Below are 230,686 nucleotides of genomic sequence, written 5' to 3'. Positions count from 1 at the left end.
ATTCCGTGGTCCTTTCCGGTCCGTCAGGATCCGCATCACGCCCGCACCGCCCTGGACAGCGGCGGGTCCAGGCCGACGGGCACCCGATCCCTGGCGGGCGGTGGGATCCGGTGCCCGCCGGTGGCCACCCGCCTGCGCAGTTCGGCGGTGTGCCGCAGCACCGCGGGGGTGTTGTCGAAGCCGACGACGCCGGTGAGCCGGTCGGCCAGGAAGAACCCGGAAACCGTGTGGCCGCCGGGGGTTTCCGGGTCCATCGCCCGGCGCACCGGGCCCAGCGCCGGCATCCCGGCCGCCTGGATCTGCAGGCCGAACTGCTCGGACCAGAACCGCGGCACCGGCGTGTAAGGCAGCGCCCCTTCCCGTCCGCTGAGCAGGCTCTCCGCCGCGGCCCGGCCCATCTCCATCGCGTTGGTCCAGTGCTCGACCCGGCCGGCCTGCCCGCCGAAGCGCAGGTTGGGCCAGCTCGCGACGTCCCCGGCGGCCACCACGTCGGCCAGCCCGGCCACGTGGCAGCTCGGCTCGCACCCCACACCGTCGGCCAGGTCCGCCCCCGAGTCCCGCAGCCAGGAGACCGCGGGGACCGAGCCGACCGCCACCACCACGTGGTCGGCGGACAGCACGCGCCCGTTGGACAACCGCAGCTGGACCGCTGCCGGTCGCGCCGCCCAGCCCGCCACCTCGGTGCCGAGCTGGAGCCGCACGCCCTTGCGCCGGTGCAGCTCGGTCAGCCGGGTGCCCAGCTCGTCGTCGAGCAGGTCGCCCATCAGCCGGGGTGACCGGCCGACGATGGTGACCTGGTGGCCCATCGCGCGCAGGCCGGCGGCCAGCTCGCAGCCGATGAAGCCACTGCCGATCACCGCCACCTGCTCGCGCACGTTCGTCAGCGCCGTGCGCACCCTGGCGGCGTCGGCGATGGTGCGCAGCACGGTGACCCTGGGGTGGCCGTGGATCCCGGTGGGCAGCCTGCGGGCCTCGACCCCGCTGGCGATGACCAGCCCGTCGTAGTCGAGCACCTCGCCACCGGGCAGGAACACCAGTCGCCGGGACGGATCCAGCCGGTACACCGGGGTGTTGAACCGCCACACCACGTCGAGCTGGTGCGCGGGCGCGATCACCAGGTCCCGCTCGTGGAACTCACCGCTGAGGAACTGTTTGGTCAGGGCTGGCCGGTAGGTCGGCAGGCCCGGTTCCGCGCCGAGGATGACGATCTCGCCGTCGAAACCCAGTTCCCGCAACCGTTCCGCGGCGCACATCCCGGCCAGGCCTGCCCCGGCGATGACGATTCGTGGCAGCTCAGTCACGTTTGCCCGCCTCCAGTTCGATCGCACGCGTCGGACAGGCCCGCGCCGCGGAGAGCACGTCCCGGTTGTGCTCCACCTCGGGGTTCTGCCGGTAGGCGAGGCGTCCGTCCTCACGCAGCCGGAACACCTCGGGGGCCTCGGACTGGCAGAAGCCGTAGCGGTGGCAACGCTGGTTGTCCACGCTGATGCTCAGCGGCGCCGCCTTGTCCACCTGCTTCCGCGCCGGGCTGTCCGCGGCCAGCAGCCCGATCCGGACCAGCACCCTGGTGGGCAGGAACCGCACCGCGGTCAGCGCGAGCGCGGGGGCCAGCACGGTGATCCCGCCCAGCCACAGCAGGTTGAAGTTGGCGTTCGCCCATGCGCCCCACCAGGAATGCACCACCCCGAGGGCGATCACCAGATAGCCGATCTGGTGGAAGCGCAGCCAGGTGCGGTAGCGGACGATCCGGTGGATCCAGGTGGTCAGCATGATCATCGCCATCAGGTCGAAGGCGAGGATGCCCAGCGCGTGCCGGACATAGCCGTTGAGGAACGGGATCACCACCTGGGTGCCGACCACGATCTGCTCGTCGAGCAGCAGCATCGACAGGCCGTGCACGGTCGCGGTGGCCAGGGTGCAGGCGGCCAGCAGGACGTGCCCGGTACGCAGTGCCTGATGCCCGGTGACCCGCCGGATCCAGCCGGTGGCGACCAGCACGCCCCAGCACAGGGTCAGGCACATGCACAGGTAGGCCAGCCGCCCGGACAGCGCGGCGACCGCACGCACCCCGGTGTCGTAGGAGGTGAATCCCGCGGCCAGCAACAGGTCCCCGGTCATCCGATCGCACCCCCGACCGCGGGTTCGCCTGCCACTTCCCCGGCCCGCCGCCGGGAGCCCAGCTGGACCAGCAGCAGGGTGGCGAAGCCGAGCACGAGCGCCAGCGCCGCACCGGCCAGCACCGACACCAGCGAGGGCACCGGCTGGTACGGGGAATCGGTGCCGGAGTGCACCGCGAGCGAGTCGGTGTCCGCCAGTCCGGTGCTCTCCAGCAGGGTCATGTGCCGGGCGACGTACTCCCCGGCGAGCTGGGCCATGGTGCGCACGACGTCGTTCTGCGTGGTCACCCGGACACCGGCGACCTGCAGGTAGACCGAGCCGTGCGCGGCCCTGGTCAGCCCGACGTACCGGCGGTCCCGCTCCGCCCCGGTGGCGGCCTGGATCTGCTCGCGCCAGGCGTTCTGCTGCGGGGTGGCGCTCGTGGGCAGCAGCACGTTCAGCCGGGCGGCCGCGGCCTCGTTGTACTGGTTGAGCCGGTGGTGCTCCCTGGCCAGCTGCGCGCCAACGGCCCGCACTCTGGGATTGGCGCTCTCCCTGGCCATCAGCTCACTGGCCGGCATCTCCCAGAACCCGGCCTGCGCCACCGCGATGAGCATCCTGATGTCGGCCGGATAGAGCGGCCCGAACGGCGCGTCCATGGTGGTGCGTTCGCGAAACCGCTCCCCCGGCACCGAATCGTTCCATTCGGAGGTGGCGCTGATGCCGCAGGAGCCCAACATGGCGCACAGGGCGACCGCCGCGAGTACCCGGCCAATTCCACCGGGACGACCGCGAGCGGAATCAAGACCAGCCGTCGAATTCGGCTCAACCGGTTTCCGCATACTGTCGCCGCCCGTCACTCCACCCGACGAATCGATGTTGGGAGTGCATTAGGCGCTCTTGCGGGCCGGGGTGGAAGTGTTGCTCGCGGCCCCGGGTACAAGTGGGCAACCAGAGTGCCCCAGATGCACTGACCCGCCGGAGCGCGACCCGGCGACCTGGGCGTTCGACCGATGGGCATGGGTCGTTCCGGGCAGCGCGCGGTCCGCCCGGAACGACCTGCCCCGCGGTCAGCGATCGATGTGGATCTTGACCACCGCGCCGTACCGCTGGTACTTGGACTGGTTCTTCCCGAACGAGTGGCGGTAGCGGCTGCCGTCGCCCGGTTCGTACTCGAACCAGCCCTTGTTGTTTCCGGAACTGAAGTTCGTCACGCCGGGCTGGTCGAGTGAGCGCTCACCCGCATTGGCGAAGCAGCGCTTGAAACCGCCGTCGTTGTTCCGGATGCCGATGATGAAGTACTTGTCCACCCAGACCGGGTTGTTGCACTCCAGGGCGCCGATCTCGTTGATCGCGAACGCCGGTGCGACACTGACCGTGCCGAGGCTCACCGCCGACATGGCCAGCACGGTCAGCACACGCGTGCTCATTCTTCTCATCACTGCCTCTTTCCGGGAATGGTGGTGCGGTCAGAACACCGCGATGGGGTTGACCGGGACTCCGGTCAGGCCGTGCACGCGCGGCGGCGCGACGCTGAGCAGGAAGGTGTGCCTGCCGAGTTCGGCGCACAGCGCCGCGAGGTCGTCGAGTCCGGCCGCGTCGATCAGTGGCATCGCCATCAGGCCCAGGCCGACCCCGTGCAGCGGGGACGGGCCGACCGGGTCGAACGGCGGGTAGGCGTCGCCCCGGTCACCGGCGAACAGGGCGACTCCCCTGCGGTGCATCCAGCGCACCGCGTCGAGGCTGATGCCGGGGGTCGGTGTGCCGGGGACCGGGGTGGTCGGCCAGCCCAGCCGGACCACCAGCGCGTCGCCCGAGCCCACCTCGACGCCCTGCCGCGCCTCGGCCCGCTCGAAGTCCTGTCCGGTCACCGCGTGCCCGGAGGCCAGCGGTCCCTCGTGCGCCAGGTCGAGCAGGACTCCCCTGGTGACGATCCCGGCGGCGAAGGCCGTGGTGGAGCCGTGCGTGACGCCGGCGGGGGTGACGGCCTGGGCGCGCGGACGGCCCGGGTACACCTGGTCGTCGGTCGACCAGTGCGCCAGCGCGTCGAGGTGGGTGGAGTTCGCGTGGTGGTTGGTGACCAGCATCAGGTCCGCGGCCACCCCGATCCCGGTGTGCTGCATCATCTGCTGCACCGGCGAGACGTCCACGGTGGTGGGCGCGAACGGGCTGCTGATCATCGGGTTGGGCGTGATCGGCAGCGCCAGCGAGGCCCACCGGCCGATCCGCACCTCCGCCGCCGCGCGCACCCGCACCTGGTCGGTGATCAGGTTGAGCGTGCCCAGTTCGTCCTCGGGTCCCCACCGGCCCCAGTTGTCCGGCAGTTCGGGGTCGGTCACCGCGGTCATGGCAGGCGCCGCAGCAGTTCCGCCCACGCGACCTGCGGGGTGGGCAGTTCGGCGATCCGGACCGCGGCCTCACGGGCGGCGTCCCGGTAGGCCGGGTCGGTGAGCACGGTGCCGACGGCCTGGGCGATCCGGTCCGTCTCCTCCGGACCGAGCACGATCGCCGCGCCCGTGCCGGCCGCGCCCTTGGCCACGAAGGGCTGGTCGGCGAGCACGGGCTGGATGACCATCGGCAGGCCGTGGCTCAGCGTGGCCGAGACCGTGCCGGCGCCGCCGACCGTGACCACCGCGTCGACCGAGGGAAGCAGGTCGGCCAGCGAGGTGAACCCGACGAACCGGACGTTCGCCGGGGCGTCCGGCACTTCCTCGGCGGTGACCAGGATCTCGGCGTCCACTGTGGACACCGCGGCCAGCAGCCTGGCCAGGTGCGCCTCGGGGTCGACCACGGTGCCGAGGGTGAGCAGCACCCGCCGCCGGTCACCGCGCTCCAGCACGGCGGGTTCGGCGCCCGGCGGCCGATGGGCCCTGGGGCGCATGGGGATCCGGTTCTCCGCGAGCACGTGACCTTCCAGGTGCAGCAGTGACGGCACCGCGTCCAGCAACGCCAGCGGGGGCGACGGCGTCAGGCCCCGCGCCTCGGCCTGGAAGGCGAACCGTTCCGCGAACCTCTCGTGCATCTCCGGCGGCATCGTCGTGGTGATGTTGAAGAACGCCCAGGGCACGTCGAGGACCGTGGCCACCAGCGGCGCGATCAGGTCGGCGACGTCGGAGATGATCAGGTCCGGCTGGAACTCCTTGGCTACCGCCAGCACCTCCTCGAAACACAGGTCGACCCTGGTCTCGGCGCACAGGGCGATCACGCCCGCGGGATCGCTGATGTCGGTCATGTCCAGCGACCAGCCCCGCCGCTCGTGCTCAGCGGCCAGTTCCGGCCAGTCCGCGCCGACCGGGATGAACGGCAGGTCTCCCACGACATGCGCCTTCGAGGCCGCAGTGGCCACCGCCACCTCCGCGCCCGCGGCACGCGCGGCGACCGCGAAGGGAAGCATGGGGACGAGGTGCCCGAACGCGGGCAGGCTGGAGAACAGAACTCTCATACTTGTCAACATACGCAAGCCATCCGGGTGAAAAGGTTGCTCATCGACGACATCACGTGACCAGTTCCCGCCATCATTCACCTTGTCCCCCAACGACTTCCTGGCAGCATTCAGCCACGGTCCTTTGTGGACATCCGGGATGACTTCTCAGTAGGTGATCAGTGGCTTGATGATGTTGTCCTTCTTGTTCGCCATGATGTCGAATGCTGTTTCCGCCTCAGCCAAGGGAAAACGGTGGGTGGTCATCGGGGTGGGATCCACCCTTCCGTTGGCCAGCAACCGCATCAGCCGGGTCATCCGCTCGCGGCCGCCGGGGCACAGGTCGGTGGTGATCTTCTTGCCCGCCATGCCAAGACCGAAGGCGTCCAGTGGGATCGACAGTGTGGGCCCGTCCGCACCGTGGTAGCCGATGTTGGAGATCGTGCCGCCTGCCCTGGTGGCCCGGATGCAGCCCTCCCAGGTCGCCTGCGCGCCAAGGGCTTCGATCGCGGAGTCGACCCCACCGCCGGTCAGCGCGCGGATCTCCGCGGCCGGATCGGTGGCCGCCGGGTCCAGCACCAGGTCGGCCCCGAACCGCTTGGCCAGCGCGGCCCGTTCCGGAATCCCCTCCACCGCGATGATCAGCCCGGCGCCCAGCAGCCGTGCGCCCAGGGTGGCCGAGAGGCCCACCGCGCCCTGGGCGAACACCGCGACGGTGCCACCGATCGGGATGTCGGCGTTCTCCGCGCCGACCAGGCCGGTGGAGAGCATGTCGCAGGCGTAGACGGCGACCTCGTCGGCGAGGCCGTCCGGGATCGGCGCGAGGTTGTAGTCCGCGTCGTTGACGTGGAAGTACTCCGCGAGGTTCCCGTCCTTCCGCGCGGTGTAACGGTATGCGCCCAGCGGGCCGCCGCACTGCGAGGTGAATCCGCGCTGGCAGTAGTCGCAGGTGCCGTCCGGGGTGATGGCGTTGACCGCCACCCGCTCCCCGACCGCGACCGAGCTGACGCCCTCGCCGATCGCGTGCACCACCCCCACGCTCTCATGCCCCAGCAGCCGCCCGTCGGGGATCGGCACCGCACCGCGCACGGCGTGCACGTCGGAGGTGCAGATGAGCGAGGCCGTGGTCCGGACGACGGCCTCGCCGGGCCCGGCGGCCGGGATGTCCCGTTCGACCAGACCGACCTCGCCCTGACCGAGCAGGGCGAGGCCACGCATTCGATCAGTCATGCAGGACTCTCCACAAAGGACTTGGACGGGAACATGGGGTCCGTCCACATTCAGCGTAGACACCGACCGCCCGCCGGAACGGGGCCCGCCGAAGCACCGGCCGGAGTTCCAGCCACCCGGCGGGGGTGCCAACCAGCCGGTCGGGGGGTTGTTCCGGACGCATGAGGGATGTGTGACGCCGGTTGGCCCAGCGAGGCTGGTCCACGTGGCACAGGCGGTGAGGCCTGACTCGCCCTGGCGGTGGCCGTGTCACATGTCCTGAAGGAGACTGTTCATGTTCCACCGGACGCAGAGCGCATTTGGGATCAGTGACCCCTCGGTCGAGACCTGGCTCGACTCACCGCACGCCGTGCCGGGCAGGCCGATGACCGGACAGGTCTACCTCCAGGCAGGCGCCTCGGCGGCCGAGGTCAGCCGGATCACGCTGTCGCTGGTCGCCGAGGTGGAGGGCGAGCACGGGCCCGGCAGCACCGCGGAGTTCTTCCGGCTGGTGCTGCACCGGGACATCCAGCTGTCAGCTGGTCAGCTGCTCATCCTCCCGTTCCAGCTGCCGGTGCCGTGGGAAACGCCGATCACCGCGGTCGGCGGCGCGCCGCTGCCGCGCACGGCCGTGGGACTGCGCACCGAACTGGTGGTCGCCGGCGGCGCGGAACGGGACGGCCTCGACTGGGTGCAGGTCAACCCGATGCCCGTGCAGAACACGGTGCTGGAGGCGTTCACCCAGCTCGGGTTCTCCTTCCGCGAGGTCGGCGTGGCAACCGGCCGGGTGCCCGATCTGCCCCAGGAAATGGGTTTCCACCAGTCATTCGCCTTCGCCTCGCCCGCCCCGTTCGCGGACCGGGTCGACGAGGTCGAACTGGTCTTCGTGGCAGGCGAGCACGAGCTGTGCGTGCTGCTGGCCGCCGACCGGCGCGGCGGCCCGTTCCCGGATGAGGGCAGCGCCTTCGGCCACTTCCGGATGTCGCACGCGGACGCGCAGGCCTGTGACTGGACCGCGGTGATCTCCGGGTGGCTGGCGCTGACCGCCGAGCGCGATCGGGTGAACCACGACCACGCCTGAGAACCCACCGACCGGCGCGGCAGGCGCCCGCCTCCCCAAAGCTCGCCTGCCGTGTCCCAGGGTGGTGGGGGCCCCGCCGCCCGGAGCGGTCCCCGCCACCCGCCCCCGGCGAGCCTGGTGGTCGCCACGGCCGGTGCTGGCCACACTGGACCGGCACAGGACCACAAAGGAGCGTGGGCATGATTCGGGTGGTCGTCGTGGATGACGAGGAACTGGTGCGATCGGGCTTCCGCCTCATCCTCCAGGCGGCCGGGGACATCCAGGTGGTCGCGACCTCGACCGGCGCACAGGCCGTGCGCGAGGTGAGCACGCACCGGCCCGACGTGGTGCTGCTGGACATCCGGATGGCCGATGTGGACGGACTCACCGTGCTCCGCCGGCTCCAGGCGCTCAAACCACCGCCGGTGGTGGCCATGCTGACCACCTTCGACTCCGACGAGTACATCGCCACCGCGCTGCGTTCGGGCGCGGCGGGCTTCATCCTCAAGGACACCGCACCCGATCAGCTCGCCCAGATGGTGCGCACCGTCGCCGCGGGCGGCGTGGTGCTCTCCTCCAAGGTCACCCGCACGGTGGTCGAGGGCTATCTGGGCGCGGGCAGTGACGCCGAGGCCGCGGCCACGGTGCTGACCGAGCAGCTCACCGAACGGGAGCACGCGGTGCTGGTGCTGATCGCCGAAGGGTTGTCCAATACCGAGATCGGCGCCCGGATCCACGTCAGCGCCAGCACGGTCAAGGACCACGTGAGCGCGATCCTGACCAAGCTGCGGGTGGGCAGCCGGGTGCAGGCCGCGCTGGTGGCCGAGCGCGCGGGCCTGCTCACCGCCGAGGAACCGCGGTCATGAAGGAGCGGCTGCGCGGGTGGCTCATCGACATCGCGGTGCTGGTGGTCGCCGCGGCGGAGGCGACGCTCAGCTCGATCACCGAGCACACCACGACCGCCACCGTGCTCAGCGTGATCGCCGTGCTGGCACTGCTGCTGCGGAACCGCTGGCCGTTCCTGGTCTACCTGGCCACGCTGCCCGCGGTGGCGGTCGTCGACGTGTACGTCGCGGCGGTGGTGGCGCTCTACTCGGTCTCCGCCCGGTACCGGAACTGGTGGCTGCTCATCGGCTGCGGGCTGGCCCTGACGGTCTGCCTGTTCTTCCCGATTCCCGAACCGGGCGAGGATTTCACCGCCTCGGACCTGGTGCTCGAGATCATCGACTCGGCGATGACCGCGGGCGGGCCGATCCTGCTCGGGCGGTTCCTGCAGACCCGGCGCGAACTGGCGTTGCGGCTGGAGGAGGTCAGGGAGGCCAGGGAGTACGAGCGGCAGGTCGACGCCCAGGTCATCCTGACCAAGGAACGCAACCAGCTGGCCCGCGAGATGCACGACGTGGTCTCGCACCAGGTGAGCCTGATCGCGGTGCAGGCCGGGGTGGTCACGGTGAGCACCGCCGACCCCGCGGTGCGCGAGGCGGTGGAGCACATCCGCACGCTGTCGGTGAACACCCTGGACGAACTCCGGCACATGGTGAACCTGCTGCGTGCCTCCGGCACCCCGGAATCCGAACTCTCCCCCCAGCCCACGCTGACCGATCTGCACCGGCTGATCGACAACAGCGGAATCGAGACCGAACTCCTCGGCGCCGCTCCCGCCGGTATTGAGGCTCCTATGCAGCGGGCCATTTACCGAACCATTCAGGAGGCATTGACCAATGTGCGTAAACACGCCCCCGGCGCGAAGGCCACCGTCGAATTCCGGCGCGATGACAGCGACCTGACCGTCACCGTCACCAACACCGCGCCCACCCGGCCGGCGCTCGCCCTGCCCAGCGCCCGCCACGGGCTCATCGGCCTGCGCGAACGGGCCGCACTGCTGGACGGGCGGTTCCACGCCGGTCCCACCGCCGACGGCGGATACCAGCTCCGGCTGCGACTTCCGCTGAACTGACGATACGGCAGCATTCGGCCAATTCCGAATGCCCGAAACAGAACGAAGTAGCCATGGTACACGTCTGCGCAAAAAACCTCGGACTCAGTGCCGCGGACCGCCAATTATTCCGCCAATTCGGCTGGGGACCCAGTAGTGCCGTGCCACGTGAACCACTGCACGAGGTGATCTCCCGGCAGGCCGCCGCCACCCCCGCCGCGATCGCGGTCGAGCACCGCGGGCAGCGGCTGACCTACGCCGAACTCGACCACCAGGCCGACCGGCTGGCCGCCCGCCTGATCGAGCAGGGGGTGCGGCCGGGTGAGCACGTGGCGCTGGTCGTGCACCGCGGCATCCCGATGGTGGTCGGCATCCTGGCCACCCTCAAGGCGGGCGCGGCCTACGTCCCGCAGGACGCCCGGATCCTCCGGCCCGCCACCCTGCGGCACATCCTCGCCACCACCAGGGCCAGGGTGGTGCTCACCCAGTCCGACGAGCCGGTGACCGTCCCGAGTGGACACACCGCGATCGACATCGACGCGGTGCTGGCCGAACAGACCGAGTTCACCACGCCACAGGTGGACCTCACCCCGGACAACGGCTGCTACGTGCTGTTCACCTCGGGCACCACCGGCACCCCCAACGGCGTCGTGGTCACCCACGCCAACGTGGCCAACCTGCTGCGCACCGAGCCCGGCGACCTCGGCATCCGGCCCGGCACGGTGGTCGGGCAGATCCTCAACATCGCCTTCGACCTGGCCGCCTGGGAGATCCTGGGCTGTCTCGTGCACGGCGGCACCCTGCTCATCCGCGGCGAGGACATCCGGGAGATCGCGCACCGGGTGCACGTGCTGATCGCCACCCCCACCATCCTGGCCACGCTCGACCCAGCCCGGTGCCCCCAGGTGCGCACGGTCGCGGTCGCGGGCGAGCCCTGCCCGCGCCCGCTGGCCGACCGCTGGGCCCGGATCTGCGCCTTCTACAACGGCTGCGGCCCCACCGAGGTCACCATCGTCAACACCATGCGGCGCCACCACCCCGACGCCGAGCGGCTGACCATCGGCACCCCCACCCCGAACAACACCGTCTACGTCCTGGACGAGTCTCACCGCCCCTGTCCGATCGGCGCGGTCGGCGAGATGTGGGCCGGCGGGGACTGCGTGTCAGCGGGCTACCTGGCCAATCCCGGCCTCAACGCCGAGCGCTACGCGGCCGATCCGTTCCTCGGCGAGGGCCGGATGATGTTCCGCACCAGGGATCTGGTCCGGTGGACGCCGGACGGCGAGCTGGAACACCTCGGCCGCACCGACGACCAGGTGAAGATCCGCGGCTTCCGGGTGGAGCTGGACTCGGTGTCCGCGGTGCTGGAGAACCTGCCCGGCTGCACCAGGGCGGCCACCCTCAAACTGGACGACCGCACGCTGGTGGCCTTCGTCCAGCCCGCCACCGTCGACCCGGCCGCCGCGCTGCGCGCCATCGCCGAGGAGCTGCCGTACTACTGCGTCCCGGCCGCGGTGCACCCGCTGGCCGCGTTGCCCGCCACCGACCGGGGCAAGATCGACAAGGCCAGGCTGCTGCGGATCGCGCGCGGCACGGGGGCGGTGGCATGACGGTGCTGGTCAACGACATCGCGCTGCCGGAACCCCTGCCCCCGCTGCGGCGGGTGTGGAAAACCCCGCGGCTGATGCACCACAACCGGCTCGCCGCCGCGGTCATCCTGATCAACCTGGTGCTACTGGGTTTCGCGCTGCCCGGCGGGATCTCCGCCGACTTCGCCGCCAACGCCGCCCTGGCCGACTTCGCGCTGGCCATCCTGATCCGCCGCCAGCGCCTGATCAACCTGCTGTTCCGGCTGGCCACCGCGGCGCCGGTGACCTGGCCGCTGCGGGTGCGCTGGCTGCTGGGCAAGGTCTACCACTTCGGCGGCCTGCACGTCGGCGGCGCGGTGTCGGGCACGTTGTGGTTCCTCGGTTTCACCGTCCTGAGCACTGTTGAGGGCGCACCGGCCGCCGTGCTGGTCCTGGCCTACGCGCTGGTGGCCCTGTTCCTCGCCATGGTGGCGCTGGCGCTGCCGCGGCTGCGGGCGAAGTGGCACAACCACTTCGAGCTGATGCACCGCTTCGGCGGCTGGACCGCGCTGATCCTGCTGTGGGCGCTGACCAGCACCCAATCCATCCACAGTGGACTGTCGCTGGTGGACACACCGCGGTTCTGGGTGCTGCTCGCGCTCACCGCGGCCGTGCTCGCGCCGTGGACCCGGTTGCGCCGGGTGCCGGTGACCATCGAGCGGCCCTCACCGCACGTGGCCATCGCCCGGTTCACCCACGGCCGCAAGCCTTTCGCCGGTTCCTCCACCGCGATCAGCCGGTCCCCGCTGCGGGAGTGGCACTCCTTCGCCAACATCCCCGCCCCCGGCGAACACGGCTTCCGGCTGACCATCTCCCGTGCGGGCGACTGGACCGGCCGGTTCATCGACGACCTGCCCTCGCATGTGTGGGTCAAGGGCATCAGCACCGCGGGTGTGGCCAACATCGAGACCCTGTTCCGCCGGGTCGTCTACGTGGCCACCGGCAGCGGCATCGGCCCCTGCCTGCCGCACCTGCTCGCCCAGGAGGTGCCTGCCCGGCTGGTGTGGGCCACCCGCGACCCGCGGCTGACCTACGGCGACGGCCTGGTGGAGGAGATCCTCGCGGTGCAGCCCGACGCCCAGATCTGGGACACCGGCGAGCACGGCAAGCCCGACATGGTGCGCCTGGCCTATGCCGCCTACCGGGATTTCGACGCCGAGGCGGTCATCTGCATCTCCAACAAGAAGCTCACCTGGCAGGTGGTGCACGGCCTGGAAAGCCGGGGCATCCCCGCCTACGGCGCGATCTGGGACTCCTGATGGCATCATCAGGAAGGCTGAAACCCTGGCGCGCGGTGAGAGGATGTGCGGATGGCCACCACCGACGGCACGCCGTTGACCCTGTACCTGATCAAGCGGCTGGAGCTGGTGAGCCGCTCGCTGCTGGACGACGCGCTGCGGCCGCGCGGACTGACCACATTGCAGTACACCGCGCTCACCGTACTGGAGGCGCGTGGCGCGACCTCCTCGGCACAGCTGGCCCGGCGCTCGTTCCTGCGCCCGCAGACCATGCACGAGATGGTGCTGACCTTGGAAAAGCGCGGCCTGATCCGCCGGGAGGCGCAACTGGGCAACAAGCGCGTGCTGCTGGCCACGCTGACCGAACAGGGCCGGGAACTGCTCGCCGAGTGCAGGCCCGCCGTGCTGGAACTGGAGCGGGCCATGCTCGAACAGTTCAGTCCAGGCCAGCGCGCGGTGTTCCGCGAGGCCCTCGAACTCGGCATCGGCTCACTGGCGCCACTGGCCAGGGAGCGCGAGAACACCGACGCCGGGCGCGACTGAGCAGCGCGCCCGGCACCTCCCAACCGTGACCTGATCCTTCGCCATGCTTGACTGAATATCAGGGAACCTGACATCTTGGGTGACCTGACGAGAGGAGCCGACATGACGCTGCTCGGGGATGGAACCTGGGCCGGCCGGATCTTCACCGGCACCTGGCTGAAGGGTTCGGGGATCGACCACCTGGCGGTCGAACCGGCCACCGGCGCCGCACTGGCCGAGGTCGGTCAGGCCACCGCCGACGACGCGATGGTGGCCGCGCAACGGGCCGCCGTGGTGCAGAGCGCGTGGGCGGCGACCCCGGCGGACCAGCGGGCCGCGGTGCTCTCCCGGGCCGCCGCGCTGTTCGAGGAGCACACCGAGGAGATCACCGAGTGGCTGGTGCGCGAATCGGGTTCGACCCGGTTCAAGAGCGGCCTGGAGGTGACGGCCGCGATCGGCGAGTGCCGGGAGGCCGCCGCGCTGGCCACCGCCCCCTACGGTGAACTGCTGCACTCCTCGATGCCCCGGATCAGTGTGGAGCGCCGGATTCCGGTCGGCGTGGTCTCGGTGATCTCGCCGTTCAACTTCCCGCTCATCCTGTCCATGCGCTCACTCGCCCCGGCCCTGGCGCTGGGCAACGCGGTGCTGCTCAAGCCGGATCCGCGCACCGCGGTCTGCGGCGGCGTGCTCATCGCCCGGATCTTCGAGGAGGCCGGACTGCCGGAGGGGCTGCTGCAGATGCTGCCCGGCGGCCCCGAGGTGGGCAGCGCGCTGATCGACGCGCCCCAGGTGCGGGTGGTCTCGTTCACCGGTTCCACCGCGGCCGGGCGCGCGATCGGCGCGCAGGCGGCGAAAACGCTGACCCGCACACACCTCGAACTCGGCGGCAACAGCGCCCTGGTCGTACTCGGCGACGTCGATGTCGAGGCGGCCGCCTCCTGCGGCGCGTTCGGCAACTTCGTCCACTCCGGACAGGCATGCATGGCCATCGGCAGGCACCTGGTGCACGAGTCGATCTACCCGGACTACGTCGCCCTGCTGGCCAAGAAGGCCGACGCGCTCACCGTCGGCGACGCCTTCCGGGCGGACGTCGCACTCGGCCCGATCATCGACCAGAAGCAGCTGAACCGGGTCAGGGACCTGGTCGATCGCAGCATCGCCGACGGCGCCCGGCTGGTCGCGGGCGGCACGCACGACGGGTTGTTCTTCCGCCCCACCGTGCTGGCCGACTGCACCGCCACCACCCCGGCCTACCGCGAGGAGGTCTTCGGTCCGGTGGCCTGCGTGCGTCCATTCTCCACAGTGGACGAAGCGGTGCTGCTGGCCGCCGACAGCGAGTACGGGCTGGCACTCGGTGTGCTGGGCAACGACCTGGCCACCGCGATGGCCATCGCCGACCGGGTGCCCGCCGGCCTGGTGCACGTGAACGACCAGACCTTCAACGACGATCCGAACGCCCCCTTCGGCGGGGTCCGCGCCTCCGGGACCTCCCGGGTCGGCGGCGCCCGCGCCAACCTGGAGGCGTTCACCGACACCCAGTGGCTGACCGTGCGCGCCACCGCGCCGAAATACCCGTTCTGACAGGAGTTCCCGATGTCGCAGGCACAGGCCGCTGTGGTCGAGGAAGCGGGCGGCGCGTTCACCATCAGCGAGGTCGAACTCGACGCGCCGCGCCCGGACGAGGTCCTGGTGCGGATGGTCGCCGCCGGGCTCTGCCACACCGATCTCAGCGTGCGCTCCGGCGGCCTGCCCTTCCCGTTGCCCGGGGTGCTCGGACACGAGGGCGCCGGGGTGGTCGAGCAGGTCGGCTCGGCGGTCACCAGGGTGGTGCCCGGTGATCACGTGCTGCTCACCTTCACCTCCTGCGGCCGCTGTGCCGCCTGCCGCGACGGCCACCCGGCCTACTGCGCGACCTGGTTGCCCGCCAACCTGATCGGCGGCCGCCGCGCGGACGGCAGTCACACCCTGAGCCGCGCCGGACACGGCATCGGCGGCCGCTTCTTCGGCCAGTCCAGCTTCGCCACCCGCGCACTGGTGGACGAACGCAGCCTGGTCAAGGTGGCCCCGGACCTGCCCCTGGAGGTGCTCGCCCCGCTGGGCTGCGGCATCCAGACCGGGGTCGGCGCGGTGCTCAACACGCTGCGCCCGGCCTACGGGCAGTCCCTGGCCGTCTTCGGTTCCGGGGCCGTCGGACTGGCCGCGATCATCGCGGGCACCTGGGCGAACGCGGGCCAGATCATCGCCGTCGACCTGCTCCCGCAACGGTTGCGGCTCGCGGCCGAACTGGGCGCCACGCACACGATCAACGCCGCGGAACAGGACGTGCCCGCGATGCTGCGGGAGATCACCGGCGGACGCGGGGTGGACAACGCGGTGGAGTCCACCGGCAACACCGGCGTGCTGCGCACCGCGGTGGACGCGCTGGCCGCCCGCGGTGGCTGCGCGGTGGTCGGCGCGCCGCCCTTCGGCGCCGAGGTGGCCATCGACGTGAACGACCTGATCGCGGGCAAGCGGATTCTCGGGGTGACCGAAGGGGATTCGGAGCCGGAGACGCTGATCCCGTTCCTGGTCGCGCAGTACCAGGCGGGCAGGCTGCCGCTGGAGGAGCTGATCACCGGATTCGACTTCGCCGACATCAACGCCGCGGCCGAGTCAGTCCACTCCGGAGCGTCCATCAAACCGGTGCTGCTGTTCTGATCCCGTTCAGGAGTACAGCTTCCGCACCTCGGGCTTGAGGATCTTGCCGGAGCCCGAGGTCGGCAGCGCACTCACCAGCCGCACCGACTTGGGCACCTTGTACCCGGCCAGCCTGGTCCGCAGGAAGGCCAGCAACTCCGCCTCCCGCACCTCGACACCGTTCTCCGGCAACACGATCGCCCGGCCGACCTCGCCCCACTTCTCGTCAGGGACCCCGATCACCGCGCAGGCCTGCACCCCGGGGAAGGCGTGGATCACGTCCTCCACCTCGGCCGGGTAGATGTTCTCCCCACCCGAGATGATCATGTCCTTGAGCCGGTCGACGATGTAGACGTAACCGTCCTCGTCCACCGTGGCCACGTCGCCGGAGTGGAACCAGCCTCCGCGCAACGCGGTCGCGGTCTCCTCGGGGCGACGCCAGTAGCCGGGCATCACGTTGGGACCGCTGACAATCACCTCGCCGCGGATGCCCGGCGGCACCGGGTGGCCGCTGGGATCGACGACGCGCACGTCGGTGAAGAACGAGGGCACCCCGGCGGAGCCGATCTTGTCCTGGGCCAGCGCCGGGTCGAGCAGCAGCACGCCGGGTGCGGTCTCGGTCATCCCATAGCCCTGCGCGAAGCCGATCCCACGGTCCAGGTAGCGCTGGATGATCGCGGTGGGCACCGGGGCCCCACCGCACAACAGGGTGCGCAGGCTGGACAGGTCCACCTCGGGCCAGCGCGGGTGCGCCGCCATCGCGGCGAACATGGTGGGTACGCCGAACATCAGCGTGATCCGCTCCCGCTCGATCGCGTCCAGGGCCGCGCCGGGGTCGAAGGCGGAATGCAGCACCACCGTGCCGCCCTTGAGCAGTGTGGGCAGGCAGATCATGCCCAGCGCGGCGGTGTGGAACAGCGGGGCGGCGATCAGCGCCCGCTCGGCACCGGCGAGATCGGACTCCACCAGCACGTTGACGCTGTTCCAGGTCAGATTCCCGTGCGTGAGCATGGCGCCCTTGGGCCGGCCGGTGCTGCCCGAGGTGTACATGATCAGGCAGATGTCGTCGAGGCTGACCGGGACGTCCAGTGGCTCCCCGGCCTTGGCCCGCACCAGTTCCTCGTACTGCTCGGCCACCGCGATCCGCCGCAGGCCGGGGTGTTCGGCCAGGGCGGCGACCGTGTCGGCGTGCGCCGGGGTGTGCACGAGCACCGCGGCGCCGGAGTCGGTCAGCGCGTGGTCGATCTCCGGGGCCTTGAGCCGGAAGTTGAGCGGCACGAACACCGCGCCGAGCAGCCCGCAGGCGAAGAGCAGCTCCAGGTAGGCCGGATGGTTCGGGCCGAGGTAGGCGACCCGGTCACCGAAGCGCACGCCCGCGGCGGACAGGCCGTGCGCCAGTCCGGTCGCCCGCCGGGACAGCTCCGCGTAGCTCAGCTCCCGGCCCTCGTGCCGGAGGGCCACCGCCCGCGGGGTCATCCTGGCCCGACGCGCGGGCCAGGAGCCCAAACCCTGATTTCGCAACGGTTTCTCCTCAGGACCACCCGGCAGGCTACTCCTTGCCGGGGTCGAAGGTGCTCAGGCCGGGCCGGTAGGTCTTGTCGTCGAGGAACTGGGTGAGCCCCTTGGCCCTGGCCCCGGCGCGGTCGACGAACTGGGACTGGTCGAGCTTGGCGTAGAGGTAGTCCTCGGCCTGCTCCCAGGGCATCTCCTTGGCCAGCCGGTAGCCGAGCTTGGCCGCGTGCAGCACCACCTGGTTCATCGAGGCCAGTTTCAGCGCCACCTCCCGGGTGCGCTCGCGCAACCGGTCCCCCGGCAGTGCCTCGTTGACCAGTCGCATCTCAGCAGCCCTGCGACCGTCGAAGGACTCGCCGGTCATGATGTGGAAGAGCGCGTCCCGCTGCGGCACGGTCGCGGCCAGCGCCCGGCTGACCACCCCGCCCGGCGGGATGCCCCAGTTGACCTCGGAGAGCCCGAACCGCGCCTGCTCGTCGGCGAAGGCGAGGTCGCAGGCCACCAGGGGGGTGAACGCGCCGCCGAAGCACCAGCCGTTGACCATCGCGATGGTCGGCTTGCTCCAGTGCGCCAACCGCTTCCACTGCCACTCCGCACTGGCCCGGCGCACCTTGAGCTGCACGGCCACACTGCCGGTGGCATCCACCTCGCGGAAGTACTCCTTGAGGTCCATACCGGCGGAGAACGCCTCCCCCGCCCCGGTGAGCACCAGCACCCGGCAACGATCGTCGGCCTCCAGGTGGTCCAGCACCCGCACCATCTCGTCATTGAGCGTCGGATTCATCGCATTGCGCTTCTTCGGCCGATCCAGCACCACCCAGGCAATGCCCTGATCAAAGGTCACCTGCACGGTGTTCCCCCACGGCTCAGGCACGGCAGGCGGGGACTCAGCGGGGATCGCAGCACTCATCGACTCTCTCCTATATCTCAGGAACCCTGATATAGGTCTAGCAAGCCACCTCCACCCCCGTCAAGCAAAACCCCCCACCGTGTTGGCCCTTCTCGTACGGTGTGTTGGCCGAACTGGACGGTGTGTTGGCCGTTATGGACGGTGTGTTGGCCGAAGGGTGTACCAGTTCGGCCAACACTGTGTACGACAACGGCCAACACGCCGGTGGGGTGCGGACCGGACTGTCAGGCGTGCCAGACCGTGCCGCGCCGCTCGTACTCCATGACCTCCTCGGCCGCGAGCGCGACCCTGGCCCCCGCATAGCGCTCGACCAGCCACAACGCCACATCCAGCCCCGAGGTCACCCCACCACCGGTGACCAGATCACCGTCGTCGACCACCCGCGCGTCGACCACGGTGGTACCCAGCGCGGCCAGGTCGGCCTTGGCCTTGCCATGGGTGGTCGCCGTGCGGCCACGGGTGAGCCCGGCCGCGGCGAGCACCATGACCCCGGTGCAAATCCCCACCAACGGCACCCGCACCCTGGCCAGCCTGCCGAGGAACTCCTTGTCCCGCATCAACTTCCGGACCCCGGGCCGGGGCTCACCAGACGGCGGCAGATTGTAACCACCACCCGGGACCACCAGCACATCGGCCGACTCCGGCGCCCAGCCCCCAGGCACCTCAACCCTGGTCCGGTACGTGCAGGTGACCACCCCGGGCGAGCCGGTGCTGACCATCACCGGCGGCGCGATCGCCCCTGGACTGAGTTTCGCCGCCAGGCCAAGCACTTCCACCGGCGCGACGAAGTCCTGCTCCTCCACCCCGTCGAACATCAGCACCTGGAACCGCACCGGTCGCACCGCCGGGGACACACCCGCCGCAGCAGTACCGGCCGAAGCGGCAAGGCCAGCCGAAGCACTCAGAAAAGTTCGTCGTCGCACCGGAACTCCTGACTCTGGGGACCGCGGCGGCGGGAAACCCTTGCCAGCTCAGCCTTCGGTGACCGCGCCGGACCGCAGCCCGGCGTCTCCCGGCACCGGTTCGGCCGCGTCGTTCCCGAGCGCGAGCACCGCGTTGGCGGCGTCCACGTGCACCACCCGCGAGCGATACCCGGCCCGCTCGGCGTCCTCAACCTCCACATAGGACAGAATGATCACCAGATCCCCCGGCCGCACCAGGTGCGCGGCCCCACCGTTCATCCCGATGACCCCGCTCCCCCGCTCACCGGTGATGGCGTAGGTGATCAGCCTGGCCCCATTGGTGACATCCACGACGTGCACCTGCTCGCCCTCGACAATCCCCGCCGCCACCATCAGGTCCTCGTCGATGGTGACCGACCCGACGTAGTGCAGGTCGGCCTGGGTGACCGTGGCACGGTGGATCTTCCCGCCCAGCATGGTCCGTCGCATCTGCCCTCTCCAAGACTGTTCATTCGGTGGCCGGCCGGTCCGGATCAAGAGTTAGCAGAGCGGACGCGCCGGGAAGCGCCTGAGCACACCCCGGGTGGCCAGGACGGGGTTCTGAGGCAACACCAGGGGTACGAACAGGCAGCCGGGTCCGCATAGTGGGCAGGTCGAGTTCGTCGACGACGGTCTCCGGCGCCGCCCCGGCGATCGCGGTCAGCACCCCGAGAAATCCGGTGCGCAGATCGCCTGTGGCGCGTGGGGAATAGCGATCGGGGTTGGCATTGACGTGCACCTGGAGCGAACCGTCGACCGCGTTGTCGTAGACCAGGACCGAGTAGTCCTCCACCGCGCCGTTGGACAGGTTGTGCACGGTGGCGGTGGCCGCGCCGAAGCCGGCTGTCGGGGTGAAGGCCATGATGTTGAGGTGCGGGGCGTCGAAGCGGCGGCCGGGCAGTGCCCGCTGGAGTTCGTCCCACCGGAATCGCTGGTGCCGCACCAGGATGCGGCCGTTCGCGGCGGTCTCCCGCAACAACTCCACGAGGGTGCCGCCGGGCACGGTGCGCACCGTCAACGGCAACTCGTTGGCCATCATGGTCACCGTGTCGCGCCCGACCGCTCCCGTGCGCGCGGCGAGCGGAACGCTGATCACCGCCGCCCGCTCGCCGGTGATCCGGCCAAGGTGCACGCCCATGGCGGCCATCAGCAACGCAGGCAGACCGGCCCGGCACTGCCTGGCCAGCGACCGCAGCCGGGCGGCCCGTGCCACCGGAACCACACCGGTGACCCGCCGGAAGGTGGCCGCCGCTGGCGTCGGCGGTCCGGCCGGTGACACCGGCTCCGGCGTGGCGCGCCCCATGGCCAGATGGTGCGCGCGGTCCAGCGCGTACCGGGGTGAGGCGCGATAGGCCGCCTCCTCGGCGAGCATCCGGGTCAGCGATCCCTGCTCGCCCGGTTGCCAGTCCGCACCGGTCAGGGCGGCCCGGTAGGACTCGGCGACCAACCGGACGACCACGGCTCCGGCGAAGCCGTCCACGACGATGTGGTGCGCCCGCAGGTACAGCCAGGTGCGCTGCTCCGCCAGGCGCAGCAGCGCGAAGGAGCACACCGGCCCGGTCAGCAGGTCGTAGGGCCGCGCGAGTGCCGCCGCCAGCCAGCGGTGCGCCGCGGCCTCGGGTTCGGCGGCCGTCCGCAGGTCGACCACCGGCATCGGCCCCACCAGCGAAGGGTCCACCACCTGCAGCACCCGCCCGCCGTCCATGGTGAAGCGCACCATCAGGGAGTCCGTCGCCCGCAGCACGCGATCGACGGCGGCACGCAGGAGTTCGACGTCCACCGGGCCGGTGATGTCCACGTACTGCGCGACGCAGAACCCGGGGTTGTCCGGTTGGCGCTGCTGGCAGAACCACTCCCCCGCCTGCGCGGCGGACAGTGGGAAGGATGCGGGCGGCGGCGTGCTCACCGTGCGCAGCATGCCCCGCGGCACACCCGCGCCCACAGCGCCCGCGTCCAGCCGGGCAGTCTCCTTGCCCGTTCACACCAACCACATCGATCTCCTTGCCAAGCCGGTGAATAGTGCCGACCTGATCTTGTATCCACCCTTCCGCCCAAGGAGTTCCCTTGTCCGCGACGACGAGCGCCCGCCCCCTGCCCGTTCCCCGCGAGGACCTCTGTCCGTTCGGGCCAGCCCCCGAGGTGGCCGACCTGCGCGCCCGGACCCCGGTCACCAGGGTCACCTGCCCGACCGGCATCGAGGCATGGCTGGTCACCCGGTACGCCGACGTCCGTGAGGTGCTGGGCGACCCTCGGCGCTTCAGCAACCGCTGCGGCTCGGCGGGCCACCTGCTCGCCAACATGCCGCCGGAAACGCCCATCGAGCAGGGCGACTTCTTCAAGATGGACGGGCCGGAGCACGTCCGGTTCCGGCGGGTGTTCGCGCCGGCGATCACCACCGCGCGCCGGATCGAGGAGTTCCGGCCGATGGTGCTGCGCACCGCCGACGAACTGCTGGACGGCCTCGCCGCCGAGACCGGGCCGGTCGACCTGCACGAGCGGTTCTCCAAGCCGCTCACCTCCTCCGTGATCGCCGGGCTGCTCGGCGTGCCCTACGCCGACCGCGGCGTGTTCCAGCGGGTCGCGGAGACCCTGTTCAGCGGCGGGACCGACGTGGACGAGCTGAACGCGGTGAAGTTCCCGCTGTATGACTACGTCGCCGACCTGGTCAGGGCCCGGCGCGCCGAGCCGGGCGAGGACGTGCTGAGCGTGCTGGTCACCCGTGGCCGGGAACACGAGCAGCCGTTCAACGACCTGGAACTGACCAAGATGGCCGTCGGCCTGCTGGTCGCCGGCTACGACACCACCGCCAGCTCCATCACCTACGGCGTGCTGGCCCTGCTGGCCGACCGGACCCAGTTCGACCGGCTGGCCGCCGACCCGGCGCTGGCCGTGGGCGCCACCGAGGAACTGGTGCGGTTGCTGGGCGTGGGCGCGGGGCTGTTGCGGGTGGCCACCGTGGACACCGAGATCGGCGGCCAGCCGATCGCCGCCGGCGAGTACGTGATCGCCGCCGCTCAGGCGGCCAACCACGACCCGGCGCACTTCCCCGAGCCGGAGCGGCTGGACATCGATCGGCGGACCACCAGCCACCTCGGCTTCGGCCACGGGCCGCACCACTGCGTCGGCCAGCAGATCGCCCGCCTGGAACTGACCACCGCGCTGGCCACCCTGCCCTGTCGGGTGCCGACCCTGCGGCTGGCCGTGCCGCAGGCGGAGATCCGGTTCAAGGCCGACACCACCGTCTACGGCCCCGCCGCGCTCCCGGTCACCTGGGATGAGGTCCTGCCCTCCTGACCGGTGGGGGATCTTCCAGCCAGTCGGGTGGTTGTTCCGGACGTCCGGCGGATGCGGCGGGCGAACACCGCTGGCGAGGCTGGCCACATGAGCAAACGAGTGGGACTGCGCGTCATGATCGGGCTGGCCGCCTCGGCGATCGCGATCGGCGCCCTCGGCGCCCTGCCGGCCTACGCGGCCAACGAGATCAGCGCCTTCGACTGCACCAACCCGGTCTGGCCGGACCGGTACCTCACCGTCGATGACGCGGATCCGTCCGTGCTCAAGATGTGCGACGGCCCACTCGAGGCCGTCGCGAAGAGCGGTGCGTTCCCGGCCGGTGCCCTTGTCCCGGACCGGGAATTCGCCGCGGTGCGGTTCGTGGCCGAGGGCGAGGACGCTGGTTCCTGATCAGCGGAGGTCGCGGACGAGCCTGCCCATGATGGCGTCGATCTCGGCCGAGTCGAGCTGGTCGGTGCCGATCAGCAGGGTCACCGATCGCCTGCCGTCCTCGGTCACGGCGTTGCGGAACTTGTGACCGCTGGGCATGCTGCCGCTGTGCCCCCAGGTGATCAGGTCCGGGGTGAGCCGGGTGCGCTCGATGCCCAGGCCGTAGCCGTCGCTGAGCTGGTCCGGCACAGTTCGTTTCATCTCGGCGAGCTGCGCGGGCGCCAGTAGCCGCCCGGTCAGCAACGCGGTCCAGAAGGCGGTCACGTCCGCGCCGGTGGAGATCAGCGAACCGGACGCGTTCGCCTCCGAGGTGTTCCACTCCGTCCGGTCCCCCGACAGCCCGGACTGCCGAGGGTAACTGCGCAGCTCCGGATAGGGGATCGTGACCCGGTCACCGGGCCAGTAGGTGTCGCGCAGCCCGAGCCGCCTGATGATCCGCTGGTTGATCTCGGTGCCGATATCGCGTCCGGTGACCTTGGTGACGAGCAGTCCGGCCAGGTTGTAGTTGGTGTTGGCGTAGGCGAAACCCGCTGTCCCCCAACGAACGGGCGGCGGCAGGGTCAGCGCCATCCTGACCGTCTGCACCGGCTCGGTGTGGTCCCAGCGGCGCCGTTCCTTGTTCTGCCAGAACGGTGCTTCCAGGTAGTCGGGCAGGCCGTTGGTGTGCTGCAGCATCTGCCGGACGGTGAAGGTGCGCGCGTCGTAGCGCTTGGTGCGGATGAGGCCGGGCAGGTAGTGATCGACGGTCTCGTCGAGCCTGATCCTGCCCTCGCCGACGAGCTGCAGCACCACCGTGGCCGTCCATGCCTTGGTATTGCTGCCAATCCGGCTGTGCTCATCGCCCACGACCGCACGCCCGGTCCACCGGTCGGCGAGGCCGACACCGTAACCGCGGACGCCGCACCGCGGACTCCGCACCGTCACGGCGATCCCGGCGCCAAGCCGTTCCAGCGCGTCCAGCGCGGTCCGGATCGGCGTGGCATCACACCGCGGCGACGCCTCCGCCACCACCGGCATCACCAGCAGAGAGGTGGTGATCGCCAAGACCACAACGGCTTTCCGCCTGCCTCGCATGGCATCTCCTTTCCCGGCGACACCGCCCCGCGGCGCGCCGGCCAGAATGCGCTTGCGGTCAGCATCTCCGCCGCACCGATCGCGGGCATTCGTTGCCAGTCCAGAGAATCCGCGAATGTCTTGTGCGCCCGGCTATAGTGTTGATGATGCCCGACCCCGCGGCGCCCAATCTCAGGCAGGTCCTGCACGCGCTGGGCCCTTCGCTACTGCGCCCGTTGACCACGCTGCCCGAGCGCCCGGTACCGGTCTCGGGCCTGCTCATCTTCGAGCCCCGAGCGCCACTTCCCCGGGTCAGGGACGCGATCCTGCTCGCGGTCGGCGTCGGCACAACGGAAGCACAGGCCACGGATCTCCTTGCTGCCGCAGCCGATGCCGGACACTCCTGCCTGGTGCTGAAGAGTTTTGGCGAGCCGGTCACCGAACTGGTGGCCGCCGCGCACCGCTTCGGTGTGGTGCTGCTCGCCGCCGACGAATCGGTGGCCTGGCACCACCTGGCCGCCATGCTCACCTCCGCCCTGGCCGCCGCGGCGCGGACCGCGAGCACCCCGGGGACCGGTGATTTGTTCGCACTGGCCAACGCGATCGCGGCGATGGTGGGCGGTGCCACCGTGATCGAGGACCCGCACCGGCGCATCCTCGCCTACTCGACCCTGCCCGGCCAGCGCATCGACGAGGGCCGCCGCCAGGGCATCCTCGGCCTCCAGGTCCCTGACGGTCCAGGCTACGACGAGCAGTACCGCGCTTTGGCCCAGGTGTCACGAATCCGCCGATTCCCCGCTGTCTCCGGCGGCCTGCCCCGGCTGGGTGTCGCGGTCCGCGCCGGCGGGGAGCACCTGGGTTCGGTCTGGGTCGTCGACGCCGGGAACTGCCTGGACTCCGCCGCCGAACAGGCCCTCGCCGACGTGACCGACATCGTCTCGCTGCACCTGCTCGCGGCCCGCACCGCGGTCGACGCCGCCCGGCGACAACGCGTGGACCTGTTGCGGCGCCTGCTCGCCGACCCGGACAGCGTCACCGAGGTGGCCCCGCGACTCGGCCTGGAACCCAACCGGCCGGTCGCGGTGGCCGCCTTCACCGTGGCCACCGGCGACACCGAGGACGTGCTCGCCGCCCACGCCGCCACCCGGCTGGCGGACCTGGTGAGCCTGCACTGCGAGGCCCACTACGGCAGGCACGGCTGCGCGCTGATCGAGGGCACGGTCTACGCGCTGCTGCCAAGCGGGCCAACACCGAACGCCCACCGCGACCTCATCGCCGACATCGCCCGAAGAGCGCACACCGCGTTGCGGGTCCCCGTCCTGGCCGCGCTCGGCTCCCAGGTCCACGGCCTGCGTGCGATCGCGAGTTCCCGCGCCGACGCCGACCTGGTCCTGCACGCCCTCGCCGACCGACCGGGCGACCCACAACCCTGCCAGGTGGCCACCCTCGAGGAGGTGTGGGCAGGCGCCGCATTGTCCGCACTGGCCCGGATCCTGGCCACCCACGAGGCCCTGCCCCGCGCCCTCGGCCCCGCGGTCCGCAGCCACGACCTGGAACACGGCACCGCCTACGCGTCCACCATTCTCGCCTACCTCAACGCCAACAGCGACATCACCACCGCCTCCCAGCGGCTGTCCGTACACCCGAACACGGTCCGCTACCGGCTTGCCCAGGCCGAGCAGATCTTCGGCTTCGACCTCGCCAACCCGGACGAACGCCTGGTGCTGTGGCTGCGCCTACGACTCGGCGACCACCTCGGCTGATCAGTCCACTTCCGCGGTCAGATCACCAGGCATGACCGTGGCGATCAGCCCCGCGACAAACCGCGGCACCTCCTCCGCCGCGAGCACCAGCCGCGGCTCATCGCGATCCGGCCCCTGGAAGATCTCCACCGACCGCACCTCCGGGTCATCCGCCGACCCGGCGACACCGATGATCGTCCACTGCCCGTGCCCAGGCCGGGTGTTGGCGAAGTGGCTGAATTCCGGTTCCGCACTGCTCACAACTACTCCTGAAGCAGAAGTTCGAGTCCCTGCGCCCAGCTACGCTCCTGGCCACGCCGGGCAATCCGCCACCCCTGCGGCGTACGGACGTACTCGTCGATGTACCACATGCCCAGCAACGCGACCCGCTGCTCCGCACCCGGCAACACCATCGAGTTCAGGCACATCAACCGCCCGGTACCCCGATCACCGTCCACCCGGACGTCCAGGTTCCCGATCAGGTGCTGGGTGGCGGGAAAGATCGCCAGGCTCTCCGCGAGCCATGCCTTGATCTCGGGGAAGTTGCCCGCGATACCACCGAACGCGGTGTAGTCGATGAACGCGTCCTCGACGAAAATCTCATCCAGAGCCGCGAAATCCTTGCTGTCGATCGCGGTCGAGTACGCCGTCAGCAGACTCTGGATCTCCAACCGGTCGGAGATCTCCTGAATGCCAAGCACCTGGCCTCCTAGCACGCCATTGGGTACCTCGACCATAGTGCTCACCTCCGCGCCTGCCCTCCCCTCAGTCGGCGGTAGCACCCCGATCAAGGTAAGAACAGGCAACGGAAGTGACCTGGCAGACACTGTCCACTGTGGACTCAGATGGGTCCGCGGTCAGCAGTCGGCGAACTGCTCCACCACCTCCGCGCCAGCCTCGACGTCTGGGCTGAGCTGCCGGTCGGTCATGTTCGGGTCCAGCCGCGCCGCCGCCAGCTCATAGGCCCCGCGCAACGGCGTGCCCGGCCTGGGCACGATGCCGCGCATCCGCAGCGCCCGGACCGCCGCGACCAGTTCGCAGGCCAGGACCAGGCGGAACGAGGCCAGGGTTTCCAGGGACTGGCGGGCGGACTGGAAGGCGAAGCTGGAGTGTTCCTCGGTGCCTCGGGAGACCACGGCGTTGCCCAGGCTGGCGAGTTCGGCCAGGGTGCGCATGTCGGCGAGGGCGGAGTTGGCGCCGTACTCCAGGATCATCACGCCGGAGCTGCCGCTGGCGCCGTCGGCCAGGAAGGGGCGCAGGCCGGTGAATTTCGGTTCTACCAGGCTGGCCAGGCGGGCGGTGGAGAGCTGGGCGGTGTGCAGCAGGGACAGGCGGAGCCGGTCCAGGGCCTGGCCGAGGTGGGCGCAGTGGAAGCCACCGTGGTGGTAGACCACGTCGTTCTCCGCGTCGATCAAGGGGTTCTCCGCGGCGGCGTTGATCTCCACGCCCAGCACCTTGCCGAGGTCGGCGGCGGCGTCCAGGGCGGGGCCGTGCACCTGGGGGTAGCAGCGGTAGCCGAAGGGGTCCTGGATGCGGGCGGCGGGGTGCAGGGGGTCGCCGAGCAGGCGGCGTAGTTCGGCGGCGGTCTGGACCTGGCCGGGGTGGGGGCGGGCCGCGTGCACCCGTTCGGCCAGTGGCTCGTGCGAGGCGTCCACGGCCAGGAAGGACAGCGCGGTCACCACGTGCGTGGCCGAGAGCAACCGGTGGGCCTCGTGCCAGGCCAGTGCGGCGATGCCGATGGTGAGCGCGTTGCTGCTCATCAGGGCGAGGGCGTCGCCGGAGTCCAGGGTGATCGGTTCGGGGGCGGGGCCTTCGCCGAGCCAGGAGCGTTCGCCGATGAGGGTCAGGCCGGTCTCGGCCAGTGCGGTCAGGTCGCCGGTGCCGATGGCGCCGAACTCGTGCACCGCGGGGAAGAGCCGGGAGTTGAGCGCGGCCGCCAGTGCCTCGGCCACCGCCGGGCGCAGGCCCGCGCCGCCGGCGAGCAGCTGGTTGAGCCGGACGGCGAGCATCGCGCGCACCTGCTCCTCGGTGAGCAGTCCTCCGAGCCCGCCGGCGTGACTGCGCAGCAGCCGCAAGCCGTGTTCCGGCAGGCTTTCCGCGTCCACGACTTCCAGGCGGTTGGCGCCGACGCCGGTGGTGCGGCCGTACACCGGGCGGTGCAGCACCACCCGCTGGGCGGCCAGCCAGGACGCCTCCAGCCGTTGCCTGCCCACCTCGTCCAGCACCACCGGCACGTGCCCGCGGGCCACCCGCACCACCTCGGCGGCGGTGGTGGACCACCCGGTGAGCACGACGGGATCAACGGCGGCGGTCGGCGCGGCGGGAACGTCCAGGTGCATGGTCCGGCCTTTCTGGGCGTGCGAGGGCTCCACGTCTCCCGCCGTTTCCGGGTGGTGAACTTTTGTGGGCGGTCTCTTGACTTCGGTTGACGCACCACAGAGCCTGCATGAACGCATTCACGATTAACAAGAGGTGAATCGTCTTGATCAGTTTCGCGGCTGTGAACAAAAAGTTCGCCGACGGCACCACGGCGGTGCGCGAACTCGACCTGGACGTGCCCGAAGGCCAGCTCACGGTCCTCGTCGGCTCGTCGGGATGCGGCAAGACCACCACCCTGCGCATGATCAACCGGATGATCGAGGCGACCAGCGGCGAGGTCCTCGTCGGTGGCCGTGACGTGCGGAAACTCAACGCCTCGGCGTTGCGCAAGGGCATCGGCTACGTGATCCAGCAGTCCGGGCTGTTCCCGCACCGGACCATCGGGGACAACATCGCCACCGTGCCCAGGCTGCTCGGCTGGGACCGCGGCCGGATCCGGGACCGGGTGGCCGAACTGCTCGACACCGTCGGCCTGGCCCAGGAACTCGCGGCGAAGTACCCGCACCAGCTCTCCGGCGGTCAGCAACAGCGGGTCGGCGTGGCCAGGGCCCTGGCCGCCGATCCACCGATCCTCCTGATGGACGAACCATTCGGCGCAGTAGATCCGGTGGTCCGCACGCTTTTGCAGGATGAACTCCTGCGACTCCAGGCCGAATTGCGCAAGACAATCGTCTTCGTCACCCACGACATCGACGAGGCGGTCAAACTCGGCGACCGCATCGCGGTCTTCCGCACCGGCGGCCACCTGGTGCAGTTCGCCAGCCCGGCCGAGCTGCTGGCCCGGCCGGCGGATGAGTTCGTCACCGACTTCCTGGGCGCCGAACGCGGCCTGAAGCTGCTCACCCTGACCACCCTCGCCGAGGTCCCGGTCGAGCCGGTGCCCACCGCGACCGCCGCCACCACGGTCACCGAGGCCCGCCGCGCCACCGACGGCTGGCTGCTGCTGATCACCGGCCAGGGCACCCCGCTGGGCTGGCTGCACACCGACCGGCTGCCCGCCACCGGCACGCTGGCCGACGCCGAGGCCGTCCCGGTCACCGGGCTCACCGCCGAGGCCACCCTGCTGGCCGCGCTGGACGCCACCGTCTCCTCCCCCGCCGGACTGGCCGTGCGGGTGGACGCGGACGGCCGGGTGACCGGGGTGTCCAGCCAGCAGCGGATCAACGAGCGCGCCGCGCGATTCCGGGCCCAGGTGGTCACGCCGTGAAGTGGTCCTGGATCCCCGACCACGCGAGCGAGCTGGCGCTGACCACCCTGGAGCACAGCGCGATCGCCGCCATCTCCGTCCTCTGTGGACTCCTGCTCGCGCTGCCGCTGGGTGTGCTGGCCGCGCGGCTGCCGGTGCTCAAGGGCGTCATCCTCGGCATCTCCGGCGTGCTGTTCACCATCCCCTCGCTGGCCCTGTTCATCCTGCTGCTGCCACTGACCGGCCTGAGCTACGTCACCGCGGTGATCGGCCTGACCACCTACACGCTGGTCGTGCTGGTACGCAACACGGTCGAGGGCCTGGCCACGGTCCCGCACCACGTCCGCGAGGCCGCCCGCGCCATGGGTTACGGCGGTCTGCGCACCCTGCTCACCGTCGAACTGCCACTGGCCCTGCCGGTGATCATGGCCGGGGTCCGGGTGGCGACGGTGATGGCGATCAGCCTGGTCAGCGTGGCCGGGTTCATCGGGCACGGCGCGCTCGGCCAGTTGTTCATCGACGGCTTCCAGCGTGATTTCGCGGTGCCGGTCATCGCGGGCGTGGCACTCACCCTGCTACTGGCACTGATCGCCGACCTGGTCCTGGTCGGCCTGCAGCACGTGCTCACCCCGTGGACCAGGAGAGGGCGATAGACATGGGTCAGTTCATCGCCGAGGTACTCGGCTGGTTCACCGACAGCGCCCGCTGGTCCGGCCCGGAAGGCATCCTGGCCCGGCTGTTCGAGCACCTGCAGTACTCGCTGCTGTCCACCCTGGTCGCGGTGCTGATCGCACTGCCGATCGGCCTGCTGATCGGGCACACCGGCAAGGGCGCCTTCCTGGCCATCAACCTGAGCAGCTTCGGCCGCGCGCTGCCCACCGTGGGCGTGGTGATCCTGGTGTTCCTGGTCAGCGGCCTCAACCTGTGGCCGGTGTACGTGGCGCTGGTGGTGCTGGCCATCCCGGTGATCGTCACCAACACCTACGCGGGCATGGCCGCGGTCGACCACGACGTGCGTGACGCCGCCCGCGGCACCGGCCTCAACGGCTGGCAGGTGCTCTTCCAGATCGAACTGCCGCTGGCCGTGCCACTGATCATGACCGGCGTCCGGCTGGCCGTGGTGCAGGTGGTGGCCACCGCGACCATCGCCGCCTACATCAGTTTCGGCGGTTTCGGCCGCTACGTCTTCGACGGCTTCGCCCAGAACGACCTGCCCCAGGTCTTCGGCGGCGCCCTGCTGATCGCGGTGCTGGCCATCGCGCTGGACCTTGTCCTCAGTGGACTCCAGCGCCTGCTCACCCCGCGCGGATCGTTGCTGCGCAACCGAAGGAGCGAATCATGAAGCGCCGACTGGCCGCGGCGGCGATCCTGGCCTGCCTCGGTCTCACCGTGACCGCCTGCGCGGGCGGCCTGACCTCGCTGGACCCCAAGCGCAACCCGCTGAGCAAATCCGGCGGCCTGGTGGTGGGCACCGCCAACTTCAGCGAGAACGTCATCCTCGGCCACCTGTACGCGGGAGCGTTGCGCGCCAAGGGAATCACCGTCACGGTCAAGCAGAACCTGGGCTCCCGCGAGATCATCGTGCCCGCGCTCAAACAGGGTGACATCGACGTGCTGCCCGAGTACCAGGGCAGCCTGCTCCAGTTCCTGGACAAGAACGCCCGCCAGAGCGCGGCCGAGGACGTCCAGCAGGCACTGGAGAAAACCGTCCCCCAGGGCGTCAAGGTGCTGCCCTACGCCGCCGCCGAGAACAAGGACGTCTACGTCGTCACCCGCGAGACCGCGACCCGCTACGGCCTCAAAACCCTGGAAGACCTGCGCGCCAACGCCAAGGACCTGGTCTTCGGCGGCCCCGCCGAGGACAAGACCCGCTGGGTCGGCCTGGTCGGGCTGAAGGAGTTGTACGGCGCGGAGTTCAAGGACTTCAAGGCCCTGGACACCGGCGGCCCACTCACCAGGGGCGCCCTGCGCGGCGGCGACATCCAGGTGGCCAACCTGTTCAGCACCGACGTCACGATCACCAACAACAACTGGGTGATCCTGGAAGACCCCAAGAAACTCGTTCCTGCGCAACACATCGTGCCCCTGGTCAACGAGGCCAAGGCCAACACCACCGTCACCGAGGCCCTGGCCGCACTCAACAGCAAACTCACCACCGAGGAACTCAGCAAGCTGGACGCCAAGGTGGACAACGACAAGGAAGACCCGGACCGCGTGGCCAAGGCGTGGCTGGACCAACACGGACTCGGGTCCTAGCGGGGAATGACCACAATGGACTCAACCGGACTGCGGCAGCTGCTGGGCGGGCGACGGCTGTCCCCCGCCCAGCGGCGCATCGCCCGGTACCTGCTCGACCACCCGCACGAGGCGGCCTTCCTGGGCACCGTGGACCTGGCCGAACGCGTCGGCGTCAGCCAGGCCTCGGTGACCCGCTTCGCCTTCGCCCTGGGCTTCGACGCCTTCCCCGAGTTCCGCGCAGCCCTGCGCGACCTGGTCCTCACCCAACCCGCCAAACCCGCGCCCACCGAAGCCCTCAACGAGATCCAGCTGTTGCTGGACACCGAAATCCGCAACCTGCACACCCTCCGCGACAGCCTGTCCGACCTCGGCCCCCTGCACCAGGCAGCAGCCGCCCTGGCCGCCTCCCGCCCCCTCCCGGTCATCGGCCAACGCGTCTCCGCCCCCCTGGCCCACCTCTTCGGCTACTTCGCCGCCAAGGTCCACCTGGACGTCCGAGTCCTCGACATCCCCGGCTCACTGCTGGAGGACGGCCTGACCCGAGCCGTCGACGCCGGCGCCACCTGCGTCCTGGCCTTCGCCCTGCCCCGCTACCCCCGCGAAACCCTGTCCGCGCTGACCTGGGCCAAACAGGTAGGCCTGACCACCGTCCTGGTCACCGACCAGCCCATCACGCCACTGACCGACCACGCCGACCTGGTCCTCACCGCCCCGGTCAGCTCCCAGTTCGCCTTCGACTCCCACGCCGCCTCCACCGCGTTGTGCGCGGCCCTGCTGCACGCGATGCTGGCCGCCCTGCCCCCGGAGCAGCAGGCGAGTCTGGAGGCGTTCGAGCAGTCCGCGGCGCAGCGCGAGGTGTTCCTGGCCGACTAGCTACTCAGTCGGCAGCCAGCTTGACGCCCAGCCCGATGAAGATCCCGCCCGTGGCCACGTCGATCCGCCGCTTGGCCGCCCGCCGCCTGCGCAGCCAGCCGCCGATCCGCCCGGCCAGCACCCCAACCGTGCCGTCCACCAGGAACTCCAGCACGATCAGCACCGCGCCCAGGATCGCGAACTGCAGCCAGACCTGGCCAAGGGCGGGGTTGATGAACTGGGGCAGGAAGGCGATGGTGAAGGTGACCATCTTGGGGTTGATCAGGTTGGTGAACAGGCCGTTGAGGAAGGCTTTGCGGGCGGTCATGCCACCACCGGCAGCCACCGTGTCCGGGTTGTCCTGGTTGCGGTTGCGGATCATCTGCACGCCCAGGTAGACCAGGTAGATCGCGCCCGCGATGCGCACCACGGTGAACGCGGTGGGCGCGGCCTCGAACAACGCGGCCAGGCCGACCGCGGCGAGGGCGACGTGCACCGCCTCACTCACCGCCACCCCGGCGGTGGCGAACAGGCCGGCGCGGGGACCGCCCTTGATGCCGCAGCCGAGCACGAACAGCATGTCCGGGCCGGGGGTCAGCATGGCGACCATGGTGGCCAGCGTGAACAACGCGAGCAGGTGCGGGTCGATCGGCATTTTCGGATACTCGCACAGGCTGGCGGGAGGACGCCCGGGACTTTTTTGTCAGTCGGCAGGGTCCGGGCGGCGACCCGGACCCTGCCGTCAGCTCACCTGCCCGCGCACCGGGCCGGGGTGAAGTCCACATGCTCCAGGGCCGAGCTGCCGTTGACGTCCGCGCCCGGCCAGGACGCGTTCGGATCGGCCAGGTCGACCGTGCGCACCTCGGTCAGCTTCAGCGGCGGCTGGAACTGGCCGAGCACCGGCAGCGCCAGGGGCAGCTTCTGCAGGCCGCCGCTGGGGGCGTTGGCCTCGACCTGCTTGCCGGCCAGGCTGGTGTAGGTAACTCCGAAGGCGTCGAAGTACGGCCGGAAGTCGTACCCGGTGATCCGGGACAACTGCACCAGCAGGAAGTCGTTGCCGATCATCTCGGCGACCTTCTGCCCGCCGTAGGCCGGGGCTCCGGAGTACGGGTACAGCGAGAGGCCCAGGTTGGCTCGACCCGCGTTCCACTTCGCCTCGTCGGCCGCCCAGGCGGTGAAGGCGCGGGCCGCGCCGTAGAGCGCGGTGTAGATGTCGGGGCCGCTGTCCAGCTTGGTGCCGTTGGCCATTGTCTTGCCCTCCAACAGGATGGGCAGGGTCAGGTAGAAGGTCAGCCGGGTGTGCCGGTTGGTGTAGGTTCCCGTTTCGCCCCAGACCGAGTCGGCGAGGGTGCTCTTGGCCGTCGCCGAGGCCGGGTAGGACTGCCGGACCTTGCAGTCGGGTCCGTAGACGACTCGTTTGCCGTCCTTCATCACGTTGCCCATCGCCGAGCGGTGACTGGCGAACAGGGTGACGAAGCCATCCTCGGAGTACCAGGTCAGCGGGTCGTCCACCTTGCCGTCACTGCGGGCGGGCCGGACCTTGCGGGCGAAGTTCCACAGCACGAAGTGGGTGAAGAGGTCGTTGGAGGTCTCGCCGGAGCGGTTGACGTAGCTGGTCCAGGTGTCGGTCTTGCCGGGGTCGCTGCCCGCTCCGGTGTCGGCCCAGTGGATGTTGAGCTGCTGGCGTTGCAGGTTGTGGCCGAGTTCGTGGCTCAGCCCCGAGCTGACCGGGAACACGGCGCCGTCGCCGCCCATGTCGATCGGGTTCCCCGAGCACAGGTCACCGCACATCGTGTACAGGTCGAAGTTGACGTGCTGGATTCCCTTGCGGGAGTTGAGTTCCGGGTCCAGGCACGGCAACTTGTAGCTGCCGCAGATCGCCTGCACCGACTTCGGCACGGTTTCTTCCAGCTTGGCGCCCATGACCTTCAGCCCGGCCAGGCGCATTTCCTGGTTGTACCAGGAGTCGCGGATCTCCAGCAGGAATTTCCGCACCCCGCTCGGTCCGGTGTAGAACGTGGTCAGGCCGTGCTGGGTGAGCCCTTCGGCCGCCAGCGTCTTGCGGATCCGGGACACCGGCATGTGCAGCTGGAAGCCGTCGCCCACCAGGTCGGTGTAGTAGGCCTTGGTGGTGGCGATCTCCTGGGTGAAACGGTCCAGCTGGGCCAGGTCGTTCATGTCCATGACCGCCGGGTGCTCGCTCATCCCGTTGAAGGTGAGGTTCACCCCGATCCCGGGCTTCTTGCCGGTGCCGTCCATCCGGATGTACAGCGGTCCGCCGTAGGGCGAACTGATCGTCACCGGCTTCTTCGGGGTCAGCCGCACCCAGTCGGTGGCCAGGAACTGCGGCCGGGTGTACTTGGACACGCCCTTCTCGACCTCCCCGGTGCGGGTGTTCACCCGGTTCGGGAAGGTGCGCACGTACACCGGGATGTTCGGGTCGTTGGTCAGGGTGACCGTGCCCGGCCTGCCGGTGATGAGGTCGTGGCCGGTGGCGCTCCACTCGTCGAGGTCGGTCGAGGTCAGCGTCACCGACTTGTCGCCCTGCTGGTTGAAGTGCACGGTCGGACAGGTGCCGTCGGCCACCTGGGTTGGGCTGATGCACCAGGCGGTGCCCAGGTCGTAGGCCTTGGAGTTGCCCGGCCAGGCGGTGTGCGTGAACCAGTCGGCGAAGAGCGCCTGCGTGATCCGCTTGGTGTCCTTCTGGTCGATGGGGTATTCGATCGGCTGCACGTTGTCACCCGGCTGGGAGCCGTAGGCGCCGGTGCGCTGCTTGTCCGCCAGCAGGGTCAGCACCCGCATGGTCTCGTTCTGGTCGTTGACCTTCGGCGGCGCGAAGACGTTGTCCGCCGCCTCGTTCAGCGCGGCCACGGCCGCCTTCATCCGGGTGATCGCGCCCATGTACGCCGCGGCTCCCGGGGTCGGATCGTTCACACAGGACGTCAGGTAGCTTCCGTGCAGGGCATAGTCGACGACGCACTTGCTGTAGTCGGTCAGTGCCAGCGGATTTCCGTTGAGCCGCCGGGCGATCTCGGTGGCGTCCTTGGCGAACTGGTCGTCCAGCACCTTGGCCGGGGCCTGCGCGGACTTGGGTGACTGCCGGACCAGGTTGCGCTGGAAGTAGTTGGTGCCGGTGTCCGGGCTGCCGAGGTCGCGCATCAGCATGTTGGTGGTGGACGCGGCCCGGCTCGTCTCACCGAAGGCCAGCAACGGGATCCCGGAGCTGTAGGCCCCCTCGATCTGGGCGCGCAGCACCGGGTCGTCGTCACTCCTGGCGTCACCGACGAACAACGCGGCCGCGCCGGTCAGGCACGGGTTCGCGGTGCCGGGCTTGAAATCGCAGGCGCCGTAGGCGGAGTTGCCGCCGTTGACGATCAGCTTGGGGAAGTTCTTGGCCAGGAACTCCTTCATCGGCTTCTCGCGGGAGGAGGCGGTGTTGGCGATGACGATCTTGCCGCTGAGTTCGGCCGCCGCGGTGCCCGGTTTGCCCAGCAGCCAGGCGGTGGTGCTCTGCACGAGCGGGACCATCCCTGCCTCGTCCATCGGGACGTTCGGCCCGCTCAGCGAGGTGTTCACGAACGGGTTGCCCGCGAAGTAGGCCAGCCTGGTCTCGCTGAGTGAGGAGGTGCCGACCGCGGCGAGCACCCGGTTGGGGAACTGCTCGCCGTCGCTGTGCGTGCCGGTCAGCAGCGGGTGCAGGTGCGGCGAGAGCTGCCGGATCTGCCCCGCGTTGGTGCCGGGGGTGAAGGTGATCACCGCGCCGTCCGGGATGATCTGGTGCGCCAGCGAGACCCGCTTGCCGAGGGCCTTGGGCAGGTAGGCGAGCAGTTCCTGCTGGGTGACCAGCTTGGGCGCGCCGGTGGCCAGCGCCTTGGCCATCCGGTCGCCGTCGGCGGGCTTGGTCACCTTGACCGACCGCGAGCCCTTGACCCCCTGGTAGGTGGCGGTGATGGCGGTGGTGCCCGGCCCTGCGCCGGTGACGATGCCCTTGTCCACGGTCGCGACCGCCTGGTCGCCGGTGGACCACTGCGCGAGGGCGCTGATGTCGGTCCGGCTGCCGTCGGGGCGGACCTTGGTCGCGGCGAGTTCCACCTTCTGCCCGACCACCAGCGGGACCGGCGCCGCGGCCCCGTCGACCTGGACCGGCGGCGGCTGTTGCGCCTCGCCGATGAGCAGCTGCTCCCCCGCCGGGCTGGCCACCGCGGCCGGGTCACCGGCAGTGGTGCACCAGCCAAGGAGCACGGCCACGAGTGCGAGCGCGCCAAGCGCCGCCCGCTGATTGCGTCTGAACACGAGATCTCGCCCTTCGTCCCCGCTCCGCCTGGTCGGCGGAATTCACCACCCGCGATCGACGCTAGGGGCGGGCCGAGAGGTTTGGCGCGGCGAGAAAGGGGGTAAGGGGGTCACTCAATCGGTGCCGGGTGACCGGGTACCCAGCGTGAACGCACCAAACGCGGAACGGCCCGTCCAGGCGTGGACGGGCCGTTCCGGAAGGTTCGTTCGGGTTTACTCGCCCGGGGCCGTCACGGCCTTGATGACCTCGACCTTCTTGTCCCCGGCCCCCGCGAGCGTGCTGTCGGTGGCGGCGGCCGGTCCGGCGGCGAGCACGCCACCGACCACGGCCACGCCCAGCGCGGCAGCGAGTTTCCCGGCCATACCGGACCAGCGTGAATTGACGTTCACAGCTTTTCTCCCCATCAGCGAAGCCGCCCCCCGGACAGGTGCGGCCAACCGGCCCGCACCAGCGCTGACGCTAGCCGAGCCGATGCCGGTCGAGGAATACGCCGAACCGACCAAACGGAAGTCGGGTCGGCCAGGACCGGCTTGGCCACCCTCAGCGTGCTGGGCGAGCACCTGCCAATCAAAAACAAGGTGCTGGTGGTGCCCGAAACCTGTTTTGGTGTGCCGACCGGATGGGAAGGGACGAAGGTGCCTGTCGAAACCAACGCGGCGCGACCGACCCGGCTCAGGGACAACCGGGACTTCCGGCTGTGGTGGGGTGGCACGGTGCTCAGCGCGATCGGTGACGAGGTCACCGCGATCGCGTTGCCGCTGCTGGTGCTGCTGATGACCAGCTCACCCCTGCACGCGGGGCTGGTGGGCAGTGTGGAGGCCATTCCGCCACTGCTGCTGGCGCTGCCCGCGGGCGCGCTGGTGGACCGGATCTCCCGGCGCGGGCTCATGATCGGCTCCTCGGTGCTGAGCATGGTCTCGATCACCTCGATCCCGATCGCCTACCTGCTGGACAGCCTGACCCTGCCGCAGCTCTACGTGGTGGCCGTGGTCAACAGCGCCGCCGCCACCGTGTACCGGATCGCCAACACCGCCGCGCTGCCCCGGATCGTCGGCCAGCACAAACTCGGTGCGGCCGCCGGACAGAGCGAGATGATCTGGGGCATCGCCACGATCATCGCCCCGCCACTGGCCGGGCTGATGTTCGAGGTCACCGGCCCGAGTTCGCCGTTCATGATCGACGCGATCTCGTTCCTGGCCATCGCACTGTGCATCCTGGGCATCCGGGCCAAGCTCGGCCCGGACCGCCGGCGCTCGGACGAACCCATGGCGTGGCGGGCGGAGCTGACCGGCGGCGGCAAGATCGCGATGAGCCTGCCGCTGCTGCGCAGCCTGACCATCCTCACCTCCATCGGCGACTTCCTCTTCGCCGGCATCGGCCTGCTGCTGATCGTGCTGGTCAAGAACAACGGCGCCGCCGGCATCGAGATCGGCACCGTGTTCACCTTCGCCGCGGTGGCCGGCATCGTCGGCTCGCTGCTCGCGCCGAAGCTGGAGGACAAGCTCGGCCTGCTGCCCACCGTGATCGGCAAGCACTGGATCACCGCGGCGCTGTTCCCGTTGCTGCTGCTGGACCTGCCCGGCTGGGGCACCGCACTGGTGTGGGGCGTGATCTGCCTGCAGATCGCGGTGCTCAACGTGATCCAGATGAAGTACCTGATGGGCATCGTGCCCAATGAGCACCTGGGCAAGGTGGAGGGCTTCCTGACCTTCATCTCCAAGACCACCTTGCCGCTGGGCTACGCGCTGACCGGCCTGCTGCTGGAGGCGTTCGGTGTGCCGGGCACCCTGCTGGTCTACGAGGTGGTGCTGGTACTGCTCGCGATCTACGCCACCCTGACCCCCGAACTGCGACCAGGTGCGCGGCAACCTGCTCGGCTTCGGCTTCGACGGCGACCTGCTCCTGGTCCCACACATACGGGCGATGTTCACCGGCGCCAACCGAACGGTCGGTAGGCAGACCGGACCGCCACGCGGCCGACTACCGACCGTTCGGTGGGCGGAGAGGATCGCCGCACGACTGCCTACCAACCATTCGGTAGGTGGCGACGGTCGCGGCGCCATCGCCTACCGACCGTTCGGTGGGAAGTCAGACCGCGGCGCCCCCTGCGACCGGCAGCACCACGCCGGTCACGTACGAGGCCCGGTCGCTGAGCAGCCAGGCGGCCGATTCGGCGATCTCCGCCGGTTCGGCCGCCCGCCCCAGTGGTGTGGCCGCGATGATCCGGTCCAGCACGCCGGGTTCGAGTGCCTGCCACTGCTCGGCCATCTCGGTGCGGGTCAGCCCGGGGGCGATCGCGTTGATCCGGATCCCGGCCGACGCATAGGTCACCGCCGCCGATTCGGTGAGGCTGTTGACCGCGCGTTTGGCCGCCCCGTACGCGGGCAGCGCCGGGTTCGCGCGCAGGCTGCCCACGCTGCTGTTGTTGACGATCGCGCCGCCTCCACCGGCGAGCATGGCTTTCACCTGCGCCGACACCGCGTAGAACACGCCCTTGAGGTTGACCCGCAGCACCAGGTCGAAATCCTCCTCGGGGAACTCCGCCACCGGATGCGGCGGCACCCCGACCCCGGCGTTGTTGAACGCGACGTCGAGCCGGCCGTGCCGCTCCAGCACCACCTCCACCACCCGCCGCGCCTCGGCGGGCTCCCCGAGATCGGCGACCACGTAGGAGGCGCCGGGCAGGTCCGCGGCCACCTCCCGCAGCGCGCTCTCGGTGCGGGCGGCCAGCACCACGGTCGCGCCCTCCTGGGTGAACAGGCGGGCCGCCGCGGCCCCGATCCCCCGGCTGGCCCCGGTGACGAGCGCGATCTTCCCGGCCAGCAGTCCGTTCTGGGTCATGCCTCCACCGTGCCCGGCCGCCCCGCCCCCTGACAGGCCCTGGCGGTACCTGGCTGATCCGGCCGCGCTGAGCCATTCTCGACCCGTGGACAAACACGAACTCGGCCGGTTCCTGCGGTCGCACCGGGAACGGCTGGCCCCCTCCAGCGTGGGCCTGCCCGCGGCGGGCCAGCGCCGCACCCCCGGCCTGCGCCGCGAGGAGGTGGCCCAGCTCGCGCACATCTCCGCGCAGTACTACACCCGCCTGGAACAGGCCCGCGGCCCGAACCCGTCCCGGCGGGTGCTGGCCGCGCTCGGCCGGGCGCTGCGGCTCAACAACGCCGAGCGGGCCCACCTCTACGTCCTGTGCGGTCAGCAGGCCGAGCCGCCCGGTCCCTCCGCCGAGGTGCCGGACCGGATCCTGGACATGATCGAGCGGATGCCGCACACCGCCGCGATCGTGCTCGACGCCAGGTACGACGTGCTGGCCTGGAACCCGCTCGCGGCGGCGTTGCTGGAGGACTTCTCCGCGCTGCCGCCCAAGGAGCGCAACGCGATCCGCCGCTATTTCCTGAACCCGGACCCGGATCGCCCCAACTACGGCATGTCCGGCGGTGGCGACTTCGGCCGGTTCGCCGCCGGGCACCTGCGCGCGGTCGCCGCCCGCTACCCCGAGGACCCCGCCACCCAGGCGCTCATCCGCGACCTGCTGGCGCACAGCCCGGCCTTCGCCGAGCTGTGGCCCAGCCCCGAGGTCCCCGACCAGCGCAACCTGGTCAAGACGATCAACCATCCGCAGCTCGGCGCGATCCCGCTGACCTGCGACATCCTCGCCGTGCCCGAACGCGACCAGCACGTGGTGCTGTTCACCGCCGAGCCCGGCAGCCCGGCCGAGGACGCGATGCGGCTGCTCGCGGTGATCGGCCTGCAGCAGCTCGCCTAGGCCGCGCCGAACCACCTCGGCAGGTGTTCGAGCAGGTCCTGCTGGTCCTCGCCGACCCAGGCCACGTGGCCGTCCGGGCGCAGCAGCACCGCGGGCGCGTCGAGTTCCTCGCTGACCTCGACCACGTGGTCGACCCGGTCCGCCCAGCCCGCCGTGGAGAGCCGCCCGGTCTGGTCCAGCAGCAGTCCGCGACCGGCGTGCAGCAGCGAGTAGAGGCGGCCCTGTTTCAGCTCGATATCGCGCAGCCGCCGCCCGAGCAGCGCGTGCCCGTCGCCGAAGTCATAGCGGATCCCGATCGCGATGATCTTCTCGATCAGGTGCCGGTTGACCTCCTCGAAGTCCATCAGCTCGGCCAGCAACCGGCGCACCGCCTGGGCGCCGGGGTCGGTGGAGAGCAGCTGCATCTGCGCGCGGGTGTTGTCCAGCACGGCCGCGGCCACCGGACGCCGTTCGGCCTGGTAACTGTCCAGGAGTCCGTCCGGGGCCCAGCCGTTGACCGCGGCGGCCAGTTTCCAGCCCAGGTTGAACGCGTCCTGCAGCCCCATGTTGAGCCCCTGCCCACCGGTCGGCGGGTGCACGTGCGCGGCATCGCCTGCCAGCAGCACCCGGCCGGTGCGGTAGCGCTCCGCGAGCCGGGTGGCATCGCCGAAACGGGACAGCCAGCGCGGGGAGTGCACGCCGAAATCAGTGCCCCCGACCGCCACCAGCTGCCGCTTGAACTCTTCCAGGGTCGGCGGCACCGACCGGTCCTCGGCGACTCCCTCGGCGGGCACCAGCACCCGGAACACCCCGTCCCCCAACGGCATCGCGCCGAAGCGGAACTGGGTCTTGCGGACCTCGGCCATCACCTCGGCCAGCGTCTCCGGCGAGGCGGTCAGCTCCATCTCACCCAGCAGCGTCTCCACCCGGGACGGCTCGCCGGGGAAGTCGATACCGAGCAGCTTGCGCACCGTGCTGCGACCGCCGTCGCAGCCGACCAGGTAGCGGGCCCGCAACCGGTTGCCGTCGGCCAGCTCGACGTCCACCCCGTCCGCGTCCTGACTCAGCCCGGTCACCTCGGTGCCGCGCCGGATCTGCACGCCGACCTCGAGCGCGTGCTCGGTCAGCAGCCGGTCGGTGACGGGTTGCGGGATGCCCAATACGAAGGCGTGCGCGCTGTCCAGCCGCGGCGGCGTTGGCTTGGTGATCCCGGCGAAGAACCCGCCGACCGGGTACTGCTTGCCAGCCGCCAGGAAGGGCTCCAGCATGCCGCGCTGGTCGAGCACCTCGATGCTGCGCGCGTGCAGGCCGAGCGAGCGGACCACCTTGGTCGGCTCCGGCTCCTTCTCCAGCACGACCGCCTGCACGCCGTGCAACCGCAATTCACTCGCCAGCATCAGACCGGTCGGTCCACAACCGGCGATGATCACGTCAATCATTCGTCCCCCGATTCGCCAAGCGCGCAGGTGCGCGGGTACTGGCTTCGGTCGCAGAGTGTGCGGCAGACCGGGGGCCTTGCCGCAAGACCCCCTGTGCGCTATAAGTTGAAGTGGGCAAGGAGAGTTCGACCTCCTTGCCATTATTTTTGTCCGTTGTGGACGGTTACTGGTCAGCCAGTCCGCGCTGCCGGATCCGCACCAGCGCCTCCGGAGTGAGCGGCGGCGCGGGCAGTGCGGTCGGGCCGTCCCGCTCGGGCCGCAGCCCGTCGAGGATGAAACCCAGTGCGCGCCGGGACAGTTCGGGGTGTTCAGCGCCGCCCAGCGCGATGGTGGCCTGGACCGCGACGGAGAGCAGCATCATGTCCGTGGCCACGAAATCCGCCCGCAGCGCACCGGCTTCCTGAGCCCGGCGGACCATGGTGTCCAGGTGTCCGCCCATGGCCTGCTGGGTGGAGTCGATCAGGGCGGCCAGCCGGTCCGGTGGGGTGCCGCGGGCCCAGCCCAGTGCCTGGGTGTGGCCGCCCAGGGTGAGTTCGCGCAGGCCGCGGTCGGCGGCGAGTTGCCGGATCGAACTCTCGAAGAAGTCCGCGAACCCCTGCCAGGCGTCCGGGGCCGCGGCGGCCTGTTCGGCGAGCTGCTCGACCTCGCGCAGGCGGGGTGCGTAGACCTCGTGGATCAGGTCGTCCTTGTTGGCGAAGCGTCGGTAGACGGTGCCCACGCCCACCTCGGCCCGCTTGGCCGCGTCCGCGAGCGTGGCGTCCAGTCCCTGCTCGGCGAAGACCTCGGCCGCCGCGGTGAGCAGGCGTTCCAGGTTGGCACGGGCATCGCGGCGCATGCGCTGGAGGCTACCCGCGTCGACGGCGCCCGGCTGGCGTGACGCCGGTCTCGACAGCGGCAACCGGAATAGCTATTCCGCTACGATGGGAGCAGTCGAGGAAACGAGGTGTGCGATGAGCACGATCAGGTGTGCTGCGGCGCTGGTCTGCGCGTCCGCGTTGGTACTGGGCGGGTGCGCCCCGGCGGCCACGACGCCGCAGGACACGGCCGCGTCAACGGCCTGCCCGGCGAGTCCCCAGCCCCCGAACCGGGCCCGCCCCGGTCCGGCGATGCCCCAGCCGGACAAGGTGACGGTGCCCGTGGACACCAGCACCAGCAAGGTGATCAGCCCCGGCACCGAACCCCAGATCCACTGTGGACGGACACCGCTACAGACCACCAACGACCTCGTGTACGCGACCCCAGCCCCGGAACAACCACTGCGCCTGGACATCCAGCGCCCCGCGGCCGCGGGCCTGAAGCCCCTCGTGGTCTACCTCCCCGGCGGCGGCTTCGTCTCCGCCGACCGCAAACAGACCCTGAACCTGCGCACCTTCGTCGCCGAGGCCGGTTACGTGGTGGCGAGCATCGACTACCGGGTCCAGCCCAGCGGCGCGGTCTACACCGACGGCCTGGCCGACATCCGCGCCGCGATCCGCTACCTGCGCGCCAACGCCACCACCTACGGCATCGACCCGGCCAGGGTGGCTGTCTGGGGCGAGTCGGCCGGGGGTTACATGGCCGCGATGACCGGCGTCACCGGCGACTGCACGGACCTGGACCGGGGCGAGCACCTCGACCAGAGCAGCCGGGTGCAGGCCGTCATCAACAAGTTCGGCGCCTCCGACCTGAGCAAGCTGATGTCCGACTACGGCCCCGCCGCCGAAGCGGGCTTCGCCAGCGCCATCAGCCCCATCTCCACCTACATCACCGGCCCCACCGGCAAATCCCTGGCCGCCAGCCCCGCCGAGGTCACCGCCGCCAACCCGGTCACCCACGCCGGCGCGGGCGACCCGCCCACGCTGATCCTGCACGGCGACAACGACCTCGTCATCTCCCCCAGCCAAACCCTGTTGCTGCACAACGCCCTGGTCGCCGCGGGCGTGAACAGCACCCGGTACGTGATCCGCGACGCGGGCCACGGCGACCTGGCCTTCCTTGGCGATCCGAACGCGCGTTCGCCGTGGTCCACCGAGCAGGTCGCGGGGATCATGGTGGACTTCCTCGGCGCGAACCTGTCCTGACCCTGGCCAGCAGGCAGTGGTGGGGACGGCGCCGATACCGGGCGGCGCCGCCCCCACCACCTCAGCCGGCGATCAGGCCGACGGTGATCCCGCCGGTCGCCGCCCGGTCCCCGTCAATCACCACGGTGTAGTTGCCGGCACTGGGCAGCGCGGGCACCGCGAGATTGGCCGTGTCGGTCTTGAGCTTGCCGTCCAGACCGGTCAGCGGCTTGCCGTCCGGGCCGAGCACGCTGACCCGGAAGTTCTTCGAGGGCTGGAAGTTGTTGCCCGCGAAGGTCAAAGCCAGCTTCTGCCCGGCCGTGCCGGCGAAGGTCAGGGTGCCGTCCTGGCCGACCCTCGGCAGTACCAGCGGCACCGCCGCGCCGCCGACGGTGAGCGTGCCACCGTTGACCGCGGTGGACAGGGTCACCTTGATCTCGCCGGTGCCGGTGTTCTCATCGGTCGGGTCGAGCTGGATCTCGTAGGTCCCGGCGACCGGGAGCACGATGTCCTTGTCGTCGCGGCCGGCGTAGACCGAGCCGAAGCCGCCGCCGATCTCGGTTCCGTTGGGCTGGAACAACTTCACCCGGTACTGGCCGTTCAGCGTGGTGTCGGAGAAGCCGAGGCTGATCCGCTGGCCCGCCGTGCCCTGGAAGGTGGCGCGGGCGTTCTGACCGGCCCGCTGCACCGGCAGCACCACCGTGTCGCTGAACTCGCCCTTGTTGAGGTCCGAGGACAGCACGAAGGTGCCGACGCCGGAGACCGCACCCAGGTCCGCCAGGAACTCATAGGTCCCGGTGGTGGGGAAGGTGAAGTCCACGTTGTTGCGCGCGCCGATGTCGACGAGCTTCTTGCCGGTCGGGTCGCGCAGCACCGCGATCAGGCCGGTGCCCCACGGGTGCAGCATGCCAAGGCCGGCCTTCTGCCCGGCGGTGGCGTTGATGGTGAAGCGCACGTTCTGGCCGGGGCGGTCCACGGAGATCTCCGCGGGCTCACCGTCGAGCGGCAGCAGGCCGCCGTTGACGTCCTCGGACCCCCAGAGCGTGTAGGTGCCGGTGTTGGGCACCGGGTTGAACCACAGCGTGTAGTCGCCGTCGACCGGCAGCGCCTCGGGCATCTCGGCGTCCGCGCCGGGGGTCAGCTGCCAGCTCTTGCCGTTGGGGGCCACCACGCTCAGCGAGGGAATGGCCGCGCCCTGGGCGACATCGGTGATGCCGAAGCCCAGCTTCTGCCCGGTCTTGCCGGCGAAAACGAGCTTCTGCGCCTGGCCGAGCCGGGCCACGTTGAGCTGCTTGGGCGCGCCGCCGACGTCCACCCGGCCGGCGTCCACGCTCTGCGACAACGTGATCACCAGCGAGCCGGGCTGCGAACCGACGGTGAGGCTGTCACTGACCAGGAACACCTGGTACCGGCCTGCCACCTTGGCCTCGAAGGACAACGCGCTGGGCCGGGCGCTGAACGGGGTGGAGCTGAACAGCTGCCGGTCGTCCGGGCCGAAGATGGTGGCCATAACCTGGGCGCTGGCCGGGAAGTTCCAGTCGGTCGGGGTCAGGCTGTAGACCTGGCCAGCCTCGGCGTTGATGGTCAGCGCGACCTGGTACCACGGGTCGTGGAAGGCGATGCTGGTGGCGGCCCCGGTGGGGCTGAGCACGCCGCCGTCCTTGATGTTGGGCTGGATCACGTTGATCTTGCCGACGCCGGTGTCCGTGGTCGGGTCGATCACCAGCGAGTAGGTGCCGGTCACCGGCAGCGGCGGCAGCAGGTACTGGCCGCCCTCCTTGGCGAAGTTCTTCTCCACCCGGAAGCCGTCCACGAGCAGCTGCTTGCCGTTGGGCAGGTAGGGCTTGACGTCGAAGCGGGAGTTCAGCGTGCTCTTGTCGAAGCCGAAGCTGACCCGCTGGCCCGCGGTGCCGCTGAAGCGGATCAGGCCGATCTTCTTGGCCGCGTTGATGTCCACCAGCTGGCCCTTGGAGTCGGGCAGGATGCCGCTGGTGTAGGCGATGTCGGCGAACTTGTACCGCTCGGGCGCGATGACGAAGTCCTCCGCGCTGCTGGCGGAGCCGTCCGGGGTGCTCACCTGGACCTTGCCCGCGCCGGTGCCTGCCGGGACGAGCGCGGTCAGGCTGTTGTCCGCGGCGGCGGTCACGGTCGCGGTGACGCCGTTGATGCTCACCTTGGCCGCGGCGGTGTCGGTGCCGAAGCCGCTGCCGGAAATGGTGAAGCTGGCGCCCGCGTCACCGCCGATCGGGCTGAACCCGGTCACCGCGGGCGCGGCGGCGGCCAGCGCCACCCCTGGCGCCAGGGAGGCGATCACGGTGAAGGCGGCCGCCAGGGAAACAACCCCGGTCAGTCGGTTGCGCACGGAATTCCCTTCGTTCTCACGCATAGGTGAAGACCTCGGTCCTCAGGTCACAGGTGGCGATATAGCCGCCGAGTCCGGAACAGCCCTCGGGCAGCCGGTACCACCAATACTTGGTGCCGTCCGGGTCCATGATCAGCTCGATCCTGGACAACGAACGGACGTAGTGCTGACTTCCCGGGCGCGGACCGTAGAAGGTGGCCTTGCTCTCCACCGGTCCGTTGAACACCGGGCCGTCCTTGGGTGCGGCGTGTTCCAGCTGACCCTTGCCGGAGTACATCTTGGCCTGGATTTCCGACAGCGGGTTCGGGCCGGGGCCGCAGTTGAAGTTCGCGTAGTAGTTGATCGCCGCCACGCCACTGGCCGGGGTGGCGCCGTGGTTCCAGTGGCACTCGAACAGCGGCGGTTCGTCCTTGGTTCCCGCAGTTCCAGGCTTGATCGCGATGGCGACGAACTCGCCGGAGGTGACCTTGGCCGGAGCTGGTGCCGCCACGGCGGGGGCCGACACCAACCCGGCGGCGGACATCGCCGCGGCCGCCAGGAAACCAGCCCTTCTCATGAATGACATGAGTTCTCCTGATGACGTGAACAGAACTCGATATACATAATCAGGCGCAGCAAAAAGAGCCCTACAATAAATGCCTCCCCCAGGATGAGGCCGCGCACTCGCCACTGCCGCGAAGGGGCCCGGCGAGGAACGTTAGCAACTGACTGACCGACTGTAAACTGATTCAGTTTTTTCTCACCGGGGATTCAACGCTGGCTTAAACCGCCACGAAAGGAACCTGGCTCGAAAAGACCAGGCCCTCGCCGGTCTGCAGGCGCCGATGTGTACGGTGTGGCCGCATGGGCACCCGAACAGCCGTGAAGATCTGCGGCCTGACCAGGCCGGACGATGTGGACGCCGCGGTCGAGGCCGGCGCCGACGCGATCGGCTTCGTGCTCTACCCGCCCAGCCCCCGCCACGTCACCCCGGAACAAGCCGCTGAACTGGCCGCGCGGCTGCCCGCGTTCGTCACCCCGGTGCTGCTGTTCGTGAACACCCCCGCGCCCGAGGTGCTCGCCGCCGCCGCGGCCGTGCCCGGCGCGCTGGTGCAGTTCCACGGCGACGAGACCCCCGCCGACTGCTGGGCGGCCACCGGCCAGGGCCGACTCGCCTTCCTGCGCGCCGCCCGCATCCCCCTGGACCCCGGCACGCCACCGTTCGACCTGGTCGGCTTCGCCCGGCGATTCGACCGGGCCAGGGCGATCCTGCTCGACGCGCACGTGCCCGGTTACGGCGGCGGCGGCCGCACCTTCGACTGGTCCCTGCTACCCGCCGCCCCCGACTCACACCTGGTGCTCAGCGGCGGACTCACCCCGGGCAACGTCACCGAGGGCATCACGACGTTGCGTCCGTTGTGCCGCACGCTGTCGGTGGACGTCAGTTCCGGGGTCGAGGCGAGCAAGGGCGTCAAGGACCACGGCCGGATCCGCGAGTTCATCGCCGCCGTCCGCGAGGCCTGACTCAGCCGGACGGCTCCTCCACCAGCAACGCGGCCAGCCGCGCCCGGAAGGCGTCCCGGAGTTCGGCCGGGGCGAGCACCCGAACCGGCGTGGCCAGCCGCAGCAGCCGGGTGACCAGCTCGTCCAAGTCGTTGCCGCCCAACGTGATCACCGTGACATCCGGCCCGTCGGGCTCGTGCAGGCCAGCGCCGGGCGGCACGAGCTGGCGGGCCCGGTGCAGCGGCACGGCCAGCCGCACGGTCGCGTAGACCGGGTAGTTGCTGGTGAGCATCTCCGCGACCAGCCGGGCCGCGTCCGGCGGATCGCTGATCGCGGTCGGCGCCCCGGTGCGCTCAACCCCGGTGACCCGGTCCGCGCGGAAGGTCCGCCACTGCCCACGCACCACGTCCATGGCCACCAGGTACCACCGATTCCTGGTGCGCACCAACCGGTACGGGTCCACCTCGCGCACACTGGCCCGATCCAGCCGGTCCCGATAGGACAGTCCAATCCGGACCTCGCCCCGGCAGGCGCCCGCCAGTTCCAGCAACACCTTCGAGGACACCGGGTCCTCCCCCGCCCTCGGCGTCTGCTCCACGGCCGCGTCGAACTCGGCCAGCCGCGAGGCGATGTGCCGGGGCAGCAACCCCTGCAACTTCAGCAACGCCGACAGCGCGGCCTGATCACTGCCCAGCGTCCCGGTCAGCGCGGTCTCCCGCAGCGCCACCGCCACCGCGAGGGCCTCCTCGTCGTCCAGGTTCAGCGGCGGCAGCGCGCTGTCCCGGCGCAGCCGGTAGCCGCCCCACGGCCCGGCGCCGGACTCGATGCCGTAGCCGAGTTCGCGCAGTTTGGCGATATCGCGCCGGACGGTCCGCTCGGTGACGTCGAGCCGCTCGGCGAGTTCGTGGTTGGTCCACGACGGACGCGCGGACAGCACCGACACGAGGCGGAGCAGTCGCGCCGACGCACTCATCACATCGGGGAGACTAGGACGTGACCAGGACAGGAGCTGGCCGGGTCGCGACCTACCGTGCCGCCATGGCAACTACCGACACCGCCGACTACACCGCCCTGGACCCGTTCTTCGGCGTCATCCAACGCGGGCTGGACGGCCTGGCCGACGGCGCGCACTTCTTCGACCTGTTCGCCGCCGACGCCGTCACCGAGTACGTGGTCACCATCCCCGGCTACCCCAGGCGGGTGGACAGCCGGGCCGCGCTGATGGCGCTCTACGCGGGCTACGGCGACGGGATCCGCCTGCACTGGGCAGGCGACCTGGCCGTGCACCAGGACCGGGAGGCCGGGGTGGTCGTGCTGGAGTACGGCGTCGCGGGCAAGATCGTGGCCACCGGCGCGGACTACGCCAACCGGTTCGTCTCGATCATCACCATCAGGGACCGCAAGATCACCCACTGGCGGGACTACCTGGACTCCTACGCCGCGATGCGGGCCGTGGGCAACGGCGCTCCGGCTCCCGAGTGAGGAAAGCCGGCGGTCCGGTGACCAGGTCACCGAACCGCCGGACTCCTACCCCACCTCGGTTCTAGCCTGCCGGGACCGGCAGTGGCATACCGGGCACGCTCTGATCGGCCGGGACGACCCCGTCCACCAGGTAGGCGTTGACGATCTTGTCCACCCTGGCGTTGCCGCCGCTGTAGATGCCGTGGTCACCCTCATCGGTGACAGTCAGCAGCCGCGAGTTCTGGAACGCCGCGCGGGCCCGCCTGGCGCCCTCGATCGCGGTGGCGCCGTCCTTGTCGGCCTGCACGATCAGCACCGGCGGCACGCCCTTGCCGTCCAGCTTGGGCAGCGGCCGCGGCCGCTCCGGCCAGAACGCGCAGATCTGGAAGCTCATCCAGCCCGCGCCGTAGAGGGACAGGCCGCTGTCGTACTGCTGCTGCGAGCGGCGGATCAGCGACTCCCGGTCGCCGGTCCACGGACCGTCGTTGCACAGCGTGTGCCACAGCGTGGCCAGCATCGCGTCCGGCGCCTGGGCCCGCACCTTGTCCATGGCCTCCTTGACCGGGCCCTCCGCCGCGGCCTTGGCCCTGGTGGACGCGCCCTGCTCGGTCAGCGTCCTGAGCTGGACCAGCCGCTCGGCCAGGGTGGGGAACTGCGCCTTCTCCTTGAGCGAGCCCAGGATGAGGCTGTCCACCATGCTCGGGTAGATCTTCACCCCGCCGATCTCCACCGGCTTGCGGGAGAGCGCGGCCCGCACCTGCTCGAAGTTCTGCCGGGCGGCCTCGCCGGTGGCGCCGAAGTGGTACTTGGCCTCATAGCGGGCGATCCAGGGCAGGAAGTCCTGCCGCCAGCGCCGCTCGAAGGCCATCGGCTGCCAGTCGAAGGACTGCTGCCAGCTCGCGGTGAACTCGGTCGCGGAGTCCAGCACGAACCGCCCGACCCGGTTCGGGAACCGCTGCGCGTAGTGCGCGCCCAGCCAGGTGCCCGCCGAGTACCCGATCCAGTTGATCTTCTGCCGGCGCAGCAGCACCCGCAGCAGGTCCAGGTCCTTGGTCATCTGGAAGGTGTTGATCAGCGATCCCAGCTCGCCGGATGCCTGCCGACAGGTCTTGGCGCCCTCCCGCACCGCGTCCACGAGCAGGTCCAGGTTGCGCGGATCCCGGTTGCGCGCGTCCAGCTCGGGGGCCGGACCGGCCATCCCGCCGCAGGTGATGTTGGTGCTCTGGCCGGTGCCCCTGGAGTCGATGCCGATGACCTCCTGGTGTTCCCGCAGCCGGTCCTGGCCGCGGAAGTGCAGCGGCAGCGACCGGCCGGGGCCGCCGGGGCCACCCGGGTTGGTCAGCACCGAGGCGGTGGTGACGCCGGTGGCACGCAGCCTGCTGACCGCGATGGTCAGGTCCTCGCGCTCGAAGAGCCGCTCCCAGTTCCGCGGCGTGGCGAACGTGGCGCACTCCAGCAGGCCGACCTCACCCGGCGGCGTGCCGGGCAGCTCCTCGGTCGTACACGGGTGCCAGCCCAGTGCCTGTGCGGCGTAGCGGGCCGGGATGTGCGTGGAGTTCAGCGCCTCCGCCGCCGGTTCGGCCAGCGCCGGGGTCAGCCCGGCGAACAATCCACCCACGACCACCGAGACCATCCCGGCGACACGCAGTCTTCTCCCACTCAAGGTGTTCCCCCTCTTCCGATTCTGCCTCGCCCGCGACGGGCTCAGCGGGTCATCCGGACCAGCACGTCGACCTGGGCCGGGTTGTAGAGATCGGTGATGGCCTGGCTCATCGCCTGCAGCCCGGTGGCCGCACCCAGCGGCGCACCGGCGAACAGGTCCTTCAGCTCCGGCGTGCCCTCGATCATCCGCCTGCTCACCGGCGCCAGCCGTTCGGCCAGGTCCTGCCGGGTCTGCTCGTCGGCGTCGGCCGGCAGGCTGTTGAACTCGACGATCACCGGGTCCGAACTGGTCTTGCGCACCATCTCCGCGTAGGACCGCAGCATCGACGGCGCCAGGATCCGGGTCAGCACCACCACGAAGTCCCGGTCCGCGGGACTGATCGTGGTGCCGGCCACCGCCTGGGCCACCTCGGGACCCAGGTCGGTCGGCGCGGACCGCCGCAGGATCAGGGCCAACTCGGCCCGCACCCGCTGCAGCCGCTCGATGGTCTCGGCCAACTCGGTGTCCAGTGAGCGCAATGCCTCTTCCGGGTGCTCATCGGCATCGCCCAGTTCGGCGATCTGGGTCAGTGACAACCCCAGACCGGTCAACCGCTTGATGCGCAACACCCGGATCAGGTGAGCCACGCTGTACCGCTTGTAACCGTTGGCCCGCCGCTCCGGTTCCGCCAGCAGCCCGACGTCGTGGTAGTGCCGCACCGCGCGCACGGTCGTGCCGGCCAGTTCGGCCAACTGCCTGGTGCTCCAGCCCACGACGGTCACTCCCCGAGCCCTGCTTCCCCGGCACGATCGCGCCGACAGGGAACAGTCCAAACTATGCCGCTACGGCACGGTCAAGCCCCTGACCCGATCGGCGCTGTCCGGATCCGGACAGCGACTCCTCCACTGTGGACAGACCGGGTATCGGCCGGGTGGTTCCGCCCGGTTCACCGGGTGCCCGCCCACGCCGGGTTCGACACTGGTCCGCATGACGCGACGCGTACCCACCCGACTGCTCGCCACCCTCGCCGCAACAACACTCTCCCTCGCCACCCTGGTGGCCGTGGCCCCCGCCGCCAGTGCGGCGCCGGACTGCGCGAAGGTCGAGCACTCGGCCAAGGGGATCTGGCAGCGGGTGACCGTGACCAACAACTGCCGCAACAACATCAGCTACGTGGTCCGCCGCGCGCACGGCCCGGACAGCAAGTGCACCATCGTGCCCCCGCGCCACCAGCACTACTTCGAGTGGGCCCGCTACGGCGCCCGCTGGCAGGGCATGCACTGGGACTGCGCCTGATCATCATTCGTGGCCCGCATCACCCCCAGCTCGCCCTGATCACTTGTTAGGATTAGGCGATCACTGGGGGTGATCGCATGGATAACGCGGAAAGCACGCGCTACATCCAGATTCTGGTTGCGGGCAGGGAAATCCCGCGCATCGTGGTCCGGGTGACCGGGACGATCGAGGAGAGGTTCACCCAGGAATCGCGCTGGGAACCCTCCGACCTGCTGAGCCGGGTGCCGGACGAACCACTGTGGAGCACCCACGAGTACTCAGCCTGGTCGGCCGAAGGCCTGCCGGAAAGACTGGCGAAGGAAGTGCTCAACGCACGCAAGACCTCGGAGCTGGCCGAGGTCACCTACTACGCGGTGCGCCACGACAAGGTGCGCGAGCCCGGCATCGACGGCGCGTTCGCGCTCATCCGGCGAACGGATCGGCGCAGCGAGGAGAAGTACGACGGGTACCACCTGTGGTCGTGGACCGACCTGATCGGGCAGTGGAACACCGACCGGGTCACCGACTACAGCTACTTCCCGGTGAGCCCCGAGGAGGCAGAGCGGCTCCGGCAGCGGCTCGACCGGGAGACCGCCGAGAACTGGCGCCACCACGCCGTAACCGAGCACGGCAGGCTGAGGGCCGTGGTGCGGGTGGGCGTGGGCCCGGACCGGCAAGGCTGGGAGATGTACTTCACCGGATACGAGTGGTGGCACACGAAAGCGTGGGGCGAGGCGCCGGACCCGAGTCGGCAGACCGAGGAGATCGACTACCAGCGCGCCGTCGAACTGATGCCCGAACTGGTCCAGCGGAACCGGGCCGAACTCACCGGCGGCTACGCGCTCTTCCACCAGCCGAGCGACGTGATCGACCTGGAAAACGCCTACCAGGTGGTCCAGGAACTCCGGCCCGAGCACCGGATCTTCCTGCCGTTGGAGGAAAGGGAAGCGAAGGCCCTCGCCGGGCAGATCCTGGTCCGGAACGCGAAGCGGCAGGCCGCCCCGGTGGACGGCTACCACTACTTCGCGTACTTCGCCCTCGACGCGGACATGCATGACCTCGGCAAGGTGATGTCGGTGATCCGCGCTCCCCTGGCCGAAACCAGGCCGTACGAGGTGTTCCTGCGCGAAGGCGAGTGGCCGCCGACCAGACAGCGGCACTGGCCACACACCTTGCCCCTCGACGAGGAGGGCATCGAGCAGGCCACCCGCGTGATCGCGGCGGCCAAGACCCGCTATTTCATGGTCAGCCTGGCGGGCCAGGAAGGAACAGAGCTGGTCCGGCTCACCGGCACCACCGAGGAAACCAGCCACGACCTCGGCTGGCTCCCGTCCAACCGCATCGAACACTGGCGCGAGACCCCCCGTTTGCTCGTCAGCGAGTACGACAAGGGGACGCTGGACCTGCATCGGTTCTACGACGCCAAGTTCGCCAGGGCGAAAGCGTTGGAGGGCAACGAGTACGAGTACCTGGCTTTCTTCGAGGAGCTGGCGGAGGCATTCGACTTCGGCAACGCGTACCTGCTCGTGCGGCGCAAGGACAACGTCAGCGAGGAGTTCCTCCGCCCGGACGGCTGGACCCGGACGGACCGGGCCCGGCAGCTCGACCAGCGCGGATCACAACCGGAATGGCAACTGCCGATCACCGAGGAGGAGATTCGGGGGCTGACCGCATGACGACCCGGTACACGCTGATTTCCGTTGCGGGACAACGCCTCCCACACGCCGTGGTCCGGGTGACCGGCGAAGTCGAGGAAGCGTTCACCCACAACCTGCGCTGGGAACCATCGGATCTGCTGAGCCGGGTGCCGAACGAGTCGGACTGGAGCACGCGCGAGCTGACCGGGCCCGAGGACCACCTGGTCTCGATAGTGCGCACGATCCGCGGCAGGCGGCACCATTCCTCGGTCTACCCGCAGTACTACGCGGTGTTCAAGGACGCCGCGGACGTGGTCGACCTGGACAAGGCGTACCTGCTCCTGCGGGAGCGGGGGCGTTACCACGAGCAGAAATACACCGGGATCCAGACCTGGTCCGGCAGCGACAAGCTGTACCGGCTCACCAGCGGCCGGGACTGTCTGGAGGAGTACGTCTCGGTGAGCGCGGCCGAGGCCGAACAGGTCCAGCGACGGCTCGACCAGCGATACCAGGAGGGCACATGAACTGGGGACTGCGCGACTTCTACGGCGGCGTCGAGGACGAGAACGTCCGCTACACGGTGATTCACATCGAGGGCCGGCAACTCCCGCACGCCGTCGTCCGCATGACCGGCACGGTGGAAGAAGCCTTCACCCACGACCTGCACTGGCAACCCGCCACCCTGCTCAGCCAAGTGCCGAACGAGCCGACCTGGATCGCCCGCGAGGCGAATCTGGGGTACGCCAACGGTTTCCTGGTCGAGATGGTGCGGGTGATCCGCGGCGCGCGGTATGACTCTGAGGTGGTCGAGTTCAAGTACCACGCGGTGTTCAAGGACACCGTGGACGTGCTCGATCTGGACAAGGCGTACCTGCTCATCCGGCAGCCGGATCCACACAAGGAGCACAAGTATGTCGGGTACGGGATGTGGGAGGAGACCGACAAGCTGTACCGGTTGTGGTCCGGCCGGGACTGGACCGAGGAGTCCGTCTCGATCAGCGCGGCCGAGGCGGAACACCTCAAGCGGCAGATCGACCGGCGCTGGGCGGTGAATCACCGCCACCACCTCCGCACCGAGCACGGCCGGGCTGCCGCGGTGATCCGTGTGCTGACCGTGCCGGACCGGGAACCGCGGGAGTGGGTGTTCACCGGGGACGGCCGGTGGAAATCCGCGGACCTGCTGGGCCAGGCGCCGGAGCCGGGGCGGCTGGATGTGGAGGTCGGCTGGGAACACGCGGTCGAGCAGTTGGCGGTACTGGTCCAGCAGCATCGGGCGGGGTCCGCGGGCGGGTACGCGGTGTTCCACCGGGCGACCGATGTGCTCGACCTCGAACTGGCCTACGACGTGGTCCCGGAGTTGGGCCCCGGGCACCGGATCTCGTTGCCGTTGCGGGAAGGCGAGGCCGAACCGCTCGCGACGCGGGTGGCGATGCGGAACAGCAAGCGGCATGCCGAGGTGACCGATGGCAGGCACCACTTCGCGCTGTTCAACTTCGCGGCGGACAGCAAGGATCTCGACCGGGCCTACTCGGTGGTCCGTTGCCCGGCGGGCCGGACCGGGCCGTGGGAGGTGTTCCGGCAGCCGGGTGACTGGCCGCCGACGAGGCAACCGGCCAGCACGCACACGCTGCCGATCGGCGGGGCCGACATCGAGCGGATCACCCGCAGGCTCGCGGCCGCGGAGATCCGGTACTTCGAGATCCGCAGCCGCGAGGTCGGTCCGGTGGCCAAGATCCGACTCACCAGGACCACCGAGGAAGCCGCCGAGGATCTCGGCTGGATCCCGTCGGACTTCCTTGTCCGCCAACGGGATGAGCCGGACTGGACCGTCGCCGAGACGGACGAGTGGGGCATGGCCCGGATCAGATTCCACGCGGCCCGGCTGGACAGGTCGGTCGCGCTGCGGGACAACGAGTACCAGTACCTGGCGATCTTCGCCGAGGTGGCCGCGGCCTTCGACCTCGGCAACGCGACCATGGTGGTGCGCAAGAAGAACGACGTCGTCGAGGAATTCGTCCGGCCCGGCGGCTGGGCGCGCACGGACCGGACTCGGCAGTTCGACCACGTGCTGACCCGGCCGTACTGGCAGTTGCCGATCACCGAGGAGGAACTGCGGGGGCTGATCGCGGATTAGCCGACCGGGAACCGGGTGCGCATGTGCATCACCTGGTACGGGCGGCTGGTGGAGAGCAGGTAGTGCAGCGTGACCGACCGGTCCGCGGGGTGCCACTGGGTGAGTGGTTCGAGGATGAACGCGCCGTAGGCCCAGCCGGTGCCGTCACGCAGTCCGCTGGGATCCTGCTCGTCCAGGGTGTCGATGCCGGGCCAGTGCATGTACCGGGCGTAGGCGCCGTCCCGGCAGGGGTTGAAGATCTCGATCTCGGCCGACCACGGACCGGTCGGCCGGGACGCCACCCTGGCCACCACCGGGTCGCGGGGGCGGTTCTCGCCGCCGATGCCGAACGGGGAAGCGTTGCTGTACAACGCGATCCAGCGCTGGGCCTGGGCGACATAGGTCAGCGACACCGAGGTGTAGCCGGGCGGTCGCAGCCACAGCGGCTGCATGCCGGCGGGCTCCCCCGGCGGCGACCAGCCCTGCGCGCCGCGGTGGTAGCGGATCTCGCCCGCGCTCGGCGCCTGGCCGGGGGTCAGCGGCAGCCAGGCCAGGTGCACCGCCGCCTGGTTGCCGTCGGTGACGCCGCCGCCGAGCAGCACCAGGCCCCGGCCGGTGTCGCTGGGCAGGTCGTCGAACGCGGCGTTGTCCACCACCGTCGGCGCCACCTGCCAGAACTCGTTCTCGCCCCAGCGGAACACCTGCTCGAACGGCTTGCCGTCACCCGGATTCGCCGTCCTGGTCAGGTAGGCGTTGGGTTCCTTGTAGCCGGAGGCATCCGGCTTGTCGAAGATCAGGTAGAAGACGTAGGCGTGCTCGCCGTGGCTGAACGCGCCGGTGGGGGTCTGGTCGGTCAGCGGGACCAGCAGTGACCCGTCCGGTCTGCGCACGGTGATCGGCGCGAAGTACCGCCCGGACCGGATCAGCTCGAAGCTCACCTGGTCCGGAGTCAGCCTGGACGCCCAGGCCACCGCGTCGGCGTCGTGCGCGGGGCCGTCGCCGCGGCCGGAGCGCGGCACATCGCCGAAGAACACCCAGTGCCTGCCGTTGTGCGTGGTGCTCGGACCCAGGTCGATGCCGCGCGCGCCCGCGTCCAGGAAGGCCGGTGTGGCCGAGACCTGGGACACCCGTTCACCGCGCAGGGTCGGCGCCGGTCCGGCCCCGGTGCGCGCGCCCAGTGGGGTCAGGCAGGGTGCCCAGATCCCGTTGTGGTGCTTCCACAGGATCCGGGCGAAGTAGCTCTGGTCACCGGCGAAGACCTCGAGCTGGTCGTTGACCGGGTAGGCCGCGCTGGCCAGCGGGGCGCCCTTGACCAGGCCGTGGTCGGCGGTGAGCGGATGCGGTTCGGGCGCCCAGGTTCCGTTGCCCGCCTTGGACTGCACACAGACCCGGCCGAGGTTGTCGACCACGTGCACCTCCAGCTGCCCGGCCGAGGGGTAGTGCACCGCGGTCACCGCGGCTCCCGGCGGCGCGAAGTTGTCGCCGGAGAGCCGGTGCGGGCCCTGCCAGGCCGCGCCGGCCGGTTTCCGCATCGACCGCAGCGCGCCTCGTTTGTCGACGTAGAACACCTCCAGGCACTGACTCGGCGGGAAGTGCAGCGCGGCGATCCCGGCCCGCTGCGGCACGGTCCCGGCCGTGCCCGGCAGGGTGAACGGCGGCTGCCAGTTGTGCTGGACGTGCGGTGCCTTCCAGAAGCCGATGATCCCCTCGTTGCCGCCGGCCACGAACACCTCCAGGGTGTCCGCGGGCGGGAAGTGCGCGGCCGCGATCGGCGCGCCACCCGGCGCCTGCCCGGACGCGTTGGCCAGCCGGAAGGACGGCTGCCAGCCGACAGTCGGCGACTTCCAGGTGGCGTGCACGCCGCCGTCGTCACCCACCGCGAAGACCTCCAGGGTCCGCGCGGGCGGGTAGTGCACCGCGACGGAATGGGCGTCCCCGGTCACCGCGGGGAAGGCGGCCAGCTGGAACGGCGCCCGCCACTGGTCCTGCACGTGCGGGGCCTTCCACACCCCGTGCGCCGCACCCCGGCCGATCCGGAACACCTCCAGGGTCCCGGCAGGCTCGTAGTACACCCCGGACAGCGGCGCGCCCGGACCGGCGAAACCCCTGCCGCTCAACGGATGCGGCGGGTTCCAGGTGCCGTTGTCGGACTTCCAGACCACCTTGAGCGCGCCGTCGTCGTCCACGGCGAACACCTCGAGCTGCCTGGTGGCCGGGTAGTTGAGCGCGAGCGGCCTCAGCGGAGCGGTCATGCGGCCAGTCTGGGACAGGGTTGGTGACCTGGTTCACACCGGGGTGCGGCGGTGCCGCCACTTCGCGGTGTAGGGCAGCGCGAATAGATACAGCCCGGTCCCCAGCAGCAGGAACAGCGGAAGCAGCGGCAGGTACGACAGCCACATCACCGGGTCCTCCTGGGCCAGGGCGACGGCGGTGATCACGATGGTCGCGGTGAACACAATGGACAGCCAGCGGTGGATCTGCCGGATTCGCTTGTTCGCACTCATGGAAACCTCCTCGGGAACCGGGCACGGCTGGTGGTCCAGCGCGTTTTCCCTGGAGGTGACGCTAGGTCCGGTGACCGGCCGGGTGCTTCTCGATTCCTGACCGGTCCGGGCGCCGGTGCGTCAGGGGCGGGCGCGCAGCGAGCCGTCGGCGGTGACCAGCACCCCGGCCTGAGGCTGGCCGCCACCGCAGTGCGCGCCTGCCGGGAAGATCTCCTTCGGCGTGATCTCCAGTTCCTGGTCCACCAGCACCGCGCCCGCGGTGTCGGTGAGCCGCACCCGCAGCCGCGTCGGTTCCAGCTTCAGCCCGGTCTGGTCCAGGAAGGCGTTCTTCGCGCCGGTGCGGGTCATCCCGGTCGAGCAGGAGTCCTCGGGCTGTCCGCCCGTGCAGGTGGTCGGGCCGGCCTTGGTCGACTCGGACAGGTGCACGTCGGCACCGTTCAGTTCGGCCTTGGCGACCTTGGCCGCCAGTGGTGCCTCGATGTCCAGGCCGATGCCCGCGCGCGCGGCCATGGCCGGGCAGGCGGCACTGGCCGGACCGCCACCGCATCCGGTGAGCAGGGCGAGTCCGGCCAGTGCCAGTGAGAACTTCCGCATACCTGTCCAGACGGAATACGGCGGGTACCTGGTTGCACCCACCCGCCACCGTGTTAGCCGTTGTCGTACGGTGTGTTGGCCGTTGTGGACGGTGTGTTGGCCGAAGGGTGTACCAGTTCGGCCAACACTGTGTACGACAACGGCCAACACGCCGGCGAGGTGCGGACCGGACTTCGGGCCACGGGCTAGCCGAAGAACCGTTCGAGTTCGGCGGTGACCGCGGCGGGCTGTTCCTCGGCGACGTAGTGGCCGGAGTCCTTGATCTCCACCACCCGCACGTCGGTGGCCTTGCGCGGCAGGTGATCGGCCAGGAACCAGTAGTTCGGCCCCGCGCCAAGGCCCAGCACCGGCATGGCCAGCTTGCCGTGGGACTTCTCGTCCACGATGTCCTGCGTGAAACCCTGGTACCAGCCGTTGCCCGCGCGGACCGCCTCCGGGGTGGCGTAGGCGTGCGCGTAGATCGCCCGGTCGCGGTCGTTGATGGCGGCGCGGTTGACCAGCAGCATGTCGCAGAAGTGGTCGATGAGCACCCGGGACCGCCCGGCGATCAGCTGTTCCGGCAGGCCCTGCGCCTGGTTGAAGGCGAACCACCACGGGAAGAACGGCTGACCGGGACGCGGGATCAGGGTCAGCTGGTACAGGTCCTCATCCGGGTGCGCGACATCGAGCAGGGCCAGTTTCCGCACTGTGGCAGGGAAAAACGCGGCCAGGCTCTGCGCGACCATGGCGCCGATGTCGTGTCCGGCCACATCGGCCCGCTGGTGGCCGAGCTTGCGGATCAGCTCGTGGATGTCGGTGGCCATGGTCTTCTTGTCGTAGCCGCCAGCCGGTTTGGCCGAGCCGCCCATGCCGCGCAGGTCCACCGCGATCACGGTGTGCCGCCTGGCCAGCGCGGGCATGATCTTGTGGAACTCCCACCAGGTCTGCGGCCAGCCTGGCAGCAGCACCAGCGGCGCGCCCGAGCCGCCGATGACGTAGTGCAGCCGGGTTCCGTTGACCTCGGCGTGCGCGCTGCGGAAGTCGCCGCCCAGCGAACGGGCCAGTGCGGCATCCGACGGGCCGCGCGGGCCTGGCGAGGCCGCGGCCTCACCGGTCATGGCCAGGGCCGCGGTGGCGGCGCCCAGCGAGAGCATGGTTCGACGGTCCATGGTGCCCCCAGAGCTGGATCGAAGTTGCCGGTCGGCACCGTAACCCGGCCAACGCGTCCGGCCAGCATGTTTCAGCCAGGCCTGAACGGCAGGATGACCGGCTGCTGACCGGCCGCTGAGTGCGACCGAGCAGACTGGGCCGCATGACCGCACCGGCAGGCCCGCCCGCACCCCTGGCCGTGCACGGCCTGTGGTCGCCGGGCCGGGGCCTGCTGCTGTGGGCGGAGAGCCCGCGCCGCCCGGCCACCACCGCCATGCGCCCTACCGCCTGGTCGGTACGCCCGCACCCGTTCGCCGCGCCCACCGCCGAACTGGCCGCGCTGCACCCCGGCAAGCCCGTCCCGGTCACCCTGCTGCTGCCCTCCCGCCCCAACGGCCCCCGGCCCTCCCCCGACCTCACCGGCGCCCGCGAGCACCGCGCCCGAACCGACCAACCGGTCACCCTGCAGCCCTGGTCGGTGCCCGCGGTCCTCATCGACCCCTCCGAACTCGACGATCCGGCCGAGGGCATCCGCTACGGCACCTCCGTGCAGCACCTGCGCGCGGTGTACCGCCTGGCCCTCGACCTGGCCCACCGCGGCCGGGTGCTGCCCACCGTCGGCGAGGCCGGGAACGGCGCGCACGCCCGCTGGCGACCGGTGCTGCGCGGCCTGGACGCCGTCGCCGCCCAGCGCCTGGCCCAGGCCCTGCCCCCGATCGGCCGCGCCGAGCAGTCCGCCCAGCTCGACGGCGCGGACCCGGCACTGCTGGTCGAGGACGCCCTCGGCGTGCTGGTGGACACCGCCGTGCGGGACCGGCTCGCGCACGCCGACCTGCCGCTGACCGGCGGTGACGGCCCGATCGAGGTGTGGCTGCGGGCGCTGTGCGCCGCCGACGGCCGGGCCGACCTGCCCGCCACCGCGCACCGGGTGGTCGCCGACGCCATCGCGGCCTGGGACGCCGAGACGAACACCGACCTCGGCGAGGGCACCGTGTGCGTGCGCCTGTCCGAACTGCGCACCCTGTCCACCCCGGAACCCGGCGGCGACCCCGACGACCAGACCGGCGACGGCACCCACTGGCAGCTCTCCTTCCACCTGCGCGCCGCCGCCGACCCCAGCCTGCTGCTGCCCGCGGCCGAGGTCTGGTCCGGCCGCGCGCACCCGTTCCTCTCCGACCCCGAGGGCCTGCTCGCCGCCGAACTGGGCCGGGCCGCGCTCGTGCTGCCCATGCTCGCGCCCGCCATCACCGGCGCCCGGCCCAGCAGCTACGACCTCGCCACGGCCGAAGCCGAGGAATTCCTGGTCAGCGGCGCGCAACGGCTCACCGAGGCCGGGTTCGAGGTCCAGCTGCCCGCCGCCTGGGGCGGTCGGCGACGGGCCGGACTGCGGCTGTCCGCGCACAGCGCCCCGGCCGACCGGATCGCCGGCGAACGACGGCTCAGCCGGGAGGAACTGGGCACCCTGCGCTGGTCGGTCTCGGTCGGCGATGAGGTGCTCACCGAGGACGAACTGCGCGACCTGGTGGCCGCCAAGACCAACCTGGTCCGGCTGCGCGGGCAGTGGGTCAGCGTGGACGCCGAACACCTGCGCCTGGGCCTGGCGCACGTGCGCCGCGACCCGCACCGGACCAAACCCCGGGTGCCCACCGTCGCCGAGGTCCTCGCCCTGCTGCACCGCCCCGACAGCGCCGAACCACCCGGCCTGCCGCTGCCGATCACCGGCATCAGCACCGAGGGCTGGCTGGCCGACCTCCTGGCAGGCAAGTTGTCGCTGGCACTGCGGCCGGTCGAGCTGCCACCGGAGTTCCACGGCGAACTGCGCGACTACCAGCGCCGCGGCGTGGCCTGGCTGGCGCTGATGGCCGAGGCCGGGATCGGCGTGTGCCTGGCCGACGACATGGGCCTCGGCAAGACCATCCAGGTACTCGCCCTGGAAGCCCTCGAACGCGCCAAGGGCGGCGACGGGCCAACGCTGCTGCTCTGCCCGGTCGCGGTGCTCGGCATGTGGCCCCGCGAGGCCGCCCGGTTCGCCCCGGCACTGCGGGTGCGGGTGCACCACGGCCCGGCCCGCGACCTGGACGCCCTGCTCGGCGAGGCTGACTTGGTCGTCACTACCTACGCCACCGCCGCCCGCGACGTGGACGCGCTGTCCCGCGTCGACTGGGCCCGGCTGGTGCTGGACGAGGCGCAGACCGTGAAGAACCCGCGCACCGGGGCGGCCAGGGCGATCCGCCGGTTCACCGCCCGGCACCGGATCGCGCTCACCGGCACCCCGATGGAGAACGGCGTCGCCGAGCTGTGGGCGCTGCTGGACGCGCTCAACCCCGGACGCTTCGGGTCCCGCGAGGACTTCCGCGAACGCTTCGCCACCCCGATCGAACTGCGCGGCGACCCGGTGGCCGCCGCCGAACTGCGCCGCCTCACCCGGCCGTATGTGTTGCGCCGCCTCAAAACCGACCCGGCCATCGCCCCCGAACTCCCGGCCAAGATCGAACTCACCGAGGAGTACCGGCTCACCCGCGAGCAGGGCACGCTGTACCGGACCATCGTCGAGGAGATGATGACCAAGATCCAGGACAGTCACGGCATCAACCGCCGGGGCAACGTGCTGGCCGCGATCACCAAGCTCAAACAGGTCTGCAACCACCCGGCGCACCTGCTGCACGACGGCTCGCCGATGGGCCACCGCTCCGGCAAGGTCGCCCGCCTGGAAGAGCTGCTCACCGACGTGCTGGCGGCAGGCGACCGGGTGCTGTGCTTCACCCAGTTCACCGAGTTCGGCCGCCTGCTCACCCCGCACCTGACCGACCGGCTGCGCACGGAGATCGCGCACCTGCACGGCGGCCAGTCCGCCCGGCACCGGGACGAGACGGTCGAACGCTTCCAGTCCGGCGAGGGCCCGCCGGTGCTGCTGGCCTCGCTCAAGGCCGGTGGCTCCGGCCTGACCCTGACCGCCGCCACGCACGTCTTCCACCTGGACCGCTGGTGGAACCCGGCGGTGGAGGCCCAGGCCACCGACCGGGCCTTCCGGATCGGCCAGCACCGCACCGTGCAGGTCCGCAAGTTCCTGTGTCCAGGCACGATCGAGGAACGCATCGACGCCCTGATGAACCGCAAACGCGACCTGGCCGACCTGGTCTCGGTGCCCGGCGAGAACTGGCTCACCGAACTGTCCGACACCTCGCTGCGGGAGATGTTCCAGCTCGGCGCGGAGGCCACCGATGACTGAGCCCGCCGACTGGGACGAGCGCCTGCGCCAGACCCTGGAACCCTTGGGCGTCAACACCTTCCTGGCCGACCCCAGCTCCGGCTTCTGGTGCGACCGGGTCACCGGCCTGACCGTGGGGCCGGGCAGCATCACCGCCCAGGTGCGCGCCACCCGCACCCGCGGCCACCAGACCCGGATCGCCGTCCCCGTGCACGGCAAACCCGCCTGGGCCGCCCTGACCCAGGCCCTGGCCGCCGACAGCCGCCTGGCCACCCCCCTGCTCACCGGCGAGGTCCCCCTCGCCGTCGAACCGGCCTGCGCCGGCACCGGCCACCCGCTGCTGCCGGACTTCGCGCGGGAGGCCGCCCTGGACTGCACCTGCCCGGCCCCGGCCACCCCCTGCGGCCACCTGCACGCCACCCTGGCCGTGTTCGCCAGGGCCGTGCGGGCCGACCCGTTCCGCCTGTTCGCCCTGCGCGGCCGGGACCGGGACACCCTGCTGACCGAACTCCGCTCCCGCCTGGGCGTGACCGGCCCCCAGCCGCCCAAGGCCGCGGCCCTGCCACTGACCGCGGTCCTGGACGACTTCTTCGACTGGCCCACCCCCGACGGCGCCGCCCCGGCCCCGGCCCGCGGTGATCAACCCGGCTCGCTGCTCGACGAACTCCCGCCACTGGCCACCACCGTGGCCGGCGTCGGCCTGACCGACCTGCTCCGCCCGCTCTACCAGGCCCTGACCAGCGAGGACTGAAACCTCAGTCCTCCTCCAGCGGCAACGCGAGCTGATCGACCAACCGCAACGACGGCACCAGCCGCTGCCCGCCGCCACGTAAACACCGCCGGCAGGTCACCGGCCGGGTGCTCGGATGCAGGTCCTCCAGCGCCCACCCGGCAGTGCCGACGTGGCAGGCCGGACCGGGTAACTCCACCCCGGCCATCCACCGGGTCGGCGCCACCCCGTGCACCACCCTGGACCGCCGGATGGTCAGGTTGCGATCCTCGAACTGCCGCGCGGTGCGCACGGCGACCGCCTGGAGCACGGCGGTCAGCGGATCCAGGGACATCGGCTGGAGCTTCCGGGCTGCGCTCATACCAGGATCCTCGCACCCACCCCTGACAGTTCCCCCTCAGCCGAGCAGCAGTTTCGCCGCCACCAGCGCCCCGTCCGTGCGGATCTCCGCCGCCACCGCCCGCGCCCGCTCCCGGGTCCCGGCGGTCAGGGCCGTGTGCAGCGCGGCCGACAGTGAGTCGACGGTCGGCGCCGGTCCCTGGTGCGCCACCCCGATGCCCAGGTCGGCCACCCGGCTCGCCCAGTACGGCTGATCCGCGATCTGCGGGACCACCACCTGGGCCGCACCGGCGCGCGCGGCCGTGGTCGTGGTGCCCGCGCCGCCGTGGTGCACGACCGCGGCGACCCGGCCGAACAACGCCTGCTGGTTGACCTCGCCGACCACGAAGCAGTCCGCGGCGTCGTCCACCGGGGCCAGACCGGCCCAGCCGCGGGCGAGCACCACCCGCCGCCCCTGCGCGCGGACCGCCGCGATCGTCACCTGGGCCATGTCCTTGGGCACGTAGGCGGCGATGCTGCCGAAGCCCACGTACACCGGCGGCTCACCGGCGTCCAGGAACTCCGCCAGCCCGGCCGGGAGCGGCCGGTCGTCGGGCAGCAGCCACGCCCCGGTCTGCACCAGGTCGAGGTCGGTCAGGCCGGCCGACGGGCACAGCGTCGGATCCGCCGCCAGCACCGGCCGATCGGTGAAGACGTGGTCGCGCACGTTGTCCACCGGCGGCAGGCCCAGCGCCGCCCGGCGACGGTTGAGCGCCGGGCCGTACAGGTCGTTCACCCGCTGGGCGTCCTGCTGCCAGAGCACCCGGTTGTCGGTCTCCGCCGCCGGGGAGGGCGTGCCCGGCCGCACTCCCGGCCGGAAGTGCCGCGACGGCAGCCCGTAGAGCTGGAAGCAGGCGAACACATAGCGGATGCCGAGCTGCTCGGCCACATCCCGCGCACCGGCGGGCATCAGACCGCTCGCCAGCAGCACGTCACACCCCTGCGCCGCGGTGCTGAGCGTGTCGAACCGGGCGTCGACCAGCTCGGCCGCGAACCTGAACGCGTCCGCCGCCGTCGGCGGCCGGTCCCCGGAGACCACCGGGCGCACCTCCGGGCCCAGCGGCACCAGCGGCACCCCGGTCCGGTCCAGCAACGCCCCGAAATCCGCGTCCGGCGGCGCGCACACCCGCACCTCCGCACCCAGTTCCCGCAATGCCAACGCGAGCCCCGCCAAAGGCTCGACGTCTCCGCGTGATCCCACCGTCGTCAACAGAACCCGCACTTCGCGATTCCCCATTTCCGCTGGTTGTCCCCTGTCGGCGGGTGAGTGTGCGGCATGCAGGGGGTCTTGCCACAAGCCCCGGGGTCGGCTATAAGTTGAAGAGGGCAAGGAGAACTCTCTCCTTGCCTTCGCTGTTTCAGTCCATTGTGGACGTCCCGCCCGTCACCCGCATCACCAGGATCGGCTCACGTTCCTCCCGGCGGGTGCGGCGGAACCACATCGTCCAGGCCACCAGCGCGGCGATCGTGGCCAGTTCGATCGCCTGACTCAGCCCCGCCATCACCTCCACCGGCAGCTCGTAGATCAGCACCGCCCGCAACGTCGCGGTGACCAGCAGCCCGCCACCCCACACCCCGGTGACCACCAGGAACAGCCGCCGGAACCCCGCTTCGGCGCTGATCCGCCGGTCCCAGTCCTCGGTTCCGTTGTCCCGCAGGCGTTTGGCCAGGTGGAACAGGGCCGGGCGGGCGGTCAGGCAGGTGCCGAGGAAGACCAGGCCGATCAGCGCGGCGGTCAGCGGGTCGCGCAGCAGGACCAGGCGGGGATCGCTGGTCAGCAGGGCGACGGCGAGGCCGAGCAGGCTGGTCGTCAGCATCAGCCCGACCAGCGGGTCGACCCGGCGGCGCACGCCCAGCAGGTAGCCGGCGCGCAGTGCCACCGCGGTGGCCCCGGCGAGCAGGCAGGTCAGGTTGCCGAAGCCGAGCAGGCGGCCGGTGTAGAAGGTGAGCGGGGACAGGCCGATGTCCAGCACCAGTCCCAGCAACCAGGTCAGCCGGTGGCGGGTCATGCGGTTGGGCGGGATCGGGAGCGTCATCTGCGCCTCACTCGGTGGTGGGGTGGGACGCCTTCGACGGTAGGGACGAACGGGGTGGAGTCGCCTCGGCGCACGGGTGGGACCCGGGCCCGGCGATCTCCACCCCGGGGTGGAGTCAGTCCCGGCTGATCGCCGCGAACCCGACCGACAGCCTGGCCGGTCCGCGCAGGTTGACGTGCGGGCGGTAGGTCAGCGAACCCGGGTCCAGCTCGGGTTGCCGCACCCTGGCGGCGAACCGGCGGAACACGATCGCGGTCTCCAGCCTGGCCAGTCCGGCGCCCACGCAGTAGTGCGGTCCGGCGGAGAAGGCCAGGTGGGTGTGGTCCTTGCGGCGCAGGGAGAACAGGTCCGGATCGGCGTGCAGGGCCGGGTCCCGGTTGGCGGCGGCGAGCATCAGCGCGATCAGGCAGCCGCGCGGGAACACGGTGTCGCCGATGGTGGTGTCCCGGGTGGTCAGGCGGTGGGTGAACTGGACGGGGGCGTCGTGGCGGAGGGTTTCCTCCACCGCGCGCTCGGCCAGGCCGGGGTCGGCGCGCAGCAGGTCGAGTTCGGCCGGGTGGCGGAGCAGGGCGAGCACCCCGTTGGCGATGAGGCTGGTGGTGGTCTCGTGCCCGGCCACCAGCAGCAGGCCGAGGGTGGCCAGGAGTTCGCCGAGGTTCAGCTTGTCGCCGTCCTCCTCGGCCCGGATGAGCTGGGACAGCAGGTCGGTGCCCGCGCCCCCGGCCCGGTGCGCGATCAGCTCGCCGAAGTAGGCGGTCATCTCGGCCCCGGCCGCCGCACTGGCCACCGCGGTCTCCTCGTCGGCCGCGCCGATCGGGTCGAGCGAGCGGGTGATCACCTCGGACCAGCGGCGCAGCAACGGACCGTCTTCGGCAGGCACGCCAAGCCATTCGCTGATGATGACGATCGGCAGCGGCGCGGCCAGGTCCTCAACCAGTTCCAGGCTGCCCCGCTCGGCGGCGGCGTCCAGGGCGGCGTCGACCAGTTCGGTGATCCGCGCGGCCAGTCCGGCCACCGCCCTTGGCGTGAACGCCTTGGCCACCAGTCCGCGCAGCCGGGTGTGGTCGGGCGGGTCGAGGAAGAGGAAGGACTGCGGCTCGGCCGGTTCCGGGGTGGGCCGGTTGCTCATCGCCGGGTCGTGCAGCACCCGCAGGCAGTCCCGGTGCGTGCCCACCGCGCCCATGGCGCCGTCCGGGCTGAGCAGCGGTCCCTGGGTGCGCAGGGCGTGGTAGAGCGGGTAGGGATCGGCCCGTGCGGCCGGTGTGAACAGCGCGGCGAGCGGGTTGGTGGTCATGCTTTTCTTACCCCCCAAGGGAAACGCCATCGCCGCGGGCGAACCGCGCGCGGCGATGGCGAGGATCCGGCTAGACGGCGGCCCTGGCGCGCACGATGTACTGGCCCATGCCCCCGCACCCGTTGGGGTTGGTGCGCTGGACGACGTACCCGGCCGGGATCGGCGAGCCCAGGCAGATCCACTGCCCGTCCCTGGCCAGCTCGATGTAGCGGCCCATGCCACCACAACCGTTGCCGTTCAACATGGTGATCACGTAACCGTCCGGGATCGGCGAGCCCAGGCACGTCCACTGCCCGTTACGCGGCAGCTCGATGTAGCGACCCATCCCGCCACAGCCGTTGCCGTTCAACATGGTGATCACATAGCCGTCCGGGATCGGCGAGCCCAGGCACGTCCACTGCCCATTGCGCGGCAGCTCGATGTAGCGACCCATCCCGCCACAACCGTTGCCGTTCAGCATCGTGATCACGTACGGGACCGGGATCGGTGACCCCAGACAGGTCCACTGCCCGTTGCGGGCCGGTTCCAGGTACCAGGAGCCGCCCTGGGGGCAGCCGTTGGCGTTGAGCATGGTGATCACGTGATTGGCGGGGATCGGCGAGCCCGCGCACACCCAGCCGGTGAAGGTCGGCCCAGCCGGCGCGGCCGGGGCCGCGGCGGCGGGCGCAACGGCAATTATGCCGCCAACGACGACCATTCCGGCGATCGAGGCGAGCATTTTCACCATTCTGGACCAGCTGGACCTGATCTTCATTAAATCTACTCCTCACGAGCACCGGACTTACCGAGAAAGAACAGCCCCAACACGGGCACGGTACCGCTGACCAGCCACGTCAATTCGAACCGAGCCAGCGAAGGCGGCACTGACGCTATCCGTACGCATACCGATCGGGAAATACGCCGAACTGACTAATCGGACAGTATGAAAATGCGGAGCACCCATAAAATGACGAATCCGACAAGGGGCTTTCGAACACTCCGCGATCCAGGTCACAATCACCCCCCTTGCCGAACTAGACAGCTCTGTCTATCGTCGTCCACGACTGAACAGACCTGTCTACCCAATCGGAGGTTCGGGCATGGCCCACACCTTGACCCGGAGCGGACGGCTGCCGGACTCGGCGGCGTTGTACCTGCTGGCCTCGCTGGTCGTCTCACTGCTGGCCTCCTCCAGCGCACCGACCCCGCTGTACGCCCACTACCAGGAACAATGGGGTTTCTCCCCGATCACCACCACCGTCGTGTTCGGGGTGTACGCGGTGTCCGTGCTGGCCGCGCTGCTGGTGCTGGGCAAGCTGTCCGACCACCTGGGCCGGCGGCCGGTGCTGCTGGTGGCGCTGGTCGTGCAGGCCGCCGCGATGCTGGTCTTCGCCACCGCGGACGGGGTGGGCGCGCTGCTGGTCGCCCGGGTGGTGCAGGGGGTGGCCACCGGCGCCGCCGTCGGTGCGCTCGGCGCGGGCATGCTCGACCTGGACGCGAAGCGCGGGCAGCTGGCCAACGCGGTCGCGCCCGGCATCGGCACCGCGGTCGGCGCGTTGTTCTCCGCCCTGCTGGTGCGCTACCTGCCCGCGCCAACCGAACTGGTCTACCTGGTGCTGCTGGTGGTGTTCCTGGTGCAGGGACTGGGCATCGTGCTCATGCGCGAGACCGTCAGCCGGGCCCCCGGCGCACTCGCCAGCCTCCGCCCGGAGATCATCCTGCCCTCGGCGGTGCGGGCACGGGTGCTCACCGCGGCGCCGGTGCTGTTCGCGGTGTGGGCGCTGGCCGGGCTCTACGGCGCGCTCGGCCCGGCCCTGGTGGCCAAGCTCGGCGGGGGCGGCTCGCCGCTGCTGGGTGGGCTGGCCCTGTTCACCATGGCCGGAATCGCCGCGCTGACCACCGTGGTGATGCGCAACCGCTCCCCCGAACTCACCATGCGCACCGGGGTGTTCGCGCTGATCATCGGCGTGGCGGTGACCCTGATCGCGCTGGAGATCGGTGCGCTGCCGCTGTTCTTCCTGGGCACCGCGATCGCCGGGGTCGGCTTCGGCGCCGGGTTCCAGGGCGGGCTGCGCACCTCGGTGCCGCTGGCCGAACCACACGAGCGGGCCGGGGTGCTCTCCCTGCTGTTCGTGGTGTCCTATCTCGGTTTCGGGCTGCCCGCGGTGGCCGCCGGGGTGCTGGTGGTGCACGGTCCCGGCCTGATCGGCGCGACGCTGATCTACGGCGGGGTGCTGATCGCGCTGGCCGTGCTGGCCCTGGTGCGGCTGTTCACCCCGGTCCCGGCGGGTGATCCCGAACCCGCGCTGTCCCGGTTGTAGCCTGGTGTTTCGGTCCGATCGAGGGAAGTGGTGGGGATGACGGCCAAGGTGTCCGCCCGCGAACGACTGCTGGCCGCCGCCGACGAGCTGTTCTACGCCGACGGCGTGCGCTCGGTGGGCATCGACCGGGTGATCGAGCACGCCGGGGTGGCGAAAGCCTCGCTGTACAACACCTTCGGCAGCAAGGACGAGCTGATCCACGCCTACCTCAAGGGCAGGCAGGACAAGATGTCCGGGCGCATCATGGCCGCGGTCGAGGCCGCCGGTACCCCGCGCGAGCGGGTGCTGGCGATCTTCGACGCGCAGGCCGCGCTGTACGCCGAAAGCGGCTTCCGCGGCTGCGCCTTCCACCGGGCCAGCGCGGAATCCCACCCCGGCGACCGGGTGGAACAGGCCACCAGGGAGTACCGCGGCTGGGTCCGCGGCCTGTTCGCCACCCTCGCCGGGCAGGCGGGCGCCAGGGACCCGGAGCTGCTGGCCCACCAGCTGCACCTGCTCTACGACGGCACCGGCCACGCCACCCGCACCGACCGCGATTCCAGCGCCACCACGGCCGCCAGGGCCGCGGCCGCCGCCCTGCTCACCGCCGCCGTTTCCTGATCCGCCTGCGCACACCGCGCCCGGCCGCTACCCTCTCGTGATGATCGAGAAGAAGAAGCGCCGCCGGTGGTGGGTGCTCGGCCCGATCCTGGTGCTGCTGGTCCCGATCCTGCTCTACGCGCCGTTCCTGGGCTGGGAATACACCCGCCCGCAGCCTGATCCGGTGCCCGGCAGCGGCCAGGTGTCCACCGCCGCCGCACCCTGGGTGGTGGTGATCGGCAACCCGACCACCTACGCCGACTCCCCCAGCAACAAGCTCTGCGTCGGCACCCTGGTCGCCCCCAAGGCGGTGGTCACCGCCGCGCATTGCCTCGGCCAGGCCACCCCGGCCGAGCTGACCATCACCGTCGGCCGGGACGACCTGCGCGGCACCGCCGGAAAGACCGTGCGGGTGGCCAACACCTGGCGGGAACCCGGCTACCCCAAGGGAATCGCCGAGGAGTCCTTCTTCGGCGGCGCGTTCGGCAAGGTCACCCTGGCCCCCGCCGACATCGGCCTGATCACCCTGGCCGAACCCCTGGACACCCCGGTGCTCCCGCTGGCCGATCCCGGGAACGGGCCGAAGGGCGGGGAAAGCGCCACCGTGTACGGCTGGCGCATGTCCCCCGCCGACGACCCCCTGCTGTGGCAGGCCCCGACCGCGGTGGCCGAGGACGCCGAATGCGTGCGCCGGGCCGCGGACAGCGTCCGCTTCATGCCACCGCGCTGGTGGGGCCTGCGCTACGACCCCGACTCCTACCTGTGCGTTGGCGCGGACCGGGCGATCCGGTTGCGTGCCACCGACAGCGGCTCCCCCGTCGTGGTCGGCGGCCGCCTGGCGGGCGTGGCCTCCTGGTCGGCCAGTGCCGCGCCGTCAGCCCCGGACTACTACACCCGGGTGGCGAATTTCCAGCCACAGCTGGCTTCCCTCATCGCCGCGATCCGCTGAGTCCACAGTGGACGAACCTCAAACGGTCACAGTGGCAACGGGCTCCAGCCCATTGTTCTTGGCATAGGCGTTCTCCACCCCCACCAACAGCTCCACGATCTCGAAGTAGTGCTCCCAGAAAGGTGTGTCCCGCAACGCCTCCACCAACTGCTGGAACGACTCGTGGTCCACCGCCTCCCACACCCAGACGTCGGTGACCCGCGCCGAGTAGAACTCGGTGTCGTAGAAGCGGGAACGCACCCCGCGCACCCGGTCCTTGATCGCGGGCAGGATCTCGGTGGTGAAGGCCGCCACCCGCTGCTCAGGCGTCAGCCCCAGCCAGGCCCGGGTGGTCTTCACCAGCATGAACGCGGTCAGGTTCGACTCGAAAGTCCCAGTTGTCATGCCCACGACACTAGAAACCCCACACCCCTGCGCGCCACGCAACTTTGGCAACGATGACTTGCGTAGCATGCAACCATGCCCGACCAACTCGACCTGAACCTGTTGCGGGTCTTCGACGCACTGCTCCAGGACGGCAGCGTCACCGCCGCGGCCGAGCGACTGCACCTGTCCGTACCCGCGGCCAGCCGGGCCCTGGGCCGGTTGCGGCGAGCCATGGGCGACCCGATCCTGGTCCGCGCCGGACGCGGCCTCGCACCCACCCCCTTCGCCCTGCGCACCGCCCCACGGGTCCGCTCACTGCTGGAACAGGCGGCGGCGCTGATCAGCACCGACCGCGAATTCACCGTCGCCGACCTGCGCCGCACCTTCACCATCCGGATCAACGACGGCATCGCCGCCACCCTGGCCACCACGGCCGTCACCGCACTCGCCCCCAGCGTGACCCTGCGCTTCGTACCCGAGGGCGACGAGAGCGTGGAGGCATTGCGAGACGGTTCGGTCGACCTGGACATCGGCGCCGGCGAGTCCACCACCCCCGACCTGCGCACCACCCCGCTCTACACCGAACGCCTGGTAGGCATCGTGCGCGCGGACAGCCCACTGGGCCGGACCCGCAAACCCACCCTCAAGCAGCTCTGCAAGTACCCCCACGTCTCCGCCTCCCGCCGCGGCCGCACCAGGGGCCCACTGGACGACGCCCTGAATTCCGTTGGCCTGCAACGACATGTAGCCGCAGTGGTACCCACCGCCACTGCGGCCGCCCTACTGGTCGCCGCAAGCGACCACATCGGCCTGGTACCCCAACGACTAGCCGAGCAGTACGCCAAGCCCATCGGCCTGCGCTGGTTCCCGATCCCCGCGAACCTGCCCGAGGTCCAGGTACGCCTGTGCTGGCACGCCCGCCTGGACGCCGACCCAGCCCAACGCTGGCTACGCGACACCATCGGCGCGGCCCTGAACTAACCAGGCAGCTCACCAGTGATCAGCAAAAACGGCGCCCGATCCCGTTCAGCCGCCCAACTCCGCGACCCCACCAACCCCGGCTCAGCCACCCCAGCCGCATCCGCCCACAACGGCGTAATCCGCGAAACAACCCGAAAACCCGCGCCAGTCAACAAATCCTCGTAGGTCGACACCGGCCAATGCACATCCACAGTGCCAACCCAACTCCCGTCCGTGCGCCGCACCTGAACCGGCAACGGCTCCCCCACCAGGTAGTTGTGCCCCCGCACCCCACGCCGAAACCCACTGAACTCACCGTTGGCCTGCGCCGGATTCGGCCCAAGCACGGTAAACCGCCCCCCGGGCCGCAACACCCGACTGACCTCGGCGACCATCCGCTGCAGCCGGTCGAGTTCAGGCACGCAGATGAACATGAAGCAGGACATGGCCAGATCCACCGAGTCATCCGCCAGAAACGGCAGCAGGTCGGACACGCTGAGCTGGTAGTCGATCCCCGGATGCGGCCGCCGCCCAGCGATCTCCAGCATGGCCGCAGAGAAGTCCGTCGCCACCACCGAGATGTCGTGCCGATCGGCGAACCACCGGGTAACCGCCCCCGGCCCACACCCCAGATCCAGCAACCGATCCCCGTCCCGCAATCCCAGCTCGCCGGGCACGAACGGGTAGCCGAGCAGCCAACACGCCCCGTCGTCCCAGGTGTCGTAGTCCTCGGCGATGTCCTGGGTCACCCAGCTCTGCGCGGCATGGGTCACTCGGCGGTCGGGGCGGTAGTCATGGCGGTGATCCCTTCGGAGACGGTGTCGCTGTCCACCGTGTCACTGATGATCGGCATCGCGAGACCGCCGATCAGTGAAATCCGGGATCCGCGAGCCGCCGGGTGCGGGGAGGGGCGAGTGCGGTCGTGGGTGCGGACGCGGTCGTGGATGCGGGTGCGGGTGCCGAGCCGTCGGGTGCGGATGCGGTCGCCGAGCGCATCGGTGCTGGCCACGAACTGGTCGATCGCCCCGATCAGCGGCAGTGCGCGCAACTCGGGGTCGCGGATGGTCGCCTGCGGGGCCGCGGTGAAGCGTTCGGCGTGCAAGTGGCGGTGAGCGCTCGTCGATACGATGGGTCTCGATTCGGTACACTGGTTTCGAGCAATCCGGGTGTTTTGGTGGTACATAAGCCCTGGTCGCCGAGGATCTTTCACCCTTTCGGATTAGAAGATCCAGACGGCAAGGCAACCAAAACGGGGGTTTGAGCGTTCCGCTAGAGAGCGGTGGCGGGGCGGAGGGCCGGAGGCTCGGTGCCGGCCAGCAGCCGCCCGGACACCTCGACGCAGTGTTCGGCCAGGCCGACCGGGTACAGGAGGAGCTGCGGGCGCGGTCCCCGGTCGCGGGCGGTGGAGCGGGCGGTGCCGAAGCCGAGGACCTCGGAGCCGGGCCCGAGCAACCTCGCGCTGTGCGTCAGCCCACGGCTAGGCCGCAGCCCACGGCCAGGGCCACGGCCAGCCCACGAAGGTGCTGGCCCTGGGCTGGGCGCCAGCCCAGGTAAGTGCCGGTCCAGTGAGAGACGGACGGCTTCCCGGCAGAGGCGGGCGACAAGTTCCGCACCCGGGATGAACGCTAGGGACACTCGGCATGGCTGCTGGGGAGCTTCGCCTGCCGCAGCGTGCCCGAGGACCCGAGCCAGGCCCGAGTCTGGGCCGGGCCAGCCGGGCCTGGGCCGAGCAGGGCCCGAGGCTGCGGCAGGCGAAGCTCCCCAGAGCCGGGTCTGAGCCGGGCACGGCCTGGGCCGAGCCCGGCCTGGGGCTGGGCCGAGCAGGGCCCGGGTCGCGAGCGGGCTTCAGCCCACCATCACCGGATGCCGCACCACCGCGCCAAACAGGTACCCAAACCGATTGAACGGCACCTCCCGCGGCTGAGTCGCGCCCGTGCTGTCACTGGCCGCAGCCAGCAGCGTGTACGCCCCCGACCGCTCCGGCCGCCAGGCAAAGCTCCACGGCAGCCACGCCTGATCCCGGCTCAGCCGACGCGGATGCGCCGGCCGCCAGCTCGCGCCCCCGTCGACGCTGATCCGCACCCCACGCACCCGCCCGACCCCCGCCCCCGACCAGGACCGCCCGGTCAGCAGATGCGTCCGCCCCACGGCCAGCCGAGCCTCGCTGGGCAGCTCGAACGCGCTCTTGGTGACCTGGTTGGTCAGCGGTGCGCTGCCCTCCTGCGGGTAGCTCGGGCCGAACAACCGGTAGAACTGGGTGTTCCACGGCGAGAACAGCGGACGGTCCGCCACCTCGATCTCGCCGACCCACTTGATGCTGGAGATCCCGGTCCAGGACGGCACGATCAGCCGCACCGGGAACCCGTGATCCGGCGGCAGCGGTTCGCCGTTCATCTCGTACGCCAGCAGCGTGTCCCGCAACGCCTTGGCCACCGGCAGCGGTCTGCGCACCCGGCCCAGGTTGGCCCCGCCCTCCACGAACTCCGGGTCCAGGCCGCTGGGCAGTACGTCCACCGCGGCCTCGGTCAGGCCGGCCCGTTCCAGCACCGTGGCCAGCCGGACCCCGCGCCAGCGGGCCACGCCGACCCCGCCCAGCGTCCACGGCGTACCGGGGGCGGGGGTGCCCTGTTGGGAGCCGTAGAAGCTGCGGCCGTTGCCGGCGCACTCGACGAAAGCGGTGGTCGTCTCGGCGGGCATGCCGAGCAGGTCCTCGTAGCTGAACTCGACTGGCCGGTCCCTGGTCGGTGTGCCGTGCAGGCCGGTGCCGAACAGGCGCAGCCGCCAGGTGTGTGCGTCGATCCGGGGGGTGCCGGTGTGGTTGCGGACGAAGAAGCGGTCGTTGGGCACCAGGTGGCCCTGGCCCCTCATGGCCTCCCAGCGCATCTCCGCGTTGGTGCCGTGCGGGATGAACAGCTCGGGCGGCAACGGTTTGACGATGGTGGCCTGGCGCTCGCCCGCGACGGCCAATCCGCCCGCGGTCGCGGACAGCGCGGCGGCCGCGCCCAGGCCGGCGGTCAGGCGGAGTAGGGCGCGGCGGGACAGGCCGGCCAGGCGTTGCCGGTCGTAGGCCGCCTCGTCCGTCAGGTCGCGATGGGACATTGGGTCAGTATTGGCTGGTCCGGGGCGTGAAAAGACCAGTTGCCCGGAGGGCCACCCCATCGAGCCGACTCCGGGGAGAAGCGGGAGATCGGCCGTGGCGGACAATCGATGCACTGGGAACGGCGAGGAACGGGGTGCGGGTGCGGCGGGTGGTCGAGGTGGTCGGGATCGGGGCGGGCGATCCGGGGCAGATCACGGTGGAGGCGGTGGACGCGCTGCGGCGCGCCGATGTGGTGTTCTTCCTGGACAAGGCCGGGCAGGCGCGCGAACTCTCGGACCTGCGCCAGGTCATCCTGGACACCCACGTGCCCGGCGGCGGCTACCGGGTGGCTCGGGTCGAGGACCCGCCCCGGCGGCGGGACGGCGACGGGTATGTCGAGGCGGTGGCGGACTGGCGGGCGCGGCGGGTCGAGCTGTGTGCCGAGTTGATCGCCGAGCACCTGGGGCCGACCGAGACCGGGGCGTTCCTGGTGTGGGGCGATCCGGCGCTCTACGACAGCATCATCGCGGTGGTCGAGGGGGTGCTGGCCGGGGGCGCGGACTTCGAGGTGCGGGTGCGGCCGGGGATCAGCAGCCTGTCCGCGCTGGCCGCCCGGCACCGGATCACCTTCAACCAGATCGCCGGTGCGGTGCAGATCACCACCGGACGCCGGCTCGCCGACGGCTGGCCCGAGGGCGTGGACGATGTGCTGGTGATGCTCGACGCACACAACACCTTCCTCGAACACCTTGACGAACCGGGCGCGACCATCCATTGGGGCGCCTACGTGGGCACCGCGGACGAGATCCTGATCGCCGGACCGCTGGTGGCGGTGGCCGAACAGATCGTGGCGAGCAGGCAACGTGCCAGGGACGCCAAGGGGTGGATCATGGACTCCTACCTGCTGCGCCGTTCTGCCGGTGGAGTCTAAGGAAAATCCCAGATCCTGAGCGTTGCTCCCACGGTGCGCTACGCTCGCGAGGCTGGTGGTTCGCCCGGCCGTTGAACGGCTTGGCGAGGCAAGAGGGAACCCGGTGCGAATCCGGGACTGCCCCGCAGCGGTGAACGGGAACGAAAGCCGTCATCAAGCACTGCGCGCGAGCGTGGGAAGCGACGGCCGGTAGGAGCGAGCACGGCGCCCGTGAGTCCGAAGACCTGCCACTGGTCCGTGAGCCCGCCGGGTTCACGGTGGTCCGGAAGCCTCTCGGGTGGGCTTGTGCGGACGCGGCCTCGTGCCGCCCGCCGGCGTGCCCTGGGATCAATCCGGACTCCTGCACGCTCGCGAGGAGAGAGCTTGTGACCAGCGGTATCGGCGCCACCGTCCTGGGCTATCCGCGGATCGGTCCGCGCCGGGAACTCAAGCGCGCGGTGGAGCAGTACTGGGCGGGCCGCATCGGCCGCGACGCCCTGCTCGCCACCGCCAAGGAGTTGCGCACTTCCACCTGGCTGGAACTGCACGACGCGGGGCTGGATTCGGTCCCCTCCAACACGTTCTCCTTCTACGACCAGGTGCTGGACACCGCGGCCCTGGTCGGCGCGGTCCCTGCGCGCTACCGCCAGGACAACGACCTGGACACCTACTTCGCCGCCGCGCGGGGCACCGATGAGGTGCCGCCGCTGGAGATGACGAAGTGGTTCGACACCAACTACCACTACCTGGTGCCCGAGATCGACCAGGACACCGTGTTCTTCCTGGCCGGTGGCAAGCCGATCGAGGAGTACCGGGAGGCCAAGGCGCTGGGTGTGGACACCCGCCCGGTGCTGCTCGGCCCGGTCACCTTCCTGCTGCTGGCCAAGGGCGCTGACCCGCTGGCCCGGCTGGACGACCTGCTCGCGGTCTACGTGGAGCTGCTCGGCGCGCTGGCCGCCGAGGGCGTGTCCTGGGTGCAGTTCGACGAGCCCGGTTTCGCCGCGGACCGCACCGAGGAGGAGCTGGCCGCGCTGGGCCGCGCCTACGAGCGCCTGGCCGCGGTGCCGAACCGGCCGAAGCTGCTGGTCACCGGCTTCTACGGCCCGCTCGGCCCGGCACTGCCGGTGCTGGCGGGCACCGACATCGAGGCCATCGCGGTCGACCTGGTGGCCGGTACCACCGAGGGCATCGCCAGCGTTCCGGCGCTGCGCGGCAAGACCCTGGTCGCCGGTGTGATCGACGGCCGCAACGTGTGGCGCGCGGACCTGCGCGCGGCGCTGGCCAAGGCGGTCTCGCTGCTGGGCGCGGCCGACGAGGTCGTGGTCGGCACCTCCTCCACGCTGCTGCACGTGCCCTATGACCTGGACGCCGAGACCGGTCTGGAGCCGGAGGTCCGCTCCCGGCTGGCCTTCGCCAGGCAGAAGGTGCGCGAGGTCGTGCTGCTGGGCCGCGCGCTCCGTGAGGGCGCCACCGGTGAGTGGGCCGACGAGGCCGTCCAGCCCACCGCCGAGCCGCGCCGGGACGACGCGGTGCGCGCCAAGGTCGCCGCGTTGCAGCCCGCGGATCGCCTGCGCGCGCCCTACGCCGAGCGGGCCGCCGCCCAGGACGCCAGCCTTGGTCTGCCGCCGCTGGCCACCACCACCATCGGTTCCTTCCCGCAGACCGGCGAGATCCGCACCGCGCGGGCCGGGCTGCGCACCGGGGACCTCACCCAGGCGCAGTACGACGAGCGGATGCGCGCCGAGATCGCCCGGGTGATCAAGCTCCAGGAGGACATCGGCCTGGACGTGCTGGTGCACGGTGAGCCCGAGCGCAACGACATGGTGCAGTACTTCGCCGAGCACCTGGACGGCTTCGCCTCCACCGAACTCGGCTGGGTGCAGTCCTACGGCTCGCGCTGCGTGCGGCCGCCGATCATCCACGGCGACGTCACCCGGCCCAAGCCGATCACCGTGGACTGGGCCACCTACGCCCAGTCGCTGACCAGCAAGCCGGTCAAGGGCATGCTGACCGGCCCGGTGACCATCCTGGCCTGGTCCTTCGTCCGCGATGACCAGCCGCTTGGCCAGACCGCCGACCAGGTGGCACTGGCGCTGCGCGATGAGATCGCCGACCTGGAGGCCGCGGGCATCCAGATCATCCAGGTCGACGAGCCCGCGCTGCGCGAGCTGCTGCCGCTGCACGCGGCCGACCAGCCGGAGTACCTCGAGTGGTCGGTGGGCTCCTTCCAGCTCGCCGTCGCCGGGGCCGCGCCGGCCACCCAGATCCACACGCACCTGTGCTACTCGGAGTTCAGCGAGGTCATCGACGCCATCGACGGCCTCGGCGCGGACGTGACCACCATCGAGGCCGCCCGGTCCAAGATGGAGGTCCTGGAAGACCTGCGCGCCACCGGCTTCAGCCGCGGCGTTGGTCCGGGTGTCTACGACATCCACTCCCCGCGGGTGCCCGGACAGGACGAGGTCACCGACCTGGTCGCGGCCGCGGCCGCCGCGGTGCCGCCCAAGCGGCTGTGGATCAACCCGGACTGCGGGCTGAAGACCCGCGGTTACGCCGAGGTCGAGCCCGCCCTGCGGCACCTGGTCACCGCGGCCCGCAAGGTCCGCGAAACCCTGGTCTGACAACGAAAAAGCGCGTGGTGCGCGGGGGAGACATCCCGCGCACCACGCGCCGACCCGCCCGATCCCTAGACGGGCGGGTGGTCCAGCACGACCACGCCGTCGTGGTCGCTGACCAGGAAATCGCCGGGGCAGAAGGTGATCCCGCCGAACTCCACCGGCACGTCCACCTGCCCGGCCCCGGTTTTGGCGCTGCGCCGTGGATTCGTGCCCAGTGCCTTGATCCCGATGTCCAGGGTGCGCAGCACCGCGGCATCCCGGACCGCCCCGTGCACGAGCAGGCCGCGCCAGCCGTTGCGCCGGGCCAGTTCCGCGATAAGATCGCCGACCAGCGCGGTGTGCGTGGACCCGCCGCCGTCGACCACCAGCACCCGGCCATCCCCCGGCTCGGACAGCACCGCTTTCAGCAATGCGTTGTCCTGTAAGCAGGAGACCGTGCGGACCGGCCCGGCGAAGACCAGCCTGCCGCCGAACTGGCGGAACTGGGTGTCGCAGCTGCGCACCGCGTCGCCCTCCCGGTCGGCCAGATCGGCGGTGGCGAAGGTCTTCGTCGTGGCGGTGCTCATGACGCGCGCACCGCCAGGTGACCGGCGTAGGCCGTGGTGGTGAAGAACGACGGCGGCCGCTCCGCCAGCGCGTTCGCGGTGAACAAGGCGCGCACCGCGTCCCGGCGTTCCGGCCGGATCTCCAGCAACTCCTTGTCCAGCATGGCCTGCACCAGTTCCTCGCTGACCATGCCGCCCTCGGCCAGCGGGGTGATGTGGTAGAGCCACTGCCACACCTGGCAACGCGCGATCTCGGCGGTGGCCGCGTCCTCCATCAGGCCCCCGATGGAGGCCGCCCCTGTCCCGTCCAGCCAGGCCTGGAAGTACTGCGCCGCAACGGAGATGTTGCCGCGCAGCCCCGCCTCGGTGACCCGGCCGGGGGTGCGGTCCACGGCCAGCAACTCGGTCGCGGTGACCGTGACGTCCGGGCGCTGCCGGTCGAGCTGGTCGGGCTGGCCGAACGCCTTCGCGCACACCGGGACCAGGCCGGGGTGGGCCACCCAGGAGCCGTCGAAGCCGTCCCCGGCCTCGCGTTCCTTGTCCTCGCGCACCTTCTCCAGCACCACGGTGTTGGATTCGGCGTCCCGGCTGGGGATGAAGGCGGCCATGCCGCCGATGGCGTGCGCGCCGCGCTGGTGGCAGGTGCGCACCAGCAGTTCGGTGTAGGCGCGCATGAACGGCACCGTCATGGTCACCTGGCCGCGGTCGGGCAGCACGAACTCCGGGCGGTGGCCGAAGTTCTTGATGACACTGAAGATGTAGTCCCAGCGGCCCGCGTTGAGCCCGGCGCTGTGCTCGCGCAGCTCGTAGAGGATCTCCTCCATCTCGAAGGCCGCGGTGCTGGTCTCGATCAGCACGGTGGCCCGGATGGTGCCCTGCGGGATGCCGAGTTCCCGCTGGGCGTAGGTGAAGACGTCGTTCCACAGCCGCGCTTCGAGGTGGCTTTCCAGCTTGGGCAGGTAGAAGTACGGGCCGTGGCCGCGCTCGATCTGCCGCTGCCCGCAGTGGAAGAGGTAGAGGCCGAAGTCGAGCAGGCTGGCCGAGATCGGCCTGCCCTCCACCACCACGTGCTTGTCCACCAGGTGCCAGCCACGCGGCCGCACCACGATGGTGGCCACTTCCGCGCCGAGGGCGTAGTGCTTGCCGCCCTCGGCGGTGAAGTCGATCCGCCGCTCGATCGCGTCGATCAGGTTGAGCTGACCGGTGACGATGTTGGCCCAGGTGGGCGCGGTGGCGTCCTCGAAATCGGCCATCCACACCTTCGCGCCGGAGTTGAGCGCGTTGATCGCCATCTTGCGCTCCGGCGGCCCGGTGATCTCCACCCGGCGATCGCGCAGGCCCGGCGCGGGCTGGGCCACCCGCCAGGTCGGGTCCTCACGGATCGCCCTGGTCTCCGGCAGGAAGTCGGGCAGCCCGCCCTCGGCGAAGAACTCCCGCCGTTCCCGCCGCGCGGCGAGCAGTTCGGCGCGGCGGCCGGCGAACCGGTCGTCCAGCCGCACCACGAACTCGATCGCCTCCGGCGTCAGGACCTCCTCGAACCGCTCGCCCCACGGGCCGGTGAGCTGGACTCTGCTGGGCACGATGCCTCCTCTGCGGTCTCTGGGACGGGGACTCAGGCGAACTGGGCGGCTTCGGTGGACTCGGCCAGCGCGGTGGTCGAGGCCGCCGGGTTGATCGCGGTGCTGACCAGGTCGAAGTAGCCGGTGCCGACCTCGCGCTGGTGCTTGGTCGCGGTGTAGCCCTCGGCCTCGGCGGCGAACTCGCGCTCCTGCAGCTCCACATACGCGGTCATGCCGGTGGCCGCGTAGCCCTTGGCCAGGTCGAACATGGAGTGGTTGAGCGCGTGGAACCCGGCGAGGGTGATGAACTGGAACTTGTAGCCCATGTGGCCGAGTTCGCGCTGGAACTTGGCGATGGTGGCGTCGTCGAGGTGACGGCGCCAGTTGAACGAGGGCGAGCAGTTGTAGGCCAGCAGCTGGTCCGGGTACTGCGACTTGATGGCCTCGGCGAAGCGGCGGGCCACCTCCAGGTCCGGCGTGCCGGTCTCCATCCACAGCAGGTCGGAGTGCGGGGCGTAGGCCAGGCCGCGGGCGATGCAGGGCTCGATCCCGTTGCGCACCCGGTAGAAACCCTCCGCGGTGCGCTCGCCGGTGACGTAGGGCTGATCCCGCTCGTCCACGTCACTGGTGATCAGGTTGGCGGCCTCGGCGTCGGTGCGGGCGATCACCAGCGTGGGCACGCCGGCGATGTCGGCGGCCAGCCGGGCCGAGGTCAGCGTGCGCACGTGCTGGCCGGTGGGGATGAGCACCTTGCCGCCCAGGTGGCCGCACTTCTTCTCCGAGGCGAGCTGGTCCTCCCAGTGCACGCCTGCCGCGCCAGCGGCGATCATGCCCTTCATCAGCTCGAAGGCGTTGAGCGGGCCGCCGAAACCGGCCTCGGCGTCGGCCACGATCGGGGCCAGCCAGTGCGGGGCGTTCGGCTCGTTCTCGGCGTGGCTGATCTGGTCGGCGCGCAGCAGCGCGTTGTTGATCCGGCGCACCACCTGCGGCACCGAGTTGGCCGGGTAGAGGCTCTGGTCCGGGTAGGTCTGGCCGGACAGGTTGGCGTCCGCGGCGACCTGCCAGCCGGAGAGGTAGATGGCCTTGAGGCCGGCCCTGACCTGCTGCACGGCCTGGTTGCCGGTCAGCGCGCCGAGGGAGTTGATGTAGTCCTCGGTGTGCAGCAGCTCCCACAGCCGCTGCGCGCCCAGCCGGGCCAGGGTGTGCTCCTCGACCACGCTGCCACGCAGCCGGACCACGTCCTCGGCGGTGTGCGTGCGCTCGATGCCGGCCCAGCGGGGGTCGGTGGCCCAGTTCTCAGCGATCTGCTTCGCGCTCAACATGTCGAGGACATTGGCAGGAATTCACCGCACCGGTCGAGATCCGCAATCTGCCAATTTCTGAAAATCTTCAACGGCGATTCTGCGAATCTTGCGAATTCGGGAATTAGCCAGCAGGCCCTAGGCTGGTCATCACTGGAGGTGCGGGATGGCCAAGACCTTCGTCGGCGGCAGGGTGCGCAGGCTGCGCGAGGAGCGGGGGCTGAACCAGGTCGACCTCGCGCGCTCGCTGGGCATCTCGCCGAGTTACCTCAACCAGATCGAGCACGACTCCCGGCCGCTGACCGTTCCGGTGCTGCTCAAGATCACCGAGACCTTCGGCGTTGACGCCTCCTTCTTCGCCGCCCAGGACTCCGCGCGGCTGTTCGCCGAACTGCGCGAGGCCCTGTCCTCGGCCGAGGTTTCAGCCGATGACCTGCGGGAACTCGCCACTTCCCGGCCTGAGCTGGCCAAGGCGGTGATCGCGTTGCACCGGCGCAACCAGCACCTGGACGAGCAGCTCGGCCTGCTCGCCGGGGACCGCGCGGTGGAGTCGGTGATCGGCGCGCACGAGCGGGTCCGCGACTTCTTCTACACCTACGCCAACCACTTCCCCAGCCTGGACGACGCGGCCGAGCAGGTGGCCGGGGTGATCGGCATCCGGCCCGGCGAGGTGCGCGCCGCGCTGACCGCCAGACTGGCCGACAAGCACGGTGTGCACGTGCGCACCATGGTGGGTGATGTAGCTCATAAGGGTTCGGCAGGTGAATTGCACCACTTCGATCCGGCCACCAGGACACTCAGCCTTTCGCTGAACATGCGACCTGGCCAGCAGGCTTTCCGGATGGCCACCCAAATCGCGTTACTCGAATTCGGCGATTCACTGGACGCCATTGTCCGGGACAGCGCCGAGCCCGAGGGCCCGGTCCGCTCGCTGATCCGGGTCGGCCTGGCCCGCTACGCCGCGGCCGCGCTGGTGATGCCCTACCGCGCCTTCCACGAGACCGCCGAGCGGCTGCGCTACGACATCGAACTGCTGGCCGACCACTTCGCCATGGGCTTCGAGACCATCTGCCACCGGCTGACCACCCTGCAACGGCCGGGTGCGCGCGGGGTGCCGTTCTCCTTCGTGCGGGTGGACCGGGCCGGGAACGTGTCCAAACGCCAGTCCGCCACCGGTTTCCACTTCTCCAGGGCGGGCGGCACGTGTCCACTGTGGAGCGTCTACAGCGCGTTCTCCGCCCCCGGCCGGGTGATCACCCAGGTGGCCGCGATGCCGGACGGCCAGCGCTACTTCTGGGTCGCCCGCACGGTCTCCCGCAGCCGCGGCGGCTACGCGAGTCCCGGCAAGTCCTTCGCGGTCGGCCTGGGTTGCGAGATCCGGCACGCCGGCCGCCTGGTCTATTCGGCGGGCACCGACCTGGACGACGCGGCCGCGGCCACCCCGATCGGCCCCGGCTGCCAGACCTGCGACCGCCCGCTGTGCCCGCAGCGTTCGTCCCCACCGATCGGCAAGCCGCTGCGGGTGGACGAGAATCGCAGCACGTTCGTGCCGTACCCACTGCAACCGTTCCGGGAGGGGTCTCGTTGACCGAGCCCAAGGTGGCTGAGCGCAGAGGAGTGCTGGTGACGGGGGCTTCCCGGGGCATCGGCCGCGCGGTCGCACTCGCCTTCGCCCACGCGGGCGAGCGGGTCGCCGTGCACAGCACCCGGCCGCACGAGGAAGCCAAGTCGACCCTGGCCGCCCTGCCCGGCACCGGCCACGCCCTGGTCACCGGCGACCTGGCCGATCCGGCCGCCGCGGCCCGGATCGCCACCGACGCCATCATCGCCCTTGGCCGGGTCGACGTCCTGGTCAACAACGCCGGCGTGGCCCCCACCGCGGAGAACCGCCACGCCCCAGCCGAGGTCGACTACGCCGACTGGGTCGCCACCTGGCAACACATGATCCAGGTCAACTTGCTCGGCGCCGCCAACGTCACCTGGGCGGTGGCCCGCCACCTCATCGACCGCGGCGCCCCCGGCAGCATCGTCAACATCGGCTCCCGCGGCGCTTACCGAGGCGAACCCACCCACCCCGCCTACGCCGCGAGCAAGGCGGCCCTGCACGCCCTCGGCCAATCCCTGGCCATCGCCCTCGCGCCCCACCACATCGCCGTGACCTCAGTGGCCCCCGGCTTCATCGCCACCGAACGCCAGCAACCCAAACTCGCGGCCCCCTCCGGTGAGGCCCTCCGCCAGGAAAGCCCCTTCGGCCGAGTAGGCACCCCGGAGGAAGTAGCCCACACCGTCCTCCACCTCTCCGCCCCAGCCTCCGCCTGGACCTCCGGCACCATCATCGACCTCAACGGAGCCTCCCACCTCCGCCCCTAACCCCTCCTCCACCGTGTTGGCCGATCTCGTACGCCGTGTTGGCCGTTGTCGTACGCCGTGTTGGCCGATCTCGTACGCCGTGTTGGCCGTTGTGGTACGCCGTGTTGGCCGATCTCGTACGCGGGGTGGCGGTTACTTCGTCGCGGAGGCCCAGCGGGGGCGGTACTCGACGTGGATCCCGCGCGCGTTGCCGAGTACGCCTTCGTCCCAGTCGATGCGGGAGAACACGTGATCGGCCGGGTCCTCGCCAGGGGCGGTGCCCGGGGCGCGGAAGGCGAGGTCGAAGAAGCGGTCGGCGGTGTGCCGGAACACGGGCGCGCTGCCGGAAAGGAAGACGGTGTCGGCGTGGCTGCGCTCGTTGAGGAGATCCTGGTTGTCGCGGTGCAGCAGGGCTTGACGGTCGACGCGGTCCGGGTCCGGCAGGTCGCTGTCGGGGAGGTGCACGGTTTGCGGCTTGCCCTTGTCCAGGGCTGATCGCAGTCGGGGCCAGAGGGAGGCGCGGAGCTGGAGGCTGTGCTGGCAGAGGACGAGGTCCTTGCGCTGACCGGGGAGGTCCTCGCCGCCGAGCGCGCGGTCGCCGTTGCGGAGGGGGAGGTGGATGATGGTGTGCTTGGAGCGGGCGGCCAGGAGCCAGAGGATGCCTAAGCGGTAAGCGGAGCCTCGGTCGACGCGTAGCCAGAGCTGCCAGCTCACGTCCCAGAACTCGGCGTGCGCGAGACCGCCAGCCGGGCGGATCACCCGCCAGTCCCGGCCGTCGAGGCGAGCCTGGTGCACCGTGATCGGCATCTTCATCTCGCGACCCCTCCCCCCGGAGTGTTGGCCGTTGTTGTACGGGGTCTTGGCCGTTGTGGGCCAAGATCACAAGATTACAGGCGTCCTCGCCGGACAGGCAGACCTCAAAGGATGGGGGAAGAACGAAGAGCAGTACTCGGGTGGGGTTCTCGAAAAGCCAGCCCCGCTGCCCGTTCGGGCTTCGCCCGGCTGCCGGACTCCGGGCCTCGCCCGCCCACAACGGCCAACACACCGTCCCACAACGGCCAAGACCCCGTACCAGAACGGCCAACACTCCGGCAGGGTTGAACCCTCGCCCGCGTGTTGGCCGTTGTTGTACACCATGTTGGCCGAAGTTGTACGCCATGTTGGCCGAAGTTGTACGGTCGCCGCGTCCACGTTGCTGCGCCACGCCGGGTTGTCCCGCTTCGCCTCGCGCCCAGCCGCGCCGCGCACCTCGCCGGGCAGGGCCTCCGCCGCCGCACCGCCCCATCTCTGCGAATCGAGTCTCCCCCTCCGCGGCTCCCCGGCGCGCCGCCTCGCCGACCCGACCCTCCGCGCGGCGCGCGGCGCCGAGCAGTCAGGCCGGGCCTCCCCGCCCAGCCGCCACGCCCGACGTGCCCACCCGGCACCCCCGCCCCGGCCCGCCGTCGCCCGCCATCCCCTACCGCACGTCCCACAACGGCCAACATGGCGTCCACAACGGCCAACACGGCGTACGAGAACGGCCAACACGCCGGGGTGGGGGTTAGGTGAGGGGGCGTTCTGGGGGGCCGGTGTAGATGCTGGTGGGGCGGATGAGGCTGTTGGCGGCCAGTTGTTCGGTGATGTGGGCTGTCCAGCCGGTGATGCGGGCCGCGACGAAGATGGGGGTGAAGACGGGGGTGTCGAAGCCCATCAGGTGGTAGGCGGGGCCTGCGGGGTAGTCGAGGTTGGGGTGTAGGGATTTGGCGGTGAGCATGGCTTTGGCTAGGGCTTCGTAGGTTTCGAGGAGGTGGGTGCCGTTGCGGTGGGTGGCTACTTCGGCGAGGGCCTGGCGCATGGTGGGGACTCGGGAGTCGCCGTTTTTGTAGACGCGGTGGCCGAAGCCCATGATGGTGCGTTTGGCGGCGAGGGCTTCGCGGAGCCAGGGTTCGGCGCGGGCTGGGGTGCCGATTTCGGTGAGGACTGCCATGACCGCTTCGTTGGCGCCGCCGTGCAGGGGGCCTTTGAGGGCGCCGATGGCTGCGGTTACCGCGCTGTAGAGGTCGGAGAGGGTGGAGGTCACCACTCGGGAGGTGAAGGTGGAGGCGTTGAAGCTGTGTTCGGCGTAGAGGATCAGGGAGGTTTCGAAGGCGCGGACCACTACGGGGTCGGGGATTTCGCCGAAGGTGAGGTAGAGGAAGTTTTCGGCGTAGGCGAGGTCGGTGCGGGGGGCCAGGGGGAGCAGGCCGCGTAGGCGGCGTTGGGTCAGGGCGACGACTGTGGGCAGGACGGCGAAGAGGCGTAGGGCCTTGGTGTGGTTGGACTGTGGGGAGTTGTCCTCCTCGCTGGGGTCCAGGGCGCCGAGGATGCTGACCGCGGTGCGCAGGGAGTCCATGGGGTGGGCGGTGGCGGGGAGGCTGAGCAGGGTGCTGATCAGTTCTGGGGGTAGGGCTCGCTGGGCGCGTTCGGTGGCATTTTGGGCGGACAGTTGGGCTGGGGTGGGGAGTTCGCCGTGCCAGAGCAGGTAGGCGACCTCCTCGAAGCGGCAGTGGGCGGCCAGTTCCTGGACGGGGTAGCCGCGGTAGGTCAGGGAGTTGGTCTCCGGGTTCACCATGGAGATCGTCGTGGTGTCCACGGCGACCCCGGCGAGTCCTTTGTGGATGGTTGCGGTGGACATCGTGGGTCCTCTCGGGGTGGCGCGGGTCAGACCCGGAAGTTGAAGACCTGGTCGTCGAAAGCGTTGTAGCGCTGGTAATCCAGCAGGTCATACAGGTCGCGGCGGTGCTGCATCCGGTCCAGCAGGCCCTCCTGCGTGCCCTGTTCGGTGATCTCGCGCAGGCCGGTGTCGGCGGCGTGCATGGCCAGTCGCAGCAGGGTGACCGGGTAGATCACCACGTTGACGCCCGCTGACTCCAGGGTGCGGGCGTCGAGCAGGCGGCTTTTGCCGAACTCGGTCATGTTGGCCAGGATCGGCACCTCCACCGCGGCCCGGAACGCCTCGAACTCGGCCGCGTCGGTCAGTGCCTCCGGGAAGATCAGGTCCGCGCCCGCGTCGGCGAAGGCCTTGGCACGCCGGATGGCCTCGTCCAGGCCCAGCACGGATTTCGCGTCGGTGCGGGCGGCGATGACGAAGTCGGGATCGCGGCGGGCGGCCACCGCGGCCTTGATCCGGCGCACCGCGACGTCCAGCTCCACCACGTCCTTGCCGTCCAGGTGCCCGCAGCGCTTCGGGTTCACCTGGTCCTCCAGGTGCAGCCCGGCGACGCCCGCGTCCTCCAGCACCTGCACCGTCCTGGCCGCGTTCATCGGCTCGCCGAAGCCGGTGTCGGCGTCGACCAGGGAGGGCAACGCGGTCACCCTGGCGATCTGCTGGGCGCGTCCGGCGACCTCGGTGAGGGTGGTCAGACCGATGTCGGGCAGGCCCAGGTCGGCCGAGATCACCGCGCCGGAGATGTACACGCCGTGGAAACCGTGGCGTTCGATCAGCTTCGCGGACAACGGGTTGAACGCGCCAGGGAGCTTGAGCAGGCGGCCGGAGTCGAGTCCGGCGCGCAGGGCCTTGCGTTTGTCGGCGGCGCTGGGGATGGCGTGCAGCATCAGAAGATTCCCTTGGTGACGGGCTCGGCTGGCAGTCCGGCGGGGAGGGCGAGGTTGGCGACCTCGGCCGGGGTGAGCCGGTCCAGCCGGGACACGGTGTCCAGGAAGCGGTCCTGGTCGGCGGTGGTGAGAACGCCCTCGGCCAGGGCGCGGAACTTGGCCACGTACTGCTCGCGGGCGAACGGGCGGGCCCCGGCCGGGTGGGCGTCGGCGACCGCGATCTCGTCGGTGATCGTGCTGCCGTCGGCCAGCAGCACCTCGACCCGGCCGCCGAAGGCCGGTTCCGGCTCGTGGTAGCGGCGGGTCCACTCCGGGTCCTCCACCGTGCTGATCTTCTGCCACAGCTCCACGGTGTCCGGCCGGGTGGCGCGGGCGCGGTCGTAGGAGCGTTCGTGGTGCCAGGCCCAGTCCTGCAGGGCCACCGCGAAGATGTACGGGATGGAGTGGTCCAGGGTTTCCCGGCTGGCGTTCGGGTCGTACTTCTGCGGATCGCCGGCACCGGAGCCGATCACGAAGTGGGTGTGGTGGCTGGTGTGGATCACGATCCGCTCCACCTTCCCCAGCTCGCCGACCCGAGGACCGAGCCTGCGGGCCAGGTCGATCAGCGCCTGGCTCTGGTACTCGGCCGAGTGCTCCTTGGTGTAGGTGTCCAAAATAGACAGTTTGGACTCGCCGGGCGCGGGCAGCGGCACCGTGTACACCGCCTCCGGACCGCCGAGCAGCCAGGCGATCACGCCGTCCGCGCCCTCGTAGATCGGGCTCGGCGCGCCCTCCCCGCGCAACGCCCGGTCCACCGCCTCGATCGCGGCCTTGCCCGCGAAGGCGGGTGCGTATGCCTTCCAGGAGGAGATCTCGCCCTTGCGGGACTGGCGGGTGGCGGTGGTGGTGTGCAACGCCTGGCCGATCGCCTGGTACACGGTCTCGGTGGACAGCCCCAGCAACGCGCCGATACCACCGGCGGCGGACGGGCCGAGGTGTGCGATGTGGTCGATTTTGTGCTCGTGCAGGCAGATCCCGCGCACCAGGTCGACCTGGAGTTCGTAGCCCGCCGCGATGCCGCGTACCAGATCCGCGCCGGAACGCCCGGTGTGCTGGGCCACGGCCAGGATCGGCGGGATGTTGTCGCCGGGGTGGGAGTAGTCGGCGGCCAGGAAGGTGTCGTGGTGGTCCAGTTCGCGCACGGCCACGCCGTTGGCCCAGGCCGCCCACTCCGGCGAATACCGGCCGGGCACACCAAAAACGGCGGCGCCAGGGGTACGCGGGTGCGCGAGGGCCTGGTCCCGCGCGGCCCGGACCGGCTTGCGGGACAAGGAAGCCGCGGCCACGGCGGCGTTGTCGATGAACCGGTTGATCACCATCTCGGTGACCTCGGCGGGCACCGGGACCGGGTCGGTGGCCACCGCGGCCAGCTTCCAGGCCAGCTGCTCTTCCCTGGGCAGGCTCTCGTCCGGGCGGTAGGCGCGCACGGTGTGGTTGATCATCACTTGCCTCCGTGGACGTGGAACCCGCGACCGGACTTCTTGCCCAGCAACCCGGCGTCGACCATGCGCAGCAACAACGGCGGCGGGGTGTAGAGCGGTTCCTTGAACTCCGCGTACAGCGATTCGGCGATCGCGGCCACCGTGTCCAGGCCGATCAGGTCACTCAGCCGCAGCGGGCCCATCGGGTGCGCGGTGCCCAGTTCCATGCCCCGGTCCACATCGGCCGCGGTGGCGAAGCCGGACTCGACCATCCGGATCGCGGAAAGCAGGTAGGGCACCAGCAGCTTGTTCACCACGAACCCGGCGCGATCACCGGCCCGGATGGTCTGCTTGCCAAGGACATCGGTGGCGAACCGCTCCATCCTGTCCACAGTGGACGGTGTGGTGAGCAGTGAGCCGACCACCTCCACCAGTGGCAGCACCGGCGCCGGGTTGAAGAAGTGCAGTCCGAGCACCTGCCCGGCCCGCCCGGTGGCCATGCCCAGGCGCATGATCGGGATGGCGGAGGTGTTGGAGGCCAGGATCGCGGCCGGGTCCTCGACCACCTTGTCCATGGTGGCGAACAGTTCGGTCTTGACCTGCTCGTCCTCCAGCACGGCCTCGATCACCAGCTGCCGGTCGCTCAGCTCGCCCAAGTCGGTGCCGAACCGCAGCCGCCGGCTCGCCCGCCCGGCCTCGGCCCGGTCCAGCTTGCCCGCCCGCACCGCCCGGTCCAGCGAGTGCTGGATGCGCGCCCGACCGGCCTCGACCGCGCGGGTGTCCTGCTCGCACACCAGCACGTCCAGCCCGGCCCGCGCGCACACCTCGGCGATCCCGGCGCCCATCTGCCCGGCGCCGATCACCGCGACCCTGGCGATCTCGCTGCTCATGACCCTCCTTGTGAACGTTGTGACGTCTTGATCTCCACAGTGCCAGCGAGCCTGGACACCGACCAGTGCTCGGGCCTGTGAACTGTTGTGAATGTCCGGCCGTCGCTTGTCACAGTTGTTACAGTCGGCGGGTGGAGAAGTTGTTCGCGGGCGCCCGGTTGCGGCAGCTGCGGGAGGACCGGTCGATGTCGCAGTCGGCGCTGGCCCGGCTGCTGGGCATCTCGCCCAGCTACGTCAACCAGCTCGAGCACAACGCCCGCCCGCTGACCCTGCCGGTGCTGCTGCGGCTGACCGAGCACTTCGGCGTGGACGCGGAGTTCTTCGCCCCGCAGGACATCGCCCGGCTCGTCGCCGACGTGCGCGAGGTCTTCGCCGACGACACCGTGACTGGCGCGGTCTCCGCACTCCAGGTCGACGAGCTGACCACAAAGCTGCCCGAGGTGGCCCGCACCCTGGTCACCCTGCACCAGCGCTACCGGGAGGCGGTGGAGAACATCACCGCGCTGGTCGCCGAACAGGGCCTGGACCGCACCAGCGTGCGGCAGCCGCACGAGGAGGTGCGGGACTGGTTCTACCGGCGGCACAACCACGTGGCCGAACTGGACGAGCCCGCCGAGCGGCTGGCCGCGGAACTGCGGTTGCGCCCCGGCCAGGTGCGCGCCGGCCTGATCGCCGGGCTGCTGGAACGGCACCGGGTGCGGGTGGTCGAGGAACCGCTGGGCAGCGATCAGCACCGCTTCGACCGACGCACCAGGACCCTGCGCCTGTCCCCCACCCTGCGCCCCGGTCAGTCCGCCTTCCGGCTGGCCTCCGAACTCGCGCTGCTGGAGGCCGGGGAGGTGATCGAGGGTCTGGTGCGCGGCGGCGGGTTCAGCGAGGAGACCGCGCACCGGCTGGCCAGGATCGGGCTGGCCAACTACTTCGCGGGCGCGCTGGTGTTGCCCTACCGGGTGTTCCTGGGCGCGGCCGAACGCCATCGCTACGACATCACCCGGCTGTCCGAGGAGTTCGGGGTGGGCTTCGAGACCATCTGCCATCGGCTGTCCACCTTGCAGCGCAAGGGAACCCGCGGCGTGCCGTTCTCCTTCGTCCGGGTGGACCGGGCGGGCAACATCTCCAAACGCCAGTCCGCCACCGGTTTCCACTTCTCCAGGGTCGGCGGCTCGTGTCCACTGTGGATCGTCTACGAGGCGTTCAGCGCGCCCGGCCGCATCCTCACCCAGATCGCCGAACTGCCCGACGGCAAGCAGTACTTCTGGCTGGCCCGCACCGTCACCAGGGCCGCGGGCGGACACGGCGACCCCGGCAAGAGCTTCGCCATCGGCCTCGGCTGCGAACTCCGGCACGCCAAGCGGCTGGTCTACTCCGACGGCCTGGCGCTGGGCGCTGGCGCGGCGATCACCGGCATCGGCATGGGCTGCAAGGTGTGCGAGCGCCCGGCCTGCCCGCAACGGGCATTTCCGGCAATCGGGAAACCCCTGCGGGTGCAGGAGCACGTGAGCAGCCTGCTGCCCTACCCGCCGGAGGCCTGAACCACCGGATTCGAGCCAAAAGTGCAGCCAGGACGCCTAGGATCGCCCGCATGCAACCCGGCACGGTGATCGCGAACAGGTATCGGCTGGAGCGCGTCGTCGGCGCGGGCGGCATGGGGGTCGTCTGGCAGGCGACCGACCTGGAGCTGCGCCGCGAGGTGGCGCTCAAGGTCGGCGAGAGCGAGCAGCTGCGCCGGGAGGCCCGGATCGGCGCCGGACTCCAGCACCCGAACGTGATCGCCGTGCACGATGTGGCCGAGCAGGACGGGCAGCGCTGGCTGGTGCAGGAGTACCTGCCCTCGCGCAGCCTGGCCGAGATCCTGCGCGAGGACGGTCCGGTGCCCGCGCGCACGGCGGCCGGGATCGGCGCGCAGATCGCGGACGCGCTGGTGGCCATGCACGAGCGGAACATGGTGCACCGCGACATCACCCCGGCGAACGTGCTGGTCACCGCCGAGGGCGTGGCCAAGCTGACCGACCTGGGCATCGCGAGCTGGTCCCAGGTCACCCGCACCGGCAGTGCCCAGGTGGCGGGCACGGACGGGTTCCTGGCCCCGGAGGTGCTCGCGGGCGGTTTCGCCACCCCCGCGATCGATCTGTACGCGCTGGGCGCCACGCTGACCGCCGCGACCGAGGGCCTGCCGCCGACCGGGGCGGGCCGCGCCCTGACCAAGGTGCTGGCCGCGCTGACCAACCCCGATCCACAGCTCCGCCCTGCCGCGGTGCGTGCCCGCGAGTTGTTCCGCAAGGCCGCCGCCGACCTGCCCCGCCGACGGAAACTGCTGGTCACGGCGAGCGTCGGCCTGGTCGCGGTCACCGCCGCGGTCATCGCGCTGGTGCCGGTCTGGGAAACCCCGCCGCAGACCGCCACCCCCACCACGGGCGTCTCCCCCGTGGCCGCCGGTCCGGCCTTCGTCGGCGACCCGCGCACCGTCGAGGCCTGCGGGCTGATCGATCCGCGCGAACTGGACCGGTACGGCCCGACCAGGTACGCGGCGGAGCGCGGATCGTTCAACGCCTGCCTGTTGCACACGAAGCTGCGCGGGAACCTGGAGGTGGACCTCTACGTCCGGCTGGAAACCGGTCCGGACGTCGACTCCTTCGAGGTGCCGCAGCACCCCTTGGCTGCGGCCACCGAGCCGCTGCCGGTGCGCGAGGACCGCGACGGCGACCAGTGCCGGCGGATCGTGCACCTGCCGGGCGGATACCGGGTGGTGATCTCCGCCTGGCAGAACGAGCGTCCGCCGGAGCTGTGCGCGCTGGCCGAGGCCCTGGTGCCGGGCGTGCTCAGCGCCTACCACCGCGGCCCGCTGCCCCGCCGCGTCACCCAGCCCGGCTCCCTGTCCGCGCTGAGTGCCTGCGACCTGCTGACCGGCGAGCAGCTCAGCGGTCCGTTCGGCACCAAGCAGATCACCCGCAAACCCGGTCTCGGCGGCTGGAGCTGCTTCTGGACGGCGCCCAACGCCGACCCGGCGGTGCTGGTCAACTTCTACCGCACCGACCCGCCCGAGGACGGCCAGGTGCAAACGATCGCGGGCCGCGAGGTCGTGCTGCTGCCGGCAGGCGCCGGGGACGACAAGTGCCTGGCCTCGATCACCTACCGGCGGGACCCGATCGAGCGGATCGAGATCATCTGGCGCGGCACCCAGCCCTCGGCCCAGCGCTGCGCCGGAGTGACCACGCTGGCCACCACGATCGCGGAAGGGCTGCGCTGACCACGAATGGCCCTGGCCGCCGGTCAATTTTGTGACACAGGGCAATATTTGGCTGTTTTAATGAGTGACCGTCGAATGGGCCACAATGGTACCGGCCGAATGGGTCTATGGTAATTGCGCAGCAAGGATAAAAACGTCAGGCGGGGGATGTCGGTGCGCAAAATACCATCCTCCTGGCCTCGATTGTGGGCGTGATCATGGCGTTTAGCGCGCTGCCCGCCTACGCGCGGCCGCGGCATCTTCCAGGGCACCGGCGGCAACGACACCTGCGTCTTCACCCCCCAGGCCCGAGTGCTTGGTCCAGGGCTGGAAAAAGTAGCTCACCCTGCGGTTTAGCCGGCTAACCGCCGACGCGAAGTCTCCGACGTGGCACCCAGACCCCGTGCCGCGGCGAGGTGACCGAACTGGCCACGAATGGCCGTGACGGTCAAGTGATGTGGCAACGGCCACAATTTCGTAATTTCACAAAAAGGGGTACCCATGCTCAGGAAACTGCCCTACCTTGCCCTCGCTGTGGGCATGACCATGGCCTTCGGCACGCTGCCTGCCCACGCGCAGGATCCCGTGTGCACCGTCAACGGCAAGCCCACCAGGGGCGTGGACAAGGGCGACCACTTCGACATCTTCGGCACTGACGGCAATGACGTCATCAAGTGCCACGTCACCGACCTGAACGACGGCGAGGAATCCGTCATCGTCTACGCCGGGGCCGGGGACGACGACGTGTTCTTCGGCGGCGTCTACCCCGCCCAGGCGGATGGCCCGCCGGACACCGTCAACCTGGGACCGGGCAACGACAAGTTCTCCTCCATCGTCGACACCCGCGCGGCCAACCTGGGCATCATCAACGGCGGGCTGGGCAACGACACCATCACCCTCGGCCGGGAGGGTTACGACTTCGGCGCGCACGGCAACGACGGCATCATCAACGGTGGTCCCGGCAACGACACCATCAAGCTCTACGGCGGCAACGCCACCGACAACGTCAACATCGCCAACGCCGGCACCGGCAAGGTCAACGGCAACGAGGGCGACGACACCATCCTCCTGCAGGGCGGCCGCAGCGGGACCACCAAGTGCGGCGACGCGGCCAACAGCGGCACCGTCACCGGCGGCAAGGGCAACGACACCATCACCCTCATCGGCGGTGAGCCTCGCCTGGAGACCTGCGACACCGCCACCGGCGAGGCCAACGGCAACGACGTCGCCGATCCGGAGCTGGCCGGGAAGGTCTTCGGCGGCCCTGGCGACGACAAGATCACCCTGACCGGCGGACGCAACAGCGACACCGGCAGGCAGGCCCCCAGCAACGACGAGGAAGGCGAGGTCGACGGCGGGCTCGGCAACGACACCTGCGTTTTCACCCCCAAGTCGGTCGGCAGCGTCGACAACTGCAAGCCGTAACCCCCAGCTCGCAGCACGGCCCAGCGGCCGGCCCGCACCAGGTGTGGGCCGGCCGCTTTTCGCTGTCAACCCCCTGGGACCCCGGTCACACCACGACTACCCCACCGCTCAACGCGGGGTACACAGTAGTCTGCATACGATATACGGTAGTGGGTAGAGGGTGGCGAACGGAGGGCTGGCCGCACATGTACACGGTCACCAACCCGGCGACGGGCGAACTGGTCGAGCAGATCCCGAACGCGACCGAGGAGGAGGTGCGCGCCGCCATCGAGCGGGTGCACCGGGGTTTCGCGGCCTGGCGGCGGCGGCCGGTGCAGGAGCGGGCCCGGATCGTGCTGCGGGCGGCGGAACTCTTCGCCGAGCGGGCCGAGGAACTGGCCGCGATCATGACGCTGGAGATGGGCAAGCGGGTCGGCGAGGGCCTCGGCGAGGTCGGCGTGGTGGTGGACATCTTCACCTACTACGGCGAACACGGTCCGAAGCTGATCGCGGAGGAGCCCCTGGCCATCCGCGGCGGCGAGGCGGTGATCACCAAGGAGCCGCTGGGCGCGCTGCTGGGTGTGATGCCGTGGAACTTCCCCTGCTACCAGGTGGCCCGGTTCGTGGCGCCGAACCTGTTGCTGGGCAACACGATCCTGCTCAAGCACGCCTCGATCTGCCCGCGCTCCGCGGTGGCCATCGAGCAGATCCTGCGCGACGCCGGAGTCCCGGACGACGTCTACGTCAACACCTTCGCCTCCAGCCGGCAGGTGCCGGCGATCCTGGCCGATCCGCGGATCCAGGGCGTGTCGCTGACCGGCAGTGAGCAGGCCGGGATCTCGGTGGCCGCGGAGGCCGGGCGCAACCTGAAGAAGGCGGTGCTGGAGCTGGGCGGCGCCGATCCGCTGATCGTGCTGGACACCGCCGACCTGGACGAGACCGTGCGGGCCACCGCGACCGCGCGGATGCGCAACTGCGGGCAGTCCTGCAACGCGCCCAAGCGGATGATCGTGCTGGCCGACCTCTACGAGGATTTCGTGGACCGGATCAGCAAGCGGGTGGCCGAGTTCTACCTGCCCGGCGACCCGGCCGACCCGGCGACCAAGCTGCCGCCACTGGCCTCGGCGGCCGCGGCGGACGAGGTGGCCGGGCAGATCGAGAAGGCGGTCCGGCAGGGCGCGACACTGCGCGCCGGTGGGCACCGGGTGCCGGGGCCGGGGGCGTTCCTGGAGGCGACCGTGCTCACCGATGTGACGCCGGAGATGGACGCCTACCGGGAGGAGATCTTCGGGCCGGTGGTGCTGGTGTTCAAGGCAGAGAACGAGGAGGAGGCGATCGCGATCGCCAACGACTCGCCGTTCGGGCTGGGCGCGAGCGTGTGGGGCACCGATCCGGTGCGGCTGCGCCGGGTCGCCGAGCAGCTCGAGTCCGGCATGGTCTACCTCAACAGCGCGGGCGGCTCCCAGGCTGATCTGCCCTTCGGCGGCATCAAGCGCTCCGGCATGGGGCGCGAGCTGGGGCCGGCCGGGATCGAGGAGTTCATGAACAAGAAGTCACTCCGGCTGTAGCGCCAACGGTTCCCGGGTTCCGATCGCCGACGTGGTCTCGTCGGCGACCGGCCCCTGAGTCATTTCCCGCAGATCGCGTGCTCGACCAGCCGGTCGGCGGCCGCATCCTCGGCCCGGGTGCCACCGTCCAGCGAGCGGGACACGATCACGCTGGTCCGGCCGTCCTCGGTGACCGCGTTGCCGGTGAGGAAACCGGAGGTGCCCCCGGCGTGCGACCAGACCCAGGTACCGCAGCCGAGTCGCTGCCGCGCCATGCCCAGCCCGAACTCGTACCCGGGCCTGCCCACCGGAACCGTGGTCTTCATCTTCGCCAGCTGGGTGGGCGGCAGCAGTCCTCCACCCAGCAGCGCCCGCCAGAACCGGCCGAGGTCCTCGGTGGTGGACACGATCTCCGCCGCCGCGCCGACCCAGCCGAGGCTGATCTCGGTGCTGCGGAACAGGTTCCCGGTCGCGGTGTCCTTGGTGTAGCCCTCCGCGTGCGGCCGTGGCAGGCGGGGCGAGGAGTCCGGCAGCGAGGTGTGCCGCAGCCCCAGCGGCTCGATGATCCGCCGCCGCACCTCGCTCCGCCAGGACTGCCCGGTGACCTGCTCCACGATCATCCCGGCCAGCACGTAGTTGACGTTGGCGTAGCCCCAGGTACTGCCGGGGGCGAACACCGGCGGGTGCCGGACACCGCGAGCCACCACTTCCTCCGGTGGCAGGCGCAGGAACCGGTGCGCGCGGAACCCCTGCTCGGTGGTCAGTTCCTGCTCCACCTGGTGCGGGTAGTCGTGCAGACCGCTGGTGTGCTGCAACAACTGCCGGATGCTGATCTTGTTCCCGTCATTGCCGTTGCCCTGTACCAGGCCGGGCAACCACTTCTGCACACTGTCCACAAGGGACAGTCGCCCCTCGGCTTCGAGTTGGAGCAGCACGACCGCGACGAAGGTCTTGGTGTTGCTGCCGATCCGGAAGTGCCCGTCCACCGGCACCGGCACCCGCCGCCCCAGCACCGCGGTCCCGCTGGCACCGGCGAAGCGGCCGGCTGGCGACACCACCCGGGCCTGCACCCCGACCGCACCCGCGTCCCGGATCGCGTCCAGGTCCTGCCGCAACACCGACCGCCCGTTCCCGGCGGCCGGTGCCGGACCGGCCGCCAGCACCACGGTCAGCACCGCGATCGCCAGCGCGCCCCATTTCGTCCTGCCCCGCATGAGCTGTTCCACTCCCCTGCCTCGGTCAACGGAACCGACGGTAGGCGGCCGGAGTCCGCCGGTCCCTGCGGTGGACTGCCGATTCCGGGGTGGGGACAGCCCTACCGACCGGTCGTGAAGGACAGGTGCCCGGGTGCCAGCGAGCGCAGGAACTCGGGCGCGTCGAACAACTCCCCCGCGGTGATCGCGCCGACCGGCGTGACCGTGTCGCTGAGCAGCCGGGCGACCGCGGCAGCCGCCAGTGGCCCGCTGACGCCGTAGATGTCCTGCCCGGACGCGCTCGCCCGGCGTTGCTCGCCGTCCCGGCTGACCACCACGTCGACGTGGAAGGTCTGCGCGGACCGGCCCAGCTCGTCGACCGCGACCGGCGGCGGGGTGGCCGGGTCCTTGACGTCGGCCAGCGCGCCGGTGCTGATGTGCACGGTGATCAGCGGGGTGCGCAGGTGGTGCGCGATGGTCGCCTGGTCGGCGCTGGGCATCTCGACGAGCTGCTGCTCGCCGATCGGGTCGGGGAACTTCCAGGTCAGCGTGCTCGGTGTGCTGGGCGGCTGGACGAACTGGCCGCCGGTGTACACCCGGTGCTTGCCCGCGTTGCGGGCGCCGGTGCGGCGGCTGCCCAGGGTGGGCAGCCAGCTGTCGAGGGCGATGGCGACCTGCACGTCGTCGGCCTCGGTCCAGTCGGCCGCGGCCGCGGTGGCCAGCAGGTCGCCGAGCCCGCCGTAGAAGGCCATCGCGGGCACCACCGCCACCCCAGCCCGCCGGGCCGGGGCGTCGAAGCGGGCCAGCAGGTCCAGGGTCACCGACTGTTCGGCGGCGACGTCGACGTAGTGCGCGCCGGCCCGGATCGCGGCCTCGACCACCGGGACGGCGGTGTCGGCGAACGGCCCGGCGCAGTTGACCACCGCCAGCACCCCGGCGAAGGCCCGGTCCAGCGAGTCCGGGTCCTCGACCGAGGCGACCCGCGGCGGCTGGGCGAGTCCCAGCGCCAGCAACCGATCCCGATCCCGGCCGACCGGGACCGGGGTCAGGCCCAGCGCACGCAGCTGGGTCAGGACGAATTTCGCGGTGTGCCCGTAGGCCCCCATGACCGCGACCAGCTTGTTCTCAATGCTCACGGGACCAATCCTGATCGTCCGCAGCCGCCGGCACGAGTGTCTGATTCGACAACATCTGTACACTTTCGGACATGCGATCCGTCGTACTGGCCCTCTACGAGGGAGCCATGCTGTTCGAGGCAGCCACCGCGATCGAGGTCTTCGGCGTCGACCGCGGCGACCTGGGCAGTCCCTGGTACGACTTCACCGTCTGCGGTCCCAAGGCAGCCCAGCTCGGCGCGGTGGCCAGGGTGCCGAGCAGCCCCGGCTTCGCCCCGGTCCGCAGCGCGCACACGGTGATCATCCCGGCCTACCACGACGTCGACCGCGACCCACCGGCCGACATCGTCAACGCCCTGCGCGCCGCACACGCCCGCGGCGCCCGGATCGTCTCGCTGTGCACCGGCTCGTTCGTGCTCGCCGCCGCCGGCCTGCTCAGCGGCCGCCGGGTCACCACGCACTGGGCGCACGCCGAACAACTCGCCAGCCGCTACCCGGACATCACCGTCGACGCCGAGGTCCTCTACGTCGACGACCACCCGTTCCTGTCCTCCGCAGGCAAGGCCGCCTGCATGGACCTGTCCCTGCACATCGTCCGCACCGACTACGGCGCCACCACCGCCAACGCCCTGGCCCGCAGCCTGGTCGTGCCCCCGCACCGCGCGGGCGGCCAGGCCCAGTTCATCACCGCCCCCGCCCCACCCGGCGGCACCCACCTGCAGGACCTCATGCGCTGGGCCACCGAACACCTGCACGAGCCCCTCACCGTCCAGGACCTGGCCACCCGCGCCAGCATGAGCACCCGCAACCTGGCCCGCCACTTCATCGCCACCACCGGCACGACCCCGTTGCACTGGCTGCACAACCAGCGGGTACACCGGGCACAGGAGCTGCTGGAGACAACGGACGCGAGCGTGGATGTGATCGCGGAGCGAACCGGAATGGGGACAGCGGCCACATTGCGACGGCACTTCAACCAGACGGTGGGGGTAGCACCGGACACGTACCGGCGAACATTCCGCGGCCGCCGGACCACCCCACCAAATCCGCCCTAGGCCCCCGGCAAGAAGCCCCCTCCCACCGTGTTGGCCGTTCTCGTACGGTGTGTTGGCCGTTCTGGACGGTGTGTTGGCCGTTCTCGTACAGGGTGTTGGCCGTTGTGGGCGGTGTGTTGGCCGAACGGGCGTACCAGTTCGGCCAACACTGGGTACGACAACGGCCAACACGCCGACGAGGTGTGGATCGGACCTCTGGCCATCTGTTCAGGCCGCGTCTGTCCTTAGTGGACGGATGCGGCTCGGCACCGTCCGGTCGGCGGTGCACCGGGGGCTTTCGGCGGGCCACACTGGGATTCATGACCACTCACGTCTGGGACTACCTGCCGGAGTTCGAGCGGGAACGGGACGACATCCTCGACGCGGTCGACACCGTCTTCCGCTCCGGACAGCTCATCCTCGGTGCCAGCGTGCGTGGCTTCGAGCAGGAATTCGCCGCCTACCACGGCATTCCGCACTGCGTGGCCCTGGACAACGGCACCAACGCGGTCAAGCTCGCCCTCCAGTCCCTGGGCATCGGCCCCGGCGACGAGGTGATCACCGTCGCCAACACCGCCGCCCCGACCGTCGTGGCCATCGACGGCACCGGCGCCACCCCGGTCTTCGTCGACGTCCGCCCCGACGACTTCCTGATGGACACCACCCAGCTCGCCGACGCGATCACCCCGCGCACCAAGGCAATCGTGCCCGTGCACCTGTACGGCCAATGCGTGGACATGGCCCCACTGCGCGCACTCGCCGCCGAGCACGGCCTGCTGGTCGTGGAGGACTGCGCCCAGTCCCACGGCGCCCGCCAGCACGGCGCACTCGCGGGCAGCATGGGTGACGCGGCCGCGTTCTCCTTCTACCCCACCAAGGTCCTCGGCGCCTACGGTGACGGCGGCGCAGTGCTCACCGGCAGTGCCGAGGCGGACCGGAACCTGCGCCGATTGCGTTACTACGGCATGGAAAACGGCTACTACGTGGTCAGGGTTCCCGGTCACAACAGCAGGCTCGACGAGGTGCAGGCCGAGATCCTGCGCCGCAAACTACGCCGCATGGACGAGTACATCGCGGGCCGTCAACGGGTGGCCCGGCGTTACGCCGAAGCCCTCACCGACCTCACCGCACCGGGTGAACTCGAACTGCCGACCGTCACCCCCGGCAACGAGCACGTGCACTACCTCTACGTCGTCCGCCACCCGGAACGCGAGCGGATCCTGGAACGCCTGCGGGAGCAGGACATCGTGCTCAACGTGAGTTACCGGTGGCCGGTGCATCTCATGTCCGGGTTCGCGCATCTGGGCTATGCCAAGGGATCCCTGCCGGTGACCGAGCGGTTGGCCGGGGAGATCTTCTCGTTGCCGATGTATCCGTCGTTGCCGACCGGGTTGCAGGACAAGGTGATCAGCGCTTTGCGGTCGGTGTGCGCAAAAATGCGATAGTTTTTCCGGCAAAGAAATGGCTGTCCGTTTTGGGGGATTGATCCCCCCGTCGGGTCTGGCTAGCGTGGGTCCATGCGTGCACCCGCGGAGCAGCCCGCGATCCAGGCAGTGGATCTGGTCAAGGAATTCGACGGGAAACGGGCCGTGGACGGGGTGAGTTTCACCGTGCCGCCGGGGCGGGTGCTCGGGCTGCTCGGGCCCAACGGGGCCGGCAAGACCACCACCGTGCGGATGATGACCACTTTGCTGCGGCCCACCTCGGGCACCGCGCGGATCGCCGGGTACGACGTGGTCACCCAGCCGGATGAGGTGCGCCGCCGGATGGGGGTGATCGCGCAGTCCACCACCGTGGACGAGATCCTCTCCGGCCGGGAGAACCTGCGCATGATCGGCAGCCTGTACGGCATCACCGGCAAACGGCTGGCCGCCCAGGTGGACGCGTTGCTGGCGCAGTTCCTGTTGACCGACGCGGCCGATCGGGCGGTCAAGACCTACTCCGGCGGCATGCGGCGGCGACTGGACCTGGCCGCCGGACTGCTCGCCTCGCCGCCGGTGCTGTTCCTGGACGAGCCGACCACCGGCCTGGACCCGCGCAGCCGCCTCGAACTCTGGGATGTGTTGCGGGAACTGGTCCGCGGCGGCACCACCCTGCTGCTCACCACCCAGTACCTGGAGGAGGTGGACCGGCTCGCGGACGAGATCGTGGTGATGGACCAGGGCCGGATCGTGGCCACCGGCACGCCGATCGAACTCAAGGACCGGGCCGGGCGCTCCGCGCTGGAGGTGATCGTGGCCAACCCGGGTGACGTGGCCGCGGCGGCGGAACTGATCCGCACCCAGCGCGGCGAGGTGTTCCGGGACGAGGGCACCGGCAGGCTCACGGCGCCCGCCGACGGCCTCGACGATCTCATCCGGCTGGCCACCGCGCTGGCCGCGCAGGGCATCGCGGTGGATGACATCGCACTGGCCCGGCCGACCCTGGACGACGTCTTCCTCAGCCTGACCGGCCACCGGGCCGAACCGGTGGCCGCCCAGGCCGCGGAGTAGGTCCAAGCGCCTGGCCAGCCGCCGGCGTGTTGGCCGTTCTTGTACACGGTGTTGGCCATCGCGGGACGGTGTGTTGGCCGAAGTGGACGGTGGCCGTACCAGTTCGGCCAACACTGTGTACGAGAACGGCCAACACACCGTGGGGTGGTCGGGCGTCTAGCGCTCGGTCCGGCGGTAGTAGGCGCGCAGGGACAGCGGTGCGAACACCGCGATGATCAGCCCGGACCACAGCAGGATGGACAGGATCGGGTAGTGCAGTGGCAGTTGCGCGTCCGCCGGGGCCGCCGCGCCGTTGCCCCACAGCTCGCGCAGCGACTGCACCAGTGAGGACACCGGGTTCCACTCCGCGATGGCGCGGATCCAGGACGGCATCGGCTCGGTGGGCACGAAGGAGTTGGCCAGGAAGGTGAACGGGAACAGGGAGGCGAACAGCAGGCCCTCCACGGATTCCGCGGTTCGCATCACCGAGCCGACCAGGATGCCCACCCACACCATCGCGAAGCCGAACAGCAGCACCAGGGCGAAGCCGGCCAGGCCGCTCAGTGGGTCGGTGTTGACCCGCCAGCCGATGATCAGGCCGGTGATCGCCACGATGACCACCGCGATCGACTCGTGCGCCAGGCCGGTGACCGAGCGGCCGACCAGCACCGCCGAGCGGGCGATCGGCAGCGAGCGGAATCGGTCGATGATGCCCTTCTCGATGTCGCCGGTGATGCCGGTGGCGACAATGAAGGCGGCGAAGGCGATTGTCTGCGCAATGATTCCGGGGAGCATCCAGCCGCGGTAGTCGAATCCGCCGGGCACCGTGATGGAGGCGCCGAAGACGAAGGCGAACAACAGCACGAAGACAATGGGCTGGGCGGTGACATCGATCAGCATCTCCGGCATGCGCCGGGTGTGGGTCGCGCTGCGCTTGACCATGATGGCGATCTGCCGCGGATAGGACACCCGGAACGCGGCCGGGTCGAACCGCGGGGTGTCGGTGGTGGGCGAGACGGTCGTCATCAATCCTCCCGATTGACTTCGTGCTGACGCGCCGAACTGCTGGTCACAGCCGGACTCCCGCGCTGTTGACGACCGCGAGGAGGGTGCGCGCCGAGACGTTCACATAATGCGGGTGCTGGGCCAATGCGGTGAGCTGCCCCGGAGTTACCCAGAAAAATCCGGGGGGTGCGTCGACCTCCGCGTCGATCACGAGATACCTGCTCTCCGCATGGCGGAACCGGCCACCTTCCTCGGAGTGTACGGCGGCATAGCGGACCTGTCCCGGCTCCGCTGATTGGACGATATCGAGAAATGCGGGCCGTTCACCAGGGGGCAGGTGCCGATAGTTCGCCGGGATGCATTGCACGGTGGGTCCGAGTTCCACGGTGGTGGCGAATCCGCCCTCGACCCTGGCCCTGGCCAACAGGTGTGGGACACCGCTCAGGCGCCGGGTGAGGAAGGCGACCACGCCCTGGCCGACCGGTTCCAGCAACGGCTGGGTCCAGGCGGGCACCTCGCGGTTGCTCGCCTCCACCGCGTAGGCCTTCACCCGGAAGTAGCGGCCGTGCTCGTGTTCGATCGCGTGCGCGTCCCGCCGCCAGCCCTTGACCCTGGCCAGTGGAATCAGGTCAGTGCGGACCTGGTGGCGGGAGCGTTCGCGGCCGAACCAGGAGCGCACCTGGGCATCGGAGTGCAGGGCGGTGCTGCCGGAGTGCACCGGGGCGCAGCCGAGCACGGTGCGGGCGTCCATGTTGACCACGTTGTCCTGCCGCAACAACTCGCCGAGCTGGCCGAGGGTCAGCCAGCGGAAGTCCTCGTGCGGCGGCACCTCGGCGGTGGTCTCCACGATCACGTTCTGGTTGGCCTTGCGCAGGAACCAGGCGCCGTGTTCGGACTGGAGCACGTCGGTGACCACGGTGCCCGCCCTCGGCTGCCGGAAGTGCTCCAGGAACCGCACCGGCGCGCCCTGATGCACCCGGGTGTAGTTGCTGCGGGTGGCCTGCACGGTCGGCGCGAGCTGCACCAGGTGCGGGTTGCCCGGCTCCATCTTGGCCTGGGTGAGGAAGTGCGGCACCCCGTCGAACTCCTTGACCAGGAAGCCGAGGATGCCGATCTCGGGCTGGTCGATGATCGGCTGCTGCCACTCCGGGAAGTGCCCCTGCTCGGTGCGCACGTGCAGTCCGGCCACCCGGAAGAACCGGCCGCTGCGGTGGCTCAGGTCGCCCGAATCGCGTTGGAAGGACCAGCCTTCCAGTGCGGCGAACGGGATCTCGCCGACCCGGTAGCGGTTGGCCAGCACCCTGGCCCGCAGCCAGCCCGCGACCTCCTCGGTGCGCAGGCAGGCGCCCTCGCCGGTGACCGCGGCGGAGCGGGCCAGCCGCGCGGCCAGTCCGCTGTCCTCGCGCAGCTGCAAACCGGCCGCGGTCACCGCGATCTCCTTAGGTGGCCAGGTTTTCCAGGTCGCGGATCAGGGCGTCGTCCACCGGTGGCAGGGCCAGCGCGCGGCGCTGGATCGCCCTGGACCGGCGGCGGAACCCCGGTTCGGTGAGCACCCGCCGGCAGGCGTCGGCGACCTCGCCGGGGGTCAGCGCGGTCCAGTCGAGCTTGATCGAGATGCCGAGGTCGGTGCAGCGCTGGGCCACGTCGAAGGCGTCGAACAGCAGTGGCACCGACACCATCGGCACCCCGCCGGCCAGCGCCATCCGCACCGTGGACGGGCCCGAGTGGGTGACCACCAGGTCCACGCAGCGCACCAGCAGCGCCTGTGGCACCCATTCGGCCAGGTGCACGTTGGGCGGCACCGCGTCCCGTGCGACCGGGGCGTCGGTCTCCCAGTCGGCCGCCTTGCCGGTGGAGACGATCGCGGTGCAGTCCAGCTGACCGAGTCCGGCGATCACCGTGGACAGCGGTTTCGCGTACTCGGGCAGGGTGGCGGCCGCGGTGCCGAAACTGGCGTAGACCAGGGGTTTGTCCGGGTCCAGTTCGGTGATCCAGTCCGGCAGGCGCTGGCCGGGGCGGACCCCGTCCGGCCGGTAGCGCCGGATGTTGGGGATCGCGTTCTCCTCGGGCTGGAACTCCGCGGGGGCCAGATCCACGTGCAAGTGGGCGAAGGCGCGGCTGCCGTCGGGGTCCGGGGGCAGGTCCAGGCCGGCGCGCAGCAGGTTGAGCGCGGCGGTGACCCCGGGGACCAGGAACTTGTAGTTGTAGTCCAGCACCGCGACCGAGACGTGCGGCAGGCCGAGCTTCTCCGCGGCCAGGTAGCCGCCGAACTCGCAGGCGTCCCGGATCACCAGGTCCGCGCCCCACTTCTCGATCACCTCGGCCACATCGCGGGCCATGATCGCCGCGCCTTCGCCGCAGAACATGTCCACCATGAAGCGGGTGGTGAAATCCGCCATTTGGTCAGGGAGTACCGTCTCTTCGGCGGAATCAATGAACTCGCGGACCCAGTCCTGCCCAGCCGGGATGAACTCCAAACCCAGCTCGGAGATGACCGGATTGCTGAAGCGTTCCGGGGCGCAGATGGCAACCTGGTGCCCGCACCGGACCGCAGCCGCGGCAATCGGCGCAAGGCTCAGAATGTGGTCGTAGGCCGGTGGGGCAGTGTACAGAATACGCATGCCAGGGCGCCCCCTCGACGTGGGTGTAAATTAATTACCGAACGGTCTTTGCCCGCAGACCTCAGTCGCCCCGAAGCTACAACCAGGCACGAGTCTGCGCAAGCCACGGTTACCCAGGCAAAAAATGTGCACATTGCAGCCGCTGCGATGGATCAAGGACAATTGTCTAAGATCCGTTTACGGACTTCTCGAACGCATTGAGATCGGCCATTGACGGCCGTCCGATTTGACCGGTATGCTCGCCGGAGATTGCGACTAGTCGCTTATATGCGGCTGTTTGTTCGTCGGGATAGTGATTGTCTCGATCGGTCCGGAAGCATGTCGCCAGCGCTGGCTATGCCCTGGGGGTGTGGTAATGCATGCCGATCGCACATTAATACTGCCATTGGTTCGCCTGGGAAAGCGGCTGCGCCGGCGGGCGCTGATCCTCGACCCACGCGAGGCCACCCTGGAACGCCGTGGGTTCGCGGTGACCTCGCAGGCCAAACGGGAGGTGCTGGACACCGTCGGCCGGTCCTTCGTGCACGGCTACAACGCCGGGGTGGACGAACCCGATCCGCACCGGCTGGCCGAGCTGATCACCGCGGCCGTGCCTGCCGCCTACCAAGGCTTCGCCTTCGAGGGCGCGGCCATGTCCTACGCCATCCTGGACACCCTGCCCCCCGGCGGCGACCGGCTGACCGCGTTGCTGGCCGGACCGGGGCAACGGCACCGCTACCTGATCCACTGCGGCGCGGGCTGGGCCTTCGCCCGGCTGCGGCTGCACCCCCGGCTGGACCGCACCGACGACACCCTGCTGGCCTGGCTGATGTTCGACGGTTTCGGCTTCCACCAGGCCTATTTCGCCGCCCCGCACAAGGTGCACGAGGTCCGGCCGAGCCCGCGGTGGCGGGAGCAGCAGCGCCGGGTGTTCGACCAGGGCGTTGGCCGGGCGTTGTGGTTCGTCGAGGGCGCCGACGTGCGCCGGGTCGCCGGCCGGATCGGCGCCTTCACCGGCGGCAGGCACGCCGACCTGTGGGCTGGTGTCGGACTCGCCGCCACCTACGCGGGCGGGGTCAGCGAGCAGGAGTACCGGCAGCTGGTCGAGCTGGCCGGACCGTATCGCCCCGAACTGGCCCAGGGTTGCTGTGCGGCGGCGACCGCGCGGGTGACCGCGGGCGTGATCCCCGAGGGCGCCGAACGCGCCTGCGCCGTGCTGGCCGAGCGCAGTGCCACCCAGGCGCACGAGCTGCTGCACGAACGCCTCGCCGCCCTCGCCGGGCACGGCGAGACACCGTCCTACCAGCAATGGCGCGCCAGTGTGCAGGACGTGTTCCGTGGTGCGCCCGTTCGAGGAGCGCGGGCTGAGCGATGACTTTCCCCCAGCGTAGGCATGTTCCCGGACTGGTCGCGGCCGTGGTGGTCGCGGCGCTGGCGGTGCAGACCGCGGCGATGGCGGGCGGGCCGGGCGATGATCCCGGGCTGCGTGGCCGGTTCGACTTCCAGCGGCAGGCCCTCACCGCCAAGGCGGTGGACGGTTTCCGGTTCGTGCGCGAGCTGCAGCCGGACTACCGGCGGATCGAGGCGTGGGTCTCGGCCACCGGTTCGGCGGTCGCGCTGACCGACCTGGACGGCGCGGGCACCGCACGCGATGTCTGCCTGACCGATCCGCGCACCAACACCGTCACCCTCTCCCCCGCACCTGGTACGCCACCGCGGTTCCAGCCGTTCACCCTCGAAGCGGGACCGGTGCGGGATCGCACGATCGCGCCGATGGGTTGCCTGCCGGTGGATCTCAACGAGGACGGCAGGCTGGACCTGCTGACCTACTACTGGGGCCGCACGCCAATCGCCCACCTGCGCAAGGAATCCCAGACCGAACTGAGTCCGGCTGCCTTCGCCACTGTCGAACTGCTGCCGGGTTCGACCGAGCGCTGGGCGAGCAGTTCCGTGGTGGCCACCGACGTGGACGCGGACGGGCACCTGGACCTGGTGGTGGGCAACTACATGCCCGACGGCAACCGGCTGCTCGACGCCACGGTGGCTCAGGACGAGAAGATGGAGATGCACTCCTCGATGTCGGCCGCGGCCAACGGCGGTCGCAACCGGCTGCTGCGCTGGACCGGGGCCGGTGGCGGGGACAGTCCGACGGTGCGGTTCGCCGACGATTCGGCCGCGCTGCCCCAGGCCACCTCCTGGACCCTGGCGGTGGGCGCGCACGACTTCGACCGCGATCAGCGGCCGGAACTGTACTTCGCCAACGACTTCGGCCCGGACTACCTGCTGCGCAACGATTCCCGGCCAGGCCAGGTCAAGTTCACCGTGCTGCACGGCGAAAAGGGCTTCCTCACACCCAAATCCAAGGCGATCGGCAACGACTCGTTCAAGGGCATGGGCGTGGCCTTCGACGACATGAACGGCGACGGGCACACCGACATCTTCGTCAGCAACCTCACCGCCCCCTTCGGCCTGCTGGAAACCCACTTCGCCTGGATCAACACCGGCCGTTGGACCCAGGACGCGCCAAGGGGAATCGCGCCGTTCGAGGACCGGGCCGACCAGATGCGGGTCTCCCGCAGCGGCTGGTCCTGGGACGCCAAGTTCGGCGACTTCGACGGCGACGGCAACCGGGAACTGGTGCAGGCCACCGGATTCGTCACCGGCGAGACCAATCTGTGGCCGCAGGTGCAGGAACTGGCCATGGGCAACGACCTCATCCAGCGGCACGTCGGCCTGTGGCCGAATCTGCCAGCGGGTGCGGACGTCTCGGGCCGGGAGCACAACGCCTTCTTCGTCCGCGGCCCCGGCGAGGAGTGGACCAACGAGTCCGCGCGGCTGGGCATCGACGAGCCCGGCGCGAGTCGTGGCATCGCCACCGGCGACGTGGACGGCGACGGGCGGCTGGACTTCGCGGTGGCCAACCAGTACGCGGAAAGCTACCTGCACACCAACAAGTGCACCAGCTGCGGCCGGACGCTGTCCCTGCAACTGTTGTTGCCGCCCAACGCTTCCACCAACTCGACCAAGGTCCTGCCCGCCGGTCCCGGTCAGCTCGGCTCCCCCGCAGCCGGTGCCACCGCGAGCGTGCGGCTGCCGGATGGCCGGGTGCTGCGGCAGGAGGTCGACGGCGGCAACGGGCACGCCAGCGTGAGCAGTCCGGTGCTGCACTTCGGCCTCGGCGCCACACCTGAGAACGCGGACCTGCCGGTCGAACTGGCCTGGCGGGACCGCACCGGAACGGTCCAGCGCGCCACCGTCACGGTGCGCCCCGGCCGCAACACCGTCTTACTGGGGGCGTCGTGAGCACACCGAGGGACCGGGACTCCATCCCGCCGTTACGCAGGCATCTGCTGACCATCGCCTCCATCATTCCCCCGCCGGACAAGCGGATCTCCGCACTGCGCCGGTTCGCCACCTCGATCACCATCTTCACCATCCTCGGCTACCTCTGGCTCGGCTTCGAGGCCTCCGCCGCGCAGATCGCGGTACTGCTCGGCACCGCCTACGCACTGGAACTCAGCCTGGAATCCCTGGAGGCGTGGGCCAACGGGTTCCGGCCGCGCTTCCTCGGCGGCGGCGTGATCGGGTTCGTCAACTTCATGCTGCCCACCCACATCACCGCGCTCTCCCTCGGCCTGCTGATCTACGCGGGAAACCTGTTGTGGCCCTACGCCTTCGCCTCCGCACTGGCCATCGGGTCCAAGTACATCCTGCGGGTACGGATCAGCGGGAAGCTGCGGCACTTCCTCAACCCGTCCAACCTGGCCATCGCGGTGGCACTGACCGTGTTCCCCACCGTGATCGGCCCGGCGCCGATGTACCACTTCACCGCGCACGTCTCCGGCGTGCTGGACTGGATCATCCCGCTGATCCTGGTCGCCTTCGGCACCCTGCTCAACGTCAAACTCACCCGCAAGGGCCCGCTGATCGCGGCCTGGCTGCTGGGCATGGCCGCCCAGGCGGTGCTGCGCGGACTGCTGTTCCCGGAGGAGAACTCGATCCTGTCCGGACTCGGGCTGATGACCGGCACCGCGTTCCTGTTGTTCACCAACTACATGATCACCGACCCCGGCACCTCGCCGACCGGGAAGTGGCAGCAGGTGGCCTTCGGGCTCGGCTCGGCCGCGGTCTACGGCGTGCTGGTCAGCTCCGGCGTGGTGTTCGGGCTGTTCTACTGCATCGCGATCGTGTGCGCGATCCGCGGCGCCTACCACTGGACCCTGGACCTGTCCGCGCGCTCGAAGGCCAAGGCGAGCGAACCCCTGGTGGCGGCGGAGGCGCCCAGTCGCAACGGGCGGACCAGCACCGGCGTGCTGGAGAAGACCGATGCCTGAGTCCATCGCGGTCATCGGGCTGGGCTGCCGCTACCCGGACGCGGACAGTCCGCGGGAGCTGTGGGAGAACGCCCTTGCCCAGCACCGTTCCTTCCGGCGCATCCCGCCGGAACGGTTGCCACTGGCCGATTACCACAACAACGATCCGACCGCGCCGGACAAGTTCTACAGCCCGTATGCCGCGGTGCTGGCCGACTACGCCTTCGACCGGCTGCGGCACCGGGTCAGCGGCGCCACCTACCGGGCGGTCGACAGCACGCACTGGCTCGCGGTGGACGTGGCCGAACGAGCACTCGCCGATGCCGGATTCACTGAGCTGGCAGTGGATCCGGACCGGGTGGGCGTGGTCGTGGGCAACACGCTCACCGGCGAGTTCTCCCGCACCGCTGCGCTGCGGCTGCGCTGGCCGTACGTGCGGCGGCGGGTGGACGCGGTGCTACGCCGCGGCGGCTGGGCGGCGGAGACCCGGGCCGAGCTGTTGGGCGAGCTGGAGACCGAGTACAAGGCGCCGTTCGAGCCGATCGGCGAGGAGTCCCTGGCGGGCGGGCTGTCCAACACCATCGCCGGGCGGGTCTGCAACACCTTCGACCTGCACGGCGGGGCCTGGACGGTGGACGCGGCCTGTGCCTCCTCGCTGCTCGCGGTGATCAACGCCGCCGAGACGCTGACCCGCGGCGATGTGGATGTCATGCTGGCCGGCGGGGTCGACCTGAGCCTGGATCCGTTCGAGCTGGTGGGTTTCGCCAAGGTCGGCGCACTGGCCCCACGGCTGATGCGGGTCTACGACAAGGATTCCGAGGGCTTCTGGCCGGGCGAGGGTTGCGGATTCGCTGTACTGGCAAGGGAAGAAGACGCCCACCGCTGGGGCGCGCGGGTGTACGCGGTACTGCGTGGCTGGGGTGTGTCCTCGGACGGCCGCGGCAGCATCACCCGGCCCGAACAACGCGGGCAGGCGCTGGCGGTGCGCCGGGCCTACGCCAGGGCCGGGTACGGCAGTGACACCGTGGGCCTGTTCGAGGGCCACGGCACCGGCACCGCGGTGGGCGACGCGATCGAGCTGGCCACCCTCACCGAGGCCCGCCGCGGCGCCGACCCGGCCGCGTCCGCTGCGGTGATCGGTTCGATCAAGGCCAACATCGGGCACACCAAGGCCGCCGCCGGGATCGCCGGACTGCTCAAGGCGATCATGGCCGTGCACGAGCGCACCCTGCCGCCGATCACCGGCTGCGACACCCCGCACGACCTGCTCACCGGCCCCGACCCGAAGCTCCGGGTGCTCCGCGAACCCGAGGCGTGGGCGCCGGAGTTGTTGCCGCGCGCGGGAATCAGCGCGATGGGCTTCGGCGGCGTGAACACCCACCTGACTCTGGAGGGCACCCCGGCGCCACGGCGGAGCGTGCCGATGGCCCGGCAGCGGGTGCTCGCCCGCACCCCGCAGAACGCCGAGATCATCCCGTTCGCCGCACCCGATCTCCGCTCGCTGGCCGAGGACATCGACCGGCTGCGCGCGCAGACCGACCACCTCAGCTTCGGCTCGTTGCGGGACCTGGCCATCCTGCGCTGCTCCACCACCAGGACCGGACAGCCGGTGCGCGCCGCGATCGTGGCCGACACCCCGTTCCGCCTCAACGACCAGCTCGCCCAGCTGCGGTCCTTTGTGGACGCTGGCCAGACCCGGATCGACGCCGCCGCCGGGGTGTTCTTCGGCCAACCGCGGCGAATCCCGCGCATCGGCTTCCTATTCCCCGGCCAGGCCGCGCCGGTCTACCTCGGCGGCGGGGTGCTGCGCCGCCGCTTCGAGCAACTCGCCGAGCTGTACCCGCACGCGCCGGGATCCGCCGTGGGCGACCGCACGGACACCGCGCTCGCACAGCCCTCGATCGTGCGGGCCGCGCTGGCCGGGGTCGCCGCCCTGGCCGAACTGGGCATCCACGCGGACGCGGTGCTGGGACACAGCATCGGCGAGCTGGCCGCGCTGTGCTGGGCGGGCGCCACCGCCCCGCACAGCGCGGTGGACCTGGCCGCCGTACGCGGCCGCGCCACCGCCGAACACTCCGCCACCGGTGGTGCGATGGCCGAACTGGCCGCCACCGAGGACGTGGTGGACCGCCTGGTGGACGACCTGCCGGTGACCATCGCCGCGCTCAACGCGCCGGACCGGATCGTGCTCGCGGGCCCGGCCCTCGCGATTGAGGCCGCCTGCACCCGGGCCCGCGCCAGGGGATTCCGGGCCACCCGGCTGCCGGTCACGCACGCCTTCCACTCCCCGCTGGTCGCCGAGGTGGCCCGGCGGTTCGCCACCCACCTCGCGGGCGTCGCCTTCGAGCCGGTGCGGCCCGGCCTGATCTCCACCGTGCTCGGCGGCGAACTGCCAGCGGACACCGACCTGGCCGCCTACCTGGCCGGGCAGGTCACCTCGCCGGTGCGGTTCAGCACCGCCCTGCACCGGCTCGCCGACCGGTGCGACCTGCTCCTGGAGGTGGGCCCCGGCGCCCTGCTGACCGGACTGGCCACCACCCAGCTCGCCATCCCCGTGCTGGCCACCGACTGCGGTGGGGAGAACATCCGCGACTTCCTCGGCGCGGTCGCCGCCGCACACGTGCACGGGGCCGAGGTGGCCCTGGACGGACTCGCCGCGGGCCGGGTGCAGCGGACCGCGGATCCGTTGCGCCGCCCCGTTTTCCTGGCCAACCCCTGCGAGCTGGTCCCCGACGACCTGCCCGGCGAGGCCGCCCCGATCCTGCTGCCGACCCCGCGACCGGCACCGCAAGAGTCCACTGTGGACACTGAGAGCGATCCGTTCACCGTGGTGCGCGCACTGGTCGCCAAACACGTGGAACTGCCGGTGGAATCCCTGGAACCCGGTCACCGGATGCTCGCCGACCTGCGGCTCAACTCGATCACCGTGGCCGAACTCGCCGGACTCGCCGCGCGCGCCCTCGGCGTGGCCCCGCCCGCGGTGCCCACCGACCTGGCCGACGCCTCGCTCACCGAGTTCGCCGAGGTGCTCGCCCAGCAGCCACCGGCCGACACCGACCTGGACACCCCGCCACCGGGAGTCGCCCCCTGGGTGCGCACCTTCGGCGTGCACTGGCAACCGGTTTCCGCCGCCACCCGGGTGCCGGAGATCGCCTGGACCGTGCTCGCCGAGGACGGCGACCTGCTCGCCCCCGCCTTCCCGGACACCGCCGGTACCCCGGGTTTCCTCATCCACACCAGGGGCGCCCGCACGCACGAGGCCGCGCACTGGCTGGTGCAGGCCGTGCAGCAGGCCATCCAGTCCCCGGCCGCGCACCGGATCGCCATCCTGCACCACGGCGAGGCCGGTGGCCTCGGCCGCTCCCTGGCCCTGGAACAGCCCGGCCGCCCGGTCCGCCTGATCGAGATCCCGTCCGCGCCCAGCGCGCACGTGCTCGCCCTGGCCCAGGCCGAAGCCGCCCAGGGTCACGGTTTCGCCGAACGCCGGATCGACCAGGCAGGCCGCCTCACCGAACCCGTGCTCTACCCGCACCCGCCAGGACGTGCGCCCAAGGCCCCACCGCTGACCGGCTCCGACGTGCTGCTGGTCCCCGGCGGCGGTCGTGGCATCGGCGCGGAGAGCACGCTCGCCCTGGTCGCGGACAACGAGGCCGCGGTCGCCGTGCTCGGCCGCGCCGACCCGGCCGAACACCCGGAGGTCGCGCTCACCCTGGACCGGTTGCGCGCGGGCGGGCGGCGGGTCCGTTACCTGTGCGCCGACGTCACCGACGCGGACGCGGTCAAACACGCCATCGACGAGATCAGCACCGACCTGGGCCCGGTCACCGCCGTGCTGCACGCCGCGGGCGCCAACCGGCCGTGCGGACTGGCCAGGCTGGACGCCGCCGCCATCAGCGCCACCCTCGCCCCCAAACTGGACGGCCTGCGCAACATCCTGGACGCGGTCGAACCCGGCTGCCTGCGCCTGGTGATCGGCTACGGCTCGATCATCGGCCGGATCGGCATGGCCGGGCAGGCCGACTACGCACTGGCCAACGACTGGCTCGGCCTGGAGATCGCGGCCGCCGCGGCCCGCCTGCCCGGCTGCCGGTTCCTCAACCTGGACTGGTCGGTCTGGTCCGAGGTCGGCATGGGCACCCGCCTGGGCAGCGTGGCCGCGCTCGCCGGCGCCGGGGTGGACGCGATGCCGCCGCAGACCGCCACCCGGGTGCTGCGCGAACTGCTCGCCACGCCGGCGGAATCCACCAGCGTGGTGGTCACCGGCCGGTTCGGCTTCCCGCCCACGATCAACACCGGCGCCGGCGAGTTGCCGCTGACCCGGTTCCTGGAACGGCCACGAGTGCACTACCCGGCGGTGGAACTGGTCTGCGACAGCGATCTCACCGTGCCAAGCGACCCCTACCTTGCCGATCACGCGCTGGCCGGAACCTGTTTGCTGCCGGGCGTGCTCGGCCTGGAGGCGATGGCTCAGGCGGCCACCGGACTGCGTGGCGGCGAGGTCACCGGGTTCACCGGGGTCGAGCTGACCCGGCCGGTCACCGTGCCCAGCGACGGCGGCCGGGTACTGCGGGTGGCCGCCCTGCACCAACCGGACGGCCGGGTCGAGGTCGTGGTGCGTGCCGACGACACCGCCTACGCCGTCGACCACTTCCGCGCGCACCTCACCGTGGCCCCGGAACTCCAGCCACACCAAGGCATCGAGCCGACGCCGACCGCCGGTCCACCGGTCGAACTCGACCTCGGCCGCGATGTCTACGACCGGCTGCTGTTCCACCACGACAACCTGCGCCGGGTCCGGGCCTACCGGGAACTGCGCGCGCGGCGGTGCGTGGTGGAGATCGACGCCCGCCCCGGCGACACCTGGTTCGGCGAGTACCAGCCCCAGCACCTGCTGCTCGGCGACCCCGGCGCCAGGGACTCCTTCATCCACGCGCTCCAGGCCTGCGTGCCACACCGGCGCTGCCTGCCCGAGCGGATCGACCGGATCACCCGGCACCGCCCGCTGTCCGGACGGCTGGTCGTGGACGCGGTGGAAACCGGCCGGGGCACCGACACCATCACCGTCGACCTGGTCGTCCGCGAACTCTCCGGGGCGATCTGCGAGACCTGGACCGGCCTGTCCCTGCGTGCCATCGGCCCACTGGACACCGAGTCCCCGTGGCCCGCCGCCCTGCTCGGCCCCTACCTGGAACGCAGCCTCGATGACCTGCTCGGCCTGGGCCGGATCGGCCTGGGCGTGGCCACCGGCGACCGCGCACCCGCCGCACTGGCCGCCGCCGCCCGCGCCGCCGGACGGGACCTCGACCTGCGTCACCGCGCCGACGGCAAACCCCTCGCCCCCGGCATTGACATCTCCCTTGCCCACCAAGGCGATCTCACCCTCGCCGTGGTCGGGGACCACCCACTCGGCTGCGACCTGGAAGCCGTCCGCCCCCGCACCCGGCAAGCCTGGACCGACCTGCTCGGCCCGGACCGGCTGCGGGTGGCCGAACAACTCGCCGAGGACCTGGACACCGCGGCCACCCGGCTCTGGTGCGTGACCGAGTGCGCCCGCAAGGTCGGTCGCACACCGGGCATCCCCACCGTGCACGCCACCGCCGACGGCTGGGCACTGTTCACTGTGGACGGTCACCGCTGCGCGACCACCCTGCTCCGGGTAGGCGGCATCGAGGACCTGGTCATCTGCGCCGTGCTCGAACCGGAGGAGCCGTGATGGACCTCCCCGCCTTCGAGCACCGGCACCTGGTCACCCTCGAGGAGACCAACGCCCTCGGCAACGTCTACTTCACCCATTACCTGCGCTGGCAAGGACAGTGCCGGGAACTGTTCCTGCGCACCCGCGCGCCCGAGGTGCTGGCCGAACTCGGTGAACGCACCCTGCTGGTCACCACGCACTGCTCCTGCGACTACTACGCCGAACTGCACGCCTTCGACGAGGTGCTGATCCGGATGCGGGTCGGCGAGGTGCTGCAGAACCGGCTCACCCTGCTCTTCGAGTACCTGCGCGCCGGTCAGCCGATCGCGCGCGGCAAACAGGGCCTGGCCTGGTTCACCCGCGACGGTGACCGGCCCCGGCCCCGGCCGGTGCCCGCCACGCTGATCACCGCCGTGGCCGCGGCGGTGGCCGCCTACCAGCGAAACGGAATCCCGCCCGAGACTTCGCCGTCAGGCGGAGGTGCGCACAACCCGACAGAGGAGGACAAAGATGGTCGCACGATTACGTGAGCGGACCACGACGAGCGTGGACGAGCGGATCGCCGCCGCACTGACCCACATGCAGCCGCGGGTGCTGCTGGGCAACGGCCAGCTCGGCTACCGGACCACGGTGGAGACCACCATCGACGTGGTGCTCGGCGACGGCAGCGACCCCGCCGCCCCGCGCGAGCAGATCAAGCTCACCTCCCTGGAGAGCGAAATCGCGATCCCGGACCCCGTGCTGCTCAGCGACGGCAGCCTGCGGTTCGACTGGGAGACCTACCGTTTCATCACCACCGGCGTCAGCACCGTGCTCTTCGGCACTGACACCCCGATCCGGATCCTGATGGGCCGCGGCGTCGACCCGATGATCCGGCCCACGCTGGGCCACTGCCTGGTCCCGGCGGACATCACCTTCGGCTCCGTGCCGGTGCCGTGCGTCTCCGAGGTCAACCTGGTCGTGGAGACGCCGTTCGGGCGCCTGCACAACCGCGGTCCGGCGATCATGCGGGCCATGGTGACCACGGTGCCGCCGATCGGCGAGCCGTTCATCCAGCAGGGCGTGGTCAAGCTCTACACCGAGGAGGGCGACGAGATCGCCACGAAGGAGGCGACCGCGAGCACACTCACCGGGATCATCTCGTCCTGACCGGTGACCGAGGTCGGGCCACCGCCGGCCCGAGGATCGCGGGGCGGCCGGGCTGAGGAGCTGACGAGCTGACCGGTCCGACGCGCGATCGATCGGGAGGGCGGGTTCGCGTGTGCCAACCTGCCCCGTGCCGCCCTCCCACCCGCGGCTCCGCGGGCGCGGAGATCGTTGGCGCACAACGCAGAAAGCAGTCCCCGACACGGTAGGGAGAGGCGGTACGGATGGAGAGCGAGACCTACGGCGAGGTGTTCGCCGAGGTGTTCGACTCGGTGTACGGCGACATCGCGCCCAAGGACGAGATCGCCACCCTCGCCGAGCTGGCCGGGCCAGGACCCGTGCTGGAACTCGGGGTCGGCACCGGCCGGGTGGCCATCCCACTGGCCGAGGCCGGGCTGGAGGTGCACGGCCTGGACAACTCGCCGCGGATGCTGGCCGCGCTGGCCGCCAAACCCGGCGGCGCCTCGGTGCGCACGGTCACCGCGTTGCTGCCGGACATCCCACTGTCCCAACGGTTCCGGCTGATCTCCTGCGTGGACAACACGTTGCTGCTGATGCGCACCCAGGAACAGCAGCTCCAGTGCATCACCAACGCGGCCGAGCGACTCACCGAGGACGGCGTGCTGGTGCTGGAAACCCTGGGACAGCTCGATCCCAACCCCGCGGGCGGCGGGATCCTGCTCATCCACATGGGCCAGAAGAGCGCGGTGCTGTGGGCCACCGAGGCCAACTCGGCCACCCAGCGGTTCAGCACCAGGGAGATCATCCTGGCCGACAACCAGGTCCGGGTGCTGCCCTTCCGCGGCAGGCTGGTCTCGCCTGCCGAACTGGACCTGATGGCCCGGCTCGCGGGCCTGCGGTTGCGTGCCCGGTGGGGTGGCTGGGGTCAGGAACCCTTCACCAGCGCCAGTTTCCTCGCGGTGTCGGTCTTCGAGAAGGTGTGAGGGGCGGCCGGTGAGCACCAGGCGTTACGCGCTGCCCGTCGAGCAGACCAAGTGGTCGCTGTCCACCAGCGCCACCGTGGTCTTCGACTGGGACTACGACCCCAGCCAGGACCGGCTGCTCGGGCTCTACGAACGCGGCAAGGCCAAGCAGTGGGACGCCAACGAGCGGATCGACTGGTCGATCCCGTTCGACCCGACCTCGCCGGAGCACGAGCCCGACCACTTCCTGCCGCTGTTCGGCTCACCGGTCTTCGAGAAGATGACCAAGGCCGAGCGGAACGAGTACCGGCATCACGTCACCGCGTTCAACAACTCCATGTTCCTGCACGGCGAACAGGGCGCGCTGATCTGCGCGGCCCGGGTGGTGGAGACCGTGCCCGAGCTGGACGCCAAGTTCTACGCCGCCACCCAGGTGGTGGACGAGGCCCGGCACGTGGAGGTCTTCTCCCGGCTGGTCCGGGAGAAGATCGACCTCGCCTACCCGATCTCGGCGCCGATGAAGGAACTGCTCACCGCGGTGCTGGCGGATCCGCGGGCGGACATCGTGCAGCTCGGCATGCAGGTGCTCATCGAGGGCCTGGCGCTGGCCGCGTTCGCACTGGGCCGGGACTCCACCACACATCCGCTGTTCCGCGCCATCAACGCCTACGTCATGCAGGACGAGGCCCGGCACGTGGCCTTCGGCCGGATCGGGCTGCGCGACCTCTACCGCGAGCTGACCGCCAGGGAGATCGCCGAGCGGGAGGAGTTCGTGGTCGACGCCTGCCACCTGATGCGGGACCGGCTGATGGGCGAGGAGGTCTTCGAGCGGCTCGGGCTGCCGGTGCGGGACTGCCTGGAGCACGTGGAGCACTCGCCGTTCATGCGCGGGTTCCGCACCCAGCTGTTCTCCCGGATCGTGCCCGCGGTGCAGGACATCGGGCTGTGCGGGCCGAAGGTGCGGCGGGCCTTCGAGGACATGGGGGTGATCCAGTTCGAGGCGGTGGACCTGGACCAGACGCACGCCAGGGACGACCGGGTGGCCGAACAGGTGGAGGCCGCCGACGCCGCCAGGGTGGCCCAGGTGGCGCAAACGATCGAGGCGGGTGAGCAATAGGCGAGTTGTCTGTGTAAATGGCCGGGACGTGCGGATAAATTGTGTACACGAGTTGACTGAACAATGCGCACACGATCCGGCGAAGCACTGATCAATGCTCGACCGGGATGTCCGTTTCGTGTAGGTTGAGCCGCGCCAAGTTTCACTCCTATCCACTGGAGGGCAGTTAATTGACGGCCGGAGACCAGAACATCGACAGCGTGCTCGCCGGCGTTGCGGTGGCTGATTTCGAAGCTGCGCAGTCCTGGTACTCGAAGCTTTTCGGACGTGAGCCCGACGTTGTGCCCACAGAGGGAATCGCGGAATGGCAGCTCGCGCCCAATGCCTGGGTGCAGCTCACCGAGAACCCGGATCGCGCCGGCAAGAGTTCGGTGGTGATCGGGGTCCGGGATCTCGCCGCACAGGTCAAGTCGATCGAGGCGGCCGGATTCACCGCGGGTGCGGTGGAGGAATACCCGGGCATCGTCAAGACGAGCACCATTTTCGACGCCGAGGGCAATGAGGTGACCTTTGTGGAGGAGTTGACCGAGTGAGTGAGGCGTCCAGCGAAGTCGCGGAAGTCCCGGTCCCGTCGATTCCGGCGGATCCGGTGTGGAACCCGATGTCGGACTACTCGTTCATGGCCGAGCACGGCGTGCGGATCGTATCGGGCTCGGGTGTCCGGGTACGCGATGATCAGGGCAACGAGTACCTCAGCGGGACCGCCGGACTGTGGAATGTCACCTGCGGATTCGGCCATCCCGACATCCTGGACGCCATCACCAGCCAACTGCGGAAGCTGTCCTACGGCACGTTGTTCCTGTTCTCCCACGAGCCCGCCACCACCCTCGCCCGCAGGCTGCTGTCGATCGCGCCGCCCGGACTCACCAGGGTGCACTTCACCACCGGCGGCGCGAGCGCGGTGGAGACGGCGATGAAGGTGGTGCGCCGGTACTTCCGGCTGACCGGGGAGCCCGAACGACGGCTGATCGTGTCCCTGGACCGCTACTCCTGGCACGGCACGCTCTACGGCAGCATGAGCGTGACCGGCGAGGACATCGAACAGCGGGCCTACGGCGCCGATCTGAGCGGGGTGCGCAAGATCCCCACCCCGCGAATCGCCGACGATCCGCCCGGCGCGACCGCGCTGACCGCGTTCGCACAACTGGTCGACGCCGAGCGCGGGCGGATCGCCGCGGTCATCCTGGAACCGGTGCTGGCCTCCGGCGGAGTGATCCCGCTGCCGCCGGAGTTCGTCGCCGGGGTGAGCGAACTGTGCCGGGACAACGGGATCCTGCTGATCGCCGACGAGGTGGCCACCGGTTTCGGCCGGACCGGCCGGATGTTCGGCGGCGAGCACTACGACCTGCGCCCGGACGTGGTGGTGCTGTCCAAGGGCATCAACAGCGGCTATCTGCCACTGGGCGCGGCACTGTTCACCGAGGCGATCTTCGACGCGTTCCGGCGGGCCGGTTTGCCGTTGCTGCACGGGGAAACCCAGGGCGGCAACCCGGCGGCCTGCGCGGCCGCGATCGCCACCCTGGACGTGCTCGACCGCGAAGGGCTGGTGGAGAACTCCCGGGTGGTCGGCGAGTACCTGCTCGACCGGTTGGCGCCATTGCGATCGCGGGCGACCGTGCGGGATGTCCGGGGCCGGGGCCTGATGATCGGCATCGAGCTGTCTCCGCGCGGTGGCAAGGGTCCGGCCTCGATCCTGGAGGTGATGACCGCGGTGATCGGCTGCCGGTACCGGGGTCTGCTGGTGCACCCACTGCTGGCCAGTGGCGGCATCGGCCTGTTCCCGCCGCTGACGCTGAGCCTGGCCGAGGCCGACCAGGTGGCCGAGGTGCTCGACCAGGTCACGGCCGCCGGGTGAACGGGTGGGCGCCGGGCGGCTGACCTCACGACTGGTGGTCGACGGGATCACCGACGGCCCCGCGCCCGGGTTCACCGACGCCGGGGAGAGCTACGACCTGGTGGTGGCCGGGGCCGGGATCGCCGGACTGGCGGCCGCCTACTTCTGGCTGCGTGATGTCCAGCCGGACGCCCGGATCCTGTTGCTGGACCCGGCTGCCCAGTTCGGCGGGCACGCCACCCGGCACGAGTACACAGTGGACGGTCACCGGCTGCTCGCCACCGGCGGTTCGCAGGCGATCACCCGGCCCAGCACCTACCCGGCCAGTGCCAGGGACCTGTTGCGGGAGCTGGGCATCAACACCGACCGCTTCCACCAGGACTGCGATCCCGGGCACTACCGCGGGCAGGGCGCGGGCGGGCACGGCGTGTTCTTCCACCGCGAGCACTGGGAGCACGACCACCTCGCGGTGCTGCCGCCCGGTACGAAGTGGACGGACGCCCTGGCCGCCGCGCCCATGCCGCCGGAGGCCCGCCGCCAGCTCGGCGAGATCCTGGACCGCTGCCCGGACTGGCTCAGCGGCCGGGACCGCGCGGCCAAACTCGCCGCCCTGCGCGTGCGCACCTGCGCCCAGGTGCTCACCGACTTCGCCGACCTGCACCCGGCCGTGCACCGATTCCTGTTACGTTCCACCGCGGTCGACTCCGGCCTGAACTTCGACCAGCACCCGGCCCTGGACGCCGCGTTGATCGGCTTCCCCGGCCTGTCCGGCCTGCGCATCGGCTACGAGGGCGATCCATGGCCTGGATTGAGCAAGACCGGCAGGCAGTTCTGGTACAGCGAGGAAGCCCCGGTCTACCGTTTCCCGGACGGCAACGCCACCATCGCCCGCGCCCTGGCCCGCGCGCTGATCCCCACGCTGGCCCCACCCGGCACCGTCGACGACCTGCTCTCGGCCACCCTGGATGAGTCCCAATTGGACAGTCCACAGCAGAACGTCCGGATCCGCCTGCGCGGCAAGGTGGTCGAGGTCCGCAACACCGGATCGGCGGTCTCGGTGACGTACACCGCCGGTGGCGGCCGGCACCGGGTCACCGCCGGGGCCGTGATCCTGGCCTCCTGGACCGCCGGACTGCCCGCCATCGTCCCGGAACTCTCCACCGCGCAACGCTCCGCCGCGGCCGCCACCGGCCGCTACCCGCTGGCCTATGCCAACCTGGCCCTGCGGAACTGGAAACCCTGGCAGCGCCTGGGCATCAACCGCCTCACCCTGCCCTCGGGCCACTGGCAGCGCGGTGCACTGGAGTTCCCGGTCCACATCGGCGACCACCACCCCAGCCCCGGTCCGGAGCACCCGGTGCCGGCCAACTTCTTCGGCTGCTTTACCCGACCCGGTGTGCCCCCGGCGGTCGGCGCGGCCCAGGGCCGCCACTGGCTGATCAACCACGGCCCGGCCGAACTGGAGACCAGCCTGCTCGACACCCTGACCCGCGTTCTCGGCCCCGCCGGGTTCGACCCGGATCGCGATATCGCCGCCCTGACCGTCAACACCTGGCCACACGGGTACGCCCGCTACCTGACGCTGCCGCATGACGCCGACCGCTGGCCGGACGGCCCGCTCCCCGGCGACCTGCTGGCCAAGGGCGTCGGCCGGATCCGGATCGCGGGCGTGGACGTGGCCAACCACCCCTACCTGGACGGCGCCGTGGACACCGCGCACACCGCGGTGCGCGAGCTGGCCAGGGTGGCCGGGCCGGGGACGCGATGAGCACACCCCGGACCGGCCCCGATTCCCTTACAGGCCAAGCTCTTCCGATGCCAGCTGAGTGCCGCGCACCCTGGCCTCGATCTTGGCGAAGGCGGTCTCCCGCGAGGTCGAGGTGTCATCGGCGAACGGGGAGAACCCACAGTCGTCACAGGTGCCCAGCTGGTCCACCGGGAGGTGCCGGGCCGCCGCCAGCACGCGGTCCCGCACCAGCTCGGGGGTCTCCACCGCCGGGTCGATCGGATCGGTCACGCCGACGAAGACCCGTTGCCCCGGCTGGACCTGCTCGGCCACGATCCGCAGCACCCGATCCGGATCCGGCTCACTGGCCAGCTGCAGGTAGAACGAGCCCACGTGCAGTGTGAACAGCTTCGGCAACAGCCCGGCGTAGTCCACGTCCAGGCTGTGCACCGAATCCTGGTCGCCACCGGGACAGGTGTGCACCCCGATCCGGGCCCGCTCGGCCGCGGAGAAGCGGTCCAGCACGGTGTTGTTCAACGCGATGAAGTCATCCAGCACCCCACCGGAGGGATCCAGTTTGAGCGACAACCGGCCCTCGGTGAAGTCCAGCTGCACCGAGGCCGCGCCCGCGTCCAGGCATTGCCGGATGTCCCGTTCCGCCTCATCGGCCAGATCAGCCAGGAAGGTCTCCCGTGGATAGTCGGCGATCCCGTCCGCCGGGTAGAGCAGGCTCAGCGCCGAGGGCGCGATCACCGGCTGCTTCACCGGCAGATCGGTCAGCGCCTTGGCCTTGTGCAGGTAGGACACCGCGAACTCGCCGTACCTGAACGGCCCGGCCGTCAACCGGGGTAACTGGCGGGTGTGCCCGTCCGCGAACGGGATCACCGCCCCGTCCGCGGCCAGCGCCAGCTCGCCCCGCAACGGGTAGGTGGCGAAACTCGGCTTGCCCTGCTCGCCGTCGGTGAGAACCGGCGAACCGGTCTTCGCCAGTCGTTCCACGGTCTCGGTCAACGCCCGATCCACCAGAACGTCAAGCCCGGCCTGGTCAATCGTCCCCGCCGCGAACGCGGCCAGTCCGTCCTGCAGGTAGACCGGCCGCGGAATGCTGCCGATCGTCTCGGTGGGAATGGTCATGGTCGTCCTCCCGGAAAAGTGAGGCACCGCAACACATCCAACCTAGCGAGCGCACCGTGGTTCCGGCGTCGCCCATGTAGGTCAATAGAAAGCTAGAGATCCCGTTGTACGAAAGGGAATCTGCCATGATCACGCCGGGTGCCGCCGCGGGGCTGCCGACTGTCCACTGCCGGATCTGCCAAGGCCCGGTCACCGGATTCCTTGACCTGGGCCACCATCCGCTCTCCGACGCCTTCCGCCACCCCGAGGAGAACGGCGAGGAGTTCTACTACCGGCTCGCGGTGGGACAGTGCGCGGACTGCACCATGGTCCAGCTGCTGGAGTCGGTGCCAAGGGAACGCATGTTCCACGAGTCCTATCCGTACCACTCCTCCGGCTCGGCCGTGATGCGCGCGCACTTCACCGGCCTCGCCCGGCACCTCCTTTCCACCGAACTCACCGGCCCGGATCCGTTCCTGGTCGAACTGGGCTGCAACGACGGCGTTCTGCTGCGCACCGTGCACGCGGCAGGCGTCCGGCACCTGGGCTTCGAACCCTCCGGCGGCGTGGCCGCGATCGCCGCGAGCCACGGCGTCCGGGTCCGCACCGAGTTCTTCGAGGAGGCCACCGCCACGGCGGTCCGTGAGGCCGACGGTCCGGCCGACGTGATCTACGCCGCCAACACCGTCTGCCACCTGCCCTACCTGGACTCGGTGCTGCGCGGGGTGCACGCGCTGCTGGCCGAGCACGGCGTCTTCGTCTTCGAGGACCCGTACCTGGGCGACATCCTGGCCAAGACCGCCTTCGACCAGATCTACGACGAGCACTTCTACTACTTCACCGCCCGCTCCGTGCAGGCCCTCGCCCACCGGTCCGGCCTGGAACTCGTTGACGTGCAACGCCTCCCGGTGCACGGCGGCGAACTCCGCTACACCCTGGCCCGCCCAGGCCGCCGCCCGGTCTCGCCAGCCGTGGCCGACCTGCTCGCCGAGGAGCAGCGCCGCGGCCTGGCCGAACCCGCCACCCTGCACCGGTTCGCCGCCAACGTGGCCCGCACCAAGGAGAACCTGCTCGCCCTGCTGCACGACCTGCGGGCGCAGGGCCACACCGTGGTCGGCTATGGCGCCACCGCCAAGAGCGCCACGGTCACCAACTTCTGCGGCATCTCAACGGATCTGGTCGCCTACATCTGCGACACCACCCCGGCGAAACAGGGCCGCCTCTCCCCGGGCGCGCACCTGCCGGTCCGCCCGGCCTCGGCCTTCGCCGAGTACTATCCGGACTACGCGCTGCTGTTCGCCTGGAACCACGCCGAGGAGATCATGGCCAAGGAACAGGACTTCCACGCGGCAGGCGGCCGCTGGATCCACTACGTCCCCGAGGTACGCCTGCGGTGACCGGCCAGCGCGCGATCATCTTCGGCGGCACCGGCTTCGTCGGCAGCCACATCGCGGACAACCTGGCCGGCCACGGCTGGACGGTCCTCACCACCGCCCGCGGCACCCCGTCCCCGACCCACCCCTTCCAGCCCCTGGACCTGGCCACCACCGCCACCGCCGAGCTGGCCGCGTTCCTGGACGGGCACCGCCCCGACCTGGTGGTCAACGCCACCGGCAGCAGCTGGGGCCTGACCGACGACCAGATGTCCACCCGCTGCCTCACCCTGACCCGCCAACTGCTCACGGCCCTGACCCAGGCCCACTGCTCTCCGCGCCTGGTGCACATGGGGTCGGTCCTGGAGTACGGCCCCACGCCACCCGGCACAGCCGTCTCCAGCCAGGGCCCACCCCCGGAAACCGGCTACGGCCGGGCGAAACTCGCCGCCAGTCAGGCCGTGATCGCCGCGCCCAACGCCGTGGTGCTGCGCCTGTCCAACGCCGTCGGCCCCCGCCTGCCCGGCTCCAGCCTGCTGGGCAAGGTCGCGACCACCCTGATCCAGGCCGCGCGCGACCGGGAGCCTGCCCGGCTGACCCTGTCCCGCCTCACCGCCCACCGCGACTACCTCGACGTCCGTGACGCCGCCGAGGCCGTGCGCGCCGCGGCCACCGCCGACGTCTCCGGCGAGATCATCGACGTCGGCCGCGGCAACGCCGTCCCGGTCCGGTCCCTGGTGGACCTGCTCATCGAGGTCGCAGGCATCCCGGCCGTGCTCACCGAACACGACAACCGGGACTGGCGGTCCACAATGGACTGGATCCAGGTGGACCCCACCCGGGCCGCCGCCCTGCTGCACTGGCACCCCCGGCACACCCTGCGCGAGGCCATCGGCACGTTCTGGGCGGCGGCCAACCAGGTGACCGCTCACTGACCCCGCTGGGCCACGGTCACCGGGAGCGTCCGCAGCCCGCGGATCGCGCTGGTATCCCGCCGTTCCGGCCTGCCGACCAGCCGCAGCGACGGCATCCGCTCGGCCAGGGTGCGGAAGACGATCTCCCCCTCGATCCGGGCCAGCCGGGCGCCAAGGCAGTAGTGAATGCCACTGGCGAAAGCGAGGTGTTCCGGCCCGGCCGACCGGGTGATGTCGAACTGTTCCGGCCGCTCGTACGCCTGCGCATCCCGGTTGCCCCCGGCCAGAATCGCCACCACCGTCTGCCCCGGCTTGATCGTCTGCCCGGCCAGTTCGATCTCGGTGTGCGCCACCCGCGAGGTGCTCTGCACCGGCGAGTCGTACCGCAACGCCTCCTCCACCGCGGCCGCGGCCAACTCCGGCTCCGCCCGCAACCGAGCCCACTGCTCCGGATGTTCCAGCAGCGCCCGCATCCCGTTGCCGATCAGGTTCACCGTGGTCTCGAACCCGGCCACCAGCAACAACATCGCGGTGCCATGCAACTCCCGCGCGGTCATCCGCTCCTCACCCACCGCCGCGGCCAGGGTGCTGATCACATCATCGCCCGGCTCAACCGCCCGTTCCCGCAACAGCCGGTCGAACAACGCCACCAGGTGCTCGGTCACCGCGGTCACCTCCCTGGCCTGCCGCATCGAGCTGACCCCGTTGAACCCCTCGATGACCACCTCCCCGAACTCGGCGAAGGCCCCCCGCTCGGCGTCCGGAATGCCCAGCAGATCGCTGATCACCGTGATCGGCAACGGCGTGCCCAGATCACGCACCAGGTCCAAGCTCTCCCGCCCCGCCACCTTCGCCAGCAAGGAGTCCACAATGGACTGAACCCGAGGCCGATAAGCCTCCAGCCGCTTGGGATTGAACGCGGGCATGGCCAGCCGGCGCAACCGGGTGTGATCCGGCGGATCCAGCTCCACGAACCCCTCCGGCGGCGCGGGCACCGGCGCACCCAGTAACCCGCCCTGCGCACGCCCGTCCACCCGCTGCACCCCGAACCGGCGATCCCGCAACACCTGGTTGCACACCGCGAACGAGCTGGTGGCCCAGGTGCCGCTGAGTCCGCGGTAGAGCGGCCCGCGCTGCCGGATCTGTTCGTAGAGCGGATAGGGATCGTCCCGCCAGCGCGGGTGTTCGAGCTGCACGACCAGATCCCCCAGCTCACTGAGCAACCAGGTCGCGGCCCGCCCGGCCTGCAACTGCGACCGGAGCCAGAGCGAGGCCACCGCACTTGAGTTGGTCATCGATTCCCTCCCAGCACCGGCACGTCGGCCGGTTCGATCCGGCGCAACCCAGGAGTCAGGGCCGCGTAAACAGTGGCCAGCAAACAGCCGACCCCAATGAACACAAAGGCCATCGACGGCCCCGCGTACTCCACGATCGGCCCGCCCAGCCCCGCCCCCAGCGGACTGGCCACCAGTGACAGCGAGGTGACAGTGCCGATCACTCTGCCCCGCAAGGCTTCCGGCGCCCGCTCCTGCATGACCACGGCCAGCACCGGCGCTAGCGGACCGTCCACCAACCCGGTCGCGAAGGCCAGCACCAGCAACCAACCGAGGTCGGTCGTCAACGCGAACCCCAGGAACGCCAACGCGGTCAGCGACATCGACGTCAGCAACACCACCCGCCGCCCGGCGAACCTCGACAGCACGCTGTACCCCAGTGCGCCAAGGATCCCGCCGACCGAGAACGCGGCCAGTACGAAGCCGGTCTGTTCCGGTTTGCCAGCCTGGAACATCATCGCGGGCATGATCACCGAGGACAGCGGGGTCAGGAACAGCACGATCAGCATGCCGGTCAGCGCGGTGGCGCGCAGTGCGCCCTCGGTCCAGACGAACTTCAGGCCCTGCCACACCGACTGCCAGTACGGCTCCACCGCCGGGCGTTCACCACCGGTGTGCTGGACAGAGGGCACCACGGTGAAGGTCAGCACCGAGGCCAGGAAGAACATGATCACCGTGGCCCACAGCGTGTTCATCGGGCCGATGATCGCGATCAGCACGCCGGCCAGACCCGGACCGGCCACGCCGCCGATCCCGTCCACCGCCTCACCCCAGGAGTTGATCTTCTCCAGGGGCAGCTTCGCCTTGGCCGCCACATCCGGCCGCAGCGCCTCACGCGCGGCCATGCCGGGACCGTCGAAGACCGCGCCGAGCGCGACCAGGCCCAGGATCAACGGGATCCCCAGCCCGAGGGTCATGTCCAGCAGCGGCAGTGCCGCCACCGCCGCGGCACTGAGCAGGTCCGCGGCCACGCTGGAACGCCGCCGCCCGAACCGGTCCACCAGTGCCCCGCCGAACAGCGCGGAGAGCACCAGCGGCGCCATGGCCGCCGCGGCCACCACACCGGCCAGGACAGCGCTGCCGGTGCGCTGCAGCACCAGGATCGGCATCGCGACACTGACGATCGCGTTACCCGTGACGGACAACGCCGTCGAGCCCAGAAGGCCCCAGACAGGTACCCGGGAAGGCCGCACGGTGGCCAGGTCCGATTGAACACTCACAACCAATAACGGTACATGAGTGTCCCATTCTTGGTCGATTGCGTCCCATTTTGACGCCCTAAAGTGCCGAGAAGGGCGGGGTGGCCTCGACCGGGAAGCACAGACCGGGACAGCCGCCGGAGACGATCACGGACAGATCGCCCCCTCGTCACCAGCGCCGCAGCCAAGCCCTCCCACCGAGAACCGCCGCCACCCCACGACCGCGACGCCGCGCCACCCCACGACCGCGCCACCCCACGACCGCTCCGCCACGACGCCGCGACCGGCAATCAACCCCACTGCCGCCTTGCCGCCAGCCCGAAGCCAGTACCCCCAGCCGAAGCCAACGCCGACCGCGATCGCCCCCAACGCCGGCAACAGCACCAGCGCTCACCCCAGCCGCGGCCATCGCCGACCGCGATCGCGGCTACCGAAACCACCGCCAGCGACCTCCTCCACCCCGACCCCGCCGCCAGAATCGCCACCCCGGAACCGCCCCCCACCGCTACCTTGTTCCCAGGCCCCACCCCGCGACCGAGCCACCAAACCCCGGCCGCACCGCCGCATCTCGTCACCGCCCACCAAAGCGGGACACTAACGTCCCATTCTGATACTCCGCAGCCCCATAAGCAGACATCCCTACCCTCGCCATGACACCACCTAGTACTACAATGGCACCATGACGAGCGACACTCGGGAGTCGAACACTCCGAGCCGGACGCGCGCGGCGATCCTGGACGCGGCGATCGCCCTGCTGTCCCAGCGCCCAGCCGCCTCCCTGGCCGAGATCGCCGAGGCCGCCGGCTGCGGACGCAGCACCCTGCAACGACACTTCCCGGAACGCTCCGACCTGATGGCCGCGATCTTCCAGCTGGCCGTGCACCGGGTCAGCGCCGTACTCGCCGCGGCCGACCTCACCGAAGGCCCGGCCGCGCAGGCATTGCGCCGAGCAGTACGCGCCTACCTCGAACTGCCGCCCGAGCTGATCCGGGTCTGCGACGAAGCCGAACAGCGGGGCGAGGCCGACTGGCTGGACGCGGCCTTCGCCCAGGCCGAACAACCGATGCTCGCCTTGCTCGCCCGCGCGCACGCCGAAGGACTCCTGGACGCCTCGCTCAGTCCGGAGTGGGTGTACAAGGCGTTGTGGTGGAACCTGCTCGCCGGGTTCGAGGCCGTTGGCGAGGGGCTGATGGATCGGGAGCAGGCGGCGGAATCGGTGATCCGGCAGCTGGAGCGGGGTTTGCCGGGGTAGTAAGTCGGTTGCGTGCGGCCGTCGGTTGCCCGATTCTGGAGCGTTGCGTCCACGGTGGACGGACGTGGAGGGATGGACCCGACTCGATGAGAACGCCAATCTTCGTGCACCACGCCCGACTGGACGGTCGGGACTGGCGGGTGATCCGGCCGGGCGGCAAGTTCGCGCACGCCGGGCTGTGGGATGAGGACTTGTGGCTGAGCATGCGGGTCGACCGCGGTGCGGCCCACCGGATCGGGGTGCTGTGGCTACTGGCCGCCCGCTCCCGGCACACGATCATCCACCTGCCGCTGCGGACCGGCGCCCAGGCGGTCGGGGCCGATCCGCACGGCAGGCGGCTGGATCTCGTGTTGTCCCAGCACAGTCTGCAGTTGCGCGCTTCGCGCTGGCCCCGGCTGCGCGCCGCGCTGGACAAGGGCAGGCCGGAGACCGCACAGCTACCTGCGAGCGATCTGCCGGACCCGGACGGGATCGACTACCGGGCGCGACACCACCGGGAGAACCGGGATCTGCTGAACGAACAAGTGCACGCCGACACCCTGTTCCTGGCGGGCAGCCCAACGGTGTTCCGGCAGACCGCCGACCGGTTCTTCGACCTCGTCCAGCTCTCCCCGGCGCCGGAGCCGGGCAGCCACGTGTGCACGGAATTCCACTCCGGCGACGGCGTCCTCGGGAACGCGCGGGAGATCCACGTCGAGTACCACACCAACTGGGCCGCCCCCGCGAAACGGCGCTGACCCCGCTCAGAGCGCGGAGAAGTGCGCCGCGTCGCCCAGGATCGTGCTGCTGGCGACGCCGTCCACGCTGACCGGCACGTCCCCTGCCAGGGTGATCCGGTGCAGTCGGCGGCGGGCGTCGTCGTAGTCGGCCACGCCGTAGTGCTGGGTGGCCCGGTTGTCCCAGATCGCCAGGTCACCGTCGGCCCACTGCCAGCGCACGGTGTTCTCCAGCCGGGTCACCCGGTTCTGCAGCAGCTCGAAGATCGCCTGCGATTCGGGGCCGGACAGGCCGACGATCCGCTTGACGAAATGGCCCAGCAGCAACGCCCGCTCCCCGGTCTCCGGGTGCACGCGGACCAGCGGGTGCTCGGTTTCGTAGCGCTGGGCGGTGAATTCCTCGCGGTAGGACTGCTCCTTGACGTCCACGCCGCCGATCCGGGTGGAGTCCACCTGCCCGGCGTAGTCGTAGACGTTGGTGTGCACCGCCCACAGCCGGTCCACCAGTGCCTGCAAGGCCGGTGGCAGGTCCTGGTAGGCGCGGACGGTGTTGGCCCACACCGTGTTGCCGCCGTAGGGCGGGAGTTCCACCGCGCGCAGCAGGCTGATCGCGGGCACCCGGTCGACGAAGGTGACGTCGGTGTGCCAGCTGTTGGCCTTGCCGTGGTCGGAGTCGATGGCCAGCACGTTGGCGTGCTGCTGACCGCGGACCGTCGGGTGCGCCAGGGTGGGTTCGCCGAGCAGCCGGGCGAAGGCGAGCTGGTCGGCGTCGTCGAGGTGCTGCTGTTCGCGGAAGAAGATCACCTTGTGTGCCAGCAGGGCCGCCCGGATCTCGGCAACGGCGGTCGCGGGCAGGTCGCCGCCGAGCCGGACGCCGTCGATCCGCGCGCCGATGCCCGCGCCGAGTTTGTGCACGGTGACGGTGCTGGAGAGTTGTGCGGCCATCGCGGATGTCCTTTCGTGGCAAGCGGATGTGCTTCCAGCATGGGCAGGGACGCTGCCCTGGCACAACATTGCGCGGCGGGAAAATAAGTCGTCCCATCATCCGGACGGCCTTGACGGCGCGACGTCCGGTTTCTTTCTTGCGCCGGACAAATAAGCCGGGTATGTCCAGCACCGGCCCCAGGATGTGGGACGGCGGCGCCAGGCGTTGACCTGGCCTGGGGGCGGTGTGACCCTCTGAGCCGTGAGCCAAGCCGCCAACCTCGCCTCGCGCAGGCACGTCGATCTTCGACGGCACGCCAGCGCGGTCTGTCGCGCCGGTCGCTGAATCCGCTCACGCACTCGCACCTCCGCCCGGGTCCGCACTGCCCCCGGTGTCTCGCTGTGCCCGTTTTCCCCTGTCAGCAAAGGAACTGCCGTGACCACCACGCGACGGAACTTCCTCGGCCTCACCCTGTTCGGCCTCACCGCGGCCACCGTGGGCTGTTCCACCGCCGCGGGTGCGGGCGGCGAGGCGAAAACCCTGCGCTACCAGGGTGCGGCAGGCGATGTCACGCTGCCGGAGCTGGCCGCGGACCTGGGTTACCTCGGCGACCTGCGGCTGGAGTGGGTGGGCAACACCATCAGCGGCCCGCAGGACATCCAGTCCGCGGCCACCGGGCAGGTGGACTTCGGCGGCGCGTTCAACGGCGCGGTGGTCAAGCTCAAGGCCGCCGGCGCGCCGATCAGGTCGGTGATCGGCTACTACGGCGCGGACGAGTTGGCCTACAGCGGTTTCTACGTGCTCGAGGACAGTCCAATCAGGACAGCCCGCGATCTGCTCGGCGCCAAGGTCGGCATGAACACCCTGGGCGCGCACCACGAGGCCATGCTCGGCATCTACCTCAAACGCGCCGGGCTCTCCGCCGAGGAGGTCAAGAAGGTGGAGCCGATCGTGCTGCCGCCGGTGAACACCGAGCAGTCGTTGCGGCAGAAGCAGGTCGAGGTCGGCGTGCTCGGCGGCATCCTGCGGGACAAGGCCACCGAGAAGGGCGGGGTGCGCAAGCTGTTCTCCGACTTCGACCTGCTCGGCGCGTTCACCGCGGGCAGCTACGTGTTCACCGAGAAGTTCCTGCGGGACAACCCGTCCACCGTGCGCACCTTCGTCACCGGCGTGGCCAAGGCGATCGAGTGGGGCCGCAGCACCCCGCGTGAGCAGGTGGTGGCGCGCAAGGTGGACATCCTCACCCGGCGCGGCCGCAACGAGGACCCGGCCACGCTGAAGCACTGGAAGTCCACCGGGGTGGCGGCCAAGGGCGGCAAGGTGCTCGACGCGGAGTTCGGGCTGTGGCTGGACTGGCTGGCCGAACGCGGTGAGGTGACCAAGGACCAGGTGCGGCTCGCCGACCTGTTCACCAACGAGTACAACGAGCTGGCCCGATGAGCGCGCACCTGAGCTTCCGCGAGGTCGGCAAGCGATTCCCGGTCAGGAGCCGGGATTCCCGGCGGCCCAACGAGTTCACCGCGGTCGAGGGCATCAGCCTGGACGTGGCCCGCGGTGAGTTCCTGGTGCTGGTCGGGCCCAGCGGCTGCGGCAAGTCCACCCTGCTCGACCTGCTCGGCGGCCTCACCACACCCAGCTCGGGCGAGATCCTGCTGGACGGGTCGCCGATCACCGGCCCCGGTCTGGACCGCGGCATCGTGTTCCAGCAGTACGCGTTGCTGCCCTGGCGCACCGCCCAGGGCAACGTCGAGTTCGGCCTGGAAGCCACCGGCGTGCCGCGTAGGCAACGCGCCGCGCGGGCCAGGGAGTTCCTGGACCTGGTGGGGCTGACCGGTTTTGCCGACCGGCACCCGCACCAGCTCTCCGGCGGCATGCGGCAGCGGGTGGCGATCGCGCGCAGCCTGGCCTACGACCCGGCCGTGCTGCTGATGGACGAGCCCTTCGCCGCGCTGGACGCGCAAACCCGCGAATCACTGCAGGACGAGCTGCGACGGATCTGGCAGCGCACCGGCAAGACCGTCGTGTTCATCACGCACGCCATCGACGAGGCGGTCTACCTCGGTCAGCGGGTGGCGGTGCTGACCTCGCGGCCGGGCCGGATCAAGGAGGTGGTGCCGATCGACCTCGGCGACCGGGATCAGCAACAGGATCCACGCTCCAGCCCCGAGTTCGCCCGCTACCGGCACCACATCTGGGAGCTGCTGCACGAGGAGGTCTCCCGCGCCCAGCAACAGGAGAAGGAGGTGGCAGGAGCATGACCGCGATCCTGGAATCCCGGCCGCACACCGGCGACCGGACCAGCCCGACCGAAAGTCCACAAAGGACCCGACCGCGGGTGTTCGACGTGCTGCGGACCGGACTGGGCAAGAGCGTCTCGATCCTGCTGCTGCTGGCGATCTGGGAGGTCATCCCCCGGCTCGGCCTGGTGGACGCCACCTTCCTGCCGCCGCTGTCCACCGTGCTGGGCGCCTGGTGGGAGCTGGCCGCGAGCGGGCGGCTGTGGGACAACACCCAGGCCAGCCTGCTGCGCTCGCTGTCCGGCTTCGCGCTCGCGGTCTCCGTCGCGGTCCCGCTCGGCCTGCTGATCGGCTGGTACAAGCCGGTGGCCACGCTGCTCGGCCCGCTGTTGGAGGTCTTCCGCAACACCGCCGCACTCGCGCTGCTGCCGGTTTTCGTGCTGCTGCTGGGCATCGGCGAGACCTCGAAGATCGCCATCGTGCTGTATGCCTGCACCTGGCCGATCCTGCTCAACACGATCAGCGCGGTGCGCGGGGTGGACCCGACCCTGCTGCGGCTGGCCAGATCGATGGACCTGTCCGGGTTCCGGTTGTTCCAGAAGGTGATCCTGCCCGCCGCGGTGCCCACCGTGTTCACCGGCATCCGGCTGGCCGGCGCGGTGTCCATCCTGGTGCTGGTGGCCGCGGAGATGGTCGGCGCCAAGGCCGGGCTGGGCTACCTGATCAACGCCGCCCAGTTCAACTTCGCCATCCCGCAGATGTACGCGGGCATCATCACCATCTCGGCCATCGGCGTGCTGTTCAACCAGTTGCTGGTCGCCCTGGAGCGCCGGTTCACCTCCTGGCGCGTCCAGCCATGACCGCCACCGCCGCGGTGCTGCTCGGCGCGGTGCTGCGCCACGGCCCGGTCGCCCGCAGCACGGTGGCCCGGCTGACCGGGCTGAGCCCGGCCGCGGTGACCCGCAACAGCGCCGCGCTGATCGAGCTGGGGCTGCTGACCGAGGTGGCGCCGACCGTGCCGTACCAGGGCATCGGGCGGCCGCACGTGCCGGTGGACGTCAACACCGGCAGGCATCTGGTGGCCGGACTGCACATCGCGCACGAGTTCTGCACCCTGGCGCTGCTCGACCTGCGCGGCCGGGTCCGGGCCCGGTTGACCGTGCCGCACGGTGATCCCGGCAACCCGGCCGAGGTGCTGGCGGTGGCCGCCGACCGCCTGCTCCGGCTGCACGCCGAGGAACTGCCAGGGCACATCCCACTCGGTCTCGGCGTGGCCGCCGGGGGCTGGGTGGATCCGGAGCAGGGCATGCTGGTGGAGCACGCTTCCCTTGGCTGGCAAGGGGTTGAGCTGCGTGCGCTGCTCACCGCGCGGACCGGGCTGCCGGTGCTGGTGGACAGTCACGCCAGGGCACTGGCCCGCGCCGAGCAGCTCTTCGGGGCGGCCGGTGACCGGGAATCGCTGCTGCACCTGTTCGTCGGCAACGTGGTCGACGCCGCGATCGTCACCGGCGGCGCGGCGCATCGCGGCCCACGCTCGGCGGCGGGCGAGGTGGCGCACCTGGCCCTCGGCGACCCGGCGGTGGCCTGCCCGTGCGGGCGGCGCGGCTGTCTGGAGGCCACCGTGTCCGACCGGGCCTGGGCCTGGCGGGCGCACCGGGCCGGGGTGATCGACCACCCGAACATCTTCGACCTGGTCGAGGCCGCCGAGGCCGGATCCGCCGCCGCGATCGAACTCTGCCTCGAACGGGCCCGCCTGGTCGGCCGGGCCGCGGCGGTGCTGTTCGACTTCGTCAACCCGGACGCCCTGGTGGTCACCGAACTGGGCACCAGCAGGCTCCCGGCCTGCGTCCGCGCCCTGCGCCAGGAGGTCGCCGCGGGCTCACGGGCGTCCGGGAACACCGTGCTGCCCAGCAGTTTCGGCCCGGACGTGCTCGGCGTGGCCGCCGGCGCCGTGCAACTGGACGCCCTCTACGCCGACCCGCTCAACCTGCACAACCCGATCCGACTGGGAGTCTGACATTGTCCGCTGGCAAGCTCCACCTCAACGCGTTCCTGATGGGCGTCGGCCACCACGAAGCCGCCTGGCGGCACCCGCGCACCAACCCGAACGCCCTCGACGACGTCGCGCATTTCCAGCACCTGGCCAGGGTCGCCGAACGCGGCAGGTTCGACTCGGTGTTCCTGGCCGACGGCGTGCAGGTCTGGGGCGATGTCCGGCACAGCACCGCGAACCGGTTCGAGCCGATCACCCTGCTCACCGCGCTGGCCCAGGTGACCGACCACATCGGACTGATCGCCACCGCCTCCACCGGCTTCAGCGAGCCGTACAACCTGGCCCGCCTGTTCGCCTCCCTGGACCACATCAGCGGCGGCCGCGCGGGCTGGAACATCGTCACCACCGCGGGCGACCGGTCCGCGCAGAACTTCAACCGCGAGGTCAACACCGAGCACGCCCGGCGCTACCAGCGCGCCGACGAGTTCCTGGACGTGGTCACCGCGCTGTGGGACTCCTGGGAGGACGACGCCCTGGTGGTGGACGCCGAGTCGGGGGTGTTCGCCGACGAGTCCAAGGTGCACGAGATCAACCATCGCGGCGAGTTCTTCGCCGTGCGAGGTCCGCTCAACGCCGTCCGCAGCCCGCAGGGTCACCCGCTGCTGGTACAGGCCGGTTCCAGCGAGGACGGCAAGAACTTCGCCGCCACCTGGGCCGAAGCCGTCTTCACCGCCCAGCAAACCCACGAGGAGGCAACGACTTTCTACGCCGACCTCAAACGCCGGGTCCGCGCCCACGGCCGTCCAGCCGACTCGGTCAAGGTCCTCCCCGGCCTGGTCCCCATCCTCGGCAGCACCGAGGCCGAGGCCCGCCGACTGGCCACCGAACTCGACGACCTGATCATCCCCACCCGGGCGGTCCGCCAGCTCACCGAACTCATCGGCGTCGACCTCACCCACCACCCACTCGACCAGCCCCTGCCCGCACTCCCACCCGTCAGCCACATCAACGGCGCCAAGAGCCGCTTCGAGCTGGTCCGCGACCTGGCCGAACGGGAGAAACTGACCCTGCGCCAACTACTCGGCCGGCTCGGCGGCGGCCGAGGTCACCAGGTCCTGGCAGGCACCCCGGAGCAGATCGCCGACCACATCGAACACTGGTTCACCACCGGCGCGGCCGACGGCTTCAACATCATGGCCCCCCTGCTCCCCTCCGGCCTGGAGGAGTTCGTCGACCACGTGGTGCCCCTGTTGCGCGCCCGCGACCTGTTCCGCTCCGACTACACCGGCCACACCCTGCGCGAGCACTACGGCCTGCCCCGCCCCACGAGCCGCTACACCCCCGCGGCGACCAGTCAGAGGACCTGACGAAACCGCTCGCCAAGCTGCTCCAACCGCGCAACCGTCTCATTGGCGAACACCAGCCGCAGGTAGTGCGCCCCGCTGGGCCCCCACCCGGTCATCGGCGTCGCGGCCACCTTGCCCCGGTCGAACAACCGCCGCGACACCTCGGCCGGGGCAAGTCCCAGCGGCCGGGTGTCCAGCAGCAACGACCACCCACCGTCCGGCCGCACCACCGGATAGTCCACGAGCTGTGCCAGCACGGTCTCGCACCGCCGCCGCCATTCCCCAGTAGCCGCAACCACATCCGCCTCGGCATCCGCCGCCGACAACGCCGCCGCCACCGCGTCCTGGGCGAGTCCCACTTGACACACCACGTTGGTCAGCCCCACCAGCCGCACATCGGCCAGGATCGGCGCGGGCCCCACCACCCACCCGACCCGCCACCCGATCATCCGCAACTCCTTGGACGCCGACCCCACGGTGATCGTCCGCTCAGCCAGCCCCGGGTACCCGGCCGGATGACTCGGCGGACGCCCGTCAAAGCGAATCCGCTCCATGGCCGCGTCGTAGATCAGCCAGGCATCATGCCGAGCACACGCCTCGGCCAACGCCGCCCAGTGCGAGTCGTCCAGCACCAGCCCCGTCGGCATGGCAGGCCCCATCATCAACACCGCCGCGGTATTCGCCCCCACCGCAGCGGCAAGCTCCCCCGGATCCACCCGCCATCCCGCAGGCGTAGCCCGCCCGGCCACGAACCGCGGCACCCCACCCACCAACCGAACCCGGTTGACCAGCCCCGCGTAAATCGGATCGCACAACACCACCTCCTGCCCCGGTTCCACGGTGGCCAGCAAGGTGTTCAGGATCCCGTTGAGCCCACCCGCCACACTCACGCACTCGGTCTCCGGGTCGTAGTCCCGCCCGGCGATCCGCCCGACATGCGCGGCGGCCGCCGCCCGCAACGCCCGCTGTCCGTGGAACGGCAGGTAACTGTTGGCCGCGTCCTCCCCCACCGCGATCCGCGTCCGCTCCACCGCCACCCTCGGCGGCCGGATATCGGTGTCCAGGTTCTCCAACCGCAAGAACTCCGGATCCCCCAACGCATCCGCCGCGTCCCCCAGCACATCCACCCCGATCCCCGGGATCTCCCGCAACCTGCTGACCCGCACGAGCCCTCCCCAGGATGTTCGCTGCACTGGTACCCAGATACCACTATGCTGATACGCATGGACCTGGCGCAAGTAGTCGGCGGCAACGTGCAACGCCTGCGCACCGCCGCGGGCACCACCCTGGCGGACCTGGCCGCGACCGCCGACATCAGCAAAACCACCCTGCACGGCATCGAACAAGGCCAGGCCAACCCGACCCTCAGCACGCTGTGGGCGTTGGCGACCGCCCTGCACGTGCCGCTGGGTGAGTTGCTGGAGCCCGCGGTGACGGCGGTGGAGGTGGTGCGGGCCGGGGATCAGCCGGCGTTGGCGGGGGAGGCGGTTTCCGCTCGGCTGGCGCATCGGGTTCGGGTGCGGGGGATGGTGGAGATTTATGACCTTGAGGTGGGGGTGCGGGAGCAGGTGTCGCGGGCGCATGCGGCGGGGGTGGCGGAGTGTCTGGTGGTGACTGGTGGGCGGGTTAGTGCTGGGCCTGTGGAGGGGGTGGTGGAACTGGGGGTTGGGGATTCGGTTCGGTTCGCGGGTGATGTGCCGCATGTGTATCGGGGGCATACGGGGGCGGATCGGGCGGTGCTGGTGATGGTGTATCCGGAGGCTTGAGCGGCTGGCTACCGGACGGCGGTCGCCGACACCCCGTGGTCAGCGAACCCCATCTCGTGCTCGCACGAGCGGTGCCGGTAGTTGACTCCCACCGTCCAGTCGTCCGGGTTCCCTGCGGTCCGCCAGAAGTAGAACCCTTAATCCTCGAAGATGGCTAGGACATGCGGGGCCTGGAGATCAGGTCGCCTTCTCTGCTCGAACATCTTGGGTGCATGATCACGAACTTCTCGTTGACCCGGACCGATGGGTACCGCGCACAGAAGTCCCGTTAGTCCGCGGGCAAAGCAGTGCCCAGCTCCGCCTCGACCGACTCCCCCGTCAGTCATCGAACGGCCGGCCGACGAACATCTCGATGTCCCCGAGCGCGTCCTCCGCCACCCCACCCAGCTCCGGATCCCCCAGCAACCCCCGAAGCACCTCAACCACCTCCGGACTGATCTCCCGATGCAGCCGCCCCACATGCCCCAAACAGGTCACCGCCAGCATCCGCACCTGCCCGTACCCCGGATCCAGCCGCTCCACCAGCAGCCGCTCCAGCCAAACCCGGTCCGGCTCGTAGTAGGTCAGCGACAACAGCGCATCCAGCGCGGGCCATTCCTCCGGGCCGTTGAGTTCGGCGAGTCGATCCGCCCGCCAGCGCGCCATCTCCGCTTCGTCGGCATCCGTCACAGGCAGGCAACCCTCAGCTTTGCAGGAGTTCGGTCAGTTCGGTGATCGTAGGGTGGCGGTACAGCTCGCGCAGCCGGATTTGCGGCAATCCGTTGGCGCGCATGGCGGCGCCCAGTCGAACAGCGAGCAGGGAGTTGCCGCCCAGGTCGAAGAAGTCGTCGTGGGGGCCTACGGGGTGGCCCAGGACTTCCTGCCAGATGGTGGCCAGGTGTTCGGTCAGGTTGGTCGGATTGGCTGGGACGGCGACCGACTGAGCAGCTGGGGCGGGAAGTTGGGTGGGGTCGAGTTTTCCGTTGGGAGTTAAAGGAAGGGTTTCCAGGGGGGTGATGGTGGTGGGGAGCATGTGGTCGGGGAGCAGGGTGGCGGCTCGGGTTCGGGCTGCGGTGGGGTTTGTGGTGGCGGGGACCACGTAGGCCGCGAGGTGGGCGGTGGCGGGGTCTTCTGGGTTGGGTTGGTGGAGGATCACTGCTGCGGCGGTGATGGTGGGGTCTTCCAGGAGGACGTTGCGGATCTCGTCGAGTTCGATGCGGAAGCCGCGGAGTTTGATCTGGCTGTCGATGCGGCCCAGGTGTTCCAGGCGGCCGTCGGGGCGTAGGCGGCCCAGGTCGCCGCTGTGGTAGAGGCGGGTTCCGGTGTGCGGGTTGTCGCGGAAGCGTTGGGCGGTCAGGGTTTCCTGGTTGAGGTAGGCGGTGGCCACGCCTGCGCCGCCGACGCAGATCTCGCCGGGGACGCCGATGGGTTGGGGGTGGCCTTCGGGGTTGACTACCAGGAGGTGCCAGCCGGGGAGGGCGGGGCCTACCGAGCGGGAGGCGGTGAGGGCTTCGTGGCGGGTGATGGTCTGGTGGGTCACGTGGACGGTGGTTTCGGTGATGCCGAACATGTTGACCACCCGGCAGGCTGACTCGGGGTGGGAGTCGAACCAGGGCAACAGCATCCGGGCGTCGAGGGGTTCGCCGCCGAAGATCACCAGGCGGGGGGTGAGTGGGCGGTGGTCGATTTGCAGGAGTTGGGCGAAGGCGGAGGGGGTTTGACTCAGGACCGTGACGGACTCGGCGGCGAGCAACTCGGCGAAGCGGTCTGGTTCGCGGGAGACGAAGTAGGGGACGACGACCAACCTGCCGCCGGTGAGCAGGCAGCCCCAGATCTCCCACACCGAGAAGTCGAACGCGCTGGAGTGGAACCAGGTCCAGACGTCCTGGGGACCGAGGGCGTACTCGTCGCGGGTGGCGTCCAGGAGGGCGATCACGTTGCGGTGTGGGACAACCACGCCCTTGGGACGGCCGGTGGAGCCGGAGGTGTAGATGACGTAGGCCGCACTGTCCGGAGTGGACGGTGCGGTGGCGGGTTCGGCGGCTTCCAGGTCGGCGAAGGTTGCGGTGGGGCCGGGGAAGTCGGCCAGGTGGGTGATCACCAGGGGGAGGTTGGCGTCCTGGGTGGTGTGGGCCAGGCGTTCGGTGGGGTAGGCCGGGTCCATGGGGACGTAGGTGGCGCCCGCGGTGAGCACGCCCAGGAGGACGACCACCAGGTCGGCGGTGCGGTCCAGGCAGACGCCGATGCGGTCGCCGGGGTGCACTCCCCTGGCTTGCAGGCCGCCTGCGATGCGGGCCGCCCGGTCGAGGAGTTCGCGGTAGGTGAGTTGGGTTGGGCCGTCGGTGATCGCGATGGCGTCCGGGTTACTCGCCGCGACGGACTGGATGGACTCGTGGATGGTGCGGGGGGTGGTGGTCAGGTCCGTGGCGGGGTGGCCGAGGGCGATGAGGGGTGGGAGTTCGGCGGCGGGTGGGAGTTGCGCGCCGGGGGTGGTGTGCAGGTGGTGCAGGTGGCGGAGGAACTGGTGTGCCTGGTGTTCGGAGACCTCGGCGCGGTGGTGGACACAGCGGAGGTGGCTGCCGGTGGTGTCCTGGTGCACGGAGATGGTGAGGGGGTGGGTGGGGTGCTGGGTGGGGAGGTGTTCGCCGGGGTGGGGGGTGGCGTCGAAGAGGAAGGCGACCGGGGCTGGGTTTTGCGAGCCGGGGGTGGCGATTTCCGGGGACTGGTCTGGGTTGTAGCGGGTCAGTAGGTCTTTCAGGGCGGTGAGCCAGGTGGACTCGTCGCCGAGGTGGGTGAGGGGGATGTGTTGGGTGGCAATGCCTTTGCCTTCGCCCAGGCCCCAGGGTGGGGCTGGGGCAGAGGCGGGCAGTGGTGGGGGTGGGGTGGTTTCGAACAGGTCCGCGGTGCCGTCGGGGTAGACCAGCTGCACGCTGCGTGGGGTGCTGGCCGGGCGGGTGAGTTCCGCGGTGCGGCGGCGTTCGGCCAGGGGCGAATCCGCCGGGGCGGGCACGTTCTCGGTCCAGCGGGGGTGTTCGGCTGGCGCGGGCAGGCGGGTTCTGGTGACGGGCACGGGGTTTTCTCCTTGTCAGCGGGCGCTGAAGCCGCCGTCGACGGTGAGCACGGAGCCGGTGACCTGTCGCGACTCCGGGGATGCCAGGTAGACCACCGCGCCTGCCACGTCCTCGGGTTCGACCAGGGCGTTCATTGGCTGGGCGGCAAGGAAAGCGGACTCGTGCTCGGCGAGCGGCACCTCGAGCGAGCGGGCGATCTCGGCGAGCATCCGGCCCTCGACCGCGGCGTCGTCGCGGACCGAGCCTGGGCAGACCGCGTTGACCCGGACCTTGGCCGGGGCCAGGTCCAGGGCGGCGGCCTTGGTGAGTCCGATCAGGCCGTGTTTGGCGGCCACGTACCCGGCGAAGTGCCGGTAGCCGACCAGGCCCGCGGTGGAGGCGATGTTGACGATGCTGCCCGAGCGCTGGGCGGCCATGGCCGCGCCCACCGCGCGGATCACCCGCCAGGCGCCGGAGAGGTCGACGTCGAGCATCAGCGACCACTCCTCCTCGCTGATCTCGTGCACCGGGCGGCCGGACGGGGCGGCGATGCCGGCGTTGTTGACCACCACGTCCAGGCGCTCGAACCGCTCCTGGGCCAGTGCCACCGCGGCCCGCACCTGGTCGCCGTCGCGCACGTCCATCGCCGTGGTGAGCACGGCGGCGCCTTGTTCCCGGCACAGCGCGGCGGTGTGGTCGAGCTGGCTGGTGGTGCCCAGTGGGTAGGGCACGCCGGGCAGGTCCGCGCACACGTCGGTGAGCACCAGGTCCGCGCCCTCGCGCGCGCAGGCCAGTGCGGTGGCCCGGCCGAGGCCGCGGGCGGCGCCGGTGATCAGCACGGCCTGGCCGGCGAGTCGGCCGCTCATCGGACCGCGGTGCGGATCCGGCCGAGCAGCTCGGGCGCGATGGCGGTGAGGTACATGTGGCCGCCGGGCAGTTCGACCAGGTCGAACTCGCGGCTGGTCGCCTTGCCCCAGCCCGCCGCCTCCTCGGTGGTGACCAGGGTGTCGTCCAGCCCGCGCAGCGCGGTGATCGGGACGTCGAGGGGGGTGTCGGCCAGCGGCTGGTAGTTCTCGTGCATGGCCACGTCGGCGCGCAGGGTGGGCAGGATCATCTCCCGCATCTCCGGGTCTTCCAGGGCCGCGTGCCGGTAGCCCGCGAACTCCTCGACCCGGGTCAGGAAGTCCTCATCGGACAGTCCGGTGGCCCGGCGCTGGCGCTGGTCGGCCGGTTCCGGGGAGCCGCTGGCGAACAGCCGCACCACGTCGATGCCTTGTTCGGCAACGAGTTTGCGGGCCAGCTCGAAGGCCAGCACCGCGCCCAGGCTGTGCCCGAACAGCGCGACCCGCCTGCGCTCGCCGAGCAGTTTGCGGGTCTGCACCAGCAATCCGTCGGTGGCCTCGGCCACGTTGTCGTACGGGGTCTCGTCGATGAGGCGTTCCCGGCCGGGCAGTTGCAGTGGCACGATGCTCAGCTCGGTGCCGGCGTGCGCGGCCCACGGGCGGAAGAAGGACGCGCCCGCGCCCGCGAATGGCAGGCACACCAATGCGGTTGTGTCGGTAGTGCTCATGACGCCTCTCCAGGTCAGCCGCGGGTGCGGTTGCGGTAGCGCCACGTGGACAACGTGGCGAAGACGGTGATCAGGCCCAGCGTGCACAGCAGCGCGTAGCCGATCGGGTGTTCGGCGGCCCAGCCGACCTGGGCCGGGAAGTTCGGTGGCGCGGCGTTGCCGAACAGCTCGCGCAGGGCGTTGGCCAGTGCGCTGACCGGGCTCCACGCGGCGATGTCGGCCAGCGGGCCTGGCAGCGTGGCACTGGCCACAAAGCCTGAGGAGACAAAGGAAACCGGGAACATCCAGAGCAGCCCGAAGCTGCCGGCGACCTGGGCGTTGGGGGTGACCAGGGCGATGAACGCGCCGATCCAGGACAGCGCGAAGGCGTACAGCAGCACCAGCAGGAAGGCGGCCAGCACGCTGAACACGCCGGTGTGCGGGCGCCAGCCGATGGCCAGGCCGGTGATCGTGGTGACCGCGACCCCGCCGACCACCATCACCAGATCCGCGCTGGTGCGGCCCAGCAGCAAGGCCAGGCGGGAGATCGGCAGCGCGCGGAAGCGGTCCACCATGCCGGACTGCAGGTCCTGGGCCAGGCCGATGGTGGTGAAGGAGGCGCTGAAAGTGACGGTCTGGGCGAGCAGGCCGGGCAGCATGAACTCGCGGTAGGCGTCCCCGCCCAGGCTGCCGCCGAAGACGTAGCCGATGAGCAGCGCGAACAACACCGGTTCGACCAGGCCGGACAGGATCAGGGCCGGGGTGCGGCGCAGGTGCAACAGGTTGCGGCGGGCCAGGTCAGCGCTTTCCAGTGCCACCCGCGGCAGCCCGGTCACCGGGTGCCCACCGGGTTGCGCCGCGGTTCGCGCGCGGTCAGGCGCAGGAACACCTCGTCAAGGGTGGGGCGGCTCAGTGCGAGGTCGAGTACCTCGATCTCGTTGCCGCGCAACATCTCCAGCGCTCTGGCCAGGGCGGCCGGACCGTCCTCGGCGGCGGCCTCGACCCGGCGGGCCCGACGGTCCACTGTGGCCGGTTGGCCGCCCGCCTCGGTGGCGATGCGCGCGGCCAGCTCCAGATCCTGTTCGTGCGCGAGGCCGATGACGAGTTTGCTGGCGCCGGTGGCGCGCTTGAGTTCGTCGCTGGTGCCCTCAGCGATGATCCGGCCGTGGTCGATCACCGCGATCCGGTCGGCCAGCCGGTCGGCCTCCTCCAGGTACTGGGTGGTGAGCACGACCGTGGTGCCGCCGTCGGCCAGGTTGGTGATCGACTCCCAGGTGTCCAGCCTGGCTTCCGGGTCCAGGCCGGTGGTGGGCTCGTCCAGGATGACCAGGCCGGGGCTGCCGACCAGTGCGGCGGCCAGGTCAAGTCGCCTGCGCATGCCGCCGGAGTAGGTGCCGGACAGCCGCCGTCCCGCGCCGGTGAGGCGGAAGCGCTCCAGCAGTTCGGTGGCGGTGACCCTGGCGGCGGCGCGACGCTGGCCGCGCAGCTTGGCGATCAGTTCAAGGTTCTCGAAGCCGGTCAGCTTGTCATCGACCGTCGAGTATTGACCGGCCAGCCCGAGCACCCGCCGGACCGCCTCCGGATCGCGGCGGACGTCGTGGCCGAGGACCCGGACCTCGCCCTCGTCCGCGCGTATCAGGGTGGCCAGCACTCGCACAAGTGTCGTCTTTCCTGCCCCATTGGGCCCAAGCAGACTGAAAACCTTTCCAGCCGCAATGGACAGGGTAACGCCGGACAACGCGGGCGTAGTCCGGAATGCTTTTCGAACTCCTTTAAGCACCACTGCTGACTCGATAGCGGGTTTCACGTTTGTCCAATTTGTCGCTTGTGACAAAGAGCTGACGAGATCACAACATAACCCTTCACGCTGGGTAGTCGTACGATGCGCAGCACTTCCCTTCACCGTGAAGGAAACTTTGACCTGCGGTTTGTACCACAGCAGCCGGTCACGCTACGCACCTTACATACGAGATATTTACTAGAACCCACGCGGCGTGCCGCCGCTCACACTCGCTTGGATGACAAAGATTTCCAAACTTGCGAAACCGCTCTCACGAAGTGCATCGTAGACACCCGGAGGTCCTGAAGCATGGACGAAAAGTCGAAGAGTAAAGACTTGGTATCCGCCCTGCAAAGTCGCACAGAGAATGCGCCTGAACACGTAGCGGTGACGTTCGTGGCCGATGTCGATGACCCAATGGGTCACATCGGACTCACCTACGCGCAGCTCGATGAGCGGGCCCGGCGACTGGCGGTCTGGCTGGCAGGCCGGTTCGCCCCTGGCGAGCGCGCACTGCTGCTGTTCAACGCGGGCGTGGAGTTCGGCGTGGCCTTCTACGGCTGCCTGTACGCCGGCCTGGTCGCCGTGCCCTGCCCGCGTCCGGGCCGCTACCGGCACGAGCGGCACCGCACCGCGGGCATCGCCAGGGACGCCGACGTCGCGGTGCTGCTCACCGACTCGGCCACGCTGGACTCGGTGGAGAAGTGGACCGCCGAGGAGGGCCTGTCCGCGCTGCCGGTGGGCGTCACCGACACCGTCGAGGCCGATCCGGCCGACTGGCGCAGGCCCGCGCTGAGCACCGACAGCCTGGCGCTGTTGCAGTACACCTCCGGCTCCACCGGCAGCCCCAAGGGCGTGATGGTCGGGCACGGCAACCTGCTGGACAACGCCGAGAGCATCCGGACCACCTTCGGCCTGGACCGGCAATCCCGTTGGGGCGGCTGGATTCCGCTCTACCACGACATGGGCCTGATCGGGCACCTGATCACCGGCACGCTGTGCGGCAGCGGGTTCGTCCAGCTCGACCCGACCGCGTTCCTGCGCCGCCCGCACCACTGGCTCAAAGTGCTGGACCGCTTCGACGTGCAGGCCACCGCCTCCCCCGACTTCGGCTACGACCAGTGCACCCGCCGGGTCACCGACGAACAGCTCGCCGAACTGGACCTGTCCCGCTGGCGCGCGGCGATCAACGGCTCCGAGCCGGTCCGCTCGCCCACCCTGGACCGCTTCATCGAGCGCTTCGGCCCGGCCGGGTTCCGCCCGCAGTCGATGCTGCCCACCTACGGCCTGGCCGAGGCCACCCTGCTGGCCACCGGCACCCACGGCAGGCGCCCACTCGCGGTGCCGGTGGACGTGCCGGCACTGGAACAGGGCGAACTGCGGGCCGCCGCACCGGGTGTGCCCGCCCGGGACCTGGTCGGCTGCGGTGTCTCCTGCGGCTTCGACGTGCTCGTGGTCGATCCGCACACCCTGGAAGTCCGCCCGGACGGCCGGATCGGCGAGATCTGGCTGGGCGGGCACACCGTGGCCCAGGGCTACTGGGGCAACCGGCAGGCCACCGAGGCCACCTTCGGGGCGCACACCGCCGACGGCCGAGGGCCCTACCTGCGCACCGGCGACCTGGGTGGCCGGCTGGACGGCGACCTGTTCGTCACCGGGCGGCACAAGGACACCATGGTGGTGCACGGCCGCAACATCCACCCGCAGGACGTCGAGCACGAGGTCCGCGACCAGCACGAGGAACTCGCCGGACTGCACAGCGTCGCGTTCACAGTGGACGGTGCCACCGGCGAGACCGTGGTGCTGGTGCAGGAGATCCGCGGCAGCTACTCCCCCGAGCAGCTCGGCACGATCGCCGAGGCCGCCACCCAGACCATCGCCCGCGAGTTCGGCGTGCCGGTGGGCGGGGTGGTGCTGGTGCGGCCCGGCGCGGTGCTGCGCACCACCAGCGGCAAGGTCCGCCGCTCCGACATGCGCCGCGACTACCTGGACGGACGGCTGGAACCGTTGCACACCAACGAGGACCCGCTGCTCGCCGGTGCCCGGCAGCGGCGCAGTGAGCTGCGGGACTGGCTGATCACGCGGGTGGCCACCTACCTGCGCCGCCAGCCGTCCGACATCGACCCGGCCCGGCCACTGGTCGAGTACGGCCTGGACTCGGTGACCACGCTGGCCATCACCACCGACGTCGAGGACCGCTACGACCTGGTGGTGGACCCCGCACTGGCCTGGACCCACCCCACCGCGGACGCCCTCACCACCGCGCTGGCCACCCTGATCGAGGAGAAGACTCGCCAGTGAGCGCACGCCTGCCCCTGACCCCGGCCCAGCACGGTGTGTGGGTCGCGCAGCAACTCGCCCCGGCGAGCCCGCTGTTCACCTGCGCCGTGTACCTCGACATCCCCGGCGCCATCGCGGAATCCGCGCTGCGCCAGGCAATCTCGCGCGCGGTCGCGGAGACCGAGGCGCTGCGGGTGCGCTTCACCGCCGACGGCGAACAGGTCAGCCAGCACGTCGACCCGGACATCCGGGGTGGGCTGACCGTGCTCGAGGTCGACGGTGAGGCGGCCGCACGGGCCTGGGTCCAGGCGGACCGGGCGCGGGTGGCGGACCCACTGGGCGACCAGCCGCTGTTCGAGCACGTGCTGCTCAAACTGGGTCAGGGCAGGCACTGGCTGTACTTCCGCTACCACCACCTGCTGCTCGACGGCTACGGGCTCACCCTTTACGCCCGCCGCCTGCTGGAGCTGCACAACGCCCTCGCCGAGGGTGTCGAAGCACCTGCTTCGGGCTTTGCGACGCTGTCCGAACTGGTGCAAGAGGAAAGCGCATACCACGTTGGGGCGCGGGCACAACGTGACCGAGCACACTGGCTGGCGGAGTTCGCCGATCTGCCCGAGTCCACCGAGCTGGGCGAGGGGCCGGCCGGGCTCGCGCCGAGCCCCCTGGAGGTCACCGGCGAACTCCCGGCCGCGCTGGCCGAGGGCCGCTGGTCAGTGCCGTTGATCGCGGCCACCGCCGCGCACACCCACCGGCACACCGGCGCGACCGAGGTGCTGGTGCGGGTGTTCCTGGCCGCCCGGCTCACCCCGGTCGCGCTGGCCACGCCCGCGATGCTGGTCAACGACCTGCCGTTGCGGCTGAGCGTGCGGCCGGGGATGAGCTTCGCCGAACTGGCCGCGCAGACCGAGACCCGGCTCGCCCAGGCCACCCGGCACCAGCGCTTCCCCGGCGACCTGCTGCGCCGCGAACTGGCCGACGGGCTGTCCGGGCCCGAGGTGAACGTGCTTTCCTTCACCTCCGACCAGTTCCGCATCGGTGGCGTCGACGCCGTGCTGCGGCCCGTGTCGGCCGGTCCGGTGCGGGATCTGACCATCAACGCCTACACCGGGGACGGCGCGGTGCGGCTGCTGCTGCACGGCCACCCCGAGCGGTTCACCGCCGATTCCCTTGGCCGGCACCGTGATCGCCTCTCCCGGCTGCTCACCGCGGTGGCCGCCGACCCGGAGATCACGATCGGCGCGCTGGAGCTGACCAGCCCGGCCGAGCACGCCGCCCTGGCCGCCTGGAACGAGACCGGCACCGAACCGGCCACCCGGTCGCTGGTGCGGATGTTCGAGGACCAGGACCCGGCCGCGATCGCGGTGGTCACCGAGCACGAGACGCTGACCTACGGCGAGCTGAACACCAGGGCGAACCGCCTCGCGCACGACCTGATCGCACACGGCGCGGGCCCGGAAACCCCGATCGCGGTGCTGCTGGAACGGTCCGCCGACTTCGTGGTGGCCGCCTGGGCGGTGCTCAAGGCGGGCGCGGTCTACGTGCCGGTGGACCCGGACTACCCGGCTGAGCGGGTGCTGTTCCTGCTGGAGGACTCCGGCGCCGAGCTGGTGGTGTCCACAGTGGACGCACCAGAGTCCCCGGCGCACAACCCCGGCGTGCCGGTGTACCGCGACGGCGCGGCCTACCTGATCTACACCTCCGGCTCCACCGGCACGCCCAAGGGCGCGGTGATCACCCACGGGGGCATCACGAACATGCTGGACTGGGCGCAGCGGGAGTACCCGCTCGGCCCCGGCGACCGGATGCTGCTCAAGGCGCCCAACGGGTTCGACGTGTCCGTGTACGAGCTGCTGTGGCCGCTCACCCGCGGCGCGGCCGTGGTCATCGCCCGACCCGGTGGGCACGAGGACCCGGCCTACCTGGCCGAACTGATCCGCGAACAGCGGGTCAGCACCTGCGAGTTCGTGCCCGCGCTGCTCGCGCTCTACCTGGACGAGCACACCACCGCCCCCGCGCTGGGCATGGTCACCGCCGGTGGCGAGGCGCTGCCGCCCGGCCTGGTCGAACGCTTCGCCCGGGTCTGCCCGGACACGGTGCTGCTCAACACCTACGGCCCAGCCGAGACCGCGGTCAACGCCACCTGGTGGCAGGCCGTGCCCGGCGAGCCGGTGGCCATCGGCCGCCCGCTGCCCAACACCCGCGCGCACGTCCTGGACTCCGCACTCGCTCCCGCGGCCATCGGCGCGGTGGGCGAGCTGTACCTGGCAGGCGTGCAGGTCGGCCGCGGCTACCTGGACCGGCCGGGGCTGACCGCCGAACGCTTCGTGGCCGACCCGTACGGTCCGGCCGGGACCCGGATGTACCGCACCGGCGACCTGGCCCGCCGCCGCGCGGACGGACTCCTGGAGTTCGCCGGGCGGGCCGACGCCCAGGTCAAGATCAACGGTCAGCGGGTGGAGCCCGGCGAGGTGGCCGCGCTGCTGTCCACCGCGCCCGGAGTGGTGCAGGCCGAGGTCGTGGTGCGCACCTCCGCGGCCGGGGTCAAACAGCTCATCGCTTACGTGGTCGGCGGCGCGGGCGATCTGCGGGCCTGGCTGACCGAACGCGCACCCGCACACCTGGTGCCCGCGGTGGTCGTGCCGCTGACCGAGATCCCGTTGACCCCCAACGGCAAGGTCGACCGGCGTGCGCTGCCCGAACCCGAGATCGCGCCGGTGACCGCACCGCGTACCGAGACCGAACGGCTGCTGTGCCAGGTGCTGGGCGAACTGCTCGGCACCGAGGTCGGCGCGGACACGCACTTCCTCGCCCAGGGCGGGGACAGCATCATCGCCATCCAACTGGTCGGCAGGCTGCGCGCGCACGGCATCGAACTCACCCCCCGGCAGGTATTCGCGCACCCGGTGCTGGCCGACCTGGCCGCCGCGGCCACCCTGGTCGCCGAGTCCACTGTGGACGAACCGGTCGGCGAACTGGCCCCGACCCCGATCATGCGCTGGCTGCTCACCCGGGGTGCGCCGATCCAGGACTACGCGCAGACCCTGGAACTGTCCGCCCCCGACCTGACCGAAGCCGACTTCCTGGCCGCCTTGCAGCTGGTGCTGGACCGGCACGACGCACTGCGCCTGCGCCTGGACGGCGAGCGGCTGACCGTCCGCCCGGTTGGCTCGGTGCAGGCCCGCGACTGCCTGACCGATCGCCTGGATCCGGCCGCGGGCATCGTGCTGCGCGCTGAACTGACCGGCGGGACCCTGCTGCTGTCCCTGCACCACCTGGTGGTCGACGGGGTGTCCTGGCGGGTGCTGCTGCCCGACCTGGCCGAGGCCCTGACCGCGATCCGCGCAGACCGCCCCGCCCGGCTGTCCGTACCCGGGACCTCCCTGCGTACCTGGGCCAACTCGCTGCCCGCCCGCGCCGAGGACCCGGCTGTCCGCGCCGAACTCCCGCACTGGCAGCAGCTCCTCGACGCCGAACCCCTGGACCTCGGCACCGGCGACGGCCTGCGCTCGGTGGACATCGAACTGGACGCCGCCACCACCGCCCGCCTGCTCACCGACCTGCCCGCCGCCTACCGGGCGGATGGTGACGACGTGCTGCTGGCCGGACTCGCCGCCGCCATCGGCCGCCCGGTCACCGTCGAACTGGAGGGCCACGGCCGCCTCGGCGCGGGCCTGGCCACCACGGTCGGCTGGTTCACCACCGCGCACCCCGTCCGCCTGGACCCCGGCCCGCTGAACTGGACCGAACTGGCCTCAGGCGACGCCGAGGCCGGCCGGGTGCTGCGTGCGGTCAAGGAGTCGGTGCGCGCCATCCCCGGCGAGGGCCTGGGCTTCGGCCTGCTGCGCTGGCTCAACCCGGAAACCGCGCCGGTACTGGCCGCGCTGCCCGAACCGGCGGTGAGCCTGAACTACCTCGGCCGCCTGGACGGGGCCGCGCTCGGCTGGCCGCTGGCCGGATCACCGTTGCAGGGCAACACCACCGACCCCGCGTTCCTGCCGCCGCTGGAGATCAACACCTACCTGCGCGAGGCCGAGGACGGGCTGCGGCTGACCGCCCGCTGGTCCAGTGCCACCTTCGACGCCGACCGGGTCGCCGAACTGGCCCACCGCTGGCGTGCTGCCCTGATCGGCCTGTCCCGGCACACCGGCAGCGGCCTGACCCCCTCGGACGTACCCCTGGTCGCCATCGGCCAGGCCGAACTCGACGAGCTGTGCGGGGCAGCCGGAGACGTGGCCGACGTGCTGCCGCTCGCCCCCTTGCAGCAGGGCCTGCTCACCCACTCCCTGCACACCACCGGCGCCGACCCGTACGTGGCCCAGCTCGTGCTCGACATCCAGGGCGACCTCGACCTGACCGCCCTGCACACCGCCGTCGACCGGCTGCTGACCCGGCACCCCAACCTGCGCGCCGGTTTCCACACCCGCGGTGCCGCCGACCCGGTCCAGGTGGTGCCCGCCGCGATCACCGGGCACTGGGCCGAACACCAGACCGACGAGGCCGGTGTGGCCGAGTTCCTGGCCGCGGACCGGGCTCGTGGGTTCGACCTGCGCCGCCCGCCGCTGCTGCGCTTCACCGCACTGCGCCTGGGCTCCGATCGCACCCGGCTGGTCTTCACCCACCACCACCTGCTCCTGGACGGCTGGTCGCTGCCCCCGCTGCTGGCCGAGCTGTTCGCCCTATACCGCGGTGAGACCCCGCCGGTCGGCACGCCCTACCGGGAGTTCCTGACCTGGCTGGCCGACCGCGACCGCGCCGAGGTGACCCGGCTCTGGCTGGCCGAGCTGGCCGGGGTCTCCCCCACCGTGCTCGCCCCCGACGCCGAACCGAACACCCCGCGCAGCACCGAGATCCTGCTCACCACCGAGCAGACCGCCGCGCTGCTGGCCACCACCCGGGCCGCCGGACTCACCCTCGGCGCACTCGCCCAGTCCCTGTGGGGCCTGGTGCTGGCCGGACTCACCGGCGCCGAGGACGTGGTCTTCGGCGCACCCGTCGCCGGTCGCCCGCCCGAACTGCCGGGTGTGGACCGGATGATCGGCCTGTTCATCAACACCCTGCCCGTCCGGGTCAAGCTGGCCGAGGGCGAGAGCCTGGCCGGGCTGACCGCGCGGGTGCAGGAACAGCAGGCCCGCCTTGGCGAACAGCACACCGTGCGACTGGCCGACCTGTGGCAGACCGAGCTGTTCGACACCATCCTGGCCTTCGAGAACTACCCGATGCCCGACCGCCTGGACACCGCCGGGCTGCGGCTGGCGGTCGCCGCCAACACCGAGGACACCCACTACCCGCTCACCGTCTCGGTCTTCCCCGGCGAGCAGCTCCGCATCACCCTGGACACCGCGGTCCTCAGCCCCGAAGCCCTGGCCACCGTGGCCGGGAAGCTGCGCGCGCTGCTCGAGTCCGCATCCTCCACAGTGGACACTCAGGTCACCGCCGTGTTCTCCGAGCAGGAGCGCGCGCTGGTGCTCGGTGAGCGGCCGCGGACCGAGTTGGACTACTTCGCCTCCCGCTCCACCGGCCGGGCCCCACGCACCCCGCGCGAGGAACTGTTGTGCGCCATGGTCGCCGAGGTGCTCAGCCTGGACTCGATCACCATCGACGACGAGTTCTTCGAGCTGGGCGGCACCTCGATGGTGATGATCCGGCTGGCACACCGGGTGCGCGCGGAGTTCGACGTCGAGCTGTCCCTGCGTGACTTCTTCGCCGCCCCCACCGTGGCCGAACTCGCCGAGCGACTGGATTCCCTTGCCCCGCAACAGCAGGGCCTCACCGCCAGGGAACGACCGGAGCGGGTGCCGCTGTCCTTCGCCCAGGAACGCATGTGGTTCCTGCAACGCCTCCAGGGCGGCGGCAGCTACACCATCCCGATCGCCCTCCAGCTCACCGGCCCCCTGGACGTGCCGGCGCTGCACGGCGCGCTCACCGACCTGGTCGACCGGCACGAGGCCCTGCGCACCATCTACCCCGAGGACGCCGAAGGCCCGCACCAGGTCGTACTGCCGGTCGGCACCCCACTGCCCTTCGAGGTCGTCCGCACCAACACCCCCGACCTCGACGCGGCGGGCGCCTATCCCTTTGATCTGAACAGGGAAACCCCGCTGCGGGTCACCCTGTTCGAGCTGGGCGAGCAGCAGCACACGCTGTTCCTGGCCCTGCACCACATCGCCACCGACGGCGCCTCGCTGACCCCGCTCGCCCACGACCTGTCCACCGCCTACGCCGCCCGGCTGCGCGGACAGGACGCCAACCTGGCCGAGCTACCAGTGCAGTACGCCGACTTCGCGCTGTGGCAGAAGGAAACCCAGGCCGAGGAACTGGCCAAGCAGCTCGGCTACTGGAAGCAGAACCTGGCCTCGCTGCCCAAGGAGGTCACCTTCCCGGCCGACCGCCCGCGCCCGGCCGCGCCGACCTATGAGGGCTCGCACGTGGAGTTCCTCATCGGCCACGAGCTGTACGACCGGGTGGTCGAACTGGCCGGGCAGACCCGCACCACGCCGTTCATGGTGTTGCAGGCCGTGGTCGCCCTGCTGCTCAACAAACTCGGCGCGGGTGAGGACATCCCGCTGGGCGGCATCACCGGCGACCGGCCCGACCCGATCCTGGACGAGGTCGTCGGCGTCTTCATCAACACGATCATCTACCGGATCAGCACCGCGGGCGATCCGACCTTCACCGAACTGCTGCACCGGGTGCGCGAGACCGGCCTGTCCGCCTACGCCAACCGCGATGTGCCGTTCGAGAAGCTGGTCGAGGAGCTGAACCCGGAGCGGGCCCGCACCCGGCACGTGTTCTTCCAGGTGATGGTGGCCTGGCTGGACCTCACCGACGCCGACATCGTGCTGCCGCACATCCAGGTCGAGCCCGGCCCGGTGACCAGCGGCACCTCCAAGTTCGACGTGCACTTCGACTGCCACGTGCACCCCGACGGCCTGCTGTGCCGCCTGGAATACGCCACCGACCTCTACGACCACGAGACCGCGCAACGCTTCGCCGAACGCTTCACCCGGATCCTGGCCGCGGTCACCGCCGACCCGGCCGCCCGGCTGTCCACTGTGGACGTTCTCTCCGCCGAGGAGCGGACCAGGGTGCTGGAGTCCTTCAACAGCACCGAGATCACCCTGCCGCCGGAGACCTTCGTCGACCTGATGGAGGCCCAGGACCCGGCACTGGAAGCCGTGGTGTGCGACGGCGAGCGGGTCAGCTACGGCGAGTTCAACGCCAGGGTCAACCAGCTCGCGCACTCGCTGATCCGGCGCGGTATCGGCCCGGAGTCCCGGATCGCGGTGATGCTGCCCTATTCGGTGGACCTGGTGGTCGCGCTGTGGGCGATCATCAAGGCGGGCGCGGCCTACATCCCGGTGGACACCGGCTATCCCATCGAGCGCATCAACTACATCCTCGAGGACTCCGGCGCGGCCCTGCTGATGGCCGAACGCGACCTCGACGGCTTCGAGCGCATCCCGGTGACCGCACCGGAGGAGTCCACCGCCAACCCCGGCGTGCGCGCCTACCCGGACAGCCCCTCCTACATCATCTACACCTCCGGCTCCACCGGCCGCCCCAAGGGCACGCTCAACACCTACCTCGGCATGGACAACCGGTTCTTCTGGATGCAGGAGGACATCGGCCTCGGCCCGGCCGACCGGGTGCTGCAGGCCACGCCTACCGGGTTCGACGTGTCGGTGTGGGAGGTGTTCTGGACGCTGTCCCGCGGCGCCACCCTGGTGGTGCCCAAGCCCGGCGGGCACCGTGACCCGGTCTACATGTCCCGGCTGATGCACGCCGAGTCGGTGACCGTGGCACACCTGGGCGCCTCCCGGCTGGCCGCCTTCCTGGCCGAGGCCGAACTGCCGGCCTCGGTGCGCGCCATCGAGTCCGGCGACGAGGTGATGCCTGCCGAGCTGATCCGCCGCTTCCACCGGGAGTCCAAGAACCCGGATGTGTGGCTCACCAACGCCTACGGGCCCACCGAGGCCGCCATCGACGTCACCCGCTGGCCCACCCCGGCCGAACCGGGCACCGTGCTGATCGGCCCGCCGGTGCGCAACACCACCGCCTACGTGCTGGACGCGGCGCTGAACCCGGTGGCACCGGGGGTGTTCGGCGAGCTGTACATCGGCGGCCTGCAACTGGCCCGCGGCTACCTGGACCGCTCCGGGCTGACCGCGGAACGCTTCGTGGCCAACCCCTTCGGCCCGCCAGGCGACCGCATCTACCGCACCGGCGACCTGGCCCGCTGGACCGAGACCGGCGAGCTGGAGTACCAGGGCCGGGCCGATGACCAGGTGAAGTTGCGCGGACAGCGGATCGAACTGGGCGAAGTCGAGTCCGCGATGACCAGCTTCCCCGGCGTGGCCAGGGCCGCGGTCGCGGTGCATCAGCAGCGCCTGGTCGGCTACGTCATCCCGGCCGGACCGGTTGACCACGAACAGCTCCGGGCGCACCTGGCCGCGCGACTGCCCGAGTACATGGTGCCGCCGCTGGTGGTGGAGCTGGACGTGTTCCCTGCCCTGCCCAGCGGCAAGATGGACCGCTCCGCGCTGCCGGCCCCGGACTTCGCACCGCTGACCGGCCGCCGGCCGCGGACCGTCCGCGAAGAGGTGCTCTGCCAGATCTTCGCCGAGGTCACCGGGGTGCCCGAGGTGTTCCTGGACGACGACTTCTTCGCCCTGGGCGGGCATTCGCTGTCCGTGGCCCGGCTGGCCAGCCGGATCCGCGCGGTGCTGGGCGCGGAGATCGAGCTGGCGGTGCTCTTCGACGCCACCACCCCGGCCAAGGTCGCCGCCCGCCTGGACGGCGCCACCGCCCGCCGCCCTCGGCTCACCGCCAGGGAACGCGGTGACCGGCTGCCGCTCTCCCACGCCCAGGAACGCCTGTGGTTCCTGCACCGCTTCGAGGGCCCGTCCGCCACCTACAACCTGCCGGTGGCCCTGCGCCTGTCCGGCGTGGTGGATGTGGCCGCACTGGACGCGGCGATCGCCGATGTGGCACAACGGCATGAGGCGCTGCGCACGATCTTCGCCGAGGACGCCGAGGGCCCGCACCAGGTGATCCTGGACGCGGTGCCGCCACTGGCCACCGTTGCCGTGCCGGGAGACCTCGACACCGCACTGGCCGAGGCCGTGCAGGTGCACTTCGACCTCGCGGTGGAACCCCCGCTGCGCTCCACGCTGTTCGACCTCGGCGCGGGCGAGTACGTGCTGTTGCTGGTGCTGCACCACATCGCGGGCGACGCCTTCTCGATGGAACCCCTCGCCGGTGACCTGATCACCGCCTACACCGCCCGCGTTGACGGCAGCGCGCCGGAGTGGGCGCCGCTGCCCGTGCAGTACGCGGATTACGCGGTGTGGCAACGGGAACTGCTCGGGTCTTCCAGCGATCCGGACAGCGAGCTGAGCCGTCAGGTCGGCTACTGGAAGGAAGCGCTCGCCGGGCTGCCCGAGCAGCTCGCGCTGCCCACCGACCGGCCGCGGCCCGCGGTGTCCAGTCACCGCGGTGGCATGGTCGAGTTCCAGGTGCCCGCCGAAGTCCACAGTGGACTGTCCGAACTGGCCAGGAGCAACCAGGCCACGCTGTTCATGGTGGTGCAGGCCGCACTGGTCACCCTGCTGCACCGGCTGGGCGCCGGGGACGATGTGGTGATCGGCTCGCCGGTGGCCAACCGCGGTGAGGACGCGGTGGCCGGGCTGGTGGGCTTCTTCGTCAACAACCTGGTGCTGCGCACCGACCTGTCCGGCGACCCGGCCTTCACCGAGGTGCTGGCCAGGGTGCGCGCGGCGGGTCTGGCCGCGTACGCGCACCAGGACGTGCCGTTCGAGCGGGTGGTGGAGGCGGTCAACCCGGCCCGCTCGACCGCCCGGCACCCGCTGTTCCAGGTCAACTTGAACTGGGTGGATGCCGAGGCCCGCGCGGTCTACGCACGCGCCAACCAGCTGCCCGGCCTGACCGGACAGGTGCTGGAACTGACCTCGGACACCGCCAAGTTCGACCTGTCCTTCTTCCTCAGCGAACTGCCCGAGGGCGGTCTGGCCTGCGCCCTCGAATTCGCCGCCGACCTGTTCGACCGGGGCACCGCCGAGCGGATCGCGCACCGCCTCACCGACCTGTTCACCGCCCTGCTCGCAGCCCCCGACCGACCGGTCGGTGACCTGGACGTGTTGACCGAGCGGGAACGCCACCAGCTCCTCATCGAGTGGAACAACACCGCGCACGAACTCCCCCAGGGCACGCTCACCGAACTGCTCGCCGCGCAGATCGCCCGTACCCCCGACGCCACCGCGGTGGTGTTCGACGGGACGACGCTGAGCTACGCCGAACTGGACCGCCAGGCCAACGCCCTCGCCCGGCGACTGCTGGCCCTCGGCGCCGGCCCGGAACGCTTTGTCGGCGTGCTGCTGCCGGTGTCCGAACAGCTCCTGGTCACCCTGCTCGCGGTGCTGCGCACCGGCGCGGCCTACCTGCCACTGGACCCGGGCACCCCCGCCGAACGGCTCGCGTTCATGCTGGGTGACATCGCCCCGGTCGCCGTGGTGAGCACCCCGGAACTGACCGCGCTCGCCGGGGATATCCCGGTGCTGGTCCCGGATCACGGGGAATCTACCGAACGGTTGGTTCCGGCCACCCGATCGGGCAATGCGGCGTTCGTGATCTTCACCTCCGGCTCCACCGGCGCGCCCAAGGCCGTGCTGGTCGAGCACGGTTCACTGGTCGCCTACCTGGCCTGGGCCACCGACGAGTACGCCAGCCTGCGCGAGCACGCGCTGGTGCACTCACCGGTGTCCTTCGACCTCACCGCCACCGGCCTGTGGGGCCCGCTGCTGCACGGCGGCCGGGTGGAACTGGTGCGCTGGAACGAAACCGGCCCGGACAGCACTGTCGGTGTGGCCAAACCCGCCTTCGTCAAGGCCACCCCCAGCCACCTCCAGCTCCTCGACGTGGTGGACGAGCGGTACTCGCCGAGCGGACAACTGGTGCTGGGCGGCGAATCGCTGCTCGGCGACGCCCTCGACGCCTGGCGGGCCGGACATCCCGGGGTCACCGTGCTCAACGAGTACGGGCCGACCGAGACCACCGTGGGCTGCACGGTCTTCCGGATCGAACCCGGCGACCCACTGCCCTCCGGTGTGATCACCATCGGCACCCCGGTGTGGAACACCCGGATCCTGGTGCTGGACCACCGCCTCCGGCTCGCGCCGGTCGGCACCGCCGGTGAGCTGTACGTGGCTGGCGAGCTGGTCACCCGTGGCTACCAGAACCGGCCGGGGCTGACCTCGACCCGGTTCGTGGCCAACCCGTTCGCCCCCGGCGAGCGGATGTACCGCACCGGCGACCTGGCCCGCTGGACCGAGTCGGGACGGCTGGAGTTCCTGAGCCGGGTCGACGACCAGGTCAAGATCCGCGGTTTCCGGATCGAGCTGGGCGAGGTCGAGGCCGTGCTCGGCGCGGTGCCAGGGGTGACCCAGGCCGCCGTGGTGGTGCGCGAGGACCAGCCCGGCGACAAGCGACTGGTCGCCTACGTGGTGGGCACGGCCGGGCTCGACGAGCTGCGCGCCGAGGCCACCCGGGTGCTGCCCGACTACATGGTGCCCTCCGCGTTCGTGCCCCTCGACGTGTTGCCGCGCACCGGGAACGGCAAGCTGGACCGCCGCGCCCTGCCCGCACCCCAGCACAGCGAGACCGGCCGGGCCGCCGCTGACGGGGTGGAAAGCCAGGTCGCGGCGCTGTTCACCGACCTGCTCGGCGTGCCGGAAGCCTTCGCGGACACCGACTTCTTCGCCATGGGCGGGCACTCCATGCTGGTGGCCCGCCTGGTCAACCAGGTCCGCGCCGGGTTCGCCGTGGACATCTCGATCAAGGACGTGTTCGAGAACTCCACCGTCGCCGGGATCGCCCGGCTGGTGGCGGCGGGTCGGGACGCCCGGCCCGCGCTGCGCCGCCGGGCACGCCCGGCCCGGGTGCCGCTGTCCCCGGCCCAGCACCGGATGTGGTTCCTGGACCGCCTGGAGGGGCCGTCGGCCACCTACACCATCCCGATCTCGCTGAAGCTGTCCGGCGCACTGGACGAGTCCGCGTTGCGGGCGGCCTTCGACGATGTGGTGGCCCGGCACGAATCCCTGCGCACGATCGTGGCCGAGGACGGCGACGAGGTGTACCAGGTGGTGACCGAGCAGGCACCCGAGTTCACCGTCATCGAGGTGAGTCCGTCCACAGTGGACGATGAGGTGGCCAGGGCGGCGCAGGGTTCGTTCGCGCTCGACCGGGAACTGCCCGCGCGGGCGGTGCTGTTGCGGGTCGGCGCGACCGAGCACGTGCTGCTGGTGCTGCTGCACCACATCGCCGCCGACGGCGGTTCGATGCCGGTACTGGCCGCGGACCTGGCCACCGCCTACGCCGCCCGACTGGCCGGGCGTGCGCCGGAGTGGACGCCGCTGCCCGTGCAGTACGCGGATTACGTGCTGTGGCAGCGTGATTTCGCCGAGGAGCACCTCGGCTTCTGGACCAGGGCACTGGCCGGGATCCCGGAGGAGATCAGCCTGCCCGCCGACCGGCCGCGGCCCGCGGCACCGAGTCACCGGGGTGGCGCGGTCCCGCTGACCGTGCCAGCCGAGCTGCGCACCCGGCTCGCCGAGGTGGCCAGAGCGCACGGGGCCAGTGAGTTCATGGGCTTGCAGGCCGCCTTCGCCACACTGCTGTCCCGGCTCGGTGCCGGGTCGGACGTGGTGCTGGGCAGCCCGGTGGCCGAACGTCCGGACGCCGCGCTGGAGGGCCTGGTCGGGCTGTTCGTCAACACCCTGGTGCTGCGCACCGACCTGTCCGGCAACCCCTCCTTCGCCGAGGTGCTGGGCCGGGTGCGTGCCTTCGACGTGGCCGCCTACGCCCGCGCCGACCTGCCGTTCGAGCAGCTCGTGGAGGCACTCAACCCGGTGCGCTCCCGGGCCCGGCACCCGCTGTTCCAGGTGATGCTGACCCTCAACGCCGAACAGGCCGCCCCCAGCCTGCCCGGCCTGACCGCCACCGTTGGCGACCTGCCGCTGGACCGGGCCAAGTTCGACCTGTCCCTGGCACTGTCCGAACAGGACGGTGCCTGGACCGGTGTGCTGGAGTACGCCACCGACCTGTTCGACGCCGCCACCGTCGAGGCCATCGGCGCCCGCTTCCTTGGCCTGATCGAACAGGTGACCGCCGCCCCGGAACAACCGGTGCACGCGGTCGACCTGCTCACCCCCGCCGAACGCGCGGAACTCCTGGACACCCGCAACGCCACCGCCAAGGCCCGGCCGGAAACCCTGCTGCCGCAGCGGTTCGAGGAGCAGGCCGCGAACACTCCGGACGCGGTGGCGGTGGCCGACGGCACCTGGTCGCTGAGCTACGCCGAGCTGAACCGGCTGGCCAACCAGCTCGCCAGGCACCTGCGCGAGCAGGGTGTCGGCGCGGGTTCGGTGGTCCCGGTGGTGCTGCCCCGGTCGGCCGAGTTGATGGTGGCGCTGCTCGCGGTGCTCAAGTCCGGCGCCGCCTACCTGCCCATCGACCACGCCTACCCGGCCGAGCGGATCGACCTCCTCCTCAGCGATTCCGGCGCGAACCTGGTGATCACCGAGTCCACCTTCCACAGTGGACTGGACGACCTGCCCGGCGAGAACCTGGGTCTCCCGCTCGACCCGCGCTCGGCCGCCTACCTGATCTACACCTCCGGCTCGACCGGCCGCCCCAAGGGCGTGGTGATCGAACACGCCGCACTGGCCGCCTACCTCGGCGAGGCCGAGGCCATGTACCCGGCGGCCTCCGGCGAGGCCCTGGTGCACTCCTCGGTGGCCTTCGACATGCCGGTCACCACGCTGTTCACCCCGCTGATCACCGGCGGCCGGATCCGCTTCGGCGCGCTGGACGAGCACACCACCCGGCCGGACCTGCTCAAGGTCACCCCCAGCCACCTGCGGCTGCTGGACACCCTGCCGACGCAGGCATCCGACGCGTACAACCTGATCATCGGCGGCGAGGCCCTGGACGGCGAGGTGTTGCAGCGCTGGCGGGACCGGCACCCGGACGCGGTGATCACCAACGAGTACGGGCCAACCGAGGCCACCGTGGGTTGCGTGGTCTTCCACCTGCACCCGGGTGACCAGCGGATCACCGGCCCGGTCCCGATCGGCCGCCCGATCGGCAACGCCCGGGTCTACGTGCTCGACGAACACCTCCGCCCGGTGCCCCCCGGGGTGTGGGGTGAGCTGTACCTGGCCGGGGCCGGACTGGCCCGCGGCTACCACGACCGGCCCGCGCTGACCGCCGAACGCTTCCTGGCCAACCCGTTCGAGGCCAACGGATCGCGGATGTACCGCACCGGCGACCGGGTCCGCTGGAACACGACAGGCGAGCTGGAGTACGCCGGGCGGGTGGACGAGCAGGTCAAGGTCCGCGGATTCCGGATCGAGCCGGGTGAGATCGAGGCCGCACTGTCCGCTGTGGACGGTGTCGCCCAGGCAGCCGTGCTCGTCCGCGCGGACCGCCTGGTCGCCTACCTGGTCCACGACCGCGATCTGTCCACTGAGGACATCCGGGCCACGCTGGCGGCGAAGCTGCCCGCGCACCTGGTGCCGTCGGCGTTCGTCACCCTCGACGAGATCCCGTTGAACCCCAACGGCAAACTCGACCGCCGCGCCCTGCCCGCACCGGGCCGGGAGCAGGGTGGCCGGGCGCCAGAGGGCCTGGCCGAGCAGACCCTGGCCGCGTTGTTCGCCGAGGTGCTGGGCCTGGACGCGGTCTCCGCCGAGCACGACTTCTTCGCCGCCGGTGGGCAGTCACTGCTGGCCGGGGTGCTGGTCAACCGGATCCGCGCGGTGCTCGGCGTGCGGGTCGAACTGCGCCAGCTCTTCGACACGCCCACGGTGGCCGGACTGGCCGCCCAGCTGGAGTCCGCGCCCCGGCACGAGCGGTTCGCGCTGCGACCGCGGCCGGAGCGGCTGCCGCTGTCCTTCGGCCAGGAACGACTGTGGTTCCTGCACGGCCTGGACGGCCCCTCCGACACCTACAACGTGCCGGTCGCCCTGCGCCTGACCGGCGTGGTGGACGTGCCCGCGCTGCGCCAGGCACTGACCGACCTGTCCACCCGGCACGAGACCCTGCGCACGATCTTCGCCACCGACGGCCGTGGCAGCAGGCAGATCGTGCTCGCCGACGGCCACCCGGCACTGGAGGTCCGCGAGGTCTCGTCCGAGTCCCTGGACAACGCACTGGCCGAGGCCGCCGGACACCGGTTCGACCTGGCCGCCGAGGTGCCGTTCCGCGGCTGGCTGTTCCAGGTCGACACCGAGGAATCGGTGCTGGTCCTGGTGCTGCACCACATCGCGGGCGACGCGGTGTCCATGGCCACCCTGGCCGCCGACCTGAGCACCGCCTACACCGCCCGCGTGGCCGGGCAGTCGCCGCGCTGGGCGCCGCTGCCGGTGCAGTACGCCGACTACGCGGTCTGGCAGCGCGAGGTGCTCGGCAACGGCGAACTGTCCCGGCAGCTCGACCACTGGGTGCACACCCTGGCCGACGCCCCGGCGCAGATCGCGCTGCCCACCGACCGGCCGCGTCCTGCGGTGGCCAGTCACCGCGGTGACTCGGTCGCCTTCACCGTCCCGGCCAAGCTGCGCGGCGCGCTGACCCAGCTGGCCCAGCGGCACGGGGCCACGCTGTTCATGGTGCTGCACGCCGCGTTCAGCACCCTGCTGTCCCGGCACGGGGCCGGTACCGACGTGGTGCTCGGCACCCCGGTCGCGGGCCGCACTGACGCCGCGGCGCATGACCTGGTCGGCCTGTTCGTCAACACGCTGGTGCTGCGCGCCGACCTGTCCGGCGACCCGTCCTTCCGCGAGTTGCTGGGCCGGATCCGGGCCACCGACCTGGCCGCCTACGCCCACCAGGACCTGCCGTTCGAGCACCTGGTGGAGGCACTCAACCCGGAACGCTCCACCGCCCAGCAGCCGCTGGTCCAGGTGACCATCATGCTGGACAACACCGGCCAGCTGCCCGCACTGCACCTGCCCGGCCTGACCGCCGAAGCCGAGGCGGTGAGTTCCAGCTCGGCCAAGTTCGACCTCTCCCTGTCCTTTGTGGACGGCAAGGACGGCGATCTAGCCGGTGCACTGGAGTTCGCCACCGACCTGTTCGACCGCGACACCGCGGCCACCCTCACCGACCGGCTGCTGCGGGTACTGACCGAGGTAGTCACCACCCCGGAACTGCCGCTCAGCGAGATCGGCCTGCTGTCCGAGTCCGACCGGCAGCACCTGCTGACCACCTGGAACGGCACCCCGCGGGAGATCCCTGCGGCCACCGTGGTCGAACTGTTCGACGCCCAGGTGGCCGCCAACCCGGACGCGGTGGCCGTGGTCGAGGCCGGGATCCCCACCAGCTACGCCGAACTGGACGCCCGGTCCCGCCGGGTGGCCGCACACCTGCGTGCCCACGGCGTCGGCCAGGAAACCGCGGTCGCACTGTGGCTGGAACGGTCCCTGGACCTGGTGGTCGCCACCCTCGCGGTACTGCGGGCCGGTGGCGCTTACGTGCCACTGGACCCGCGGCACTCGCCGACCTGGCTGAGCCGCATCCTGGAGGACACCGGCGCCCTGCTGGTGCTCACCCACGACGCCGCCGGACCCGGCCTCCCCGAGGGCAGGCCGGTGCTCAACCTCGCCGAACTGTCCGAAGTGGACACTGACTTCGCGGCCCCGGCGCACCCCGCGCAGCTCGCCTACGTCATGTACACCTCGGGTTCCACCGGCACGCCCAAGGGCATCGGTGTGTCCCAGCGGGACATCGTGGCCCTGGCCACCGACGAGTGCTGGCGCGGCGGGGCGCACGAGCGGGTGCTGCTGCGCTCCCCGCACGCCTTCGACGCCGCCACCTACGAGCTGTGGGTGCCGCTGCTCAACGGCGGCCGGGTCGTGGTCTCCCCGCCCGGTGAGCTGGACCTGGTCTCGCTGCGGCGACTGCTGGTCGCCGAGGGTGTGACCGCGTTGTTCCTGACCACCGCGCTGTTCAACGTGATCGCCGAGGAGGACCCCGCGGTCTTCGGCACCGTCCGGCAGGTCTGGACCGGTGGCGAGCAGGTCTCCCCCGCCGCGTTCCGCCGGGTGCTGGCCGCGGGCGGACCGGAACTCGTGCACGTCTACGGACCCACCGAGACCACCACCTTCGCCACCTACCACCCGGTCGGGAACCTGGTGCCGGGCGCGACCATCCCGATCGGCCGGGCGATGACCGGGATGCGGGCCTACGTGCTCGACGCCCGGCTCAGCCTGGTCCCGCCGGGCGTTCCCGGCGAGCTGTATCTGGGCGGCGCGGGCGTGGCCCGTGGTTACGTCGGCCAGCCCATCGCCAGCGCGGAACGGTTCGTCGCCGACCCGTTCACCCCCGGCGGCCGGATGTACCGCACCGGCGATGTGGTGCGCTACAACGCCGACGGACAGCTGGAGTTCGTGGGCCGGGCCGACACCCAGGTCAAGATCCGCGGCTTCCGGATCGAGCCCGGCGAGATCGAGTCGGTGCTCACCAGCGCCGAGGACATCGCCCAGGCCGCGGTGGTGGTCCGCGAGGACGCACAGGGCGAACGCCACCTGCTCGCCTACGTCGTGGCCGCCCCGGGACGTCAGCTGGACCGCGCCGAGATCGGTACCCGGCTGGCGGCTTCGGTGCCGCGCTACATGGTTCCGTCCGGGATCGTGGTCCTGGACAGCCTGCCGTTGACCCCCAACGGAAAGCTCGACCACCGCGCCCTGCCGGTGCCGACCGGACCGGTCGCCACCCCTGGCCGCGGCCCGCGCTCGCCGCGCGAGGAAATCCTCAGCCGCCTGTTCGCCGAGGTGCTCGGCGTGCCGTCGGTGAGCACCTCGGACAACTTCTTCGAGCTGGGCGGTCACTCGCTGCGGGTGACCAGGCTGGTCAGCCGGGTGCGCGCGGTACTGGGCGTGGAACTGCCGGTGCGCGACGTGTTCGAGGCGCCCACCGTCGCCGGACTCGCGGCCAGGCTGGACCGGATGGCACAGGCCCGCCCCGGCATCACCGCGGGCGAGCGGCCCACCCGGATCCCACTGTCCTTCGCCCAGCGCCGACTGTGGTTCCTGCACCGGTTCGAAGGTCCCTCCCCCGCCTACAACATCCCACTGGCGCTGCGTTTGACCGGCAGCCTGGACACCGGCGCGCTCACCGCCGCACTCGCCGATGTGGTGGCCCGGCACGAAAGCCTGCGCACGGTGCTCGGCGAGGACGAGGCCGGGGCGTACCAGGTGGTGCTGCCCGCGGGCGAGGCCAAGCCACGGCTGGAGGTCACCGACGTCCCGGCCGCGGCACTGGCCGAGCACCTGGACGCCGCCGCCACCTACACCTTCGACCTGGCCACCGAGATCCCGGTGCGGGCCTGGGTACTGCGGCAGTCCGAGCGGGAGGCGGTGTTCCTGCTGCTGGTGCACCACATCGCCGCGGACGCCGAATCCCTGCGCCCACTGGCCGCCGACCTGGCCACCGCGTACCAGGCCAGGCTGTTCGGCAACCGTCCGGAATGGACAGACCTGCCGGTGCAGTACGCCGACTACGCGCTCTGGCAGGACCAGCTCCTGGACAGCTTCAGCGGCGAACTCCTGGACTTCTGGACCACCGCGCTGGCCGGTGCGCCCGAAGAACTGAACCTGCCCATCGACCGGCCCCGCTCCACCCTGTCCACCGGCGCGGGCGCCGCGGTGCCACTGCGCATCGACCCGGCCCTGCACCGACGGCTGGCCGAACTGGCCGAGGCCAACGGCGTCACCGTGTTCATGGTGCTGCAGGCCGGGCTCGCCGCCCTGCTGGACCGCCTCGGCGCCGGGTCGGACCTGCCGATCGGCACCCCGACCGCGGGCCGGGTGGACCAGGCCCTGGACGGCCTGATCGGGTTCTTCCTCAACACCCTGGTCCTGCGCACCGACACCTCGGGCGCGCCGAGCTTCGCCGAGCTGCTCGGCCGGGTCCGGCGCACCGACCTGGACGCCTACGAGCACCAGGACCTGCCGTTCGAGCGCCTGGTCGAAACGCTCAATCCGGCCCGCTCCACCGGCAGGCACCCGCTGTTCCAGGTGATGCTGTCCTTCCGCAACAACGCCCAGGCCGACCTCGAACTGCCCGGCCTGCGGATCGAACCGGTCGATGCGCAACTGCCGGCGGCCAAGTTCGACCTGTCCTTCAGCCTCACCGAACTGTTCGATGTGGACGGTGAACCGGACGGCATCGAGGGCGAACTCCAGTACGCCACCGCACTCTTCGACTCCGGCACCGCCACCGGTCTCGCCCAACGCCTGGTGCGCGTGCTCGATCAGGCCAGCGACACCCCGGAAACCTCGATCGGCGACCTGGACGTGCTGCTGCCCACCGAGCCGGAACTGTTGCTGCACAACTGGAACCGCACCGAACTGAACCACCCGGCCGCCACCCTGGTCACCCTGTTCGAGACCGCGGCCACCGAACACGCAGAAGCCACCGCGGTGATCGACGGCGATATCACTGTCACCTACGCCGAGCTGAACCGCCGGGCCAACCGCCTGGCACACCTGCTGATCGGCGCGGGCGTCGGCCCGGAATCCGTGGTGGCACTGGCCCTGCCGCGCTCCCTGGACCTGATCGTCGCCGCGCACGCGGTGGCCAAGGCCGGAGCCGCCTACACCCCGATCGACCTGGACAACCCGCCGGAGCGGGCGGCCAGGATGATCGCGGACGCGGGTGCGCGGCTCGTGCTCACCACCTCGGCCACCGACCTCCCGGGCCTGGCCCTGGACTCCCCGGCCACCGCCACCCAGCTCGACGAGCAGCCCGATACCAACCCGGGAATCCCGCTCCAGCCGGAGAACGCGGCCTACGTCATGTTCACCTCCGGCTCCACCGGCCGCCCCAAGGGCGTGGTGGTCTCGCACGCCTCGGTGGTCAACCACCTCGGCTGGCTGCAACGCGAGTACCGGCTCGGCACCGACGACCGGGTGCTGCAGAAGACCCCGATCGGCTTCACCGTGTCGGTGTGGGAACTGTTCTGGCCGTTGCAGTCCGGCGCCACCACGGTGATCGCCGAACCCGGCGGCCACCGCGATCCCGAATACCTCGCGGACCTGGTGGCCCGGCACGGGATCACGACTGTCCACTTCGTACCGTCCATGCTGGAACTGCTGCTCGCCGAACTCGACCCGGCCCGGCTGCGCGGACTGCGGCGGATCTTCGTCGGCGGTGAGGCGCTCAGCCGCGACCTGCACGACCGGTTCACCACGGCCACCGGCGTCCCGCTGTACTACAAGTACGGCTCCACCGAGGTCACCTGTGACGCCACCTTCTGGGACCCGGCAACGGATCCCGGCAGCCGGGCCCTGGTCACCATCGGACAGCCCATCGACAACACCCGCGTGCACGTCCTGGACGGTGCCCTGCGGCCGGTCCCGCCGGGTGTGCCCGGTGAGCTGTACGTGGCCGGGGCGCAGGTCTCCCGCGGCTATGCAGGCCAGCCCGGCCTGACCGCGGAACGGTTCATCGCCGACCCGTTCACCCCCGGCGGACGGCTCTACCGCACCGGCGACCTGGTCCGCTGGGACAACGAGGGCCGACTGCACTTCGTCGGCCGGGCCGACGCCCAGCTCAAGGTACGCGGCATCCGGGTGGAACCGGGCGAGATCGAACTGGCCCTCACCGAACTGTCCACAGTGGACCGAGCGGTGGTGCTGGCCCGCAAGGACGTGCTCGCCGCCTACGTCACCGGCCGCGCCGAACCCGGCGAGCTGCGCCGGGCGCTGGCCGCCCGGCTGCCCGCGCACCTGGTGCCCTCGGCGATCGTGGTGCTGCCGGAGTTCCCGGTCACCGCCAACGGCAAGCTCGACCTGGCTGCTCTGCCCGAACCCGAGCGCGAGGTCTACTTCGGCAGGCCACCGGCCAGTGCGGACGAACACCTGCTGTGCGGGCTGTTCGCCGATGTGCTCGGCCTGCCCGAGGTCGGCGTGGACGAGGACTTCTTCGCCCTCGGCGGCCACTCCATGCTGGCCACCCGCCTGATCAGCCGGGTCCGCGGCAAACTCGGCGGCTCGGCGCGCACGCTGACCGTGCGCAGCCTGTTCGAGTCACCCACGGTCGCCGGACTCGCCACCCGGCTGCGCGCCGACAGCGAGTCCGAACCCCTCGCGATGCTGTTGCCACTGCGGCCCGGCGGCACCGGCACCCCGCTGTTCTGCGTGCACCCCCTCGGCGGCATGAGCTGGAGCTACGTCCAGCTCAGCCGACACCTGCCCGAGCGTTACCCGGTCTACGGCCTCCAAGCCGCCGGCCTGGACGGCACCGGCAAGCTCGCGGGCAGCATCACCGAGATGGCCGCCCAGTACGTGGCCCGGCTGCGTCAAGTCCAGCCAGCGGGTCCCTACCGACTGGTCGGTTGGAGCTTCGGCGGGCTGGTCGCGCACGAGATGGCCGTGCAGCTGCGCGAGACCGGCGCCGAGGTCGAACTGCTCGCGGTGCTCGACACCTACCCCCGCGACCGGCACACCCCGACGCGCTCCGAAGCCGACCTGCTGGACGGCGTGGAGGTCCCCGCCGAACTCGACGGACTGCCGCCGCACCGGATCGAGTCGGTCAAGGCGGTGTTCGTCAACAACAACGAGCTGGCCGGACGGCACCTGCCCCGGACCTACGACGGCGACCTGGTGTTCTGCCAGGCCACCCGGCTCGACCCCGGCGAGACCCGGCGCGAACCGGACCTGTGGCGGCCGCACGTCACCGGGGCCATCGCGGTGCACCCGATCGAGGCCAGCCACAACGACCTGCTCGACAGCCGTCCCGCCACCGCGGTGGGCGAACTGCTGGCCCGGCTGCTGGGCGAACTGGAAAGGAACTGAGATGACCAACCCCTTCGAGAACCCCGACGGCGTGTACCGGGTCCTGGTCAACGCCGAGAACCAGCACTCGCTGTGGCCCGACTTCGTGGCCATCCCGGACGGCTGGGACAGCGTGTTCGGCCCGGACACCCGCCCGGCCTGCCTGGACTACGTCGAGCGCGAGTGGACCGACCTGCGGCCGCAGAGCCTGATCGAGGCGATGGGCAAGTGACCGGCACCGACACCCTCACCCCGGCACTAGCCGAGGCGGAGCTGGCCGGTTTTGGCACGGTCGCCGCCGGTCTGCTGGCCCGCGCGGGCGAACGCGTGGACGACCCGGCCTGGGTGGCCCAGGCCCGCAGGCTGTGGGAGGACACCCCGGCCGACCTGCGCGGCAGGCTCCGGGAGTTCCGCCGCCACTCCGGCCCCGACGGCAGGCTGCTGCTGACCGGGCTGCCGGTCGGCCTGGTCCCGCCCACCCCGTCGGTACCCGGTTCCGTGCAACGGGATCCGGCGCCCGGCGCGGCCGTGCTGCTGCTCATCGCCAGCGGACTGGGCGATCCGGCCTCCTTCGCCGCGGAGAAGTCCGGCGCGCTGGTCCAGGACGTGGTGCCGGTGCCCGGTCAGGAGGAGTTCCAGGGCAACGCGGGCTCGGTGGAACTGACCTTCCACACCGAGAACGCCTTCCACCCGCACCGCCCGGACTACGTGCTGCTGCTCTGCCTGCGCGCCGACCACGAGGGCATCGCCGAACTGCGCACCTGCTGCACCCGGCGGATCCTGCCCGAACTCTCCGCCCAGTCCAGGGACGCGCTGGGCCGGGCCGAGTTCGTCACCGAGGCCCCGCCCTCCTTCGGCGGCAACGGCGAGGGCGTGGTGCACGCCATCCTCAGCGGTGACCCGGCCGACCCCGACCTGTGCTTCGACGAGGCAGCCACCCGGGCGCTGACCGAACCGGGCCGGGTCGCGCTGGCCGAGCTGAGCCAGGTCATCCGGCGCACCTACGACGGCGTGCGGCTGCGGCCCGGCGATCTGGCCATTGTGGACAACCGGGTCACCCTGCACGGCCGCTCGGAGTTCACCCCGCGCTATGACGGGCAGGACCGCTGGTTGCAGCGCACCTTCTCCTTCACCGACCTGCGCCGCTCCCGCGACCACCGCCCCGCCGACGGAAATGTGCTGGTGAAGTGATGAGCACCCGCACGCTCGTGGCACCGCGGTCGCTGGCCGAGCTGGACCTGGCCGACCCGCGGCTGCACGCCGAGCAGGACCTCAGCGAGGTCTGGCGCACACTGCGCCGCTCGGAGCCGGTACACCGGCACCGACCGGTCGGTAGGGCGCCCGGTTTCTGGGTGGTCACCCGCTTCGCCGACGCGGCCGAGGTCTACCTGGACACGGACCGGTTCAGCTCGGCTGGCGGCAACGTGCTGGCCACCCTGTTGCAGGGCGGCGACTCCGCCAGCGGGGTGATGGCCGCGGTCACCGACGGGTCCCGGCACCGGGACCTGCGCAGCGTGCTGCTCAAGGCGTTCTCCCCCCGGGTGCTCACCGGCGTCGTCCAGGCGGTCGAGCAGAACAGCCGGGAACTGGTCAACGCCGCACTCGACCAGGAGGTCTGCGACTTCGCGGTGGACGTGGCGGGCAAACTGCCGATCACCGTGATCTGCGACCTGCTTGGCGTTCCGGTCGAGGATCGGGAGTTCCTGTTGGGACTGACCAAAACCGCGCTCAGCTCCGACACTGCCGACCAGACGCCGTTCGAGATCTGGCAGGCCCGCAACGACATCCTCAGCTACTTCGGCAAACTCGCGGAAGAGCGGCGGCGGAACCCGGGCACGGACGCGGTGAGCGTGCTGGTCACCGGCACCGTCGGCGGTCAACCGCTGACCCAGGACGAGGTGGTGGCCAACTGCTACAGCCTCATCCTCGGCGGCGACGAGACCAGCAGGCTGTCCATGATCGGCGCGGTGCTGGCCTTCACCGAACACCCCGACCAGTGGGCGGCACTGAAATCCGGTGCGGTCACAGTGGAATCGGCCGCCGACGAGGTGCTGCGGTGGACCACCCCGGCCATCCACTTCGGCCGGACGGCCACCCAGGACAGCACGCTCAACGGCGTCCGGATCGCCAAGGGCGAGATCGTCACCGTCTGGAACGCCTCGGCCAACCGGGACGAGGCCCGTTTCCCCGACCCGGATCGCTTCGACCTGGGCCGCACCCCCAACAAGCACCTGTCCTTCGGCCACGGCCCGCACTACTGCGTCGGCGCCTACCTGGGCAAGGCGGAGATCACCGCGATGCTCACCGCCCTGCGCGACCAGGTCGCCGCCATCGAACCGGCGGGGCCTGCCCTGCCCATCTACTCGAACATGCTCAGCGGCTACCGAAGTCTCCCGGTGCGCCTGTCCAGGTGAGCACCGGCCGCACCCGCACGAACAAGGAGTACCGCCAATGCCCGAGTCCGACCTCAGCACCGTGTTCGAGCGCCACGAGTCCAACGTGCGCAGCTACTGCCGCAGTTTCCCCGCCGTCTTCGAGCGGGCGCAGGGCGCGTATCTGTGGGATCGCGACGGAACGCGCTACACCGACCTGCTGTGCGGGGCGGGCGCGCTGAACTACGGGCACAACCCACCGGACATGGTGGCCAGGGTCGTGGCCTACCTGACCGGCGGCGGACCAGTGCAGTCCCTTGACCTCTACACCACCGCCAAGGCCGATTTCCTGGCCCGCTTCAACGAGGTCGTGCTCGCGCCGCGCGGCATGGACGACCACGTCCTGCAGTTCCCCGGCCCGGCAGGCACCCTCGCGGTGGAGGCGGCGCTCAAATTGGCCCGTAAGATCACCGGTCGTAGCAACGTGATCAGCTTCGCGCACGGGTTCCACGGGGTGTCGCTGGGTTCGCTGGCCACCACCGCCAACCCGCTGCTGCGGGGCGCGGCCGGGGTGCCGCTGCGCGATGTCACCGTGCTGCCCTACGACGATTCCGCCTTCGCGCTGGCCGAACAGGCCGAGCCACCCGCGGCGTTCATCCTGGAGACCGTGCAGGGCGAGGGCGGCCTCAACGTGGCGAGCCGGGCCTGGCTGGCCAACCTGCGCAGGCTCGCCGATTCCCTTGGCGCGCTGGTGATCGTGGACGACATCCAGGCCGGCTGCGGGCGCACCGGCACCTTCTTCAGCTTCGACGGCTACCCGGAACTGCGACCGGACCTGGTGTGCCTGTCGAAGTCGTTGAGCGGCATGGGTTTGCCGATGGCCGCGCTGCTGATCCGGCGGGAGTACGACCGCTGGGCACCCGGTGAGCACAACGGCACCTTCCGCGGCCACAACCTGGCCTTCGTGGCCGGTACCGCGGCCCTGGACCTGTGGGCGGGCAACGAGTTCCCGGCGCACGCGCTGACCCTGGCCGAGGACATCAGGGCCACCCTGACCGGCCTGGCCGCCGCCCTGCCCGCGGGCACCGCCGAGGTCGCCGGGCGCGGCGCGATGAGCGGGCTGCGCTTCGCCAGCACCGCGCTGGTCGAGCACATCCGGTCGAACCTGTTCCGCGCCAACGTGATCGCCGAGAGCAGCGGGGACGGGCACGTGCTGAAGTTCCTGCCGCCGCTGACCATGTCCCGCTCCGAGTGGAGCACCGTGGCCGACACGATCGGCTCAGTAGTCACCGACGTCGCCACCCTCGACGTCGCCGTCTGAAAGGCAGCACCCCGATGAGCGAAACCGTGGTCGACGTCCTGGGCATCGGCTTCGGCCCAGGCGGCATCGCGCTGGCCGCCGCGCTGGCGGAGGAGGCTCCGGAGCTGTCCTGCCGGTTCCTGGAGGCCCGCGCGGAACCGGCCTGGCAGCCGGGCATGCTGCTGTCCGGCTCGGACACCCAGCACCACCCCAGCCGCGACCTGGCCACCCTGCGCAACCCGCGCAGCCGCTACACCTTCCTCAACTACCTGCACGAGACCGGCCGCCTGCTCGATTTCCTCAACGTGCCAACGCAGTTCCCGCTGCGCAAGGACTACGCCAGGTACGTGCGCTGGGTGGCCGAACAGCTCAGCGCGGTGGTCGCCTACAACAGCCGGGTCAGCGCGATCGAGACCGACGGCGAGCACTACCTGGTCACCACCACCGGCGGCCAGACCCACCGCGGCCGCAGCCTGGTCTACGGCACCGGCCGCACCCCGCACATCCCCGAGGTCTTCGCCCCGCACCTGGGCCCGCAGGTCTGCCACAGCAACGACTACCAGTGGCGGATCACCGAAGCCAGGACCCGGCTGGGCCGCCCGTTGACGGTGGCCGTGATCGGCGCCAGCCAGAGCGCGGCCGAGATCGCCCTGGACCTGCACAGCGGTTCCCAGGACCGGGTGCTCGCGGTGATGCGGAGTTTCGGCTACCGGCAGAAGGACCACAGCCCGTTCTCCGAACAGGCCTACTTCCCGGAGTTCACCGACTACTACTTCCACGCGGGCAAAACCGGCAAGGCCCGCCTGGACCAGCAGCTCCGCCCGAGCAATTACTCCACAGTGGACCTGGACGTGCTGGAAGCCCTGTACGTGCGCCGCTACGAGGACAGCATCGACGGGCAGACCCGCCTGGAACTGCACGGCAACAACGAGATCACCGCGGTCAGCCGGGACGACTCCGGGGTGCGGCTGTCCCTGCACGAGGTCAATACCGGCGCGGACACCGTGCTCTCGGCCGACCTGGTGGTGCTGGGCACCGGCTTCCGCGACCTCGGCCCGGCCGAACACCAGGAACGCCACCCCGCCCTGCTCGCCCCCATCGCGCCCGCGCTGGCCACCGACGAGGACGGCGTGCTGCTGGTGCAGCGGGACTACCGGGTGCCCGGCGAGGTGCCGCCGCTGTTCCTCAACGGCCTGTGCGAGCACAGCCACGGACTCGGCGACGCGGGTTCGTTCAGCCTGCTCTCGCTGCGGGCGCGCACCCTGCTGGAGGGCATCCGGCAGGCGGTGGCCGACCGGGTACCGGCGACGACCGCCTGGTGAGCACGAGGCCGGCTACCGGCCCGGCCGGGGTGGCCTGGCCTTGAGCAGGTCGGCCACCTCGGGCGATCGCGAGATCACCTGCTGGGCCACGTCGGAGAGGAACTGATTGGTGCCGCGGGCGTGGTTGCGCATCAGCGCGAACGCGTCCGCGATACCGATCTGCAGCCGCTCGGTCAGGATCCCCTTCGCCTGCTCGATCATGATCCGGCTGTTCAGCGCGGTCTGCAGCTGCTCGGCGACCATCTCGCTGTGCCGGAGCGCGCGCACCTGCAGGATGCTGATCGTGGCCACATTGGCGAAGGACTGCGCCAGCGCGATCGCCTCGGCCGAGATGCCGCCCGCGGTGCTGCCGAACAGGTTCAGCGCGCCGATGACCTCCTCGCGCAACCGCATCGGCACCGCCTGCACCGCGGCGAAGCCCTGCTCACCGGCCGCGACGCTGAACCGCGGCCAGCGCTGTGGCTCCGCGCCCAGGTCAGGGCAGCCCACCGGCAGTCCGGTGCGGAAGCAGTCCAGGCAGGGGCCTTCCTCGTCCTGCAGCTGGAACAGCTCCAGCATCCGGGCCTGCTCGGTGGAGGCGGCCACCAGGTTCAGCGCGCCCCGCTGGTCCACCAGCAGGATCCCGACCGCGTCCACCTCCAGCAGCTCGACGCAACGCTCGGTCAGGGTGTGCAGGAAGTCGATGGTGTCGAACCCCAGCACGAGGGTGTCCGCCAGCTCGACGAAGGTCTGCGCGACCCGCCTGTCCAACACGTGACCTCACCTCTGTTTCTCGTTGGTGTCCGGGGTGAAATTCAGTCTGCGCGCCACCACGTCGGCCGCCACCTCGGACAGCCGGCGGTCGGTGCCGTAGGCGTGCGCCCGCAGTCGCAGGAACGCCTGGTCCAGATCGGTGTCCAGCTGCACCGACACCATGCCGGTCGCCTGGTGCACCACCGCCCAGCGCCCCTCCGGCTCGGTGTGCGGCAACTCGCCTGCCGCCGGGCCGGCCGATCGGCTGAGCAGCAACGTGGTCGCGGTGTCCGCGCACAGCAACGCGTCCGCGAGTTCCGCGGGCGAGAGCGGGCCCTCGACCTCCCGGCAGATCTCCAGCGCGCCCAGTGCGATCGCGCCCAGCGTCAAGGGCAGCACGAACACCGAGGCCACCCCGAGGGAGAGCGCGGCGGGTGCGAAGGCAGGCCAGCGGCGGGTGCTGCCGGAGTTCACCAGGTTCGGCACGAACACCGGCTGGTTCTGCCGCACGACCTCGGAGACCGGCCCTTCACCAAGGGTGACCTGCAGCTCGGCCATCTCCTCCCCCAGCGGTCCGACGACCTCGATCGGTTGCGCCGCACCGACCAGGTAGATCGCCACCCCGGTCGCGGTCAACCCGCGCCGGCAGGCCAGGCAGACGTGCTGGATGTTGACCGGTTGCCGGGCAGAGCTGGCGATCTCGTCGATCACCACCAGGATGTCGCGGCGCCGATCCGTGCCCACGTCGGTCACCTCTCGCCACCTGCGGTCCTCGCGGCTACACCGTAGCCCTACCCCCGGTCGGGCGCGCACTTCACCCGGTCGCCAATGGTCACTACTGGTGACCGGAACTATGCTCAGCGTCCAGACCTCACCGCCCCAGACCCCGGCGGCACCACGACCGTAAGAACGGAAGTGCTGCCATGCACCGGGACTCGTTCGCCATGGTCTTCCCTGAGTTGCTCACCCGAATCCAGGACCGGGAGTGGGCGGCCATGGTGGAACTGCACGACCAGCTCAGCGAAGAGGTTTTCCAGGCCAGTCAGGCCATCACCGACGACGAACTGGCCGCCGAGCTGATCACCATCGACGTGTTCGTGCAGGTCTGGGACCATCCCGAAGCACTCTCCGGCCCGGCCGCCCCGGCCGACCCCGGCGTGCTCAGCCGCGCCATGGTGGAACAGGCCCGGCACCGGGCGGTGCTCTGGTGCGTTGGCGAGCGGCCGGCGGAATTCGCCCTGGACGCGGTGAAGCCGCCCGTGGTGTACGGGCGGCTCCGCTCCTGACCGGGTGGTGCCTGCGCTGTCGCGGAGCCGGTCTACCCGGTGCAGTTCGGGACCGCCGGGACACTGCCAACGCAGTTGTTCGGCGTGTTGGCGCTGATCGGCGAGTTGGTGGTGGTCATGGTGCCGCCCGCCCGGTAGGCGCCGCCCGCGGTCAGCAGCGCGTTGTTGCCGGAGATGGCGGTCTGGGTCATGGTGGTCGCGGTCGAGTTGACCGCCGCGATGCCACCACCCTGGGAGCCGCTGTTGCCGGTGACCGGCATCGGGCTGCCGGAGACCCCGGTGGTGGTCAGCGTGCCGCGCAGGCCGTTGTAGATCCCGCCGCCCCGCAGCACCGCCGTGTTGCCCGAGACCGGGCTCCTGGTGAAGGTCGCGGCGGGCGCGGTGCCGGTGGGGGTGTCGGCGTTGGCCAGACCGCCGCCGCTGAGGGTGGCCAGGTTGCCGGTCAGGCTGCTGTTGGTGAAGGTCACCGCACCGCGGTTGAGGATGCCGCCGCCGTTGCCGATGGCGCTGCCGTTGGTGATCGCGACCGAGGTGGTGAGGGTGAGGTTGCCGGTGGCGCTGACCTCGGCGATGCGGAAGAGCAGCAGTGAGTCGCGGGTGATGGTGGCCGGGCCGATCAGCTCCATCGGCGTGGTGATCACCGGCAGTCCGTTGCCGAGGCCACCGTGCGGGGAGGTCAGCCGATAGGTGCAGCCGCCCGCCAGGGCGAGGGTGTCCGCGGCGGGGGTGGAGTTGGCCAGGTTGACCGCCGCGACCAGGGCGTTCTCGCTACAGGCGACGGGGATCGTGTCGGCCTGCGCCACCGGGGCGACCAGGGTGGTGCCACCGGCCACGAGGCCGGCGCCGAGCAGGACCTTGAGGACCGTGCGCATCTTTCGCATAACGCCTTCTGTTCCCACGAATAACTGTGCCCGAAAAAGACCCCGGCTCGCAAGATCTGCGGCACCGGGGTCCAGGGTTACAAAACTCAAGCTACGCCCTTGACCGCCGAGCGCATACCGCCGTACGCCGATTGGCCGTATTTCCTCAGGCGGTGCAGCCGGGCACCGATGGCACACTGCCCACGCAGTTGTTCGGACTGTTCGCACTGATCGGCGAGGTGTTGACCGTCACATTTCCGGATAATCGGAAGAATCCGCCCGCGGTGCCGGTGGCCGAATTTCCGGAAATCGACGTGCTGGTCAAGGTGAGAATTCCGTCCACCGAGGCGAGGCCACCGCCCCGCGCACCCTGGTTGCTGCCGGTGACAAAACTGCTGGTCAGGGTGGCTGTGCCGAAGCTGTACAGGCCACCGCCGTCGGCCGCCGCGGTGTTCCCGGACAGGGTGCTGCCGGTCAGGGTGACCGCGGCCGCGCCGCCGCCGCTCTGCACGCCGCCACCGGTGCCTGCCGCGGTGTTGCCCGAGACCGTGCTGTTGGTCAGGGTGAGCGCGCCGAAGTTGAGGATGCCACCACCGTTGCCCGCGGGCAGCAGACCGGCGGCCGAGCCGTTGCTGATGGTCACGGCCTTGAGGGTCAGCTCGCCGGTGGTGCCGACCTGGAGGATGCGGAAGGCGCTCGCGCCGGAGCGGGTGATGGTGTTGCCGTCGCCCTCCATGGTGATGGCGGTGGTGATGGGTGGTAGGCCGACCGATCCGTGCACACCGTCGTCGCCGTGGCCGGCGGTGAGGGTGTAGGTGCAGCCCGGGGTCAGGGTGATGACCCCGCCGCCGGCCGCGTTCGTCGTGTTGACCGCGGTGACCAGCGCTGTTTCGGTGCACGGCACCGCGGCGCCTGCGGTGGCGGGCAGGGCGATACCCGCGGCTGCCACCAGAATGGTTGCGGCTGGAATAACTCGAACCGCTCGGTTCTTGCGCATGAAAACTCCTCAGGTCCATACCGATAATGGTCGAATCGCCAGAATGACGTGACCAGCCGCCGGGGTCTCGGGCGGAGAATTGCGTACTCCACTGTAGACCCGGCCGGGATCGGCGCACCCACCCAAATCCGCATATACACGATCGTGGGGCGGCCGGGAAAAAACCTGGGCCATGTGGGTTACCCCCAGGAATTCCGGCGCGCGAATACCCAGTCATGGGGCCCGATCAATGATCTCCATCGGGGCAGGCGAACATCGCGCGCGGGCGTGGCGCTGCGCGAGGCTGAAAAAGCGAGTAGGCTCCCCCCAAGTGCCCCGGACCCCGGCGTGAAATCTGCCGACCGAGGGGTTGTCCCGATGGCACAAGTTGATTCACTCCGTCTGAGCATGTCCGTCTCCGGTGTGGCCGAGCCGCACCAGAGCACCGTCGCCGCCATTCTGCGGGCCGCCGGGAACGCCCTCATCACCACCGCCGAGGCCGAGCTGGTGATCGCCCGGATCCGCGATCACGCGACCCCTCCCACCCGGTCATGACCACCGCCGCGCCAACCCACCCGCCGCTCGGGCCCGACTCGAAGCCGATGATCATCCCCGGCCGGACGCTGGGTGAGCAGATCCTGGTCAAGGTCTTCGTGCTGCTGCCGTTCGCGGCGCTGATCGCCGCGGTGCCGCTGGCCTGGGGCTGGGGGCTGGGCTGGACCGATCTCGCGCTGGCCGCGGGCATGTACGTGCTGGCCTGTCTCGGGGTGACCGTGGGCTACCACCGGCTGTTCACCCACCGCGCGTTCAAGGCCAATCGCGGGCTGCGGATCGCACTGGCGGTGGCGGGCGGACTGGCCGCGCAGGGACAGGTGATCGTGTGGGTGGCCGACCACCGGCGGCACCACGCCTTCTCCGACCGGGCAGGCGATCCGCACTCGCCCTGGCGCTACGGCACCGGACCGGCAGCCCTGGCCAAGGGCTTCTGGCACGCGCACATGGGCTGGCTGTTCGAGCGGGTCAGCACCAACACCGAACGGTTCGCCCCCGACCTGCGCGCCGACCCCGATCTGCGGCTCATCGACCGGCTGTTCCCGCTGTGGGTCACCCTGGGCATCGCGCTGCCGACCGCGCTGGGCGGGCTGATCAGCTGGTCCTGGCAGGGTGCGCTGACCGCGTTCTTCTGGGCCGGGCTGGTGCGGATCTCCTTCCTGCACCACGTGACCTGGTCGGTGAACTCGATCTGCCACCTGATCGGCGAGCGGCCGTTCCGCTCCAGGGACAAGGCCGCGAACTTCTGGCCGCTGGCCATCCTGTCCATGGGCGAGTCCTGGCACAACTCCCACCACGCCGACCCCACCTGCGCCCGCCACGGCGTGCTGCGCGGTCAGCTCGACGTCTCCGCCAGGGTGATCTGGCTGCTGGCGAAACTGGGCTGGGCCACCGAGGTCCGCTGGACCAACCCTGCCAGGCTGGCCCGCCTGGCCATCACCCCTGGCACCCGCGCCGCGGTCACCACCGGCCGGCTCCGGCCATGAGCACCTCGCTCCGACCGGTGACCGCGGCCAGCCCGTCCCCGGCGCGCGACCGCACGCAGGATCCCCCTGCCCCAGAACAGCTCCTGGACGTCACGGCGTACGCGGCCCGGCCGGGCGCACTGGTGCTCTCGGTACGCGGTGAGATCGACCTGTACACCAGCCCATTGCTGCGGGAGCTGCTGCTCGCCCAGTTGCCCCGCGCCGCCAGACTGGTGGTCATCAACCTCACCGAGGTGGACTTCCTCGGCGCGGCCGGACTCACCGTGCTGCTGACCGTCCGGACCCGCGCCCAGGCCGCAGGCACCCACCTCCGCGTGGTGACGGGCGCGCCCCTGGTCCGCTGGGTGCTCAGCGCCGCGGGACTCCTGACCGTGCTGGACGTCCGGCCGGATCTCGCGCACGCGCTGCCGCCCGCGGGCGGGCCCCCGCACTTCGTCTGAACGGAGCGCCATCATGAACGGTCTGATCGTCGCCATCGTCATCGCCGTGGTCGCACTGCTGCTGAGTCTGTCGGTGCGCGTGGTCAAGCAGTACGAACAGGGTGTGCTGTTCCGCCTCGGCAAGGTCCAAGGCGCCCGGCTGCCGGGGCTGCGCCTGCTCATCCCGGTGGTGGACATCCTGCACCGGGTGACCCTGCGGATCATCACCCTGCCCATCCAGTCCCAGGGCATCATCACCCGCGACAACGTCAGGGTGGACGTCTCCGCGGTCGCCTACTTCAAGGTGGTCGACGCGGTGAAGTCGGTGGTGGCCATCGAGAACGTGCACGCGGCCATCGACCAGATCGCCCAGACCACCCTGCGCAAGGTCGTCGGCCAGCACACCCTTGACCAGACCCTGTCCGAGACCGACCAGATCAACCTGGACATCCGCAAGATCCTCGACATCGCCACGGTCGAATGGGGCGTGGAGGTCACGCTGGTGGAGCTGAAGGACATCCAGTTGCCCGACAGCATGAAACGGGCGATGGCCCGGCAGGCCGAAGCCGAACGGGAGAAGCGAGCCAAGATCATCAACGCCGAGGGCGAATCCCTGGCCGCCGCCGCACTGGGCGAGGCATCCGACACGATGATGGCCCACCCGCTGGCCCTGCAACTGCGCAACCTGCAGACCCTGGTCGAACTCGGGGTGGACAAGAACACCACCGTGGTGTTCCCGGCGCCGCTGATGAGCACCATCGGCGAACTCGGCACCTTCCTGGCCAGGGAGTCCGCCGCGGCGAGCCCGCACAACGGGGGCCAGGCCGGTGTCATTCCGGTGCAGGCCACCACACCGCCGCCGGACCGGCCGTCACAGGTAGCACCTATGTAGTCACTGTGCGCGGAAAGCGGATTAACCGCTCCTTTCCACTCCCAACTTATAGCGCACCCCGGGTCTTGCGGCAAGGCCCGGGTAGTGCCGCAGAATCACCGGCCTAAGCCAGGATCTGCGGAAATGGGAGTCGCGAAAATGCGCGTGTTGTTGTCGACCTACGGTTCACGCGGTGACGTCGAGCCGGTGCTCGGACTCGCGGTGCGGCTGCGTGAACTCGGCGCGGACGTGCGGGTGTGCGCGCCGCCGGACTTCGCCGGGCGGGTGGCCGGGGTCGGCGTCGAGATGGTGCCGGTCGGCCTGTCCGCGAGCGAGCTGACCAAGGCGCGGCCGCCGGTCTCGGAGTTCCCCCGCTTCGCCGCCGAGCTGATCGGCCACCAGTTCAAGGGGGTCCTGGACGCGGCGCGGGACTGTGACGCGATGGTGGTCACCGGCATGCTGCCGATGATCGCCGGCGCGCTGTCGGTGGCGGAGAAGCTGGGCATCTACGCGGCCTCGGTGGTCTTCCAGAAGCTCAGCCTGCCCTCCCCGCACCACCGGCCGATGGCCTACCCGGGCCACCCCTTCCCGCCGGAGGTGACCGACAACCGGGAGCTGTGGAAGCTCAGCGCCCAGACGGTGAATGAGCTGTTCGGGGCCGCGCTGAACACGAACCGCGAGGCCAACGGCCTGCCGCCGGTGCCCAACGTGCAGGACTACCTGCACGGCGATCAGCAGTGGCTGGCCACCGACCAGGCACTGGACCCGTGGCTGCCCACGCCCGAGCTGGACGTGGTGCAGACCGGGGCGTGGATCCTGCCGCACGAGCGCCCACTGCCAGCCGACCTGGAAGCCTTCCTGGCCGCCGGGCCGCCGCCGGTGTACGTGGGCTTCGGCAGCATGCCCATGCACGCCGCCACCGACGTGGCCCAGGTCGCCATCGACGCGGTGCGCGCACTGGGTCACCGGGTGGTCGTGCTGCGCGGCTGGGCCGGGCTGGACCTGATCGACGACCGGTCGGACTGCTTCGCGATCGGCGAGGTCAACCAGCAGGCCCTCTTCCCCAGGATGGCCGCGATCGTGCACCACGGCGGCGCGGGCACCACCACCACCGCCAGCCGCTCCGGCGCACCCCAGGTGGTCCTCCCACAGCTCGCTGACCAGCCCTATTGGGCCGGGCGGGTGGCCGAGCTGGGCATCGGCGCTGCGCATGACGGCCCGGCGCCGACCGTCGAGTCGCTGACCGCCGCCCTGCGCGTCGCCCTGGCCCCTCGGACCAGGGAGCGGGCGCTGGAGGTCGCGGGCACGGTGCGCACCGATGGGGCGCTGGTGGCCGCGGAACTGCTGCTTGAGACCATCACCCGGAACAAGGCACGGGCTTGACAAAGGGTGGACAATAAAAAATCGGCGTGCCCTCCATAAGTTATTGGAGAACTCGCCGAACCTGGTACCAGTTTAAACGCGATGAGGGGCCTGTGTCAAATCAGGAGTACGAAGCGGAATTGCGGTCCGAACGGAACTACGTGGCCGGTCTCTACACGCGGCTGGACGCCGCTCGCGAGCGAGTGGAGGCCGAGTACACCGCGGCACTTGGCGGCACCGGCGGCACCCCGATGGAACGGGACGTCCAGGTGCGCGCCTCGGCCAAGGAGCTGAAGCGGCTGCACTTCGGCGACAACGGCCTGTGCTTCGGCAGGCTGGACACCCTGACCGGCGAGCACTCCTACATCGGCCGGATCGGGCTGTTCGACGAGGACAACGAGTACGAGCCGGTGCTGCTGGACTGGCGGGCGCCCGCCTCCCAGGCGTTCTACATCGCCACCGCGGCCAGCCCGGAGAACATGCGCAGGCGCCGCCAGTTCCACACCCGCGGCCGCCAGGTGCTCGACTTCACCGACGAGGTGCTCGGCCGCCCGGACGGGGACGCCCGAGGCGACGCGGCCCTGCTCGCCGCGGTGAACGCGCCGCGCGGCGAGGGCATGCGCGACATCGTGGCCACCATCCAGGCCGAGCAGGACGAGATCATCCGGCTGGACCACCCCGGCGTGCTGGTGATCGAGGGCGGCCCCGGCACCGGCAAGACCGTGGTCGCGCTGCACCGGGTCGCCTACCTGCTCTACACCCAGCGGGAGCGGATGGAGCGGCACGGCGTGCTCGTGGTCGGCCCCAACCCGGCCTTCCTCAACCACATCGGCCGGGTGCTGCCCTCACTCGGTGAGTCCGATGTGGTGTTCATGACCACCGGCGACCTGGTGCCCGGCCGGCACGTCACCGCAGAGGACGGCCCGGAAGCCGCGCGGCTCAAGGGATCCCTGAAGATCCTGGACGTGCTCGCGGCCGCCATCGCCGACCGCCAGGAGCTGCCGGAGGAGCCGCTGCCGGTGGAGCTGGAGGACGTCACGGTGCGGATCGACGCCGCCACCGCGGAGTGGGCCAGGGAGGAGGCCCGCGCGACCGGCTTGCCGCACAACGAGGCCAGGGCCAAGTTCACCGAGATCATCAGCTACGTGCTCACCGAACGGGCCATCGCCCGGATCGGCAAGGGCTGGCTCACCAGGGAGGACAAGGTCGCCTGGGAGAGCATGCGCAAGGACCTGATGCTGGAACTGGGCAAGCACGAGGGCTTCGCCGCGGCACTGGACGCGCTCTGGCCGCTGCTGACCCCGGAAACCCTGCTGGGACAGCTGTTCTCCTCGCGCGAACGGCTGCGGCTGGCCGGTGCCGACCCGGTGCTGTGGCGGGCCGACGGCGAGGCGTGGACGGTCTCCGACGTGCCGCTGCTGGACGAGCTGGTCGACCTGCTGGGCACCGACAAGGCCGATGAGGCCGCCGCGGAACGTCAGCGCAAGGCCGACGCCGAGTACGCCAAGGGCGTGCTGGACATCATGCACGGCCGCGAGGACTCGATGGACGACGAGGACCACCTCTACGCCACCGACCTGCTCTACGCCGAGGACCTGGCCGAGCGGTTCATCGAGCGGGACACCAGGGAACTGGCCGAACGGGCCGCCGCGGACCGGGACTGGACCTACCGGCACATCGTGGTCGACGAGGCCCAGGAACTGTCCGAAATGGACTGGCGGATCCTGATGCGGCACTGCCCAGGCCGGTCATTCACCGTGGTGGGCGACCTCGCCCAGCGCCGCTCCGAGGCCGGTGCCCGGTCCTGGGGCGAGATGCTGGAGCCGTACGTGCCCGGCCGCTGGGTGTACCGGTCGCTGACGGTGAACTACCGCACCCCGGCGGAGATCATGTCCGTCGCCGCCGCGGTGCTGGCCGACTTCGCGCCCAGCGTGGCGCCGCCGGAGTCGGTGCGGGCCTGCGGGGTCCAGCCGTGGTCCCGCCAGGTCGGCGCGGACGAGCTGGCCGCGGCCATCGAGGAGTTCGTCCAGGCGGAGGCCGGTCGCGAGGGCACCAGCATCGTGATCGGGCCGCCAGGGGTGCCCGGCACGGTGCCAGCCTCGGAGACCAAGGGCCTGGAGTTCGACGCGGTGCTGGTGGTGGATCCGGAGCGGATCCTGGCCGACGGTCCGCGTGGCGCCGCCGAACTCTACGTCGCGCTCACCAGGGCCACCCAGCGCCTCGGCGTGCTGCACCAGGGCGTGCTGCCGCAGGCCCTGGCCGGACTCGACCCTGCCGGGACGCCGGTCCCGGCCGGGAGTCCGCGGCTGGTCTGAGCCTGCCCGCTGACCGTCACCGCCCGCCGGTGGCGGTCAGCGGAACCGGCCGCCGTCGAGTTCCCAGCGCTGGGTGTCCGGGTCCAGCTGCTCCAGCAGACTGACGCCGGCCGACGCGCCGAGGTTGACCGTGAGCAGCGCGCTGACGCTGTCCGCGTTGCCCCGCCGGGCCGCCGACATCATGATGTCGTGCGCGATGGCGGGCCGGGTTTCCGGCGGCACCACCAGCAGCACGAGCCGCTGCCTGCCGCGCCCGGTCACCGTCACCGTGTCCGGCTGCTGCGCCCGGAATCCCTCCACCCGGACGCTGCGGGTGTGCACCGGGAGCCTGCGCGCGGTCGGCTGCCACATGGTCAGGTTGAAGGTCACCCGCTCCACCCGGCCCAGCCGGATGGTGAGCACCGGCAGCAACGCGGTCAGTTCGGCGGCCAGGTCCCTGGTCCGCGGCCACCACGCTCCGTCGACGTACCCGGTGACGCGGGCCTGTGGCTTGAGCCGCAGCCGCGGGATGTTCCCCGGCGGTTCGATCGAGGCGGGGGCCAGCGGGGCGGCGAACGGTGCGTGCGGGCTCGACATCATGGTGCTGGTCCCGTTCCCGGCCGTGAACCCGGCCGAACTGGGAATCGTCGGGGACGACGCGGGCTTGACCGCCCGCATTCGAAGTGTCGCCGACGCAAGCAACACTACGCCCCTTGTCCAGTGCGACAAGGGGCGTAGTCCGCAGGTGAGCGCTACTTCAGGAAGCCCAGTGAGACCTGGGCGGCGATCACGGTCGCGCCCGCGTCCGTGGCGCAGGCGGCCTTGAGGTGCCGCATGACCTCGGCCCGGTTGGTGAGCTGGATCGCCAGCGCCCGGCCGTCCACCGGACCATCGCTGAGTTCGATCTTGCCGCTCGGCTGCCCGTCCTTGAGCTTGATCGACGCGCTCAAGGTGCTCTTCTGCTCCGCGCTGCCATCGGCCAGCAACCAGGTGAACGCGAGGCCGAACTCGGCCGAGACCTCCCCGCAGGTGCCCTCCGCGCTGCCCGCCTCCGGCATGGTGATCGCCGCGCCCACGATCCGCTCGTCGTCGGTCACGTCCGGCCGGGTGTCGGTGCAGGCCGCGGTGGTGGCGTCCATGGTCAGCTCGACCTCCGCCGACTCCGCCGCGGTGAGTCCGGCGGAGGCGCGGGCGATGGCGGCGGCGGTGCAGACCAGGTCCGGCTCGGCCGGGGCGGCCAGCGCCGGGGCGCCGAGCAGGGTGAGGGAGACGGCGATCAGCGGGACGGACAGTCGCGAGATGCGTGAATGACCCATGCCTCGACCATTGGCGGGCGGTCCGGACCCGGCAACCCGGGTCGCGCCGGTTCAGTACAACGTGTGAGCAAGCCCCGGCGAGGCGGAACAGCGTCAGCGCGCGCGCGTTTGGTTGACTGGGATCATGCTCGAGATCAGCGCGCTGACCTGGATCGCTACCATCGGACTGATCATCGCCCTGCTCGCGGTCGACCTGATCCTGGCCGCGGTGCGCCCGCACAAGGTCGGTTTCCGCGAGGCCACCGCGTGGTCGGTGTTCTACATCCTGGTCGCGGTCGCCTTCGGCGTCTGGTTCACCTGGCAGTACGGCGGGCAGTTCGGCACCGAGTACTTCGCCGGGTACATCGTGGAGAAGAGCCTCTCGGTCGACAACCTGTTCGTGTTCGTGATCATCATGACCACCTTCGCGGTGCCCGAGGAGCACCAGCACAAGGTGCTCACCTTCGGCATCGTGCTCGCGCTGATCATGCGCGCGATCTTCATCGCCCTCGGCGCGACCCTGTTGTCCTTGTTCTCCTTCATGTTCCTGCTCTTCGGGCTGCTGCTGATCTTCACAGCGGTGCAGTTGTTCCGACACCGGGACGAGGACCCCGACGTCGAGAACAACATCATGGTCCGCACCGCCCGCCGCATGTTCCCGACCACCGACACCTATGTCGGCGGCCAGCTGTTCACCAAGGTCGACGGCCGCCGCCTGGCCACCCCGCTGTTCGTGGTGCTGCTGGCCATCGGCAGCGTGGACCTGCTCTTCGCGCTGGACTCGATCCCGGCGGTCTTCGGCGTCACCGAGGCGCCCTACATCGTCTTCACCGCCAACGCCTTCGCCCTGCTCGGCCTGCGCGCGCTGTACTTCCTGGTGAAGGGCCTGCTGGACCGCCTGGTCTACCTGTCGACCGGACTGGCGCTGATCTTGGCCTTCATCGGCGTGAAGCTGATCCTGCACTGGGCGCACGTGGACATCGACCCGCGGGTGCCGGAGATCTCCACCGCGGTGAGCCTCACCGTGATCATCGGCGTGCTGGTCGTGGTCACGGTGGCCAGCCTGGTCAAGACCCGCAACGACCCCTCGGCCAAGGCGCACCCGGGTTCGCTGCGGGCAGGCCGGGACCGGGAGGATCCGGTCTGAGCAGCGCGCGTCGGTCCGGACGCGTACTCGAATGATCGGATCGGTTCGCCGCGATCGGGCGGCGCCCTGGTGACCTCGGCCAAGGTTGATGTCGAAGGGAGGCACCATGATCTCGGCACTCAACCGGCTGGTCGACCTGGTCGAGGAACATCTCGGCGAGGAGCTGGACCTCGACGGACTGGCCAGGGAACTCGGCACGACCGGATACCACCTGCGCCGGATGTTCTCGTCCCTGGCGGGCATGCCGCTGTCGGACTACCTGCGCCGGCGCCGCATGACCGTCGCCGCCGCCGACCTCGTCCGCGGCGAGCACGACCTGCTCGACATCGCCGTCCGGCACGGCTACGGCTCCACCGAGGCGTTCGGCCGGGCGTTCCGGGCCGTCCACGGCGCCGGCCCCGGTGACGTCCGCCGGGACGGCGGCCCCCTTCGCGCCCAACCACAACTCAGGTTCCGCCTGACCGTCGAAGGGACCACCCCCATGGACACCCGCATCCTCGACCGCCCCGCGTTCCGGCTCCTCGGCCACGCCACGCGCGTCCCGCTCATCCACCACGGCGTCAACCCGCACATCCAGCAGCACATCGCCGCACTGCCAGCCGAGGAACACCAGCGGCTCAAGACCCTCGGCGACACCGAACCCCACGGCCTGCTGCAGGTCTGCGACGACCTCGACCCCGACAACACCGAAGGCAGCGAACTGACCTACCTGCACGGAGTCGCCGTCAACCCCGACACCCCGGCCCCCGCCGACCTCACCGGCATCGCGGTACCGGCAGGCCGCTGGGCGGTCTTCCGCAGCACCGGCCCCTACCCACAGGCCCTGCAGACGACCTGGGCCGCGACCGCGACCGAATGGTTCCCGTCCAACCCGTGGCGCCTGCGGCCAGGACCCTCGATCGTCGCAGTCCTCGACCGCGCGGCCGATTTCAGCACCGCGACCTGCGAACTGTGGCTCCCCATCGAACCGAACTGACCGATCACGCACGATGGTGCGGCACCGCCCGGCCGCGAGGACGAACCTCGTGGCCGGGCGGTGCACACGCGGAAGTGCCCCTTGCCCGCCCTCACCGCTACCGGGAACCTGCACGTGGTGGTGAACTGTGCTGTTTGTGCACGGTCACTTGTGCGTAGTGCTGGGCTGCTCTGTCCTGCGGGGAATCGAACCCCAAGCGCTGCCCACCGCGCACCACAGTTGATCGGTTATACCGCCGATCGTCGGTTCGTGCCCGCCTTCCCGGCAGCGGCTACCTGCTTTTCCGCGTGTTCAGTCCAGCAGGTCGACCTCCCAGTTGGCCCGCTGGATGCGCACATCCACCTCACGCAGCTCGCGCGCCACCCGGTCCGCCTCGGCCCGCACCTCGGAAACCGGGAGTGCGGGCAGCTGGCGGAGTTCGGAGCGGAGCTGGCGGAAGTTCTGGTTGCGGCCAGCGGCCGCGTCGGCGGCCGAGACCAGCACGCTATGGCGCAGGCGCAGGATGTCCCGGCGCGCCAAGACATCGGTGACGGTGCCCTCGCCGAGCCGGGCGGTGGCGTTGGTGCGGTTGATCCGGCGGATCAGGTCCTCCAGCTCGACCAGCGCCACATTCGCCTCGGCCAGCAGGGCGGCGGCGTCCTCTCCCGGATCCTCGCCCTCCTGGTAGCGCGCGTTCGCCACGATCCGCGAACGCAGCTGCTCAACCCGCTTACTGGCCTCGGCGCGCAACGCCAACGCCTCCGCGAGTTTCATCACCCCAGTCATGCCTACGACGGTATCAACCGGGGGCCACCAAGTTTCGGTCCACTCAGGACTCCGGCCGGATCGCCTAGAATGCGGGTGGTGCGGACTCGGCGGGCGCTGGCATGCGGTAAGATCAACACAGTGACGCCGGAGGCCCGGAGGCCCGGAGGCCCGGAGGCCCGGAGGCCCGGAGGCCCGGAGGCCCGGAGGCCCGGAGGCCCGGAGGCCCGGAGGCCCGGAATCTGCCTCCCCACCTGATCACCGGGACCCCCGGTGACGCCTGACCCGCTCGCGCACGGCCCGGCCGCCGCCGACTCCCCCCGCTGGCGCACGCTGAGCCCCCAGCGCACCGTCCTGGCCATCGCCCGCACCCTCACCTCCGCCATCCGCCTGCTGGAAGCCATCGTGGTCTTCCGCGCCGACCCCCGGGTGCAGATCGTCTTCACCGTCGACCCCGGTTCCCGCTACTCCGCCGGCGTCGACGCCCTGCTCCGCGAACTGGACACCCGGCTCGTGCCCTGGTCACAAATCCCCGCCCTGCACTGCGATCTGGTCCTCGCGGCCAGCGAGAACGCCGGGTTCGAGCAGGTCGGCGAAGCACCGATCCTGGTGCTGCCACACGGCATCGGCTTCCACAAGTACGTGCCAGACGGCGACCGCGGCGGCACCCGCCTGTCCGGCCTGGCCGACCCGGAACTGGTGCGCACCAAGCAGATCAGCCACCTGATCACCCACCCGGACCAGGAAACCCAGCTCCGCCATGCCTGTCCGGACACGGCCGGTCGCGTGCTGCTGGGCGGAGACCTCAGTCTCGACGGCCTGCTGGCCGGGTCCGCACTGCGCCCGCATTACCGAGAGCGGCTCGGAGTCCTGCCAGCACAACGGCTTGTCGTGTTCAGCTCCACCTGGGGCCCGCAGTCGGCCTTCGGCCGCTTCCCCAAGCTACCGGACCGGCTGCTCGCCGAACTCGATGCGACGCAAACCCGGGTGGCGATGATATTGCACCCCAACGCGTTCACCTGGCACGGACACTGGCAGCTCGCGGAATGGCTGGACGACGCCCTGCGCGCGGGCCTCATCCTGATCCCGCCCACGGCAGGCTGGCACGCCACCATGATCGCCGCTGACGTGGTCGTCGGTGACCATGGCTCGGTCACGCTGTACGGCGCGGTGATCGACAAGCCGATCCTGTTGGCCGCCTTCGGTTCCGAGGTCGTCCCGGACACCCCGCTCGCCTGGTTCGGCCGCCTCGCCCAGCGCCTCGACCACCGTGCCGGGCTACCCGAACAACTCGACAAGGCCATCGCCACCCAGCAACCAGGCCAGTTCCGGCACCTGGCCGACCAGCTGTTCAGCCGCCCCGGCGAGGCCGCGGCCAGCCTGCGCGGCATCTGCTACCGCCTGCTGAACCTGCCCGAACCCCACGCCGAGATCGAACTGGCAGCCGTACCAGCCCCGGTCACCGACCAACGCCCGGTGCACTCCTTCGACGTACGCGGCGAACTGGTCGCACCCCGCACGGTTTCCCTGCACCGCTTCCCCGCCGCGGTCCGCGAACACCGCCCACCATCCCCGCCGGAGGCCCTGGAGTTCCTGGTCGTCGGCACCGGGGAACGTCACCTTCGCCTGTACGCCAACGCCTCGGTCATCGTCAGCCCCGACCCCGAGTCCCCGGCCGACCTGCTGCACCGCCATCCCGGCTGCACCCTGACCGAAGTGTCCACTGTGGACGGCTGGCTGATCGCGATCCGCGACCGGGGCGAGTTCCTGATGTCCCCCGGAACAGTAGACCCGGTACTGGCCGCCTCCGCCGTGCACCTGCTGTGGTGCACCGGCCAACTCGAACCCGGCCCCCTGGTCGTGCGTGACGGCAGCGGCGAACACCACCTGACGCTGACCGCCCGCTGACGGTCACCCGTCCAGTTCGGCCAGCTCCCGCCGCAACTCGGCAACGGCCGGACCACCGGTCTGCTCCTGATAGTCCAGCACTGCCAACAAGTTCTCCCGCGCCACGGCCAGATCCCCTTGCCGCAACGCGATATCCGCCAGTGCCCGCTGCGCCTGCGCGCGGTAGTGGAAGGTCTTCCGGTCGGTGAACACCTCCACCGCCGCCTCGAACTCCACCCGCGCCAGCTCATCCCGGCCCTGTCCGGCGTGCACGGCGGCCAGCGCCATCCGCGCCCGGCCACGCATCCGGGCGTCGCCGTCCAGGGCGGTCAGCGCCTGCCCGAGTACGGCCAGCGCCTCCTCGATCCGGCCGAGCGCGTGCAGGGTGCCGCCGAGGTAGAGCTGTCCCAGCCCAACCCCGCGCTGCTCACCGGCCTCGGCGTTGAGCTGGATCGACCGCAGGTACGCCCGCTCGGCCTCGGCGCGGTCGACCTTGTCCCAGTAGCGGCCGAGGAACTCCCACACCGAGGCGAGCAGGACCCGGTGTCCGCTGGCCTCGGCCAGCGCCAGCGCGCGATCCAGTTCCGCCTTCGCCCGTTCCAGCAGCCCCAGGTCGGTGCAGGCCCGGGATCCCACGCTGCGCAACCGCGCCTCGGCATCCGCCCGTCCCGCCGCCTCCGCCGCGACGGCACCCAGCTCGGTGGCCTCGACCCAGTCGTCGAGGTAACGCCGGTTGAAGTAGAGCGGAACGAGCAACTCGGCCAGCTGCCAGGTCTTGTCGTGCCAACCCCGCTCGGCCACCGCACGCAGCACGGCCAGCAGGTTCGCCCGGTGAGCGGTCAACCATTCAATGGCTCGCCCGTCGGTGTCGTCCTTGCCGAAGGGGTCCGGGTAACCCGCGATCGCCTGCTCCAGGTCAACGATCCGCAACCGATTCGGTCCCATGATCGCCCGGTCCGCGAAGGCCGTCTGCGCCAGGTAGTAGCCGACCAGACGCTGCAGCATGCGCGCCGACTCCGCCGGATCGTCCTGGGTCCCGGCCTTTTCCTTGGCGTGCAGGCGGACCAGGTCGTGCAGCCGGAACAGGTCCGCGCCGATCTCCTCCAGCAGGCTCGCGTCGACCAGGACCGCCAGCAGTTCGGCGGCCTCCTCCCGTTCGATCTCGGCGGCGGCCACGACCAGCTCGATGGTGATGTCCCGCACCGGAAGCAGCCCCAGCCGCCGGTAGAGCCTGGCCTCGTCGCCGGTCAGGGCGCGATAGGAGTTGTCCAGGACCGCGGACACGGTCTCGCCAGGGCCGGACAGCCGCTCCAGCCGTCGGCTTTCGTCGGCGAGTTCGGCGTTGAGCCTGGCGATCGTCAGGTGCGCGCGGTGGTTGAGCCGCGCCGCGACCAGGCGCAGCGCGAGCGGCAGGCCCGCGCAGTACCCGGCCAGCACGAGGGCCGCCTCCGGTTCGGCCTCGATCCGCTCGGCTCCGCACAGTTCACCCAGGAATCGCACGCTCTCCGCCGCGGTCAGCGACCGCACCACGAGCGGCCGGGTCCCGGTCAGGCTCGGCCCGGCGAGCTGTCGCTCGCTGGTGACCAGCACCAGGCTGCCAGCCGAGTTCGGCACCAGCGGCTCGACCTCGGCCGCGTCCAGCACGTTGTCCAGCACCACCAGCACCGGATCGGACAGCCGGGTCCGGTAGAGCGAGGCGCGGGCGGAGAGCGCTGCCGGGATGTGTTCCTCGGCAACCCCGTTCCGGCGCAACACATCCGCGATGGCATCACCCACCCCGGTGGCCCCCTTGACCCGGTAGTCGGCGAGGTCCACGTAGACCTTGCCGCCGGTGAACCGGTCTCCGGTGTCGGCGCTCCAGTGGCGGCACAGCGCGCTCTTGCCGACTCCGCCGGTCCCACCGACCCGGATCACCCGTGCTCGTTCGGCCCGCGCGGTCAGCTCGTCCAGCTCCGGCCCGCGCCCGACGAACGGCACCGGCCCCGCCGGCACCTCACCCGGAACCTGCCGCGGCTCACCCATTGCCGGTTCTCCCCACTGCACGCACACCCCGTGACCGGAAACCTACGCCATGCCACCATCCCGCGCCGGTCCGGTCAGCCCGCGCGCCGGGCCTAGAACGCGGCCTTGCCGCCGACCGGCACCCCGTCGTGGTACTCGGCCTCCCCGGCCAGCAGCGGCTGCAGGCTCGCGGTGAACGCCTCGGCCATCGGGCTGGCGAAGAAGGCGGCGTGGGCCTCCCGGGTGGTCCAGCCCTCGGTGATGTGCACCCGGTCCGGGTTGCCCGCCGAGCGGCTGACCAGGAACACCACGCAGTCCGGGTGCGGCAGGGCGGGGGCGCGCAGCAGCAGGTCGGCCACTGCCCCGCCCTGGCCGGGCTGGGCGGTGACGGTGGCGTGGAAGCCGTGGCCAACAGTCATGGTCTGTCTCCTCAGTCTCGGGGTGCTGCTCGCCGGGAATTCCGGCCTACCCATGACATCAGCCTGACCAGCCAAAAGCTTAGACCGATCCTCCCTGCTCCTTGCCCGTTCCTCTCGTCACGGCGAGTATCGGCCCAGGCGGCCGAGTTACCTGGGGTATTCAAATACCGAAAGACCGGTGACAGCGAAGATCACCATGCTGGACCGTGGTCGGTGGCCCGCCCGCCAGGTTTCCGCATGGAGGAACACATGCACGTTTCGCGTGCGCGGGTACGGGCCGGCATCGCGTTCGGCGCCGGGTTGGCACTGCTGGCCGCGGGCTGCACCGGGCCTGCTCCCGCTCCCCCACCGCCAAAGCCGTTCGTGCTCGCCGAGGCGAGCATCGCGGAGGTGGGCCGGGCACTCGGTTCGGGTGCGCTGACCAGCGTCGAGCTGACCGCGATGTACCTCAACCGGATCCGGGCCTACGACGCCAACGGGCTCCGGCTGAACTCGGTCGTGGTGCCCAATCCGGACGCGCTGGCCGAGGCGGCGGCCGCGGATCTGCGGCGGGCGACCGGCAAGCCACTCGGACCGTTGGACGGGATCCCGTACACGGTCAAGGACAGCTACATGGTCAAGGGACTGACCGTGGCCTCCGGGTCGCCGGCGTTCGCCGATCTCACCGCGAGCGGGGACGCCTTCACCGTGCGGAAGATCCGCGAGGCGGGCGGGGTGCTGATCGGCAAGACCAACATGCCGCCGATGGCCGCCGGGGGCATGCAGCGCGGGTTGTACGGCCGCGCGGAGAGTCCCTACAACGGCGACTACCTGGCCGCGGCCTGGGGTTCGGGGTCCTCCAACGGGTCCGCGGTGGCCACGGCGGCGAACTTCGCGGTGTTCGGCATGGGTGAGGAGACCGTCTCCTCCGGACGCTCGCCCGCCTCGAACAACGCGCTGGTGGCCTACACGCCCTCGCGCGGGGTGCTCTCGATCCGCGGGAACTGGCCGCTGTTCGCGCTGATGGACGTGATCGTGCCGCACACCCGCAGCGTCGGCGATCTGCTCACGCTGCTGAACACGATCGCCGTGCACGACGAGGTCACCGACACCGACTTCTGGCGGGACCAGCGCGCGGTGGAGCTACCCCCGGTGGACAAGGTGCGGCCCGCCGACTACAGCGCGTTGCGGGATCCGAACGCGTTGCGCGGCAAGCGATTCGGCGTGCCGCGGATGTACGTCGGGGATGATCTGGGTGGTACCGCGCCGATCGAGGTGCGGCCGTCGATCCGCGCGTTGTGGGCGCAGGCCGCCGAGGACCTGCGCAGGCTCGGCGCCGAGCTGGTTCCGGTGGACTTCCCGGTGGTGCACAACATGGATCAGGACCGGGCCGGCGCGAAGTCGCCGCAGGAACGCGGGCTGCTGCCGGCGAATTTCCTGGAGGTCATGGCCAAGGTCGACGCCTACAGCGCGGAGCGGTTCCTCAAGTCCGTCGGCGATCCCAGGCTGACCTCCTGGACCCAGGTCGACCTGGACAAGGTCTTCCCCAACCCGCCCGGTTCGGTGGACGCCGAGGAGGGCGTGGACAACGCCGAGTTCTTCCGCCCCCACCCGCTGCTGGTCGCCGCCGGGGTGCCCGGCCAGTGGAGCGAGGTGTCCGGACTGGCGGAAGTACTGCGGGGACTGGAGAAAACCCGCAAGGCGGACTTCGAGGACTGGCTCGCGGCGCAGCGGCTGGACGGGGTGGTGTTCCCGGCCAACGCCGACATCGGCCGGGCCGAGTCCGATGTGGACAAAGCGGCCAACGTCGAGGCGCTGCGCAACGGGGTGCGGCTGTCGAACATGAACCAGCACATGCGGTTGCTGGGGATTCCGAGTGTGTCGGTGCCGATGGGCCTGATGGCGGACACCCGGATGCCGGTGAACCTGACCTTCGCCGGACCGGCCTACCAGGACAGCAGACTGCTCTCCTTCGGTTACGCCTACGAGCAGGCCACCCGGCACCGGGTGCCGCCGACCCGGTCGGCCCCACTGGCCGATGAGACGGTGGAGCTGGCGAACAGTCCGTTCCCGCAGCCGGGCAGGCGCACCGAGCACAACGCGCCGCAGGTGCGGCTCGCGGCCGAGCTGGCCGGGGAGAACCTGAAGATCACCGGATCGGCGGCCGACTCCGGGGGTGTGGCGCAGGCCCGGTTGTACGTCAACGGGGAACGGGTCGCCACCGGCGGGGACGAGCGGTCCTGGACGGCGGAGATCCCAGTGCGGAAGTACCGCCATCCCGGCGCGTTCCAGGCCGGGGAGCTGCTGGTGCTGGCGGTGGTCAAGGACCGCGAGGGCAACACCGCGGTCCAGACCACGACGGTGAAGTTGGGCTGAGCCGGTCCGGGCCCTGCCGTGACTGGCAGGGCCCGGCGCCGGATCACTGGATGCCGCTGGTCTCCAACCGGCGCACGATGCCGGTCGCCTGCTCGACCAGGCCCGGCCCGGACTGCGGAACCTGGGTGGCGTTCGCGGTGTCCGCCGGGATGTCGGCGGGCTTGTCCACGCCCTCGCACTCCGAGCGGGTGGCCGGCAGGATGCCGTCGACCAGGTAGCGGTTGACCGCGTTGTCCACGCAGGCGCCGCCGCTGCCGTACTGGCCGTGCTCACCGTCGTTGGGCACGCTGATCAGGTGGTGCCGCAGGGTTTCGGCCATCACCACGCCGTTGGGGTAGGCGGTCTGGGTGTCGCCCTCGGCGTGCACGACCAGCCCGGTCGGGTAGGCGGTGCGGGTGATCTGCGGCAGCGGTTCGGTGCGGGTGAAACCGCGGAAGGCGCAGTTGGTGGGGGCCAGGAAGGACACCGTGTTGCCGTAGGGGTGGGTGTCCCGCCACTGCCGCATGTCCCGGTAGTACTGCTGCTGGTCACTCGGCCAGTCCCACTCGCACAGCACGGCCTGGAAGGTACCCGGGCTGGTCGGCTTGATCAGCGAGCGGTTGGCCAGCTCCAGCAAGGTGGAGGTCTCAGCCGTCAGCTCCGGATTCCCGTTGCCGGACAAGGAGTCCAGCAGCTCGCGGACCTGCCGGGAGAAACCGGCCCAGACCGCGCGGTAGCGGGTGTAGAAGCCGGTGAAGGTGTCCAGGTCGTGCACGGTGCCCAGCCCGCCGACCGGCTTGGTGGCCAGCACGGCCGCGATCCGGTCCAGCCCCGCGCGCACCTGGGCCGGGGTGCTGCCCAGCTTGAAGGTCTTGTCCCGCGCGGCGGTCCAGGCGGCCCAGGAGTCGAAGTTGAACTTGATCGAGTGCGCCGAGTCGATGTCCTGCTCGTGCCAGGTCTTGTTCGGATCCATGGCCGAGTCCAGGACACTGCGGTCCAGCAGGCGCGGGAACATGGTGCCGTACATCGCGCCGAGCCAGGTGCCGTAGGAGTACCCGAAGAAGTTGATCTTCTTCTCGCCCAGCACACCGCGGATGACGTCCATGTCCCGCGCGGTGTTGCGGGTGGTCACGTGCTTGCGGTAGTCCCCACCGGCCCGCACACAACCGTCCTCGACGGCCTTGGCAGCGGCGGTGAAGTTGGGCAGCTCGGCCTCGGTGGGACGGGAGGGCCGCGGCAGGTCCAGCAGGCTCGACTCACAGCGCAGCTGGGTGGAGGCGCCCACGCCACGCGGATCGAACCCGATCACGTCGTAGAGCTGCCCGACCGGTTGGTTGGCGAACCGATTGGGCAACCCGAGCCCGGACCCGCCGGGCCCACCCGGGTTGACCAGCAACACCCCGCGCCGCCGGGCCGGATCCTTGGCCTTGAGCCTGCTGATCGCGACCTGGACCCGCTCCAGACCGGGCTTGGCGTAGTCCATCGGGACCACCACCGTCGCGCACTCCAGGTTCGCCGCTGCCGCGCACTGACCCCACGTGACCTGCTGCTCGTAGAAGACCTTGAGCTTGGCGGGCACCGCCTCGGCCCCGGCCACCGCCGGTAACCCACCCGCGCCGAGCGACGCCACTGTCGCCACGGCCACCAGACTCCACTGCCTCAACCGCACACCGATCTCCCTGTCTGCTGTGGAAGATCGATCCTGGCGTGGCGAGCGGGCAGGCGGCAGGGGCGTGTGACGGGGGCCTCAGTGCACCGGATCCGGCCCCCACATCGGGTAGGCCCAGGTGTCCGGGTCACCCAGGCTGTGGGCACACAACCCCGGACCGCGGCCCACGACCTCGGCGACCAGCAGTTCGGTCAGCGTGCCGGGGAAGACCTCGCCGGTGTCGGAGTCGACCAGCGGCCAGGCCGCCGGATCGGGCCCACTGGTGTCCCAGCACAGCTGCTGGCGCCCTTCGCTGATCAGGCAGGTCAGCAGCCCACCCGGTTCCGGGTGCACCCGGTGGCCGTCGAGGTCGTCCAGGAAATGGGCGTGGTCGCGGTGCACGGAGACCAGCTCTTCCGGCGGGGAGGGGAAGAGGCCGTTGACCACCAGCTCCGAGCCGTACTCCTCGAACAGCAACCGGTAGTCCGGCGGCAGCGGGCAGCCCAGTTCCAGCTCCAGCGCGGCCCAGTCGTAGCGGTGCCCACCGCCGGGGCCGATGAGGGTGCGCAGCTGGGCCAGTGGATCACGCGGGCCGGGCAGCCCGGACAGCACCGGCAGGTCGAGCTGACCGGCGCCGAGGCGGCGCAGGAACTCGGTGGTGCTGATGTTCAGCTGCTGCTCACCGTCCCCGGCCACCACCACCAGCCAGCTCACCGGGTCCGGGTGGATCGGCAGCCACCAGCAGGTCTCACCGGTGCCGAACACACCCCACAGCAGGGCGTCGGGGTGCGGCGGGGAATGCCGGGACTGCTCGGCGGCCAGGTCCGCGGGCGCGAGCAGGCGCACCCCGGCCACCGGGCCAGGGCCGTGCTCGATCAGCAGTGCGCGGTAGTCCACGGGCAGGACCGGAGCGGAGGTCATGCGTGGATCCTCGCAGCACACCCTGACGGTGGGACATGGTCAGGGTCGCGAGGGCCGATCTGATCGCCGAACTCCAGCGGATCAAGCAGCGGCAAGAGAGCCGCCCCGCCTGAATTCCCCGGGTCACCCCGGACGGTAGGCCGATACCCACGGGAGCCGGCCCGGCCCGGACGAGACCGCACCGCGCCCCTAGGACATCGCGGCGGAGGCCCCGACCTCGCGCTCCCGGACCTGTCCCCGCTGCTGCCCATGCGCACCGCCTGCACGCTCGACCACCGGGGCTGACGGCCCGATCACATCCTGGGAATTCGTTACGCCCCCACCGGCCCCACCGGTGAGGATGCACCCGTGAGTGTCACCACCGAGGTCAGCCCACCCCCGCTGACCTTCCGCACCCTGCTCCCCCTCGCCTCCGTCAGCATCTCCGTCGGCCTGGCCGCCGCCGTCACCCTGCCCTTCATCGGCCTGTTCCTCACCACCCAGATCGGCGTCGGCCCGGTCGAACTCGGCGCCTTCCTGCTCATCTCCCCGTTGGCCGGACTGGTGGTAAGCGCCTTCCTCGGGCGGTGGTCGGATCGGCGGGCGGTGCGGCGGAACCTGCTGGTGGGCGGCGCCGTGGCGGGGATGCTCGGGTCGCTGGTGTTCGCGGTGGTGCGGGACTACTGGGTGCTGCTGGCGGTGTCGGTGTCGCTGCTGGCGATCGCGTCCTGTGTGCTGGCGCAGATGTTCGCCTACGCTCGGCAGGCCGTGGAGCGGACGGGGTCGGCGCGGGCGCCGCTGGTGATCAGCAGTCTGCGCACGGTGATCTCGCTGGCCTGGGTGGGTGGGCCGCCGCTGGCGGCGTTGCTGGTGTCCTGGACGGGGTATGCCGGGCTGTACCTGGCCAGTGCGGCGTGTTACGCGCTGGTGGTGCTGGTCGCGTTGCGGCTGCCCGAACTGGGTGGGGCGAGTGCTCCGATCAAGCGGGCCGCGGAGGTGGGCGGGGTCGCGCGGCCGCAGGTGGTGTGCGCGGTGCTGGCCTTCGCGGCGTTGCAGGGCGGGTTGTCGCTGGGAGGCAGCGCGTTGCCGTTGTTCGTGACCACGGACCTGGGCGGCAGCGAGGCGGATGTCGGGTTGATCCTGGGATTGTGCGCGGCGCTGGAGATCCCGCTGATGCTGTGGTTCGGGGTGCTCGCGGTGAAGCTGGACCAGCGGCGGATCGTGCTGCTCGGCGCGGTGGTCGCGGTGGCCTACCAGGCGGTGATGGCCGCGACGCTGGCCACCTGGCAGGTGGCGGCGGCGCAGGCGTTGAACGCGGTGGTGGTCTCGGCGCTGATGGGGGTGGGCATCTCCTACTTCCAGGCGCTGGCGCCGGACCGGCCGGGGTTCACCACCACGCTGTACAGCAACACGATGACCGTGGGCGGCATGCTGGCCGGACCGCTGCTCGGGCTGGCCCAGACCCTGGGCTACCGCAGCGCGTACCTGATGAGCCTGGGGCTGGCGGCGCTCGGAGTGGTGCTTCTGGTCATAACCGGGATCATCGGCAGGCGTGGGAACGTTGTGCCTGGTGGGTTGGACCAGCGAGAGAGCGGAGCGAGAACATGACCGCGGCGAGTGAGAAGGCCGTTCTGGCCGGTGGCTGTTTCTGGGGCATGCAGGACCTGTTCCGCAGGCACCCCGGCGTGCTCGCCACCCGGGTCGGCTACACCGGCGGCGAGGTGCCCAACGCGACCTACCGCAACCACGGCAACCACGCCGAGGGCATCGAGATCGTCTTCGACCCGGACCGGCTGAGCTACCGCCAGATCCTGGAGTTCTTCTTCCAGATCCACGATCCGAGCACGCGGAACCGGCAGGGCAACGACATCGGCGCCAGCTACCGCTCGGCCATCTTCTACACCGATGAGGCGCAGAAGCAGGTCGCCGAGCAGGTCATCGCCGAGGTGGACGCCTCAGGCAAGTGGCCGGGCAAGGTGGTCACCGAGGTGAGCCAGGCCGGGGACTTCTGGCAGGCCGAGCCGGAGCACCAGGACTACCTCGAGCGCTACCCGAACGGCTACACCTGCCACTACGTGCGGCCGGAGTGGCAGCTCGGCGAGAAGTAACCGTCCGGGACAGCACATCTGCTCAGGCCGGGGTGGCCGCGTAGCGCGGGCTGCTCTGGTGCCAGTGCAGGCTGCCCGCGATCCACAGCTGGACCCCGTCGATGAACGGGGCCAGCGCCGGATCGGCGTCCCCGCTCAGCAGGCGGTGGCTGATCTGCTCGAACTCCCTGGTGCGGGCGCCGACCATCTCGGCGGCCACCTCCAGGGCGGCCTGCCAGCCAAGGCCGGTGGCGTCGCGGAGCACGGCGACCAGGTTGTTCAGTTCGCCGTGCTCGATCTCCTTGGCCAGGGACAGCACGTCGTTGCTCCAGCAGATGACGTCGTTGGCCGCCTCCCGCAGGGCCAGCAGGTCGGTGGCGCCCGCGGTGTGCGGCGGCAGGTAGGCGGCGGGCTGGCGTTCGATCAGGTCGACGCAGGTCTCCACCGCGCCGCTGGCGCGCCGCAGGGTGATGTAGGGCGCGAGCGCGGGGGCCAGCCCGGTGCGCGCGTTGGCCAGATCGGTGGCATAGGAACGGACGTAGTGGTCGGTGTGCCCGCGGAACCGTTCCCGCAGGGAGTCCGGCATGCTGGCCCGCAGTTCCGGCCACATGTCGGCCAGCGCGGCCGAGGCCGGGTCGATCGGCTGGGCCGGGGGCTGGCCCTGGTCGGGCAGGTAGGGCAGCACGCCGTTGACGATGCCGCCCTGTCCAGGAGCCCGGTTCTCGTCGTAGAGGTCGTCCACGACGAAAAGCCAGGCCAGCCACTTCGCGTAGATCAACAGGTCCGGGGCGTCCGGGTAGACGAATGAGGCGAACTCGCCGAAACGGGCCGCGCGGAACCGGTGCACGGTGGCCTCGCCGGAGAGCAGCCGCAGGCGTTGTGCCCACTCGGCCAGCTGCCGCTCCACCACCTCGACCGGAGTGCGCGTTCCCTGCCTCGGACTGAAAGGGCACCATATCTTCAAAGCTCGCAGCAAAATCGCAACCGCCTCCTTCAGCGCTGTCCCAGAGTCGCCAGCCTTGACCAGGCACGTCATCGGGCGATCCACGTAGTCACTACGTATTTCGCACTTCCTCCGGTCAGCCCTGACCGCATCGGGGAGAATTGCGTAGGCTGCGGGCGGAGGTGCGGGAGGTGAATTAGGTATGTCACGACTTCCGGCGGATATCACCAGCTTCGTTGGTCGCATCCGCGAACTAAGCGATACCCGCGCACTACTGGCGAGTGGCCGGTTGGTGACTCTCATCGGCCCTGGTGGAGTGGGTAAGACCCGGCTCGCTCTCCGGGTCGCCACAGAAGTGCGGCGTGGTTTTCCCGATGGGGTCTGCTTCCTCGATCTCTCCCCCGTTCGCCGACCTGAACTGCTGTTGTCCGCGGTCGCCTCCGCATTCGGCCTCAGTGACGGTTCGCTGGACCAGTCCGCGCAGCTGGTGGAGCACCTGCGGGACAAGCAGCTGCTGCTCCTGCTGGACAACGCCGAACACCTGACCGAATCCTGCGGCGAACTGGTCGCGCTGATCCTGACCACCTCGCCGGGGGTGCGGATCCTGCTCACCTCCCGGCACATCCTGGGTGTGCGCGGCGAGCAGATCCTGCCGGTGCCGCCGCTGGAGGTGCCTGAGCTGGGTGAACCGGCCGAGGTGCGCAGGCAGCCGGTGGTGCAGCTCTTCGCCGACCGGGCCGCCGCGGTGGTGCCCAACTTCGTCGTCGACGCGGGCAACGCCGAGCTGGTGGTGCGGATCTGCCGGACCCTGGACGGCATCCCGCTGGCCATCGAGGCGGTGGTGGTCTGGCTGCGCATCCTCACCCCGCAGGAGCTGCTGCGCAGGCTGGACCGCACCTTCCAGCTGCTCAACCGGGGCAACCGGAGCGCGCCGACCCGGCAGCAGACGCTCTACGCCACCATCGACTGGAGCTACACGCTGTGCTCGGCCGACGAGCGGTTGCTGTGGGAGCGGCTGTCCATCTTCACCGGCGAGTTCGACCTGGCCGCGGTGGCCGCGCTGTATGAGGGCGAGCCGGTGGAGACGCACGAGCTGATCGATCTGCTGGCCCGGCTGGTGGACAAGTCGGTGATCACCAGCCGGATCGGCCGCCCGGCCGCGCGGTTCACCCTGCTCGGCACGCTGCGCCAGTTCGGGCAGCTCAAACTGGGCGCCACCGGTGACGAGCGGCGGATCCGGCGCAGGCACGCCGCGCACTACCGGGCGCTGGCCACCAGGGCCGCGCACGACTGGCTCTCCGGCGGGCAGCAGGAGCGGGTCTACCAGCGGCTGACCGCCGAGCACGACAACCTGTGCGCGGCCATGCTCTTCGGTCTGGAGGGCGAGGATCCGGCGGCCGGGCTGGAGCTGGCGGTGTCCATGACCTACTTCTGGCTCGGCTGCGGTGCGCTGGGCGAGGCCCGGCGCTGGCTGGACCTGGCCCTGGCGAGCAATCCCGAACCCAGCCGGGACCGGGCGCACGGGCTGTGGGCCAACGGGCACGCCGCGGTGATCATGGGGCAGTTCGAGGCCGGGATCCGGCTGGCCCGCGCGGCCGAGGGCTGGGCCAGGGAGCACGGCGACGAGCCGACGCTGGCGCACGCGCTGCTGGTGCTGGGCACCGCGACGCTGCAGCAGGGGGCCTTCGAGCAGGCGCAGGGCTACTGCGATGAGGCGTTGTCCCGGTTCGAGGCGGTGGGTGAACTGACCTTCCTCGGTCTGACCCTGGCCACCCGGTCGATGGTGGCCACCTTCCGCGGCGAGTTCCAGCACGCGCTGGCCTTCACCGAGCAGGCCCGCGATGTCTGCGCCCGGCACGGCGAGCGCTGGGCAGGCTCCTACGCGCACTACTCGGCCGCGTTGCTGGCCTGGATCCAGGGCGGGCACGAGGTGGCGCTCCGGGAGGTGGACGCCGGGCTGCGGATCGCCCGCACGCTCAACGACCTGCTGGCCGCCGGCATGCTGCTGGACCTGCGGGCCTGGGTGGAGGAGTCGGCCGGACGGCCGGAGCCCGCGGCCGAGCTGCTCGGGGTCTCGCACGCGGTGTGGCCGTTGATCGGGCGCAGTTCGGAGTTCGGCGGCCCGCCATGGGGTTCCCGGCACGAGGCGTGTGAGCTGCAGCTGCGCAAGGAACTCGGTGATCAGGCCTTCGAGCTGGCCTTCGAGCGCGGGGTGCGGATCGCGGCCGGGCTGCCGGACGCGGTGGCGCACGTGCTCGGCGAGACCGCGGCCGCCGAGGTGACCACGGCCGAGGTGGTGCAGCTGAGCAAGCGGGAGCGGGAGGTCGCCGAACTGGTCGCAGGCGGGCTGTCCAACCGGGACATCGCCAAGAACCTGGGCATCACCCCGCGCACCGCGGAAACGCACGTGAACAACGTGCTGGGCAAGCTCGGCTTCAGTTCCAGGGCCCGGCTGGCGGCCTGGGTCACCCAGCAGCGGCAGTGAGTCAGGCCCGCTCGTCGGCGGGTTGTCCGGCGATCCAGCTGGCGATCTGGGTGCGGGAGGTGAAGCCCAGTTTGGCCAGCACGTGGTCGACGTGGGTCTCCGCGGTGCGCGGCGCGACCACCAGCCGGGCGGCGATCTCCCGGTTGGTCAGCCCCTGCGCGACCAGCTCGGCCACCTGCTGTTCCCGCTTGGTCAGCTGGTTCTCCGCACGTGGCACGCCGGTGCCGCGGCGGCGTTCCTCCAGCAGGAAAGCCACCGCCTGCCGCAGGTCGCCGCTGTTGGCCATGCCCTTGGCGTAGCCGGTCTGGAACGCCTCGGCGCCCAGTGCGGTGCGGGTCCGGTGCAGGCAGTCGTCGTGCGGACGGACCCACATCGGCGAGCCCAGCATCGCCTTGCCGCCCAGCAGCGGCCACACCTGTTCGACCACGCCGAGCAGCTGCGCGGCCTGCCGGAACCGGCCGGCGGCCTCGGCGATCCAGGCGAGCAGTTCGGCGAACATGCACACCGAGAGCACGTCGTTGAAGTCCCTGGCCCGCCGGATGCCCGCCTGGCACTGGCGCACCGCGGCGTCGTGCCGACCGGCCTTGTGCAGGGCAAGGGCCAGGGCGTAGCGCACGTGCACCAGCGCGGACTCCTGACCGGTGGCCTCGCCAACGGTCTGGGCGTGTTTGGCCCGGTTGAGGGTGGCCTGCGCGGCGCCGCCGAAGGCCATCGAGATCAGCAGGATCGACTCGGCGATCAGCCACCAGGTGGTCTCGCCGGGTCCGTCCAGGTAGGACCGGGCCGACTCGCACAGCCGCACGCCCTGCTCCGGTTCGCCGTCGAGCAGGGCGGCCCCGCCGAGCACCGCCCGCGCGCAGCCGTGGGCTGCCCGGTCGCCGGTGCGGTAGGACCAGGTCAGCGCCTGGCGGCCGAGTTCCTTGGAGGTGGCGGTGTCGCCGAGGGCGTTGTTGGCGTAGGCGCAGACCCACAGCGCCTTGGCGTAGAACCGGGCGGTGGGCTGGGCGCTGCTCAGCGCCTCGCTGAGCCAGCGGCGGCCCTCGCCGTAGAGGCCGCAGTTGATCCAGTACACGTGCAGCCGGGTGACCAGTTCCAGGCCCAGTTCGGCCGCTCCGGGGTTGCTCAGGCTGAACTCCAGGGCGGCCCGCAGGTTGGCGTGTTCCCCGCGTAATCGCCGGTAGACCCCGGCTTGGTCGCGGCCGCCGAACCAGTCCGCCTCCGCGCCCCTGGCCATGGCCAGGAAGTAGTCCCGGTGCCAGGCCCGCAGCGTCTCCCCGGTGTCGGCGGCGGCCAGCCGGGTGGCGCCGAACTGGCGGACCGCCTCCAGCATCCGGAACCGGGGCACCTCGTGCTGGTCGTCGCGCTGCACGATGGACTTGTCCACCAGCGAGGCGAGCAAGCCGAGCACCTCGTCCGGGTTGAGGCCCTCGCCACCGCAGACCGCCTCGATGGCCTCCAGGGTGGCGCCGCCGCTGAACACCGAGAGCCGGGCCCAGAGCAGCTGCTCGGCGGTGTCGGCCAGTTCGTAGCTCCACTGGATGGTGGCGCGCAGGGTGCGCTGCCGCCGCGGCGCCTGGTGGCTGCCGTGGTCGAGCAGGTTGAGGCCGCGGTCGAGTTCGGTGGCCAGTTCCTCGATGGCCAGGGTGCGCAGCCAGGCCACGGCCAGTTCGATGGCCAGCGGCATCCCGTCCAGCTTGGCGCAGATGCGCAGGGCCAGGTTCCAGTTGCGCTCGTCCAGGGTGAAGCCGCGCACCGAGTCGGCGGCCCGGTCGGCGAACAGGGCCAGCACGTCCAGCTTGGCCGCCTCCCGTCTGCTGCTGACCTCGGGCACGTCCAGCGGCGGGACCAGCAGCGTTTGCTCGCCCTCGACCTCCAGCACCTGCCTGCTGGTGACCAGCACCCGCACCTCGGGCGCCTCGGCCAGCAGCCTGGCGACCAGGCGGGCGGAGCTGTCGATCACGTGCTCGCAGTTGTCCAGCACCAGCAGCAGCTGTTTCGCCCGCAGGAACTCCATCAGGTGCGCGGTGGCGTCCGCGGTGGTGTCCGGCAGGCGCAGCGCGGCCGCGATGGTGGCGGCCAGCAGGTCGCCGTGGCTGAGTGAGTCCAGCGCGACGAAGTGCACCCCGTCCGGATAGGCCCGGCGCATCTGTTCGGCGGCGCGCATCGCCAGCCTGGTCTTGCCCACTCCGCCCGGTCCGGTCAATGTGAGGAGCCTGGTGCCCGCGATGAGCCGCCGGATGGCCGCCAGCTCCTTCCTGCGCCCCACGAAGCTGGTCAGCTCGGCGGGCAGCATTCCCAACACCAGTGGACCTCCGGTTGCGATACGGCTCTTGTGCATATCCAAGCGCCCAGGACCGCGAAAAATTACCAGAGACATCGGGCGGACACGCAATTTGCACGTGAAGTTAACCGGCCGAATAACGCAGTACGGAGCGGTTACCGCCATTGGCAAATTGAATGTCGACGCTACCCGATGGGGGCTGCCGACTCTGCTCCGTGACAGCGCCACCAAATCGATCCCAAATCGACGGCCGGGAGTCACGCCGGTACCGCCAAGCGGGTAGAGCGCCGCTCACCGTCCGCACTGACCAAATGTGATGATCAATAAACCAACTCGGGGGAAAGTCCGTACCTCCTACGTGGTTCCGCCGATGTCCGCTCGTCCGCTCGCCGCGACGGTGGTCCCCAACCGATCACTTTCTGTGAGGAGTGGACCGCATGACCTTGACCACCGCGGTGACTGGGGAACGCTCCGCCGAGGACGTACTCGCCTGGAGCCGGTCCTTGATCGAACCCGCGCTGCGCCGCGCGGTGGACACGCTGCCGCCGCTGATGCGCCGGGGCGCCGGCTACCACCTGGGCTGGTGGGACCAGGACGGCGGCGCGATCCGGGCCAACCCCGGCAAGTCGATCCGGCCGGCGCTGGTGCTGCTCTCCGCGCTGACCGTGGGTGGCACGGCCGAGGCCGCGGTGCCCGCCGCGGTGGCGGTGGAGCTGGTGCACAACTTCTCCCTGGTGCACGACGATGTGATGGACCGCGATCCGGTGCGGCGGCACCGGCCGACCGCGTGGACGGTGTTCGGCACCTCCGACGCCATCCTGTTCGGCGACGCCATGCTCGCGCTGGCCTCCCGGGTGCTCGCCGACGGCGGTGGCGCGACCGCGAGCATCGCGGTGGGCTGGCTCAACGACTCGGTGCTGGCGCTGTGCGACGGGCAGAGCGCGGACCTGGCCTTCGAGCAGCGGACCTCGGTGCGCCTTGACGAGTGCCTGGCCATGGTGGCCGGCAAGACCGGCGCGCTGCTGGGCGGTTCCTGCGCGCTGGGCGCGCTGGCCGGTGGGGCCGATGAGGCGCGGGTGAGCGCGTTGCGCCGCTTCGGCGATCACATCGGGCTGGCCTTCCAGCTGGTGGACGACCTGCTCGGGATCTGGGGCGCACCCGAGGTCACCGGCAAGTCCGCGGGCAACGACCTGCGCAACCGGAAGAAGTCGCTGCCGGTGGCCGCCGCGCTGGCCGCGGACACCGCCCAGTCCAGGGAACTGGCCGCCTACTACGCCCGGCCGGAGCCGATCGAGGCGCACGAGCTGGACCACATGCGGCACCTGGTCGAGGCCGCAGGCGGCAGGCGCTGGACGCAGCGGGAGGCGGGGCGGCAGGTCGCCTCGGCGGTGGAGTGCCTGGAGTCGGCGGCCTGCGAACCGGAGGCGGCCCGGCAGCTGCTCGACCTGGCCAACCTGATCACCCGCCGCAGGCACTGACTCCAAGGAGCGAGAACCCCATGAACTCCCCACACCACGGGACGGGCGGCGTGCTGGTCGCCACCGCCCTGCGCACCGAAGCGGGCGAGATCCCGGCGCCCGCCGCGCTGCTGCTGGCCGGTGATCTGCGCCGCCGCGGCCTGCCGGTCCGCACCGGCCCACTGCACCTGGACGAACACGCCCGGCACGCCACGATCGACCGGGGTGCGCTGGGCGCGGCCGGACTCGGCGTCGCCGCCCCGCCCGACGATCCAGTCGCGCTGGCCGCCGCCGAGCAGGTCCTCGCAGAGTGGTCCGCGGTGGCCGGTCCGCGCTCGATCCTGCTGGCCAGTCCACGGTCCTTCTGCGCGGGCGTGGAACGGGCGATCGAGATCGTCGAACGCACCCTGGAAACCCGGACCAACCCGGTCTACGTGCGCAAGCAGATCGTGCACAACACCTACGTGGTCGAGGACCTGGCCGCCCGCGGCGCGATCTTCGTGGACGAACTCGACGAGGTCCCCGACGGCTCCACCGTGGTCTTCTCCGCCCACGGCGTCTCCCCCGCCGTCCGCACCGAGGCCACCCAGCGCGGCCTCGAGGTCATCGACGGCACCTGCCCACTGGTGACCAAGGTGCACGCCGAAGCCCGCCGCTACGCCGCCCGCGGCGACACCATCGTGCTCATCGGCCACGCCGGACACGAAGAAGTCGAAGGCACCCTCGGCGAAGCCCCCGAGGCCACCATCCTGGTCGAGACCCCCGAGGACGTGGTCGGGCTGGACCTCGCCGATCCGGCCCGGGTGTCCTACCTGACCCAGACCACCCTGGCCATCGACGAGACCGCCGAGGTGGTCGAGGCACTGCGGACGAAGTTCCCGCTGCTGCACGAGCCGCCCAGCGACGACATCTGCTACGCCACCACGAACCGGCAGAACTCGCTCAAGGCCGTCATCGACGAGTCCGACCTGGTCCTGGTGGTCGGCTCCACCAACTCCTCCAACTCCGTCCGCCTGGTCGAACTGTCCCGCCGCAACGGCACTCCGGCCCAGCTCATCGACCGGGTCGGCGACATCAGGGCGGAGTGGCTGGCCGGGGTGCGGGTGCTCGGCCTGACCGCGGGCGCCTCCGCACCGCCCGCACTGGTCGAGGAGGTGGTCACCGCGCTCGGCGGGCTCGGCGAGATCACCCGCACCGAACGGGAGGTCACCAGGGAGACCGTCCACTTCGGACTGCCCGCTGCCGTGCGCCGGGGTGTGGAGTCGTGAACTCGTTGCGGCACCACAGTGCTTTCCGCCCGGTTTCGGTGGCGTCGCAAGCGGTTCAGCGCGGGGCGGTGATCGCCGAGGGCCTGCGCACCGACGGTGGCCTTGCCCCCTGTCCGGCCGCGCCGCTGCTGGCCGGGAGTCTGCGCAGGCTCGGACTGAGCGCGGGCCGGGGCCTGCTGACCTACGACGACGAGTGCGGCGACCACCGCTCGCTCGGGTTCACCGCCTCCTGGGTGGACGACCGGGGGCGGCCGGTCGGGCTGGGCGCGGCCGCGAACGCCGACGATCCGGCCACCCTGGCCGCCACCGCCGCGGTGGTGCGCGAGTGGTCGGCCGCGCTGCGCCCGCGCCGGGTCCTGCTGCTGGACCGGCCGGAGCCGGTGGACCTGCTGCTGGTGCTGGACCCGGCCGCGCTCACCCCGTACCGGGACGTGCCGGCGCACCTGGTGCGCTCGGCCGGGCAGGTGCGCGCGGACTGGCTGGCCGAGGCGGGCACGGTCGGGTTGCTGCTGCACCGCGACACCCGGCGGCAGCTGCTGACCGGGGTGCTCGCGGCGATCGGCGGTCTCGGTCCCACCCGCGTCGAATCCTTGACCACCAACGAACAGGGGCGTCCATGACCACCACACCGCTGACGCACATCGTCGACCCGCACCGCCTGAAATCCCTGCCCGCCAACGAGATTCCCGCGCTGGCCGGGCAGATCCGGCACTTCCTGGTGGAGAAGGTCTGCCGGGCCGGCGGGCACCTCGGCCCGAACCTGGGCGTGGTGGAGCTGACCATCGCACTGCACCGGGTGTTCGACTCGCCGCGGGACCGGATCATCTTCGACACCGGGCACCAGTCCTACGTGCACAAGATCCTCACCGGCAGGCAGCAGGAGTTCGACAGCCTGCGGGTGGCGGGCGGGCTGGCCGGGTACCCGCAGCGCGCGGAATCCGAGCACGACCACGTGGAGAACTCGCACGCCTCCACCTCGCTGGCCTGGGCGGACGGCCTGGCCAAGGCCCAGCAGCTGCGCGGGGAGACCGACCGGCGGGTGGTCGCGGTGATCGGCGACGGCGCGTTGACCGGCGGCCTGGCCTGGGAGTCGCTGAACAACCTCGGTGGCTCGGGGCGGCCGGTGATCGTGGTGCTCAACGACAACGGCCGCTCCTACGACCCGACCATCGGCGGCCTGGCCGAACACCTCGGCGCCCTCCGATCCGGCGCGGCCAGTGGCCGGAACCTGTTCCACACCATGGGTTTCCTCTACCTGGGCCCGATCGACGGCCACGACGTGCGGGCCACCGAGACGGCGCTGCGGCACGCCCGCGAGCTGAACCAGCCGGTGGTGGTGCACTGCGTGACCGAGAAGGGCCGCGGCTACACCCACGCGGAGAACGACGAGGCCGACCGGATGCACGGCATCGGCGTGCTGAACCCGGCCACCGGGACCGGCAAGGCCGGTGGCGCGCCGAGCTGGACCAGCCTGTTCGGCAGGCACATCACCGAACTCGCCGAGACCCGCCCTGACCTGGTCGCGCTGACCGCGGCGATGCTGCGACCCGTTGGCCTGCACCGCTTCGCCCAGCGTTTCCCGGACCGGATCTTCGACGTCGGCATCGCCGAACAACACGCCGTCACCTCAGCCGCCGGGCTCGCCATGGGTGGGCTGCACCCGGTGGTCTGCCTGTACGCCACCTTCCTCAACCGCGCCATCGACCAGGTCCTCATGGACGTCGCCCTGCACCAGCTCCCGGTCACCTTCGTCCTCGACCGCGCGGGCATCACCGGCCCGGACGGCCCGTCCCACCACGGTGTCTGGGACCTCGCGCTGCTCGGCCAGGTGCCGGGTATGCGGGTGGCCTCGCCACGGGATCCGGTGGAGCTGGCGGCGCTGCTCGCCGAGGCGGTGGACGACCCCGGCCCGACCGCGCTGCGCTTCCCCAAGGCCGCGGCCGGTCCGGCGATCAAGGCCCGCAACCGGATGGACGGCATGGACGTGCTCTACCGCGGTGAGCACACCCCACTGGACGTGCTGATCGTCTCCGCCGGGGTGCTCGCCGAACCCGCGCTCCAGGCCGCCGCACTGCTCGAACAGGACGGCCTCGGCGTCACCGTGGTCGACCCGCGCTGGCTGCTCCCGATCAACCCGACCCTGGTCCACCTCGCCGCACGACACCGCCTCGTCGTGACCGTCGAGGACGGGGTGCGCACCGGAGGCCTGGGCACCGCGCTCGCCCAGGCCTGCGGTGCGGCCGGGGTCCGCACCCCCGTGGACAACCTCGGCGTGCCACCGGCCTTCCTGGACCACGGCGCCCGCGGCGACATCCTGGCCGCCTGCGGCCTGGACGCCGAGTCGATCGCCGAGGCCGCGCGGGCGAACCTCGGCAGCACCCCCGTCCCGCACCCGTCCCGCCTGGAAGGTGTGTTGCAGTGAGCCAGGTTTCCCTCGGCATGCCGGACCTGCCGCCACCGGTGCTCGCCGAACGCCGGAAGACCCGGCAGCTCCAGGTCGGCAAAGTCGGCGTGGGCAGCGATCACCCGGTGTCCATCCAGACCATGACCACCACGCTCACCAGCGACGTCAACGCGACCCTGCAACAGATCGCCGAACTCACCGCGGCGGGCTGCGACATCGTGCGAGTCGCCTGCCCCTCGCAGGACGACGCGGACGCTTTGCCAGCCATCGCACGGAAATCCGGGATCCCGGTGATCGCCGACATCCACTTCCAGCCCAAGTACGTCTTCGCCGCCATCGAAGCCGGATGCGCCGCCGTTCGGGTGAACCCGGGGAATATCAAGAAGTTCGACGACCGGATCGGCGAAATCTCCCAGGCGGCAAAGGAGACCGGCACCCCGATCCGCATCGGCGTCAACGCCGGATCCCTCGACCCACGGCTGCTCAAGAAGTACGGCAAAGCCACCCCCGAAGCCCTGGTCGAATCCGCGCTGTGGGAAGCCTCGCTGTTCGCCGAACACGACTTCCACGACATCAAGATCTCCGTCAAGCACAACGACCCGGTCGTCATGGTCCGCGCCTACGAACTGCTCGCCGAACAGTGCGACTACCCGCTGCACCTGGGGGTCACCGAGGCCGGGCCGACCTTCCAGGGCACCATCAAGTCCGCGGTGGGCTTCGGCGCGCTGCTGTCCCGCGGTATCGGCGACACCATCAGGGTTTCCCTCTCCGCGCCGCCGGTGGAGGAGATCAAGGTCGCCACCCAGATCCTGCAATCCCTCAACCTCCGCCCGCGCAAGCTGGAGATCGTCTCCTGCCCCAGCTGCGGCCGCGCCCAGGTCGACGTCTACACCCTCGCCGAACAGGTCACCGCCGGGCTGGAAGGCATGGAGGTGCCGTTGCGGGTGGCGGTGATGGGCTGTGTCGTCAACGGCCCCGGTGAGGCTCGCGAGGCGGATCTGGGTGTGGCCTCCGGCAATGGCAAGGGCCAGATTTTCGTCAAGGGCAAGGTGATCAAAACCGTGCCCGAGCACCAGATCGTGGAAACCCTGATCGAGGAGGCCATGCGGATCGCCGAGGAGATGGAGCCCGTCGAGGGCGCCGTGCCCGTGGTGACCGCGAGCTGAACAGCGGAACGTGCTGGGGCGGCGTCGATCCGGCGCCGCCCCAGCACCTCATCCGACCAGCAGTTCCTCGATGTAGGCCGGCACGCCCTCGCAGCGGTCGACCTCGCGGTAGCGGGCCGTCTCCGCACCCCAGTCCAGGTGCCCGCGCATCCACGCCCGCAGCCCGTGCAGGTTACGGCTCCAGCGCGCCGGATCCGCGGCCAGCAAACGGGTCTCGGCCGCCAGGAACTCCGCCACCCGCCGGTCCAGCATGTCCCCGGCGAGCCGGGTCGCCTCCGCCCACGGGATGCCGTGCCGGGTGGAGAGCACGATCACCAGGTTGTGCACGTCACCGCGGGCGACCTCCTTGTCCACCGCCACCACGTCGTCGGTCCAGCAGACGATGTCGGCGGCGGCGGTCATGGCCTGCTGGTAGTCCGGATCGGCCCACTCCTGGTCGGTGAGCAGGTCGCCGGTGGCCAGTTCGGTCAGGTCCAGGGTGGCCAGCATGGAACCGGCCCAGCGCCGGTGCGGCAGGTAGGCGTCCAGCACCGGCACCCGCCCGGCCGCCCGGTTCGCCGCCTCCCAGCGGCAGGCGTCCAGGTAGCCGCGCACGTGATCGCGGTAGCGGGCCCACCACGGGCCGAGGTGGCTGACCCGGTCGCAGATGTCGGCCAGGCCGGCGGCCAGCGGCGGCAGGTCGTCCCGGCGGCCGTCCAGGACCTGGTGCACCGGGCCGGTCAGCCGGTCCAGCGCCACCGGGTCCCGGCCCAGCAGGCCCTCATCGCACTGGTCGTCGATGACGAAGAGCCAGGACAGCCAGTCGGTCACCACACCCCGCACCTCCAGGGCCGCCTCCGGGTATACCCACGCGGACAACCGGCCAGCGCCAATGGCGTCGAAATGCGCGCAGGCGGCCGGCGCCCGCACCATTCCGAACCGGCGCACCCATCGTCTCGTCTCGTGTTCCGCCTGTCCGTGCCAGGCCGCCACCGGAATGGCGGGAATGGCGAAGTCGCGAACTAGATCCCTGATAGGCACACAAATCCCTCCGACGACCTTACGTGGTCTCCAGTCTGCGCACGCCCGGGTTCGGCGGACATCGCGACAAGTACGTAGGCACTACGTAATCACGGAAATTGGTTTTCCCGGGTGATGCGATAGGCCAGACTGAGTTCGGCGAGCTGTCTCGGGTCGGTCAGCGATCGCCCGGTGCGTTCCTCGAGTTTTCGCAGCCGGGACCAGACGGTGTTCGGATGACAATTCAGGCTGCCTGCCGTGTCCACGACCGAACCATGGCAGGCCAGCCAGGCGCCGAAGGTGTCCAGCAGCAGCGCGCGCTCGGCCACGGGCAGCCCGGCCAGCTCGGCGAAGACCACCTCGGCGACCCTGGCCAGCACATCGGGGGCGGCCGCGATCGCGGCGGCCAGCGGATCGGCGCTCGCCCGCCGGAGGTCCTCGGTGACCAGCCGCAGGGCCGCCGCGCTCTCCCGCAGGTCGTGGTAGGCCGGACTGACCGCCACCGGGCCCGCGCAGTGGCCGTGCAGCAGTTCGGCCAGCTCACCCGGTTGCACGTGCGAGATGGACAGGCAGGCCACGCCGACCTCGAGATCGGGGCCGAGCCGCCAGACCGAGGCCGCGCCGCTGGCCTGCAGGGTGGTCTCCGCACGTAACAGCGCGTTGCGGCCGATGGCCGGGACCTGCGCCGCGATCACCGCGTAGGTGCCGCGGGCCGGGATGCGCAGCACGTCGGCGGCCTGGCTGAGGTCCTCACCGTCCAGGCGCCCGGCCAGCAGCGCGTCCAGCAGGGCGGTGCGCCGCTGCTCGTCGGCGCGGGCCTGGTGCAGCGACTCCTCCTGGTAGCCCAGGGCCAGCTGCCGCACGCAGGTCTGCAGGCCGGTCCACATCCTGGCTGCCGAGGGCAGTGGCGTCCCCGCCGCCGACAGCCGTTCCCAGAGGCAGTCCGCGACCACCTGGCAGGCGGCCAGCACCGCGGCGAACGGGATCCCGCCCTCGGCCGAGCGCCGCCCTTCCTCCCGGGTGTCGGGCACGTCCAGCACCGCGGCCGACTCCAGCGCGGCCAGCGCGAATCGAACGTGACTCCGGATGCTCTGCCGGAATTCCTCGGCGCCGGACCCGGCCAGAGCCCGATAGGCAGGTACGCTTGCCCGAATTCGTCCGATGACCGTATCGGCGATCTCCTCGGTCGCATGTGCCAGTTCCTGCCCTGCCTCCGACATGCCCGGAGCGTATCCAGCTGGGCCGTGCGCACATCGGGCAGACTACGTAGCGACTACGCACTTCCTAACCCGGAATTCGCCGGAAACCCGCGTGGTTGTTTCAGCGCACAGCGGCGGTGTCCCTCTTTTTGTTCTGCCGTACATCGACCCCGATCGCCGTTCCTGACAGGCTCGGATCGAATTCGCAAATCCCCCGGAACAACGGCTCTTGAGGAGCTACACAGATGGCACACGCGACGGTGGTCAAGGCGCCGAATCGGCTTCCGGTCCTGGGCAACGCACTGGCCTTGGCCAAGGGGCGGCTCAATTATCTGGAGACCCTTGCCCCGCTGGGGGACATCGTCGAGATCGGCGTCGGCGGGCAGCCGTACTACCTGATCAACAACCCGGACCTGCTGCACCAGGTGCTGACGGCCGACAGTGACAAGTTCGACAAGGGCCGCTTCTTCGAGCACGTCAAGCTGTTCCTCGGCAACGGGCTCATGACCTGCGCCAAGGCCGAGCACCGCAGGCAGCGCCGGATGATCCAGCCCGCCTTCAGCCAGGCCGCGCTCCGGCAGTACGCCGCCATCGTGGCCGAGGGCGCCGAGCAGCAGGTCGGGCGGTACGCCGAGGGTCAGGTCCTGGAGCTGTACCCCGAGCTGCAGCGCCTCACCATGGTGCTGATGTCCAAGACGATCTTCTCCGGGGACGACTTCGACGAGGTCTCGGTCAGTCTCGCCGACCTGCTGCCGGAGTTCCTCAAGGGGATCCTGCGCCAGACCCTGATGCCTGCGGACTTCCTCAACAAGCTGCCGCTGCCGGCCAACATCCGCTTCCAGCGCGCGCGGACCACCATCCGCGGCGCGGTCGGCGCGGCCGTCACCCGGCACCTGGACACCGGCCAGAACTCGACCGACCTGATGTCGCAGCTGATCGCGGCCAGGGACGAGCACGGGGCAGGCCTGTCGCACGAGCTGCTGGTCGACCAGGTGGTCACCTTCCTGATGGCGGGCAGCGAGACCTCGGCCAGCACCATGAGCTGGTTCCTCTACGCCATGATCAACGCGCCGGAACTGGAGCAGGAGATCGCCGAGGAGCTGGCCGAGGTGTTGCAGGGCAGGCCGCCGACGGTGGCGGATCTGCCCCGGCTGGGCAAGCTGAACCGGGCCCTGATGGAGACCCTGCGGCTGTACTGCCCGGTGTGGTTCCAGACCAGGCGGACCATCACCCCGGTCACCCTGGGCGGGGTGGAGTTCCCGGTGGGGCGCAACTTCCTCTACAGCTTCGCCGCCATGCACCGCGATCCGGCCGCTTTCCCGGACCCGCTGGAGTTCCGGCCGGACCGGTGGCTGCGCCCCACGCACCCGCGCAACGTGTTCATCCCGTTCGGCTCCGGCGCCCGCAAGTGCATCGGGGACAACTTCTCCATGCTGTCCAACGCCCTGGTGCTGGCCAGCTTCCTGCAGCGCTGGACGTTCAGCCGGGAGGGCGGGCAGGAAGTGAAGGCGTTCGCGGGCGCGGTGCTGCACCCGCAGGGGTTGCGGTTGCGGCTCAGCAGCCGTCAGGCCGCCTACGCCGTCGCCGGCCAGCCTCGTAGGCCAGGGCCAGTTCGGTGACGGCCACGGGATCGGCCAGCGAGCGACCGGTGCGCTCCTGCAGTTTGCGCAGCCGGTAGCGCACGGTGTTGGGGTGGCAGTACAGCAACTCCCCCGCCGCGCCGGCCGATCCCCCGGCGTCCAGCCAGGCCCCGAGCGTGCGCACCAGCAGCTCCCGCTCGACCTCTGGCAGGTCGGCCAGCGGCGCCAGCAACACCTCGGCGAGTCCGTCCGCCGCCGCCGGTGAACTCGCCGCGATCATCGCCAGCGGCGCGGAGTCGAAGCACACCACCGGATTCCGCGCGGTGCCGGCGTCCAGGGCGGTGCGGGCCAGCCGGAACGCCCTGGCGGTCCCGGTCAGGCTCCGGTAGGCGGGGCTCACCCCGGCCTGGACGCCGGAAAGCCCGTGCAGCAGGGAGATCAGGCTCTCGGCGCGGGCCGGGGTGGCGATGATGCCCGCGTCGACCCCGTCCAGTTCGGTCCACCCCAACGACATCCCGGCTGCCCGCAACCGGGTCGAGATCAGCCGCGCCGCGTCCCCCTCGACCGCGGTGGCCGCCACCGCGAGGAAGGTGCCTTCCCTTGGCAGGCCAAGGGCCTCGGTCGCGGCCCAGGAGATCACCGGTTCGCTGCCGCGCAGCAGGGCGCGCATGGTGCCGGTGTGCGCCGCGCCCGCCTCCAGCGCACCGGCGGCGATCTCCTGCTGGTAGCCGAGGACCAGCTCGCGGACGAACTCCTCGTGCAGGTCCCAGGCGTGCTGGGTGCCGTGGGCCAGGGCCGGTCCGGCGAATCCGGTGTGCAGCGCGGTGTCGGCCAGTCGCCGCCAGATGAAGCCGATCAGCAGGTGCGCGGCCTCCAGCAGGGTGGCCAGGGACACGCCCGCGGCGGCCCGGCGGCGGCCGATGCCCGCGGCGGACAGGGTGGTGGCGCAGGGCCGCCTGGCCAGCGCGGAGTAGACCACGCGTAGCCGGTCCCGGCAGGCGGCGCGCAGTCCGGCCCGGTCCAGCACCAGCCCGGACCGGTACACCGGCAGGGCGTCCTGGAGCAGGTCGGTGAGTTCCTCGGTGTGCGCGTCGGCCCGGCGCAGCAGGGCGAAGCCGAGTTCCCGGACCCGGTTGGCGGCGGTGTCCCGGACGGCGTGGGTCATGGCCGAGGTCCCTTCGTCGTGCTGCTGGGGCAGCCACGACGGTCTCCCGCCCGGCGTGGCGGGGCATCGGGCGGACCACGTAGCGGCTACGTAAGCAGCAGGTCAGCGACCCAGCCTGCGATCGATCTCGGCGGCCAGCCCGAGTTCGGTGAGCTGCCGGGGCACGGACAGCGACCGCCCGGTGCGCTCCTCCAGCCGCCGCAGCCGGTGCCGGACGGTGTTGGCGTGCACGTGCAGGGTGGCCGCGGCGGTCCGGGCCGAGCCGCTGTCCAGCCAGACCGCGAAGGTGTCCAGCAGCAGTAGACGCTCCCGCTCCGGTAACTCGTCCAGTCCGGCCAGCGCGCCGCGGGCCACCCGCCGCATCACCTCCGGCGCGCTCACCGCGGCCACCGCCAGCGGAGCCCGGTCGAAGAGCACCACCGGTTCGTCCGGGGTGCTGGCGCTCAATGCGATCCGGGCCAGGGTCAGCGCCTGGGGTGTCTCGGTGAGGTCGTGGTAGGCCGGGCTCACCCCGACGCCGACCGCGGTCCGGAGCAGGTCAAGCAGCTTCGGGACCTGTTCGGCCGGCCGGGTCAGCGCGGCCACACCCAGCTGCTCGTCGTGCTGCAACCGCCACACCGAGGGGATGTCCACCGCGCGCAGCCTGCTCTCCACCTGCGGCAGGCCGGATTCGCCGATCTCCCGGACGTTGGCGGCCAGCACCACATACGGCCCGGACGGCGGCAGCCGCAGCACATCGGCGGCCACCCACAGGTCGCCGCCCTCGGCCAGCCCGCCCTCCAGCAGCGCCTGTACCACGGCGGAGCGGCGTTGTTCCTGCCCTACCAACCGTTCGGTCAGTTCCTCTCGGTAGCCGTCGGCCATGGCCTGCGTGAACACGTCATGGACCTGCCACATGTCCGTCGCCGCGCGCATCAGCACCGCTCCGGAGGCGTTCGCGGCCAGCGCGGCCTCGGTGAGCTGTTCCCACAGGAACCGCGCGCTCACCCGGTAGGCCTCCATCACCGTGGCCAGCGGCATGCCGGCCCTGGCCCGCACCCGCCCGTTCTCGAAGGACTCGCGCGTGCCGACGTCCACCCGGCGGCCGACCGCGCCGTAGATGGCCCGGATGTGGTTGAGACAGGTGGCCCGGACCTCCTTGGCGGTGACCACCTGGCCGGTGCGGTAGACCGGCAGGGCCGCCCGGATCCGCCGGGTCAGCTCCTCGGCCAGTTCGGGTGCGCGCGCCAGTAACACGAGCCCGAGACCGGCGACCGCGTCACCGGCCGGATCCACCACCATCACCGCACCCGCCTCCCGGATTGGCCTGCCCGCGGCACGCTACACAACCTCTGTTGTCCGCCAGCACAATCCGTGGTCCGCTGCGTGGTGCCACCGAACATCGACGCCGTCACCGCCGGACTGGAGACTGGATTCATCGATTCCGCCACCGATCGAGGCACCCTGACGTGAGGCTCCACCTGCACGGCCGCCGGCCCGCCCACGCGGGCGACGGCGAGTCCCGGACGCACCGGGACACCGCGTGCTTCCTGCTGTCGCACAAGGGAGTTGTCCCGCACGACCTGGCCGCGGGCCCGCGCTGCCTGGCCGAGGTGGCCGACGGCGACCTGGTCCTGGCCGGCGCGCACGCCTTCCTCTACCACCGCTGGCGGGAGCGGCTGGGCCGGGAGTTCCGGATCGTCCGCCAGGTGCACGCCGCGTTGCGCGCGGACTACTGGCTGCAGGAGGAACTGTGCGCGCCACTGCTGCGGCCCGGTGATCTGGCGCTGTTCCCCACCGAGTACGCCCGCCGGCTCTACCTGCGGCACTTCCCGGCCACCGAACCGCGAGCCGCGGCAGTGTCCTATCCGCTGCTGGATCGCCTGGACGCCTTCCCACCGCTGCCCGTGCCGCCCATGAACACGGTGCTGCGGGTGGGTTTTCTCGGCGCTCACTCGGCCGCGCGCAACTTCGACCAGGTGGTCGGCGTGTTCGGGCGGCTGCACCGGGAGACCGGCGGACGGGCTCGGCTGGTGTGCGCCGGGCGACCGGATTCCCCGCGCTGGCAGGAGAACGCGGTGCGGGCGCGGCTGGCCGATGACTGGGTGCCCGCCGCCGCGGTGACCATGCTCGGCGAACTGGCGCCGGATCACCTGGACGCGCTCTTCGGCGAGATCGACGTGCTGCTCTGTCCGGGCACCAGCTCCACCGACGCCACCGGCCGGGCCATGCTGGAGGCGCTGACCGCCGGGGTGCCGGTGCTGGCCGCCGGGATCGGCCCCGCGGTGGAACTGCTGCCCGAGCGCAACCTGCTGCCCACCCGGCTGCACGCCGACCTGAAGTCCACAATGGACTGTCCAACCCAGCTCGGCCGGGTCGACGAGGACGCGCTTCTGCACAAGTTGATCACCCGCGACTTCGCGCCAGCGCGCATCACCGATCCCGCGCCCCGTCAGGACGCGGCCTTCTGGAAAGCGCTCACCGGACCACCCGCCACCGAGCCGTCCCGGTACGACCACCGGCTGCCCGGCCTGCTCCGGATCGGCGAACGCGCCACCCTGTCCCCGGCCACCCTGGACCGGGCCGAACAGGTCTGTCTGGCCCAGCTCAGGGGCTGCCGGGCCGAACTGAAAAACCTGTTGGCCGAGTCCGGACTCGCCCCGCCACGCGCGGCAGGCACTCTGCCCAGGCTGCTGAACTCCCTGGTCCTGCCCCCGCTGCCGTACTCACTGCCCGCCACCGCCTGACCCGGGGGGCCCGCGGGGCGAGCTGTCCGGTACCCGCCATCCCTGGCGGCGGGATCCGATCATGGGCAGTATGGGCGTGTGTGAGAACTGTTACTCAACACATGCGTGCGAAACGTCCGCGGAACCGAGCACTGCTCACGTTTGTCGCGGGCGCGCTGGCCGTCTCCGGTGCGGTGGTGGCACCGGGCGTGGCCTCGGCCGAACCAACGGTCAAGCCCATCGACTGGCAACCCTGTCCGAACGCGCCCACAGTGGACTGTGGCTTCGTCGAGGTCCCGGTGGACTGGGCGAACCCGGCCGGGGAGAAGATCCAGATTGGCCTGGCCCGCCGCAAGGCCAAGGATCCGGCCAAGCGCATCGGCGCGGTGCTGATGGACCCGGGCGGCCCCGGTGGTTCCGGTGTCGCCTCGGTCAAGGGCTCCGAGCAGTTCACCGAGGCGGTGCGGGCCCGCTTCGACCAGGTGGGCTTCGACCCGCGCGGCATCAACACCAGCAGCAAGCTGCTCTGTGACGCCGACCTGGCGAACAAGGCGACCGCGGCGCGGCACCCCACCAGCCAGGCCGACTTCGACCAGCTGGCCTCGCTGAACCGGCAGCTGCACGACAGCTGCCGGACCAACTCGGGCAAGCTGGCCGAGAACGTGGACAACCTGAACACCGTGCGCGACATGGACGCGATCCGGGCCGCGCTCGGTGAGCAGAAGCTGACCTACGTCGGCTACTCCTACGGCAGCGTCATGGGTCAGCAGTACGCCGAGAAGTTCCCGCACCGGGTCCGGGCGCTGGTGCTGGACGGCAACATGGACCACAGCATGAACACCGCCTGGGACTTCATGCGCAGCGAGACCGCGCCGGTGGAGCAGGCGTTCATCGAGTTCGCCAAGTGGTGTGACACCACCGCGAAGTGCGCGCTCTACGGCCAGGACACCAAGAAGGTCTACGCCGAACTGCGTGCCAAGGCCAAGGCGGGCACCCTGGTCGGCCCGAACGGCAAGGTGGACTTCTACTCACTGTCCAGCTACGCCTTCGGCACCACCCGCCCCGCCCAGTGGGGCACCGTGGCCACCGCCCTGCGCGGCCTGCGCGACGGCGCCGTCACCGACAGCGCGGTCACCACGCTGGCAGGCCCGATCGCCAACATCGCCTACCCCACCATCTGGTGCAGCGACTGGCGTTACCCGGTCCGCGACTACGCCGAGTACAAGGAACTGCGCGACCGGCTGGACAAGCGCTTCCCGAACGTGCAGTGGTCCCCCTACGTCGACCACGCCATGACCTGCGTCAACAGCGGCACCAAGACCACGAACCCGCAGCGCAGGCTGGACATCAAGGGCGCCCCGCCGCTGGTGATGATCGGCAACATCCACGACCCGGCCACCGTGTACGAGTGGAACGTGACCGCGGCCAGGCAGAGCGGCGCCCGCCTGATCACCTATGAGGGCTGGGGCCACACCGCGTACCGCCAGAGCGGCCCGAGCCCGTGTGTGAACGTGGCCGTCGACGAGTACCTGATCAACCTCAAGCCCCCGCGCTGGGGCCTGACCTGCCCGGCCACCGAGGTTCCCGGTGGGACCGGCGTGGACGCGCGCGAACTGCAGCAGCCTGAGGTCGGTCCTTACCTGGCCGGCTGATCGGGAGGTGGCCACGGACCACACATGCCGGTCCGTGGCCACCTGCTCCGTTCGACCCGGCGGGTGCCGATCTCCCCCGCGCCGCCGGTGATTTACTCATGCCTGGTTGATGTCAAAGGCTACTTCCCCCACCGGCTGCCGCCCGGAGACGCTGAACGGGCTGATGCGAGGTCCGGTCTGGGGAGAGCAGAGTGACATCATCAACGCGGTGCGCGGAAACCAGCCGTGCGTGAGGCGGTGCGGGCCGAACTGCTGCGCCTGCGCAGTGGCTGGTGGACCGCGATCGCTTTCGGTTACGCGGTGCTGCTGCCGTACCTGATCTGGAGCTACGCCCCCGACGAGGTGGCCGGGCGGGTGGGCGAGGCCGCCGCATCGGGCAGCCGGATGTGGTTGTTCCTGATGGCCACGCCGCTGACCGCGGGCTGGATCGGCTCCTGGCTGATCAGCCGGGACTACCACTACCGCACCAGCAGCCGCCTCGCCTGGCTCACCACCCGGCGCGCGTCCTTCGTGGCCGGCTGCCTCGCCGGGGCCATCGCCGGACTCGTCGTCGCGGTGGCGGGGGTGTTCGGCTGGGGCGCGCTCATCTGGCAGCTGCAACGGGGCGATGACCCCTATCTCGGTGGGCTGACCTGGTCCCTGGCCGCGGGTTGCGTGCTGGCCTGTGTGCTGGCCGGGGTCTGGGGTGTGCTGCTGACCCGGCTCTGCGCCAACTACTACGTGGCCACCGCGATCACCTTCGGCCTGCCGCTGGCGGTCGAACTGCCCCTGGTGCTCACCTGGCCCGAGCTGGGCGGCTACCTGCCGGATGCGGTGCTGGCACTCACGATATCCGTTGTCCCAGGGGACTTCCGCGCGCCCGTGGCCTTCCTGCCGTGGCTGGCCGGGGTCGGCGCGCTCGCCTGGTGGTCGCATCAGCGCCGGGAACACATCTGAGCAGAACTGGGGAGTTGACCGTGGCACGACCAGAGTTGCCGCTGGACCCGAGCGCGGGTCCGGTGCACCGCTTCGCCGCCGACCTGCGTTCGTTGCGCGCCAGGGCAGGCAGTCCGCCGTACCACGAACTCGCCCGGCAGGCCCATTTCTCCGTCACCTCGCTCTCCGATGCCGCCCGCGGCCACCGGTTGCCCACCCTGGCGGTGGTCCGCGGCTACGTGCTGGCCTGCGGCGGTGACGTCGAGCAGTGGTCCGGCCGCTGGCGGGACCTGGTCGCGGCCCAGCGCCGGGCGAAACGGGTCAGCTCAGGGAAACCGGACCGGAAGTTCGCGCTGTGGCTCATCTCCGTGGGCGTCGGCCTGCTCGGCGCGGCCCAGCACGATGCCCGTTAGCCCCGGCGGGTTGCGGCGCGACCGGCTCGGCAACGGGTTGACCGTGCTGCTCGCGCCGGTGCCGGAGGCGGCGCGGGTGGCGGTCAGCGTGCACTACCGGGTCGGCTTCCGCAACGAGCCGGAGCAGGCGGCGGGCTTCGCGCATCTGTTCGAGCACCTGATGTTCGAGGGCAGCGCGGAGGTCGGGCCCAGGGAGCACGGTGCGCGGGTGCACGCGACGGGCGGGGCCGGTGACGCCCGCACCCATCAGGACTACACCCGGTACTTCCAGGTGCTGCCAAGCCAATCCCTGGAACTCGCCCTGTTCCTGGAGGCCGACCGGATGCGCGCGCCGCGGTTCACCGAGGCCGGTATCCAGCGGCAGCTGGCCGGGGTGGCCGAGGAGATTCGGCTCTCGGTCCGGGAGCGGCCCTACGGCGGTTTCCCGTGGCCGCGCCTGCCGCAGGCGCTCTACCGCGACTTCGCCAACGCCCACGACGGTTTCGGCGACACCACCCGGCTGGCCGGGATCACCCCTGAGCAGTGCCGGGAGTTCTTCGGCCTGCACTACCCGCCGGGCAACGCGGTGCTGACCGTGTGCGGTGACTTCGACCCTGGGCTGGCCTGGGATCTCATCAACCGGCACTTCGGCGACATCCCCGCCCGGCCGGTGCCGCCGGTGGCCCGGCTGACCGAACAGCTCCGGCAGGCGAGCACGATCGTGCTGCCCGACCGGCGGATCAGCCTGCCCGGTCTCGCGATCGGCTACCCGCTGCCCGACCCGGCCACCGAACTGCCAGCCTACCTCGCCCACCAGGTGCTGGCCCCCGCACTGCGCTGGCCTGCCGAACTCTCGCTGGCCTCGGACTCCAGCTGCGGCTTCTTCGACTACCTGGACGCCGCCGACCCGGACACCCTGGTGCTCACCGCGGTGCACCGGCCACAGACCCAGCCGGAGGCGCTGTTGTCCTATGTGGACCGGCGACTGTCCACAGTGGCCGGACACGGCCTGCCGCGGGCGGAGTTCGAGCGGCACCGGGACCGGCTCCGGCTGGAGCACCACCGGCGGCACGCCGATCTGCTGACCCGGTGCTGCGCACTGGGCAGGCTGGAGATCCTGTTCGGCCGGGCGGAACTGCTCGATGACTGGCCAGGGCTGCTGGACGCGCTGCCGCCGGACAGTGTCCCGGCCGCCGCCGAGCGGTTGCGGGCGTCCCCGCGCGGGGTCCTGCACGCGGTGCCGGACAACGGCCGATGAGCCCGAAGTGGGCGGACTCCTTGCTGGACAACGGACTGCGGCTGCTCGCGGTGCGCGATGCCAGGGCGCCGGTGGCCGAGTTGCGGCTGCTGATCCCGGCCGCCGCGGCCGATCCCCGGCAGGCCGGTCTCACCGAACTGCTCGCCCGGAGCCTGCGGGCCACGCCGGCCGCCACCGGGCACTCCGGGGCGAGCTGGGACGGTGCATGGCTGCGGGTGCACTCCAGCCTGCCTGCCCATGACTGGGCCACCGGACTTGAGACCATACTGGAGTCGCTGCGCGGCAACGAGGTCGAGCAGCCCGACTACCCCCGCTGGCGCGCCGGTCTGGTCAACCAGGCCAGGGCACGGCAGCGGGACCGGGGACAGCACCTCGCCCGGTTGTTGCGGCAGCGGGCCTTCGCACCGCCGGGGCCACCCTCGGACCTGCCCGATCCCGCCCTGCTGGCCGCCACCGAGCCCGCGGACCTGCTGGCGTTCCGGCGGCGGTTGCTGACTCCGGCCGGGGCTTTCCTGGTGCTGGCCGGGGACATCGAGCCCGCGGCGGCGGTGGCGGCGATGGCAGGCGCGGTGCGGCGGCACTGGCCCGAGGGCGAGCACCGGGTCCTGCCGCGGCCGCGACCCACACCCACCGGGGATCTGCTGGCCCTGAGTGACGCGCGGGAGACCCGGCTGGAACTGTGCGCGCCCAGCGGCGCCGCCGCGGACTCGCCAGCCGCACACGACCTGCTCGTCGTCGCCCTGGGCGCCTACGCCGATTCCCGCCTGGCGCTGAGGTTTCCAGCGCCCGGTTGCTCGGCCGCGGCCGGGATGGAGGTGATCGGCGGGCAGCGGATGTTCCTGCTCTCCGCCCAGGCCGCTGCCGGGCGCGGCGCGGAGTTGCTCGCCGGCCTGCACGTGGAACTGGCGAACCTGCGGCGCAGGCCACCGGCGGGCGCGGAACTCGAGGCGGCCAGGACGTTCGCGCTGGGACAGTTCCTCGGCGTGCTGGACTCACCGGGAGCGCTGGCCGACAAGATCGCCACCGACCTCTGCTACGGCCGCGCGCCGGACTGGTTTTCCGTTTTCCCGCAACGGTTGCGCGCGGTGACCGCGGCCGATCTGGCCCTGGCCTGCGAGCGGTTGCTGAGCAGGCGGGCGCTGACCGGCGTGGTCAGCGGCGACCTGAGCGGCAAGGACCTGGCGGTGGCCGATCTGCTGCCGTTGTCCGGGAAATCCACCATCTGGTGGTGAACAACCCGATCGGCGGATTGACTTCGAGGCATGCAAGGCATCCAAGAAGTGGCCACCGGGTCACCGCGGATCGCACCGCGGGATCTGCGCACCGTGCCCGAGGTCAACGTGCTGCTGACCAGGCTGGGCCTGGGCACGCTGGGCACCGAGGACACCGAGACCTTCCCCGGCCGCAACGACAACTGGGCGGGCACCACCAGCGCGGGGCACCCGGTGTTCGTCAAGAAACTGGACCAGCACAACGGATCGCCCGCGGACCGGCTCCGGCGGACGCTGGACTTCCAGCGGCTGACCGAGCACCGCCCGCAGCCGCACCTGGCCACCATCGCCTGCCACGGCTGGGACGAGGAACACGGCCTGGTGGTCTTCGAGCGCATCCCGCAGGCCCGCTCCGGCGCTGAGTTGATGGTCGAGGAGAGCTTCGGCGCCGACCTCGGGCTGGTCGCCGGGCAGGCACTGGGTTCGTTGCACGGCAACGAGATCCCGGCCGGGCTGGAGCTGGACACCACCGTCCCGCCGATGCCTGCCGCCGAGTTGGCGCACGGGCTGCCCGCCGAGGTCTTCGACCAGAGCAGCTTCGCCGAACTCACCTGCTGGCGACTGCTCCAGCAGGATGCGGACCTGGCCGCGGCGATCCGGCGGCTGCGTCAGGCGGAGGCCGCCGCGGAGCGGGTGCCCGCCCACTGCGATCTGCGGCTGGACCAGTTCCTCTTCGCGGGCGACAGGTTGCACCTCACCGACTGGGAGGAGTTCCGGCTGGCCGATCCGGCGCGGGACCTGGGTTCCTTCACCGGGGAATGGCTCTACCGCTCGATCCTGGACATCGTCACCACCCGAGGTGACACCGGCGTGCTGGGTGAGATCTCCTTCGCCGACATCACCCTCACCCCGGCGGAGGTGATCGGCCGCGGCGTGCGCAAGTTCGAGCGGCTGCGGCCGGTGGTGGTGGCGTTCTGGGCCGGTTACCGGGAAATCCGCCCCGCACCGGCGGCCGGACTCGCCGCGAGGGCGGCGGCGTTCGCCGGCTGGCACCTGTGGGACCGCATGATCGCCGGCGCCGCGCTCAGCCCTCAGCTCGGCGCGGTGGCCAGGGCCGCGGCCGGAGTCGGGCGCACGGTGTTGCTGAGCCCGAAGAGTTTCGTGGACACCCTCGGGCTGGGAGAGCCGGTATGACGGTGCGGAACGTGGAGCTGGCCGACCGGTTGGTGGCGGCACTGGCCGGGATCAGGATCGACGCCGAGGAGCACTTCGCCGTGCTCGGCGCACGGGAACTGCACGCCGACACCGGCAAGGACCTCGCCCGCGCACTCGCGCTGGCCTGCTACGAGGTGCTGCACGTGGGCTGGGCGCTGCCGCACGCCGGATCGCCCCGTTCCCGGCGGGACCGCGGCTTCGAGCAGCGGCTGGCCGCAGCCGTGCCGCATCGCGAAACGCCGGTGAGCGTCACCTTCCTGGACCTCGACCCGGCGACCGAACGGGTGCTGGTGCGCCGGGACGGTGTCCGGGTCTGGTTGCCCGCCAACGTGATCGGCGCGGACTTCGAGCACATCCCTGACAGCCCACTGGTCCTGCGCTGTGACCCGGCCAGGCCCGCGGTGTCCCCCGGCTTCTTCCTCGTCGACGGCAGCCGCCCGCCGGTCACCTCCGGCCCGCTGCTGCGGGTCTACCTGCACCTGCGCTCGGCCGAGAGCACGCCAGAGATCTGGTCGATCGTGCTGAACACCCTGCACGCCGGCGATATCGCCTACCGGGCCAAGGTGATCTCCGACCAGGCCGCCTTCCCGCGCCGGGACGGACTGGTCGTCTACCTCGGCGAGGGCGACTGGCAGGCCGCGGACCTGATCGCCACGGCGGTGCGCGGGCATCCCGGCCTCGGCGCGGACGTGTCGATGTTCGCCAGCGCCCTCGGCGCCGGGGTGGCCACCGCGTGGGAACCCGTGGACACCCACCCCGGCATGCGCGGGCTGAGCTTCGGCCAGCACCGCGCGCATGTGCTGGCCACCGCGCTGCTGGCCGCCGCGCAGGACGGCGAATCCCCGGAATCGGCCGTGTGCCAGGCGTTTCGCCAGGCCCGGATCGACCCGCGCGACCCCGCCCGCAACCTGCCCTGAACCCCGGGCCCGCCGGGATCCCCGCTGGGCAGACAACTGCCCTCGCTGTCTGCCCTGTCCTGATCCCGGCAACCGGAAACCAAGGAGAGAAAGATCTTGATCAACACCAAGGAAATGATGTCCGGCTTCGGCAGCTACGTCGACGTCGAGGAGCTGAACGTGGTGGCGACCACCGAGGCGCCTGCCACCACGCCGGTCTGCTTCGCCGCCGCCACCAGCAGCGTGGCCTGCCTGGCCGCCACCAGCAGTCCCTGGTGTGTGGCCGGTGCGGGCGCGGCCGCCGGCGCGGGCACAGCAGCCTCGGTCAAGGCCGGCTGCTGACCATCCCGAGAAGAGAGAGGAACACCATGGCTATTGAGGAAATGGTGGCGGGCTACGCCACCTACGTCGATGTCGCGGAGCTGGACGTCGCGGCGCTGACCGAGGCCCCGGCCACCAGTCCGGCCTGCTTCCTGGCCAGCTTCGCCATCTCATACCAGGTCTCCAAGGACATTCTCAGCTGATCGCATGGGGCGCTCGCACCGCGGGCGCCCCATGTCCTTGCTGGAAAGGAAGAATCATGCCGGTGACGGCAGGGCATCAGCCGTTGCGCATCCTGCGCGAACTCACCGACGGCCGCCGGAGCAGGCTGGTCGTGATCCTGCTGCTCTCCCTGGTCGCCACCGCGGGCACCCTGGCGTTGCCATTACTGGTCTCCGGGCTGATCGTCGCGGTCCAGGCCCGGCAGGACCTGCTCTGGCGGGCGATCGCGATGTCGGTGGCGGCGCTGGGCGGGGCGGGCGCGGCCGCCGGTTCCGGCTATCTGCTGGCCCGGCTGGGCGAGCGGATGGTGCACCGGTTGCGCAGCCGGATCATGGCGCACGTGCTGCGGTTGCCGCTGCGCACGGTGCGCGGGCACGGTTCGGGGGATCTGCTGTCCCGGGTCACCGCGGACAGCGCGCAGCTGCGCACGATCGCCGATCTGGGCGTGGTGCAGTTGCCCACCGCCGTGGTCACCGCGGCGGGCACGCTGGCGGTGATGGCCTGGCTGGACCCGGTGCTGCTGGTGGCCGCACTCGGCGGTTTCCTGGTCGCCGGGGTGATCATCGGTCTGGTCGTGCGCGGCCTGCGCCGGGCGCACACCCGTTACCAGGGCGCGCTCGGCCTGCTCGCGCACCGGTTCAGCACCGTGCTGGACGCCCTGCCCATGGTGAAGGCGTGCCAGGCGGAGGCCCGGCTGTCCACCCGGCTGGCCCAGGCCTCCCAGCACACCTCGACCGCGGCGCTGGGCACCATCCGGTTGGAAGCGCTGATGAGCCCGGTGCTGGGGCTGGGGCAGCAGATCGGGCTGGTCGCGGTGGTGGTCACCGGCGGCGCGCGGTACGCGGCGGGGGCACTGGCGGTGGCCGACCTGGTCGCGTTCCTGCTGTGCCTGCTGCAACTGGTGGCGCCGATCATGATGATCTCGATGGGCGCGGGCCAGGTGCAGGCCGGTCTGGCGGCCAGGGGCCGCTTCGACGAGATCCTCGCACTGTCCACTGAGGACGCCGAGGATCCGCCGCAGGCCCCCGTGCCATTGCCTGCCGAGGCCCCCGCGGTGCGGTTCCGCGCGGTCGGGTTCGCCCACGACCGGCGACCGGTGCTGCACGAGGTGGACCTGGACATCCCGCGTCGCGGGCTGACCGCGCTGCTCGGGGTCTCCGGCGCGGGCAAGACCACCACCCTCGCGCTGATCGAACGCTTCCTGCGGCCCGACACCGGCACGGTGGAGATCCTCGGGCGGGACAGCCGCGAGTGGCCGCTGGCCGAACTGCGCGGCCGGATCGCCTACCTGGACCAGGAATTCACCCTGCTCGCCGACTCGGTGCGGGCCAACCTCACCGTCGGCCACGCCGCCGAGGTGCCCGAACACCAGCTGTGGCACGCCCTGGACCAGGTGGCGCTCACCGCGGCCGTGCGGGCGCTGCCCGAGGGCCTGGACACCGTGCTCGGCGGGGAGGTCGACCTCTCCGGCGGGCAACGGCAACGGCTCGCCCTGGCCAGGGTCAGCCTGAGCAGCGCGGAGATCGTGCTGCTGGACGAACCCACCTCCCAGCTGGACAGCGGCAACGAGGACCTGCTGCGCACCACCATCGACACCCTGGCCGCCGACCGGGCGGTGCTGGTGGTCGCGCACCGGCTCTCCACGGTGCGCCAGGCCGGCAAGGTGATCCTGCTCGCCGACGGGCGGGTCCAGGCCAGCGGCAGCCACGAGCAGGTGCTGCTGGACAGCCCGGTCTACCGGGACCTGCTCGCGGCCCAGGCGGTGGCGCCGCGATGACCCGCTATTCGGCCCTCATCCCGTTCCTGCCCGCCCGAGCCGAACAGCTCGTCCCGGTGGCGGCCCTGGTGCAGGGCAGCGCGCTGCACCGGCTGTGGAGCGGTCAGCTGCTCGGGCTGGAGGCGCACCAGGTGTTCGCGCACACCGCCGGTCTCGGCCTGCGCATCCCGGTGGGCACCTGTGTGTCGCTGATGCCGTTGCGCAACCCGATGGAGGCCGTGGTGCAGGCTCGCTCGCTGGCCCGGATCACCGGGCATCCCTTCGTCGCCGGGATCGG

At 70.8% G+C, this 230,686-nt stretch carries 186 protein-coding genes and 1 riboswitch (2 of these 187 running past the window's edge); of the genes, 103 read left to right on the top strand and 83 right to left on the bottom strand.

What is annotated here, in order from left to right:
• The 8 genes from HNR67_RS23595 to HNR67_RS23560 form a co-directional block, all read right to left on the bottom strand.
• Positions 1-2 carry a 2-nt sliver of a hypothetical protein gene (locus HNR67_RS23595; RefSeq protein ID WP_185004377.1) on the bottom strand. The gene continues 247 nt to the left of window position 1, outside the view, so a 2-nt sliver of its 249-nt coding sequence is all that appears in the window; its start codon straddles the left edge of the window (only 2 of its three bases are visible, at positions 1-2); the stop codon falls past the left edge of the window.
• Between the two features lie 33 nt (positions 3-35).
• Positions 36-1,301 carry an NAD(P)/FAD-dependent oxidoreductase gene (locus HNR67_RS23590; protein ID WP_185004376.1) on the bottom strand — a complete coding sequence of 422 codons (1,266 nt, stop codon included), beginning with the start codon at positions 1,299-1,301 and terminating at the stop codon, positions 36-38.
• A complete protein-coding gene (locus HNR67_RS23585) occupies positions 1,294-2,118 on the bottom strand; it encodes a 4Fe-4S domain-containing protein (protein ID WP_185004375.1) in 825 nt (274 codons plus the stop codon). The genes HNR67_RS23590 and HNR67_RS23585 overlap by 8 nt, the downstream gene beginning before the upstream one ends.
• Complete coding sequence (locus HNR67_RS23580; protein ID WP_185004374.1) at positions 2,115-2,837, bottom strand: DUF4142 domain-containing protein; 723 nt, start codon at positions 2,835-2,837, stop codon at positions 2,115-2,117. Before HNR67_RS23580 ends, HNR67_RS23585 begins: the two co-directional genes overlap by 4 nt.
• A gap of 330 nt (positions 2,838-3,167) precedes the next feature.
• Positions 3,168-3,527: a beta/gamma crystallin domain-containing protein gene (locus HNR67_RS23575; protein WP_185004373.1), complete on the bottom strand. Its 360-nt coding sequence runs from the start codon at positions 3,525-3,527 to the stop codon at positions 3,168-3,170.
• Between the two features lie 39 nt (positions 3,528-3,566).
• The gene (locus HNR67_RS23570) at positions 3,567-4,445 is read right to left on the bottom strand and encodes a cyclase family protein (RefSeq protein WP_185004372.1); all 879 of its coding nucleotides are present in this window, start codon (positions 4,443-4,445) and stop codon (positions 3,567-3,569) included.
• Entirely contained in the window at positions 4,442-5,539 is a 1,098-nt protein-coding gene (locus tag HNR67_RS23565; RefSeq protein WP_185004371.1) for a glycosyltransferase, read from the bottom strand. Before HNR67_RS23565 ends, HNR67_RS23570 begins: the two co-directional genes overlap by 4 nt.
• 147 nt (positions 5,540-5,686) lie before the next feature.
• A complete protein-coding gene (locus HNR67_RS23560) occupies positions 5,687-6,748 on the bottom strand; it encodes a zinc-binding dehydrogenase (RefSeq protein WP_185004370.1) in 1,062 nt (353 codons plus the stop codon).
• Between the two features lie 274 nt (positions 6,749-7,022).
• Here HNR67_RS23560 and HNR67_RS23555 point away from each other — a divergent pair, with 274 nt between their 5' ends.
• From HNR67_RS23555 to HNR67_RS23520, 8 genes are all read left to right on the top strand, one after another.
• Positions 7,023-7,808, top strand: coding sequence for a sporulation protein (locus tag HNR67_RS23555; RefSeq protein WP_185004369.1), 786 nt, complete (start codon positions 7,023-7,025; stop codon positions 7,806-7,808).
• Positions 7,809-7,987: 179 nt separating this feature from the next.
• Entirely contained in the window at positions 7,988-8,653 is a 666-nt protein-coding gene (locus tag HNR67_RS23550) for a response regulator (RefSeq protein WP_185004368.1), read from the top strand.
• Complete coding sequence (locus tag HNR67_RS23545) at positions 8,650-9,744, top strand: sensor histidine kinase (RefSeq protein ID WP_185004367.1); 1,095 nt, start codon at positions 8,650-8,652, stop codon at positions 9,742-9,744. The genes HNR67_RS23550 and HNR67_RS23545 overlap by 4 nt, the downstream gene beginning before the upstream one ends.
• 140 nt (positions 9,745-9,884) lie before the next feature.
• The gene (locus HNR67_RS23540; protein ID WP_312987892.1) at positions 9,885-11,333 is read left to right on the top strand and encodes an amino acid adenylation domain-containing protein; all 1,449 of its coding nucleotides are present in this window, start codon (positions 9,885-9,887) and stop codon (positions 11,331-11,333) included.
• Positions 11,330-12,610 (top strand): ferredoxin reductase domain-containing protein, encoded by a 1,281-nt coding sequence (locus tag HNR67_RS23535; protein ID WP_185004365.1) that lies wholly within the window; start codon positions 11,330-11,332, stop codon positions 12,608-12,610. Before HNR67_RS23540 ends, HNR67_RS23535 begins: the two co-directional genes overlap by 4 nt.
• A gap of 51 nt (positions 12,611-12,661) precedes the next feature.
• On the top strand, positions 12,662-13,132 hold the full coding sequence (locus tag HNR67_RS23530) for a MarR family winged helix-turn-helix transcriptional regulator (protein WP_185004364.1): 471 nt from the start codon (positions 12,662-12,664) through the stop codon (positions 13,130-13,132).
• Positions 13,133-13,234: 102 nt separating this feature from the next.
• Positions 13,235-14,692 (top strand): benzaldehyde dehydrogenase, encoded by a 1,458-nt coding sequence (locus HNR67_RS23525; RefSeq protein ID WP_185004363.1) that lies wholly within the window; start codon positions 13,235-13,237, stop codon positions 14,690-14,692.
• 12 nt (positions 14,693-14,704) lie between these two features.
• Complete coding sequence (locus HNR67_RS23520) at positions 14,705-15,808, top strand: NAD(P)-dependent alcohol dehydrogenase (protein WP_185004362.1); 1,104 nt, start codon at positions 14,705-14,707, stop codon at positions 15,806-15,808.
• Positions 15,809-15,814: 6 nt separating this feature from the next.
• On the opposite strand, the gene HNR67_RS23515 is transcribed toward HNR67_RS23520, so the two are convergent.
• From HNR67_RS23515 to HNR67_RS23495, 5 genes are all read right to left on the bottom strand, one after another.
• Positions 15,815-17,308 carry an acyl-CoA synthetase gene (locus tag HNR67_RS23515; protein WP_185004361.1) on the bottom strand — a complete coding sequence of 498 codons (1,494 nt, stop codon included), beginning with the start codon at positions 17,306-17,308 and terminating at the stop codon, positions 15,815-15,817.
• A 28-nt stretch (positions 17,309-17,336) separates the two neighbouring features.
• Positions 17,337-18,209: a p-hydroxycinnamoyl CoA hydratase/lyase gene (locus HNR67_RS23510; protein WP_185004360.1), complete on the bottom strand. Its 873-nt coding sequence runs from the start codon at positions 18,207-18,209 to the stop codon at positions 17,337-17,339.
• A 224-nt stretch (positions 18,210-18,433) separates the two neighbouring features.
• A complete protein-coding gene (locus HNR67_RS23505) occupies positions 18,434-19,042 on the bottom strand; it encodes a DJ-1/PfpI family protein (RefSeq protein WP_312987891.1) in 609 nt (202 codons plus the stop codon).
• Between the two features lie 138 nt (positions 19,043-19,180).
• On the bottom strand, positions 19,181-19,600 hold the full coding sequence (gene panD / locus HNR67_RS23500) for an aspartate 1-decarboxylase (protein WP_185004359.1): 420 nt from the start codon (positions 19,598-19,600) through the stop codon (positions 19,181-19,183).
• Positions 19,601-19,619: 19 nt separating this feature from the next.
• Positions 19,620-21,056, bottom strand: coding sequence for a condensation domain-containing protein (locus tag HNR67_RS23495; RefSeq protein WP_185004358.1), 1,437 nt, complete (start codon positions 21,054-21,056; stop codon positions 19,620-19,622).
• 158 nt (positions 21,057-21,214) lie between these two features.
• Between HNR67_RS23495 and HNR67_RS23490 the strand changes: the two genes are divergently transcribed.
• A complete protein-coding gene (locus HNR67_RS23490) occupies positions 21,215-22,444 on the top strand; it encodes a cytochrome P450 (protein WP_185004357.1) in 1,230 nt (409 codons plus the stop codon).
• An 87-nt stretch (positions 22,445-22,531) separates the two neighbouring features.
• Positions 22,532-22,834, top strand: a complete 303-nt coding sequence (locus HNR67_RS23485; protein ID WP_185004356.1) for a hypothetical protein — start codon at positions 22,532-22,534, stop codon at positions 22,832-22,834.
• Here the strand turns inward: HNR67_RS23485 and HNR67_RS23480 are convergent, their stop codons facing one another.
• Positions 22,835-23,947 carry a serine hydrolase domain-containing protein gene (locus HNR67_RS23480; protein ID WP_221490021.1) on the bottom strand — a complete coding sequence of 371 codons (1,113 nt, stop codon included), beginning with the start codon at positions 23,945-23,947 and terminating at the stop codon, positions 22,835-22,837.
• Positions 23,948-24,093: 146 nt separating this feature from the next.
• Between HNR67_RS23480 and HNR67_RS23475 the strand changes: the two genes are divergently transcribed.
• On the top strand, positions 24,094-25,689 hold the full coding sequence (locus HNR67_RS23475; RefSeq protein ID WP_185004355.1) for a PucR family transcriptional regulator: 1,596 nt from the start codon (positions 24,094-24,096) through the stop codon (positions 25,687-25,689).
• Here the strand turns inward: HNR67_RS23475 and HNR67_RS23470 are convergent, their stop codons facing one another.
• The 3 genes from HNR67_RS23470 to HNR67_RS23460 all read right to left on the bottom strand — a co-directional run bounded on the left by HNR67_RS23470 (position 25,690) and on the right by HNR67_RS23460 (position 28,007).
• Positions 25,690-25,929 (bottom strand): hypothetical protein, encoded by a 240-nt coding sequence (locus HNR67_RS23470; protein WP_185004354.1) that lies wholly within the window; start codon positions 25,927-25,929, stop codon positions 25,690-25,692.
• Positions 25,930-25,931: 2 nt separating this feature from the next.
• Positions 25,932-26,405, bottom strand: coding sequence for a nuclear transport factor 2 family protein (locus HNR67_RS23465; RefSeq protein WP_221490020.1), 474 nt, complete (start codon positions 26,403-26,405; stop codon positions 25,932-25,934).
• A 120-nt stretch (positions 26,406-26,525) separates the two neighbouring features.
• The gene (locus tag HNR67_RS23460) at positions 26,526-28,007 is read right to left on the bottom strand and encodes an aromatic amino acid ammonia-lyase (protein ID WP_185004353.1); all 1,482 of its coding nucleotides are present in this window, start codon (positions 28,005-28,007) and stop codon (positions 26,526-26,528) included.
• A 161-nt stretch (positions 28,008-28,168) separates the two neighbouring features.
• On the opposite strand from HNR67_RS23460, the gene HNR67_RS23455 reads away from it, so the two are divergent.
• The 5 genes from HNR67_RS23455 to HNR67_RS23435 are packed head-to-tail and all read left to right on the top strand — an operon-like array spanning position 28,169 to position 32,344.
• Positions 28,169-29,254, top strand: coding sequence for an ABC transporter ATP-binding protein (locus HNR67_RS23455; RefSeq protein ID WP_312987889.1), 1,086 nt, complete (start codon positions 28,169-28,171; stop codon positions 29,252-29,254).
• Complete coding sequence (locus HNR67_RS23450; protein WP_312987888.1) at positions 29,251-29,886, top strand: ABC transporter permease; 636 nt, start codon at positions 29,251-29,253, stop codon at positions 29,884-29,886. The genes HNR67_RS23455 and HNR67_RS23450 overlap by 4 nt, the downstream gene beginning before the upstream one ends.
• Positions 29,887-29,888: 2 nt before the next feature.
• Positions 29,889-30,575, top strand: a complete 687-nt coding sequence (locus HNR67_RS23445; protein WP_185004351.1) for an ABC transporter permease — start codon at positions 29,889-29,891, stop codon at positions 30,573-30,575.
• A complete protein-coding gene (locus HNR67_RS23440) occupies positions 30,572-31,489 on the top strand; it encodes an ABC transporter substrate-binding protein (RefSeq protein ID WP_185004350.1) in 918 nt (305 codons plus the stop codon). Before HNR67_RS23445 ends, HNR67_RS23440 begins: the two co-directional genes overlap by 4 nt.
• A gap of 15 nt (positions 31,490-31,504) precedes the next feature.
• Entirely contained in the window at positions 31,505-32,344 is an 840-nt protein-coding gene (locus tag HNR67_RS23435) for a MurR/RpiR family transcriptional regulator (protein ID WP_221490019.1), read from the top strand.
• A gap of 4 nt (positions 32,345-32,348) precedes the next feature.
• Here HNR67_RS23435 and HNR67_RS23430 read toward each other — a convergent pair whose 3' ends face one another.
• The 3 genes from HNR67_RS23430 to HNR67_RS23420 form a co-directional block, all read right to left on the bottom strand.
• Positions 32,349-32,978 (bottom strand): LysE family translocator, encoded by a 630-nt coding sequence (locus HNR67_RS23430; protein WP_185004348.1) that lies wholly within the window; start codon positions 32,976-32,978, stop codon positions 32,349-32,351.
• A 92-nt stretch (positions 32,979-33,070) separates the two neighbouring features.
• On the bottom strand, positions 33,071-36,616 hold the full coding sequence (locus HNR67_RS23425; protein WP_185004347.1) for an ImpA family metalloprotease: 3,546 nt from the start codon (positions 36,614-36,616) through the stop codon (positions 33,071-33,073).
• A 213-nt stretch (positions 36,617-36,829) separates the two neighbouring features.
• On the bottom strand, positions 36,830-37,006 hold the full coding sequence (locus HNR67_RS23420; RefSeq protein ID WP_185004346.1) for a hypothetical protein: 177 nt from the start codon (positions 37,004-37,006) through the stop codon (positions 36,830-36,832).
• A 246-nt stretch (positions 37,007-37,252) separates the two neighbouring features.
• Between HNR67_RS23420 and HNR67_RS23415 the strand changes: the two genes are divergently transcribed.
• Positions 37,253-38,572, top strand: coding sequence for an MFS transporter (locus HNR67_RS23415; RefSeq protein WP_185004345.1), 1,320 nt, complete (start codon positions 37,253-37,255; stop codon positions 38,570-38,572).
• 133 nt (positions 38,573-38,705) lie between these two features.
• On the opposite strand, the gene HNR67_RS23410 is transcribed toward HNR67_RS23415, so the two are convergent.
• Positions 38,706-39,458, bottom strand: a complete 753-nt coding sequence (locus HNR67_RS23410) for an SDR family NAD(P)-dependent oxidoreductase (RefSeq protein WP_185004344.1) — start codon at positions 39,456-39,458, stop codon at positions 38,706-38,708.
• Between the two features lie 85 nt (positions 39,459-39,543).
• Here HNR67_RS23410 and HNR67_RS23405 point away from each other — a divergent pair, with 85 nt between their 5' ends.
• Positions 39,544-40,380 carry a helix-turn-helix transcriptional regulator gene (locus tag HNR67_RS23405; RefSeq protein ID WP_185004343.1) on the top strand — a complete coding sequence of 279 codons (837 nt, stop codon included), beginning with the start codon at positions 39,544-39,546 and terminating at the stop codon, positions 40,378-40,380.
• Here HNR67_RS23405 and rox read toward each other — a convergent pair.
• Positions 40,377-41,798: a rifampin monooxygenase gene (rox, locus tag HNR67_RS23400; protein ID WP_185004342.1), complete on the bottom strand. Its 1,422-nt coding sequence runs from the start codon at positions 41,796-41,798 to the stop codon at positions 40,377-40,379. The two genes, HNR67_RS23405 and rox, sit on opposite strands and share 4 nt — an antisense overlap.
• Before the next feature lie 163 nt (positions 41,799-41,961).
• Entirely contained in the window at positions 41,962-42,633 is a 672-nt protein-coding gene (locus tag HNR67_RS23395) for a TetR/AcrR family transcriptional regulator (RefSeq protein WP_185004341.1), read from the bottom strand.
• Positions 42,634-42,748: 115 nt separating this feature from the next.
• Here HNR67_RS23395 and HNR67_RS23390 point away from each other — a divergent pair, with 115 nt between their 5' ends.
• Entirely contained in the window at positions 42,749-43,858 is a 1,110-nt protein-coding gene (locus HNR67_RS23390; protein ID WP_221490017.1) for an alpha/beta hydrolase, read from the top strand.
• 61 nt (positions 43,859-43,919) lie between these two features.
• Here the strand turns inward: HNR67_RS23390 and HNR67_RS23385 are convergent, their stop codons facing one another.
• Together HNR67_RS23385 and HNR67_RS23380 are read right to left on the bottom strand one after the other, a co-directional pair.
• The gene (locus HNR67_RS23385) at positions 43,920-46,223 is read right to left on the bottom strand and encodes an IPT/TIG domain-containing protein (protein WP_221490016.1); all 2,304 of its coding nucleotides are present in this window, start codon (positions 46,221-46,223) and stop codon (positions 43,920-43,922) included.
• On the bottom strand, positions 46,216-46,764 hold the full coding sequence (locus HNR67_RS23380; RefSeq protein ID WP_185004339.1) for a hypothetical protein: 549 nt from the start codon (positions 46,762-46,764) through the stop codon (positions 46,216-46,218). The genes HNR67_RS23385 and HNR67_RS23380 overlap by 8 nt, the downstream gene beginning before the upstream one ends.
• A 278-nt stretch (positions 46,765-47,042) precedes the next feature.
• On the opposite strand from HNR67_RS23380, the gene HNR67_RS23375 reads away from it, so the two are divergent.
• A complete protein-coding gene (locus HNR67_RS23375; protein ID WP_185004338.1) occupies positions 47,043-47,702 on the top strand; it encodes a phosphoribosylanthranilate isomerase in 660 nt (219 codons plus the stop codon).
• Position 47,703: 1 nt separating this feature from the next.
• Here the strand turns inward: HNR67_RS23375 and HNR67_RS23370 are convergent, their stop codons facing one another.
• Complete coding sequence (locus tag HNR67_RS23370) at positions 47,704-48,654, bottom strand: helix-turn-helix transcriptional regulator (RefSeq protein WP_221490015.1); 951 nt, start codon at positions 48,652-48,654, stop codon at positions 47,704-47,706.
• Between the two features lie 65 nt (positions 48,655-48,719).
• Between HNR67_RS23370 and HNR67_RS23365 the strand changes: the two genes are divergently transcribed.
• A complete protein-coding gene (locus tag HNR67_RS23365; RefSeq protein ID WP_185004336.1) occupies positions 48,720-49,163 on the top strand; it encodes a nuclear transport factor 2 family protein in 444 nt (147 codons plus the stop codon).
• A gap of 61 nt (positions 49,164-49,224) precedes the next feature.
• Here the strand turns inward: HNR67_RS23365 and HNR67_RS23360 are convergent, their stop codons facing one another.
• Both HNR67_RS23360 and HNR67_RS23355 read right to left on the bottom strand, forming a co-directional pair.
• Positions 49,225-50,775, bottom strand: coding sequence for an alpha/beta hydrolase (locus HNR67_RS23360; RefSeq protein WP_185011000.1), 1,551 nt, complete (start codon positions 50,773-50,775; stop codon positions 49,225-49,227).
• Positions 50,776-50,846: 71 nt separating this feature from the next.
• Complete coding sequence (locus HNR67_RS23355) at positions 50,847-51,566, bottom strand: helix-turn-helix domain-containing protein (RefSeq protein ID WP_312987884.1); 720 nt, start codon at positions 51,564-51,566, stop codon at positions 50,847-50,849.
• 205 nt (positions 51,567-51,771) lie between these two features.
• Here HNR67_RS23355 and HNR67_RS23350 point away from each other — a divergent pair, with 205 nt between their 5' ends.
• The 4 genes from HNR67_RS23350 to HNR67_RS23335 all read left to right on the top strand — a co-directional run bounded on the left by HNR67_RS23350 (position 51,772) and on the right by HNR67_RS23335 (position 55,830).
• The gene (locus HNR67_RS23350) at positions 51,772-52,080 is read left to right on the top strand and encodes a hypothetical protein (RefSeq protein WP_185004335.1); all 309 of its coding nucleotides are present in this window, start codon (positions 51,772-51,774) and stop codon (positions 52,078-52,080) included.
• Positions 52,081-52,157: 77 nt separating this feature from the next.
• The gene (locus HNR67_RS23345) at positions 52,158-53,735 is read left to right on the top strand and encodes a hypothetical protein (RefSeq protein ID WP_185004334.1); all 1,578 of its coding nucleotides are present in this window, start codon (positions 52,158-52,160) and stop codon (positions 53,733-53,735) included.
• Positions 53,732-54,220: a hypothetical protein gene (locus HNR67_RS23340; RefSeq protein WP_185004333.1), complete on the top strand. Its 489-nt coding sequence runs from the start codon at positions 53,732-53,734 to the stop codon at positions 54,218-54,220. The genes HNR67_RS23345 and HNR67_RS23340 overlap by 4 nt, the downstream gene beginning before the upstream one ends.
• Positions 54,217-55,830, top strand: coding sequence for a hypothetical protein (locus HNR67_RS23335; protein ID WP_185004332.1), 1,614 nt, complete (start codon positions 54,217-54,219; stop codon positions 55,828-55,830). The genes HNR67_RS23340 and HNR67_RS23335 overlap by 4 nt, the downstream gene beginning before the upstream one ends.
• Here HNR67_RS23335 and HNR67_RS23330 read toward each other — a convergent pair.
• From HNR67_RS23330 to HNR67_RS23315, 4 genes are all read right to left on the bottom strand, one after another.
• Positions 55,827-58,061: a DUF4185 domain-containing protein gene (locus HNR67_RS23330; RefSeq protein WP_185004331.1), complete on the bottom strand. Its 2,235-nt coding sequence runs from the start codon at positions 58,059-58,061 to the stop codon at positions 55,827-55,829. The genes HNR67_RS23335 and HNR67_RS23330 overlap by 4 nt on opposite strands.
• A 33-nt stretch (positions 58,062-58,094) precedes the next feature.
• Positions 58,095-58,313: a hypothetical protein gene (locus HNR67_RS23325; protein ID WP_185004330.1), complete on the bottom strand. Its 219-nt coding sequence runs from the start codon at positions 58,311-58,313 to the stop codon at positions 58,095-58,097.
• A gap of 120 nt (positions 58,314-58,433) precedes the next feature.
• Positions 58,434-58,907 carry a hypothetical protein gene (locus tag HNR67_RS23320; protein ID WP_185004329.1) on the bottom strand — a complete coding sequence of 158 codons (474 nt, stop codon included), beginning with the start codon at positions 58,905-58,907 and terminating at the stop codon, positions 58,434-58,436.
• 185 nt (positions 58,908-59,092) lie between these two features.
• Positions 59,093-60,055 (bottom strand): alpha/beta fold hydrolase, encoded by a 963-nt coding sequence (locus HNR67_RS23315; RefSeq protein WP_221490014.1) that lies wholly within the window; start codon positions 60,053-60,055, stop codon positions 59,093-59,095.
• Positions 60,056-60,198: 143 nt separating this feature from the next.
• Here HNR67_RS23315 and HNR67_RS23310 point away from each other — a divergent pair, with 143 nt between their 5' ends.
• On the top strand, positions 60,199-63,264 hold the full coding sequence (locus HNR67_RS23310) for a DEAD/DEAH box helicase (protein ID WP_185004328.1): 3,066 nt from the start codon (positions 60,199-60,201) through the stop codon (positions 63,262-63,264).
• Positions 63,257-63,994 carry an SWIM zinc finger family protein gene (locus HNR67_RS23305; RefSeq protein WP_185004327.1) on the top strand — a complete coding sequence of 246 codons (738 nt, stop codon included), beginning with the start codon at positions 63,257-63,259 and terminating at the stop codon, positions 63,992-63,994. The genes HNR67_RS23310 and HNR67_RS23305 overlap by 8 nt, the downstream gene beginning before the upstream one ends.
• A 4-nt stretch (positions 63,995-63,998) precedes the next feature.
• Here the strand turns inward: HNR67_RS23305 and HNR67_RS23300 are convergent, their stop codons facing one another.
• The 5 genes from HNR67_RS23300 to HNR67_RS23280 all read right to left on the bottom strand — a co-directional run bounded on the left by HNR67_RS23300 (position 63,999) and on the right by HNR67_RS23280 (position 68,399).
• The gene (locus HNR67_RS23300) at positions 63,999-64,334 is read right to left on the bottom strand and encodes a hypothetical protein (protein ID WP_185004326.1); all 336 of its coding nucleotides are present in this window, start codon (positions 64,332-64,334) and stop codon (positions 63,999-64,001) included.
• Between the two features lie 36 nt (positions 64,335-64,370).
• On the bottom strand, positions 64,371-65,573 hold the full coding sequence (locus HNR67_RS23295; protein WP_312987879.1) for a glycosyltransferase: 1,203 nt from the start codon (positions 65,571-65,573) through the stop codon (positions 64,371-64,373).
• 136 nt (positions 65,574-65,709) lie between these two features.
• On the bottom strand, positions 65,710-66,387 hold the full coding sequence (locus HNR67_RS23290) for a VC0807 family protein (RefSeq protein WP_185004324.1): 678 nt from the start codon (positions 66,385-66,387) through the stop codon (positions 65,710-65,712).
• 115 nt (positions 66,388-66,502) lie between these two features.
• Positions 66,503-67,681 (bottom strand): cytochrome P450, encoded by a 1,179-nt coding sequence (locus HNR67_RS23285; protein ID WP_185004323.1) that lies wholly within the window; start codon positions 67,679-67,681, stop codon positions 66,503-66,505.
• A 70-nt stretch (positions 67,682-67,751) separates the two neighbouring features.
• Positions 67,752-68,399: a hypothetical protein gene (locus tag HNR67_RS23280; RefSeq protein WP_185004322.1), complete on the bottom strand. Its 648-nt coding sequence runs from the start codon at positions 68,397-68,399 to the stop codon at positions 67,752-67,754.
• A gap of 361 nt (positions 68,400-68,760) precedes the next feature.
• Between HNR67_RS23280 and HNR67_RS23275 the strand changes: the two genes are divergently transcribed.
• Genes HNR67_RS23275 through HNR67_RS23265 form a run of 3 tightly spaced genes read left to right on the top strand, consistent with a single transcriptional unit; the run spans position 68,761 to position 71,509 of the window.
• Positions 68,761-69,981 (top strand): MFS transporter, encoded by a 1,221-nt coding sequence (locus tag HNR67_RS23275; protein ID WP_185004321.1) that lies wholly within the window; start codon positions 68,761-68,763, stop codon positions 69,979-69,981.
• Between the two features lie 36 nt (positions 69,982-70,017).
• Positions 70,018-70,581, top strand: coding sequence for a TetR/AcrR family transcriptional regulator (locus tag HNR67_RS45780; protein WP_185004320.1), 564 nt, complete (start codon positions 70,018-70,020; stop codon positions 70,579-70,581).
• A 40-nt stretch (positions 70,582-70,621) separates the two neighbouring features.
• On the top strand, positions 70,622-71,509 hold the full coding sequence (locus HNR67_RS23265; protein WP_185004319.1) for a S1 family peptidase: 888 nt from the start codon (positions 70,622-70,624) through the stop codon (positions 71,507-71,509).
• Positions 71,510-71,527: 18 nt separating this feature from the next.
• Here the strand turns inward: HNR67_RS23265 and HNR67_RS23260 are convergent, their stop codons facing one another.
• Positions 71,528-71,893, bottom strand: a complete 366-nt coding sequence (locus tag HNR67_RS23260) for a darcynin family protein (protein WP_185004318.1) — start codon at positions 71,891-71,893, stop codon at positions 71,528-71,530.
• 75 nt (positions 71,894-71,968) lie between these two features.
• Between HNR67_RS23260 and HNR67_RS23255 the strand changes: the two genes are divergently transcribed.
• Positions 71,969-72,856 (top strand): LysR family transcriptional regulator, encoded by an 888-nt coding sequence (locus HNR67_RS23255; RefSeq protein WP_185004317.1) that lies wholly within the window; start codon positions 71,969-71,971, stop codon positions 72,854-72,856.
• On the opposite strand, the gene HNR67_RS23250 is transcribed toward HNR67_RS23255, so the two are convergent.
• From HNR67_RS23250 to HNR67_RS23235, 4 genes are all read right to left on the bottom strand, one after another.
• Positions 72,853-73,584: a class I SAM-dependent methyltransferase gene (locus HNR67_RS23250; RefSeq protein ID WP_185004316.1), complete on the bottom strand. Its 732-nt coding sequence runs from the start codon at positions 73,582-73,584 to the stop codon at positions 72,853-72,855. The two genes, HNR67_RS23255 and HNR67_RS23250, sit on opposite strands and share 4 nt — an antisense overlap.
• A gap of 20 nt (positions 73,585-73,604) precedes the next feature.
• The gene (locus tag HNR67_RS23245) at positions 73,605-73,937 is read right to left on the bottom strand and encodes a hypothetical protein (protein WP_185004315.1); all 333 of its coding nucleotides are present in this window, start codon (positions 73,935-73,937) and stop codon (positions 73,605-73,607) included.
• A gap of 167 nt (positions 73,938-74,104) precedes the next feature.
• Positions 74,105-74,287, bottom strand: a complete 183-nt coding sequence (locus HNR67_RS23240) for a hypothetical protein (RefSeq protein WP_185004314.1) — start codon at positions 74,285-74,287, stop codon at positions 74,105-74,107.
• A 393-nt stretch (positions 74,288-74,680) separates the two neighbouring features.
• Positions 74,681-75,934, bottom strand: coding sequence for a sulfite oxidase (locus tag HNR67_RS23235; protein WP_185004313.1), 1,254 nt, complete (start codon positions 75,932-75,934; stop codon positions 74,681-74,683).
• A gap of 134 nt (positions 75,935-76,068) precedes the next feature.
• Here HNR67_RS23235 and cobF point away from each other — a divergent pair, with 134 nt between their 5' ends.
• Entirely contained in the window at positions 76,069-76,845 is a 777-nt protein-coding gene (gene cobF, locus HNR67_RS23230) for a precorrin-6A synthase (deacetylating) (RefSeq protein ID WP_312987875.1), read from the top strand.
• A 39-nt stretch (positions 76,846-76,884) separates the two neighbouring features.
• A riboswitch (cobalamin riboswitch) is annotated at positions 76,885-77,091 on the top strand.
• Positions 77,092-77,210: 119 nt separating this feature from the next.
• Complete coding sequence (metE, locus tag HNR67_RS23225; RefSeq protein ID WP_185004312.1) at positions 77,211-79,445, top strand: 5-methyltetrahydropteroyltriglutamate--homocysteine S-methyltransferase; 2,235 nt, start codon at positions 77,211-77,213, stop codon at positions 79,443-79,445.
• A gap of 65 nt (positions 79,446-79,510) precedes the next feature.
• On the opposite strand, the gene rraA is transcribed toward metE, so the two are convergent.
• From rraA to aceA, 3 genes are read right to left on the bottom strand one after another with little or no spacing between them, the layout of a single operon-like run.
• A complete protein-coding gene (gene rraA / locus HNR67_RS23220) occupies positions 79,511-80,008 on the bottom strand; it encodes a ribonuclease E activity regulator RraA (protein WP_185004311.1) in 498 nt (165 codons plus the stop codon).
• Complete coding sequence (aceB, locus tag HNR67_RS23215) at positions 80,005-81,567, bottom strand: malate synthase A (protein ID WP_312987873.1); 1,563 nt, start codon at positions 81,565-81,567, stop codon at positions 80,005-80,007. The genes rraA and aceB overlap by 4 nt, the downstream gene beginning before the upstream one ends.
• A gap of 32 nt (positions 81,568-81,599) precedes the next feature.
• A complete protein-coding gene (aceA, locus tag HNR67_RS23210) occupies positions 81,600-82,868 on the bottom strand; it encodes an isocitrate lyase (protein WP_185004310.1) in 1,269 nt (422 codons plus the stop codon).
• A gap of 145 nt (positions 82,869-83,013) precedes the next feature.
• Here aceA and HNR67_RS23205 point away from each other — a divergent pair, with 145 nt between their 5' ends.
• Complete coding sequence (locus tag HNR67_RS23205; RefSeq protein ID WP_185004309.1) at positions 83,014-84,435, top strand: short-chain fatty acyl-CoA regulator family protein; 1,422 nt, start codon at positions 83,014-83,016, stop codon at positions 84,433-84,435.
• A gap of 35 nt (positions 84,436-84,470) precedes the next feature.
• Positions 84,471-85,217: an SDR family NAD(P)-dependent oxidoreductase gene (locus tag HNR67_RS23200; protein WP_185004308.1), complete on the top strand. Its 747-nt coding sequence runs from the start codon at positions 84,471-84,473 to the stop codon at positions 85,215-85,217.
• 132 nt (positions 85,218-85,349) lie between these two features.
• On the opposite strand, the gene HNR67_RS23195 is transcribed toward HNR67_RS23200, so the two are convergent.
• The 5 genes from HNR67_RS23195 to HNR67_RS23175 form a co-directional block, all read right to left on the bottom strand.
• Entirely contained in the window at positions 85,350-86,009 is a 660-nt protein-coding gene (locus tag HNR67_RS23195) for a hypothetical protein (RefSeq protein ID WP_185004307.1), read from the bottom strand.
• Between the two features lie 727 nt (positions 86,010-86,736).
• The gene (locus tag HNR67_RS23190; RefSeq protein ID WP_185004306.1) at positions 86,737-87,849 is read right to left on the bottom strand and encodes a bifunctional 2-methylcitrate synthase/citrate synthase; all 1,113 of its coding nucleotides are present in this window, start codon (positions 87,847-87,849) and stop codon (positions 86,737-86,739) included.
• 26 nt (positions 87,850-87,875) lie between these two features.
• Positions 87,876-88,769, bottom strand: a complete 894-nt coding sequence (gene prpB, locus HNR67_RS23185; RefSeq protein ID WP_185004305.1) for a methylisocitrate lyase — start codon at positions 88,767-88,769, stop codon at positions 87,876-87,878.
• Positions 88,769-90,250, bottom strand: a complete 1,482-nt coding sequence (locus tag HNR67_RS23180) for an MmgE/PrpD family protein (protein ID WP_185004304.1) — start codon at positions 90,248-90,250, stop codon at positions 88,769-88,771. Before HNR67_RS23180 ends, prpB begins: the two co-directional genes overlap by 1 nt.
• Positions 90,250-91,119, bottom strand: a complete 870-nt coding sequence (locus tag HNR67_RS23175; RefSeq protein ID WP_185004303.1) for a 3-hydroxybutyryl-CoA dehydrogenase — start codon at positions 91,117-91,119, stop codon at positions 90,250-90,252. Before HNR67_RS23175 ends, HNR67_RS23180 begins: the two co-directional genes overlap by 1 nt.
• A 131-nt stretch (positions 91,120-91,250) precedes the next feature.
• On the opposite strand from HNR67_RS23175, the gene HNR67_RS23170 reads away from it, so the two are divergent.
• The 4 genes from HNR67_RS23170 (at position 91,251) to HNR67_RS23155 (ending at position 97,317) form a co-directional block, all read left to right on the top strand.
• Complete coding sequence (locus tag HNR67_RS23170; protein WP_185004302.1) at positions 91,251-92,651, top strand: short-chain fatty acyl-CoA regulator family protein; 1,401 nt, start codon at positions 91,251-91,253, stop codon at positions 92,649-92,651.
• Positions 92,652-92,701: 50 nt separating this feature from the next.
• The gene (locus HNR67_RS23165) at positions 92,702-94,366 is read left to right on the top strand and encodes a protein kinase domain-containing protein (protein WP_185004301.1); all 1,665 of its coding nucleotides are present in this window, start codon (positions 92,702-92,704) and stop codon (positions 94,364-94,366) included.
• A 480-nt stretch (positions 94,367-94,846) separates the two neighbouring features.
• Entirely contained in the window at positions 94,847-95,770 is a 924-nt protein-coding gene (locus HNR67_RS23160) for a hypothetical protein (RefSeq protein WP_185004300.1), read from the top strand.
• A 185-nt stretch (positions 95,771-95,955) separates the two neighbouring features.
• Positions 95,956-97,317, top strand: a complete 1,362-nt coding sequence (locus tag HNR67_RS23155) for an NAD-dependent succinate-semialdehyde dehydrogenase (protein WP_185004299.1) — start codon at positions 95,956-95,958, stop codon at positions 97,315-97,317.
• A gap of 59 nt (positions 97,318-97,376) precedes the next feature.
• On the opposite strand, the gene HNR67_RS23150 is transcribed toward HNR67_RS23155, so the two are convergent.
• Both HNR67_RS23150 and HNR67_RS23145 read right to left on the bottom strand, forming a co-directional pair.
• A complete protein-coding gene (locus tag HNR67_RS23150) occupies positions 97,377-98,510 on the bottom strand; it encodes a serine hydrolase domain-containing protein (RefSeq protein ID WP_185004298.1) in 1,134 nt (377 codons plus the stop codon).
• 101 nt (positions 98,511-98,611) lie between these two features.
• Positions 98,612-99,625, bottom strand: coding sequence for a saccharopine dehydrogenase NADP-binding domain-containing protein (locus tag HNR67_RS23145; protein ID WP_312987869.1), 1,014 nt, complete (start codon positions 99,623-99,625; stop codon positions 98,612-98,614).
• Positions 99,626-99,696: 71 nt separating this feature from the next.
• On the opposite strand from HNR67_RS23145, the gene HNR67_RS23140 reads away from it, so the two are divergent.
• The 3 genes from HNR67_RS23140 (at position 99,697) to HNR67_RS23130 (ending at position 103,130) form a co-directional block, all read left to right on the top strand.
• Positions 99,697-100,659: a helix-turn-helix domain-containing protein gene (locus HNR67_RS23140; RefSeq protein ID WP_185004297.1), complete on the top strand. Its 963-nt coding sequence runs from the start codon at positions 99,697-99,699 to the stop codon at positions 100,657-100,659.
• A gap of 299 nt (positions 100,660-100,958) precedes the next feature.
• Positions 100,959-102,083, top strand: coding sequence for a DegT/DnrJ/EryC1/StrS family aminotransferase (locus HNR67_RS23135; RefSeq protein WP_185004296.1), 1,125 nt, complete (start codon positions 100,959-100,961; stop codon positions 102,081-102,083).
• A gap of 72 nt (positions 102,084-102,155) precedes the next feature.
• Positions 102,156-103,130, top strand: coding sequence for an ATP-binding cassette domain-containing protein (locus HNR67_RS23130; RefSeq protein WP_185004295.1), 975 nt, complete (start codon positions 102,156-102,158; stop codon positions 103,128-103,130).
• A 156-nt stretch (positions 103,131-103,286) separates the two neighbouring features.
• Here the strand turns inward: HNR67_RS23130 and HNR67_RS23125 are convergent, their stop codons facing one another.
• Genes HNR67_RS23125 through HNR67_RS23115 form a run of 3 tightly spaced genes read right to left on the bottom strand, consistent with a single transcriptional unit; the run spans position 103,287 to position 106,513 of the window.
• Complete coding sequence (locus tag HNR67_RS23125) at positions 103,287-104,135, bottom strand: ABC transporter permease (protein ID WP_185004294.1); 849 nt, start codon at positions 104,133-104,135, stop codon at positions 103,287-103,289.
• Between the two features lie 43 nt (positions 104,136-104,178).
• Positions 104,179-105,543: an NDP-hexose 2,3-dehydratase family protein gene (locus HNR67_RS23120; protein WP_185004293.1), complete on the bottom strand. Its 1,365-nt coding sequence runs from the start codon at positions 105,541-105,543 to the stop codon at positions 104,179-104,181.
• Between the two features lie 10 nt (positions 105,544-105,553).
• Positions 105,554-106,513 carry a glycosyltransferase gene (locus HNR67_RS23115; protein WP_185004292.1) on the bottom strand — a complete coding sequence of 320 codons (960 nt, stop codon included), beginning with the start codon at positions 106,511-106,513 and terminating at the stop codon, positions 105,554-105,556.
• A gap of 577 nt (positions 106,514-107,090) precedes the next feature.
• Between HNR67_RS23115 and HNR67_RS23110 the strand changes: the two genes are divergently transcribed.
• From HNR67_RS23110 to HNR67_RS23060, 11 genes are all read left to right on the top strand, one after another.
• Positions 107,091-108,089: a DUF1702 family protein gene (locus tag HNR67_RS23110; RefSeq protein ID WP_185004291.1), complete on the top strand. Its 999-nt coding sequence runs from the start codon at positions 107,091-107,093 to the stop codon at positions 108,087-108,089.
• Positions 108,086-110,017, top strand: a complete 1,932-nt coding sequence (locus HNR67_RS23105; RefSeq protein WP_185004290.1) for a CRTAC1 family protein — start codon at positions 108,086-108,088, stop codon at positions 110,015-110,017. Before HNR67_RS23110 ends, HNR67_RS23105 begins: the two co-directional genes overlap by 4 nt.
• Positions 110,014-111,048: an enediyne biosynthesis protein gene (locus HNR67_RS23100; RefSeq protein WP_312987866.1), complete on the top strand. Its 1,035-nt coding sequence runs from the start codon at positions 110,014-110,016 to the stop codon at positions 111,046-111,048. Before HNR67_RS23105 ends, HNR67_RS23100 begins: the two co-directional genes overlap by 4 nt.
• Complete coding sequence (locus HNR67_RS23095) at positions 111,041-116,740, top strand: type I polyketide synthase (RefSeq protein ID WP_185004289.1); 5,700 nt, start codon at positions 111,041-111,043, stop codon at positions 116,738-116,740. The genes HNR67_RS23100 and HNR67_RS23095 overlap by 8 nt, the downstream gene beginning before the upstream one ends.
• Positions 116,740-117,252: an acyl-CoA thioesterase gene (locus HNR67_RS23090; protein WP_185004288.1), complete on the top strand. Its 513-nt coding sequence runs from the start codon at positions 116,740-116,742 to the stop codon at positions 117,250-117,252. Before HNR67_RS23095 ends, HNR67_RS23090 begins: the two co-directional genes overlap by 1 nt.
• Entirely contained in the window at positions 117,233-117,871 is a 639-nt protein-coding gene (locus HNR67_RS23085; protein WP_185004287.1) for a hypothetical protein, read from the top strand. Before HNR67_RS23090 ends, HNR67_RS23085 begins: the two co-directional genes overlap by 20 nt.
• Positions 117,872-118,092: 221 nt before the next feature.
• A complete protein-coding gene (locus tag HNR67_RS23080) occupies positions 118,093-118,812 on the top strand; it encodes a class I SAM-dependent DNA methyltransferase (RefSeq protein WP_185004286.1) in 720 nt (239 codons plus the stop codon).
• A gap of 10 nt (positions 118,813-118,822) precedes the next feature.
• On the top strand, positions 118,823-119,908 hold the full coding sequence (locus tag HNR67_RS23075; protein WP_185004285.1) for a diiron oxygenase: 1,086 nt from the start codon (positions 118,823-118,825) through the stop codon (positions 119,906-119,908).
• 170 nt (positions 119,909-120,078) lie between these two features.
• Positions 120,079-120,441, top strand: coding sequence for a VOC family protein (locus HNR67_RS23070; RefSeq protein ID WP_221490012.1), 363 nt, complete (start codon positions 120,079-120,081; stop codon positions 120,439-120,441).
• Positions 120,438-121,763, top strand: coding sequence for an aminotransferase family protein (locus HNR67_RS23065; RefSeq protein WP_221490011.1), 1,326 nt, complete (start codon positions 120,438-120,440; stop codon positions 121,761-121,763). The genes HNR67_RS23070 and HNR67_RS23065 overlap by 4 nt, the downstream gene beginning before the upstream one ends.
• 4 nt (positions 121,764-121,767) lie before the next feature.
• Entirely contained in the window at positions 121,768-123,510 is a 1,743-nt protein-coding gene (locus tag HNR67_RS23060) for an NAD(P)-binding protein (protein ID WP_185004284.1), read from the top strand.
• 27 nt (positions 123,511-123,537) lie between these two features.
• On the opposite strand, the gene HNR67_RS23055 is transcribed toward HNR67_RS23060, so the two are convergent.
• Positions 123,538-124,602 (bottom strand): cobalamin-independent methionine synthase II family protein, encoded by a 1,065-nt coding sequence (locus tag HNR67_RS23055; protein WP_185004283.1) that lies wholly within the window; start codon positions 124,600-124,602, stop codon positions 123,538-123,540.
• Positions 124,603-124,727: 125 nt separating this feature from the next.
• Between HNR67_RS23055 and HNR67_RS23050 the strand changes: the two genes are divergently transcribed.
• A complete protein-coding gene (locus HNR67_RS23050; RefSeq protein ID WP_185004282.1) occupies positions 124,728-125,978 on the top strand; it encodes a class I SAM-dependent methyltransferase in 1,251 nt (416 codons plus the stop codon).
• Positions 125,975-126,889, top strand: a complete 915-nt coding sequence (locus HNR67_RS23045; RefSeq protein WP_185004281.1) for an NAD-dependent epimerase/dehydratase family protein — start codon at positions 125,975-125,977, stop codon at positions 126,887-126,889. The genes HNR67_RS23050 and HNR67_RS23045 overlap by 4 nt, the downstream gene beginning before the upstream one ends.
• Here HNR67_RS23045 and HNR67_RS23040 read toward each other — a convergent pair.
• Both HNR67_RS23040 and HNR67_RS23035 read right to left on the bottom strand, forming a co-directional pair.
• Positions 126,883-128,163, bottom strand: a complete 1,281-nt coding sequence (locus tag HNR67_RS23040) for a cytochrome P450 (RefSeq protein ID WP_185004280.1) — start codon at positions 128,161-128,163, stop codon at positions 126,883-126,885. The genes HNR67_RS23045 and HNR67_RS23040 overlap by 7 nt on opposite strands.
• Positions 128,160-129,395 (bottom strand): MFS transporter, encoded by a 1,236-nt coding sequence (locus HNR67_RS23035; RefSeq protein ID WP_312989632.1) that lies wholly within the window; start codon positions 129,393-129,395, stop codon positions 128,160-128,162. Before HNR67_RS23035 ends, HNR67_RS23040 begins: the two co-directional genes overlap by 4 nt.
• A 685-nt stretch (positions 129,396-130,080) precedes the next feature.
• Between HNR67_RS23035 and HNR67_RS23030 the strand changes: the two genes are divergently transcribed.
• Together HNR67_RS23030 and HNR67_RS23025 are read left to right on the top strand one after the other, a co-directional pair.
• A complete protein-coding gene (locus HNR67_RS23030; RefSeq protein ID WP_185004278.1) occupies positions 130,081-130,653 on the top strand; it encodes a TetR/AcrR family transcriptional regulator in 573 nt (190 codons plus the stop codon).
• Positions 130,654-130,739: 86 nt separating this feature from the next.
• On the top strand, positions 130,740-131,390 hold the full coding sequence (locus HNR67_RS23025; protein ID WP_185004277.1) for a hypothetical protein: 651 nt from the start codon (positions 130,740-130,742) through the stop codon (positions 131,388-131,390).
• 6 nt (positions 131,391-131,396) lie between these two features.
• On the opposite strand, the gene HNR67_RS23020 is transcribed toward HNR67_RS23025, so the two are convergent.
• On the bottom strand, positions 131,397-132,314 hold the full coding sequence (locus tag HNR67_RS23020) for a TauD/TfdA dioxygenase family protein (RefSeq protein ID WP_185004276.1): 918 nt from the start codon (positions 132,312-132,314) through the stop codon (positions 131,397-131,399).
• 241 nt (positions 132,315-132,555) lie between these two features.
• Between HNR67_RS23020 and HNR67_RS46700 the strand changes: the two genes are divergently transcribed.
• The 6 genes from HNR67_RS46700 to HNR67_RS22995 all read left to right on the top strand — a co-directional run bounded on the left by HNR67_RS46700 (position 132,556) and on the right by HNR67_RS22995 (position 137,891).
• Complete coding sequence (locus tag HNR67_RS46700) at positions 132,556-132,639, top strand: putative leader peptide (protein ID WP_407645183.1); 84 nt, start codon at positions 132,556-132,558, stop codon at positions 132,637-132,639.
• Positions 132,640-132,729: 90 nt separating this feature from the next.
• Positions 132,730-133,734 carry an ABC transporter substrate-binding protein gene (locus HNR67_RS23015; RefSeq protein WP_185004275.1) on the top strand — a complete coding sequence of 335 codons (1,005 nt, stop codon included), beginning with the start codon at positions 132,730-132,732 and terminating at the stop codon, positions 133,732-133,734.
• Positions 133,731-134,552 carry an ABC transporter ATP-binding protein gene (locus HNR67_RS23010; protein ID WP_185004274.1) on the top strand — a complete coding sequence of 274 codons (822 nt, stop codon included), beginning with the start codon at positions 133,731-133,733 and terminating at the stop codon, positions 134,550-134,552. The genes HNR67_RS23015 and HNR67_RS23010 overlap by 4 nt, the downstream gene beginning before the upstream one ends.
• Positions 134,549-135,391, top strand: coding sequence for an ABC transporter permease (locus tag HNR67_RS23005; RefSeq protein ID WP_185004273.1), 843 nt, complete (start codon positions 134,549-134,551; stop codon positions 135,389-135,391). Before HNR67_RS23010 ends, HNR67_RS23005 begins: the two co-directional genes overlap by 4 nt.
• Complete coding sequence (locus tag HNR67_RS23000; RefSeq protein ID WP_185004272.1) at positions 135,388-136,548, top strand: ROK family transcriptional regulator; 1,161 nt, start codon at positions 135,388-135,390, stop codon at positions 136,546-136,548. The genes HNR67_RS23005 and HNR67_RS23000 overlap by 4 nt, the downstream gene beginning before the upstream one ends.
• A 2-nt stretch (positions 136,549-136,550) precedes the next feature.
• A complete protein-coding gene (locus HNR67_RS22995) occupies positions 136,551-137,891 on the top strand; it encodes an LLM class flavin-dependent oxidoreductase (RefSeq protein ID WP_281403249.1) in 1,341 nt (446 codons plus the stop codon).
• Here the strand turns inward: HNR67_RS22995 and HNR67_RS22990 are convergent.
• Positions 137,879-139,036, bottom strand: coding sequence for a pyridoxal phosphate-dependent aminotransferase (locus tag HNR67_RS22990; protein ID WP_185004271.1), 1,158 nt, complete (start codon positions 139,034-139,036; stop codon positions 137,879-137,881). The two genes, HNR67_RS22995 and HNR67_RS22990, sit on opposite strands and share 13 nt — an antisense overlap.
• Before the next feature lie 57 nt (positions 139,037-139,093).
• Between HNR67_RS22990 and HNR67_RS22985 the strand changes: the two genes are divergently transcribed.
• Entirely contained in the window at positions 139,094-139,636 is a 543-nt protein-coding gene (locus HNR67_RS22985) for a helix-turn-helix domain-containing protein (RefSeq protein WP_185004270.1), read from the top strand.
• Between the two features lie 318 nt (positions 139,637-139,954).
• Here HNR67_RS22985 and HNR67_RS22980 read toward each other — a convergent pair whose 3' ends face one another.
• From HNR67_RS22980 to HNR67_RS22955, 6 genes are read right to left on the bottom strand one after another with little or no spacing between them, the layout of a single operon-like run.
• A complete protein-coding gene (locus tag HNR67_RS22980; RefSeq protein WP_185004269.1) occupies positions 139,955-140,305 on the bottom strand; it encodes a hypothetical protein in 351 nt (116 codons plus the stop codon).
• Positions 140,306-140,318: 13 nt separating this feature from the next.
• Positions 140,319-142,685 (bottom strand): non-ribosomal peptide synthetase, encoded by a 2,367-nt coding sequence (locus HNR67_RS22975; protein WP_185004268.1) that lies wholly within the window; start codon positions 142,683-142,685, stop codon positions 140,319-140,321.
• A gap of 15 nt (positions 142,686-142,700) precedes the next feature.
• On the bottom strand, positions 142,701-143,531 hold the full coding sequence (locus tag HNR67_RS22970; RefSeq protein ID WP_185004267.1) for an SDR family oxidoreductase: 831 nt from the start codon (positions 143,529-143,531) through the stop codon (positions 142,701-142,703).
• Entirely contained in the window at positions 143,528-144,235 is a 708-nt protein-coding gene (locus HNR67_RS22965) for a thioesterase II family protein (RefSeq protein ID WP_185004266.1), read from the bottom strand. Before HNR67_RS22965 ends, HNR67_RS22970 begins: the two co-directional genes overlap by 4 nt.
• Before the next feature lie 14 nt (positions 144,236-144,249).
• A complete protein-coding gene (locus tag HNR67_RS22960; RefSeq protein ID WP_185004265.1) occupies positions 144,250-145,050 on the bottom strand; it encodes an ABC transporter permease in 801 nt (266 codons plus the stop codon).
• Positions 145,047-146,021, bottom strand: coding sequence for an ATP-binding cassette domain-containing protein (locus tag HNR67_RS22955; protein WP_185004264.1), 975 nt, complete (start codon positions 146,019-146,021; stop codon positions 145,047-145,049). Before HNR67_RS22955 ends, HNR67_RS22960 begins: the two co-directional genes overlap by 4 nt.
• Before the next feature lie 282 nt (positions 146,022-146,303).
• Between HNR67_RS22955 and HNR67_RS22950 the strand changes: the two genes are divergently transcribed.
• From HNR67_RS22950 to HNR67_RS22920, 7 genes are read left to right on the top strand one after another with little or no spacing between them, the layout of a single operon-like run.
• Complete coding sequence (locus tag HNR67_RS22950) at positions 146,304-148,295, top strand: AMP-binding protein (protein ID WP_185004263.1); 1,992 nt, start codon at positions 146,304-146,306, stop codon at positions 148,293-148,295.
• The gene (locus HNR67_RS22945) at positions 148,292-170,149 is read left to right on the top strand and encodes a non-ribosomal peptide synthetase (RefSeq protein ID WP_185004262.1); all 21,858 of its coding nucleotides are present in this window, start codon (positions 148,292-148,294) and stop codon (positions 170,147-170,149) included. The genes HNR67_RS22950 and HNR67_RS22945 overlap by 4 nt, the downstream gene beginning before the upstream one ends.
• Position 170,150: 1 nt before the next feature.
• A complete protein-coding gene (locus HNR67_RS22940) occupies positions 170,151-170,360 on the top strand; it encodes an MbtH family protein (protein WP_185004261.1) in 210 nt (69 codons plus the stop codon).
• Positions 170,357-171,319: a TauD/TfdA family dioxygenase gene (locus HNR67_RS22935; protein WP_185004260.1), complete on the top strand. Its 963-nt coding sequence runs from the start codon at positions 170,357-170,359 to the stop codon at positions 171,317-171,319. The genes HNR67_RS22940 and HNR67_RS22935 overlap by 4 nt, the downstream gene beginning before the upstream one ends.
• The gene (locus tag HNR67_RS22930; protein ID WP_185004259.1) at positions 171,319-172,542 is read left to right on the top strand and encodes a cytochrome P450; all 1,224 of its coding nucleotides are present in this window, start codon (positions 171,319-171,321) and stop codon (positions 172,540-172,542) included. The genes HNR67_RS22935 and HNR67_RS22930 overlap by 1 nt, the downstream gene beginning before the upstream one ends.
• Positions 172,543-172,579: 37 nt before the next feature.
• Entirely contained in the window at positions 172,580-173,821 is a 1,242-nt protein-coding gene (locus HNR67_RS22925) for a diaminobutyrate--2-oxoglutarate transaminase (protein ID WP_185004258.1), read from the top strand.
• Between the two features lie 14 nt (positions 173,822-173,835).
• A complete protein-coding gene (locus HNR67_RS22920; protein WP_185004257.1) occupies positions 173,836-175,122 on the top strand; it encodes a SidA/IucD/PvdA family monooxygenase in 1,287 nt (428 codons plus the stop codon).
• A 12-nt stretch (positions 175,123-175,134) separates the two neighbouring features.
• Here the strand turns inward: HNR67_RS22920 and HNR67_RS22915 are convergent, their stop codons facing one another.
• On the bottom strand, positions 175,135-175,875 hold the full coding sequence (locus HNR67_RS22915) for a GAF and ANTAR domain-containing protein (RefSeq protein ID WP_185004256.1): 741 nt from the start codon (positions 175,873-175,875) through the stop codon (positions 175,135-175,137).
• Positions 175,876-175,881: 6 nt separating this feature from the next.
• A complete protein-coding gene (locus tag HNR67_RS22910; RefSeq protein WP_185004255.1) occupies positions 175,882-176,598 on the bottom strand; it encodes a GAF and ANTAR domain-containing protein in 717 nt (238 codons plus the stop codon).
• Between the two features lie 179 nt (positions 176,599-176,777).
• Between HNR67_RS22910 and HNR67_RS22905 the strand changes: the two genes are divergently transcribed.
• Positions 176,778-177,140 carry an RNA polymerase sigma factor gene (locus HNR67_RS22905; RefSeq protein ID WP_185004254.1) on the top strand — a complete coding sequence of 121 codons (363 nt, stop codon included), beginning with the start codon at positions 176,778-176,780 and terminating at the stop codon, positions 177,138-177,140.
• Between the two features lie 32 nt (positions 177,141-177,172).
• Here HNR67_RS22905 and HNR67_RS22900 read toward each other — a convergent pair whose 3' ends face one another.
• Together HNR67_RS22900 and HNR67_RS22895 are read right to left on the bottom strand one after the other, a co-directional pair.
• Entirely contained in the window at positions 177,173-178,021 is an 849-nt protein-coding gene (locus HNR67_RS22900; protein WP_221490007.1) for a hypothetical protein, read from the bottom strand.
• 145 nt (positions 178,022-178,166) lie between these two features.
• The gene (locus HNR67_RS22895; protein ID WP_185004252.1) at positions 178,167-178,997 is read right to left on the bottom strand and encodes a hypothetical protein; all 831 of its coding nucleotides are present in this window, start codon (positions 178,995-178,997) and stop codon (positions 178,167-178,169) included.
• Positions 178,998-179,384: 387 nt separating this feature from the next.
• Here HNR67_RS22895 and HNR67_RS22890 point away from each other — a divergent pair, with 387 nt between their 5' ends.
• The 6 genes from HNR67_RS22890 to helR all read left to right on the top strand — a co-directional run bounded on the left by HNR67_RS22890 (position 179,385) and on the right by helR (position 185,481).
• Positions 179,385-179,531, top strand: a complete 147-nt coding sequence (locus HNR67_RS22890; RefSeq protein WP_185004251.1) for a hypothetical protein — start codon at positions 179,385-179,387, stop codon at positions 179,529-179,531.
• A complete protein-coding gene (locus HNR67_RS22885) occupies positions 179,528-180,514 on the top strand; it encodes an acyl-CoA desaturase (protein ID WP_185004250.1) in 987 nt (328 codons plus the stop codon). Before HNR67_RS22890 ends, HNR67_RS22885 begins: the two co-directional genes overlap by 4 nt.
• A complete protein-coding gene (locus HNR67_RS22880) occupies positions 180,511-180,954 on the top strand; it encodes an STAS domain-containing protein (protein ID WP_185004249.1) in 444 nt (147 codons plus the stop codon). The genes HNR67_RS22885 and HNR67_RS22880 overlap by 4 nt, the downstream gene beginning before the upstream one ends.
• Before the next feature lie 13 nt (positions 180,955-180,967).
• The gene (locus HNR67_RS22875) at positions 180,968-181,825 is read left to right on the top strand and encodes a slipin family protein (RefSeq protein WP_185004248.1); all 858 of its coding nucleotides are present in this window, start codon (positions 180,968-180,970) and stop codon (positions 181,823-181,825) included.
• A gap of 138 nt (positions 181,826-181,963) precedes the next feature.
• Positions 181,964-183,187 (top strand): glycosyltransferase, encoded by a 1,224-nt coding sequence (locus HNR67_RS22870; RefSeq protein WP_185004247.1) that lies wholly within the window; start codon positions 181,964-181,966, stop codon positions 183,185-183,187.
• Between the two features lie 92 nt (positions 183,188-183,279).
• The gene (gene helR / locus HNR67_RS22865) at positions 183,280-185,481 is read left to right on the top strand and encodes an RNA polymerase recycling motor ATPase HelR (protein ID WP_185004246.1); all 2,202 of its coding nucleotides are present in this window, start codon (positions 183,280-183,282) and stop codon (positions 185,479-185,481) included.
• A gap of 36 nt (positions 185,482-185,517) precedes the next feature.
• Here helR and HNR67_RS22860 read toward each other — a convergent pair whose 3' ends face one another.
• Positions 185,518-186,060, bottom strand: a complete 543-nt coding sequence (locus tag HNR67_RS22860; protein WP_185004245.1) for a DUF5994 family protein — start codon at positions 186,058-186,060, stop codon at positions 185,518-185,520.
• 152 nt (positions 186,061-186,212) lie between these two features.
• The gene (locus tag HNR67_RS22855; protein WP_185004244.1) at positions 186,213-186,776 is read right to left on the bottom strand and encodes a hypothetical protein; all 564 of its coding nucleotides are present in this window, start codon (positions 186,774-186,776) and stop codon (positions 186,213-186,215) included.
• A gap of 124 nt (positions 186,777-186,900) precedes the next feature.
• Between HNR67_RS22855 and HNR67_RS22850 the strand changes: the two genes are divergently transcribed.
• Together HNR67_RS22850 and HNR67_RS22845 are read left to right on the top strand one after the other, a co-directional pair.
• Entirely contained in the window at positions 186,901-187,902 is a 1,002-nt protein-coding gene (locus HNR67_RS22850; protein ID WP_185004243.1) for a TerC family protein, read from the top strand.
• A 106-nt stretch (positions 187,903-188,008) separates the two neighbouring features.
• Positions 188,009-188,878: an AraC family transcriptional regulator gene (locus tag HNR67_RS22845; RefSeq protein ID WP_185004242.1), complete on the top strand. Its 870-nt coding sequence runs from the start codon at positions 188,009-188,011 to the stop codon at positions 188,876-188,878.
• A 291-nt stretch (positions 188,879-189,169) separates the two neighbouring features.
• Here the strand turns inward: HNR67_RS22845 and HNR67_RS22840 are convergent, their stop codons facing one another.
• Positions 189,170-189,643, bottom strand: coding sequence for a DIP1984 family protein (locus HNR67_RS22840; protein WP_246492576.1), 474 nt, complete (start codon positions 189,641-189,643; stop codon positions 189,170-189,172).
• 252 nt (positions 189,644-189,895) lie between these two features.
• Between HNR67_RS22840 and HNR67_RS22835 the strand changes: the two genes are divergently transcribed.
• Positions 189,896-191,530 carry a hypothetical protein gene (locus HNR67_RS22835; protein WP_185004241.1) on the top strand — a complete coding sequence of 545 codons (1,635 nt, stop codon included), beginning with the start codon at positions 189,896-189,898 and terminating at the stop codon, positions 191,528-191,530.
• A 3-nt stretch (positions 191,531-191,533) separates the two neighbouring features.
• Here HNR67_RS22835 and HNR67_RS22830 read toward each other — a convergent pair whose 3' ends face one another.
• A complete protein-coding gene (locus HNR67_RS22830; RefSeq protein WP_185004240.1) occupies positions 191,534-193,531 on the bottom strand; it encodes an NB-ARC domain-containing protein in 1,998 nt (665 codons plus the stop codon).
• A gap of 92 nt (positions 193,532-193,623) precedes the next feature.
• Positions 193,624-193,929: a putative quinol monooxygenase gene (locus HNR67_RS22825; RefSeq protein WP_185004239.1), complete on the bottom strand. Its 306-nt coding sequence runs from the start codon at positions 193,927-193,929 to the stop codon at positions 193,624-193,626.
• Positions 193,930-194,178: 249 nt separating this feature from the next.
• On the opposite strand from HNR67_RS22825, the gene HNR67_RS22820 reads away from it, so the two are divergent.
• Entirely contained in the window at positions 194,179-196,284 is a 2,106-nt protein-coding gene (locus HNR67_RS22820) for an amidase (protein ID WP_185004238.1), read from the top strand.
• A 43-nt stretch (positions 196,285-196,327) separates the two neighbouring features.
• Here HNR67_RS22820 and HNR67_RS22815 read toward each other — a convergent pair whose 3' ends face one another.
• Both HNR67_RS22815 and HNR67_RS22810 read right to left on the bottom strand, forming a co-directional pair.
• The gene (locus tag HNR67_RS22815) at positions 196,328-197,902 is read right to left on the bottom strand and encodes an alpha/beta hydrolase (protein WP_185004237.1); all 1,575 of its coding nucleotides are present in this window, start codon (positions 197,900-197,902) and stop codon (positions 196,328-196,330) included.
• Between the two features lie 108 nt (positions 197,903-198,010).
• Positions 198,011-198,832 (bottom strand): SMI1/KNR4 family protein, encoded by an 822-nt coding sequence (locus HNR67_RS22810; protein WP_185004236.1) that lies wholly within the window; start codon positions 198,830-198,832, stop codon positions 198,011-198,013.
• Positions 198,833-199,180: 348 nt separating this feature from the next.
• Between HNR67_RS22810 and HNR67_RS22805 the strand changes: the two genes are divergently transcribed.
• Together HNR67_RS22805 and msrA are read left to right on the top strand one after the other, a co-directional pair.
• The gene (locus tag HNR67_RS22805) at positions 199,181-200,419 is read left to right on the top strand and encodes a sugar efflux transporter (RefSeq protein WP_185004235.1); all 1,239 of its coding nucleotides are present in this window, start codon (positions 199,181-199,183) and stop codon (positions 200,417-200,419) included.
• Positions 200,416-200,919, top strand: coding sequence for a peptide-methionine (S)-S-oxide reductase MsrA (gene msrA, locus HNR67_RS22800; protein ID WP_185004234.1), 504 nt, complete (start codon positions 200,416-200,418; stop codon positions 200,917-200,919). Before HNR67_RS22805 ends, msrA begins: the two co-directional genes overlap by 4 nt.
• 22 nt (positions 200,920-200,941) lie before the next feature.
• Here msrA and HNR67_RS22795 read toward each other — a convergent pair whose 3' ends face one another.
• The gene (locus HNR67_RS22795; protein WP_185004233.1) at positions 200,942-201,808 is read right to left on the bottom strand and encodes a terpene synthase family protein; all 867 of its coding nucleotides are present in this window, start codon (positions 201,806-201,808) and stop codon (positions 200,942-200,944) included.
• 235 nt (positions 201,809-202,043) lie between these two features.
• Here HNR67_RS22795 and HNR67_RS22790 point away from each other — a divergent pair, with 235 nt between their 5' ends.
• Positions 202,044-204,326, top strand: coding sequence for a LuxR C-terminal-related transcriptional regulator (locus HNR67_RS22790; RefSeq protein ID WP_246492574.1), 2,283 nt, complete (start codon positions 202,044-202,046; stop codon positions 204,324-204,326).
• A 1-nt stretch (position 204,327) separates the two neighbouring features.
• Here HNR67_RS22790 and HNR67_RS22785 read toward each other — a convergent pair whose 3' ends face one another.
• Positions 204,328-206,619 carry an ATP-binding protein gene (locus HNR67_RS22785; protein ID WP_246493432.1) on the bottom strand — a complete coding sequence of 764 codons (2,292 nt, stop codon included), beginning with the start codon at positions 206,617-206,619 and terminating at the stop codon, positions 204,328-204,330.
• Positions 206,620-207,044: 425 nt separating this feature from the next.
• Here HNR67_RS22785 and HNR67_RS22780 point away from each other — a divergent pair, with 425 nt between their 5' ends.
• The 5 genes from HNR67_RS22780 to ispG all read left to right on the top strand — a co-directional run bounded on the left by HNR67_RS22780 (position 207,045) and on the right by ispG (position 212,902).
• Positions 207,045-208,085 carry a family 2 encapsulin nanocompartment cargo protein polyprenyl transferase gene (locus HNR67_RS22780; protein WP_185004230.1) on the top strand — a complete coding sequence of 347 codons (1,041 nt, stop codon included), beginning with the start codon at positions 207,045-207,047 and terminating at the stop codon, positions 208,083-208,085.
• A 20-nt stretch (positions 208,086-208,105) separates the two neighbouring features.
• Positions 208,106-209,332 (top strand): 4-hydroxy-3-methylbut-2-enyl diphosphate reductase, encoded by a 1,227-nt coding sequence (gene ispH, locus HNR67_RS22775; RefSeq protein ID WP_185004229.1) that lies wholly within the window; start codon positions 208,106-208,108, stop codon positions 209,330-209,332.
• A gap of 68 nt (positions 209,333-209,400) precedes the next feature.
• Positions 209,401-209,952 carry a hypothetical protein gene (locus tag HNR67_RS22770; RefSeq protein ID WP_185004228.1) on the top strand — a complete coding sequence of 184 codons (552 nt, stop codon included), beginning with the start codon at positions 209,401-209,403 and terminating at the stop codon, positions 209,950-209,952.
• On the top strand, positions 209,949-211,754 hold the full coding sequence (locus HNR67_RS22765; protein WP_185004227.1) for a 1-deoxy-D-xylulose-5-phosphate synthase: 1,806 nt from the start codon (positions 209,949-209,951) through the stop codon (positions 211,752-211,754). Before HNR67_RS22770 ends, HNR67_RS22765 begins: the two co-directional genes overlap by 4 nt.
• Positions 211,755-211,771: 17 nt before the next feature.
• The gene (gene ispG / locus HNR67_RS22760) at positions 211,772-212,902 is read left to right on the top strand and encodes a flavodoxin-dependent (E)-4-hydroxy-3-methylbut-2-enyl-diphosphate synthase (protein WP_185010978.1); all 1,131 of its coding nucleotides are present in this window, start codon (positions 211,772-211,774) and stop codon (positions 212,900-212,902) included.
• Positions 212,903-212,950: 48 nt separating this feature from the next.
• Here ispG and HNR67_RS22755 read toward each other — a convergent pair whose 3' ends face one another.
• Positions 212,951-213,829, bottom strand: a complete 879-nt coding sequence (locus tag HNR67_RS22755; RefSeq protein WP_185004226.1) for a terpene synthase family protein — start codon at positions 213,827-213,829, stop codon at positions 212,951-212,953.
• A 182-nt stretch (positions 213,830-214,011) separates the two neighbouring features.
• Positions 214,012-215,121, bottom strand: a complete 1,110-nt coding sequence (locus tag HNR67_RS22750) for a PucR family transcriptional regulator (RefSeq protein WP_185004225.1) — start codon at positions 215,119-215,121, stop codon at positions 214,012-214,014.
• A gap of 224 nt (positions 215,122-215,345) precedes the next feature.
• Here HNR67_RS22750 and HNR67_RS22745 point away from each other — a divergent pair, with 224 nt between their 5' ends.
• Positions 215,346-216,719 (top strand): cytochrome P450, encoded by a 1,374-nt coding sequence (locus HNR67_RS22745; protein ID WP_185004224.1) that lies wholly within the window; start codon positions 215,346-215,348, stop codon positions 216,717-216,719.
• Here the strand turns inward: HNR67_RS22745 and HNR67_RS22740 are convergent.
• Both HNR67_RS22740 and HNR67_RS22735 read right to left on the bottom strand, forming a co-directional pair.
• On the bottom strand, positions 216,655-217,845 hold the full coding sequence (locus tag HNR67_RS22740) for a helix-turn-helix domain-containing protein (protein WP_185004223.1): 1,191 nt from the start codon (positions 217,843-217,845) through the stop codon (positions 216,655-216,657). The two genes, HNR67_RS22745 and HNR67_RS22740, sit on opposite strands and share 65 nt — an antisense overlap.
• Positions 217,846-217,947: 102 nt before the next feature.
• Positions 217,948-219,126, bottom strand: coding sequence for a helix-turn-helix domain-containing protein (locus HNR67_RS22735; protein ID WP_185004222.1), 1,179 nt, complete (start codon positions 219,124-219,126; stop codon positions 217,948-217,950).
• Between the two features lie 167 nt (positions 219,127-219,293).
• Here HNR67_RS22735 and HNR67_RS22730 point away from each other — a divergent pair, with 167 nt between their 5' ends.
• From HNR67_RS22730 to HNR67_RS22675, 12 genes are all read left to right on the top strand, one after another.
• A complete protein-coding gene (locus tag HNR67_RS22730; protein WP_185004221.1) occupies positions 219,294-220,571 on the top strand; it encodes a glycosyltransferase in 1,278 nt (425 codons plus the stop codon).
• Positions 220,572-220,672: 101 nt separating this feature from the next.
• On the top strand, positions 220,673-222,202 hold the full coding sequence (locus tag HNR67_RS22725; RefSeq protein ID WP_185004220.1) for an alpha/beta hydrolase: 1,530 nt from the start codon (positions 220,673-220,675) through the stop codon (positions 222,200-222,202).
• A gap of 225 nt (positions 222,203-222,427) precedes the next feature.
• On the top strand, positions 222,428-223,138 hold the full coding sequence (locus HNR67_RS22720) for a hypothetical protein (protein WP_185004219.1): 711 nt from the start codon (positions 222,428-222,430) through the stop codon (positions 223,136-223,138).
• Positions 223,139-223,158: 20 nt separating this feature from the next.
• On the top strand, positions 223,159-223,530 hold the full coding sequence (locus HNR67_RS22715) for a hypothetical protein (protein ID WP_185004218.1): 372 nt from the start codon (positions 223,159-223,161) through the stop codon (positions 223,528-223,530).
• Positions 223,531-223,540: 10 nt separating this feature from the next.
• Positions 223,541-224,767: a M16 family metallopeptidase gene (locus HNR67_RS22710; protein WP_185004217.1), complete on the top strand. Its 1,227-nt coding sequence runs from the start codon at positions 223,541-223,543 to the stop codon at positions 224,765-224,767.
• Positions 224,764-225,999 carry a M16 family metallopeptidase gene (locus HNR67_RS22705; protein ID WP_185004216.1) on the top strand — a complete coding sequence of 412 codons (1,236 nt, stop codon included), beginning with the start codon at positions 224,764-224,766 and terminating at the stop codon, positions 225,997-225,999. The genes HNR67_RS22710 and HNR67_RS22705 overlap by 4 nt, the downstream gene beginning before the upstream one ends.
• 30 nt (positions 226,000-226,029) lie before the next feature.
• Positions 226,030-227,172 (top strand): class V lanthionine synthetase subunit LxmK, encoded by a 1,143-nt coding sequence (lxmK, locus tag HNR67_RS22700; protein ID WP_185004215.1) that lies wholly within the window; start codon positions 226,030-226,032, stop codon positions 227,170-227,172.
• A complete protein-coding gene (locus HNR67_RS22695) occupies positions 227,169-228,110 on the top strand; it encodes a T3SS effector HopA1 family protein (protein WP_185004214.1) in 942 nt (313 codons plus the stop codon). Before lxmK ends, HNR67_RS22695 begins: the two co-directional genes overlap by 4 nt.
• A 96-nt stretch (positions 228,111-228,206) precedes the next feature.
• Positions 228,207-228,431, top strand: coding sequence for an LxmA leader domain family RiPP (locus HNR67_RS22690; protein ID WP_221490005.1), 225 nt, complete (start codon positions 228,207-228,209; stop codon positions 228,429-228,431).
• A gap of 26 nt (positions 228,432-228,457) precedes the next feature.
• Positions 228,458-228,613, top strand: coding sequence for an LxmA leader domain family RiPP (locus HNR67_RS22685; protein ID WP_185004213.1), 156 nt, complete (start codon positions 228,458-228,460; stop codon positions 228,611-228,613).
• A 56-nt stretch (positions 228,614-228,669) separates the two neighbouring features.
• The gene (locus HNR67_RS22680) at positions 228,670-230,409 is read left to right on the top strand and encodes an ABC transporter ATP-binding protein (protein WP_185004212.1); all 1,740 of its coding nucleotides are present in this window, start codon (positions 228,670-228,672) and stop codon (positions 230,407-230,409) included.
• Positions 230,406-230,686, top strand: partial view of an LLM class flavin-dependent oxidoreductase gene (locus HNR67_RS22675; RefSeq protein ID WP_185004211.1) — the 5' end (the start) only. It continues 682 nt past the right edge of the window; the window shows 281 of its 963 coding nt (coding positions 1-281); it begins with the start codon at positions 230,406-230,408; its stop codon lies beyond the right edge, outside the window. Before HNR67_RS22680 ends, HNR67_RS22675 begins: the two co-directional genes overlap by 4 nt.

Origin of the sequence: Crossiella cryophila (genome assembly GCF_014204915.1) — a bacterium.
In the GTDB taxonomy this organism is placed as follows: domain Bacteria; phylum Actinomycetota; class Actinomycetes; order Mycobacteriales; family Pseudonocardiaceae; genus Crossiella; species Crossiella cryophila.
Note: the sequence above shows the minus strand (reverse complement) of the source record. Positions and strands in the feature narration are given on the sequence as shown.

Excerpts from the sequence above, each read along its gene's own strand:
- HNR67_RS23585 (WP_185004375.1), bottom strand. The coding sequence starts at position 2,118 with ATGACCGGGGACCTGTTGCTGGCCGCGGGATTCACCTCCTACGACACC.
- HNR67_RS23580 (WP_185004374.1), bottom strand. The coding sequence starts at position 2,837 with ATGTTGGGCTCCTGCGGCATCAGCGCCACCTCCGAATGGAACGATTCG.
- HNR67_RS23575 (WP_185004373.1), bottom strand. The coding sequence starts at position 3,527 with ATGAGCACGCGTGTGCTGACCGTGCTGGCCATGTCGGCGGTGAGCCTC.
- HNR67_RS23570 (WP_185004372.1), bottom strand. The coding sequence starts at position 4,445 with ATGACCGCGGTGACCGACCCCGAACTGCCGGACAACTGGGGCCGGTGG.
- HNR67_RS23565 (WP_185004371.1), bottom strand. The coding sequence starts at position 5,539 with ATGAGAGTTCTGTTCTCCAGCCTGCCCGCGTTCGGGCACCTCGTCCCC.
- HNR67_RS23560 (WP_185004370.1), bottom strand. The coding sequence starts at position 6,748 with ATGACTGATCGAATGCGTGGCCTCGCCCTGCTCGGTCAGGGCGAGGTC.
- HNR67_RS23555 (WP_185004369.1), top strand. The coding sequence starts at position 7,023 with ATGTTCCACCGGACGCAGAGCGCATTTGGGATCAGTGACCCCTCGGTC.
- HNR67_RS23550 (WP_185004368.1), top strand. The coding sequence starts at position 7,988 with ATGATTCGGGTGGTCGTCGTGGATGACGAGGAACTGGTGCGATCGGGC.
- HNR67_RS23545 (WP_185004367.1), top strand. The coding sequence starts at position 8,650 with ATGAAGGAGCGGCTGCGCGGGTGGCTCATCGACATCGCGGTGCTGGTG.
- HNR67_RS23535 (WP_185004365.1), top strand. The coding sequence starts at position 11,330 with ATGACGGTGCTGGTCAACGACATCGCGCTGCCGGAACCCCTGCCCCCG.
- HNR67_RS23530 (WP_185004364.1), top strand. The coding sequence starts at position 12,662 with ATGGCCACCACCGACGGCACGCCGTTGACCCTGTACCTGATCAAGCGG.
- HNR67_RS23525 (WP_185004363.1), top strand. The coding sequence starts at position 13,235 with ATGACGCTGCTCGGGGATGGAACCTGGGCCGGCCGGATCTTCACCGGC.
- HNR67_RS23520 (WP_185004362.1), top strand. The coding sequence starts at position 14,705 with ATGTCGCAGGCACAGGCCGCTGTGGTCGAGGAAGCGGGCGGCGCGTTC.
- HNR67_RS23510 (WP_185004360.1), bottom strand. The coding sequence starts at position 18,209 with ATGAGTGCTGCGATCCCCGCTGAGTCCCCGCCTGCCGTGCCTGAGCCG.
- panD (WP_185004359.1), bottom strand. The coding sequence starts at position 19,600 with ATGCGACGGACCATGCTGGGCGGGAAGATCCACCGTGCCACGGTCACC.
- HNR67_RS23485 (WP_185004356.1), top strand. The coding sequence starts at position 22,532 with ATGAGCAAACGAGTGGGACTGCGCGTCATGATCGGGCTGGCCGCCTCG.
- HNR67_RS23480 (WP_221490021.1), bottom strand. The coding sequence starts at position 23,947 with ATGCGAGGCAGGCGGAAAGCCGTTGTGGTCTTGGCGATCACCACCTCT.
- HNR67_RS23475 (WP_185004355.1), top strand. The coding sequence starts at position 24,094 with ATGCCCGACCCCGCGGCGCCCAATCTCAGGCAGGTCCTGCACGCGCTG.
- HNR67_RS23465 (WP_221490020.1), bottom strand. The coding sequence starts at position 26,405 with ATGGTCGAGGTACCCAATGGCGTGCTAGGAGGCCAGGTGCTTGGCATT.
- HNR67_RS23460 (WP_185004353.1), bottom strand. The coding sequence starts at position 28,007 with ATGCACCTGGACGTTCCCGCCGCGCCGACCGCCGCCGTTGATCCCGTC.
- HNR67_RS23445 (WP_185004351.1), top strand. The coding sequence starts at position 29,889 with ATGGGTCAGTTCATCGCCGAGGTACTCGGCTGGTTCACCGACAGCGCC.
- HNR67_RS23440 (WP_185004350.1), top strand. The coding sequence starts at position 30,572 with ATGAAGCGCCGACTGGCCGCGGCGGCGATCCTGGCCTGCCTCGGTCTC.
- HNR67_RS23435 (WP_221490019.1), top strand. The coding sequence starts at position 31,505 with ATGGACTCAACCGGACTGCGGCAGCTGCTGGGCGGGCGACGGCTGTCC.
- HNR67_RS23430 (WP_185004348.1), bottom strand. The coding sequence starts at position 32,978 with ATGCCGATCGACCCGCACCTGCTCGCGTTGTTCACGCTGGCCACCATG.
- HNR67_RS23410 (WP_185004344.1), bottom strand. The coding sequence starts at position 39,458 with ATGACCCAGAACGGACTGCTGGCCGGGAAGATCGCGCTCGTCACCGGG.
- rox (WP_185004342.1), bottom strand. The coding sequence starts at position 41,798 with ATGATTGACGTGATCATCGCCGGTTGTGGACCGACCGGTCTGATGCTG.
- HNR67_RS23395 (WP_185004341.1), bottom strand. The coding sequence starts at position 42,633 with ATGCGCCGCGATGCCCGTGCCAACCTGGAACGCCTGCTCACCGCGGCG.
- HNR67_RS23390 (WP_221490017.1), top strand. The coding sequence starts at position 42,749 with ATGAGCACGATCAGGTGTGCTGCGGCGCTGGTCTGCGCGTCCGCGTTG.
- HNR67_RS23385 (WP_221490016.1), bottom strand. The coding sequence starts at position 46,223 with ATGCGTGAGAACGAAGGGAATTCCGTGCGCAACCGACTGACCGGGGTT.
- HNR67_RS23380 (WP_185004339.1), bottom strand. The coding sequence starts at position 46,764 with ATGTCATTCATGAGAAGGGCTGGTTTCCTGGCGGCCGCGGCGATGTCC.
- HNR67_RS23375 (WP_185004338.1), top strand. The coding sequence starts at position 47,043 with ATGGGCACCCGAACAGCCGTGAAGATCTGCGGCCTGACCAGGCCGGAC.
- HNR67_RS23370 (WP_221490015.1), bottom strand. The coding sequence starts at position 48,654 with ATGAGTGCGTCGGCGCGACTGCTCCGCCTCGTGTCGGTGCTGTCCGCG.
- HNR67_RS23365 (WP_185004336.1), top strand. The coding sequence starts at position 48,720 with ATGGCAACTACCGACACCGCCGACTACACCGCCCTGGACCCGTTCTTC.
- HNR67_RS23360 (WP_185011000.1), bottom strand. The coding sequence starts at position 50,775 with ATGGTCTCGGTGGTCGTGGGTGGATTGTTCGCCGGGCTGACCCCGGCG.
- HNR67_RS23350 (WP_185004335.1), top strand. The coding sequence starts at position 51,772 with ATGACGCGACGCGTACCCACCCGACTGCTCGCCACCCTCGCCGCAACA.
- HNR67_RS23345 (WP_185004334.1), top strand. The coding sequence starts at position 52,158 with ATGGATAACGCGGAAAGCACGCGCTACATCCAGATTCTGGTTGCGGGC.
- HNR67_RS23340 (WP_185004333.1), top strand. The coding sequence starts at position 53,732 with ATGACGACCCGGTACACGCTGATTTCCGTTGCGGGACAACGCCTCCCA.
- HNR67_RS23335 (WP_185004332.1), top strand. The coding sequence starts at position 54,217 with ATGAACTGGGGACTGCGCGACTTCTACGGCGGCGTCGAGGACGAGAAC.
- HNR67_RS23330 (WP_185004331.1), bottom strand. The coding sequence starts at position 58,061 with ATGACCGCTCCGCTGAGGCCGCTCGCGCTCAACTACCCGGCCACCAGG.
- HNR67_RS23325 (WP_185004330.1), bottom strand. The coding sequence starts at position 58,313 with ATGAGTGCGAACAAGCGAATCCGGCAGATCCACCGCTGGCTGTCCATT.
- HNR67_RS23320 (WP_185004329.1), bottom strand. The coding sequence starts at position 58,907 with ATGCGGAAGTTCTCACTGGCACTGGCCGGACTCGCCCTGCTCACCGGA.
- HNR67_RS23315 (WP_221490014.1), bottom strand. The coding sequence starts at position 60,055 with ATGGACCGTCGAACCATGCTCTCGCTGGGCGCCGCCACCGCGGCCCTG.
- HNR67_RS23310 (WP_185004328.1), top strand. The coding sequence starts at position 60,199 with ATGACCGCACCGGCAGGCCCGCCCGCACCCCTGGCCGTGCACGGCCTG.
- HNR67_RS23305 (WP_185004327.1), top strand. The coding sequence starts at position 63,257 with ATGACTGAGCCCGCCGACTGGGACGAGCGCCTGCGCCAGACCCTGGAA.
- HNR67_RS23300 (WP_185004326.1), bottom strand. The coding sequence starts at position 64,334 with ATGAGCGCAGCCCGGAAGCTCCAGCCGATGTCCCTGGATCCGCTGACC.
- HNR67_RS23290 (WP_185004324.1), bottom strand. The coding sequence starts at position 66,387 with ATGACGCTCCCGATCCCGCCCAACCGCATGACCCGCCACCGGCTGACC.
- HNR67_RS23285 (WP_185004323.1), bottom strand. The coding sequence starts at position 67,681 with ATGACCACCAACCCGCTCGCCGCGCTGTTCACACCGGCCGCACGGGCC.
- HNR67_RS23280 (WP_185004322.1), bottom strand. The coding sequence starts at position 68,399 with ATGCTCGCCTCGATCGCCGGAATGGTCGTCGTTGGCGGCATAATTGCC.
- HNR67_RS23275 (WP_185004321.1), top strand. The coding sequence starts at position 68,761 with ATGGCCCACACCTTGACCCGGAGCGGACGGCTGCCGGACTCGGCGGCG.
- HNR67_RS45780 (WP_185004320.1), top strand. The coding sequence starts at position 70,018 with ATGACGGCCAAGGTGTCCGCCCGCGAACGACTGCTGGCCGCCGCCGAC.
- HNR67_RS23265 (WP_185004319.1), top strand. The coding sequence starts at position 70,622 with ATGATCGAGAAGAAGAAGCGCCGCCGGTGGTGGGTGCTCGGCCCGATC.
- HNR67_RS23260 (WP_185004318.1), bottom strand. The coding sequence starts at position 71,893 with ATGACAACTGGGACTTTCGAGTCGAACCTGACCGCGTTCATGCTGGTG.
- HNR67_RS23255 (WP_185004317.1), top strand. The coding sequence starts at position 71,969 with ATGCCCGACCAACTCGACCTGAACCTGTTGCGGGTCTTCGACGCACTG.
- HNR67_RS23235 (WP_185004313.1), bottom strand. The coding sequence starts at position 75,934 with ATGTCCCATCGCGACCTGACGGACGAGGCGGCCTACGACCGGCAACGC.
- rraA (WP_185004311.1), bottom strand. The coding sequence starts at position 80,008 with ATGAGCACCGCCACGACGAAGACCTTCGCCACCGCCGATCTGGCCGAC.
- aceA (WP_185004310.1), bottom strand. The coding sequence starts at position 82,868 with ATGTTGAGCGCGAAGCAGATCGCTGAGAACTGGGCCACCGACCCCCGC.
- HNR67_RS23205 (WP_185004309.1), top strand. The coding sequence starts at position 83,014 with ATGGCCAAGACCTTCGTCGGCGGCAGGGTGCGCAGGCTGCGCGAGGAG.
- HNR67_RS23195 (WP_185004307.1), bottom strand. The coding sequence starts at position 86,009 with ATGAAGATGCCGATCACGGTGCACCAGGCTCGCCTCGACGGCCGGGAC.
- HNR67_RS23190 (WP_185004306.1), bottom strand. The coding sequence starts at position 87,849 with ATGTCCACCGCAACCATCCACAAAGGACTCGCCGGGGTCGCCGTGGAC.
- prpB (WP_185004305.1), bottom strand. The coding sequence starts at position 88,769 with ATGCTGCACGCCATCCCCAGCGCCGCCGACAAACGCAAGGCCCTGCGC.
- HNR67_RS23180 (WP_185004304.1), bottom strand. The coding sequence starts at position 90,250 with ATGATCAACCACACCGTGCGCGCCTACCGCCCGGACGAGAGCCTGCCC.
- HNR67_RS23175 (WP_185004303.1), bottom strand. The coding sequence starts at position 91,119 with ATGAGCAGCGAGATCGCCAGGGTCGCGGTGATCGGCGCCGGGCAGATG.
- HNR67_RS23165 (WP_185004301.1), top strand. The coding sequence starts at position 92,702 with ATGCAACCCGGCACGGTGATCGCGAACAGGTATCGGCTGGAGCGCGTC.
- HNR67_RS23160 (WP_185004300.1), top strand. The coding sequence starts at position 94,847 with ATGCTCAGGAAACTGCCCTACCTTGCCCTCGCTGTGGGCATGACCATG.
- HNR67_RS23155 (WP_185004299.1), top strand. The coding sequence starts at position 95,956 with ATGTACACGGTCACCAACCCGGCGACGGGCGAACTGGTCGAGCAGATC.
- HNR67_RS23150 (WP_185004298.1), bottom strand. The coding sequence starts at position 98,510 with ATGCGGGGCAGGACGAAATGGGGCGCGCTGGCGATCGCGGTGCTGACC.
- HNR67_RS23140 (WP_185004297.1), top strand. The coding sequence starts at position 99,697 with ATGCGATCCGTCGTACTGGCCCTCTACGAGGGAGCCATGCTGTTCGAG.
- HNR67_RS23135 (WP_185004296.1), top strand. The coding sequence starts at position 100,959 with ATGACCACTCACGTCTGGGACTACCTGCCGGAGTTCGAGCGGGAACGG.
- HNR67_RS23130 (WP_185004295.1), top strand. The coding sequence starts at position 102,156 with ATGCGTGCACCCGCGGAGCAGCCCGCGATCCAGGCAGTGGATCTGGTC.
- HNR67_RS23125 (WP_185004294.1), bottom strand. The coding sequence starts at position 104,135 with ATGACGACCGTCTCGCCCACCACCGACACCCCGCGGTTCGACCCGGCC.
- HNR67_RS23115 (WP_185004292.1), bottom strand. The coding sequence starts at position 106,513 with ATGGCGGATTTCACCACCCGCTTCATGGTGGACATGTTCTGCGGCGAA.
- HNR67_RS23110 (WP_185004291.1), top strand. The coding sequence starts at position 107,091 with ATGCATGCCGATCGCACATTAATACTGCCATTGGTTCGCCTGGGAAAG.
- HNR67_RS23105 (WP_185004290.1), top strand. The coding sequence starts at position 108,086 with ATGACTTTCCCCCAGCGTAGGCATGTTCCCGGACTGGTCGCGGCCGTG.
- HNR67_RS23095 (WP_185004289.1), top strand. The coding sequence starts at position 111,041 with ATGCCTGAGTCCATCGCGGTCATCGGGCTGGGCTGCCGCTACCCGGAC.
- HNR67_RS23090 (WP_185004288.1), top strand. The coding sequence starts at position 116,740 with ATGGACCTCCCCGCCTTCGAGCACCGGCACCTGGTCACCCTCGAGGAG.
- HNR67_RS23085 (WP_185004287.1), top strand. The coding sequence starts at position 117,233 with ATGGTCGCACGATTACGTGAGCGGACCACGACGAGCGTGGACGAGCGG.
- HNR67_RS23080 (WP_185004286.1), top strand. The coding sequence starts at position 118,093 with ATGGAGAGCGAGACCTACGGCGAGGTGTTCGCCGAGGTGTTCGACTCG.
- HNR67_RS23055 (WP_185004283.1), bottom strand. The coding sequence starts at position 124,602 with ATGACCATTCCCACCGAGACGATCGGCAGCATTCCGCGGCCGGTCTAC.
- HNR67_RS23050 (WP_185004282.1), top strand. The coding sequence starts at position 124,728 with ATGATCACGCCGGGTGCCGCCGCGGGGCTGCCGACTGTCCACTGCCGG.
- HNR67_RS23040 (WP_185004280.1), bottom strand. The coding sequence starts at position 128,163 with ATGACCAACTCAAGTGCGGTGGCCTCGCTCTGGCTCCGGTCGCAGTTG.
- HNR67_RS23030 (WP_185004278.1), top strand. The coding sequence starts at position 130,081 with ATGACGAGCGACACTCGGGAGTCGAACACTCCGAGCCGGACGCGCGCG.
- HNR67_RS23025 (WP_185004277.1), top strand. The coding sequence starts at position 130,740 with ATGAGAACGCCAATCTTCGTGCACCACGCCCGACTGGACGGTCGGGAC.
- HNR67_RS23020 (WP_185004276.1), bottom strand. The coding sequence starts at position 132,314 with ATGGCCGCACAACTCTCCAGCACCGTCACCGTGCACAAACTCGGCGCG.
- HNR67_RS23010 (WP_185004274.1), top strand. The coding sequence starts at position 133,731 with ATGAGCGCGCACCTGAGCTTCCGCGAGGTCGGCAAGCGATTCCCGGTC.
- HNR67_RS23005 (WP_185004273.1), top strand. The coding sequence starts at position 134,549 with ATGACCGCGATCCTGGAATCCCGGCCGCACACCGGCGACCGGACCAGC.
- HNR67_RS23000 (WP_185004272.1), top strand. The coding sequence starts at position 135,388 with ATGACCGCCACCGCCGCGGTGCTGCTCGGCGCGGTGCTGCGCCACGGC.
- HNR67_RS22985 (WP_185004270.1), top strand. The coding sequence starts at position 139,094 with ATGGACCTGGCGCAAGTAGTCGGCGGCAACGTGCAACGCCTGCGCACC.
- HNR67_RS22970 (WP_185004267.1), bottom strand. The coding sequence starts at position 143,531 with ATGAGCGGCCGACTCGCCGGCCAGGCCGTGCTGATCACCGGCGCCGCC.
- HNR67_RS22965 (WP_185004266.1), bottom strand. The coding sequence starts at position 144,235 with ATGAGCACTACCGACACAACCGCATTGGTGTGCCTGCCATTCGCGGGC.
- HNR67_RS22950 (WP_185004263.1), top strand. The coding sequence starts at position 146,304 with ATGGACGAAAAGTCGAAGAGTAAAGACTTGGTATCCGCCCTGCAAAGT.
- HNR67_RS22940 (WP_185004261.1), top strand. The coding sequence starts at position 170,151 with ATGACCAACCCCTTCGAGAACCCCGACGGCGTGTACCGGGTCCTGGTC.
- HNR67_RS22930 (WP_185004259.1), top strand. The coding sequence starts at position 171,319 with ATGAGCACCCGCACGCTCGTGGCACCGCGGTCGCTGGCCGAGCTGGAC.
- HNR67_RS22925 (WP_185004258.1), top strand. The coding sequence starts at position 172,580 with ATGCCCGAGTCCGACCTCAGCACCGTGTTCGAGCGCCACGAGTCCAAC.
- HNR67_RS22920 (WP_185004257.1), top strand. The coding sequence starts at position 173,836 with ATGAGCGAAACCGTGGTCGACGTCCTGGGCATCGGCTTCGGCCCAGGC.
- HNR67_RS22905 (WP_185004254.1), top strand. The coding sequence starts at position 176,778 with ATGCACCGGGACTCGTTCGCCATGGTCTTCCCTGAGTTGCTCACCCGA.
- HNR67_RS22900 (WP_221490007.1), bottom strand. The coding sequence starts at position 178,021 with ATGCGAAAGATGCGCACGGTCCTCAAGGTCCTGCTCGGCGCCGGCCTC.
- HNR67_RS22895 (WP_185004252.1), bottom strand. The coding sequence starts at position 178,997 with ATGCGCAAGAACCGAGCGGTTCGAGTTATTCCAGCCGCAACCATTCTG.
- HNR67_RS22890 (WP_185004251.1), top strand. The coding sequence starts at position 179,385 with ATGTCCGTCTCCGGTGTGGCCGAGCCGCACCAGAGCACCGTCGCCGCC.
- HNR67_RS22885 (WP_185004250.1), top strand. The coding sequence starts at position 179,528 with ATGACCACCGCCGCGCCAACCCACCCGCCGCTCGGGCCCGACTCGAAG.
- HNR67_RS22880 (WP_185004249.1), top strand. The coding sequence starts at position 180,511 with ATGAGCACCTCGCTCCGACCGGTGACCGCGGCCAGCCCGTCCCCGGCG.
- HNR67_RS22875 (WP_185004248.1), top strand. The coding sequence starts at position 180,968 with ATGAACGGTCTGATCGTCGCCATCGTCATCGCCGTGGTCGCACTGCTG.
- HNR67_RS22870 (WP_185004247.1), top strand. The coding sequence starts at position 181,964 with ATGCGCGTGTTGTTGTCGACCTACGGTTCACGCGGTGACGTCGAGCCG.
- HNR67_RS22860 (WP_185004245.1), bottom strand. The coding sequence starts at position 186,060 with ATGATGTCGAGCCCGCACGCACCGTTCGCCGCCCCGCTGGCCCCCGCC.
- HNR67_RS22855 (WP_185004244.1), bottom strand. The coding sequence starts at position 186,776 with ATGGGTCATTCACGCATCTCGCGACTGTCCGTCCCGCTGATCGCCGTC.
- HNR67_RS22850 (WP_185004243.1), top strand. The coding sequence starts at position 186,901 with ATGCTCGAGATCAGCGCGCTGACCTGGATCGCTACCATCGGACTGATC.
- HNR67_RS22845 (WP_185004242.1), top strand. The coding sequence starts at position 188,009 with ATGATCTCGGCACTCAACCGGCTGGTCGACCTGGTCGAGGAACATCTC.
- HNR67_RS22840 (WP_246492576.1), bottom strand. The coding sequence starts at position 189,643 with ATGACTGGGGTGATGAAACTCGCGGAGGCGTTGGCGTTGCGCGCCGAG.
- HNR67_RS22830 (WP_185004240.1), bottom strand. The coding sequence starts at position 193,531 with ATGGGTGAGCCGCGGCAGGTTCCGGGTGAGGTGCCGGCGGGGCCGGTG.
- HNR67_RS22825 (WP_185004239.1), bottom strand. The coding sequence starts at position 193,929 with ATGACTGTTGGCCACGGCTTCCACGCCACCGTCACCGCCCAGCCCGGC.
- HNR67_RS22820 (WP_185004238.1), top strand. The coding sequence starts at position 194,179 with ATGCACGTTTCGCGTGCGCGGGTACGGGCCGGCATCGCGTTCGGCGCC.
- HNR67_RS22810 (WP_185004236.1), bottom strand. The coding sequence starts at position 198,832 with ATGACCTCCGCTCCGGTCCTGCCCGTGGACTACCGCGCACTGCTGATC.
- msrA (WP_185004234.1), top strand. The coding sequence starts at position 200,416 with ATGACCGCGGCGAGTGAGAAGGCCGTTCTGGCCGGTGGCTGTTTCTGG.
- HNR67_RS22790 (WP_246492574.1), top strand. The coding sequence starts at position 202,044 with ATGTCACGACTTCCGGCGGATATCACCAGCTTCGTTGGTCGCATCCGC.
- HNR67_RS22785 (WP_246493432.1), bottom strand. The coding sequence starts at position 206,619 with ATGCTGCCCGCCGAGCTGACCAGCTTCGTGGGGCGCAGGAAGGAGCTG.
- HNR67_RS22780 (WP_185004230.1), top strand. The coding sequence starts at position 207,045 with ATGACCTTGACCACCGCGGTGACTGGGGAACGCTCCGCCGAGGACGTA.
- ispH (WP_185004229.1), top strand. The coding sequence starts at position 208,106 with ATGAACTCCCCACACCACGGGACGGGCGGCGTGCTGGTCGCCACCGCC.
- HNR67_RS22765 (WP_185004227.1), top strand. The coding sequence starts at position 209,949 with ATGACCACCACACCGCTGACGCACATCGTCGACCCGCACCGCCTGAAA.
- ispG (WP_185010978.1), top strand. The coding sequence starts at position 211,772 with ATGCCGGACCTGCCGCCACCGGTGCTCGCCGAACGCCGGAAGACCCGG.
- HNR67_RS22750 (WP_185004225.1), bottom strand. The coding sequence starts at position 215,121 with ATGTCGGAGGCAGGGCAGGAACTGGCACATGCGACCGAGGAGATCGCC.
- HNR67_RS22745 (WP_185004224.1), top strand. The coding sequence starts at position 215,346 with ATGGCACACGCGACGGTGGTCAAGGCGCCGAATCGGCTTCCGGTCCTG.
- HNR67_RS22740 (WP_185004223.1), bottom strand. The coding sequence starts at position 217,845 with ATGACCCACGCCGTCCGGGACACCGCCGCCAACCGGGTCCGGGAACTC.
- HNR67_RS22735 (WP_185004222.1), bottom strand. The coding sequence starts at position 219,126 with ATGGTGGTGGATCCGGCCGGTGACGCGGTCGCCGGTCTCGGGCTCGTG.
- HNR67_RS22725 (WP_185004220.1), top strand. The coding sequence starts at position 220,673 with ATGCGTGCGAAACGTCCGCGGAACCGAGCACTGCTCACGTTTGTCGCG.
- HNR67_RS22705 (WP_185004216.1), top strand. The coding sequence starts at position 224,764 with ATGAGCCCGAAGTGGGCGGACTCCTTGCTGGACAACGGACTGCGGCTG.
- lxmK (WP_185004215.1), top strand. The coding sequence starts at position 226,030 with ATGCAAGGCATCCAAGAAGTGGCCACCGGGTCACCGCGGATCGCACCG.
- HNR67_RS22695 (WP_185004214.1), top strand. The coding sequence starts at position 227,169 with ATGACGGTGCGGAACGTGGAGCTGGCCGACCGGTTGGTGGCGGCACTG.
- HNR67_RS22685 (WP_185004213.1), top strand. The coding sequence starts at position 228,458 with ATGGCTATTGAGGAAATGGTGGCGGGCTACGCCACCTACGTCGATGTC.
- HNR67_RS22680 (WP_185004212.1), top strand. The coding sequence starts at position 228,670 with ATGCCGGTGACGGCAGGGCATCAGCCGTTGCGCATCCTGCGCGAACTC.